Annotated in this window: 160 protein-coding genes, 3 pseudogenes, 1 CRISPR repeat array and 2 riboswitches (2 of these 166 running past the window's edge); of the genes and pseudogenes, 10 read left to right on the top strand and 153 right to left on the bottom strand. The window is 50.9% G+C overall.

Translation table 11 applies throughout. From position 1 onward, the window contains the following. The 6 genes from MHB80_RS13655 to MHB80_RS13630 all read right to left on the bottom strand — a co-directional run. On the bottom strand, positions 1-583 hold the 5' portion of the coding sequence (locus MHB80_RS13655) for a DUF72 domain-containing protein (protein ID WP_341282630.1). 320 nt of this gene lie to the left of the window's left edge; 583 of the gene's 903 nt are visible here — the first part of the coding sequence; it begins with the start codon at positions 581-583; its stop codon lies beyond the left edge, outside the window. A gap of 429 nt (positions 584-1,012) precedes the next feature. After that, on the bottom strand, positions 1,013-42,454 hold the full coding sequence (locus MHB80_RS13650; RefSeq protein WP_341282629.1) for a non-ribosomal peptide synthase/polyketide synthase: 41,442 nt from the start codon (positions 42,452-42,454) through the stop codon (positions 1,013-1,015). Between the two features lie 626 nt (positions 42,455-43,080). Next, on the bottom strand, positions 43,081-43,665 hold the full coding sequence (locus MHB80_RS13645; RefSeq protein WP_341282628.1) for a hypothetical protein: 585 nt from the start codon (positions 43,663-43,665) through the stop codon (positions 43,081-43,083). A gap of 118 nt (positions 43,666-43,783) precedes the next feature. Beyond that, entirely contained in the window at positions 43,784-44,752 is a 969-nt protein-coding gene (locus MHB80_RS13640) for a DMT family transporter (RefSeq protein ID WP_341282627.1), read from the bottom strand. An 82-nt stretch (positions 44,753-44,834) separates the two neighbouring features. Beyond that, positions 44,835-44,961, bottom strand: a riboswitch (purine riboswitch). 65 nt (positions 44,962-45,026) lie between these two features. Further along, a complete protein-coding gene (locus MHB80_RS13635; protein ID WP_341282626.1) occupies positions 45,027-46,274 on the bottom strand; it encodes an MFS transporter in 1,248 nt (415 codons plus the stop codon). Positions 46,275-46,454: 180 nt separating this feature from the next. Next, positions 46,455-47,201, bottom strand: coding sequence for an RNA polymerase sigma factor (locus tag MHB80_RS13630; protein ID WP_341282625.1), 747 nt, complete (start codon positions 47,199-47,201; stop codon positions 46,455-46,457). A 287-nt stretch (positions 47,202-47,488) separates the two neighbouring features. On the opposite strand from MHB80_RS13630, the gene clpP reads away from it, so the two are divergent. Beyond that, positions 47,489-48,073, top strand: a complete 585-nt coding sequence (gene clpP / locus MHB80_RS13625; protein WP_341282624.1) for an ATP-dependent Clp endopeptidase proteolytic subunit ClpP — start codon at positions 47,489-47,491, stop codon at positions 48,071-48,073. Between the two features lie 314 nt (positions 48,074-48,387). Here the strand turns inward: clpP and MHB80_RS13620 are convergent, their stop codons facing one another. From MHB80_RS13620 to MHB80_RS13575, 10 genes are all read right to left on the bottom strand, one after another. Next, positions 48,388-48,900: an acyl-CoA thioesterase gene (locus MHB80_RS13620; protein ID WP_341282623.1), complete on the bottom strand. Its 513-nt coding sequence runs from the start codon at positions 48,898-48,900 to the stop codon at positions 48,388-48,390. Between the two features lie 55 nt (positions 48,901-48,955). After that, the gene (locus tag MHB80_RS13615) at positions 48,956-49,915 is read right to left on the bottom strand and encodes a nucleoside hydrolase (protein ID WP_341282622.1); all 960 of its coding nucleotides are present in this window, start codon (positions 49,913-49,915) and stop codon (positions 48,956-48,958) included. 167 nt (positions 49,916-50,082) lie between these two features. Next, positions 50,083-51,816, bottom strand: coding sequence for a biosynthetic-type acetolactate synthase large subunit (gene ilvB, locus MHB80_RS13610; protein WP_341282621.1), 1,734 nt, complete (start codon positions 51,814-51,816; stop codon positions 50,083-50,085). 748 nt (positions 51,817-52,564) lie between these two features. Beyond that, positions 52,565-53,344: a dipeptide/oligopeptide/nickel ABC transporter ATP-binding protein gene (locus MHB80_RS13605; protein WP_341282620.1), complete on the bottom strand. Its 780-nt coding sequence runs from the start codon at positions 53,342-53,344 to the stop codon at positions 52,565-52,567. Between the two features lie 38 nt (positions 53,345-53,382). Further along, positions 53,383-54,189, bottom strand: coding sequence for an ABC transporter ATP-binding protein (locus tag MHB80_RS13600; protein WP_341282619.1), 807 nt, complete (start codon positions 54,187-54,189; stop codon positions 53,383-53,385). 42 nt (positions 54,190-54,231) lie between these two features. Further along, positions 54,232-55,101 (bottom strand): nickel transporter permease, encoded by an 870-nt coding sequence (gene nikC / locus MHB80_RS13595; RefSeq protein ID WP_341282618.1) that lies wholly within the window; start codon positions 55,099-55,101, stop codon positions 54,232-54,234. Continuing rightward, complete coding sequence (nikB, locus tag MHB80_RS13590) at positions 55,098-56,039, bottom strand: nickel ABC transporter permease (protein WP_341282961.1); 942 nt, start codon at positions 56,037-56,039, stop codon at positions 55,098-55,100. Before nikB ends, nikC begins: the two co-directional genes overlap by 4 nt. Before the next feature lie 4 nt (positions 56,040-56,043). Then, positions 56,044-57,645, bottom strand: coding sequence for a nickel ABC transporter substrate-binding protein (nikA, locus tag MHB80_RS13585; protein WP_341282617.1), 1,602 nt, complete (start codon positions 57,643-57,645; stop codon positions 56,044-56,046). A 297-nt stretch (positions 57,646-57,942) separates the two neighbouring features. Further along, positions 57,943-58,449, bottom strand: coding sequence for a hypothetical protein (locus tag MHB80_RS13580; RefSeq protein WP_341282616.1), 507 nt, complete (start codon positions 58,447-58,449; stop codon positions 57,943-57,945). A gap of 197 nt (positions 58,450-58,646) precedes the next feature. After that, positions 58,647-59,240 carry a YdeI/OmpD-associated family protein gene (locus MHB80_RS13575; RefSeq protein ID WP_341282615.1) on the bottom strand — a complete coding sequence of 198 codons (594 nt, stop codon included), beginning with the start codon at positions 59,238-59,240 and terminating at the stop codon, positions 58,647-58,649. A 136-nt stretch (positions 59,241-59,376) separates the two neighbouring features. On the opposite strand from MHB80_RS13575, the gene MHB80_RS13570 reads away from it, so the two are divergent. Next, on the top strand, positions 59,377-60,024 hold the full coding sequence (locus MHB80_RS13570; protein WP_056037893.1) for a metal-dependent hydrolase: 648 nt from the start codon (positions 59,377-59,379) through the stop codon (positions 60,022-60,024). A 71-nt stretch (positions 60,025-60,095) separates the two neighbouring features. After that, the gene (locus MHB80_RS13565; protein ID WP_341282614.1) at positions 60,096-60,635 is read left to right on the top strand and encodes a GNAT family protein; all 540 of its coding nucleotides are present in this window, start codon (positions 60,096-60,098) and stop codon (positions 60,633-60,635) included. 144 nt (positions 60,636-60,779) lie between these two features. On the opposite strand, the gene MHB80_RS13560 is transcribed toward MHB80_RS13565, so the two are convergent. The 20 genes from MHB80_RS13560 to MHB80_RS13465 form a co-directional block, all read right to left on the bottom strand. Further along, the gene (locus tag MHB80_RS13560; protein WP_341282613.1) at positions 60,780-61,322 is read right to left on the bottom strand and encodes a histidine phosphatase family protein; all 543 of its coding nucleotides are present in this window, start codon (positions 61,320-61,322) and stop codon (positions 60,780-60,782) included. 30 nt (positions 61,323-61,352) lie between these two features. Then, positions 61,353-62,123 carry a metallophosphoesterase gene (locus MHB80_RS13555; RefSeq protein WP_341282612.1) on the bottom strand — a complete coding sequence of 257 codons (771 nt, stop codon included), beginning with the start codon at positions 62,121-62,123 and terminating at the stop codon, positions 61,353-61,355. Between the two features lie 246 nt (positions 62,124-62,369). Beyond that, complete coding sequence (locus MHB80_RS13550; protein WP_341282611.1) at positions 62,370-62,792, bottom strand: VOC family protein; 423 nt, start codon at positions 62,790-62,792, stop codon at positions 62,370-62,372. A gap of 86 nt (positions 62,793-62,878) precedes the next feature. After that, a complete protein-coding gene (locus tag MHB80_RS13545) occupies positions 62,879-65,101 on the bottom strand; it encodes a heavy metal translocating P-type ATPase (protein WP_341282610.1) in 2,223 nt (740 codons plus the stop codon). A gap of 152 nt (positions 65,102-65,253) precedes the next feature. Further along, the gene (locus tag MHB80_RS13540) at positions 65,254-65,754 is read right to left on the bottom strand and encodes a GNAT family N-acetyltransferase (protein WP_341282960.1); all 501 of its coding nucleotides are present in this window, start codon (positions 65,752-65,754) and stop codon (positions 65,254-65,256) included. A 41-nt stretch (positions 65,755-65,795) separates the two neighbouring features. After that, complete coding sequence (locus MHB80_RS13535) at positions 65,796-66,161, bottom strand: metalloregulator ArsR/SmtB family transcription factor (RefSeq protein WP_046233172.1); 366 nt, start codon at positions 66,159-66,161, stop codon at positions 65,796-65,798. Between the two features lie 257 nt (positions 66,162-66,418). Then, positions 66,419-67,093 carry a ThuA domain-containing protein gene (locus MHB80_RS13530; RefSeq protein ID WP_341282609.1) on the bottom strand — a complete coding sequence of 225 codons (675 nt, stop codon included), beginning with the start codon at positions 67,091-67,093 and terminating at the stop codon, positions 66,419-66,421. A gap of 39 nt (positions 67,094-67,132) precedes the next feature. Next, complete coding sequence (gene add, locus MHB80_RS13525; RefSeq protein ID WP_341282608.1) at positions 67,133-68,185, bottom strand: adenosine deaminase; 1,053 nt, start codon at positions 68,183-68,185, stop codon at positions 67,133-67,135. Between the two features lie 192 nt (positions 68,186-68,377). After that, positions 68,378-69,616 carry an alanine--glyoxylate aminotransferase family protein gene (locus tag MHB80_RS13520; protein WP_341282607.1) on the bottom strand — a complete coding sequence of 413 codons (1,239 nt, stop codon included), beginning with the start codon at positions 69,614-69,616 and terminating at the stop codon, positions 68,378-68,380. A 2-nt stretch (positions 69,617-69,618) separates the two neighbouring features. Next, complete coding sequence (gene allC, locus MHB80_RS13515) at positions 69,619-70,869, bottom strand: allantoate deiminase (protein WP_341282606.1); 1,251 nt, start codon at positions 70,867-70,869, stop codon at positions 69,619-69,621. Between the two features lies 1 nt (position 70,870). After that, entirely contained in the window at positions 70,871-72,286 is a 1,416-nt protein-coding gene (locus MHB80_RS13510) for an allantoinase (RefSeq protein WP_341282605.1), read from the bottom strand. A 54-nt stretch (positions 72,287-72,340) separates the two neighbouring features. Next, positions 72,341-72,712: a hydroxyisourate hydrolase gene (gene uraH, locus MHB80_RS13505; RefSeq protein WP_341282604.1), complete on the bottom strand. Its 372-nt coding sequence runs from the start codon at positions 72,710-72,712 to the stop codon at positions 72,341-72,343. Then, a complete protein-coding gene (gene pucL / locus MHB80_RS13500) occupies positions 72,709-73,677 on the bottom strand; it encodes a factor-independent urate hydroxylase (RefSeq protein WP_341282603.1) in 969 nt (322 codons plus the stop codon). Before pucL ends, uraH begins: the two co-directional genes overlap by 4 nt. A 51-nt stretch (positions 73,678-73,728) precedes the next feature. Further along, a complete protein-coding gene (gene uraD, locus MHB80_RS13495) occupies positions 73,729-74,223 on the bottom strand; it encodes a 2-oxo-4-hydroxy-4-carboxy-5-ureidoimidazoline decarboxylase (RefSeq protein WP_341282602.1) in 495 nt (164 codons plus the stop codon). After that, complete coding sequence (locus MHB80_RS13490; RefSeq protein WP_341282601.1) at positions 74,220-74,738, bottom strand: (2Fe-2S)-binding protein; 519 nt, start codon at positions 74,736-74,738, stop codon at positions 74,220-74,222. Before MHB80_RS13490 ends, uraD begins: the two co-directional genes overlap by 4 nt. Further along, positions 74,735-77,023 (bottom strand): xanthine dehydrogenase subunit D, encoded by a 2,289-nt coding sequence (pucD, locus tag MHB80_RS13485; protein ID WP_341282600.1) that lies wholly within the window; start codon positions 77,021-77,023, stop codon positions 74,735-74,737. The genes MHB80_RS13490 and pucD overlap by 4 nt, the downstream gene beginning before the upstream one ends. A gap of 42 nt (positions 77,024-77,065) precedes the next feature. After that, positions 77,066-77,986 (bottom strand): FAD binding domain-containing protein, encoded by a 921-nt coding sequence (locus tag MHB80_RS13480; RefSeq protein ID WP_341282599.1) that lies wholly within the window; start codon positions 77,984-77,986, stop codon positions 77,066-77,068. Continuing rightward, positions 77,973-78,584: an NTP transferase domain-containing protein gene (locus MHB80_RS13475; protein ID WP_341282598.1), complete on the bottom strand. Its 612-nt coding sequence runs from the start codon at positions 78,582-78,584 to the stop codon at positions 77,973-77,975. Before MHB80_RS13475 ends, MHB80_RS13480 begins: the two co-directional genes overlap by 14 nt. After that, positions 78,505-79,614 (bottom strand): XdhC family protein, encoded by a 1,110-nt coding sequence (locus MHB80_RS13470; RefSeq protein WP_341282959.1) that lies wholly within the window; start codon positions 79,612-79,614, stop codon positions 78,505-78,507. The genes MHB80_RS13475 and MHB80_RS13470 overlap by 80 nt, the downstream gene beginning before the upstream one ends. A gap of 71 nt (positions 79,615-79,685) precedes the next feature. Beyond that, complete coding sequence (locus tag MHB80_RS13465) at positions 79,686-81,011, bottom strand: 5'-deoxyadenosine deaminase (protein ID WP_341282597.1); 1,326 nt, start codon at positions 81,009-81,011, stop codon at positions 79,686-79,688. A gap of 386 nt (positions 81,012-81,397) precedes the next feature. Here MHB80_RS13465 and MHB80_RS13460 point away from each other — a divergent pair, with 386 nt between their 5' ends. Beyond that, positions 81,398-82,480 carry an FAD-dependent oxidoreductase gene (locus MHB80_RS13460; RefSeq protein WP_341282596.1) on the top strand — a complete coding sequence of 361 codons (1,083 nt, stop codon included), beginning with the start codon at positions 81,398-81,400 and terminating at the stop codon, positions 82,478-82,480. A gap of 149 nt (positions 82,481-82,629) precedes the next feature. Here the strand turns inward: MHB80_RS13460 and MHB80_RS13455 are convergent, their stop codons facing one another. The 17 genes from MHB80_RS13455 to MHB80_RS13375 all read right to left on the bottom strand — a co-directional run bounded on the left by MHB80_RS13455 (position 82,630) and on the right by MHB80_RS13375 (position 105,680). After that, positions 82,630-84,603 carry a stalk domain-containing protein gene (locus MHB80_RS13455; protein ID WP_341282595.1) on the bottom strand — a complete coding sequence of 658 codons (1,974 nt, stop codon included), beginning with the start codon at positions 84,601-84,603 and terminating at the stop codon, positions 82,630-82,632. A 111-nt stretch (positions 84,604-84,714) separates the two neighbouring features. Further along, positions 84,715-86,124, bottom strand: a complete 1,410-nt coding sequence (locus MHB80_RS13450; protein ID WP_341282594.1) for an MDR family MFS transporter — start codon at positions 86,122-86,124, stop codon at positions 84,715-84,717. Between the two features lie 39 nt (positions 86,125-86,163). Continuing rightward, a complete protein-coding gene (locus MHB80_RS13445) occupies positions 86,164-86,412 on the bottom strand; it encodes a hypothetical protein (protein ID WP_341282593.1) in 249 nt (82 codons plus the stop codon). A 321-nt stretch (positions 86,413-86,733) separates the two neighbouring features. Next, positions 86,734-88,131 (bottom strand): cobyrinate a,c-diamide synthase, encoded by a 1,398-nt coding sequence (locus MHB80_RS13440; protein ID WP_341282958.1) that lies wholly within the window; start codon positions 88,129-88,131, stop codon positions 86,734-86,736. Between the two features lie 158 nt (positions 88,132-88,289). After that, positions 88,290-89,423: a cobalamin biosynthesis protein gene (locus tag MHB80_RS13435; RefSeq protein WP_341282592.1), complete on the bottom strand. Its 1,134-nt coding sequence runs from the start codon at positions 89,421-89,423 to the stop codon at positions 88,290-88,292. Further along, on the bottom strand, positions 89,420-90,199 hold the full coding sequence (gene cobM, locus MHB80_RS13430) for a precorrin-4 C(11)-methyltransferase (RefSeq protein ID WP_046233158.1): 780 nt from the start codon (positions 90,197-90,199) through the stop codon (positions 89,420-89,422). The genes MHB80_RS13435 and cobM overlap by 4 nt, the downstream gene beginning before the upstream one ends. Beyond that, positions 90,196-90,906, bottom strand: coding sequence for a precorrin-2 C(20)-methyltransferase (cobI, locus tag MHB80_RS13425; RefSeq protein WP_341282591.1), 711 nt, complete (start codon positions 90,904-90,906; stop codon positions 90,196-90,198). The genes cobM and cobI overlap by 4 nt, the downstream gene beginning before the upstream one ends. Further along, entirely contained in the window at positions 90,899-92,134 is a 1,236-nt protein-coding gene (cbiE, locus tag MHB80_RS13420) for a precorrin-6y C5,15-methyltransferase (decarboxylating) subunit CbiE (RefSeq protein WP_341282590.1), read from the bottom strand. Before cbiE ends, cobI begins: the two co-directional genes overlap by 8 nt. 54 nt (positions 92,135-92,188) lie before the next feature. Next, entirely contained in the window at positions 92,189-93,280 is a 1,092-nt protein-coding gene (locus MHB80_RS13415) for a cobalt-precorrin-5B (C(1))-methyltransferase (RefSeq protein ID WP_341282589.1), read from the bottom strand. Between the two features lie 5 nt (positions 93,281-93,285). Further along, on the bottom strand, positions 93,286-93,936 hold the full coding sequence (locus MHB80_RS13410; protein WP_341282588.1) for a precorrin-8X methylmutase: 651 nt from the start codon (positions 93,934-93,936) through the stop codon (positions 93,286-93,288). Between the two features lie 41 nt (positions 93,937-93,977). Then, complete coding sequence (cobK, locus tag MHB80_RS13405) at positions 93,978-94,745, bottom strand: precorrin-6A reductase (protein ID WP_341282587.1); 768 nt, start codon at positions 94,743-94,745, stop codon at positions 93,978-93,980. A 3-nt stretch (positions 94,746-94,748) separates the two neighbouring features. Continuing rightward, positions 94,749-95,840, bottom strand: coding sequence for a sirohydrochlorin chelatase (locus tag MHB80_RS13400; RefSeq protein ID WP_341282586.1), 1,092 nt, complete (start codon positions 95,838-95,840; stop codon positions 94,749-94,751). Positions 95,841-95,864: 24 nt separating this feature from the next. Then, entirely contained in the window at positions 95,865-97,706 is a 1,842-nt protein-coding gene (gene cobJ / locus MHB80_RS13395; protein ID WP_341282585.1) for a precorrin-3B C(17)-methyltransferase, read from the bottom strand. A 164-nt stretch (positions 97,707-97,870) separates the two neighbouring features. Beyond that, a riboswitch (cobalamin riboswitch) is annotated at positions 97,871-98,021 on the bottom strand. Between the two features lie 233 nt (positions 98,022-98,254). Then, on the bottom strand, positions 98,255-98,524 hold the full coding sequence (locus tag MHB80_RS13390) for a hypothetical protein (protein ID WP_341282584.1): 270 nt from the start codon (positions 98,522-98,524) through the stop codon (positions 98,255-98,257). 24 nt (positions 98,525-98,548) lie between these two features. Continuing rightward, entirely contained in the window at positions 98,549-99,022 is a 474-nt protein-coding gene (locus tag MHB80_RS13385; protein ID WP_341282583.1) for a DUF6376 family protein, read from the bottom strand. A gap of 319 nt (positions 99,023-99,341) precedes the next feature. Further along, complete coding sequence (locus MHB80_RS13380) at positions 99,342-104,177, bottom strand: leucine-rich repeat protein (protein ID WP_341282582.1); 4,836 nt, start codon at positions 104,175-104,177, stop codon at positions 99,342-99,344. Positions 104,178-105,356: 1,179 nt separating this feature from the next. After that, entirely contained in the window at positions 105,357-105,680 is a 324-nt protein-coding gene (locus MHB80_RS13375) for a hypothetical protein (protein WP_341282581.1), read from the bottom strand. On the opposite strand from MHB80_RS13375, the gene MHB80_RS13370 reads away from it, so the two are divergent. Further along, the gene (locus MHB80_RS13370; RefSeq protein WP_341282580.1) at positions 105,681-105,986 is read left to right on the top strand and encodes a hypothetical protein; all 306 of its coding nucleotides are present in this window, start codon (positions 105,681-105,683) and stop codon (positions 105,984-105,986) included. Here MHB80_RS13370 and MHB80_RS13365 read toward each other — a convergent pair. Further along, on the bottom strand, positions 105,983-108,232 hold the full coding sequence (locus tag MHB80_RS13365) for an MMPL family transporter (protein ID WP_341282579.1): 2,250 nt from the start codon (positions 108,230-108,232) through the stop codon (positions 105,983-105,985). The two genes, MHB80_RS13370 and MHB80_RS13365, sit on opposite strands and share 4 nt — an antisense overlap. Positions 108,233-108,358: 126 nt before the next feature. On the opposite strand from MHB80_RS13365, the gene MHB80_RS13360 reads away from it, so the two are divergent. Continuing rightward, the gene (locus MHB80_RS13360; protein WP_341282578.1) at positions 108,359-108,973 is read left to right on the top strand and encodes a TetR/AcrR family transcriptional regulator; all 615 of its coding nucleotides are present in this window, start codon (positions 108,359-108,361) and stop codon (positions 108,971-108,973) included. A 126-nt stretch (positions 108,974-109,099) separates the two neighbouring features. On the opposite strand, the gene MHB80_RS13355 is transcribed toward MHB80_RS13360, so the two are convergent. Then, entirely contained in the window at positions 109,100-109,888 is a 789-nt protein-coding gene (locus MHB80_RS13355) for an undecaprenyl-diphosphate phosphatase (RefSeq protein ID WP_341282577.1), read from the bottom strand. Between the two features lie 199 nt (positions 109,889-110,087). Here MHB80_RS13355 and MHB80_RS13350 point away from each other — a divergent pair, with 199 nt between their 5' ends. Beyond that, positions 110,088-110,621, top strand: coding sequence for a DUF5362 family protein (locus MHB80_RS13350; RefSeq protein WP_341282576.1), 534 nt, complete (start codon positions 110,088-110,090; stop codon positions 110,619-110,621). Positions 110,622-110,646: 25 nt separating this feature from the next. Here MHB80_RS13350 and MHB80_RS13345 read toward each other — a convergent pair whose 3' ends face one another. The 34 genes and pseudogenes from MHB80_RS13345 to MHB80_RS13180 all read right to left on the bottom strand — a co-directional run bounded on the left by MHB80_RS13345 (position 110,647) and on the right by MHB80_RS13180 (position 156,189). Continuing rightward, positions 110,647-111,924 (bottom strand): hemolysin family protein, encoded by a 1,278-nt coding sequence (locus tag MHB80_RS13345; RefSeq protein ID WP_341282575.1) that lies wholly within the window; start codon positions 111,922-111,924, stop codon positions 110,647-110,649. A gap of 244 nt (positions 111,925-112,168) precedes the next feature. After that, on the bottom strand, positions 112,169-113,017 hold the full coding sequence (locus MHB80_RS13340; RefSeq protein WP_341282574.1) for a GNAT family N-acetyltransferase: 849 nt from the start codon (positions 113,015-113,017) through the stop codon (positions 112,169-112,171). Positions 113,018-113,087: 70 nt separating this feature from the next. Continuing rightward, positions 113,088-113,447 carry a Lin0512 family protein gene (locus MHB80_RS13335; protein ID WP_341282957.1) on the bottom strand — a complete coding sequence of 120 codons (360 nt, stop codon included), beginning with the start codon at positions 113,445-113,447 and terminating at the stop codon, positions 113,088-113,090. A 65-nt stretch (positions 113,448-113,512) separates the two neighbouring features. Next, positions 113,513-114,655 carry a DUF3900 domain-containing protein gene (locus MHB80_RS13330; protein ID WP_341282573.1) on the bottom strand — a complete coding sequence of 381 codons (1,143 nt, stop codon included), beginning with the start codon at positions 114,653-114,655 and terminating at the stop codon, positions 113,513-113,515. Positions 114,656-114,657: 2 nt separating this feature from the next. After that, on the bottom strand, positions 114,658-115,764 hold the full coding sequence (locus MHB80_RS13325; protein WP_341282572.1) for a nitric oxide synthase oxygenase: 1,107 nt from the start codon (positions 115,762-115,764) through the stop codon (positions 114,658-114,660). 215 nt (positions 115,765-115,979) lie between these two features. Then, positions 115,980-116,435, bottom strand: coding sequence for a disulfide oxidoreductase (locus MHB80_RS13320; protein ID WP_341282571.1), 456 nt, complete (start codon positions 116,433-116,435; stop codon positions 115,980-115,982). Positions 116,436-116,467: 32 nt separating this feature from the next. Continuing rightward, complete coding sequence (locus tag MHB80_RS13315; protein ID WP_341282570.1) at positions 116,468-117,160, bottom strand: thioredoxin domain-containing protein; 693 nt, start codon at positions 117,158-117,160, stop codon at positions 116,468-116,470. A gap of 106 nt (positions 117,161-117,266) precedes the next feature. Beyond that, positions 117,267-119,366: a UvrD-helicase domain-containing protein gene (locus MHB80_RS13310; protein ID WP_341282569.1), complete on the bottom strand. Its 2,100-nt coding sequence runs from the start codon at positions 119,364-119,366 to the stop codon at positions 117,267-117,269. Between the two features lie 171 nt (positions 119,367-119,537). Then, positions 119,538-120,647, bottom strand: coding sequence for a transposase (locus MHB80_RS13305; protein WP_341282568.1), 1,110 nt, complete (start codon positions 120,645-120,647; stop codon positions 119,538-119,540). Continuing rightward, positions 120,625-121,119 (bottom strand): annotated as a pseudogene (locus tag MHB80_RS13300) (MerR family DNA-binding transcriptional regulator). Before MHB80_RS13300 ends, MHB80_RS13305 begins: the two are co-directional and overlap by 23 nt. A gap of 188 nt (positions 121,120-121,307) precedes the next feature. After that, positions 121,308-121,601 (bottom strand): DUF1294 domain-containing protein, encoded by a 294-nt coding sequence (locus MHB80_RS13295; protein WP_341282567.1) that lies wholly within the window; start codon positions 121,599-121,601, stop codon positions 121,308-121,310. Between the two features lie 46 nt (positions 121,602-121,647). Continuing rightward, a complete protein-coding gene (hrpB, locus tag MHB80_RS13290; RefSeq protein WP_341282566.1) occupies positions 121,648-124,143 on the bottom strand; it encodes an ATP-dependent helicase HrpB in 2,496 nt (831 codons plus the stop codon). A 23-nt stretch (positions 124,144-124,166) separates the two neighbouring features. Further along, positions 124,167-124,991, bottom strand: a complete 825-nt coding sequence (locus MHB80_RS13285; protein ID WP_341282565.1) for a hypothetical protein — start codon at positions 124,989-124,991, stop codon at positions 124,167-124,169. Between the two features lie 66 nt (positions 124,992-125,057). After that, entirely contained in the window at positions 125,058-126,647 is a 1,590-nt protein-coding gene (locus tag MHB80_RS13280) for a cobyric acid synthase (RefSeq protein WP_341282564.1), read from the bottom strand. After that, a complete protein-coding gene (locus tag MHB80_RS13275) occupies positions 126,640-127,752 on the bottom strand; it encodes a threonine-phosphate decarboxylase (RefSeq protein ID WP_341282563.1) in 1,113 nt (370 codons plus the stop codon). The genes MHB80_RS13280 and MHB80_RS13275 overlap by 8 nt, the downstream gene beginning before the upstream one ends. 19 nt (positions 127,753-127,771) lie before the next feature. Continuing rightward, on the bottom strand, positions 127,772-128,581 hold the full coding sequence (gene cobS, locus MHB80_RS13270) for an adenosylcobinamide-GDP ribazoletransferase (protein WP_341282562.1): 810 nt from the start codon (positions 128,579-128,581) through the stop codon (positions 127,772-127,774). Next, positions 128,563-129,543 (bottom strand): adenosylcobinamide-phosphate synthase CbiB, encoded by a 981-nt coding sequence (gene cbiB, locus MHB80_RS13265; protein ID WP_341282561.1) that lies wholly within the window; start codon positions 129,541-129,543, stop codon positions 128,563-128,565. Before cbiB ends, cobS begins: the two co-directional genes overlap by 19 nt. Next, complete coding sequence (gene cobU, locus MHB80_RS13260) at positions 129,540-130,145, bottom strand: bifunctional adenosylcobinamide kinase/adenosylcobinamide-phosphate guanylyltransferase (protein ID WP_341282560.1); 606 nt, start codon at positions 130,143-130,145, stop codon at positions 129,540-129,542. The genes cbiB and cobU overlap by 4 nt, the downstream gene beginning before the upstream one ends. Positions 130,146-130,156: 11 nt before the next feature. Further along, complete coding sequence (cobT, locus tag MHB80_RS13255) at positions 130,157-131,221, bottom strand: nicotinate-nucleotide--dimethylbenzimidazole phosphoribosyltransferase (RefSeq protein WP_341282559.1); 1,065 nt, start codon at positions 131,219-131,221, stop codon at positions 130,157-130,159. Positions 131,222-131,225: 4 nt separating this feature from the next. Then, positions 131,226-132,035 carry a heme ABC transporter ATP-binding protein gene (locus MHB80_RS13250; protein ID WP_341282558.1) on the bottom strand — a complete coding sequence of 270 codons (810 nt, stop codon included), beginning with the start codon at positions 132,033-132,035 and terminating at the stop codon, positions 131,226-131,228. Further along, a complete protein-coding gene (locus MHB80_RS13245) occupies positions 132,035-133,069 on the bottom strand; it encodes an iron ABC transporter permease (protein ID WP_341282557.1) in 1,035 nt (344 codons plus the stop codon). The genes MHB80_RS13250 and MHB80_RS13245 overlap by 1 nt, the downstream gene beginning before the upstream one ends. A 3-nt stretch (positions 133,070-133,072) precedes the next feature. Beyond that, positions 133,073-134,050 carry an ABC transporter substrate-binding protein gene (locus MHB80_RS13240; RefSeq protein ID WP_341282556.1) on the bottom strand — a complete coding sequence of 326 codons (978 nt, stop codon included), beginning with the start codon at positions 134,048-134,050 and terminating at the stop codon, positions 133,073-133,075. 194 nt (positions 134,051-134,244) lie between these two features. Beyond that, on the bottom strand, positions 134,245-136,515 hold the full coding sequence (locus MHB80_RS13235; protein ID WP_341282555.1) for a cation-translocating P-type ATPase: 2,271 nt from the start codon (positions 136,513-136,515) through the stop codon (positions 134,245-134,247). 466 nt (positions 136,516-136,981) lie between these two features. Further along, positions 136,982-137,541: direct repeats of the CRISPR family, unit length 31 nt; unit sequence TCGCACTCTGTGTGAGTGCGTGGATTGAAAC. Between the two features lie 702 nt (positions 137,542-138,243). Continuing rightward, positions 138,244-139,102 (bottom strand): annotated as a pseudogene (locus MHB80_RS13230) (Rpn family recombination-promoting nuclease/putative transposase). Positions 139,103-139,234: 132 nt separating this feature from the next. After that, the gene (locus MHB80_RS13225) at positions 139,235-139,543 is read right to left on the bottom strand and encodes a rhodanese-like domain-containing protein (protein WP_341282554.1); all 309 of its coding nucleotides are present in this window, start codon (positions 139,541-139,543) and stop codon (positions 139,235-139,237) included. A 114-nt stretch (positions 139,544-139,657) separates the two neighbouring features. Then, a complete protein-coding gene (locus MHB80_RS13220) occupies positions 139,658-142,678 on the bottom strand; it encodes a VWA domain-containing protein (protein ID WP_341282956.1) in 3,021 nt (1,006 codons plus the stop codon). After that, entirely contained in the window at positions 142,668-144,653 is a 1,986-nt protein-coding gene (locus MHB80_RS13215; RefSeq protein WP_341282553.1) for a VWA domain-containing protein, read from the bottom strand. Before MHB80_RS13215 ends, MHB80_RS13220 begins: the two co-directional genes overlap by 11 nt. Before the next feature lie 60 nt (positions 144,654-144,713). Continuing rightward, positions 144,714-145,757 carry a DUF58 domain-containing protein gene (locus tag MHB80_RS13210; protein WP_341282552.1) on the bottom strand — a complete coding sequence of 348 codons (1,044 nt, stop codon included), beginning with the start codon at positions 145,755-145,757 and terminating at the stop codon, positions 144,714-144,716. Continuing rightward, positions 145,754-146,743 carry a MoxR family ATPase gene (locus tag MHB80_RS13205; protein ID WP_341282551.1) on the bottom strand — a complete coding sequence of 330 codons (990 nt, stop codon included), beginning with the start codon at positions 146,741-146,743 and terminating at the stop codon, positions 145,754-145,756. The genes MHB80_RS13210 and MHB80_RS13205 overlap by 4 nt, the downstream gene beginning before the upstream one ends. 16 nt (positions 146,744-146,759) lie before the next feature. After that, positions 146,760-148,490, bottom strand: coding sequence for a hypothetical protein (locus MHB80_RS13200; RefSeq protein WP_341282550.1), 1,731 nt, complete (start codon positions 148,488-148,490; stop codon positions 146,760-146,762). Between the two features lie 38 nt (positions 148,491-148,528). Next, positions 148,529-149,422 (bottom strand): ABC transporter permease, encoded by an 894-nt coding sequence (locus MHB80_RS13195; RefSeq protein ID WP_341282549.1) that lies wholly within the window; start codon positions 149,420-149,422, stop codon positions 148,529-148,531. Then, the gene (locus tag MHB80_RS13190) at positions 149,419-150,351 is read right to left on the bottom strand and encodes an ABC transporter ATP-binding protein (protein ID WP_341282955.1); all 933 of its coding nucleotides are present in this window, start codon (positions 150,349-150,351) and stop codon (positions 149,419-149,421) included. Before MHB80_RS13190 ends, MHB80_RS13195 begins: the two co-directional genes overlap by 4 nt. 73 nt (positions 150,352-150,424) lie before the next feature. Beyond that, positions 150,425-152,806, bottom strand: coding sequence for a hypothetical protein (locus tag MHB80_RS13185; RefSeq protein WP_341282548.1), 2,382 nt, complete (start codon positions 152,804-152,806; stop codon positions 150,425-150,427). Positions 152,807-152,958: 152 nt separating this feature from the next. Continuing rightward, positions 152,959-156,189, bottom strand: coding sequence for an efflux RND transporter permease subunit (locus MHB80_RS13180; protein WP_341282547.1), 3,231 nt, complete (start codon positions 156,187-156,189; stop codon positions 152,959-152,961). A gap of 256 nt (positions 156,190-156,445) precedes the next feature. Between MHB80_RS13180 and MHB80_RS13175 the strand changes: the two genes are divergently transcribed. Then, a complete protein-coding gene (locus MHB80_RS13175; protein WP_341282546.1) occupies positions 156,446-157,633 on the top strand; it encodes an MFS transporter in 1,188 nt (395 codons plus the stop codon). Between the two features lie 312 nt (positions 157,634-157,945). On the opposite strand, the pseudogene MHB80_RS13170 reads toward MHB80_RS13175, so the two are convergent. From MHB80_RS13170 to MHB80_RS13160, 3 genes and pseudogenes are all read right to left on the bottom strand, one after another. Continuing rightward, positions 157,946-158,405, bottom strand: a pseudogene (locus MHB80_RS13170) (GNAT family N-acetyltransferase). A gap of 87 nt (positions 158,406-158,492) precedes the next feature. Beyond that, entirely contained in the window at positions 158,493-160,283 is a 1,791-nt protein-coding gene (locus MHB80_RS13165) for an ATP-binding cassette domain-containing protein (protein ID WP_341282545.1), read from the bottom strand. Further along, on the bottom strand, positions 160,280-161,140 hold the full coding sequence (locus MHB80_RS13160) for an ATP-binding cassette domain-containing protein (protein WP_341282544.1): 861 nt from the start codon (positions 161,138-161,140) through the stop codon (positions 160,280-160,282). The genes MHB80_RS13165 and MHB80_RS13160 overlap by 4 nt, the downstream gene beginning before the upstream one ends. Positions 161,141-161,265: 125 nt before the next feature. On the opposite strand from MHB80_RS13160, the gene MHB80_RS13155 reads away from it, so the two are divergent. Continuing rightward, on the top strand, positions 161,266-161,895 hold the full coding sequence (locus MHB80_RS13155; protein WP_341282543.1) for a biotin transporter BioY: 630 nt from the start codon (positions 161,266-161,268) through the stop codon (positions 161,893-161,895). A 136-nt stretch (positions 161,896-162,031) separates the two neighbouring features. Here the strand turns inward: MHB80_RS13155 and MHB80_RS13150 are convergent, their stop codons facing one another. The 24 genes from MHB80_RS13150 to glp form a co-directional block, all read right to left on the bottom strand. Then, positions 162,032-162,523, bottom strand: a complete 492-nt coding sequence (locus MHB80_RS13150) for a YlbF family regulator (protein WP_341282542.1) — start codon at positions 162,521-162,523, stop codon at positions 162,032-162,034. Positions 162,524-162,575: 52 nt separating this feature from the next. Continuing rightward, the gene (miaB, locus tag MHB80_RS13145) at positions 162,576-164,165 is read right to left on the bottom strand and encodes a tRNA (N6-isopentenyl adenosine(37)-C2)-methylthiotransferase MiaB (protein WP_341282541.1); all 1,590 of its coding nucleotides are present in this window, start codon (positions 164,163-164,165) and stop codon (positions 162,576-162,578) included. Between the two features lie 230 nt (positions 164,166-164,395). Beyond that, entirely contained in the window at positions 164,396-164,971 is a 576-nt protein-coding gene (locus MHB80_RS13140) for a phosphate propanoyltransferase (RefSeq protein ID WP_341282540.1), read from the bottom strand. A 217-nt stretch (positions 164,972-165,188) separates the two neighbouring features. Continuing rightward, positions 165,189-165,449 carry a stage V sporulation protein S gene (locus tag MHB80_RS13135; RefSeq protein WP_025335291.1) on the bottom strand — a complete coding sequence of 87 codons (261 nt, stop codon included), beginning with the start codon at positions 165,447-165,449 and terminating at the stop codon, positions 165,189-165,191. A 138-nt stretch (positions 165,450-165,587) separates the two neighbouring features. After that, positions 165,588-166,382 (bottom strand): TIGR00282 family metallophosphoesterase, encoded by a 795-nt coding sequence (locus tag MHB80_RS13130; protein WP_341282539.1) that lies wholly within the window; start codon positions 166,380-166,382, stop codon positions 165,588-165,590. A gap of 77 nt (positions 166,383-166,459) precedes the next feature. Next, positions 166,460-168,001 (bottom strand): ribonuclease Y, encoded by a 1,542-nt coding sequence (gene rny / locus MHB80_RS13125; RefSeq protein WP_341282538.1) that lies wholly within the window; start codon positions 167,999-168,001, stop codon positions 166,460-166,462. 231 nt (positions 168,002-168,232) lie between these two features. Continuing rightward, entirely contained in the window at positions 168,233-168,862 is a 630-nt protein-coding gene (locus MHB80_RS13120; RefSeq protein WP_341282537.1) for a RecX family transcriptional regulator, read from the bottom strand. Between the two features lie 119 nt (positions 168,863-168,981). Next, entirely contained in the window at positions 168,982-170,043 is a 1,062-nt protein-coding gene (recA, locus tag MHB80_RS13115; protein ID WP_341282536.1) for a recombinase RecA, read from the bottom strand. A 360-nt stretch (positions 170,044-170,403) separates the two neighbouring features. Continuing rightward, positions 170,404-171,651, bottom strand: a complete 1,248-nt coding sequence (locus MHB80_RS13110; RefSeq protein WP_341282535.1) for a competence/damage-inducible protein A — start codon at positions 171,649-171,651, stop codon at positions 170,404-170,406. 109 nt (positions 171,652-171,760) lie between these two features. Next, complete coding sequence (gene pgsA, locus MHB80_RS13105; protein ID WP_341282534.1) at positions 171,761-172,336, bottom strand: CDP-diacylglycerol--glycerol-3-phosphate 3-phosphatidyltransferase; 576 nt, start codon at positions 172,334-172,336, stop codon at positions 171,761-171,763. A gap of 230 nt (positions 172,337-172,566) precedes the next feature. Then, positions 172,567-173,058 carry a YajQ family cyclic di-GMP-binding protein gene (locus MHB80_RS13100; protein WP_046230783.1) on the bottom strand — a complete coding sequence of 164 codons (492 nt, stop codon included), beginning with the start codon at positions 173,056-173,058 and terminating at the stop codon, positions 172,567-172,569. Between the two features lie 37 nt (positions 173,059-173,095). Next, the gene (locus tag MHB80_RS13095) at positions 173,096-173,995 is read right to left on the bottom strand and encodes a RodZ domain-containing protein (protein ID WP_341282533.1); all 900 of its coding nucleotides are present in this window, start codon (positions 173,993-173,995) and stop codon (positions 173,096-173,098) included. A 20-nt stretch (positions 173,996-174,015) separates the two neighbouring features. Then, positions 174,016-174,783 carry a DUF3388 domain-containing protein gene (locus tag MHB80_RS13090; RefSeq protein WP_341282954.1) on the bottom strand — a complete coding sequence of 256 codons (768 nt, stop codon included), beginning with the start codon at positions 174,781-174,783 and terminating at the stop codon, positions 174,016-174,018. A gap of 196 nt (positions 174,784-174,979) precedes the next feature. After that, positions 174,980-175,231 carry a DUF3243 domain-containing protein gene (locus tag MHB80_RS13085; protein ID WP_341282532.1) on the bottom strand — a complete coding sequence of 84 codons (252 nt, stop codon included), beginning with the start codon at positions 175,229-175,231 and terminating at the stop codon, positions 174,980-174,982. Positions 175,232-175,337: 106 nt separating this feature from the next. Beyond that, positions 175,338-176,066 (bottom strand): SDR family oxidoreductase, encoded by a 729-nt coding sequence (locus MHB80_RS13080; protein ID WP_341282953.1) that lies wholly within the window; start codon positions 176,064-176,066, stop codon positions 175,338-175,340. Between the two features lie 14 nt (positions 176,067-176,080). Beyond that, positions 176,081-177,367: a pitrilysin family protein gene (locus MHB80_RS13075; protein WP_341282531.1), complete on the bottom strand. Its 1,287-nt coding sequence runs from the start codon at positions 177,365-177,367 to the stop codon at positions 176,081-176,083. Positions 177,368-177,372: 5 nt separating this feature from the next. Continuing rightward, positions 177,373-178,683 carry a pitrilysin family protein gene (locus MHB80_RS13070; protein ID WP_341282530.1) on the bottom strand — a complete coding sequence of 437 codons (1,311 nt, stop codon included), beginning with the start codon at positions 178,681-178,683 and terminating at the stop codon, positions 177,373-177,375. Between the two features lie 133 nt (positions 178,684-178,816). Next, positions 178,817-179,608 (bottom strand): spore cortex-lytic enzyme, encoded by a 792-nt coding sequence (gene sleB / locus MHB80_RS13065; RefSeq protein ID WP_341282529.1) that lies wholly within the window; start codon positions 179,606-179,608, stop codon positions 178,817-178,819. Positions 179,609-179,717: 109 nt separating this feature from the next. After that, a complete protein-coding gene (locus MHB80_RS13060) occupies positions 179,718-182,534 on the bottom strand; it encodes a DNA translocase FtsK 4TM domain-containing protein (RefSeq protein ID WP_341282528.1) in 2,817 nt (938 codons plus the stop codon). A gap of 87 nt (positions 182,535-182,621) precedes the next feature. Beyond that, positions 182,622-182,840 carry a YlzJ-like family protein gene (locus MHB80_RS13055; RefSeq protein WP_341282527.1) on the bottom strand — a complete coding sequence of 73 codons (219 nt, stop codon included), beginning with the start codon at positions 182,838-182,840 and terminating at the stop codon, positions 182,622-182,624. Next, positions 182,840-183,586 carry a ClpP family protease gene (locus tag MHB80_RS13050; protein ID WP_341282526.1) on the bottom strand — a complete coding sequence of 249 codons (747 nt, stop codon included), beginning with the start codon at positions 183,584-183,586 and terminating at the stop codon, positions 182,840-182,842. Before MHB80_RS13050 ends, MHB80_RS13055 begins: the two co-directional genes overlap by 1 nt. A gap of 83 nt (positions 183,587-183,669) precedes the next feature. Further along, on the bottom strand, positions 183,670-185,811 hold the full coding sequence (locus tag MHB80_RS13045; RefSeq protein ID WP_341282525.1) for a nitrate reductase: 2,142 nt from the start codon (positions 185,809-185,811) through the stop codon (positions 183,670-183,672). A 17-nt stretch (positions 185,812-185,828) separates the two neighbouring features. Beyond that, positions 185,829-187,973, bottom strand: coding sequence for an FAD-dependent oxidoreductase (locus MHB80_RS13040; RefSeq protein ID WP_341282952.1), 2,145 nt, complete (start codon positions 187,971-187,973; stop codon positions 185,829-185,831). Positions 187,974-188,025: 52 nt separating this feature from the next. Continuing rightward, a complete protein-coding gene (gene glp, locus MHB80_RS13035) occupies positions 188,026-189,336 on the bottom strand; it encodes a gephyrin-like molybdotransferase Glp (RefSeq protein ID WP_341282524.1) in 1,311 nt (436 codons plus the stop codon). 463 nt (positions 189,337-189,799) lie between these two features. Between glp and MHB80_RS13030 the strand changes: the two genes are divergently transcribed. After that, positions 189,800-191,035, top strand: a complete 1,236-nt coding sequence (locus MHB80_RS13030; protein WP_341282523.1) for a nitrate/nitrite transporter — start codon at positions 189,800-189,802, stop codon at positions 191,033-191,035. Positions 191,036-191,114: 79 nt separating this feature from the next. On the opposite strand, the gene MHB80_RS13025 is transcribed toward MHB80_RS13030, so the two are convergent. From MHB80_RS13025 to MHB80_RS12845, 37 genes are all read right to left on the bottom strand, one after another. Next, positions 191,115-192,794 (bottom strand): ribonuclease J, encoded by a 1,680-nt coding sequence (locus tag MHB80_RS13025; RefSeq protein WP_341282522.1) that lies wholly within the window; start codon positions 192,792-192,794, stop codon positions 191,115-191,117. 614 nt (positions 192,795-193,408) lie between these two features. Continuing rightward, complete coding sequence (gene dapA, locus MHB80_RS13020) at positions 193,409-194,299, bottom strand: 4-hydroxy-tetrahydrodipicolinate synthase (RefSeq protein ID WP_341282521.1); 891 nt, start codon at positions 194,297-194,299, stop codon at positions 193,409-193,411. A 183-nt stretch (positions 194,300-194,482) separates the two neighbouring features. Beyond that, positions 194,483-195,694: an aspartate kinase gene (gene dapG / locus MHB80_RS13015; protein ID WP_341282520.1), complete on the bottom strand. Its 1,212-nt coding sequence runs from the start codon at positions 195,692-195,694 to the stop codon at positions 194,483-194,485. A 68-nt stretch (positions 195,695-195,762) separates the two neighbouring features. Continuing rightward, positions 195,763-196,797, bottom strand: coding sequence for an aspartate-semialdehyde dehydrogenase (locus MHB80_RS13010; protein WP_341282519.1), 1,035 nt, complete (start codon positions 196,795-196,797; stop codon positions 195,763-195,765). 47 nt (positions 196,798-196,844) lie between these two features. Next, positions 196,845-197,438 carry a dipicolinate synthase subunit B gene (locus tag MHB80_RS13005; RefSeq protein ID WP_046230765.1) on the bottom strand — a complete coding sequence of 198 codons (594 nt, stop codon included), beginning with the start codon at positions 197,436-197,438 and terminating at the stop codon, positions 196,845-196,847. Next, the gene (gene dpsA, locus MHB80_RS13000; protein WP_341282518.1) at positions 197,435-198,334 is read right to left on the bottom strand and encodes a dipicolinate synthase subunit DpsA; all 900 of its coding nucleotides are present in this window, start codon (positions 198,332-198,334) and stop codon (positions 197,435-197,437) included. Before dpsA ends, MHB80_RS13005 begins: the two co-directional genes overlap by 4 nt. A gap of 101 nt (positions 198,335-198,435) precedes the next feature. Further along, positions 198,436-198,879 (bottom strand): dUTP diphosphatase, encoded by a 444-nt coding sequence (gene dut / locus MHB80_RS12995; RefSeq protein WP_341282517.1) that lies wholly within the window; start codon positions 198,877-198,879, stop codon positions 198,436-198,438. Next, a complete protein-coding gene (locus tag MHB80_RS12990) occupies positions 198,860-200,125 on the bottom strand; it encodes a pitrilysin family protein (protein WP_341282516.1) in 1,266 nt (421 codons plus the stop codon). Before MHB80_RS12990 ends, dut begins: the two co-directional genes overlap by 20 nt. A gap of 43 nt (positions 200,126-200,168) precedes the next feature. Then, positions 200,169-201,173 carry a polysaccharide deacetylase family protein gene (locus MHB80_RS12985; RefSeq protein WP_341282515.1) on the bottom strand — a complete coding sequence of 335 codons (1,005 nt, stop codon included), beginning with the start codon at positions 201,171-201,173 and terminating at the stop codon, positions 200,169-200,171. A 289-nt stretch (positions 201,174-201,462) separates the two neighbouring features. Beyond that, positions 201,463-203,544 carry a polyribonucleotide nucleotidyltransferase gene (gene pnp / locus MHB80_RS12980; RefSeq protein WP_341282951.1) on the bottom strand — a complete coding sequence of 694 codons (2,082 nt, stop codon included), beginning with the start codon at positions 203,542-203,544 and terminating at the stop codon, positions 201,463-201,465. 188 nt (positions 203,545-203,732) lie between these two features. Continuing rightward, a complete protein-coding gene (gene rpsO / locus MHB80_RS12975; protein ID WP_341282514.1) occupies positions 203,733-204,002 on the bottom strand; it encodes a 30S ribosomal protein S15 in 270 nt (89 codons plus the stop codon). Positions 204,003-204,179: 177 nt separating this feature from the next. Next, complete coding sequence (locus tag MHB80_RS12970; protein ID WP_341282950.1) at positions 204,180-205,121, bottom strand: bifunctional riboflavin kinase/FAD synthetase; 942 nt, start codon at positions 205,119-205,121, stop codon at positions 204,180-204,182. 61 nt (positions 205,122-205,182) lie between these two features. Further along, the gene (truB, locus tag MHB80_RS12965) at positions 205,183-206,082 is read right to left on the bottom strand and encodes a tRNA pseudouridine(55) synthase TruB (RefSeq protein WP_341282513.1); all 900 of its coding nucleotides are present in this window, start codon (positions 206,080-206,082) and stop codon (positions 205,183-205,185) included. A 3-nt stretch (positions 206,083-206,085) separates the two neighbouring features. After that, positions 206,086-207,075 carry a bifunctional oligoribonuclease/PAP phosphatase NrnA gene (locus MHB80_RS12960; RefSeq protein WP_341282512.1) on the bottom strand — a complete coding sequence of 330 codons (990 nt, stop codon included), beginning with the start codon at positions 207,073-207,075 and terminating at the stop codon, positions 206,086-206,088. After that, positions 207,072-207,428, bottom strand: coding sequence for a 30S ribosome-binding factor RbfA (gene rbfA, locus MHB80_RS12955; protein WP_046230756.1), 357 nt, complete (start codon positions 207,426-207,428; stop codon positions 207,072-207,074). Before rbfA ends, MHB80_RS12960 begins: the two co-directional genes overlap by 4 nt. 7 nt (positions 207,429-207,435) lie before the next feature. Continuing rightward, positions 207,436-210,075, bottom strand: a complete 2,640-nt coding sequence (gene infB / locus MHB80_RS12950; RefSeq protein WP_341282511.1) for a translation initiation factor IF-2 — start codon at positions 210,073-210,075, stop codon at positions 207,436-207,438. Next, the gene (locus MHB80_RS12945) at positions 210,044-210,391 is read right to left on the bottom strand and encodes a ribosomal L7Ae/L30e/S12e/Gadd45 family protein (RefSeq protein WP_056039066.1); all 348 of its coding nucleotides are present in this window, start codon (positions 210,389-210,391) and stop codon (positions 210,044-210,046) included. The genes infB and MHB80_RS12945 overlap by 32 nt, the downstream gene beginning before the upstream one ends. Further along, positions 210,384-210,698 carry a YlxR family protein gene (locus MHB80_RS12940; protein ID WP_046230754.1) on the bottom strand — a complete coding sequence of 105 codons (315 nt, stop codon included), beginning with the start codon at positions 210,696-210,698 and terminating at the stop codon, positions 210,384-210,386. The genes MHB80_RS12945 and MHB80_RS12940 overlap by 8 nt, the downstream gene beginning before the upstream one ends. Positions 210,699-210,744: 46 nt before the next feature. Beyond that, positions 210,745-211,848 (bottom strand): transcription termination factor NusA, encoded by a 1,104-nt coding sequence (gene nusA, locus MHB80_RS12935; protein ID WP_341282510.1) that lies wholly within the window; start codon positions 211,846-211,848, stop codon positions 210,745-210,747. Positions 211,849-211,887: 39 nt separating this feature from the next. Then, the gene (gene rimP / locus MHB80_RS12930; RefSeq protein ID WP_341282509.1) at positions 211,888-212,349 is read right to left on the bottom strand and encodes a ribosome maturation factor RimP; all 462 of its coding nucleotides are present in this window, start codon (positions 212,347-212,349) and stop codon (positions 211,888-211,890) included. A 212-nt stretch (positions 212,350-212,561) separates the two neighbouring features. Continuing rightward, positions 212,562-216,872 (bottom strand): PolC-type DNA polymerase III, encoded by a 4,311-nt coding sequence (locus MHB80_RS12925; RefSeq protein ID WP_341282508.1) that lies wholly within the window; start codon positions 216,870-216,872, stop codon positions 212,562-212,564. Positions 216,873-217,264: 392 nt separating this feature from the next. Beyond that, positions 217,265-218,713, bottom strand: a complete 1,449-nt coding sequence (gene proS, locus MHB80_RS12920; protein WP_341282507.1) for a proline--tRNA ligase — start codon at positions 218,711-218,713, stop codon at positions 217,265-217,267. Between the two features lie 6 nt (positions 218,714-218,719). After that, complete coding sequence (gene rseP, locus MHB80_RS12915; protein WP_341282506.1) at positions 218,720-219,985, bottom strand: RIP metalloprotease RseP; 1,266 nt, start codon at positions 219,983-219,985, stop codon at positions 218,720-218,722. An 86-nt stretch (positions 219,986-220,071) separates the two neighbouring features. Continuing rightward, complete coding sequence (locus MHB80_RS12910; RefSeq protein ID WP_341282505.1) at positions 220,072-221,211, bottom strand: 1-deoxy-D-xylulose-5-phosphate reductoisomerase; 1,140 nt, start codon at positions 221,209-221,211, stop codon at positions 220,072-220,074. A 54-nt stretch (positions 221,212-221,265) separates the two neighbouring features. Further along, positions 221,266-222,060 carry a phosphatidate cytidylyltransferase gene (locus MHB80_RS12905; RefSeq protein ID WP_341282504.1) on the bottom strand — a complete coding sequence of 265 codons (795 nt, stop codon included), beginning with the start codon at positions 222,058-222,060 and terminating at the stop codon, positions 221,266-221,268. 28 nt (positions 222,061-222,088) lie between these two features. Beyond that, positions 222,089-222,853, bottom strand: a complete 765-nt coding sequence (locus MHB80_RS12900; protein ID WP_341282503.1) for an isoprenyl transferase — start codon at positions 222,851-222,853, stop codon at positions 222,089-222,091. A gap of 153 nt (positions 222,854-223,006) precedes the next feature. After that, positions 223,007-223,561, bottom strand: a complete 555-nt coding sequence (gene frr / locus MHB80_RS12895) for a ribosome recycling factor (protein ID WP_046230745.1) — start codon at positions 223,559-223,561, stop codon at positions 223,007-223,009. Then, positions 223,561-224,289 carry a UMP kinase gene (gene pyrH / locus MHB80_RS12890; protein WP_341282502.1) on the bottom strand — a complete coding sequence of 243 codons (729 nt, stop codon included), beginning with the start codon at positions 224,287-224,289 and terminating at the stop codon, positions 223,561-223,563. Before pyrH ends, frr begins: the two co-directional genes overlap by 1 nt. A 121-nt stretch (positions 224,290-224,410) precedes the next feature. After that, on the bottom strand, positions 224,411-225,061 hold the full coding sequence (gene tsf, locus MHB80_RS12885) for a translation elongation factor Ts (protein ID WP_056038172.1): 651 nt from the start codon (positions 225,059-225,061) through the stop codon (positions 224,411-224,413). Between the two features lie 112 nt (positions 225,062-225,173). Continuing rightward, positions 225,174-225,872, bottom strand: a complete 699-nt coding sequence (gene rpsB / locus MHB80_RS12880) for a 30S ribosomal protein S2 (protein WP_046230742.1) — start codon at positions 225,870-225,872, stop codon at positions 225,174-225,176. Between the two features lie 194 nt (positions 225,873-226,066). Further along, positions 226,067-226,672 carry a hypothetical protein gene (locus MHB80_RS12875; RefSeq protein ID WP_341282501.1) on the bottom strand — a complete coding sequence of 202 codons (606 nt, stop codon included), beginning with the start codon at positions 226,670-226,672 and terminating at the stop codon, positions 226,067-226,069. Continuing rightward, positions 226,665-227,222: a hypothetical protein gene (locus MHB80_RS12870; protein ID WP_341282500.1), complete on the bottom strand. Its 558-nt coding sequence runs from the start codon at positions 227,220-227,222 to the stop codon at positions 226,665-226,667. The genes MHB80_RS12875 and MHB80_RS12870 overlap by 8 nt, the downstream gene beginning before the upstream one ends. Before the next feature lie 18 nt (positions 227,223-227,240). Beyond that, a complete protein-coding gene (locus MHB80_RS12865; RefSeq protein WP_341282499.1) occupies positions 227,241-227,564 on the bottom strand; it encodes a hypothetical protein in 324 nt (107 codons plus the stop codon). Between the two features lie 38 nt (positions 227,565-227,602). Next, a complete protein-coding gene (locus MHB80_RS12860) occupies positions 227,603-229,009 on the bottom strand; it encodes a FapA family protein (RefSeq protein WP_341282498.1) in 1,407 nt (468 codons plus the stop codon). A gap of 14 nt (positions 229,010-229,023) precedes the next feature. Further along, the gene (locus MHB80_RS12855; RefSeq protein ID WP_341282497.1) at positions 229,024-229,794 is read right to left on the bottom strand and encodes a FliA/WhiG family RNA polymerase sigma factor; all 771 of its coding nucleotides are present in this window, start codon (positions 229,792-229,794) and stop codon (positions 229,024-229,026) included. A gap of 5 nt (positions 229,795-229,799) precedes the next feature. After that, the gene (locus MHB80_RS12850) at positions 229,800-230,252 is read right to left on the bottom strand and encodes a hypothetical protein (protein ID WP_341282496.1); all 453 of its coding nucleotides are present in this window, start codon (positions 230,250-230,252) and stop codon (positions 229,800-229,802) included. Positions 230,253-230,258: 6 nt separating this feature from the next. Continuing rightward, on the bottom strand, positions 230,259-230,686 hold the 3' portion of the coding sequence (locus MHB80_RS12845; RefSeq protein ID WP_341282495.1) for a chemotaxis protein CheD. It continues 67 nt past the right edge of the window; the window shows 428 of its 495 coding nt (coding positions 68-495); the start codon falls outside the window, past its right edge; it ends in the stop codon at positions 230,259-230,261.

Raw genomic sequence — 230,686 nt, 5'->3', positions numbered from 1 at the left:
GATCGGTTGCATGCAGCACAGTCGGCACCGAGCCAATGCCTGCCTGCGGCTCATCACATACGCTGTGTATCCAGCCCTCGCGCTCCATGAACGCCAGCGTCCTCGCACGAAACTCCGGCATAAACCAGCTCTGATGGCGGAACTCCAGCGCGCAGCGAATGCTGCCCATTCTGAGCTTCGTTTCGCGAAGCAGCCGGACATTATCCTGCGTGCAATCAAACCATGGCGGATACTGGAACAGTACGGCGGTCAATCGCCCAGCCTCCATAACCGGTTCAATAGATTCGCGGAAAGCAGCGAACATTTGCCCCGTGTCATTTAATGCCGCGGCAGCTGCCGCTTCACCGCGCTGATGCCCTGTCATGCCTTGATAGGCTTTTATCATAAAATGGAGCGAGCTCGGCGTTTCCGCCACCCATTTGGCGAACCTTTCCCGGGATTGAATCGCATAGAAGGAGCTGTCTACTTCGACGACGGGAAAATATTTTGCATATTGGCCCAGCCTGTCCTTCGCCTTTGTACCGGGAATATACAGCGAATCATGGTCGCCCCAGCCTGTAAGTCCGATTTGAACAGCCATCATACGGCTCCTTTCTTATGTCCTTGGCATGTTATAGGTCTGATGAAGATGTCTTTTTTATGATAAAGCAACTGTAGTTGCTTTGACAACTTTTGCACGTATTCACAAGATAATGGCCGTCCAGCCATTGATCCACTTGTTCTTTTCAAAATGATCTTTCTGGGTGATTGAGCGAAGCTTCGCGGATGCTAAACAGCTCCATGGGTTTCGCTATTATCGGTTGCGGGGGCTGATCCCCAAAACAAAGAGAAACCCGAACGTCTTGAGACAAGACATAGGGTTTCCCGTCAATCTGAAAGCCTGATTACTCAGGCTTCCTGTTTCTTTTGGTAAAAAGAAAACTTCCCGTTAAGCAGTCAGGTTTAATGAATAAACCGACTGCTTAACAAGGAGCATTTCATGAATAGGATTGACCTTTTTTACGGTTCACCTTTAAACAGTGAAATTTTCAAGTATAGATTTTATAAGTAAGGCGTTGGTTGAAGCATAATCTCTTTCTAGCATCTGCTCATGTTTGCCGTTTCCTAAATAAATGTGCAGTTGCCCCGTTGTTAAAGCGCTCCAGGATTTCCTTCTCCATTCCTCTTCTCCTATTGGATCTGCTGATTGGATTAGATGAATTTCAGCCTGAACTTCTCCATTTGTTTGCATCCCATCAATCCATGCTGTGTAAGCTAGGATGTTTTGTTTAACTTTTTCTGCCGTCTCCCCGGGAACATGGCGAATGAACATCGAAATCTCTTCTTTTAGCGTCTCCAGATACGCTTCTTGCTGCATATTAGATGAAGACGTTTCTCTCGGATAGGCGTCAAACATAAGGATAGACGCTACTTTACGACCCTGTTCCTCCAGTCGCTTAGCTACTTCAAATGCAAGGTTACCTCCAGCAGAGTAGCCCAGCAAATAAATGGGACCCTGAGGCTGCAATTTTTGAACATGTTGTGCAAAATATTCCGATGTATCGTCGCAAACGATGAAATCATAGGCATATATAGTTGCCGTATCCTGCAACGATTGCGCCATCATCGTGAACACTTGCCCATAGCCTACGATTGGCGGGAAGCAATGCAAAGTTAAGCCGTTTCCATTGCTGCTGTTCCATACAGATACCCCTGTACCTTGCTGCACTGTAGAATCATCAAAGTGGTTTCGACTTTCCAACTGCTCGACAAGCTCCATGACCGTCGGGTAAGTGAAGGCGGTGCTAAACGATATTTCCAAATCCAGCCTGCTGCGAGCTTCTCCGATCATATGAATCAGCTTCAAAGAATGTCCGCCTGCATCGAAGAAATTATCGTGAATGCCAACCCGTTCTATGCCCAGAACCTCCTGCCAGATGTCAGCAAGCGCTTGTTCCAGCGGATTCCTTGGCGCAGTGTAATTGGCTTGAAGCGGCTCATTTTGCTGCAAAAGAGATAAACGTCTGCGATCGATTTTTCCATTAGCTGTAAGCGGCAATTTATCCAGTTGCACGAAGCGGTTTGGAATCATATAGGCTGGGAGCTTCTGCAATAATGCTCTCCGCAGTTCCCCGGCCGTAAGCTCGCTATCCGCTACGTAATAGGCATATAGCTGCTTCTCTTTCGCGTCGTTTTCGCGAGCGATGGCCGCGGCTTCCTTCACCGCCTCTACTTTCATCAGTTGCGCCTCTACTTCGCCGAGCTCAATACGGTAGCCGCGTATTTTCACTTGGTCATCTGCGCGGCCTAAATATTCCAAGTTTCCGTTTGACAGCATTTTGGCCAAGTCCCCTGTACGGTACATCCGCTTCCCAGGAATGAATGGGTGGTCAACGAACTTCTCCGCGGTCAAGTCCGGACGACGGAAGTACCCTCGCGCAACTCCATCTCCAACGATGTATATTTCTCCCGGTACTCCAATCGGCACTTGCTTACGCTCAGCATCAAGCAAATAAATGCTGACATTCGCAGCCGGTACCCCAATAGGAACGGAACCGCTCGTATCCGTTTCCGGATCGTATCGATAAATCATGCAGCCGACAACGGTTTCTGTCGGTCCATATTCATTGAATATCGTGATATCTCCGCCAAACTTGTCATGGATGCTTCTCGCTATATCCGCGCCAAGATTGTCACCTCCGACAATTAGCTTACGGATGTTTGAGCCGGCCCTTATATTCATTTCTTTGATTATACTTAAATGGGCCGGTGTCAGTTTGATAATGTTGACTTGGTTATCTGTTACGATCCGCTCGATTATTAGCGCTTTGTCTTCTCCACTGTAGATGCGAATAAGGTTGCCTGTTAGCAGCGGCGTAAATATGGATGTTACCGTCAGGTCGAAGGAAATAGATGAGTACAGCGGAAAATCAAGCTTTTCCCCAGCGACATATACCTCTTGTGCCCACCACAAGTAATTCGTCAGGCCTTGGTGGGTAATCATCGCGCCCTTCGGATTTCCCGTCGTTCCCGACGTATAGATCACATAAGCAAGATCGTGCGCGCCAGATATCGGCTCTATATTCGACTCTTCTTCGCTAAAGACCTCCGGATCATTCAGATTGATAAGCTTTCCTTCAAAATGTACGCGATTCAGCAAATGCTGCTGAACTAGCAGCACCTCCGAGCCAGCGTCCTCCAGCATGTAACGGATGCGCTCTTCAGGATACTCCGGATCTATTGGCACGTAAGCCCCACCAGCTTTTAGCACGGCCAGTATGCCTATAATCATTTCCACGGATCGATCCGCCAGTATGCCAATCAAATGATCCGGTCGCACGCCGGATGCTCGCAGCGTCCTTGCCAAGCAATTGGAACGGGCGTTTAGCTCGCCATACGTCACTTGCTCTTCATCATGAACGACGGCTACCGCTTCAGGTGTTTTTTCCGCCTGCTGCTCGAACAAATGGTAGACCGTTTTTTCGCTTGGGTATTCCGATGCTGTCGCATTGAATGCTGCAAGCTGTGTGTGCTCCTCCGCTGTTAGGATCTCTAACGACGCTAGCCTTGCATACGGATTAGCCGTAACGGATTCAACTAGCTTCTCGAATTGCTTCGCCATCCGGAGCACCGACTCTCGCTTGAATAAACCAGAAGCATATTCGATGCTGCACGAGATACCATTTTCCATTTCCTCTAACTGGAAGGTTAAATCAAACTTCGCCGCGGTATGCTCATTTGCATATGGCTGAATCTGCAAGCCCTGCATTTGCAAATCTCTTTGTTCCATATTTTGCAAAACAAACATCGTATCAAAAATCGGGTTGCGGCTCATATCCCTGCTGACTTGCACCTTCTCCACCAGTTCCTCAAATGGGTAGCCTTGATGCTCGTAAGCGCCTAGCATCGCTTCCTTGAGTTCTTCCAGGTATGATATAAAGGTTTTCTCGCGCGCCGGATAGCTGCGGATTGCCAATGTGCCTACAAACATGCCCACCAGCGACTGGAAGTCGCCATGTGTTCTGCCCGCAATTGGCGTACCGACTACAATATCTTCCTGCCCCGAATATTTATGCAGTAAGGTTTTGTATATCGCCAGCAATATCATATACAGCGTAGATCCGCTTTCGGCCGCTATGCGCCGCAAACGTTCACTCTGCTCAGCGCCAAGCATAAATGACAACTCTTCACCCTGGAAGCTTTGCACTGCAGGCCGCACATAATCCGTTGGCATTTCCAGAACCGGTATATCCCCGCTAAACACATCCAGCCAGTACCCTTCCTCCTGAAGCTGACGCTTCTTCTGCTCCTGAGACTGCTCCCATGCCGCATAGTCCTTGTATTGATTGCGTAATGGGGGCAGTTCTTCCCCGGCATACATGCGTGCAAACTCTTCTACCAAAATGCCCATCGAAATACCATCGGAGATAATATGGTGCATATCGAGTACGAACAGATGGCGCTCAGATGCAAGCTCGATGAGTCCGGCGCGCAAGAGCGGCGGCTGCTCCAGATCAAAGGTGCGAACGAATCGCCGCATGACTTCTGCTGTTTCCTCTTCACTTGCCTGGATATATTCCACAGCAAAGCGCACTTCATTGTGCACGCGCTGCACCGATTCACCTTCCTCCATATGGAAGCTCGTTCGCAGCGTCTCGTGCCTTGCAATTAGCTTGTGCAGTGCGGCTTCGAACAGCTTTCGGTCCAGCGTTCCTTCCAGCAGCATTGCTCTCGGCAAATTGTAGCTCAGCCCCGTCCCTTCAAGCTGATGCAATATATACAGCCTCTTCTGAGCTGAGGAGACGGCATAATACTCTTTTTCTTCGATAGGTTGGATAGTCTGGAACGCTTGCTGTTCCATGTCTGCAATTGCTTGAGCAAGCAGCTCGATGGTCGGGAACCTGAAAATGTGTCTCAGCGGCACGTTAATTTGCATTTCTTTATGCAGACGGCTCACCATTGCCGTTGCCCGCAAAGAGTGACCGCCAATCTCAAAGAAGTTGTCGTACACGCCTACCCGTTCAAGACCGAGAACTTCTTGCCAAATACGGGAAAGATGCGCTTCGATGTGCGTGCGCGGCGCTGCATATTCGACCGCAGCAGGAATGATTCCTTCAGGCGCTGGCAGCGCCTTGCGGTCGATTTTGCCATTTGGCGTTAGCGGCATGCGTTCGAGTTGCACAAAGTACGTTGGAATCATGTACCCCGGCAATTGCTCGGCTAAGTCCCTTCTTAGTTCTCCAGCAGCCAGCTCCCGATTGGCTACAACATACGCACAAAGCTGCTGTACTGCGCTGCTATCGGCCTTTGCGACCACAACCGCTTCGCGCACCGAAGCCATTCGGCCAAGCTGTGCTTCTATCTCCCCAAGCTCGATCCGGTACCCGCGAATTTTCACCTGACTGTCCATACGCCCTACGTATTCGAGCGTACCGTCTGGCAACCAACGTGCAAGATCACCAGTCCGATACATTTTTTGCCCTGGTACAAAAGGATTATCAACAAATCTCTCCGCCGTCAATTCCGGTTGATTCAAATAACCGCGTGCCACACCGTCTCCAGCCGCATACAACTCTCCAATTGCGCCCAGCGGCAGCAGCATGCCTAATGGATCGAGCACATATACTTGCGTATTTCCGATAGGACGGCCAATTGGAATCAAGGCACGATCCATATCTTCCAAACGGATTGTATGGCAACTTGTAAATGTCGTGTTTTCCGTCGGACCGTACCCATTAATCAAACGCAAGTGCGGATAACGTTCCATCGCTTTCTTCACATGCGCTCTGGATACCACATCGCCTCCGACGAGCAATTGTCTGATTCCTGCCAATCCTTCAAGCTTGTGTTCTACCATAACCGTGAACCATCCTGACGTGAACCATACAATCGTAACTTGATGCTTTCGGATCGCTTGCGACCAATCTTCAAGCGACAAAGTGACAGGAGGCAGAAGCGCCAATACCGCTCCATTCAGCAAGCTGCCCCAAATCTCAAACGTCGCGGCATCGAATGAAATAGTTGATCCCTGCAAGAAAACGTCATTTTCGCAAATATCCACATAACTCGCATGTGTCACAAGTCGAACAACCCCGCGATGCGTGACGCACACTCCTTTGGGAGTCCCTGTCGAGCCGGAAGTATAGTTGACGTACGCCATCTGAGTTGATTCTGTGGCCGATGCCAGATTTGAACCATCCTTATCATAAGCCTGCTCAGCATCAAGCAGCACAACCATCGCATCAGTAAACACAGGTCTTTGTAAATGGCTCTGGATCAGTACAATTCGCACATTTGCATCCTGCATCATGTAGCGAATGCGCTCCTCCGGATACTCCGGATCAATAGGCACGTAGGCCCCTCCAGCTTTAAGAATCGCCAATATGCCGACAATCATCTCAAAAGAACGCTCTGCCACAATGGCTACCAGTTGTTCCGCTTCAAGTCCAGCCTTCTGCAGCGTCCGTGCCAACCGATTGGCCTTATCGTTTAGCTCGCCGTAAGACCACTGCGACTCTCCAAATAAAATGGCTGTTGCATTCGGCCTTCGTTCCACTTGGTCCTCAAACAGCTGATGAATGGCCAGCTCTCGCGGATACGCTGCCTTTGTATCGTTGAACACGTCTATCAGCCGCGTTCGTTCCTCATTCGTCACCATTTGCAGCATCGCAAGGCTTGCCTGAGGGCGGGCGATCATCTCATCAATCAACTGGACAAAGTGCCCCGCAATCCGCTGTATAGTTTCCGGCTTATACAATGAAGTTGCGTACTCCAAGCTGAAAGCAACCCCATCCTCACCCTCTACTGCCTGCAAGGTCAAGTCAAATTTCGCTGTCCTTTGTGCGCTGGCATACGGCTTCATTTGGAGCCCATCCAGTTCAAACTGCCTGCTTTCCGTATTTTGCAGGACAAACATCGTGTCAAACACTGCATTACGGCTTAAATCACGATTAACTTGCACATTCTCAAGCAGTTCTTCAAACGGATATTGCTGGTGCTCATAGGCGTTAAGCATCGTTTCCTTGACCTCATTTAAGTAAGCCGATAACGATTTCTCACCCGCTGGATAGCTACGGATGGCCAACGTGCCCACGAACATACCAATCTGCTCTTGCAAGTCGATGTGCGTTCTGCCCGCAACAGGCGTACCGACAATAATGTCTTCTTGCCCGGAGTATTTATGCAGCAAAATCGTATACGCCGCGAGCAGTACCATATACAGCGTCGATCCATGCTGAGCAGCAAGCTCGTGCAACGCATCCCTCTGATGCGAATCGAGCTCGAAGTCAAACACGGCTCCAGCAGACTGTCTCACCGCAGGACGTGCTGCGTCCGTCGGCAGCTCCAGCACAGGCAATTCTCCAGCCAAGGCTTTCAGCCAGTAGGCTTCATGCTCCTTCATTTGTTCTTTATTGGCCTCAGACTGCTGCCAAACCGCATAATCCTTGTACTGAATCCGCAGCTCAGGCAGCTTCTCCTCCCGATAGAGACGGGCGAATTCCTCCACCAAAATATCCATCGACGCGCCATCGGAAATGATGTGATGCATATCCAGCAGCAGCACATAGCGCTCTTCCGCCCATTCGATTAATTCGACCCGCAGCAGCGGCGCCTCGCTGAGGTCAAACGGCTGCACGAAATCGCGCACACGGGCTTCGACCTCCTCCTTGCTTGCCACTCCTACATAGGCAACCTCAAAGTCAACGGCTTCCTTTACCCGCTGCATCGGTTCGCCCTGTACCAGCTCAAAAGCGGTACGCAGCGTTTCGTGACGGGCAATCAGAAGCCCGAACGCTGCTTCAAAATGCGCTCGGTTCAGCTCGCCTTCCAGCAGCAGCATCCCCGGCATATTGTAGCTTTTCCCCGCTTCTTCAAGCTGCTGTAAAATGTACATCCGTTTTTGCGCCGAGGACAGCGGATAGTAGTCTCTGGCTTCCACTCGGGGAATGGCCGCATACGCCTTCTGTTCCCGTACGCTAATCACCGCTGCCAGTTCTTCAACGGTCGGATAGAGAAACACCTCTCTTAACGGCACCTCCGTCTCCAAGGCCTGATGCATACGCGATACCAGCGTCATCGCCCGGAGCGAATGACCGCCAAGCGCAAAGAAGTTGTCGCGAATGCCGACGCGCTCTAGTCCTAGTACTTCCTCCCACAGCCGCGCGACTTCCGCTTCGACTGGTGTCCGTGGCGCGACATACGCCACTTCGCTCTGCCCCCCGACTTCCGGCTTCGGCAGCGCCTTGCGATCCAGCTTCCCGTTAGGTGTTAGCGGCATCTCAGGCAGAGATATGATGTGCGTTGGGAGCATATACGAGGGAAGTCCCTCGGCCAGCTTGCTTCGCATCTCCTTCGCTCCCAGCTCGCTGCTGCCTGTCACGGTCACATACGCGCATAACTCCGCTGCGTCCGTCTCTCTTTCTCCAGCGATCACCGTCACCACCGCTTCTTTTACCCCTTCGATTTGCAGCAGATGCGCTTCCACTTCACCCAGCTCGATCCGGTAACCCCGTATCTTCACCTGATGGTCCATCCGGCCCATATGCTCCAGTCGACCATCCGGCAGCCACCTGGCTAAATCGCCGGTCCGGTACATCCGCTCCCCGGGCACAAACGGATGCCCGACAAACCGCTCATTCGTCAGTTCCTCGCGGGCCCAGTAGCCTCGGGCTACCCCGGCTCCTCCGATGCATAGCTCTCCCACCGCTCCGATCGGCTGCACCTGCAGCGCCTCGTTCAGCACATACACCTGTGTATTGGCCAGTGGACGGCCGATGCTCATTTTTCCTCCTTCGCCCACTTTTCTCAGGTGTTCAAACGTCGACCAGACCGTCGTTTCCGTCGGCCCGTACATATTGTACAGCTCCGCCTCCGTTTGACTGCGCAATTGGCTTTCCAGCGTGGCTGGGAAGGGCTCCCCGCCAATCAGCAGCGCCTGCAGAGGACGCAGCGCAGCTGCACTGCGCGCATCCTCCAGCAGCATCACCAGACGGGAAGGTGTCGTCTGCATCACCTGGGCCGGATGCTTCGTGAGCAGCGCAGCCAGCTGCGCGGGGTCCTGCTGCTCCGCTTCGCTCGCCAGCAGCACCTGCATGCCGCAGCTCAGCGGTACCCAGCTCTCCGTCACGAAGATGTCGAAGGACACCGTCGTCACACTGAGCATGGTCGCAGATCGCGCAAAGGGCAGAGCTTCCACCATCCCCGTCATAAAGTTGACCACGTTCCGATGCTCCACCACCACGCCTTTCGGCGTGCCGGTCGTCCCCGACGTGTAGATGACATACGCGCTGCCTTCAGCGCGGGTCTCCACCTCCGTTGATGCTGAGGAATAAGCTTTCAGTTCCTCCACAGAGCTGAACCTCACCTGCGAAGCCTGCTCCTTCTGCTGTCTATCTGAGGCATGCTCCTCCTGCTGTCCATCTGAAGCCTTCTGCTGTCCATCAGAGCCCTGCTCCTCCAGACACAGCACCTGACGCAGCGGGGTTCCTACCCAGCCCGCCACCGTTTCCCGCTGGGCTTCTTCACTTAAGAGAATGCCAATTCCGGCATCCCGAACCATCCCTTCGATGCGGCCAGCTGGCAGCGCCGGATCCAGTGGCACATAGGCCGCACCGGCTTTCATAATCCCCAGCAGACCCGCGATCAGCCAAGGCGAACGGGACAGCAGCACACCGACCCGGTCTTCGCTGCTCACGCCATGCGCGCGCAGCCAGCCCGCGATGCGGTTGGCTTGCCCGTCCAGCTCGTCGTACGTCCACACGGCCAGTCCACTCACCAGCGCTGGATGACCCGGCGTTCGTGCAGCCTGCTGCTCGAATAGCCCGTGCACCGTCGCGTTCTCAGGGAGCTCCAGCTCCGTAGCGTTAAAGTGCACCAGCAGTTGCTCTCGCTGACCTGCCGTCAGCAGTTCCAACTGCGTGACCGGCACGTTCGGCTGGCTCACGATTTGTTCCACCAGTTGCAGCCAGTGACCTTGCACCCGCTCCATAGCCCCTTGTTCGTACACCTGTCCGTTATAGTCGAAATGCACGACTAGCTCTTCTCCAGGCTGAATCATCACATTCAGGTCATAATTCGTTTGTTCGTCCGCCTGCACGTCAGTAATCACCAGTCCGCTCGCATCCAGGGAGGCTTCCGAGCTCGTCGGCATCGGATAATTCTCGAACACTAGAATATGGTCAAACAGCTCTCTCGTTCCAGTGCCATGCGCCTGGATCTCATGTAGCGGATAGTAGCCATAGGCTTGTGCAGCCAGCGCGTCCGCCTGCATCCGCCGCAGCACATCCGCCGCCGTCTCCTGACCCTCGCACACGACCCGGACGGGCAGCGTGTTGATGAACAGTCCGATCATGCTTTCCACGCCCGGCAGGTCGGCAGGTCGACCCGATACCACCCCGCCAAACACCACATCCCGGCTGCCGCTGTAGCGGTGCAATAACAATCCCCATGCTGTTTGCAGCAGTGTATTCATCGTTACGCCATGCGCTTTGGCCGCCGCCGCGATTCGCTCGCTTTGCTCCCGTGGCACGACTCCGCTCACACGCCTCGCTTCATAGCCTGACGTCTGGCGCTGCCGTTTCGGGAACACCGCCTGTGCTTCGCAGCCCGCCAGTCGTTCCTTCCAGTAGCGCCGCGCCGACGCCTCGTCCTGCTCCGACAGCCAGCGAATATACTCGCTGTACGCCTGACCTTTTGGCTGCTCCTGCTCCTGCTGCGCCTCTTCGCTACCCGAGATGCTGTAGGTGCTGTAGGTGCGCAGCACTTCCTCCATCACCAGCGGCAAGCACCAGCCGTCCATCACAATATGATGGAAGCTCCAAACCAGCTCATGCGTATGCTCCCCTGTGCGGAACAACGCCACCCGCATCAGGCTCTCCGCTTCCACAGCAAAGCCTTGCCGCCGGTCCGCCGTCCGCCACTGCGCCACGCCAGCTTCCTGCTCCGTGGCGGGTTTCAGCGACAGATCGGCATACGCGAGCTGAAACGGCCGGTGGCGGTACACAACTTGCAGCGGCTCTTTTCTCCACCCGCTATCGATGCTCGTCCGCAGCACCGCATGCCGCTGAACGATCGTTTGCCAGCTTCGTTCAAACGCGGCCACATCCAACTCCCCTTGCAGCGTCAGCTGCATCTGGTTCACATAAGCGCCCGCTTGCGGCTCCAGGCGGCTGTGGAACAACATGCCCTGCTGCATCGGCGTCAGCGCATACACCTCCTCCATCTCCCCGATGACTGCGCTTCGCTGCACCAACGCATCCAGCTCTTCCTGCGTCATGTCCGGCAGCCCCACATCGCTTGGCGTCAGTTCCGTCCGCTCCTGAGCCACACAATGCGCGATCACCGCCTCCAAGCTCTGCTTCAACCGCTCCGCGAACTGCTCCATCGTCGCTGGACGGTACTCCGCCGCGCTGTAGCTCATGGTCAGGCGCAGCGTTCCCCCCGCGATCATCCCGTTGCATTCCAGCACCGCGGCTCGTTGCCTTCTACTACTGATCGCCTCTCCCGAGGATAGTGGGGACAGCTGAAGCGCACTGCGCTCCAAATCCTGATCAAACTGGCCCAAGTAATTGAAGGAAATGTCTGGGTCACACGACCAGTCCTCTCCTTCCACCTGTTCGGACCCATACCGCAGGAGGCCGTAGCCGACCCCTTTGTCTGGGATCGCTCGCAGCGTTTCCTTCACTCGCTTGATCTGCTGCGACAAGGTCATCTCTGGCTTCATCTCCAGCACTACCGGGTACGCGCTCGTGAACCAGCCGACTGTCCGGCTGACATCCACATCCGGGAGGATCGTTTCTCTTCCATGTCCTTCCAGCATGATCCCCACACGCTCCATACCGCTCCACGACTGAACCGCCATCGCCAGCGCGGTCAGCAGCAAGTCATTAATCTCCGTTCCGTAGGCTCGGTGCGCTTCTTTCAGCAGTTGCTGCGTCTGGACTTGCGACCACTCCACGGCCAGCGTTTGGCTAAATGCCAGCGTTGAGGCTTCTGAGTCGTAATCCTTAGGCAGCGGCGGAATCGCCGCCAGCTCTACGATCCGTTTCCAGTACGCACGCTGCGCCTCCATCGCCGGACTTCCTGCATAAGCGCTCCATTGCTGCGCCCACGTCTGGAATGCGTCCGTTTTCTGCGGCAGCCGGATGTCTTTCCCTTGTACCGCTTGCTCGTATGCAGTGGCAAAATCTTCAAACAGAATTCGCCAAGATACCCCGTCCACGACCCAGTGATGAATGACGAGGAGCAAATGATCCCCATCGCCGCATTGGAACAAGCCCAGCCTCATGAGCGGGCCGCTCGCTAGCGAAATGCTGCCTTGCAGCTCCGCAGCAGCGGCTTCGACCTTTTCGCTCCATCCGGGCTCACCCCGGAAATCGAAAACGTCCAACCTGTAAAGCTCACCGTCTGCCACCTTCCGGTTCCAAGCGACATAGCTGCCATCCTCGGCCTGCGTCAGCGTCATCCGCAGCGCGTCATGATGGATGGCGAGCTGCTGCAGCGCCACGCTCAGCGCCACGCGGTCAAACCGCTCTTCCCGATACAGCATGACCGCCTGGTTGAAATGGTGCAGGTCGACGGAATCACGTTCCACCAGCCAGCGCTGAATCGGCGTCAGCGGCACCGCCCCGTGTACCTCTCCTTGTTCCGCCGTGCGGGTAACCGCCGTCAGATGGGGGCTTAGCTGCGCCACCACCGGATAGCGGAATAACGTCTTCATTTCCATCTTGTACCCCGCTTGCAGCAGCCGGGAAGCGACTTGAATCGCTTTGATCGAGTCGCCGCCCAGATCAAAGAAATGGTCATGGATGCTCACCTCGGGCACGCCGAGCACTTGCTGCCACACCGTCACCAGCGCGTGCTCCATCGCTGTGCGAGGCGGAGCATACGGGAGGTGTGAAGCCTGAGCCTCTGGCATCGGCAGCGCCTGACGGTCCACTTTGCCGTTGGCCGTGAGCGGCAGGCTCTCCATCTGCACGAAGGAGGCCGGCACCATATAGGCGGGCAAGGAAGCCGACAGCAAGCTGCGCAGCCCCGCAATCTCCAGTTCGCTGCCTACGACGTAGGCGCACAGCTGAAGGCTGCCACCCGCATCCGGCAGCGCCTGCACGATGACCTCGCGAACCCCTGTCCCCCGCAGCAGCACCGCCTCAATCTCGCTGAGCTCGATGCGGTAACCGCGAATTTTCACCTGTTCATCCCTACGTCCCACATATGCCAAGGAACCATCCGCCTGCCAGCGAACCAAGTCCCCCGTACGGTACATTCGCTCCCCTGGCTCAAACGGGTTCGACACAAATTTTTCCGCAGTCAGATCCGCTCTATCCCAATATCCTCGGGCTAGACCAACTCCGCTTATGCACAGTTCACCTGGCACGCCAATCGGCTGGAGTTGCCCGTCCGCTGCTAGTACATAAACCTTCGTTTTTCCAATCGCTTTGCCAAGTCCATGTTCCTGCCAGACACCAGTGATAGGCAAAGCGGTTGTTACAACGCTATTTTCCGTCGGTCCGTACTCGCTAACAAACGCAATTTGGGGATAATTCAGTATTTTTTCAATGAGCGCCCCGCTGAGCTTCTCACCACCAATCACCACACTGCGCACAGTTGCTAGTTGGGCTGGCTTCAACATATCCAGCAGAACTGCAAACATCCCTGTCGTAAATTGAGCGTGCGTAATCGAGTGCTCCACTAGCGCCTTCGCAATGGCTCCCGGATCTTTCAGTTCTTCATCTCGAATCAATACGACGGTTGCTCCTGTAATAAGAGGTGCGAAGAAGTGCGAGATGAAAGCATCAAACACATACGGACTGGCATGAAGTACTTTACCCTGATCAAAATGGTAGGTTGCAGCTTTCCATTGAAGCGTATGAACGATGCTGCGATGTTCCACCATAACGCCTTTCGGCTGGCCTGTCGTGCCGGATGTATAAATGACATACGCTAAATTTTCGGGCTTTGCAGTGTTTAAGAGATTTCCAGACATCTCGGCATCGATGCCGGCGTCATCCAATAGCAATACGGGGCACGACGCTTCCTGCACAGAATCAGACAGCAATAGTAATGCACCGCTGTTCTTCAGGAGGAACTGCTTACGTTCCACAGGATCTTCCAAAGAAAGTGGCAGATAAACTGAGCCTGCCTTAAGCACCCCGAGCAAGGCGACGGCCATCTCTACGGAACGTCTGCACTGAACCGCAACAATATGTTCTGGTCCTGCACCGTAGCCCTGTATCATTCTGGCAAGTCGATTTGCCCGTTCGTTTAGCTCTTGGTAGGTCAAGGCCTCATCCCCGCAAACGACGGCGACACGTTCCGGCGTCTTCTCCGCTTGCTCCTCAAACAGCGCATGCAGTGTCGATGGCTGCTCAAGCAGCGCTTCTGCCCCTGTATCGTTAAAATCCACCAGCAACTGCTCCCGCTGACCTGCCGTCAGCAAGTCCATGCTTCCCAGTGTTGTATGCGAATCGCGGGTCACTTGACGCAGCAGCTCTGTAAAATGACCCACCCAGCGCTCTATCGTGCCCTGCTCAAACAGCTTCACCGCGTATTCCAGCGTGCATCGCATGCCCTGCTCCTCTTCACTCACCGACAGCGTCAGATCGAATTTCGCCGCTCCGCTTTCTAATGGGTACGGCGTCCATTGCAAATCTGCCAGCTCCAGCTCCGATTGCTCCGTGTTTTGCAACACCAGCATCGCATCAAAAAGCGGATTGCGGCTCAAATCTCGCTGCCTGACCACCTGCTCCACCAATTCCTCGAACGGATAGTCCCCGTGTTCGAAGGCGCTTAGCGCCGTCTGCTTCACTTCCTGCAAGTAGGCGGAGAACGATTTTTCACCCGACGGGCTTAGTCGCAGCGCCAGCGTGTTCACGAACATCCCCAGCATACCCCGCAAGTCAGCATGCGAACGTCCCGCAATCGGCGTGCCCACGATCAGCTCTTCCTGACCGCTTAACCGGCCCAGCAACGCGCTGTACGCCGCCAGCAGCACCATATACACCGTCGCCCCATTCGCCCGGGCCAGCTCCCGCAGCGCTGCTGACAGCTCGCTGTCCAGCTCGAATTCTACGTGCGCTCCCTCGAAGCTGCGCAACGCCGGAAGTGGATAATCCAGCGGCAGGCTCAGCACCGGCAGCTCCCCGGCGAACTGCTCCAGCCAGTAGCGCTCCATCTCCCGATAAGACGCGCTTTCCCGGTAGCTTTGCTGCCAAACCGCGTAATCTTTATACTGCAAGCGCAGCGGCTTCAGTTCTTCTCCTCCATACAGTTTCGTAAACTCCTGGACAAATATACTCATTGACGTGCCGTCGGAAATAATATGATGCATATCGAACAGCAGCAAATGATTCGCTTCGTCCACACGCACCACCGTCGTCCGCAGCAGCGGCGCTTCGCTGAGGTCAAACGGACGAAGGAAGGTGCGAACGCGCTCCTGTGCTTCCTCCTCCGTCGCTTCCTCGTAAGTTACCGAGAACACCGGAGACGCCACAATACGCTGCATCGGCTCCCCGTCCACTACTGCGAAACCTGTCCGCAGCGATTCGTGGCGGGCTACCAGCGCTTGCAGTGCCCTTTCCAGCCGCTGACGATCCAGCGGTCCTGCCAGACGCAGAGCGACTGGCATGTTGTAACTAAGCTCAGCTCCCTCCAGCTGCTGTAAAATGTACATCCGTTTTTGCGCTGAAGACAGCGGATACGTCTCCTGAGCCTTAGCAGGCACCAGCGCTTCAAATTCGCGCTCGTCGGCTACTTCCAAAGTTGCTGCCAGCTCTTCAACGGTCGGATAGAGAAACACCTCTCTTAACGGCACCTCCGTCTCCAAGGCCTGATGCATACGCGATACCAGCGTCATCGCCCGGAGCGAATGGCCGCCAAGCGCAAAGAAGTTGTCGCGAATGCCGACGCGTTCTAGTCCTAGTACTTCCTCCCACAGCCGCGCGACTTCCGCTTCGACTGGTGTCCGTGGCGCGACATACGCCACTTCGCTCTGCCCCCCGACTTCCGGCTTCGGCAGCGCCTTGCGATCCAGCTTCCCGTTAGGTGTTAGCGGCATCTCAGGCAGAGATATGATGTGCGTTGGGAGCATATACGAGGGAAGTCCCTCGGCCAGCTTGCTTCGCATCTCCTTCGCTCCCAGCTCGCTGCTGCCTGTCACGGTCACATACGCGCATAACTCCGCTGCGTCCGTCTCTCTTTCTCCAGCGATCACCGTCACCACCGCTTCTTTTACCCCTTCGATTTGCAGCAGATGCGCTTCCACTTCACCCAGCTCGATCCGGTAACCCCGTATCTTCACCTGATGGTCCATCCGGCCCATATGCTCCAGTCGACCATCCGGCAGCCACCTGGCTAAATCGCCGGTCCGGTACATCCGCTCCCCGGGCACAAACGGATGCCCGACAAACCGCTCATTCGTCAGTTCCTCGCGGGCCCAGTAGCCTCGGGCTACCCCGGCTCCTCCGATGCATAGCTCTCCCACCGCTCCGATCGGCTGCACCTGCAGCGCCTCGTTCAGCACATACACCTGTGTATTGGCCAGTGGACGGCCGATGCTCATTTTTCCTCCTTCGCCCACTTTTCTCAGGTGTTCAAACGTCGACCAGACCGTCGTTTCCGTCGGCCCGTACATATTGTACAGCTCCGCCTCCGTTTGACTGCGCAATTGGCTTTCCAGCGTGGCTGGGAAGGGCTCCCCGCCAATCAGCAGCGCCTGCAGAGGACGCAGCGCAGCTGCACTGCGCGCATCCTCCAGCAGCATCACCAGACGGGAAGGTGTCGTCTGCATCACCTGGGCCGGATGCTTCGTGAGCAGCGCAGCCAGCTGCGCGGGGTCCTGCTGCTCCGCTTCGCTCGCCAGCAGCACCTGCATGCCGCAGCTCAGCGGTACCCAGCTCTCCGTCACGAAGATGTCGAAGGACACCGTCGTCACACTGAGCATGGTCGCAGATCGCGCAAAGGGCAGAGCTTCCACCATCCCCGTCATAAAGTTGACCACGTTCCGATGCTCCACCACCACGCCTTTCGGCGTGCCGGTCGTCCCCGACGTGTAGATGACATACGCGCTGCCTTCAGCGCGGGTCTCCACCTCCGTTGATGCTGAGGAATAAGCTTTCAGTTCCTCCACAGAGCTGAACCTCACCTGCGAAGCCTGCTCCTTCTGCTGTCTATCTGAGGCATGCTCCTCCTGCTGTCCATCTGAAGCCTTCTGCTGTCCATCAGAGCCCTGCTCCTCCAGACACAGCACCTGACGCAGCGGGGTTCCTACCCAGCCCGCCACCGTTTCCCGCTGGGCTTCTTCACTTAAGAGAATGCCAATTCCGGCATCCCGAACCATCCCTTCGATGCGGCCAGCTGGCAGCGCCGGATCCAGTGGCACATAGGCCGCACCGGCTTTCATAATCCCCAGCAGACCCGCGATCAGCCAAGGCGAACGGGACAGCAGCACACCGACCCGGTCTTCGCTGCTCACGCCATGCGCGCGCAGCCAGCCCGCGATGCGGTTGGCTTGCCCGTCCAGCTCGTCGTACGTCCACACGGCCAGTCCACTCACCAGCGCTGGATGACCCGGCGTTCGTGCAGCCTGCTGCTCGAATAGCCCGTGCACCGTCGCGTTCTCAGGGAGCTCCAGCTCCGTAGCGTTAAAGTGCACCAGCAGTTGCTCTCGCTGACCTGCCGTCAGCAGTTCCAACTGCGTGACCGGCACGTTCGGCTGGCTCACGATTTGTTCCACCAGTTGCAGCCAGTGACCTTGCACCCGCTCCATAGCCCCTTGTTCGTACACCTGTCCGTTATAGTCGAAATGCACGACTAGCTCTTCTCCAGGCTGAATCATCACATTCAGGTCATAATTCGTTTGTTCGTCCGCCTGCACGTCAGTAATCACCAGTCCGCTCGCATCCAGGGAGGCTTCCGAGCTCGTCGGCATCGGATAATTCTCGAACACTAGAATATGGTCAAACAGCTCTCTCGTTCCAGTGCCATGCGCCTGGATCTCATGTAGCGGATAGTAGCCATAGGCTTGTGCAGCCAGCGCGTCCGCCTGCATCCGCCGCAGCACATCCGCCGCCGTCTCCTGACCCTCGCACACGACCCGGACGGGCAGCGTGTTGATGAACAGTCCGATCATGCTTTCCACGCCCGGCAGGTCGGCAGGTCGACCCGATACCACCCCGCCAAACACCACATCCCGGCTGCCGCTGTAGCGGTGCAATAACAATCCCCATGCTGTTTGCAGCAGTGTATTCATCGTTACGCCATGCGCTTTGGCCGCCGCCGCGATTCGCTCGCTTTGCTCCCGTGGCACGACTCCGCTCACACGCCTCGCTTCATAGCCTGACGTCTGGCGCTGCCGTTTCGGGAACACCGCCTGTGCTTCGCAGCCCGCCAGTCGTTCCTTCCAGTAGCGCCGCGCCGACGCCTCGTCCTGCTCCGACAGCCAGCGAATATACTCGCTGTACGCCTGACCTTTTGGCTGCTCCTGCTCCTGCTGCGCCTCTTCGCTACCCGAGATGCTGTAGGTGCTGTAGGTGCGCAGCACTTCCTCCATCACCAGCGGCAAGCACCAGCCGTCCATCACAATATGATGGAAGCTCCAAACCAGCTCATGCGTATGCTCCCCTGTGCGGAACAACGCCACCCGCATCAGGCTCTCCGCTTCCACAGCAAAGCCTTGCCGCCGGTCCGCCGTCCGCCACTGCGCCACGCCAGCTTCCTGCTCCGTGGCGGGTTTCAGCGACAGATCGGCATACGCGAGCTGAAGCGGCCGGTGGCGGTACACGACTTGCAGCGGCTCTTTTCTCCACCCGCTGTCGATGCTCGTCCGCAGCACCGCATGCCGCTGAACGATCGTTTGCCAGCTTCGTTCAAACGCGGCCACATCCAACTCCCCTTGCAGCGTCAGCTGCATCTGGTTCACATAAGCGCCCGCTTGCGGCTCCAGGCGGCTGTGGAACAACATGCCCTGCTGCATCGGCGTCAGCGCGTACACCTCCTCCATCTCTCCGATGGCGGCGCTCCGCTGCACCAACCCATCCAGCTCTTCCTGCGTCATGTCCGGCAGCCGCACATCGCTTGGCGTCAGTTCCGTCCGCTCCTGAGCCACACAATGCGCGATCACCGCCTCCAAGCTCTGCTTCAACCGCTCCGCGAACTGCTCCATCGTTGCTGGACGGTACTCCGCCGCGCTGTAGCTCATGGTCAGGCGCAGCGTTCCCCCCGCGATCATCCCGTTGCATTCCAGCACCGCAGCACGTTGCCTTCTACTGCTGATCGCCTCTCCCGAGGATAGTGGGGACAGCTGAAGCGCACTGCGCTCCAAATCCTGATCAAACTGGCCCAAGTAATTGAAGGAAATGTCAGGGTCACACGACCAATCCTCTCCTTCCACCTGTTTGGACACATACCGCAGGAGGCCGTAGCCGACCCCTTTGTCCGGGATCGCTCGCAGCGTTTCCTTCACTCGCTTGATCTGCTGCGACAAGGTCATCTCTGGCTTCATCTCCAGCACCACCGGGTACGCGCTCGTGAACCAGCCGACCGTCCGGCTGACATCCACATCCGGAAGGATCGTTTCCCTGCCATGTCCTTCCAGCATGATCCCCACACGCTCCATACCGCTCCACGACTGAACCGCCATCGCCAGCGCGGTCAGCAGCAAGTCATTAATCTCCGTTCCGTAGGCTCGGTGCGCTTCTTTCAGCAGTTGCTGCGTCTGGACTTGCGACCACTCCACAGCCAGCGTTTGGCTAGCTGCTAGCGTTGAAGCTCCTAAAACTTCTGAGGCTTCTGAAGCTACTGAGTCGTAATCCTTAGGCAGCGGCGGAATCGCCGCCAGCTCTACGATCCGTTTCCAGTACGCACGCTGCGCCTCCATCGCCGGACTTCCTGCATAAGCGCTCCATTGCTGCGCCCACGTCTGGAATGCGTCCGTTTTCTGCGGTAGCCGGATGTCTTTCCCTTGTACCGCTTGCTCGTATGCAGTGGCAAAATCTTCAAACAGAATTCGCCAAGATACCCCGTCCACGACCCAGTGATGAATGACGAGGAGCAAATGATCCCCATCGCCGCATTGGAACAAGCCCAGCCTCATGAGCGGGCCGCTCGCTAGCGAAATGCTGCCTTGCAGCTCCGCAGCAGCGGCTTCGACCTTTTCGCTCCATCCGGGCTCACCCCGGAAATCGAAAACGTCCAACCTGTAAAGCTCACCGTCTGCTACCTTCCGGTTCCAAGCGACATAGCTGCCATCCTCGGCCTGCGTCAGCGTCATCCGCAGCGCGTCATGATGGATGGCGAGCTGCTGCAGCGCCACGCTCAGCGCCACGCGGTCAAACCGCTCTTCCCGATACAGCATGACCGCCTGGTTGAAATGGTGCAGGTCGACGGAATCACGTTCCACCAGCCAGCGCTGAATCGGCGTCAGCGGCACCGCCCCGTGTACCTCTCCTTGTTCCGCCGTGCGGGTAACCGCCGTCAGATGGGTGCCTAGCTGCGCCACCACCGGATAGCGGAATAACGTCTTCATTTCCATCTTGTACCCCGCTTGCAGCAGCCGGGAAGCGACTTGAATCGCTTTGATCGAGTCGCCGCCCAGATCAAAGAAATGGTCATGGATGCTCACCTCGGGCACGCCGAGCACTTGCTGCCACACCGTCACCAGCGCGTGCTCCATCGCTGTGCGAGGCGGAGCATACGGGAGGTGTGAAGCCTGAGCCTCTGGCATCGGCAGCGCCTGACGGTCCACTTTGCCGTTGGCCGTGAGCGGCAGGCTCTCCATCTGCACGAAGGAGGCCGGCACCATATAGGCGGGCAAGGAAGCCGACAGCAAGCTGCGCAGCCCCGCAATCTCCAGCTCGCTGCCTACGACGTAGGCGCACAGCTGAAGGCTGCCACCCGCATCCGGCAGCGCCTGCACGATGACCTCGCGAACCCCTGTCCCCCGCAGCAGCACCGCCTCAATCTCGCTGAGCTCGATGCGGTAACCACGAATTTTCACCTGTTCATCCCTACGTCCCACATACGCCAAGGAACCATCCGCCTGCCAGCGAACCAAGTCCCCCGTACGGTACATTCGCTCCCCTGGCTCAAACGGGTTCGACACAAATTTTTCCGCAGTCAGATCCGCTCTATCCCAATATCCTCGGGCTAGACCGACTCCGCTTATGCACAGTTCACCAACAGCGCCAACAGGCTGCAAGCCGTTCTCCTGGGTAAGTACATACACTCGGGTATTAGAAATGGGCTTCCCGATCGGTATGACAGGAAGGGATACATGCACTCGGGCCGTTGTAGCAAGCACTGTACCTTCTGTAGGTCCATAGTTGTTGTATAAAGCATATCGAGTATGACTGATTTTCTTCAAACGATCCCCGCCCGTCAACAAAACGCGCAGAGAACGATTTTCCAGCATTATAAATTGTTCGCACACCTGTGTCGGCAAGAAGCTGACCGTTATGCTTTTTTCCTCGAAATAGGCATTTAAGGCGGCAGGGTCCAGACGCAAATCCTCCGGTACTATATGCACGGCGGCTCCTATCGTAAGGGAAGGGAATATTTCCCACACCACTGCATCAAAACCAATTCCTGCATATTGGGTTGTCCGATCTGTTGCACTCATATCAAAATAGGCCTGATGCCATCTGCACAAATGAACGACCGAGCGGTGTTCGATCATAACGCCTTTCGGCCTGCCGGTCGAACCGGACGTATAAATGATGTAAGCTGCATCTGTCGGAAGAATTGCAGGTAAAGGCTGGTCGGAATGCTCCTCCAGTTTTTCTAACCCGTCTAGTAGAAGAACCTCCACTGCTGATTGTTTAATTTGATGAAGGTGTGCTTGATTCGTCAGGCAAAAACGAGCTCTGCTGTCCTCCAGCATAAAATGAATCCGTTCTGCCGGATAATCGGGATCAATCGGCACATAAGCAGCGCCCGTTTTCAAAATGCCAAGGATGCCAATGATCAGTTCCACGGAACGCTCTGGCATGATGGCAACGACATCTGCTGGCGCTACGCCGCGCTTAAGCAAATGATGCGCCATCCTGCTGCTGCGTTCGTTCAGCTCTTGATAGGTCAAGGCCTCATCCCCGTAAACGACTGCGACACGTTCCGGCGTCTTCGCCGCTTGCTCCTCAAACAGCGCATGCAGTGTCGATGGCTGCTCAAGCAGCGCTTCTGCCCCTGTATCGTTAAAATGCACCAGCAACTGCTCCCGCTGACCTGCCGTCAGCAAGTCCATGCTTCCCAGTGTTGTATGCGAATCGCGGGTCACTTGACGCAGCAGCTCTGTAAAATGACCCACCCAGCGCTCTATCGTGCCCTGCTCAAACAGCTTCACCGCGTATTCCAGCGTGCATCGCATGCCCTGCTCCTCTTCACTTACCGACAGCGTCAGATCGAATTTCGCCGCTCCGCTTTCTAATGGGTACGGCGTCCATTGCAAATCTGCCAGCTCCAGCTCCGATTGCTCCGTGTTTTGCAACACCAGCATCGCATCAAAAAGCGGATTGCGGCTCAAATCTCGCTGCCTGACCACCTGCTCCACCAGTTCCTCGAACGGATAGTCCCCGTGTTCGAAGGCGCTTAGCGCCGTCTGCTTCACTTCCTGCAAGTAGGCGGAGAACGGTTTTTCACCCGACGGGCTTAGTCGCAGCGCCAGCGTGTTCACGAACATCCCCAGCATGCCCTGCAAGTCAGCATGCGAGCGTCCCGCAATTGGCGTGCCCACGATCAGCTCTTCCTGACCGCTTAACCGACCCAGCAAGGCGCTGTACGCCGCCAGCAGCACCATATACAACGTCGCTCCATTCGCCCGGGCCAGCTCCCGTAGCGCTGCTGACAGCTCGCTGTCCAGCTCGAATTCTACGTACGCTCCCTCGAAGCTGCGCAACGCCGGAAGCGGATAATCCAGCGGCAGGCTCAGCACCGGCAGCTCCCCGGCGAACTGCTCCAGCCAGTAGCGCTCCATCTCCCGATAAGACGCGCTTTCCCGGTAGCTTTGCTGCCACACCGCATAATCTTTATACTGCAAACGCAGCGGCTCCAGCTTTTCTCCTTCGTACAGCTTCGTAAACTCCTGGACAAATATACTCATCGACGTGCCGTCGGAAATAATATGATGCATATCGAACAGCAGCAAATGATTCGCTTCGCCCACACGCACCACCGTCGTCCGCAGCAGCGGCGCTTCGCTGAGGTCAAACGGACGAAGGAAGGTGCGAGCGCGCTCCTGTGCTTCCTCCTCTGTCGCCTCCTCGTAAGTTACCGAGAACACGGGAGACGCCATAATACGCTGCATCGGCTCCCCGTCCACTACTGCGAACCCTGTCCGCAGCGATTCGTGGCGGGCCACCAGCGCTTGCAGTGCCCTTTCCAGCCGCTGACGATCCAGCGGTCCTGCCAGACGCAGGGCGACTGGCATGTTGTAACTAAGCTCGGCTCCCTCCAGCTGCTGTAAAATGTACAGACGCTTTTGCGCTGAGGACAGTGGATAAAATTCGTTTTCTTCAATAATGGAAGGAATGAAGCTGTAAGAAGCTTGTTCCAGCTTACCAATCGCATACGCCATCTGTTCAATGGTAGCGTATTGGAATACATCCCGCAGCGGGAGGTCCACATTCATCACTTTACGCACCATGCTTACCAGCGTTGCTGCCCTTAAAGAGTGGCCTCCAAGCTCGAAGAAATTGTCCTTTACACCAACTCGCTCCAGCCTGAGCACTTCCCGCCAAATTTCCGCAAGCTCCGCTTCCTGCGACGTGCGCGGCTCGACAAGCTCCTCTCCTGTTTGCAATCTGCCTTCAGGCGCTGGCAGCGCTTTGCGGTCAATTTTTCCGTTCGATGTCAGCGGCATCCGATCCATCTGCACAAAGTACGACGGAATCATGTACCCCGGCAGCTCTTGCGATAGCAGGCTCCTTATCTCGTTTACCGCATACAGCTGATCTGCTACAAAATACGCGCAAAGATGCTTCTCTCCGCCTCCATCCTCGCAAGCGAGAACGATTGCCTCCTGCACCGCTTCCACCTTGGTCAACTGCGATTCGATTTCGCCAAGCTCAATACGGTACCCGCGAATTTTCACTTGATGGTCGATTCGGCCCAAATACTCGATGCTGCCATCTGGCAGCCATCTTGCCAAATCTCCGGAACGGTACATTTTTGCGCCAGCATCAAAAGGATTGTCAACAAACTTCTCATTTGTCAAATCAGGACGGTTCAAATACAGACGCGCCAGCCCTTCGCCAGCTACATACATTTCCCCAGTTACACCAACAGGCACGCAATTGCGCTTTGCATCCAGCACGTATACTTTTAACGTAGGAATCGGACGGCCGATATTGCTTTTCGCCTGCTCAATCTCTACCTCGGTAATCTCTTTATACGTGACATGTACCGTCGTTTCCGTAATGCCGTACATATTGATCAGCTGCGTCGCCTGATATTTCGCTCTCCAGTTTTTTAATAGTTGCGGGCTTAATGCCTCACCGCCAAAAATGACCTTGCGAACGCTCAGCATCGGCGCTTCCTCTGCCAGCGCTTCACGCAGCAATTGGTAGAAATAGGTTGGTGTCTGGTTCAAAATCGTCACTTGCTGCTCAGCAAGCAATCGCAGAAACTGCGCCGGATTTTTTGCCGCCAGCGACGGCACGATGACCAATTTCCCGCCGTACAGCAAAGCCCCATACATCTCCCATACCGAGAAGTCAAAGCAGAACGAGTGGAACAGCGTCCACGTATCCGACGGGCCGAAATCAAACAAGTTTTTGCTGTTGAACAGCAGCCGCACAACATTTTTATGCTCGATCAAGGTTCCTTTCGGCTTGCCTGTCGTCCCCGATGTGTAGATGACGTAGGCCGCATTGCTCGGCACATTGACGGATTCCAGATTGGCCCCATCTTCATGATAAGACTGCTCGTGATCAAGCAAAATGACCGTGCCTTCAAACACAGCTTGCTGCTGCCGATGCTCCTGAACCAACAGCACCTGCGTCCCGGAGTCTTCCAGCATGTAGCTGATTCGCTCCTGCGGATAGTCTGGATCAATCGGCACATATGCGCCCCCTGCTTTTAAAATCGCCATCAAGCCAACGGCCATTTCCAGCGAGCGCTCGGCCATAATGCCCACCAATTGATCAGGCTTCACACCCGCAGCCCTCAGTGTTCGGGCCAAGCGATTGGCTCGTTCGTTCAACGCCCGATACGTCAACTGCTCCTGCTCAAACCGAACGGCTACAGCATTCGGATTTTGCTGCGCCTGCTCCTCAAACAGCTGCTGAATCGTCTTCTCCCGCTGATACTCCGCTGTTGTATCGTTGAAACCGTGCAAAATCTGTGCCAGCTCCTTACTGCTCAGCATGCTCAGATCGGCAATTTCTGCTTCAGGTGCTTCAATAATGCTGTCTACCAAATGAGCAAAATGCTTCGCCATCCGCTGCGCCGTTTCCCTATTGAACAAAGCTGTTGCGTACTGTAGGTTGCAGGATAGTCCGTTGCTTTCTTCCCGAACATCCAGAACAAGGTCGAATTTAGCTATGGTGTATTCGCTCTGATATGGCTTTAGTTCAAGCCCTTCCATACGAATGCCTGTGTTTTCTGTATTTTGCAGGACAAACATGGCGTCAAACACTGGATTGCGGCTTAAATCACGATTAACTTGCACGTTTTCTACCAATTGTTCAAACAAGTAGTCCTGATGCTCATACGCTCCGAGCGCCGTTTCCTTCATTTCCTGCAAATAGCTCAAAAACGGCATGCTGCCGTGCGGATATGTGCGGATCGCGAGGGTATTGACGAACATTCCAATTAGCGGCTCTATGTCCGGATGCGTTCTGCTTGCAATCGGCGTACCGACAATAATGTCTTCTTGCCCGGAGTATTTATGCAGCAAAATCGTATACGCCGCGAGCAGTACCATATACAGCGTCGATCCATGCTGAGCAGCAAGCTCGTGCAACGCATCCCTCTGATGCGAATCGAGCTCGAAGTCAAACGCGGCTCCATCGGACTGTCTCACCGCTGGACGTGCTGCGTCCGTCGGCAGCTCCAGCACGGGCAATTCTCCAGCCAAGGCTTTCAGCCAGTAAGCTTCATGCTCCTTCATTTGTTCTTTATTGGCCTCAGACTGCTGCCAAACCGCATAATCCTTGTACTGAATCCGCAGCTCAGGCAGCTTCTCCTCCCGATATAAACGGGCGAATTCCTCCACCAAAATATCCATCGACGCGCCATCGGAAATGATGTGATGCATATCCAGCAGCAGCACATAGCGCTCTTCCGCCCATTCGATTAATTCGACCCGCAGCAGCGGCGCCTCGCTGAGGTCAAACGGCTGCACGAAATCGCGCACACGAGCTTCGACCTCCTCCTTGCTTGCCACTCCTACATAGGCAACCTCAAAGTCAACGGCTTCCTTTACCCGCTGCATCGGTTCGCCCTGTACCAGCTCAAAAGCGGTACGCAGCGTTTCGTGACGGGCAATCAGAAGCCCGAACGCTGCTTCAAAACGCGCTCGGTTCAGCTCGCCTTCCAGCAGCAGCATCCCCGGCATATTGTAGCTTTTCCCCGCTTCTTCAAGCTGCTGTAAAATGTACATCCGTTTTTGCGCCGAGGACAGCGGATAGTAGTCTCTGGCTTCCACTCGGGGAATGGCCGCATACGCCTTCTGTTCCCGTACGCTAATCACCGCTGCCAGTTCTTCAACGGTCGGATAGAGAAACACTTCTCTTAACGGCACCTCCGTCTCCAAGGCCTGATGCATACGCGATACCAGCGTCATCGCCCGGAGCGAATGGCCGCCAAGCGCAAAGAAGTTGTCGCGAATGCCGACGCGTTCAAGCCCCAGTACCTCCTCCCACAGCCGCGCGACTTCCGCTTCGACTGGTGTTCGTGGCGCGACATACGCCACTTCGCTCTGCCCCCCGACTTCCGGCTTCGGCAGCGCCTTGCGATCCAGCTTCCCGTTAGGTGTTAGCGGCATCTCAGGCAGAGATATGATGTGCGTTGGGAGCATATACGAGGGAAGTCCCTCGGCCAGCTTGCTTCGCATCTCCTTCGCTCCCAGCTCGCTGCTGCCTGTCACGGTCACATACGCGCATAACTCCGCTGCGTCCGTCTCTCTTTCTCCAGCGATCACCGTCACCACCGCTTCTTTTACCCCTTCGATTTGCAGCAGATGCGCTTCCACTTCACCCAGCTCGATCCGGTAACCCCGTATCTTCACCTGATGGTCCATCCGGCCCATATGCTCCAGTCGACCATCCGGCAGCCACCTGGCTAAATCGCCGGTTCGGTACATCCGCTCCTCGGGCACAAACGGATGCCCGACAAACCGCTCATTCGTCAGTTCCTCGCGGGCCCAGTAGCCTCGAGCTACTCCGGCTCCTCCGATGCACAGCTCTCCCACCGCTCCGATCGGCTGCACCTGCAGCGCCTCGTTCAGCACATACACCTGCGTATTGGCCAGTGGACGGCCGATGCTCATTTTTCCTCCTTCGCTCGCTTCTCTCAGGTGTTCAAACGTCGACCAGACCGTCGTTTCCGTCGGCCCGTACATATTGTACAGCTCCGCCTCCGTTTGACTGCGCAATTGGCTTTCCAGCGTCGCAGGGAAGGGCTCCCCGCCAATCAGTAGCGCCTGCATAGGACGCAGCGCAGCTGCACTGCGCGCATCCTCCAGCAGCATCACCAGACGGGAAGGTGTCGTCTGCATCACCTGGGCCGGATGCTTCGTGAGCAGCGCAGCCAGCTGCGCGGGGTCCTGCTGCTCCGCTTCGCTCGCCAGCAGCACCTGCATGCCGCAGCTCAGCGGTACCCAGCTCTCCGTCACGAAGATGTCGAAGGACACCGTCGTCACACTGAGCATGGTCGCAGATCGCGCAAAGGGCAGAGCTTCCACCATCCCCGTCATAAAGTTGACCACGTTCCGATGCTCCACCACCACGCCTTTCGGCGTGCCGGTCGTCCCCGAGGTGTAGATGACATACGCGCTGCCTTCAGCGCGGGTCTCCACCTCCGTTGATGCTGAGGAATAAGCTTTCAGTTCCTCCACAGAGCTGAACCTCACCTGCGAAGCCTGCTCCTTCTGCTGTCTATCTGAGGCATGCTCCTCCTGCTGTCCTGAAGCCTTCTGCTGTCCGTCAGAGCCCTGCTCCTCCAGACACAGCACCTGACGCAGCGGGGTTTCTACCCAGCCCGCCACCGTTTCCCGCTGGGCTTCTTCGCTTAAGAGAATGCCAATTCCAGCATCTCGAACCATCCCTTCCATGCGGCCGGCTGGCAGCGCCGGATCCAGTGGCACATAGGCCGCACCGGCTTTCATAATCCCCAGCAGACCCGCGATCAGCCAAGGCGAACGGGACAGCAGCACACCAACCCGGTCTTCGCTGCTCACGCCATGCGCGCGCAGCCAGCCCGCGATGCGGTTGGCTTGTCCGTCCAGCTCGCCGTACGTCCACACGGACAGTCCACTCACCAGCGCCGGATGTCCCGGCGTTCGCGCAGCCTGCTGCTCGAATAGCCCGTGCACCGTCGCGTTCTCAGGGAGCTCCAGCTCCGTAGCGTTGAAGTGCACCAGCAACTGCTCCCGCTGACCTGCCGTCAGCAAGTCCATGCTTCCCAGCGTTGTATGCGAATCACGGGTCACTTGACGCAGCAGCTCTGTAAAATGACCCACCCAGCGCTCTATCGTACCCTGCTCAAACAGCTTCACCGCGTATTCCAGCGTGCATCGCATGCCCTGCTCCTCTTCACTCACCGACAGCGTCAGATCGAATTTCGCCGCTCCGCTTTCTAATGGGTACGGCGTCCATTGCAAATCTGCCAGCTCCAGCTCCGATTGCTCCGTGTTTTGCAACACCAGCATCGCATCAAAAAGCGGATTGCGGCTCAAATCTCGCTGCCTGACCACCTGCTCCACCAATTCCTCGAACGGGTAGTCCCCGTGTTCGAAGGCGCTTAGCGCCGTCTGCTTCACTTCCTGCAAGTAGGCGGAGAACGACTTTTCACCCGACGGGCTTACCCGCAGCGCCAGCGTGTTCACAAACATCCCCAGCATGCCCTGCAAGTCAGCATGCGAACGTCCCGCAATCGGCGTACCCACGATCAGCTCTTCCTGACCGCTTAACCGGCCCAGCAACGCGCTGTACGCCGCCAGCAGCACCATATACACCGTCGCTCCATTCGCTCGGGCCAGCTCCCGCAGCGCTGCTGACAGCTCGCTGTCCAGCTCGAATTCTACGTGCGCTCCCTCGAAGCTGCGCAACGCCGGAAGCGGATAATCCAGCGGCAGGCTCAGCACCGGCAGCTCCCCGGCAAACTGCTCCAGCCAGTAGCGCTCCATCTCCCGATAAGACGCGCTTTCCCGGTAGCTTTGCTGCCACACCGCATAATCTTTATACTGCAAACGCAGCGGCTCCAGTTCTTCTCCTCCGTACAGCTTCGTAAACTCCTGGACAAATATACTCATTGACGTGCCGTCGGAAATAATATGATGCATGTCGAACAATAGCATATGATTCGCTTCGTCCACACGCACCACCGTCGTCCGCAGCAGCGGCGCTTCGCTGAGGTCAAACGGACGAAGGAAGGTGCGAACGCGCTCCTGTGCTTCCTCCTCCGTCGCCTCCTCGTAAGTTACCGAGAACACGGGAGACGCCATAATACGCTGCATCGGCTCCCCGTCCACTACTGCGAACCCTGTCCGCAGCGATTCGTGGCGGGCCACCAGCGCTTGCAGTGCCCTTTCCAGCCGCTGACGATCCAGCGGTCCTGCCAGACGCAGAGCGACTGGCATGTTGTAACTAAGCTCGGCTCCCTCCAGCTGCTGTAAAATGTACAGGCGCTTTTGCGCTGAGGACAGCGGATACGCCTCCTGAACCTTCACGGGCACCAGCGCTTCAAATTCGCGCTCGTCGGCTGTTTCTAGTACGGCCGCCAAGCCTTCGACCGTAGGCGAAAGGAATAACTGCCGCAGGGGAACCTCGGTCTCCAATACCTGATGAATGCGCGATACGAGCGTCATTGCTCGGAGCGAATGGCCGCCAAGCTCGAAGAAGTTGTCGCGAATGCCGACGCGCTCAAGCCCCAGCACCTCCTGCCACAGCAGAGCCAGCTTTGTTTCTACTAGTGTCCGTGGCGAGACATAATCGCCTTTCGCCAAATTTTCTGTCGGCTTCGGCAGCGCTCTAAGGTCAATTTTGCCGTTACGCGTAACCGGCAGCTCTGCAAGCTGCACGAAATAGGCCGGTATCATATATTCCGGCAAGATCGTTCTAAGCGCTGCACGCAGCTCAGCAAATGTATATTCACGCTCACCTGCCACATAAGCGCACAGCTCATTGCTGCCGCGTTCATCTTGCAGCGCAATTACAGCAGCCTCTCGAATCCCGTCCAACTCCAGCAGCTTGGTTTCGATCTCGCCCGGTTCGATTCGGTATCCTCTAATTTTAACCTGATGATCGATACGGCCTAAATACTCAATGTTTCCGTCGGCCAACCAGCGGGCCTTATCCCCAGTTCGATACATCCGGGTTCCGGGTGACCATGGATTGGAAAGGAACTTCTCACTTGTCAAATCCGGCTGATGCAGGTAACCTCTGCCGACACAAGCTCCCCCAATATACAGCTCGCCAGCTACGTTGATCGGTTGCAGCTGTCCCAGAGAATCGACAATATAAACAGACGAATTGCTAATCGGTCTACCAATCGGAGGTAGCGCAGCCATCGGCTCTTTCGGCATTATCGTATACGTCGTAGCCACATGCGTCTCGGAAGGACCGTAATGATTGTGCAGCGTTACGCCTTGCTCTCGCAAAAATTGCTGTAGTGTATGACCAACAATTAGCGCCTCTCCCGCTGTAATCAAATGCTTCACGCACTTCGGCCATACCGATTCATAAGTAGGATCGTTCCAGACGAATTTGACAAACGACGAAGGCAGGAGCAAGGTCTGAATGCCGCGATCCTCCACATAACGGAAAAGCGCAGTTGCATTTTGGCGCATCTCCTCCTCGATCAAGTGCAGCGTTCCTCCGGCAAGCAAAGTCGAGAAAATTTCTTGATAGCTCACATCAAAGCTATACGAAGCATACTGCAACACATCCTTGTCAAACGGAATGTAAGTATGCTCATATTGATGCATAATCAAGTTGATGAGGTTACCGTGTTCAAGCATGACACCTTTCGGATTGCCTGTCGTACCCGACGTATAGATGACGTAGAGCAATCGGCTGCTTTCGGTCGCTGCCGGACTCTGAAGCTGCTCATGTGAAACCTCACTTGTATCGCTGGAGCTTATTGTAGCAAGAAGCTGTTCGATGATTCTCGTTTTGCTGCGACGGACAAGGCAATCATGCGTTTGGGCGGAATCCGAATCCACCAGCAGGCAAGAGACTTTAGAATCTTCCAGTATGAACGAAATTCGTTCCTCAGGGTAGGAAGGATCAATCGGAAGGAAGGCCGCTCCCGTTTTCAAAATGCCAAGCAAACCGATAATCATTTTGGGAGAGCGTAGAGCCATTAGCCCTACAATGCTTCCGCCGCCGATCTGCTCTTGTCGCAGAGCAGCAGCCATTTGATCCGATAAACGGTCAAGTTCCCCGTAAGTAAGCATGGTGTCGCCAAATACGAGCGCAGCCGCTTCCGGTGTTTTCTCCGCCTGCTTTTGAAATAACTGATGCACATTTGTGTCTTCGAGCTTCTTCACAGGCCCGTCCATCCACCGATGCAGAGTCATCAAATCTTGTTCATTAAGCAAGTTCGCCTTGCCGAGCATGACGTCCGGCGCAGCCACGGTATGCCGAAGCAGTGCGATAAAATGATCTTTCCAACGTTCAATGGTACCCGCCTCAAACAGCGATGTCGCATACTCCATGCTGCCATGCAACTCATCTGCGGACTCGTTGACAAACAAAGACAAATCGAATTTTGCCGTCGGGTTTTCCATTGGGACAGGAAGGATCTCGACATCTGACATATGCAGAACAGATCGTTTCATATTTTGCAGAGCGAACATCGCATCAAAGACCGGATTCCGGCTCACATCCCGGTGTTGAACGACTTGATCGACAATTTCCTCAAACGGGTAGTCCGCATGTTCAAACGCTCCCAAAGAAACTTGCTTGATTTCCTCCAAGTAGTCCCTGAATGTTTTGTCTACAGACGGCATTGATCTAATGGCTAACGTGTTCACAAACATCCCCATCATATCGGACAGGTCAACATGAGGACGACCGGCAATCGGCGTGCCCACAATAATGTCATCTTGACCTGAAATTTTCGCTAGGAACACGTTGTAAGCAGCAAGCAATACCATAAATAAAGTAGTCCCTGTGTCTTGTGCCAGTTGTTTTACTTGCGTGCTCAATTTTGCATCTATAACAAAATCCAGCCGACTTCCCGCAAAGCTTTTTATAGCTGGACGGGGGAAATCCGACGGCAAATGAAGAATCGGGACCTCGCCGCCAAGCTGCTGTACCCAATATTCTTTTTGCTTGACATACGTTTCCGAGTGTTTGTTAAATGCATGCCATACCGCGTAATCCTTGTAATGAAGGGATAGTGGCTCTAAACGCTTGCCAGCGTACAGCCTTGTCATCTCCTCGATGAAAAGGCTTATTGAAGTCCCGTCAGAGATGATGTGATGCATATCAAACAGCAGCAGATGCTGCGTATCGGTCAGCTTCGTCAATTGAATGCGCAGCAGCGGAGCCAGGCCCAAATCGAAAGGACGCATGAACGCCCGAATCATTTCTTCAATTGGTCTGTCTCCGGCTTCCCCGTAAGCCAAATTGAAATCAACCTCTGAGGTAATTTTTTGAACGGGCTCGCCATCAAGCATATCAAAACTGGTCCGCAGCACTTCGTGGCGGGCGATAAGCTCCTTAAAAGCGCGTTCCAATCGGGCAAACTCCACCCGTCCATTGAATAGCAGAGCCGCAGGCATGTTATAGCTCATTTCCGCACCTTCAAGCTGGTGCAGCACGTACATCCGCTTTTGCGCGGAAGACAGCGGATAGTAGTCACGCGGAGCCGAAGGCTGCAAACCCTCAAATAGGTCTTTCGCTCGCTCCTCTACACTGAGCGCCAGCGCTTCAAGGGTCGAAAAACGGAAGATGTCACGAATCTCCACTCGCACATTCATCACTTGATGGATGCGCGATGCCAGCGTCATCGCGCTTAGCGAGTGCCCTCCCCGTGCAAAAAAGTTATCTCGTGCTCCCACTTGCGAAGTCTGCAATACGTCCTCCCAAATTGCCGCTAGTTGAGCTTCCGTCGTTGTACGAGGGGCAACATATGGCGCAGTTGCCGCTGTATCGTATGCAGGCGCAGGCAATGCCGCTCGATCCAGCTTCCCATTTCTCGTAAGCGGCAGTTCCGTAAGGTGGATGTAATACTCAGGAACCATATACAAAGGCAGAGCTGTGCTCAGCTGATATCTCAATTTTGAAGGATCTAACACACCGTCGCTAACATAATAAGCGCAAAGCAATTCGTTTCCAGGTGTATCTTTCCGAATGATGACTGAAGCTTGACGAATATCGGCGTGCAGCAGCAGACGCGCTTCAATTTCGCTCAGTTCAATCCGGTATCCCCGAATTTTGACCTGCTGATCGATTCGTCCCATATATTCGAGATTGCCATCAGGCAGCCAGCGAGCCAAATCCCCTGTTGCATACATGGTTTTACCTTCAATAAACGGATCAGGCTTGAATTTTTCCTTCGTAAGCTCAGGCTGGTTCCAGTAGCCTTTGGCTACACCGGCACCTCCGAGGTGCAGCTCTCCCGGTACGCCAACGGGAAGCATCTGACTGCCAGCGCCAAGCACGTAGGCTGTCGTTCCGCCAATCGACCGTCCTATCGGAATGCTCGTCATCCCGGTCGTCTCACTGAGAGGGAAGGCAGTCGAAAACGTAGTGTTCTCCGTCGGCCCGTATCCGTTCCATATCGTGATGGACGGGCTAGCCTTCTGAACAGCGTGAACAGGCTTCGGCAGCAATATTTCTCCACCCATGATCAAATGCTGAAGCCCAGCAAACATTCCCGCTTCCTCATTGACCAAGTGGTGAAATAGCGATGTTGTCAAAAACATGACCGTAATGCCGTTTGCTGCAATAAAATGTCCTAATCGTCTCGCGCTCAGCAGTACGTCTTTTTCTACCGGGTACAGCGCTCCGCCATGAAGCAGCGCGCCAAAAATTTCAAATGTTGCCGCATCAAAGCTGACCGAGCCGGTCTGCGCATAACGATGCTCGCTATGAAACGGCACATAACCGCCTCCTGTCACCAGGTTGACGACATTGCCGTGTGTGACCAGCACGCCTTTTGGACTGCCTGTTGTGCCAGAGGTGTACATAATATAGGCAGGATCATCGCTGCGAATTTTACGGATTGTGCGCGATTCCCCGTTGTCCCCCAGAGCTTCCTTCAGAAGCATATCAGCATCAAGCCTGATTACCGATCCCTCATACCGTTCCGGCACGCGCAAATCGCCAACAACGATCAAGCAATCCGCGCCACTATCGTTCAATATATACATGTGGCGGTCATCCGGAGCCTCCGGGTCCAAAGGTACGTAAGCGCCGCCCGCCTGCAAAATGCCCATGACTGCAACAACAAACTCGATGGAGCGCTCAGCCAAAATGCCCACAGCCGCTTGAGGCAGCAGCCCCTTTCTAATAAGCTTCCCGGCTACAGCTAAGGACTGGTACTGCAACGCCCCGTACGTAAGCTGCCGCTCGCCGCATACAACGGCCAGCCGTTCGGGATGATGATGGACGATTTCTTGAAAACGCTCTGTAATAGACACTTGCATCACAGGCGACACAGGTAGCCCGCTGTAGGCCAAAAGCTGTTCATGTTGCTCTTGCTCACGAAGCAACCTCGCTTCGGCAAGCCGCGTATCCGGCTCAGCGACTACATGATGCAGCATGTCCGTAAAATAGCGGCACCAGCGCTCTATCGTTTCACGAGCAAACAATGCCGTGGAAAACTCCAGGGAGCAGTAGTAGCCGTCCGGATGCTCATTAACCTGAAGCGTGAGGTCAAACTTCGCCGATGTTTCGGCAAACGGATACGAGTCTACGCTCAAGTCAGGTAGCGCAATGGGCAACAAATCGGTATTTTGCAGCACAAATACGGCATCGAACAACGGATTGCGGCTCATATCCCGCTCTCTGACAACCTGATTCACAAAATCCTCCAAAGGATAATCCCCATGCACTAAAGCATCCAGTGTCGTTTGTTTGATTTCCTCTAAAAATTGGGCAAAACCCTTTGGTCCTGAAGGGAATGTACGCAAAGGCAGCATATTAACAAACATCCCCATCATGGATGACAAATCTGCATGCGGACGTCCAGCAACAGGGGAACCAATGATGATCTCATCCTGGTTGGACAGCCGCGACAGGAACGTACTGTACGCCGCCAGCAGCACCATGTACACGGTGGCCCCTTTATCCAGCGCGAGCTTTTGTACCGCCTCCGACAACGCATTGTCTAGCTTGAAATCGACTCGGTCCCCTGCAAAACTGCGCAAAACCGGACGTGTGTAATCAGCAGGAAGATGCAGCACAGGCAGTTTTCCGCCCAAATGCTGGAGCCAGTAGCCCTCTTGCTCCAGATACACGGCACTTTTGGCGTATTTCTGCTGCCATACGGCATAATCTTTGTATTGCAGCCGCAGCGGTTCCAATTTTTCTCCAGCATACAGTTTCGTAAATTCTTCTACAAAAATGCTCATTGACACGCCGTCCGAGATCATATGGTTCATGTCGAGCAGCACATAGTGCAGCTGTGCTTCCACGCGCACAACCTCCACGCGCAGCAAAGGAGCCTGTCCAAGATCGAATGGACGTACAAACTCCGCGATTACGGCATCAAGCTGCTGCTGTTCCGCCTCCCGGTAGGCTGCGGCTATCTGCACATGCTCATGCACTTGCTGTACGGGCTCGTTGTCGATGAATGCAAAGGATGTTCGCAACGCGTCATGACGCAAAATGAGCTGCTGCAAGGAGGACTCAAAGCGTAATGGGTCCAGCATACCTTCCATCCGCAGAACGGCGGGCATGTTGTAGCTGACTTCTGCTCCTTCCATTTGTTGAAGCACGTATAGCCTTTTTTGCACGCTCGTAAGTGGATAATAGTCCATCTGCGTCGCTAGCTCTAGAGCAACAAATCTTTTCATTGACCTGGATGCGATCACTTCTGTCATCGCCTCAACGGTCGGGTATTGGAACAGATCCCGCAGCGTAACGTCGGCCTGAAGCTCTTTTTGCATGCGAGCAACAACAAACGTGGCCTTTAACGAATGCCCTCCTCGTTCAAAAAAATCATCCTGAACCCCGATCGGACGTACGCCCAGCACTTCCTGCCACACTTCGATCATCTTTCGTTCTGCCTCTGACCTCGGAGCCAAGTAGCTGCCATCTTTGGTCAAATTGCTGCTGTCAGGAAGCGGAAGCGCTCGGCGGTCCAATTTGCCATTGGCAGTCAAAGGCATTTGCGGTATTTGAACAAAATAAGACGGCATCATATAAGACGGCAATGCCAAGCCAAGCAGCTGTCTTAGCTCCTTCACTGCGTATTCTCGCTCCGCTACAAAATAAGCGCATAAACTGGCGTTGCCCTCTGATTCCTCGATCACAGTGACGGTTACCTCATTCATTTCTGGAAGCGTTAATAGATGCGCCTCAATGTCGCCGAGTTCAATCCGGTTCCCCCGAATTTTCACTTGATGATCCATTCGTCCCAAATACTCCAACGTGCCATCCGGCAACCACCGGCCCCAATCGCCTGTTCGGTACATACGTTCGCCCTGTACGAAAGGATCAGCCGTAAATTTGGATGCCGTCAATTCCTGTTGATTCATATACCCCCGGGCCAAGCCGGCTCCGGCAATGCAAAGTTCGCCCGGTACACCGAGCGGATTCAGCATGTCTTGTGCATTTAAAATATAAACCCGCGCATTCGGTATGGGGCGCCCAATGGTTACAGCCGTCTCTTCCGTTAGTTCCACTGCTGTCGTCACGACGGTATTTTCGGTCGGACCATATTCATTCATCAGCTGCATATCGGGATTCATAGCCTTCAGTCGACGAATTAAAGGCAGGCCAACCGCCTCGCCGGCTACTACCGCACTTCGCACCGAGCGCCAATCCTTATGCATCATGCTTTCCAGCAAGGCAGAGTAGAAGCTCGGAGGGCTTTGCAAATGGGTAATTTGATGGTTCACGATCGCTTCGCGAATGGCTGAAGCATCTTTACTGCCTTCATCACTCAAAATAACAACGGCTGCTCCTGAAACGATAGGCCAAAAAAAATGAGTCACAAACGAATCAAAAATAAAAGGATTCAACATCAACGCTCTATCTTGCGGGCTAAACGAATAATGGCGTTTTTTCCACTGTATCGTGTTCGCCAAGCTGCCGTGTTCAATCATAACGCCCTTAGACTTCCCTGTAGTACCCGATGTGTAGATGACGTAGGCCAAGTGTTCTGGAGCGAACGAGCGTTTCACTGCCTTCACTGGGATCTGCCGTAGCGGGTGGTCCTCAAAATATAAAACAGAAATGTCCTGATGGAGCTCCGCGACGAGAGGCTCATACGTTCTAAACGTAAGCAGCACTTGAGGACGGCTGTCCCCTAGCATATACCGGATGCGATCGATCGGAAATTCAGGATCGATCGGAAGGTAGGCACCCTCTGCTTTCAAGACAGCCAGTATGCCTACCGCCATTTCTAACGAACGATGAGTCATAACAGCGACAATCGTGTCCGCTCCCACTCCCTGCCCCCGCAGCTCAGCACCGAGCTGCTCTGCCCACTCATTGAGCTGCCGATAGCTCAGCTCGTCCTTTTCCCAAATGACAGCCGGTTGGTCTGGAGTTTGCATAGCTTGCTGCTCAAATAAGGTTAGCACCGAGGTTGCTGGGCCATAGTTTTTCTTAGTCCCGGCAAATTGGCCTAACAGCTGCTCTCTCTCCTGACCCGTTACAATGTCGTATGTTCCTAGCTTCGCGTCCTGTGAGTCAGCAGCCTGAACCAGCAGCTCATAGAAGCAATCGCTCCAGCGTGTTATCGTACGATGTCCAAACAAAGCGGAGTCATACTCCCATCTCAATGAGAAGCTGTCCTCCCGCTCCGTCACAGTGAGTGTCAAGTCAAACTTAGCTGCCGTATAATCCAATGGGTGCGGAGTAACATGGACATTGGCAAGCTTAAACTCCTCGTGATCCGCATGCTCCACAACGAGCATCGCGTCAAAGAGCGGATTGCGACTTAGATCACGCTGCTGAACAATGCGCTGGGCCAATTCCTCAAACGGGTAATTCCCATGCTCAAAAGCAGACAATGCCGTCTGCTTCACTTCGCGCAGATAGGCGGCAAACGTTTTGTCGCCTTCCGGGTACATGCGAAGCGCCAAGGTGTTGACAAACATACCTAACATGCCTGACAGATCCGCGTGCTGACGCCCTGCCACGGGCGTTCCTACAACGATCTCCTCTTGACTGCTGATTCGCGACAACAGCGCGCTGTATGCAGCTAGCAGCACCATGTATACGGTGGCACCGTTCTTGCGAGCCAGCTCCCGAACCGCTGTTGCAAGCTCGCCCTGAAGCTCGGCGTCTACACGGTTTCCTTTAAAACTGCGTACAGCCGGGCGAGGATCGTCGGTCGGCAGCTGAAGCACAGGCACGTCTCCGGCAAACTGATCCAGCCAATAGGCTTCCTGCTTGGCGTAATCTTGTGTGTACTTGTAGGCTTGCTGCCATACAGCGTAGTCTTTATATTGCAGCTGTAGCGGCTCCAGCGTTTCTCCGACATAAGCTGCAGCTAGCTCTTCGGTCAAAATTTGCACAGAAATACCATCCGAGATAATATGATGCATGTCAAACAAGAGCAGATGCCGTTGCTCCCCAATACGTACAATTTTTGCCCGCAGCAACGGAGCCATGCCCAGGTCAAACGGTTGGATGAAAGTCGAAATTTGCTCGTATGCCTCTTTTTCCTCTGCTTCCTCATAAAGAAGGGAGAAGACAACCTGCTGATGCACATGCTGAACAGGCTCTCCATCTACAACTGTAAATGAAGTGCGTAAAGCGTCGTGCCGAGCGATAAGGACGCCCAATGTTGCCTCCATCTGCTGCATATCCAGCGGGCCTTCCAAATGCAAGACAGCTGGCATATTGTAGCTAAGTCCCGAAGCATCCAATTGCTGCAGCATAAATAGCCGTTTCTGCGCAGATGACAGCGGGTAATACGGCTGATGTGGCGCAGGCATAAGCGACTCGTAAATATATTCGGTGGCTGAGCTGACCGCCTCGGTTAAATCTTTGAGCGTTACAGCCTGAAAAATGTCCCGCAAGCCGAGCTCTATCTGAAATTCCTGATGGATGCGCGTCAGCAGCGTTATGGCTTTCAGCGATTGGCCTCCAAGATCAAAGAAATTGTCTTCCAGCCCAATCCGCTCTTGACCCAGCACCTCCTGCCATAACGCGGCCATCCGCTGCTGCGCATCTGTAACTGGACGTATGTATAATTTGGAGGAAACTATTTCATCCAGTGCAGGCAAAGCTCTGCGATCCACTTTGCCGTTTGTTGTTAAAGGCAGCTTCTCCAGTTTCTTAAAGACAGCAGGCACCATATAATCCGGCAGCATCGAAGACAAAAATGCTCGCAGTTCGGCCGTTTCCAGCGCTGCTTCTGCTGTGTAATATGCGCAAAGCACCAGCTCTCTCTGGCGATCTGGCATGACAGCAACAACCGCCTCGCGGATGGATTCAATTTCTAGCAGACGCGCTTCAATCTCGCCCGGTTCGACCCTATAGCCCCGAATACTGAGCTGGTCGTCCAAGCGCCCGAGAAACTGCAAATTTCCGTCCGGCAGCCAGCAAGCCTGATCCCCTGTGCGATACATGCGCCCATATTCAACGAATGGATCTGGAACGAAACGCTCGGCCGTCAGTTCCGGCCTGTTCAGGTAGCCCCGAGCTACGCTGGCTCCGCCAATGCACAGCTCCCCGTGCACGCCAACGGGCTGTAAGGTTCCACCCTGACCTAGCACGTAAAGATTGACATGAGGAAGCGGCCGACCAATCGGTATACTTCCTTCCTGAGGCAGCATGTCCCCCATCCCCACTTCATAATAGGACGCATCAATACATGCTTCCGTTACCCCATAACTGTTGAGAATGCGCATGGCAGAGCCAAAACGCTCGTGCACCCTCTGAAAGTCTTTCGCAGGAAAGCGGTCAGAGCCCATAATTAACAACCGCAGTTGCCCCGTACTTAAATCATTTTCATATATATAATCCATCAGCGGTACAAGCAATGCTGGCGTCGACTCCAGCAGCGTAATGCCGTATTCGACGATAGCGGCATGGAGACGGGGCAAGCTGAGACGAGCCTCATCCGAACATAAGACAAGCAGCCCTCCGCTGAGCCATGCTCTGGCCAAATCGCCAGCAAATACGTCAAAAGAAAAGCTCGCCAATTGCAGGAGCCTTACCTCCATAACTTCCAGCTTATATTCATGGCCCCAAGACCTCGCTGTTTCAGCCCAACTGAATTGATCGACCATAACCCCCTTCGGTCTGCCTGTAGTTCCAGACGTGTAGATGACATACGCAAGCTGTTCAGCAGAACAATGATGTAGCAAATTGGCTCCATCCTCGCCATAGCTTGCCTCTTGTCTCAAATCAATGACTTGGCAGTCGTCAGGAATAGCCATAATGACATCATCTGCCGTAAGCAGGATACGCGCCTCGCTATCCGACACCATATAGGCCAGCCGTTCAGCAGGCAGCGAATTATCCAGCGGAACGAAAGCCCCGCCTGCTTTTAATACAGCAAGAACAGCGGTCACGATGAGCGGAGATCGTGTTCCCAAAATGGCCACAGGCTCCCCTTGGCGTATGCCTTGTTGACCCAGTGTTCTCGCCAATTTGTTAGCTTGCTCATTCAATTGACGGTAGGTCAGCGACGAGCCGTCAGATCCCGCAACAGCGGTACGATCTGGTGTATTTGCAGCATGCGCCTCGAACATTTCATGCAATAAAAGCTCTTGTTGGTGCTTAATCCGTCGTCCAAAGCTGTACGAGCTCAGTACGTCCTGCAGCTCCCAAGGAGGTAGAATGTTAAAACGTCCTATCACTTGCAAAGGATCTGTTATGGCTTCTCTGATCACATGCAGCAAGCGTTGAATCAAAAGGTCAATGTCTTCGCGTGCAAACAGGTCTGTTAAATAATCGATTTGAATAGCCATTTCGCCTGTTTTTACATGTTCGCGAATGTGCACCGTCAATTCGTTATCTTGATGATCATTTCCGAGCGGCTTCGTCTCATATTGGAAAGGTGCGTCAGCAGGCAGCGCATCCCACTCCATCGGATGGTAATTGAAAAATACAGGTAGCAGCGCATCAGTAAAACCAAATTGGTTGCGAAGCTCAGGTACAATCCGGTTAAACGGGTATTTCTGATGCCGAATCAGCTCGCTTTGCTTGCTTTTCACCTGTTTCAGGAAATCTGCGAACGACCATGAAGTATCCAGCCGCATACGGAAAGGCGTCGTGCTGACCAGCATCGCCACCATCGCTTTCTGTTCCCGCGATGTCCGATTGGCATACATCGTTCCAAGCACGATCTCCTCATCCCCGCAAATTCGCGACAAATACAGACAAAGAGCAGCCACGAACAAGTTAAATGGGGAAACTTGCTGTTCCTCACAGAAGGCATGGATAACGTTGCCATCGGATGCAGCTATTTCATAATATACACAGCTTGCCGAACTGCTCGCTAGCTGCCTCGCGCTTTGGGAGGAGTCAATCCGTGTAATTGGGGGAAGCGTGCTGAACTCTTCGTCCCAGAAGGCCTTATCTTTCAGAAAGCGAGAAGATTGCAAATATTGTTCCTCACTTTGCAGCAGCCCCGTACAAGCAGGCGCCGGTTCCTTAGGAAGCTCCTCATGACAAAGCAAGGCCCTATAGCCGCTAATGATTTCATTCCCTATCAAATTGAGCGAATAGCCGTCGGCAATAATATGATGAATGCTCAAAAACAATCTGGCTTCCTGTTCTCCAGTCCGAAGCAAGGTGAACTTAAATAAAGGGGAATCAAAAAGAGAGAACGGCTGACTCGACAGAAAATCGACGTTTACCCGCCATGCTTCAGCTTCACTTTCTCTTAAATCCACAACATTAATGTCAAATGGTTTATAACGCACAATATAGCTGAGAGGCTCCTCCCCCTCCCTATACAGCAATTGCATACGCAAAGCTTCATGACGAAGTGCAAGAGTTTGCAGCACTTCCAGAATCAATTCCTCTTGTATCGTCCCCTTTATGGTAAGTAAGCTGTTAAGTGTGGCTACCGTGGTATGGGGATTCAGCAGCTCCATGTACCATATTCTTCGCTGTGCTTCTGTAAGCACGTAAACAGCGCCTTCATGTTCTTGAAGTTGCAGCTTGGTTTCACTCATTGACATGGAATGACCCTTCTTTCCTTTAACATATTTATTCAATCTCTATTTGCTTGTGAAAAATTTGCCGCATGGTTTCAGACATAATGGTGGTGGACTCTACAAAGGTCCCCGACAAAAAATGCACATCAGGGGAGAAGAAACTCGAATCGTTGGATTATATTACCTTTTCTACATTCGAAGCTAAACTCCTCTTTATCAAAATGTAAAAATTTATTTATATGAATATAAATTGTAAATAAGGGTTATTTTTATAATCTCTATAAAATTCCTGTTCTCCGATTCCAGAAAGGAATCCCATAGGCTACAACGAAAAAGCCGGGAATATTCATTCCCGGCTTCCTGTTCCTTATTTTTCAATTAAAGTAAAGGTGTTCATCTATAGATAAATACTGATTTATCAGGATTTCTAGTCAAGTAAAGGAATTTAATAGCGTTTCTCCTTGGCCTGCAGGAGCGCAGCCGTATGATTTTCACAAGTGAAAAATGCAGCGTTTTGGCTAGCAAGTGTCGACTGTACTTACTAGCCAAAATTTCACTGTACAATTCAATAGTAGAAAATTCTAAAAAACAGAAAAAGCCTGATTGCTCAGGCTCCCTCCTTCACTATGGTAGTATCGTATCGCGAGCAATTACTTGTTCCGCCTGCCGTAGCGACGATAAACGATCACTCCTACTGCAATAACCAGCACCAATAATGCGATACCCATCACAATCCTGCTTGATGAGCCGCTTTCTAGATTCTGACTACTCTCCGCAGTCCTCTCGGATATGGGCGTCGTTTGCTGCTTAGCTACCGATTCTTGAGCTTTCAGATCCAATTCCTTGTCCTTCAAAAAAGCCGCCATTTCCTTGCTGACTGGCGTTGTCATGGTAGGCGCGCATAGCGGATGCTCCCATTTCCCGTCCTTCTCTTTCAGAAAAAAGAGATACTCCACGCCCTCTTCGCTCGGCCCATTTAAAGCTCCCCAGGTCGGATCTTCTGATACGGACAGTGTGTGTGCTTCAATTCCCTTATAGCTATTGCTTACGGTCAGTACAAGCTTATTGTCATTGGCAAAGATCGTTTTGTATCGTTCATTTACTTTAGCAATAACGATACCGTCATACCAATCAAAAGCCTCAGCTGGTGTTCTCATCTGTGCGCAAGATAGCGCAGACACCTGTGATGGGAGCAGCCACAATAGCAGAAGCGACAAAATCAGCCATTTTTTCAAAGCTTACACCGCCTTTTTACTACAGACGGAAAATTCAGCTAAATGTTTCAAAGGTTGATGAAAAAGAAGTTATGCCTTTTGAAAATCTGCGCCTTTTTAACAAAAAAGCAAGCGTGAGTTAAGCAGCCATTGTACGCTGTGAACGCCCTTTAAAGCGTTTCAGCTCTGGCAGCAAAATGCCCATTAGCACGACAACGACGCCCACCCATTGCAGCATGCTCACATGCTCATTCAATATAAGGGCCGACATCGTGACAGCTACAGGAAGCTCGGCTGCGCCTAATACGCCAGCCATGCCTTCACCAATATGCGGCACGCCGATTGCGAACAGGACAGGCGGGATAAATGCACCGAATAGCCCTAGCAGGAAACCGAACACAAGCAGTTGTCCCCAAATCAAACCATTAAACAGAAACATTGGCGGGAATAAAATAAACACTAGCAGCAAACCGCCAGTAATCATCCAAGCACTGCGGTAAGCCGGGTGTACAGCTGGCACCGCTTTGCCGCTGAACAAAATTAACAAGGAGTAGCTCACGGCGGACAATAAGCCGAAAATGATGCCGATCCAGTTGAACTGGGCAGCGCCGTCCTCCATAATGCCGGCAGCAAGCAGCGTGCCTCCGAACAAAACAATCAATGCCAGCATCATAACGCCTTTAGGACGTTGACGCTTGCTGAATGCTTGAATCAATACGCTGATCCATGTGAATTGAAACAATAAAATAATAGCCAGCGAAGCTGGAATATAACGAAGCGAATGATAATACAACAAGCCTGTTATAGCTGTCGGCATACCCGCAAGCATTAGCAGCACTCTGCTTTTCCACGTCAGCTTAGCGGCAAGTGCTTTGGCAGCCTCGGCTGCTTGAGCAACAGGAGAAACTGCGTTTGAAGCCGTACGGGCTTTGCGCTGCTCCCGCTGTTTCGTATAAAAAGCCAGCATCCAGGCCAAAATAAATCCCGTCAGCAGCTGCGCACCAACCACTTCACCTAATTGGTAGCCTTGACCATAGGCCAGTACCACGATTGTAGACAACACACCGTAACTAATCGCACCGAATAAAACCGATAATAAATACTTCATTTGTGCCCTTAAACCTCCTTGATTGTCTCTCTAAACTTGCCCAGACAACACAAAAATCCTAACCACATAGCAACGATCAATACAGCTTGATCCTTGTTATCGTAGTTAGGAAGTAAAGGCTTCCTGTAGATACCCCCGACCTGTTCTTATATCCAGCTGCAGCTGAATACGGCTTACGAGGTTATACGAAAAGAAATATATGGTTTGATGCCTTGCTGTCATCTGATGTTAGATCGTAATTCATTCTACATCTTACATGACAAGTAAGGTGGTGTCAATTGTTTTTCAATGAAATATTATGGGAAACCGCTTCTGGCCTGCTCCAGCCCCGCTTTTTATGTTTTGCAGCCGTCGTCATGCTAATGATCAAATATACGAGTAAAAAGATAATCATGACCCCAGCAGCGCAGCGATACATCATTTCATAGTTCGTCGCTGAGGCAATGGCGCCTAATAAAATAGCCCCTGTCGCAACACCAAGATCCGTTGCGTTATAGAACATGCTATTCACAGCTCCATGCTGCTCCGGACTTGAGCTGCGCAGCATCCAAGCTTGAATCGTTGGCTGGACAGCGCCGAATCCTAGACCATACAGCAGCGCGGATATGATCAGCAGCGAAATGGAAGTCGTAAACGACAGCACCGTCAAGCTTGCAATGACACATAACGCACCAGGAATAAGTACTGCGGCATGGCCTTTGCTGTCAAACAATTTCCCGGAAATCGGACGAACGATAATAATCGTCACTGCATTAAACAAGAAAAACAAGCCGATCTGGTTGATCGCAAGCTTTTCACCATACAAGGCGATAAAGCTTAATATCCCGCTGTATGTAATCGACAGCAGCACATTTAATAGCGCGGGAAGCACAAGCTGGAAATTAAAGGGCGGCTTGCTTGCGGCAGCCCGTTTCCGCTCCTCCTGGCTCTGGCGCGGGGGCTCTGGCGGAAGTGGACGAAACCATATCAGAATCGGGATAATGAGCAAAATAGCTGCCGTTCCCGTTATGCTTAACGTCTCAAAACCGAATTGCTTCCAAATATTCAGCCCGATCATGGGGCCAATGGACATCGCAATGCTGGTGGACAAGCCAAAATAGCCAATCCCTTCCCCAATACGCCCAGCGGGAATAATTTGCGATACGAGTGTGGGAATAATCGTACTGGCTATGCCAAAGCCAATGCCATAAAACACACGCATGATGAGCAAGGAGCCTAAGGATTCAGCCGCGATATACATAGCGGTAAAAAGGGCCGCAAGCACAATGCCGAAGTACAAAATGGCCAATTGAGGCATTCTTTTCATCACAAACGCCGTCATAAAACGCGTTAAAATCGCAGAAACAGCAAACACGCTCGTCACGAGGCTGACCGATACGTCACTCGCCATAAAAGTGCTTTTCGTATAAGCCGTAAGCGGAGAAAGCAAAAGCTGCAAATTAAAGAAAACTAGAAAAGAGCAGACGGTTAGCGTAATAAATGCAGTAGTCCATAAGCGCGGGCGTTGTTCCTGAGATAGCATGCCATTCCCCCTCATTGATGCATAACTCACATAGTTGACTTAGGCAATTATAATTCAGGCAACTATTACTGTCAATGAAAGCGGCATGACTTGGATCGCTTGTTAGACACTGGACTACACTCGCTAATAATCAGAAATTAATCAGCTATTCATGCACAGTTAGCTTTTTCACAAACCGGATTAGGCTGCATGGTGTATAAAAGCATATTCCAGCGCCATATTCCGCGCTTCTGCTGGAACCGTCTGGCGCCGTGACGCAAGGCGCCCCAGCTCATGCTGGGCCATATGGATGGCTAGCTCTGGATCATTTTCGCTAAGCTGCATTAAAGCGGCAACTGCCTTCATATTGCCTGACAAATAGGCGGAGGCCAGCGCCCGTACATAGGTTTTCATTTGCTCCTCCTGCGGCTGGGGGAGCCCATCCTGAAGCAGCTGCTGGCGCACAGCTATAAGCGCTTGCCTGGCACGGTGCAGCGCCGCTTTTACCGCCCCATCTGTCATCCCCAAAATTTCCGCAGCTTCGATGCTTGAACAGCCGTATACGTCCCTTAGCATAAAAACAGCCCGTTGTGCAGCTGTCATATGCTTCACCAGCACATGAAAAACAATTTCAAGCTCGCTAGCTTCTTGATTATTTACTGCAATTTCCTGCTGATGCAAATGCAGCAGTTCTCCGCTTATTTTTTGCCAGACCGCTTTTCTGCGGGTTTGGTCGATCCAGCTATTTTTGGCAATGCGCCGCAGCAGCGCTTCGGGATTCTGATGGCTGGCAGCATCCGCAGCGAGGCTCGCCTTCAGCCACGATTCCTGCGCCAAATCTTCGGCATCCCAGCTTGAGCCTGTCAGCGAGAGGCTGTACTTGCGCAAGCCTGCAAGCTGCTGCCCGTTATATTCGTTCGGTAAGGTGGTTTTGTTTTTCAAACGCATGGGACACGCTCCTCTTAACGAGATTCTGGGCGAAGACGCAGCAGAACCGTTTATTTTAAATAGGAAAGGATATGATTTTCTCAACCTTTCTCTATATTTCTCGGTCTGAAACGTGCCGCGCCGCCGAAGGACGGCGACAGCCGTTTCACCTTGTAAACGAATGAAGTCCCTATTAAGATACGCGGATGAGCAAAAAAAAGCTTGCAGAGCAGCATATCCTTTTGTCCCCCGATAATCGTTTACTAAGTGAAAGCAAATATCCAACGGAATAAATGGAGGTATAACCTATGACCAATTATGTGCCTTACGTAGTGGAGCAAAGCGCGCGCGGCGAAAGATCCTATGATATTTATTCACGGCTGCTGAAGGATCGCATCATCTTTCTTGGCTCAGCGATTGACGACCAGCTCGCGAACAGTATCGTTGCCCAGCTGCTGTTTCTCGCGGAGGAAGATCCAACGAAAGACATCAGCATCTATATTAATAGTCCGGGCGGCTCTACTTCAGCAGGCTTTGCCATCTATGACACGATCCAATATATTAAGCCGGATGTCAGTACGATATGTGTGGGGCTTGCAGCATCCTTCGCCGCTATTCTACTGCTTGCGGGTGCTGAAGGCAAGCGCTTTGCCCTGCCCAACAGCGAGGTAATGATCCACCAGCCGCATGGCGGCGTTCAGGGCCAAGCAAGCGATATTGCGATTTCTGCCAATCGGATTATTCGTATTAGAGAGCATCTCAACCAGATAGCCTCCGCGCGAACCGGCCAGCCGCTGGAGAAAATCCAGCTGGACATGGACCGCGATTATTTCCTCTCCGCAGAGGAAGCCGTACAATACGGCATAGTGGATCGCGTCATTACTACCTTATAATACAAGGACAGCAACGCCCCTTCCGACTTATCGGCTCGAAGGGGCGCTGCTGCTATTCCGATTCTATTTAACCGCGCTGCCACTGCGTCGCCATGACTTTCGCTCTCATCTGCTTTATAATAAAGAAAGAATTGATGAAAGTTGGTGTCCATGTGAGCGGCAAAAAAGCAGTTTATATCGTTCTAGGCATATGTACAGGCCTCGCCTTGTTTGTATACACATGCATTCAGTACGTGCTGTCCTTGCGGCCTTAATCGCAGCAGCGATACAAACCGCAAGCACAATCTATACATTCTGGCAGCTATCATTTACACTCAGTCCCAAGGATGCTTTACCGTCAAAAATTCAGCAAAGCGTTTACTCTGCTCGCGGCGGGTACGGCGCATTTCTGCCCGCTGCTCTGCTGTTTCAAATAGCTTAAGCTCCTCTTCCGTTTCGGGAACGACCGCTGGCACCACAACCGGACGCTTGTCCGAATCAAGCGCAACGAATGTCAGAAAGGACGTCGCCGCCACTTCCCGCTCTCCACGCAGCAAATCCTCTTTCACCACTTTAACGAACACTTCAATGGAGGAACGGCCCGTCCAAGTAACGAACGCTTCAAGACATACGGAATCCGTTGGGCGGATGGGATAAAGAAAATCGACCGAATCCGTCGAAGCGGTAACAACGGATCGGCGGCAATGCTTCGTCGCCGCAATGGAGGCAATATCATCAATATAGGCCATCAGTTTCCCGCCAAACAGCGTATTATGATTATTCACATCTGTTGGAAATACCCTTGCTGTTTTATAACATCTAGATTCCCGCGAAAAACGCTGCTCCATCTGCCAAAATCCTCCCTTAATTACGTACACGTAACTTATCTTTCATTATCTAGCTTTATTCGCTCCAGAATACCGACATCATTTGGCGAATCGCTCTGGCCGAATCCACCTCAACACAAAACTCCACACTTCTGCCCACAGATGGACGTGGTCTTCTGTCTGTTACAATCATACCCGCCGTCAGCCCGCTGCTGCAATCGACGACAGCGTTAAATTTTTGTGTCGTAACGAGCGACGGATTAAGCGCTACAAGAACGGCAAGTGCATCATGCATCGGACATTCCTCAATAAAATAGTTCACCTTGCGGTAAAATTCAAAATAAACGCCAAGCGATTCATTCAAAAAGCGGATGATTGCTTGCTTATTTTCTGGCGCGTAGCGCGCAAGCTTCTCCAAATCAGCTCCGGTAAGCCTTGTAGGCACAGTCACATCAAGTCCGACAATTGTGAGTGGCACATTCGATGCAAAAACCGCAGCCGCCGCTTCAGGATCGGCATAGATATTAGCTTCTGCAACTGGCGTGACATTGCCGGGTGCAAACAACGTGCCGCCCATCGTCACCACCTGCTTCAGCTGCCCCGCAAGCTCAGGTGCTTTTTCCAGCGCAAGCGCCAAATTCGTCATTCTCCCCGTCGTCACCAGAGTGAGCTCTCCTGGATTTTCCGCAGCTTTGCGAATAATGAAATCGACCGCATTTTCCTTCAGCGGCTGTTGAGAGGAAGGCGGAAGATGCGCATCTCCAATACCATTATGCCCATGAATATGCGCATCCGTTCCACGCGAAGGCCTTACGGTAGGCGCTACCGCCCCTGCTGCAACTGGCACCTCGTAGCCGCAATTGGCAAGCTGCACGACTCTTAGCGTATTATCTGTAGCTTGCTCCACCGTCGTATTTCCGTAACCTGTCGTAATGCCCTCCACCTTAATTTCAGGAGAAAGCAGCGCGTATAAAATCGCGATGGCATCATCGACCCCAGTGTCTACATCGAGTATAATTCGTTTTCTGTCGCTCAACGCAAGTCTCCCCTTAACCATTGTGTTGAAGCAGCCATGCTCAGGCTCGGCACCCGCTTCTTTCCTCCCCATTGTAAACGATGAAAGCTGACACTGACAAAGCCTATCTGCACAAAACGACAGCATTTATTTAATCACATAAAACAAATCGCTGCTCAGCCGCTTTATTATTCAAAATCTCCCATAATCATCTGATCCAAGGTCGTTCCGGCTAAAACCATCGGATATACATTCTCTTCGGTCGGCACGACAAACTCAATAAGTACAGGACCTGGTGTGTGCAGTGCCTCCTCCCAGACGCGAATTGCCTCTTCTTTATTGCTTGCTCTTAGCCCTTTAATGCCATACGCTTCAGCAAGCTTAACGAAATCTGGGCTGCCGGCAAGATCGATTTGGCTATAGCGCCTTTCGTACATGAGCTCCTGCTGCTGCTTAACCATGCCCAGCACTTGATTGTTAATAACAACGATTTTAACGGGAATCTGGTTGATCGCACAAATCGCCATCTCTTGCGCACACATTTGCATGCCCCCGTCACCGTTTATGGAGACAACTAGCCGATCTGGGTTCCCGATTTGGGCACCGATAGCAGCGGGGAAGCCAAAGCCCATTGTACCTAGGCCCCCGGAGGTAATGAGCGAACGGGGATGCTTGAATTTGTAAAATTGCGCGGACCACATTTGATGCTGCCCCACGTCCGTCGAAATAATTGCATTTCCTTGCGTCGTTTCATGAATCATTTCAATAACAAATTGTGGTTTAAGCTCCGTATCGGAATCCTTGTACCTCAAGGGATACAGCCTTTTATTTTGCTGCACTTCAGCAATCCAGCTGCTCGATTGCGAGCTTACCGCGAGCGTATTGGCATATTGCAACACTGCCTTTATATCTCCGATGCATGCAATATCCGTTTTAATATTTTTGCCAATTTCAGCTGGATCGATATCGATATGGGCAATCCATTTTGCTTTCGGAGCGAAGCCATCGAGCTTCATCGTCACCCGGTCGTCAAATCGTGAACCTATTGAAAGGATGAGGTCAGCGTTTTGGATAGCCATATTCGCCGCATACGCACCATGATGGCCTGGCATACCCAGCCATAAATCATGTGCACTTGGGAAACCGCCCAAACCAAGCAAGGTCGTCGCAACTGGCATATTGGTTTTGTTCGCAAATTCGATAAGCTCATCGGAAGCATTTGAATAAACGACGCCACCACCCGCTATAATAACGGGTTTTTGAGCTTGGGCAATCGCCTCGATTAATTGATCTATTTCCGCATGATTCGGAATCGGATTGCCGTGATAACCGCGTATATGAATTGGGCTAGTTGGCTGAGCCAGCATTTTCTGATTTGAAACGTCTTTTGGAATGTCAATTAAAACCGGACCTTTCCTCCCCGTGCTTGCGATATGAAACGCTTCATGGATAATTCGCGGAAGGTCCTGAGCGTCACGTACCAGATAACTATGCTTCGTTATTGACATCGTCATGCTAACGATATCGGCTTCCTGAAAGGCGTCCGTACCCATAACCGCTGTTGAGACATTGCCTGTAATAATAACTAATGGCACAGAATCATAATAAGCAGTCGCAATGCCGGTCACTAGATTCGTCGCGCCTGGACCGGAGGTAGCAATGCAAACGCCCACTTTTCCAGTTGACCTCGCATAGCCGTCAGCCGCATGAATAGCCCCTTGCTCATGCCGGGTCAAAATATGCTTAAAATCCCGATTATGAACCATCGCATCATAAATATACAGGACATTTCCGCCCGGGTAGCCAAATACACAATCTACCCCTTCCATCAGCAAGCCGCTTAATAGCAGCTCCGATCCGGTTACCCATTTCTGATCCTGCTGCTGCTGTAAATCGCTCGTAAGTGTAGTTGATTTATCCATGTGACTGCCTCCTTGAAATATAAATAGCCCCTCTCATCCGCAAGCGACGGCAAACTTCTGCCATGCTTAAGGGACGAAAGGGGCAATCATTTCGTGGTACCACCCTGATTTACTGGAATCTTGCGATTTCAGCCTCATGAGATAGGGCAATGCCCTACCTGCCGCACGATAACGTGTGCCATTCCGTTTGAGTCTACTTACGGGTGCCCAGCGCACACAGGCTCCGCTTTCCATCAAAAGCTCCGAGATGACGGCATACAAGGATTATGGCAAAGGTCTCAGCACACCCCCTGCTCTCTGAGCATAATCGCTAATGTATGTTTTCTCTTCCTCGCTTTTCCTATTTTTGAAAATAGAAAAACCCCTCTCATCCGCAAGCGATAGCAAACTTCTGCCATGCTTAAGGGACGAAAGGGGAAAAATTTCGTGGTACCACCCTGATTTACTGGAATCTTGCGATTTCAGCCTCATGAGATAGGGCCATGCCCTACCTGCCGCACGATAACGTGTGCCATTCCGTTTGAGTCTACTCACGGGTGCCCAGCGCACACAGGCTCCGCTTTCCATCAAAAGCTCCGAGATGACGGCATACAAGGATTATGGCAAAGGTCTCAGCACTCCCCCTGCTCTCTGAACATAATCGCCTTCGTATGTTTTCTCTTCCTCGCTTTTTAAGATGGTTTTGATAATAGCACAGTTTCTAAAATGTTTCAAATTATAATTTTCAATGTTGTTTCAGACAAGACGGCTAGCTCGCCGCCTCCACCAGCAGCTTGGTGTAGAGATGCCGATCCTCATGTGTCAACTCGAAGCTTGCAAACTCGTCAATCATTTCTCCATCCTTCATAACCATCATTCTATCGCTCATATATTGGACGGAGGCTATGTCATGGGAAATAAACAAATAGGACATGCCCAGTGTTTGCTTCAAGCTTTTGAGCAGCTGCAAAATTTGTGCCTGAACGGATACGTCGAGGCTTGAGGTTGGCTCGTCACAGACGAGCAGCTTTGGGTTCAAGCTGATCCCTCGAGCGATAGCGACCCGCTGCCGCTGCCCGCCGCTGAGCTCATGCGGATAACGGGCCAAATGATCCATAGGCAGACCGACCAGCGCTAACAGCTGCGCCGCCATACCGAGCCTATCTGAGCGATCGCCCGTCAGAAAAGGCGGCATTACCTTCGGAAAATTATCAAGCGGCTCCATGATCGAACGCCAAATGGGCATTTTGCTGTTAAGCGCGGCGTTCGGGTCCTGAAATACGACCTGCACATGCTGCCGCTGCTCTCTAAGTGCCGCCCCCTTTAGCCGTAGCAGTTGAACATCATCCAGCCATACTTCACCGCTATCCGGTCGCTCCAGCGCCAAAATCACTTTGCCTAATGTGCTTTTTCCACTACCGCTTTCGCCAACAACGCCAAGACATTCACCCCTCGCAATTTGCAGCGAAATTTCTTTCAGCGCAAAAACCTGCTCCTTCGATTTCATGAAGGTTTTACTTAAACGCTCTACACGCAACAAAGGCTGCACCTGCTGTTCACCTCCTGAATTCCCCTACGTTAAGTCATTTATGTTATATATGGCCTTGCATTCAATAGCTGCTGCGTATACTCGTGATGACAGTGATACAAAATATGCTCTGCTGTATCCAGCTCAACAATATGCCCGTCCTTCATGACGGCTATCGTCGAAGCTCGTTTCACCACATGCCGCAGATCATGTGAAATGAGCAGTACTGCGCAGCCCGTTCGCTTCTGAAGGCTGGAAAGCACATCCAGCACCTTTTCGCCCGAAAGCACATCCAGCGCCGTCGTCGGCTCATCTGCTATAAGCAGCGAAGGCTGAAGCATCATCGCCGCTGCGATTGCAGCCCGTTGAAGCTGCCCGCCGCTCAACTGGAAGGAATAGCTGCTGTAGACACGCTCCGCAGGCAGCCCTACCTGCTCCAGCCATTCCAACGCATGCACCTTTGCCTGCCGCCTTGTCAGCTTCTCATGAGAACGCAGCGTTTCATTCATCTGCTTGCCAACCGTAATAAATGGCGTAAAGCTCTCCTGATAATTTTGAAAAATAAATCCGATTTCGCGTCCACGCAAACCTCGCCGCTTCTTATCCGCCCACGCTAGAACATTTTCCCCGCGAAAGCGAATTTCCCCGCTGCCTATGTCAAGCGAGCTGGACATCAAGCCAAGCACAGCACTTGCGGTTACACTTTTGCCGCTGCCGCTTTCCCCTACAAGTGCAAGTGTCTCGCCTCTAGGGATGACGAAGCTGACGCCATGAACGAGCGGGCGCCGCTGCTTCCCCTGGCGCGTGAAAATTTGCAGCTGTGAAACCTCCAGCACTGGCATTTCCTTATCCATTATTTGCGGCATCAGGTCATACGCCTCCTTTCCCTTGCTAACCTCGAATCGATACTAGCGACTGCGGACATCCAGCGCTTCGCGCAGCCCTTCACCGAGCAGATTGCAGGCAATGACGATCGCCATAATGGCAAGTCCTGGATAAATCATGAGCTGCGGCGCAGATTGAAAATAAGGCCGGCCATCATTGAGCATGGCGCCCCATTCTGGCGTTGGCGGCTGTGCGCCAAGTCCCAGATAGGAGAGCATCGAGATGATCATAATGATTTTCCCAATATCTAGTGCCGCCAACACGATAACAGGAGAGATTATTTGAGGCAGCAAGTGGCGGTGCAAAATCGTCCAAGTGCTGCAGCCCGCAACCTTTGCCGCCAGCACATATTCCTTCTCGCGCTCAGATAAGGCGACGCTGCGCACAACCCGGGCGTAGCCAATCCATTTCACCAGCACAATGGCAAAAATCAAATTAGGCAGGCTGGGTCCAAGAAAACCAGCAAACGCGATGGCAAAAATAAATTCCGGCAGCGCCCCCATGCCATCTACAAGCCGCATAATAATCGAATCGAAGCGTCCGCCGATATAGCCCGAAATAAGCCCCAGCGGTACGCCAAGTATGATTACCGTAACAATGACAATGGCTGAGATGCCTAGCGTAAGCTGCGCCCCTATAACAAGCCTTGTGAAAATGCATCTTCCGAGATGATCCGTTCCGAGCGGGTATTGCCAGCTTGGGGAGAGCAGCCGTTCTCCCATTTGCACAGTTAAAGGATCATTAGGCACAATAATTGGTCCAAACAGCGCCAGCAGTAAGATGATTCCGAGCAAGCCCATGCCCAGCATCATCGTACGGTTTTGCAGCATTTGCCGGCCCGTTTGGCTCCGTCTTAGCGGCAGTGAAAGCTCCGCGATTATTTTCCCATTCATGAGGCGGCTCCTTTCCCTAAGCGAATTCGCGGGTCAAGCAAGCTGTAGCTGAGATCAACTAGCAGATTGACGACAACAACGAATAGTCCCGTCGCCAGCACATACCCTTGAATAATCGGATAATCCCGTTCAAAAATCGCCTCAAGCGCCAAGCTGCCAAGCCCCGGCCAAGCAAACAGCGTTTCAATGACAACGGATCCTGCCAGCAAATTGCCAAAGCTGACGCCGAACACTGTAATAACCGGAAGCAGCGCGGCACGCAGCGCATGTCCCATTAATATGCGGCGCTCAGCTAGCCCACGTGCCCTTGCTGCTTTAATATAATCTTGGGACAGACTGTCCAGCAGCCCGGAGCGCAGCAGCCTTGCATAGACAGCAGCCATTGCAAAACCGAGCGTAATGGATGGCAAAATCATATGTGCGAAGCTGCCCTTGCCACTTGTCGGCAGCCACCCTAGCTTTAAGGAAAATAAGTAAATGAGCAGCAGCCCCATCCAAAAGCTCGGAATCGACGCGCCAACAAGTGCGAGTATGCGGGACACATGATCCGGCCAGCGGTTTGGATAGCGCGAAGCGATTAGGCCAAGCGGGAGTGCAATGGCTACCATGACTGCAAGGCCGCTAGCTGTCAGCTGAATCGTCGCCGGCAGCTTATCCAGCAGTTCATCCAGCACCGGACGGCCTTTTAAATATGAAGTGCCCAGATCAAGCTGGATTAGCCCGAGCATCCATTTTCCGTATTGCACAAGCACGGGCTGGTCGAAGCCAAGCTCCTCCCGAAGCGCAGCTTCATCGGCCTGTGTAATCGACATTTCATCAGCATGCAGCAAGGTAAGCACAGGGTCGCCAGGAGCGAGCTTCATCAGAATAAAAATAACTAAGGATAAAATAAAGAGTACAAATACGAGCTGAATCAAACGTTTTTTTATGAGCTGCAGCACGTTAAGACACATCCATCTTGTTTGTAACTAAGTAGTATTCTTCAGGTCCTGGTGTCCAACCAGTCACCTTCTTATTCATGCCTACAATTATGTTTGGATAGACCGCATAGGAGTGCAGAGCCTGCGCTTTAATTATCGCAGCGGCAGCTTGGGTAAGCTTTACGCGCTGCGCTGTGTCACCCGTAGCATTCAGCTGTGCAAGGATTGCGCTCAGTTCGTCGCTGCTAATATTAGCCGGATTAAGCGAACCTCCAACTGTAAACGCCGAATTCAGGAAAAAGCCTCCATCCCCGCGCGGAGCTGTCAAATTGCTGTAAGTGGCCAAATCCCAATCGTTATTATCGCGCAAATACGTATCCACATTTTCAACGTTCTTTATCGTTAACGTTACGCCAATTTTAGCCGCATCGGATTGCAGGAGCTGAGCAATGAGCGGAAGCTCTGGCCGGCCTTTATAAGTAACGAGCTCAAGGGACAGCGGCTTTCCATCCTTCTCCAGCTTGCCGCTGCTGCCTTGTGCATAGCCGGCTTGTTCGAGCAGTTGCTTCGCCTTGTCCGTATCGAGCGGTTGGACCGCTTCCTTGCTGCCGAAAGGCAAATTCGCGTTAAATGGACCATTGGCAGGAGAAGCATTGCCCAGCATGACGTCCTTTGCCATGCTTTCACGGTCAATGAGCAAGTCCAGCGCCTGTCTGACCAGTACGTCTTTTAAAGCGGGCTGCTGTTGGTTGTAAAGCAGGAAATGCGCACGCAAGCCAGCAAGCGACTCTATTTTCAAGTCTTGATCCTGTTTAATGACATCGACCATTTCGGCTGGAAGCTGAAAAGCTAGATCGGCCTCCTTCGCCTGAAGCGCCAGTGCCCGTACATTGCCGTCCTCATTAAATTTGAACGTAATTTCTTCAAGCTGTGCGGCACCATCCCAATAGCTGTCATAACGGGCCAGATTGATTTCCATATTCGGCGTGAAGCCTTTTACTTGAAAGGGTCCCGTACCGATTGGCGCCTTATTAAACGCTTCGGTACCCACTGCTTGCTCAGCCGCCACATCGATAATGCCGCTATATGGATTTACAAGCTCAGATGGAAAAGCTGGCAGTGGCTCCGTTGTCGTAATGGTAAGCTCCTGGCCTTCCGCCTTCATAGAAGCGATCTTAAGTGTCGTGTCCAGCGCCTTGTTCACGCCTATGCCGCGTTCAAGCGAAGCTTTAACAGCAGCCGCATCAAGCTTGGCACCATTATGAAAGGTAACGCCTTCGCGAATTATAAAACGCCACGTGGAGGCATCTACCGACTCCCATTCGGACGCTAGCCACGGCTGAAGCTCCAGCTTGTCATCCATACGTACAAGCGTTTCAACTACGCCCGCTTTCAAAACAATATAATCATTATGCGGATCCAAACTTCCACTCTTAAAATGGTAGAGCAGCGTCAGCTTTTTTCCCGCTTTATTTTCCGCAGCAGCAGTGCTTTGATCAGCATTTCCGGTCTCCAATGATGGATTTCCAGCATTTCCGCACCCTGCAATGACCATAGACAGAACGAGCAGCAGGATGGTGAAAAATAATCGTTTATTCGTTTTATTCCCCTTCAATAACAGCATAACCAAGCTCCCTCTCCCTTTCGGGCATATCTTTCGCGCTAAATATATGTAATCATTACGATTAGTATTCAAATAAAAAACGAGCGCTTTAGCTCGTTATCTATTCGTAATATTTACTATCAGGAATGATACCATGGCCATCATTCATGTGTCAATCGATTGTCATCAACTTTTTTTAAGGCAAAATAAAAAGCTGCTATGCATAATCGCATAACAGCTTCGCTTGCAGCTATTCATCAAGTCCAGAGTTAGGGTTATGTGTTCCTTGGCTCGAATGCCCCGGATTCACACTCTGGCTTACGGGATATATTGCTGAACAATTTTCACGATTTCCCCGTCTTTAATCGTAACGTGATAAGGGAAATTTTTCAGATGAAATGGATCATCGGAATTCATAATCGAGACGAATTTGTCAACTGTGATCGGCTCATTCCATTGAATGTCTGCATCTGCAGCGTTGCCCGTACGATTGTAAATTTGCATGAATACTTCAGCATCTGCTGCAATCGGCAGGTCGTGAAGCTGAGGATCGTCATTGACAATGTAATAGCCATCTGGTGCATCCGTCATTTCAGCATCTTGCTCATGCTGGCGGAACTGAACGTTCGCCGCCTCTCCTTCGTACCACTGAATTTCATCATATGTAACGACGAAGGCGTTATTTTGTTTCATTATATGATCCATGTAGACGGTCGTTTGATTAATCGGGCTGCTGGATGCATTACCTTTGCCATTATCTACGGCTAAACCTAGTGTTAATAAACAAGCGATGGCGAGTGCTGCGCTGAGAATTGCTTTTTTCATTTTGTACCGCTCCCTTACTCGTTTCTATGCTAATAACTATACAACGCAGATGCGGCGAAAAGTGTTGCAAAAAAGAAACAAAATTATTTTTTTCTTTAAATATAAGCATTTATAAGTTCCCACCTTATAACCAGCTTATATTTCAACGCGACACGAAGCTTTGCCGCCAGAGGACGGCTTTCGGCCGTTTACTCTTGTCACTTTTTGACGATTGGCGTAAATTGCTGTAGTGTTCGTCCGCTGGCGGAGTCTTCAATCAAGGTGCGAAGCCGCTTGCTGCGCGTCTCCTCCCTCTTGGCGCTGATCACCCACCACAGGGCTGTTTTCTGGTATGTTGCACGCTGCTCCTGAAAATAGCTCCATGCCGCTGCCTGCTCCCTGAAAGCCGCTTCCTCCTCTGGTGCCAGTACAATATGCTCCGGCTTCTGCTCATAAGCATACACGGAGGATTTCGCTTCCTTGCGCCGTTCATATGCAGCAAGCCCTGCTGGCTGCATTAGTCCGCTTTCAATTAGCTCCGTAACACGCTGTATATTAACAGAGCTCCAGATACTTCCTTTTTTCCGCGGCGTAAAGCGTATTTTGTAATTCTCTTCATCTATTCTTTTGCGAATGCCGTCAATCCAGCCAAAGCATAGTGCTTCATCTACTGACTCGGGCCAGCTAATGGATAGCTTCCCGCTGCTTTTTTTACGAAAACCGACCCAAAGCATCGTCTCCTGCTCATGATTATGCTCCAGCCAGCTGCGCCATTCGTCAGGCGTTTCAAAAAACATAATGGTTTCTTCCATCCTTATACCTCCCCACTTGTAATATGCGAAAGAAATGATGCGTACTCTTGTTCCCTTCGGCTGTTTCTAGTATAATAACATAGCGAACATACGTTTGAATACACAGCTGGATAATAGCCAGGCATTAGGAGGAACAATGAAAGGCACGACACATCTTACGATTGGCATGGCTATTGGAGCCGGTGCGGCAGCTTATTATTCCTTCACCCCTGCGAATGCGGCTGCTTATGTAGCCGTTGCCGCGATCTCCGCCTTAAGCGCGGATCTGGATGGCCCCAGTATTTTGAGCAGCAAGCTCGGCAAAGTGTCCAAGCTCATTCATGATTTGCTCATTTGGGGCGGCGTTATTATGATTGCGATTGTCAGCTACTTGTATGTGGTCAATCATACCGTTGGCTGGAAGCTGCTTGTAGCTTCCGTTGGCGTCGTGCTTCTCGGACTTGTAGCGAAGCGCGGAGTCATCCGCAATGCACTTGTCAGCGCTATTGGCGGAGCCTTTGTGTATGGCGGCTTCTGGTTCGGCATGAACTGGCTTATCGGCCTAGGTGCATTCGTTGCCGTGGCGCCTTGGCTCAAGCATCGCGGCATGACCCATACGGTATGGGCTACCGCGGCATGGGGCGCAATCGCCTGGGGACTGGAGCAGCAGCTTCATCTTGAAGGCATTATGCGAGTGGCCATTATCGGATACTTATCCCATTTATTCGCAGATACGTTGACGCCGAGCGGGGTCAAATGGCTTTATCCGCTATACAAGAAGCCGTTTAAGCTTAGCATTTTTTAACTGCCCGCTTCTATCCCCGTTGGCCGCACCTTCGATTTCAGGTGCAGCTATTTAGAAAGGAGGACCGATAGATGACAATAAAGCAGAGTGTTTATTTAAAGCCTCTTGAGCTTGCTGATGCAGAGGCCATGCTTGTGCTTAGATTAAGCAACCAAGCCTTGCTCCAGCCTATAGATCCCGTTCGCCCTGATAACTTCCTCACCTTGGAAGGCCAGCAGGAGCATATTAGTCTTGGCATACAGAAGCAGGCTGAAGCTGCTTCTTTTCCATTCGGCATTATGCTGGGGCAGCAGTTAATTGGCCGAATTGAGTTGTCTAATGTGATACGAGGACCCTTGCAAAATGCCAATGTCGGTTATTTTCTCGATCGGGCTCATCAAGGCAACGGTTATGTATCGGAGGCCGTTCGCTTGGTCACCGCTTATGCTTTCGGGAAGCTCGGTCTGCACCGCTTGCAAGCTGGGGTAATGCCGCGAAACACGCCTTCCATTCGTGTTCTGGAGCGTGCAGGCTTTCGCCAAGAAGGCCTTGCCCTTCGCTATTTAAAAATTAATGGGGTTTGGGAGGATCACCTTCTCTTCGCCTTGACAGCAGAGGAATGTGAGTCTTGAAATATCGGAGTAACATTCCTCTGCTAAGCGAAACGCATCGTATACTCTGCTTCTTATAGCGAGTGTACGATGCGTTTTTTGCAATAGAAAAAAGCAGCTCGTTTTCCTCATAAGGATAAGCTGCTTACGACATCTTTTATTTTGCTAATCGGCCATCACTGATTTGAACTCATATGTCCTGTAGTCCCCATTAGCTGACGAGTACCTCGTAATATTTCCATCATCCGGTATGCCATTGAAGTAAGCACCAATACAGCCCGTTGTGCAAGCATGTCCGGATATTAAAATATTAACCTCTTTGCCTTCATTCTTCGCCTCAAGCTCACTCATAAAACCAAAAATTCGTTCAGCAAAATGATCGGTTTCTTCTACTCCTTTATAGACGCTTGAATCAGGAATAAAGCCCTTCATTTTCACTTCGCTCGCTTTTAATTTATCCGCTTCCCCTAAATCGAAAGCATCGAGCCTTACATCTATTATGGCAGTGGCGCCGGTTGCTATTTCCGCTGTTTGTACAGCCCTTTCCTGTGGCGAGGAAAATACAAAATGGAAGGTGATATCCCGCAGTTTCTCTCTTAGCTGCTCCGCTTGTTTTATCCCCTGCACATTTAATGGCAGTCCCGACCTTCCTTGCATTCTTTGTTCCTTGTTATAATCGGTTTGCCCATGTCTAACTACATAAATCATTGGTACGATCTCCCCTTTGCTATAGCCGTTCTACAACTGATGCACCGTTACTTCACTGCGAATGAGGAATCTGGCGTTGGGCTCGGTCTGGCTAATGCCTTTGGAAATATAGAAGGTGCCGTTGCTCCATTTATGCTGGCCTTTATAAAAGCCAGAAGCAGCGAGCTTCCCCTTGTTAATAAACCGGAACAAAAATGGTACATTAAACTGCATGCCATGAAAATGACCCGACATGAGATAATCATAGGCATGCTTAATGTGAAGCACCGTATTAGGGTCATGTGCGAGCACGATAATGGGCTTTGAAGAATCAACGTGGAGAAAAGCTTTTCCCGGCTTGCTTTTTTTGCTGCTCCAATCATCAATTCCAACCAGCTGAAATGCACCTAAATCGATGCTCTCGTTAGTCAGAACGATAACGCCTTCCCGTTCCAGAAGCTTCGTCAGTTCGCGCACTCCGGAAGGCTTTATCCGATGGTCGTGATTGCCAAACACCGCATAAACCGGAATGCCTGCTGCGCAAATCGCCTTCACATACTGCCTAACCTTCGGTAAATAACTCAGCCTCTGGGTAAAGTCTCCGGTGAGAAATATGTATGCCGGCTGCTCCCTTGCAATCAGCTTCTGGATTCGCCTTGGGCTGATACGAATATTTTCAACATGCAGATCGCTAATTTGCAGCACCTTGAGCCCTAACCCCGCCGGATAGTGGTAACGCTCCACCTTAAACCACTGCGTCGGCAATATGAAAAATAAATAAAATAGCAGCGCAAGCGCCGCAACTATCATAACAACGACCATACAAGCCCTCCTTACTACTAAAACCGCTAACAAGGTGAAACGTCTGACTCCGTCCTTGGGCGGCGCAGCGCGTTTCAGTCCGAGAAATGTAGAGAAAGGATGGCGACATCATATCCTTTCCTATATTTTAAAAATAGCGGCCCGCCTTCATAATGGAGGCCATAAGCCGGAACAGCCGAAGGCATCGCCTTCGGCTGTTGCAGCATTTTTGACATAAATGATTCTTGCTTATAGCCTGCCGATTGCTTACAGCTGATTGTCACCTGTGCTTTGGAAAAATTCAATAATCTCTCCGTTCGGGCCTTTTACGAAGGCAATTTTCACTGGGGTTGGCGGATTGTCGCCAAGCACAGCATCCTTTGTTTCCACCGTTATTACCGCGCCAGCAGCTACTGCTGACTGAACGGCAAGCTCTATATTTTCGGAGCGGTAAGCTAAATGGAAATAGGAGCCTTCGTCCGCCGCCGGAGCCTTGCCGCCAGCGAATACTTCAAGGTAGTTGCCATCGCCGCTATCGAGCATAATAACGCGGCCATCCCCTTCACCCCAGCTATGTCTTGGCGTAAAGCCGAGTCCTTCTGTATAAAACTTTACGGTTGCTTCAAAGTCAAATGCGCGCAGCGCGATGTGATGAAGGCCGCCGCCGCCAATTTTTGCATTTTTATTCATTGGATGCTGTCCTCTCCCAGAAACGAAATGAAGTACCCTTTTAGAATACCCGATTCATAGGTGGACGGGCAACCCTGCCATTAGCATTAGGCTTTGATTTTCATCCGCTGCAAGCGCAGCGCATTGAGTACAACCGATACGGAGCTAAGCGCCATCGCCGCCCCTGCCAGCCAAGGCGCTAGCAGGCCCGCTGCCGCTATAGGAATGCCGATGACATTGTAGGCCAGCGCCCAGAACAGGTTTTGCTTAATGTTGCTCATCGTCTTTTTGCTCATCGTTATGGCGTCGACAATGCTGTTTAAATCGCCGCGCATAAGCGTAACATCTGCCGTCTCCATCGCGACATCCGTTCCTGTACCCATCGCCATGCCAATGTCCGCTGCCGCCAATGCCGGGGCATCATTAATGCCGTCCCCGACCATCGCTACCTTCATGCCGGCCGCCTGAAGCTTTTTGACCTCATCCGCTTTGCCTTCCGGCAGCACCCCTGCGATGACATGCTCAATCCCCGCTTCACTTGCAATAGCCGCTGCAGTCCGTGGATTATCTCCTGTAATCATCATGACCTGAATGCCAAGATGCTTGAGACGGTCAATCGCTTCCTTGGATGAAGGTTTAATCGTATCCGCAACCGCAATCATGCCAGTATATTGACCAGCAACAGCCGTCAGCATAACTGTTTTTCCGGCTTCCTCCAGCTCGGCCATTGACGCTTCACCGTTGTGTGCAACAGCATAACGCTCCATTAAAGCACGTGTTCCGACAACTACATCGCGGCCCGCCACAGTTGCCCGAATGCCAAAGCCCGGAATTGCAGTAAATTCAGCAGCTTCGGGAAGAGCAATGTTCCGCGCTTCAATTGCAGCTACAATAGCTTCTGCGAGCGGATGCTCCGAGCTTTTCTCGGCTCCGCCAACGAGGGCAAGCAGTTCCTGCTCCGGCATATCACCTTGGACGATAACATCGGTCAGTGAAGGTTTGCCTTCCGTCACCGTACCTGTTTTATCAAGCAGCACCGCTGTAATATGATGCGTTGATTCTAGATGCTCACCACCCTTGAACAAGACGCCTACTTCTGCTGCCCGGCCAGATCCAGCCATTATAGAAGTTGGAGTAGCAAGTCCGAGCGCGCAAGGACATGCTATAACGAGCACCGCGATGGCTTTCTCCAGCGCTTCGGCGAATAAACCGGGCTCGATCCATAAAAACCACAAGGCGAAAGTAACAACGGCGATACCGACAACGATCGGAACGAAGATGCCGGAAATACGGTCAGCTATTCGCTGAATCGGTGCTTTCGAGCCCTGTGCCTGCTCGACAATATGAATAATTTGCGCCAGCGTCGTATTTTTGCCAACCTTCGTAGCCTGAATACGCAAGACGCCATTTTTATTAATAGTCGCCCCAAACACCTGATCACCTGACTGCTTGTCAACAGGGAGACTTTCTCCAGTCAGCATCGATTCGTCTATCGCCGAGCTACCGTCCAGCACAACGCCATCGACCGGAATTTTGCCACCCGGCTTCACAATAAGCTGATCGCCAATAATTACCTGCTCGACCGGGATGCTCATTTCGGAGCCGTCGCGCACAACGAGTGCTGTTTTCGCTTGCAGACCCATAAGCGAGCGAATCGCTTCCGATGAGCGGCCTTTAGCGAGCGCCTCGAACCATTTTCCAAGTAAAATCAACGTAATGAGCAAGGCGCTGGTCTCATAATACAGCTCCTGCATAACGGGCATATTAGCCATTCCAACATGCTCTTCAGGCTTCAACGTCAAATACAAGCTGTAAAAATAGGCTGCCGAAGTTCCAAGCGCTACCAAGACATCCATATTCGCGCCCCCACTGCGCAGCGCATTAAATGCCCCCTTATAGAAGGGCCAGCCGATTATAAATTGTACAGGGGTCGCCAGCGCCAGTTGAAACCACGGATTGAGCAATAAATCTGGCACCCATATAAACGACGTAAATGAAAAATGCGCGGCCATCGCCCACAAAAGCGGCAGCGACAGTATCGCCGATAGGATGAACTTCAGCTGCTGCTTGCGGATCTCGTCACGCCGACGGTCCGTTCCTTGCTTCTGCTCTACCTTCTCCTCAGCTGTAAATCCAAGCTGCTCGATCCGCTTAATGACCGCAGCCAAATCGATCGTATCTGCATGATATTCGACATGGCTCGTCTCCATTGTAAAGTTGACTGTCGCTTGCGATACGCCCTCCAGCTTATTTAAGCCTTTCTCTATGCGATTCGCGCATGCCGCACATGTCATACCCGAAATTTCCAGCGTTGTTTGCCTGTTTTCCATCCTGATTGCCACCTTTTCATACCCTATGGGGGTATCTGTTGTTGCGTTTATCATATAATACCCCATGGGGGTATGTCAAGGGTTGAACCAATCTATGTCAAAAAAAACGACCCAAGCGCTACGCGCCTGAATCGATCTGGTTATAAGTACGATTATGTAACGCTCGCATCCATATGTACCGTCTGCCATTCATCCTGATCTTCAGCTGTTATGGCAAAGCCCTGACGCTGCCAAAAATCGACTGCCCCCTTTAGAAAACGATGTGTATGCAAATACGCTACGCTATAGCCCTGCTGTGCGATAAAACGTTTGGCCTCTGCTGTAAGCAGCGAGCCTAGGCCGCTTCTGCGGCAGCTTGCCGCTACGTAGCATTTTACAATTTCGGCGGCTGGGCGGTCCGCTTCATACATAGCCGTTTCAATTCGGTTATCATAGGGCTGCACACCAATGCACCCCTGTATTTCTCCTTGCTCTGAAAGGGCCAGAAAAAAACCAGCTCCCGCTTGATGCAAATAATGCTCCGAGAAATTCACGAGATCGGGCGACAAACCATTTGCCGCAAACATTGGCATGACCTCTTCGCGGACTAGCGCTGCAAAAGCGACAGCGTCCGCAATATGTTCCTCGCTAGCCTGTATAATAATTGGCGGCATTTCTGTCACGTCTAGATCCTCTCCTTATCTGGACGCAGCACTTAGCTGTGATGCAAATGCTGCAGTGTCTGGATGAAAATTTCCTTTACATGATCATCGTCAAGCGAATAATAGACGGTTTTCCCGACTTTGCGGCGCTTTACGATGCGCACATTGCGCAAATAACGCAATTGATGTGAAATAGCCGACTGTGCCATATCCAGCACGACGCATAAATCATGCACGCACAGCTCTTGCGAAAGCAGCGCATAAATCATTTTAACCCGCGTCGGGTCGCCTAGCGCTTTGAACATTTCAGCCAAATCAATGGCCGTCTGCTCCTCAACCTTTGCGGTAAGCAGATCTGCACCCTCCTGCTTCGTCCCTATACATGTGTCGTCACATTGCTCATCTATCACTTTATCCATTCGAACCCACCACCCTCTAATCGTAATGCTTATGATCTTATTATAGCAGACAAAAGCGCAGTTCCTCTATCATTTGCAGGAACCGCGCTTTTCAAGCATATATAAAGCCAAAATGATCGTACAAGGTGAAACGGCTTTCGCCGTCCTTTGGCGGCGCAGCGCGTTTCAGTCCGAGAAATATAGAGAAAGGATGAAAACATCATGTCCTTTCCTATATTTCAAGGTGAAACGGCTGGCGCCATCCTTTGGCGTCAAAGCTACGCCATCCGCGCGCACCACTGCACACAGGCATTCACCAGCTCGCCCAGCACCGGATGCAGCAGGCTTTCGCGATTATGCGCAGGCGTCAAGCAACATACGCGGCCTTCTCCGTAGGCATGGGACCAGCCGCCAATCGACTGCCCATCCTCGGAATACGTGCGCATAAATACCGTCGTTAATGCTTCTTCACAGTGTACAAAATAATGCTCATCGACCGTTTCAAACGCCAGATCTGCCGCTATATTCACATGCTCCTCGCCGGAACGCCCAGCAGGCTCAACCGTTAAAGAACGCACAAGCTTCTGCTCGGGATGATGCTGAAAATAACCCCGCGTCATCTGCACGTAGCCACCCTCTGCCGGATACGATGCAAGCCCGGAATGCCAAGCGAACCAGCCTCCACCAGCCCTGACATACCCCAATATCGCCTGCTCTGTCTCCTCGCCGAGCCATTGCTGTACCTGTTCATCAGCGGGATTCATATTATTATCTTTGTACAAAATGACCGCATCCGGCTTTGCTGCCAGCTCCTCCGCCAAATATTTGACCGTTGTATAGCTGAGCTCGATGTCCCCCGACGCCATTAATGGCGCTAAGCTTTGCTGCAAGCCCTCGGCAATGGCCTCCGCAGGATGATAATAATCCCCAATTACGGCTAAAATGGTTCGCATACGTCATTTCCTCCATTGTTTCCGAATCAGGGACTCTCCTTATACGGCAGGCTTCACTCCCGCAGCTGCAAGCCCCTGTTCTATGTCGGCAATCAGCTGCCGTTTTTCATCCTGCTCCAAAAAGGCCGCATGGGCGCTGTTCAAAATCAGCCTGCCGATTTCCTCCAGTGTCACGCCGCATTTTTGCATCAACAGCTCATATTCCAAACCAATCGTCGTACCCGAAACCGTCAGATTATCCGTATTAATGGTCGCCTGAATGCCTGCTGCCAGAAAGGCTTTAATCGGATAAGCGTCCCATCCGCTAACCGCCTTTGTCTGTATGTTGCTCAGCGGGCATAGCTCCAGCGGCGTGCCTGTACGGCGTACCATTTCCATAATAGCAGGATTTTCCGTAATGCGCACGCCATGGCCGATACGGGTGGCTCCAAGGCTCTCAATCGCTTCCTGCACATTTTGCGCGCCGCCCGCTTCCCCAGCGTGAATTGTAATCGGCAGCCCCTTGCTCGCTGCGAGATTAAATAAGGAACGATGCAGCTCTGGCGGGAAGGATGCTTCATCACCAGCCAAATCTACCGCTGCGATTCCATCGCCTTGCAGCTTGGCGGCCGCCAGTATGACCTGTTCATTGCGCTCATAAGCGTCATGGCGCAGGCAGATGGCGATTCCCCGCGCTTTTACGCCGAAATCCCGTTCTCCACGCCGCAAGCCATGAATGGTGTGGCGCATCGCCTCCTCCAGAGACAAACCTCCTTTAATATGCAGCAGCGGTGCAAATCGCACCTCGATATAACGGCAGCCTTGTTCCGCCGATTGCTCAACCACTTCATAAGCTACGCGCTCCAGCGCCTCTGGCGTTTGCAAATATGGCTCGACAAAAGCAAATTTGCTCAAATATTCTTTTAAGCTATTGCAGCTCTCATCTGCAAGCATCCATGGAGTAAGGTCGCTGCCTGCCTCAACGGGCAGCTCCTTGCCTTGCTCCTTTGCCAGCTCGCGCAGCGTACTCGGCAACACGCTGCCATCCAAATGCAAGTGCAAATCGATTTTGGGCAGTTTTTTCAATTGCTCCCGTACCACTACATCTTTCATCGTAAGCACTCCTTTAAATTTAAAATACTAGCTAAAGATATAGCAAACCGCCGAACCAGGTTAAACGGCCGAAAGCCGTCTTCTGGCGGCGTGGCGCGTTTCAGTCCGAGAAATATAGAGAAAGTATGGCGAAATCGTATACTTTCCTATATTTCCAGGAAAACCCGGGCGGCGGTACAAAATAGCGTAAGTTTAACGATCATACACATCATACACAGCTAGTGCCGCCTGCAAGCCCTCTCCAGCTGGCACAACTGCGCCATGCCGAATCAGCACCGCTTCAAGTGCACCGAGCACATGCAGCACATTTTTCTGGCTGCAGCTGTAGCCCATCGTGCCAATGCGCCAGATTCTCCCTTTTAACACTCCGAACGAGCTGGCGATTTCGATGCCAAAGCTGCTTAGCAGCATGCTGCGAACCGCTTCTCCGTCAATGCCCTCTGGGATCATCACGCAAGTAACAACCGGAAGCTTGCAGGCTGGATTTCCATACAAGGTTAATCCCATTGCTGCAAGCCCTGCCATTAGCGCAGCTTCATGCCTGCGATGTCTAGCGAATCGCTCCTCAAGCCCTTCAGCGAGCAAAATTCGCAGCCCTTCGCGCAAGCCATACAGCATCGAAGTCATCTCCGTATGATGATTGAGTCTTGCTGGCCCCCAATAATCCTGTAGCTGGCTCAAATCCAGATAGTTGCTCTGAATAGCCGGACGGCGATTGCCGCTGACAGCATCTCCAGGGGCGAGCAGGCCTCGCTCGACCTTTTTGCGGGCAGCGATTTTCCGCTCCGCCCTGTCGTTATAAGTAATCGGGGCCATGCCCGATGGAACGGACAAGCATTTTTGCGTACCGCCTATAACGGCATCCATACACCAGGCGTCCGTCTCAACGGAAACGCCGCCGATGGTCGCAACGGCATCAACGACAAACAGAATGTCTTGCTCCCTGCATGCTTTGCCAATCGCCTCCAAAGGCTGCATCCGGCCTGTGGACGTTTCCCCGTGAACCATAAGCAAAAGCGCCGGACGTTCATGCTTCATTGCGGCGATGACTTCATCCGGCTCAAAAACTTCGCCCCATTCCTTATCCAGCGCCACAACCTCTGCGCCGCAGCGCTCGGCAATTTCATAAAGCAGATTGCCGAAACGGCCATAAATCGGAACCAGCACTTTGTCGCCCGGCTCTATTAAGCTGTTAAGTACCGCTTCAATGCCTGAACGCGACGTTCCATCTATCGGATAAGCCCAGCGATTGTCCGTTTGGAACAAGCTGCGCAGCATTTCCATCGTATCATTCATAAGCGCCGTAAACTCGGGGTCAAATTGACCCAGTATAGGATAAGATAACGCACGAAGCACACGCGGGTCAACCTCAACAGGGCCGGGCGTCATAATCGTGCGGGGGGAAGGCGACAGTTCTCGGTAGCTCTTCATCATCATTTCTCCTCGTATGCAAGCTCATACAACAATGCTGACAATATCGCCGTCCCATCTACCAATTGCTCCGGCGATGTATATTCGTCTGGCGAATGGCTGATGCCGCCGCGGCTGGGAACGAATAACATCGCTGTAGGACACACGCCTGACAGCAGCTGGGCGTCATGCCCCGCTCCGCTCGGCATAACCGTATAAGGCAGAGACATTTGCTCAGCAATTCGTGACAGCCGGTCACGCAATTGCCGATCCATTGGAGCAGGTGCTGCCTCCATCCATTGATCAATCGTCACATACAGCTCCCGTTCGCCAGCAATTTCTTCAAACTGCTTAAAAACGGTTTGGCAAAATTGTTGAATGGCTGTCTCATCAATATGGCGAACATCGACCGTAAAGCTTACGAAGCCGGGAATGACATTCGGCGTATTTGGCGTTGTCGTCAGCTTCCCAATCGTAGCAACGAGCGGAGAGCCGGTTAAAATCGCTGCCGTCTCCAGCTGCACGATCATCGCAGCTGCTCCAGCCAGTGCATCGCGGCGCAGCGGCATTGGCGTCGTCCCGGCATGATTGGCTGTTCCTCCCACCGTTACCGTATAACGATGCTGCCCAACGATAGCCTCGACAATGCCAACACTGAGCTGCCGCTGTTCCAAAACAGGTCCTTGCTCAATATGCAGTTCTACAAACGCTGCAATATCCGATCTGCGGGGGTCACGCTGCTCCGGTTTGCCAAAGCCGCAGGCGAGCATCGCCGCTTGCAGGCTAATTCCTGCAGCATCATAGCGCTCCGCGTCCTGCTCTGTATCATACAGCCCGGTCATATTGCCCGATCCCCAATACGTAAGCGGAAAACGGCTGCCTTCCTCTTCACAGAGAGAGACTACCTCAAGCGTCTTTACAGGCTGCCCATAAGCTTCCTTCAAATGCGCCAAAGCGGTAATCCCAGCAGCGACACCATAAGCCCCATCATAATATCCGCCTGATTGCACCGTATCGATGTGGGAGCCCGTCATAACAACGGGTCCTTCTCCTGAACTGCCTTGCAGCCGGCCAAACAAATTGCCTACCCGGTCAAAATAAACGTCCATGCCCAATTCTCTCATTTGCTGGGCTAAATATTGCTGCGCCTCCAGCCATTCAGCCGTATAAAGCAGCCTTGTCACACCACCACGTGGATCAGCGCCGAACTGGGACAATTCCTCCAGCAGCTTAGGGACAAAGGCGGCGAGCTGCAGTTTGCTAGTCATTGTCATCTCAAACGCTCCCCTTCATCATGCCCTTTTCCGACCCGACCTCAAGCGGAAGCAGCGATTTACCCGATGCAGTCCTTGCCAAACCGCCGTCAAACGAATAGACAACGGTTCCTCGAACGAGTGTTGCCACGACTCGGCAGGCCATCTCTTTCCCCACATAAGGGCTATGCTTGTGCCGATAAAATAAATTTTCCTCCAGCAGCTCATAGGCCGCATTAGGGTCAACTATAGCCAGGTCAGCATCCGAGCCGACTGCAATAGCTCCCTTGCGCGGATAAAGCCCGAAGCGCTGAGCAGGTCCTGCTGACAGCAGCGAGGCTAGCAATGGCAGCGACAGCCCACGCTTGATCCACCCTTCACCAAGCACCAGCTCCATGCTGCTTTGTGCGCCAGATATGCCTCCCCATGCCTCGAAAAACGTTTTAGCAGCATCCAGCTTCATCGAAGTCGGACATGGCGAATGGTCTGAAGCGATAACATCCAGCTTGCCTTCGCCAATCATTCGCCACAGTCCCTCGCGCTGCTCCTCGCCGCGCAGTGGAGGCGCGCATTTGGCAACCGCTCCAAGCGCCGTCATGTCCTTCTGCGTCAGCAGCAAATAATGCGGGCAGGTTTCCACCGTCACGGGCAAGCCGCGCTGCTTCGCGCGATCAATCAGCTCCACCGCGTCATAGCTGCTTATATGAACAAAATGTACTTGGCAGCCCGTCTGCTCCGCGAACAGCAGCGCCTTATTTACCGCCTCCAGCTCGGCAATAATCGGCCGCGAGGCTGCGAATGCCTCAGCATCAAAGCGCCCGGCTGCAAGGGCGGCATCAGCGAGTTGGGACGTCATGGCGTCGCTCTCGGCATGCAGGGCGACAAAGCCGCCAAGCTCGGCGATTTTTTTCATCCCCTCGTACAGGGTCCAGTCATCCACCTCGCGAAAACGTCCTTCTCCTTCGCCGCCGGGATTGGACATAAACGCTTTAAAGCCGACGATGCCCGCTTCGAACATAGGAGCAAGCTCCTCCAGCTTTCCTGGGACGAGTCCGCCCCAGAACGTATAATCAACAGCCGAGCTGCCTTCTGCCTGGCCTGCTTTCAGCGCAAGCGCCTCTGTCGTTACAGTCGGAGGATTGCCATTGAGCGGCATATCTACGTAACAGGTCGCTCCTCCGGCAGCTAGTGCGGCTGACCCGCTCGCAAAGCCTTCCCAATGCCCCAAATTCGGTTCATTGAAATGCACGTGAATATCGACCATGCCGGGCAGCACATACTGTCCCTCCGCATCGATTCGGGAGCCGGCCTCGGCACCTGCGAGTGACTGCTCCAAGGCAGCAATGCGGCCATCGCGAATGCCTATATCCAGCTTTTTCACTTCACCAGTCAAAACAACAAAACCATTCATAACGATGCAATCATAGTAGGAAGCCATGCCTATCCACCCCTTTTCCCCCATAAACCAAGCCTATCTGTCTACCTCTCTATTCTAAGTACCGCGATAAGTGCTGTAGCCGCCCGGCGCAACAAGCAGCGGAATATGATAATGCGCCTGCGCATCGTTAACGCGAAAACGAATCGGTATTTGCTGGAAAATAAATTCAATCGACGATGCCTGCGCCGTGCCACTATCGCGTGACAAAAAGCTTCCGGCATCAAACACAAGCTCGTAGACGCCCGGCTTCATAAACTCGCCAGCAAGCAGCGGAGCCTCCAGCCGTCCGTCTCCATTCGTCGCAGCCGATTGAAGCAGCAGCCGTTCCCCCGTTTCCTCACTCAACTGCCACAGCTCCAGCTCCATCCCTGCGGCAGCCTTTCCCGTGGAAATGTCGAGCACATGCGTCGTTATTTTGCCGCTCATGAGGAAGCTTCCTCATTTGCCAAATCCTCGCGGGTAAGCGTAAAGCCTTGGAAGCCGAATGGCGGGCGCGGTTCGGTATAGACAGCGGCTGCATCCTCCTCCGTATGGTCAACCACCGTTTCCCATGTCCGGTTATTCGACTCAAACCGCACCTCCGCCAATTGCGGAAAACGGGTCAAAATACGCAAGCCGACTTGATAAATTAAATATTGAATCGATGGGGTTTTATATTCGTGAAACACATTATGGGTAATATCCCGGATATGCTCGGCTGCTACGTATTGCCTTGAGCCCACTTCTACGGCATGTTCAACATCTCCATAGGTCCAAAATATATTTAGAAAGATAAATAATGGCCGATCATAGCTTTCCGGCAGTGTCGTATATTCGTCGCGGACAAATCCAAAGAATGAGCTGCCGCTAACTTTAATAAGCTGCAAATCAGTAATAGCGCACTCATGCTCCACTATAACGGTCGCTCCCTCTTCGCCGTCACGGACGAGCTTCATCGAGGCGCTCGCATGATCATTATGGGAACGGCGGTAAACAAGCGAGCTATCCACCAGTCCGTCACTGCCATCTGCCACTTCAAGCATATGGAATGGAATGCGGTCTGCACTCAGCTCAATGGCGTCAATATGCGGATAACGGCTAAGAAATTGCTTGCTGATGAACGCAAGCAGCCCTTCTGTCGTGCTCCCCTCAAAGTCGGCCGTTTGCCGCAAAATAAAATTTTTCATTGAATCCGTCGCTACGACCTGCGTATTGTCACCTTTGGAGAAGGAGGTCAGCAGCGTCTCGCCACTTACTGCAAATGTAATATTATGGGCGAAAATCACGTTTGTATCACCAGTAAAAGCCGATTCTGGAATGGTCTTCACCGCAAGTGGAGCTGCATAGGTGCGGTAAGTCAGTACATCCCCTTTGCCATAATAAAGTGTACGTCCGCTGTGAAGTTTCAACATGTTTACCCTCTCCCTTTGCTCTATATCCATTTTGGTATAAACTTGTACGTTCTACTGCTCTATTAAATCGTTGAGGCGCAAGGCGGTGATACGGGCAATTTGCCATTTTGCCTCCTCTAGTTCCTCCCGAAGACTGTTTTCGATGCGCGCCGCCATCGCTTCCTTGATGTCTGCTTTGCTTTTGCCACGTACCGCTAAAATAAATGGAAAGCCAAACTTCTCCGTATACTGGCGGTTCATCGCTGCAAACTGCTCATAATCCTCAGGCGTCAATTGGCTAAGTCCCGCCCCCTGCTGCTCTCTGGTGGAATATTCACCAATGCTGATTCGAGTTGCCAGATCGGGATGCTCGCGAATAAGCACAAGCACCCGCTCCTCTCCCGCCGTATATGCCGCATTTACCATGCTCTCATGCAGCTGTTCAACCGAGCTGAACGGCTTATTCTCCCATGCCCGTTCCGCCACCCAAGGCGAATGTTCAAAAATAGCGCCAAGCGCTTCCGTAAATGCCTCACGGCTCAACGTATTTAACAAGTCCAATTTCATGGCGCTTCCCTCCTCCATTCTATCGCCCGCTGGGCGGCCCGTTTAATACCTCCGTAGCCGGTGCATCGGCAAATATTGCCTGATAGTGCTTCTTCCACTTCTTCTTCACTTGGGTCAGGACTTCGATCCAGCAGCGCCTTAACCGAAATAATCATGCCAGGCGTGCAGTAGCCGCATTGAAAGCCTCCCTCTTCGAGAAAAGCGCGCTGTACGGGGTCCATGCCTCCATCAGCCGCACCGATGCCTTCAATTGTCGTAATTTGCTTGCCCGCGCATTGGTAGGCCATCGTTAAGCAAGCATTGATCGGCTTGCCATCGACCAGCACCATGCAGGCGCCGCAGCGCCCAATTTCACAGGAACGCTTCGTTCCCGTAAGCGCTAAATCGTCCCGCAGTACGGATAGCAGCCGTCTTGCTCCCGCCACTTCCAGCTTCATTTCCTCGCCATTGATGGTGCAGGCTAGCTCCGACTGCTCTGCGCCTCGCGGCGCTCCCAGCATTTCATGCTTGCTCATCGCTTGCTCACCGCCTCTTCAGCAAAAGCAAAAGCACAATCATTTTGCAGCAGCTCCGGCTCTATCGGCAGCTTCGTCACGCGAATGCCCACCGCCTGATGAATAGCAGCGGCGATGGCCGGGGCAAGCGTAACCGAGCCTACCTCACCAATGCCGCGCGGACCGAAGCTATCTCCATGCGGCAAATGCTCAATCGGCTCAACACTGACCGTACCGCGATGCTCCACAATCGTTGGAACTAAATACGTATCCAAATTTTTCGTCATATATTGTCCCTGCTGCATAACCGCATCTTCCGTAATCGCAAATCCAAGCGCCATGCTGCTGCCGCCTTCAATCTGCCCAAGAAAGCCTTGCGGGTTCATGACAGGTCCTGCCGCTACCGCATGGTATTGGTCAAGCACCCTCACTCGTCCTGTCAGTTGATTAATCTCGACCTTCACAACAACCGCAGCATACGTATATAAAAAATGAGCTCCTGTTCGTGGGGTATCTGATGTCGGGAACTGAAAGGCGGTCGAGCAGCTTATCCGCTCTCCTTTTGCCTCAGCCAGCTCCTTATATGTCAGCAGCAAGGAATCGCCTGCGGTCTCATAAATGCCTCCCGCTCCCATTGCGAGCTTATCAGCTGATTTTCCCAGCAGCTCCGCCGCCCGCTCCAGCAATTGCGAAGTAAACGGCGCTTTCAGATTTTGCAGCGTCTTCCACATCATGCTGGTCGCTCTTGAAGCTGTCGTAGAGCCGCTGTCGGGCACTAGATCGGTATCCCCGATAATCATTCGGATATCGGATTCGGCCAATCCGAATTGCTCGATCAGCATCAGCGCAAGCGTAGCAAGCAAGCCTTGCCCAAATTCCTCGTAGCCGAATATCGCTTCAATACAGCCATCGGCTGCCAACAAGAGCCTGCCGCCTGCCGGATCGGGAATGCCTACACCTAGCCCGCCGCCGTGCATGGTGAAGGCTGAGCCAATACCCACCTTAATCCACGGCTCGCGCTCCTCTTCTCGATTCGGCATCCCTCTTTCCTGCCACAAGCCGCTCGCTTCAGCTGCATTCCACACCTGCATGGCACCTTCGGTAACGACGATCGGCTGGCCGAACGGGCCCGGATCATCAGGCATACGCATATTCATCCGCCGCAGCTCCCAAGGGTCCATGCCAAGCTTCTCTGCAAGCCTGTCAAGCTGCCCTTCCAGTGCAAAAATCGCCTGGTTTCCGCCAAAGCCGCGAAACTCGCCAGACATTCCGTTGTTCGTATAGACGGAATAACCGTCCACTTTCACGTGATCGTAGCGGTATGGTCCAAGTACATGCTCAACGGCAAAGTTAAGCACCTCTGCTCCCAGCGTCGCATACGCGCCAGTGTCGGCGATAATCCGCACTTGATGCGCAAGCAGGTGGCCGCTGGCATCTGTACCGGTTTTCATCGAAATTTTCATCGGATGACGTTTGAGTCCCGCCCGAACCGATTCCCATCTGGAATGATGAAGCTTGACAGGGCGATTTGTTTTGAGCGCCAGCAGTGCGCCATAAGGCTGTACATTCAATTCATCCTTGCCGCCGAAGGAGCCGCCAATCGGGCTTGAGACGATGCGGATTCGCTCCTGCTTCATCGCGGTAATTCGCGATAATTGCAGACGATCCATAAACCCATGCTGAGTAGGCGAATATACCGTCAACCGCCCATCCTCCTCCGGCACAAACAAGCCGCCTTCGGTTTCCATATAGGTGTGCATCTGCCTCGGCGTGAAATACGTATCCTCTACAATATGCGTACACGCAGCGAACCCGCTGCCTAGCTGCCCTCTATTAAACTGGCTGCGGTGAAGAAGATTGCCCTGTGGATGAAGCAGCGGCGCATCCTGCAAAAGCGCCAGCTCGGCATCGTCAACGATCGGCAGCAGTTCATAATCGACCTCAATGAGAGTAAGAGCATATTCGGCTAGCTCAGCCGTCTCTGCGGCTACAGCTGCCACTGCATCGCCGACATACCGAACTTTATTTTCACAAAAAACAGGCTGATCTTGATGGGCAATGCCATAGCGGTTCAAACCGGGCACATCGAGATGGGTCAGCACGGCATGAACACCTTCAAGCTGCTGCGCCTTCTCGGTACAAATGCTGAGAATAAGAGCATGAGGATACGGACTGCGCAGAACCCGGCCATAGAGCATGCCTGCTGCCGACATATCTGTCAAATAAGCAAGGCGGCCTGTTACCTTCCCCAGCCCATCCGGCCTGATTCGCCACCGTTTGCCACTTGATTCACGGTTCAACAGCATCGCTATCACCTCTCCTATATGAACGCTAAGCTAGCTAGCTTATTATGCTTTGGGCTGCATCGCTTTCCACAGCTCCGACACAATCAGATTGGCTGCTGTCTTCTTACGATAGCTTTCCGAAGCGAACACGTCGCCTATGGGATGAAAATGCTCCATGACCGACGTATAACAAGAATGGAGCAGCGAACGATCAAGCTTGGCGTCCTTAAGCAGCAGTTCTGTATGCTCAAGCCGCTTTGGCGCCGTCTGCCCCCCGCCCGCTGCAAGTCGTACATCCACGATATGCTGCACGGAGCTTACAATGGCGCTTATGGCGACAGTCGCTATCGACGGCGTGAACACTTCGCGGCGGCCAACCTTGTGATAGACGTCCAACCTGCTGTACCCCTCCTGTTCCGGCAGATCAACTGGCGGCAATATAATGGCGAGCAGCAGACGATTTTTCCACCCGGCACTTACCTGGGCTTCCAATAACCATTGTGCAAGCGTCTGCTGAAATTCTCCTTGCCCATCATGCCAGAGGAGCACAGCCTCATATACAAGCAGCGCTGGAAGCGCGTCGCCCACCCGGGAGAGAACATTGCCCCCTAGCGTAGCCAGGTTCCGTATCGATGGTGCAGCGATATTTTTTATCGCGGTTGTGAGCAGTGAATAATGAGTCCTTATATATGAATCATTTCTGACCTCTGACAGCAGCGCCGCCGCTCCGATCTGACAAATTTGCCGATCATGGCTGCTTGAAACAAGCACAATCGGCTTCTGCATGTTGGCCATTCCGCTTATATCGATTAAATGGCCAGGCATACGGGCAGTCCCCGCTTCCCACCACGTACGAAGCAGCGTCCCGCCTGCAACAAAAACGCCATCCTCGCCAAGCTGCTGCTTGAGCCTGCAAGCTTCCGCAGCATCACTTGCCTGCCATACGACGGGAGACTCCGGCTTCGTTTGTTTATTCATGGCCATCGCTCTCCCTCCTGTTCCATAAATCAATAGCAGCCAGCAAACTCTCCTCGTCGTCAATATCATGAAGCGCAAAGTCAGGCTCACCGTTTAAATCCAGTATTTCCCCTTTATACTTGCCTGTAGCAAAGAGCCGTCTTGCTCCTTGATCGCCCTCCAGCTCCTTCAAAGCGGAAAACATCGTTGTTCGCAGCAGCGCCGGAGGCATCGTCGCCGCTCCGTCGCTGAAGGCCGCGTAATCAAGCGCAGAATCCTGCTCCAGCGCCTCAATCAAACGCTCTGCCATCCTTGCCGTCACAAAAGGCTGGTCAGCTAACGCGATAAGGACGGCATCCGTATGTGGATGTAGAGCAAGCAGCGCCTCAAACCCGCTGTGCAGCGAGTAGGACATTCCCCGCGCCGCCAAAGGGCTTTCTCGCTTGTGCAGTTGTGCTGCGGTGCAAGCCCGCTCCAGTTCAGGAGTGTCTAGCCACTCCAGTTCATCGTTGGTGCGATGAACGACAATCCAGCTTTTGATGACACTATTTAATAGAGCATGAAGCGCCTGACTGCCAAGCATAGCTCCCGGCGATAAAGGAAGCCGCAGCTTCGGCTGCTTCATCCTGCTGCTGAGGCCCGCCGCCAAGTAAATGCCTGACACCTGCATCGCCAGTCGCCTCCTTATCTTTCGCACGCTGCGCAGCCCTTACTTGAACTAGCTCGGAAGCGATGCTTAACGCAATTTCGTATGGCCCCTCTGCATCTATCGAAAGCCCGATTGGAGCATAAACATTTTCAGAAAGCTTTCCTTCACCAAATAATTGCTTTATTCGTTTACGAGAGCCCATGACGCCGATATAACTAGATTGTGCTGCCAGTGCCAGCTGAATCAGTTGATGATCATAGTGGAGCTGATGGCTGCATACGACGAAATAGTCCGTTCTATTAAATTGCAGCTTCGAGGCAAGCTCATCAGGCTTACCAGTAACCCTCACCACGCTACCACAGGAGTTAACCTGATTTTCAGAGCTAATATGTGTATGCCAATCCGCCACAACAACATCAAATCCGCAGCCTGGAAGCACCGTGCAAAGTGCCTCTGCATCTGGTCCAGCGCCAAATACAATGGCTCGTGAACGCGGCTCCAGCTTCACCGAAAATGTCCCAGCCTCTCCGTGCTCATCAGCACCAGCTTTCCATCTATTGCGAGAAAGGCTGACCACTGCTGCTGGCTCTAATTTATAACAGATGCTATCCCCTACGCTCGACCAGCTTCGATTCAAAAAAATCGTCGCTCCCGCCCGCAGCCTATTTTTTGCCGTCAGCAGCTGTTCTCTGAGTACCATCGTTACAGGCTCCAGCAGCACATGGATAATGCCGCCACAGCCGATGGTATCGCCCCACATTATGTCCTCTTCCGGCTGCATATTATAGATGATAATTTCAAAAGCTTCGGCAGAGCACACGCGGCTAACCCGCTCCTGCAAATCAGCCTCCAGACAGCCGGGACTAATACTTCCCGTCCTCGTTCCATCCAGCCTTAGCAGCATCGCTGCCCCTTCCTTACGGTAAGCATGGCCCTCTACTCGTATAATCGTCGCAAGCGCGGCCGACTGCTCAAGCGTCGCAATTGAATCCAGCACTTCGTGCATATCCACAAGCAGCCACCGCCTTTATAGATGACGTTATTAATGAAATGAAGTTCTGGCCTGCAACCTATATGCTACAGCCTTGCCAGCAGTCCGCGAAGGGAACGATCAGCCTCCCGCAGCACAAGCGGCTTGTCAATCGTCTTCATAATGCGCTTCTCCATGACGATTTGTCCGTCAATGATTACGGTATCCACGTCGCCACGGGTTGCCGCATAAACCACCCGCGAGAACCAATCTGCATCATAGGACGGATACACATGAAAATCCTCCAAATCAAGCATTTGCAAATCCGCTAGCTTGCCTTCCTCTAAGCTGCCAATGTCGTCTTCCATGCCGAGCACCTTCGCGCCGCCCATCGTCGCCATCCGCAGCACGGTGCGCGCATCCATGACCGTTGGGCCATGCTTCACCTTCTGGATAAAGGCGGTCAGCCGCATTTCCTGATACATATCCAAATTGTTGTTGCATGCCGCGCCATCCGCTCCAATGCCAATATCGATGCCTTCGCGCAGCAGCTCGGGAATTTCCGCAATGCCGGATGCCAGCTTCATATTGGAGCCGGGGCAATGGGTGACCTTCACGCCTCTTTCCTTAATAATCCGCTTCTCTTCCTCATCGAGCCAAATGCTGTGGGCCAAAATCAAATTCGGCCTTGCCAGCCCGATATGATCCAAATAAACGACGTTGCGCTTGCCGCGTTCCGCTTCCACAATTGCGATCTCTCCGGTATTTTCGGAAGCATGGGTATGCACCTTAACCTTATATTGCTCGGATAAATCGCGTACTCCAATGAGCAATTCCTCTGTACAAGACACAACGAACCTTGGACAAAAAGCATATTGGATCCGGCCGTCGCCAGCGCCATTCCATTTTTCGAGCAAATCCACGCTTTGCTGCAATGATTGCTGTGTATTTTCCTGAAGCGCCAGCGGCACTTCCGTGCCATGGTCCATCATCACCTTGCCGGAAATGGCGCGAATGCCGCTCTCTAATATCGCCTGGAATGCCGACTCGGTATGATGCACCGTCTCCATATCCAAAATCGTTGTTGTCCCGCTGCGGATCAGCTCGCCGATGCCCAGCATAGCGGAATAATAAACCGAATCTGGGCTGTGAGCCGCCTCTAGCGGCCAAATCCGCTCGCGCAGCCATTCGATTAAAGCCAGATCATCTGCCCGACCGCGAAATAACGTCTGGCATAGATGTATATGTGTCTGTACGAAGCCGGGAAGTATAACTTTCCCATCAGCCTCAATGATTCGATCCACCCCATCAGTCGTTATCTCACCGCCAATTTGAGCAATACGCTTGCCGCGAATGAGCAAATCCCCCGTTAAAATATCGCCACTTTCATTCATCGTCATTATCGTTGCGTTGCGAATAAGTATAGTCGTCATAGAATTGCCCTCTTTCACGTTTGCGTTATGTTTTATAACATATTAAAGCAATGAACCCGATTTATCAATAGTGTATGTAATTAAACTTAACATGTTGTCGTAGGTAAATGCCTAAAACACGCTAAATATACCGCTTTCAAAGAAAAAGGTGACATGAGCAAGCTTCTATCGTTCCAAATCCCCCTTACAATTAACTGAAAAACATGCGCTATCGTTCGCCTTTTCAAGTATAGTCCGTTCCCACCCTGAATCCTTAAACTACGGTATGAACTTTGAAAGCCGATGATAAAGCTGAGTACGAACATACGTACTTTTTCTCCTCATTATTCTCTCGATTCTTTATGTCTACTCTATTAACTGAGATACCATGCATATGTTAAAATAGGATGAAAAAGGGGGCGTCACTGCTGGAAAAACAAAAAGTAGTCATTATAGGAGCAGGAATTGTCGGAGCCTGTATGGCCTATCATCTAGCAAAACGAAATCAGGATGTAACCATTATTGAACGACACCCTACCGCAGCCCGTGAAGTTACAGAAAAATCATTTGCCTGGATACATACAACACATAGGGTGGCTCCCCAGTACAGACATTTGTATGACAGTGCTTCAGAAGAATACCTCGCACTGCAGCAAGAGCTATCCGAATTACAAATTCAATGGCACGGAGCATTAACGTGGGGCGATTCGAACCTAAATGAACAAATCTACCTTCAAAATTTAAACCGAGAGCAGATTGAGGCATTGGAACCGAATCTGAAGGAGTATCCGAACGATGCGATGTTTGCCAAAGAAGAAGGAGCAGTAGATCCGATCGAATTAACGCAACTATTGTTAAGAAAAGCACAGGAATACGGAGCAAAGGTACAGTTTGATACCAACGTTACACAACTGCAGCAAGAAAATTCACGCTTAATAGGCGTACATACATCAAACGGATTTATGGAGTCGGATGTTGTGGTATTAGCGGCGGGTACAGGCGTATCCGAACTTTGCAATTCGTTAGGTTGCCCTGTACCAGTAACGCCGTCACCTTCCATTCTGATTCGAATGAAGACCTCGAGTAGACTAATACACACATTAATCTCGAATGCGCAGTTTGAAGTGCGTCAGCTAACCGATCATTCATTGCTAGCTGCGGAAGATTATATCGATGATTCGGAGGAAAATGGACCAGAGGCCGTGGGCAAACGTGCCTTCGAGACGCTGCGTCGCAGCCTGAAGGGTGGGGAGCAATTGGAGCTGGAAAGCATCAAAGTTGGGTTGAGACCAATGCCAGAGGACGGCTATCCAATTGTAGGCTTTCATAATCAGATGAAGGGACTTTATGTGACGGTGATGCATTCTGCCATTACTCTGGCTCCGCTAATTGCGCGTCTAGCTGCAACTGAAATAATCAATCGAGAATCAAGATGCGAACTAGAGCCTTGTCGTTTCTCCCGATTTAAGCAGTATGACGAGCTATCATAAATAATTCACATTCCATAACAAAAACTTTGTATCCTCTGATGGCTCACTGCCTAATGTTCGGATATTCCCTATCGCAATAAAAAAAGCATCATTGTGTTCACATTTGTGAACATAATGATGCTTTTGCTTGAATTTGCTTGCTGTATTCGCTAGCCTTTCTTCTCTGGCATTGGCATAAACAGCAAATTGATTGGCAAATTGCTGCCAGAAGCCGGCGAGAATACAATGGTTACAGCTTCTGATGTGCTTCCCGTACGGTACAGGACTCCTGCTTCACCGTTGTTCGCAAGGAAGGAGTTATTCGTCGTCAGAACCACATTGTTGTTGACGAGGAAGGCGCCGCCATAATGTCCGCCACGCGGGTTCAAGGCAATAAGCGTATTAGGCTGAACATTGAACAGCTTCACGACGTAAACTACGCCATAGTTTCCTTCATTGTAAATCGTCGCACCAGTAAGCTTGTCGATCGTTGTAAGGCGTGTATCGACTACTTTATCGCCAAATATCATACGGCCTGGCTCTGAGCCTACTGGCTGGGTCAGGTTGATCGTACGATCTGCCTTCTCGAATGTACCGCGAATGTGAATGCCATCCGGCTCCAGATACGGCAGCAGCGGCAATTCGGATAGAACATCCTTGCCGTCATCAATAATGACGTAGCTGAATTTAATTGGACCGGAAGTCGAAACATCCGCCATCATTGTCAATACGCGGTCCGGCGAAATTTTCAAATCGCTGAGCTGCTTCAAAATAAGACGGCTCTCGCCCGCTGGAATCGTTGTAATATCATTCATGACCGGATTCATGCGCGAGGTCAAATATTTGCTGATAGAAGATTTCCCCGTTGCCGAAACGTACAGCGCAGGACCGCCAATACCGACGCGCTGTGTCTGAACCGTCGCTTCCTGATTCGTCTCGTTCGTAGCGACGATGTACATGCGCACATTGTTCAGGCGGTTGTTTACGTTATGCGACATCAAGCGAACGTTGCCCGATGCCGAGTCCGTATAATACACGCCTTCATTCACAATTCGCTCTGGACTGTTGCTGCGTAGCAGCGTCTGCTGTCCATACTCTGTCAATGAATAAGGAATCACATCATAATTCAGAACCGACGCTCCATTAATCGAGAAGCGCTCTCCAGGAGGCGTAAATAACATGCCAAAGTCCTGCTTGGAATAAAGCTCTTGATCTTCAATCATAATCGAAAGCGAATATTCATTGCTTGCTCCATGCTTGTCCGTTACCTTCAAGGAAATCGTCTGTGGACCTGGCTCGAAAAAGCCTAGCTGTTTATTCGTCCAGTTCGTGCTCGTAATCGCGTTTTCTTCATCGCTGCTAAGGTCAGTATATTCAATCGGCTCGCCCATCATGTAGCTCGTTTTGTTGGTAACAAACTTCGCTACTGGCGGTAAATTCGGTTGAAGCACTTCAAGCGTCACCGTATAGGGTTCGCTCCAGACGCCATCCGAATCTTGAACCCAATGGGTTACCGTATACGTGCCTGGCTGGTCGAACATTGGCAAATTGCCTTCCCAGCGCTCGTCCACAATAGGGGTGCTGCTGGTCGTCTGGTTCGTATAAGTCACCTGTGTTTCATTCGCATAAATGACTTTAGGGCTTACTGTAAAAGTTGCGACTGGCGCGATCTTTACTGTCCACGTCAGCGTAATTTTTTTCTCCGCCTTGTTCACTTTCATCGTGATGCCCTGCGGCTGCAGCAGCGTACGAAGCGGAATCATCAGCGTACCCTTCAAGTTGTAAGGTGCTCCAGTAAACTTCTGTACCGTTCCGTTCACATTGTAGGTGGAGCTGCCAATGGCATAACGAAGTACGTTTTTTTCCGTCGTCAGCACATACTCCTTAGCTACCTTGTCAAATACGATTTTGCCGCCGAGGCGCTCTGCGATTGAGCGTGCCGAAACGTAAGTCGTGCCTTTCAGCTCAGTAACAGGCTGCGTAGCTGTATACAGCGTGCCATTATGGTACATTTTATTCGACTTTTGAAGCAGAACGAGCTGCTCTTGACCTAGGACATTTTGCGCTGCTTCCGCCTGAATCGGCACAGCCAAAGTAAAGACAAAAAGGAATACGAGTGCAAATAAGCTGACTTTTTTAAGCATGTGAATCTCCTTTTCCAAAATAAAATTGCGATTTCTCTACATATCCGCCAAAAGTTTGGACGCAATATAATCTGAAAAGTTGCACTCCACCAATTATTTATGACAAATATTTTAAGAAGCGTGCTTCGTTTCCTGCTGCTCTGCCAAGGATATGCGTGGTAAAGCTAGCGACACTACCCCGACAACGAGCGACAATACGACCACTATCGTAAAGATTCGGTGCAAGCTTTCCTCCAGCAATAGCGGGTCGATGATATTCGTGCTGCCAGTGTGCAGCAGAAGGCCGAATAAAGCGATTCCGATCGTCTGGCCGAGCGTCCGTATAAAGTTATTCGTGGCAACCGAGGCACCGCGCATTTGCCGTTCGACAGCGGATGACACGGATACGGTACAGCTGGTTAGCGCAAGCCCAAAGCTTAAGCCCGTTAAAAACATATAGAGCATAAACAAGGCAATCGGCGTCGTGGCATTCAGGAACATGAAGCCCAAGCTTCCTAATACGAGGGAAAGCGCACTGAGTAACGTTATATTTCTCAGACCAATTCGCGATATCCATGTGCCTGCCAAAATCGAGCCGAGCGGCCAGCTGACCGAAAGCGGAATCATCGCCAAACCCGAATAGGTGGCGCTTTTTCCATAAACGCCCTGCAGCCAGAGCGGCAAATAAAAAATAATAACGACGTTGACGACGCATAGCAAAAAGCTGAGCAAATTCACCATGCTGATGGTGCGATTTTTGAACAAAACGAGCGGGATCAGCGGCTCCTGCACACGCTTCTCAATATAGAAGAACAGCGCCAGCAGCACCGCAGCAACTGCAAAAAGCAGTCCGATTTCCGTATAGCTGGCTCCCTGCTCGCCCGTCTCTGAACGCAGCAGGGTCAAGGCATAGAGAAAACAGAACATGCCTACCGCAAACGTGCCAATGCCGCCATAATCAATCGATCGCTTCCGCTTCTCGTAAGCTTCCTTCAAAGTAGAGCCAAGCAGAAACATCGCGACAATGCCAAAGGGCAAATTCATATAAAATATCGCCCGCCAAGAGACATAATCGACTAGCAGCCCGCCAAGCAAAGGACCCGATATACCAGCTATTCCCCAAATGCTCGACATCCAGCCCTGTACCTTCGCCCGCTGCTCATAAGCGTATAAATCACCGATTATCGTATAAGGAATCGTTGTGAGCGCACCAGCCCCCAGCCCTTGTATCGCGCGAAAAATAATAAGCTGCGTCATCGTTTGCGCAAGGCCAGAGAGCATCGAGCCGCACAAAAAAATCGCAGCCCCAATCATAAACATATTTTTGCGGCCAAATAAATCTGACAGCTTGCCATAAATCGGTGTTGTGACGACCGTAGCAAGCAAATAAATCGAAATAACCCAGCTATACTGCTGGGTTCCTTGCAGCTCTCGCGTTATGCTCGGCATAGCCGTACTGACGATCGTCCCTTCGATCGCTGCCAGAAAGGTCGCTACGAACAGTGCGATAGTAACGCTGCGTGTATTGCTCGTATTAATCATAGTCGCCCTGCTTCCTTCCCTTAACAACAAACACGCCCCTTATGAAGTTTTCATAAAGGAGCGCATCTGTGTCTGATTTAAATAAGCACTGCTTGCGATACGAAAAATATACCGGTCCCGTGCAGCGTCGGAAGTTTTCCAAAACTGCTCGTCTGTAAACAAGCGTTTGAGCAGCCATTCCGCCGCTTTCGCCGCCTGCTGCTCGTTTTGCAATAGCTTTAGGCATATCGTATAGCATATAGACTCGCATTGTCTTAAACGATTTATTTTATATTGAAAATCCGTCATAGTAATTGGACATCCCCCGGTTATATGTTTAGGTTACTCATCGTTACTATGATAGCGGAAACCATCCATATAAAAGTTACGAAATGTTTAAAATGGCCAAGCGTAAACGGCTGTCGCCGTTCTCTGACGGCAAAGCTTCCGTTTCGCGTAGAAATATAGAGAAAGGATCGGGAAATCATATGCTTTCCTATATTTCAAGCGTAAACGGCTGTCGCCGTTCTCTGACGGCAAAGCTTCCGTTTCGCGTAGAAATATAGAGAAAGGATGGAACAATCATATCCTTTCCTATATTTTCAATATGCGTAAGCGCTTCAGCGCAAATTATGCTTTACGAGCAGAATAAGCCCAGCATGCAGCAATCCAGCGCTCAGCCATCTCCGGATTTGAGGCAAAATGAAAGTGCGTATAGCCTGCAACCAGTTGGGCGAGCTGCGCCCCTTCCTGCTTCACGCCGCGTCTGCCCTTTGTCTCATAGGCAGGCTCCGGCGTTTCACTATCGGTGCTTGGCACATAGACAGAATAATGAAATTCATGTCCGCGAGCCTGATCGGCCTCAGGCAGCAGAAAATTAGCACCCAGCCCCTTTGCCTCCCGATAGCCTAACGCTGCAAGCTTGCCTTGCATGACCACGCTTCCCGGCAGCACGCCAGCCATCGCATAGCTATTGCCGCTCGTATTCGTAAGCTGCTCCGTTAGATACATATAACCGCCACATTCAGCAAGCGTCGGCATGCCGCCAGCAATGGCGTCCCGCACCGACTGGTGTACGTACTGCTGCTTCGCCAGCTGCTCGGCAAATTCTTCTGGAAAGCCGCCGCCAATATACAAGCCTGATACATCATTCGGCACAGCTTCCCCTGCAAGCGGCGAGAAGTATACAAGCTCGGCTCCACACGCCTCCAGCAGCTCAAGATTATCCGGATAATAAAAATGAAACGCCGCGTCCTTGGCAACCGCCATTCGCACGCTGCCCTCGGGATTTCTCCTCACGAATAAGGAAGTCCCTGCTGCTGCTTCAGGTATGACCGGCGCTTCTGCCAGCGCAAGCACTCGTTCAAGATCAACGGTCCTTTCGCACATCGCCACCAACTGGTCGAATAAAGGCGACAGCTCGCCCCGCTCAATCGAAGGCACGAGGCCCAAGTGACGCTCAGGTATATGAAGCTCGCTGCTGCGCTTGAAATAACCAACGACTGGAATGCCGCATTCCTGCTCGATAGCCGCTTTCACAATCTCATAATGGCTGTCGCTGCCCACCTTGTTCACAATAACGCCAACGATGCGCACATTGTCATCCAGCGCCTGAAAGCCCTTCACAATAGCCGCTGCACTGCGAGCCATGCTTTGGCAGTTGACGACCAGCAGCACGGGGCAGTCCAGCAGCACAGCAAGCTCAGCAGTGCTGCCTTCATTCGAAAGCGGATTTTTGCCATCATATAGCCCCATTACACCTTCAATGATTGAAATATCCGCCGTGCTTGAAGCACGCGAATAAATTTCCTTCACCGTGGCAGGAGGACACATCCAGCTGTCCAGATTGCGTGACTGCCGCCCTGTCGCCGCCGTATGATAGGTTGGGTCTATATAGTCCGGCCCGCTCTTAAAGCCTTGTACCGCAAAACCTCTGCGCGCTAAAGCAGCCATCAGTCCGACGGTTGTCGTCGTTTTGCCAACTCCGCTGCCCGTTCCAGCAATAATGATTCTTTTCTGCGTTGCTATCGTCATAACATGTGAATTCCTTTCGTTAAGGACTTGCCAAGGTGAAACGGCCGAAAGCCGTCCTATGGCGGCACAGCGCGTTTCATTCGAGAAATATAGAGAAAGGATCGAACAATCATATACTTTCCTATATTTTAAAAAAAGCTGTGCTGCACGGCTTATGTGAATGGAATAAGTCCAATCGAAATCGTTACATTGCCGGATTTTTGCTTGCCCAGCAGCAGCTCATTGTTTTTCGTATAACGCTTCGCCGCAGGCTCGCTTACCCCGTAAGCTCCAGTAAATTTAAATACCGTTTCAGAAGGCTCGCTAATTTCCTCTTCGTTCAGCTCCCCAGGCGTATAAGTCACCAGCGGCCAGCCATACTTGGCGCATACCGCGAGCAGCCCTTCTTCATCCTTTTTGAGATCAATGGTACAGATCGCCTTGACGCTTCGGATCGAAGCCCGGATTCCTTCCAATGCGGAAGCGATAACCGCTTCGATTTCTTCCGCAGACGTCCCCCGATTGCAGCCAACGCCAAGTGCCAGCACCTTCGGCCGATAGAGCACGCCGTTATTCAGCAGCTTCTGCTCATCCTCCTCCAGCAGGCGGTGTGTGACTATGAGTGCCGCGTTAGGCGCGGCCGACTCCGCTGCGGCAATAGAGTCGTAAACGACCAGATTAGGTGGCATTGGTGTATCATGCATCCACCAGTTCCGCTCGCCCGACTCCTGCACAATAGCAACGGGCTCCTCATTGACGACAGCGGCGCTGACAGGTGTCAGCTTTGCATCGCTTTCCCATTCCCAGCCGAAGCGCCGCCCGAACAAATCGACAGGCAGCGTGCGCTGTACATCCGATGCCGTCGTCAGCACTGGACGCGCGCCAATAGCCGCTGCCGTCTCGCGCGTCAGCTCATTCGCTCCGCCAAGATGGCCGGACAGCACGCTAATGACATGTTCACCTTTATCATCAATAACAACGATGCCTGGGTCCTTCTTCTTGTCCTGCAGCAATGGAGCAATCATTCGCACAACTGCGCCAAGTGAAATAATACAAATAATTCCTTTATATTTCGGAAACAAGGCAGGAAACAGCATGCGCACCGAGCCATTGAACAGCTGAATGCCGCGGCTTTCCTCATCTCCTGCTTCGAATTTGCCCATGTAATACAAATCGACTGCTCCCATATTTTCCAGCAGCCTTCTGCCTGTCTGCACACCATGCTTCGTAATGGCAACTACTGCATATTCGTGCTTCTGGCGAATTTCCGGGATGATGCCTTCTTCCAGCTGAATGATCGCACTCATTCCGGCTTCACTCCTCTGCGGAAGCGGTGCGTGAACGTTTTGTCATACAGCTTCGAACGGTGCGCATCCTTGTTGTGCAGCTCCGGATCAAGCGCCCAGCCTGCCAAAATCATCGCATGTGCACGAATGCCATGCTCGCGCATCGCATTGTCGAGCTCGGCAAGCGTTGTGCGGATAATTAATTGATCCGGCCAGCTCGCACGGCGAACGACAGCAATCGGCGTCTCATCTTCCCAGCCGGCATCTTTAAATTCCTGCACCACTTTGCGCGTCAGCGTAGCGCTGAGGAACAACGCAATCGTACAGCGATGCGCTGCCAAATCCTTCAGCTTCTCCAGCTCAGGAACAGGTGTCCGTCCTTCGGCCCGCGTCAAAATGACCGTTTGGGTCAGGTCAGGTATTGTCAGCTCAGCGCCAACCGCAGCAGCGGCAGCAAATACCGAGCTTACGCCTGGGACGATTTCACAATGGATGCCTTCACGCTTAAGCAGCACCATCTGCTCCAAAATAGCCCCATACATCGCTGGGTCGCCAGTATGAATACGGGCTACGCTTTTTCCCTGCTTCACGCGGTCTACGATGATGCCAACCATTTCATCCAAATCCATGCCTGCGCTTTTCAGCACCTCAGCTTCGGGCTTCGCTTTCGCAATCAGCTCTTCATTAACGAGCGAATCGGTATACATGACGACATCTGCCGCTTGCAGCAGCTTGAGCCCTTTTACCGTAATGAGATCCGGATCGCCGGGACCCGCGCCAATAATATGTACAATCATTTTCTCACCACCATTAATGTCAAGTATTCAAGCTCGCGCCCTTGGAGCTCTTCAACATCCATCCATACCTGCTCCTCGGACGATGTAACCTTCGTCAAAACATAAGCGTTCTTAATCAGCTTCAAGTCGCGCAATACAGTCAGCATTAAATCCAGCACCTTAGCAACTTTGATGAATACGACGCAGTCATGGCGCTCAATCGCTGTACGCATCGCTTCATAGCTTGGCGTTGCTGGAACAATCGCCACATGCTCGTCGCCGTCAGCAAGCGGAATGCCAAGGCGGGAAGCCGAAGCATTAAACGAAGAAATGCCGGGAATTGCCTGCATTTCCACTTCAGGGTGACGCTCGCGCATAAGCCGCATCAGGTGAATATACGTGCTGTAGATCATCGGATCGCCTTCCGTAACGAACGCCACATCGCGGCCTTCGCTAATCGGCTGCCATACCTGCTGCACCGTCTTTTCCCACTGGCGCTCCAGCGATTCGCGGTCCTTCGTCATCGGAAAGGTAAGTCCGAGCATTTCCTTCTCCGCTGCGTTCACATACAGCTCAGCAATCGTCAGCGCGTAGCTTTTGGCGCCCATCTTTTTGCGCGGGTATGCGATAACCGGACATTCCTTCATAAGCCGAAAAGCTTTAACGGTAATCAGCTCCGGATCCCCCGGTCCAATCCCGATTCCATATAATTTGCCGAGCTTAGTCATTGCCGCTTTCCTCCTCGGTGAGTATCTCTGGCTGCTTCCAAGCCGTAATTAGAAAAATTGGATTAAGCGCATCAAAACGCGTCAAATCCAATATCGGTTTGCTGCGCGACAGCTGTGCCAGCGTAATATCGGTTTTAAAGCCTTCATCCTCAAAAGCGCTCATCGCTTTGCCCATCGTCTCAATCGTTGCCGCATTCACGACGATGCGTCCGCCTTCCTTGAGCCGCGTGCAGCAAATATGCAGCAGCTCGCGCAGCTCGCCGCCACTGCCGCCGATAAATACAGCATCGGGATCGGCAAACGTGTCCAGGCCAACAGGTGCGCGTCCCAGCCGCGTCGTCAGGTCGGTTCTGAATTTCCGGGCGTTTTCCACACAATTGGCAAGATCGCCTTCGTTCTTCTCTATGGCATATACGTCGCCTTGGCGGGCAATGCGTGCTGCCTCAATCGCCATGGAGCCTGTGCAGGTGCCAATATCCCAAACCGTGCTCGTCTCCCTGAGCTGCATAGCCGCAAGGCTGAGCACGCGAATTTCACGTTTAGTAATTAGTCCTTTGTCCGGCTTACGCTGGGCAAACTCGCTGTCAGCAATGCCGAGCGGCCACGAGGGGCTCGTCCCTACACGCTTCAAAATCAAGACATTCAGCGGAGAAAATTCCGCCTCCGCAAGCTCGCTCAACTCATACCACCCCGTGCGCTCATCCGCTCCACCTAAATTTTCAGCCAAAAAGGCTTTATATTCGGTCATGCCAAATTCGAGCAAGTAGCGGGCAATAACGCTTGGATTGTTTTTGTCATCGGTCAGCAGCGCAATCTTCGCTTTGCCGTCGATACGCTGTGCCAGTCCCTTGATGCTCTTGCCGTGAACGCTAGTCAGCAGCGCATCATGCCAGCTTTCGCCCATTCGCGCAAAAGCAAGCTGCACCGAGCTGTGCGCCGGATAAATGTCGAGCTCCACCTTGCCGGCCAAATAACCGCCAATGCCATAAAACAACGGATCACCGGAAGCGAGTACAACCGTCCGTCTACTCTCCACCTGCAGCTGCTTTGCCAAGTCAGTCAAGCCGCCTTTAATGACGATTTTCTCGCCTGCATATTGCGGAAAAAACGCTAAATGGCGCTCGCCACCAACCAATACTTCACTCTCTTGAATCCAGCCTTCATAAAGCGACGGCAAACCTGCCGCTCCGTCATCGCCAATGCCGATCATTTTGATTTTGTTCCCCAAGCTCTATCTCCCCCGATCCTTTGCTGCCAAGCAGCTTGCATGCATTTGAAAACGCTATTGCTCAGCCCTGCCTAACAGATGGGCTTTCATCGATATAATGACCGTCTCGACGATCAGCAGTCCGCCCGCTTCCTTCTTGCTATGATAGCAGCACAGCTCGCTCATTCGTTCGAAAAAGGCATCAATGCCGCGCTCCTGCATCATATCGCCAACCTGTGAAGCGGTGTTCGCGCCGCGTATTTCTTCCACAAGTCCTTCGGGAACAGCTGCATATTCCGCTATTTCGGCGAGAAAGCCGAAGTCGACTGGCGCGCTTTTGGAATGCACCATCATGACGCCTTGCGCCACCTTCGAAAACTTGCCCATCATGCCGACAAGCGTTACTTTGCGAATTTGCTTGTTTCGGGCCATTTTCAGCGAGAAGCCGATAAAATCGCCCATCTCGATAAAAGCCTCCTCCGGCAAATCGGGATACAGCTCCATCCCAAACTTTTCCGTACGGCCACCTGTCGATAAAACAAGATGGTCGCAGCCGCTGACGGCTGCGACATTAATCGCTTGCGCGACGCTCGCTTTGTATGCTGCGGTAGAGAACGGCACAACGGTGCCTCTCGTTCCGAGTATGGAAATGCCGCCTAGAATACCAAGGCGACCATTTAACGTTTTGAGCGCGATTCGCTCTCCTTCCGGCACAGAAATGACGACGCTTACGCCTCGCCCCTCCAGCTCGAACGATCGCAGCACCTCTTCGACCGCTTCGTGAATCATGCGGCGCGGCACCGGATTAATGGCGGCTTCGCCAACCGCCACGGGCAGACCGGGCTTCGTTACCCGGCCAACACCAATGCCGCCATCAAGTATAACGCCTTCGCCGTCATGCCATTTGACCTCCGAAAAAATGCTTGCGCCATGCGTAGCATCCGGATCGTCGCCGCCATCCTTAATCACTTCAGCTTTTGCGGCATCGCCATTCAGCTCACAGCTTACAATGGTGAAAGTGACCCGCTCGCCAATCGGCAGCACAATTTCCGACTCGGTCTGCTGCTCGCGCAAAATCAGCGCTGTCAGCGCCGCTTTCGTCGCAGCAGTTGCACACGAGCCTGTCGTATAGCCATGGCGAAGCGGCTTATCCTCTTTCTTGTCCACGCTTTTTACACTTGGCGCTCTGCCAGCAGGGAAATCGCGTTAACCGCAGCCACGGCAACCGGGCTCCCGCCCTTTCGTCCGAGATTCGTAATAAACGGAATGTCCAGCTTGGCAAGCTCCTCCTTCGATTCTGCTGCCGATACGAAGCCAACGGGAACGCCAACGATAAGGCCTGGTTTGGCTTCGCCATTTTTCACCAGTCTAATTAACTCCAGCAGCGCTGTAGGCGCGTTTCCGATCGCATAAATACCGCCGTCCGCTTCACGAATCGCTTTGCGAATGGAAATAATCGCCCGCGTCGTATTGAGGCGCTTCGCCTCCTCCATCACATCTGCATCCGATATGTATACACGCACGTCGCCGCCAAACTTCTCAATGCGCGGCTTGCTGATTCCTACTTGAACCATCTGCACATCGGCAACTACAGGCTTGCCCGCGAGGATCGCCTTAATGCCTGCCTGTACCGCATCCTTATGGAACATCATGCTGCGTCCCAGCTCAAAATCAGCGGAAGCGTGAATAACGCGCTGTACAACAGAATATTGCTCATCTGTGAACGGGTGCTCCCCTAGCTCCTCGGTAATCATTTCAAAGCTGCGTGCTTCAATTTCCTGCGGCTGTACAGTAAGCGGTTTAAAATCAGTCAAAAAATCCATGTTTTTCGCTCAGCTCCTTCAATATATGATGCAACGTGTATTTAACTCAACATTTCCTTTAATGTATCACTTATTTCGTCAAAGCGCGAAAAAACATGCCCATAGGCAAGCTTAGGACGCCCAATAATAATCGTCTCAATACCCATTTCAAGCGCCGCTTCCAGCTTCTCATCCACAGAGCCAACCTTGCCGCTCTCCTTCGTAATCATCAGCGTCACGCCGAATTGCTCGTAAAGGGCGCGGTTGAGCGCTTTGGAAAATGGACCCTGCATGGCAACGATATGCTTTTGCGGCAGTCCCAGCGCATCGCATTTCTCCATATTGTCGAGGCGCGGCAGCATGCGGGCGATCAGCGTCACGTTAGGCAAGCCTAGCAGGCGCTCGGTAAAAACCTGCAGCGTTTTGCTGCCAGTCGTCAGCATCACGACGCCGCCTTTGGCAGCCGCCATTTCGGCTGCTTCGGCGTAATCATCCGCATACTGGATTAGCGGCTGTCCATCAAAGGTCAGGCTCTCGCGCTCATAGCGAATATAAGGCACCGATGCCTGCTCGGCCGCCGCCATTGCATTGCGATGCGCCTCCTCGGCAAAGGGATGGCTGGCATCAACGACAGCCTGTACCTGATTTCCCTTCAGGTAAGCTGCCATTTCGTCTGCGGTTAGCCGTCCCACTCGTACATCAAGTCCGGCTTCCTTCAAGCTGCCTGCCGCACTATCGGTCACGACCGAAGTCAGCACGCTATAGCCCTGTGCCTTAATTTGTACAGCGAGCTCCCTCGCATCGCTCGTTCCACATAGCATAAAAATCATGGCTTAACCCTCCCCGACAAGCGTTGCTGCCTTGGACGGATCATTTTTCTGCGGGGCATCTTCCTTGGCATTAGCAGCAGGCTCGCCAATTTCAAGGTGCTCGTGGTCGTGGTGATCATGGTCGTGTTCATGGTGCTCATGGTTATGCTCATGTGTATGGCCCTCATGATGATGCTCGTGATCATGCGCATGGTGTTCGTGATTATGGTCATGATGATCATGCCCGTGATCGTGATCATGATGGTGGTGGTCATGGTGGTCGTGATCATGATCATGGTGGTGATGATGGTCATGATCTTTCATCGCCTGCAGGCGGAACTGGCACATATCGCAGTTCATCTTCACTTCGTCCTGCAGCGCTTCTGCGGCGCGATCTTTCAAAATCTCTTTAAGCAGCGGGTGGAAGCCAAAATATTCCGCAAGCACAAATTCCGTATCCGGATAAGCAGCCGTATATTGCTCCATCGCTGCTTCCATCCGTTTAATTAAAACACCGGTAAACAGGAAGTACGGCAGTATAATAACTTTACGCGCGCCCAGCTTGAGGCAGCGCTCTACACCTTCATCCATCAGAGGCGCCGTTACGCCAATAAAGGCGGTTTCGACCCATTTGACTTTAAGGCGCTCCCAGAACAAACGGGAAATTTTAAATAGCTCGCTGTTCGCATCGGCATCGCTGCTGCCCCGACCGACGATCAAAATAGCCGTATCAGCAAGCTCGCTTTCCTCTGCCGCAGCTGCTTCGCCAAGGCGGGAGGTTAGAATTTCCAGCACTTGATCGTGAACGCCAATCGGCCGTCCATAAATAATATTTATTGCTGGGTATCGCAGCTTTGCCTCATCAATTGCTGCAGGCATATGAAGCTTTGCATGCCCTGCCGAAAATAACGTAATCGGAATAACGGCGATCCGAGTCGCCCCTTTTGATACGCAAATATCAAAGCCCTGCTTCATCGTCGGCGTGACAAACTCCAGAAAGCACAGCTCTACCAAATCTGCTTTCAGTGTTGACGCTACAGAGGCGACAAACTCGCGCACCTCTTCATTGCCTCTCTCATCCCGGCTTCCGTGCCCTACAAATAAAACCGCATCCATCTTCCTTCATCTCCCTTGCTGTCGCTAGTCTCCGCACAATGCGTCTTCGATATGAAAAACAGGCAGCTCCTGATAGCGATAGCCTTCTATTTGACCCATCCGTTTGAAAAATTTATGAAAGCGCTCATTCGGATGGCCTTCCGATTTATACAGCGCAATAATGCGTTCAATCAGTGGCACGATTTCCTCGGCTGCAATGCCTTCGGCAACCGGCTGCGCCGCATGCGCATTGCGGCCGACGGTTTTGCCGCCGAGGAACAAATCAAATTTGCCACGGCGATACACGATGCCGATATCCTCGTTAACTGCGCCATAACAAGCCATGCCGCAGCCATTGAACCCGACACGCAGCTCCTTCGGCATGGCCATGCCGCCGATCTTCTCTTGCAGTTCATCGGCATAAGGCACCGATTCCGCCTTCTCCAGATTGCAAAAATCGCAAGCCTTCAGTTGCAAAACATCACCAATCGGTGCCAGACTGAGGCCATCCGCACGCAGCTTTGCCGTAACGCTGTCTGGATCAGACGTCGGGATCCGCACAAGCAGATGATGGTGCGGCGTATATTCAATCGAGCCCTTCTCGCCAACCGCCTGCGCCAGTGCCACCAGCTGTTGGGGAGTAAAGTTCTTCGTCGCTACACCCGGGCTTACGGCGAACTCCAAAACGGATTGCTGCGTAAATACAGGCAATGGGCTCGCGGCTTCCTCATATGCCCCACTAGGCTCTATACCCTTGCTGCGATCATTAAGCAGTACTGCTTCCATCGCCAAATGAAGTGGCGAGACAGCTGGCATCGCGGCTGACTCCACCCTCGATGAAGCAGCTTTATCAACCGGAGCTGGAGCTGGCTTCACGGGTGCGGCTGGAGGCGCTATGGCAACGGCTACGCCGCCGCCTTGCCCATTTTCATTTCTCGGCTGGTCTTGCATCGCCATTTGCGGCTCCTCCCGCTCCACCAAAGAGTCCGCCCTATCATATTCATCCTCAGGATAGTCTCCATCACCTGAGAGCTCCGGCATTCCTGCCGTATGAAGCGCCCACGGCTCATTCTTCTCTTGCAGACGCTGGTGAGGCTTCAAAGGCTGCGCGCCTTCGCCCAGCGTATATTTGCGCTGATAGCCACGCGGCGTAATCATCAGCCCATCATAATTAACGGTTGTGGAGTTGCCGATAACGACCGTTGTCAGCATGCCGATATCATGGTCAAGCATACGGGCAAGCGTCGTCACGACAATATCCTCACGGTCGCGGTACGCGCTTTTCACAATGCCAACCGGCGTATCTGGCGAGCGGTATTTGAGCAAAATACGCTGCGTCTCCACGATTTGCCGTGTTCTTCTGCCGCTGCGCGGGTTATAAAGCGCAATGACGAAATCCGCTTGTCCTGCCGCTTCTACTCTGCGCGCTATCAGCTCCCAAGGGGTCAAATGATCGCTTAGGCTGATCGTGCAAGCATCGTGCATAATCGGTGCGCCGAGCAGGGACGCTGTCGAGTTAATGGCGGAAATGCCGGGAATGACTTCAACCTCTACCCCGCCATTACGCTTCCAGCCCTTCTCAATCAGCACCTCATACACGAGTCCTGCCATACCGTACACGCCCGCATCGCCGCTTGATATAACGGCAACCTTCTTGCCGTTCTCCGCCTGGCGCACCGCTTCCTGCGCCCGGCTGACCTCCTCCGTCATCCCTGTCCGCACAATCGCCTGATCGCTGATTAGCTCCCGAATCAAGTCCACATACGTGTTATAGCCGATGACTATATCGCTCTCCTGAATCGCTTCACGGGCGCGTTTCGTAATATGCTCGAAGCTCCCTGGGCCGAATCCGATTATTAACAGCTTGCCGACGCCTGCTTCACTCATTGATGCCCAACTCCTTCTATGTAGCAATTTACAATTTCTATCCAACAAAAAAAGCACCTCTAACGATATGTGTTAGAAATGCTTGAAAAGACCAATGTCCTTGTTAAACGCAGACAGCGAAGGGCCATCCAATCTCTAACACCTTCCTAATATCCACGTAGGTTTACAGTGTCGTTGAAATAAGCAGGTCTCCTGGCTTTGAAGCGTCAGTCGCTTCATACAGTGGCGGGTCCGCGCCGGTCTCTCACCGACTTCCCTATTAAGTCAACTTGGGCGCCTTGCGCACCTGCTGACACTTATTCCCTTCCTATTAAATTGTAATCTTAATGATAACATTAGATTGTATGATCGACAAGTGCGTTTATGCCATCAGCCTAGACGCAAATAGAGCCAGCGCAAGCTCGGACTGCATGTCCATGCTGGCGCCAGCTCTATTTTTCAAAATATAAGAATTTATAAGTTTTGCACTTATAAATGGGCTTATATTTCACCCTCGAAACGGCAGCTTTGCCGTCAGAGGACGGCTTCAGCCATTTACGCGTAAAGGTTTATTTCTTCTCCAGTGTTTCCCAAGCCGCTTTCACGAGAGAATCAAAAAGCTCGTCATCCTCTTCCAGCTCATCCTCAACAGCTAAAAGATCCTCTTCCTTGCCTGATTCATTTAGAAAAAATAAACCGTAGCCCCACTCAGTCGCCTTGCGGCTGTGAAGGGCAATTTCGTATTGGTTCGTCTGACCCTCTACTTCAAAATGAACCTTGCCTACGAAACCAGATTCCTTGGAGTTCGTCATGCTAGCATGCAAAATATTTACTTTCATCTTTCATTCTTCCTCTCTTTACCGTTACGACACCAGCTGCTGAAGTTGATTGACTTGATTTAACAGCTCGTTGATTTTGTTAATCGTATTTGGAATTTCCGTTGCGTCAACCAATGCTTTGCCGTCTTCGATCTGCTTCAGCACCGCATCAATGCCTTCCTGCAGCTTCAAATTATAATCGACCACGGTCTGATGGACATCCTTGGCAAAATCCGGCGCTTGCAGCTCGCCAAACTGCTTGATAGATTCCTGCACAGCTACTAGCTGTTCCTTATAATCGGCGCGTGCACTTGCATCGTTTACGGCTTGCTCCGCAAGCTGCGTCGCCTGCTCGCTGAAGCTTGTCAGCGTCTGCATGTATGAAGCCGCCCCCGTCACATAGTCGGCCGAGCTCGATACGGAATTGACCGCCTGCTTGGCATCCTCGAATAACGAGCATCCTCCTAATAATAACATTCCAATGATTAAAAGTATGCTTTTTCCTGAACGAATGGTCATGTTTAATCTCTTCCTTTCCGCCTGTATGGCACAGAGCACTATTTATACGGCATAAGCGTCCAAACGGTTGCATTTCGTCTTATTAATAAGCTTGTCCATCATTTATGTGGGCTATAAGATCAAATGAGACTAAAACAGCCCGAAGATTTCGTGGATTTCATTTAAACCATTTTCTTGTCAACCGACATTTCACACCTATCTGCCAGTTACTTGTACGACAAAAAGGAGCTGCCACGAGGCAAGCTCCTTCACTATCGTTTTACAGACGATTCCATGAATGAGTATCTCGATTCATTTGGGATTGATTACTTTGCTTGATTTAATCGATAAAATGTACATATTGCAGGAACCTTTTCAGTATAACCGCTGCCTGCGCCCTCGTTACATTCTCCCTCGGGGCAAAGCGTCCGTCCACCATTCCTTTCATAATGCCGTCTTCCGATGCTCGGACTACCGCAGCTTGCGCCCATGAAGAAATGGAGTCTCGATCCGTGAAAGCATCCAGATGGCCTCCCTCTTGCCCATCGCTACCGGTTCCATGGCTGGTGAAGGTTAAGGCCCCAGCAATCACAACGGCCATTTGCTCGCGGGTAATTGGATCGTTAGGCGCAAAACGGCCGGCACCGATGCCACTAACCAGCCCGTTAGCCACTGCCGCATTTACTGCAGATGCATACCATGCGGATGCAGGGACATCCGCAAAACGATCACCGCCCTCGCTCTCCTTCACGGATAGCCCTAGCGCACGAACGAGCAAGGCTGAGAATTCCGCTCGTGTAATGGTTCCCTCTGAGTCAAAACGGTCGGCCGCCACGCCGTTCACCAGCAGCTTGGACGCCAGATGCTCCACATCCGCTTTTGCCCAGTGTCCGGTTAAATCGGCGAACGTTCGGGCTTGCACATTTACGACTGTGTACAAGCTGTTATGTGGCACGTTCAGAATCGCTTCGTTAGTGCCGTCTGGACCGGTTTCCATCTTTGCCGGAACAAAAACGACGGTTCCGTTTTCCGGGATATACTGAACAGCAACCAGGTTACGGTTTGTGTTCTCTCGGTCCAACTTAATGGTCCGGGTCGAGTAAGATCCACCAAAGTCGTACACCTCCAGCATTTGCCCGTTTGCTTCGACCATCACCTTGTAGTCAATGACGTCGGCGAAAACAGAAAAACCTTGAGAAACGCCGATCCGATCGATCTCTTGTCGAATTTGCTCGCCGGCCAGCGCCTGTATGATGTTCACGGTCAAATTCGATATTTCCGCGTCGAGACGCGCCGCCAAGCCGGTCAGATCGATCGCGCTTAACCGCAATTGGTAGCTAGAATCGTTCAACCTCACCTCGACAATTGTATTGGAATTAGCTTTGACCATATCCACGATCCAGTATGCTTGAAGCTGTGCCTGTACCGCTTGCTCCCGATTGCCGATTGTAATTCTGACAATCGGTTCCATCGCATTTTTCAGGAGTTCCAACACTTGCTCCCTCGTCCGTTCGGGGAGGATGACTTGCTCGATCACCGTGCCGTCCGAACGCTTGACTTGTTTGATGTCGGATGGATCGACGAGAATTGTAATCCCGCCATTCGAATCTAACTTCACAGTCGTCCCCGATGTGACCGGTCGATTGCCGTTATCCGACGAAGACGAGGTTGAGATCCCAGTAACAGTGATGGTTTTCACTGCTTCATTGCCTGCTTCGTCTAGGGCATAAACGGTATAGTCGCCGTTGGCAGTAGTGGTGAATTGAGGTGTGGCCAAAATATCGGTTCCTTTCGTTCCGCCGGCAAAATCAACCCCACTAAGACTTCCAGGCAGCCAACGGAGCTGCGTCAGCGCATTTCCCGCAGCTCCGCCGTACACGCTTGCAATCACACTGATCGCTTTACGTTCCGATCCGTTAGGTGCAACCGTCAGGGTAACTTCGGGCGGTATCGCCACGATACGTATTCCGTTCGCGTCCGGGGCTACGTAAGTTAGCGAAGCCGGGCGTCCGCTGGAGGTGCGAACGATACTTGCACCGTCCGGGAGTTCCAATGATGCAGCAACTTTAATTCCGTCAACATCCGCGAGCCCAGCAGGAACTTCGAATTCGAAAGTAAGTTTTGTCACTGCCTCGCCTCGCGCTCCCATATATGGGGCATATACCGTCTGAGTGGCGGAATTGTCTCCAACCATGATCGGAACGACCGGTGTTCCGATCACGGTTACTTCATATCCATAAAATACCGTAAAGCGAAGCGTGTCGCTCGTTCCGTACAAATCATTGGCCGATGCGGTTAGCACCATCCCCACCCAAGCGGCTTCAAATACCGCCATAGCGTCGTTCAAACTGACAGTAGCTTCATCCAAACGAGTCTGAGATTGATTTTCCGCATCGTCGGCAATAGCCTGCGCTGCATCTATCACGGTCTGCAAGGCAGCGCGGTCTCCTGCCGAAGTCTGCCCTACATCCGTTCCTTCTGGATGATCCGTCAACGCCTGCTGCGCCGCTGTGATCGCCGACCCCAGCGCCGTTGGAATGCCCGCTTGTATAACAGCAGCATTAAAGACTTGAACCGCCGAATTTAACTGGTTAACTGCCGTATCCAGTTGAGCCTGCGTGTAATTACCCGCGTTATCAAGAATCTGCTGTGCCGCATCCACCGCAGTTTCCAGAACGGTGCGCGTTCCTGCCGAAGTCTGCCCTACATCCGTTCCTTGCGGATGATCTGTCAACGCCTGCTGCGCCGCCGTGATCGCCGCCCCCAACGCCGTTGGAATGCCCGCTTGTATAACAGCAGCATTAAAGGCTTGAACCGCTGATTTTAACTGGTTAACCGCAGTATCCAGTTGAGCCTGCGTGTAATTGCCCGCGTTATCAAGAACCTGCTGTGCCGCATCCATCGCAGTTTCAAGCACGGTGCGCGTTCCCGCTGACACCTGCCCTACATCCGCTCCTTGCGGATGATCCGTCAACGCCTGCTGCGCCGCCGTGATCGCCGCCCCCAACGCCGTTGGAATGCCCGCTTGTATAACAGCAGCATTAAAGGCTTGAACCGCTGATTTTAACTGGTTAACCGCAGTATCCAGTTGAGCCTGCGTGTAATTGCCCGCGTTATCAAGAACCTGCTGTGCCGCATCCACCGCAGTTTCGAGCGCGGTGCGCGTTCCTGCCGAAGTCTGCCCTACTTCCGTTCCTTGCGGATGATCTGTCAACGCCTGCTGCGCCGCCGTGATCGCCGCCCCCAGCGCCGTTGAAATGCCCGCTTTTATAACAGCAGCATTAAAGGCTTGAACCGCTGATTTTAACTGGTTAACTGCCGTATCCAGTTGATCCTGCGTGTAATTGCCCGCGTTATCAAGAATCTGCTGCGCCGCATCCATCGCAGTTTCCAGCACGGTGCGAGTTCCTGCCGAAGTCTGTCCTACATCCGTACCTTCTGGATGATTCGTCAACGCCTGCTGCGCCGCCATGATCGCCGCCCCCAGCGCCGTTGGAATGCCCGCTTGTATAACAGCAGCATTAAAGACTTGAACCGCTGAATTTAATTGGTTAACTGCCGTATCCAGTTGATCCTGCGTGTAATTGCCCGCGTTATCGAGAATCTGCTGCGCCGCATCCATCGCAGTTTCGAGCGCGGTGCGCGTTCCTGCCGAAGTCTGTCCTACATCCGTACCTTCTGGATGATTCGTCAACGCCTGCTGCGCCGCCGTGATCGCCGCGTCCAACGCCGTTGAAATGCCCGCTTGTATAACAGCAGCATTAAAGGCTTGAACCGCTGAATTTAACTGGTTAACCGCAGTATCCAGTTGATCTTGCGTGTAATTACCCGCGTTATCAAGAATCTGCTGCGCCGCATCCATCGCAGTTTCAAGCACGATGCGCGTTCCTGCCGAAGTCTGCCCTACATCCGTTCCTTGCGGATGATCTGTCAACGCCTGCTGCGCCGCTGTGATCGCCGCGTCCAACGCCGTTGAAATGCCCGCTTGTATAACAGCAGCATTAAAGACTTGAACCGCTGAATTTAACTGGTTAACTGCCGTATCCAGTTGATCCTGCGTGTAATTACCCCCGTTATCGAGAATCTGCTGCGCCGCATCCATCGCAGTTTCCAGCACGGTGCGAGTTCCTGCCGAAGTCTGCCCTACATCCGTACCTTGCGGATGATCCGTCAATGCCTGCTGCGCCGCCGTGATTGCCGCTGCCAACGCCGCGGGATTGCCGGCCTGGACAATTTGCGCATTGAATGCCGCGATTGAAGAGGTCAGAGGATTTGCTGCGTTAGCCAGGTCAAAGGCGATGGTGGCATTCCCGATTCCGTCGATAAAAAGCATGGCTGCGTCATAGTCTGCCGATAAGTCGTTATAGGCATTGGCCGGAACTTGTCCTACGCTGGTGCCCACCAGATTACTTTTCAACAACGACTTGGCGCTAGAGACCGCTTGAAATAACGCCGTTCCGTCCACAAACGTATGTCCGTTGCTCGAAGCATAAACGGCCACGGGAGAATTCGCAATTCCGAATATTTTCAGATTGCCCGGATTACCCTCAAATACACCTGTCCCAAAAGTTGTTGCATTGCCTAACACAGTTATGCTTGTTAAGTTGTTATTATAGAATGAACTACTGGCGACATTCGTTACGCTGGCCGGGATGACAAGTTTCGCAATGTGATTGGTGTCGAAAGCCCCGCCATTAATCGTCTTCAAATTTTCCGATAATTTAATCGATGTCAAATTATTCATATAAAAAGAATAGTTGCCGATCGTCGTCACACTATCTGGAAAAACGACTGTTGTAAGCGGATTGTTCTCGAATGCGCTGGAGCCGATCGTTAACAAACTGTCTGGAAGGTCTATGGAAGTGAGGCCAGTATAACGGAATCCATACGTTTGGATTACCTTCACGTTGTTCGGAATCACGACGCTTGTAATTTTAGGTTTGCCTGTACCGTATGTATCAAATGCTGATCTCCCAATTTCGGTTACCGTCGTACCCGCATACTCAGCGGGAATAACCACATTCAGTTCCGTCCCCCTGTAGTCCGTGACCGTTGCGCCATTGGAACCGATTGTAAAAGTAAAATCGTTCGCATCTGCATAAACAGGTAGAATCTGTGAGAATGAAGTCCCAAACGTAAATAAAGCAATTAATAGACATAAGACTGATTTTTTCATGATTTTTCTCCTTTAATATAACGCTTGAAGTGAAATAACGAAGAGTAGAAAATGGTCGGAAGAGCGGGATAGAGATATTTTTCTGTAACTGGATAGCAACTACATTTGATTATAACGAAGGCTAATAAAAGAATAATGAAAGAATAATGAAAAAATCGGCCAATTCCGCGCAGTATCAATACTTACGAATCTTTTTGTTTTTGTAAAGTCGGTTTTGAAAAATGTCGTAATATCTAAAAGTGGTAATGGAAGGTCCTTTAGGATATTTTTGGCGAACGAACGAGAGGAAATCGGAGTCGGGATGGTCTGGCAAATTAGTGTCTCAACGAGGCGATGTGAAGCATTCGGCAATCGGTTGCATGCTGTCGTCGATGCAGCCAACGCCAAATGACAAGAGCTTGAGCATATAACTAAAAAAGATCGTGATTGACGAACTTTATTTAGAAAATGTTTTTATCCTCTGACAATGAGTCATGTGACTAGGTCAGAAATGTTACTATATGAAGGTAGAACAAGGAGCAAATCGCCGTGGATGTTGCTCCTTGTTTGTTGTGTTTTGTCCTTTGAAAATCATATCTTAGAATGATCCATTAAGAGGAACAGCGGCTGACCAAGACTTGAAAAATACAGCGGTAACCTGTCTCCTCATAAACTTCCCTAATATATCAATCTTCTAGGGTTTCATCTTGCTCTCCCCCCAGATGGCACCGACCAGCGTTTCTCTTCTTCTGGTATTCAACCAAATTCCATCCTGCCATAAGCCTTTTCACATTTAGTAGATTTGCTTCCTCCCTATAAATCAAGCGCGAAAAAATAATATTATGCTGGTTATAAAAACATCCCGATGTACCAAGGCTTTAAGCCACATCGGGACTGACTAAGTTGTAACAAATCTATGTTCCTAATCAAGGACAAACTAAACTACAACTCACAACTGTTACAGCTGTTTGTTTACCAAAGGCTTGTCCTGACGAATGCTATAATATCTAACTAATTCAAAATGACATTATAATCTGCACCAAATGCACTTATAATCTTTCTCAATTCATGTTATAACTCACAATTTAGCAGAAATTAAAACATAAGCCGCAGATGGCTGAATCGCACACTGGCTATTGCTTGCGTCTGCGGCATAACGATGCATCCCTGTCAGGTGAGCTGCGCCACTCCTTTTGGCAGCTAGCGCTTTGACTTGAACACTTGCCGGCGCCATATGACGACGATGACTAGAAATAAAGCAATTACACCCGTAAGCAGCCACCCCGCCTGCTCATCATTGAGCTGATCTCCCGGAGCGGTAGCAGCCGGATTAGAAGCACCATGGCCAGCATGCTCGTTACAATTGGAGCCGGATGCTGGTGTAGTGGTCGCATTCGTCTGCTGCTCGGTATCAGCAGGTGTACAGACATCAGCAGCGGATACAGCTAGCAAAGCAGAACTCCAGAGGCTTATTCCAATAAACAAAACCACCATAAAAGTTAGACTGAGGAACCTCTTTTGCATTTGGCGAACCCCCTTTGCGCTTTCGTTCCCTTTATTTTATTCCTGTGCGCCCAGAACGGAAGCTTGGCCCTGCGAATTTTAACAGCTACTTATGCTTATGCTTATGCTTACGCTTATGCAAAAACGACCGAGCGTAAACGGCTGTCGCCGTCCTTTGGCGGCAAAGCTTCCGTTTCGCGTAGAAATATAGAGAAGGTTTCGCCCAATGCTATGCTTTCCTATATTTTGAAAAAAAGCGCCTTACTGACTGATCATTTCGATCAGACAGTAAGGCGCCTTGCTGCTGCAAATGACGCAGCGACTTAAACGATTTGTTTTTGCTTGCCAGGCTTGCTTTTTTCCGCCTCCACAAGCTCAGCCCTAGCAGGCCAGAAGGCTCTTTTGCCAAGCAGCGTTGTAATGGCTGGTACGAGGAACGGTCTTACGATGAACGTATCCATCAGCACGCCAATCGCCGTAATAACGCCGAACTGGACCAATACCTGAATCGGCAGCGTCGCAAGTACCGCAAACGTAGCTGCCAGAATCAGACCTGCGGATGTAATTACGCCGCCAGTCTCTGCTACACCTTCACGTATCGCTTGCTTGAGCGGCATTTTCGCCTTTTTCTTCCAAATGCTCGAAATCATGAAAATATTGTAGTCCTCGCCAAGGGCAATAAGGAACACGAATGCATACAGCGGGATCGCTCCTTGAATCGCTTCTGCACCCATCCCATAATGCAATATAAGCCAGCCAAGGCCTAAAGCAGAGCCGAATGACAATAATACGGTGGCGATTAAATATAGAGCTGCAACAATGGAGCGCAAATAGACGATGAGCAGCACTAAAATCATCCCAATAACAAGAGGGATAATAACCTTATTGTCTCTATCGGTCAACAGCTGTGAGTCATGCTGCGTTGCAGTCTGCCCGCCTACCCACACTTTAGACGCGGCATTTGAAACGCCTGCTTTATCCAATGCTTCCTCAGCCGCTCCGCGAAGCAGCGGAACCAAATCCATGGCCTCCTGTGAATAAGGATTAATGTTTAGCGTAACTTGAACGGACTGCAAATTCGGGTCCTCTTTACTTTGAACCGGCTCCGATACCGAATCAACGAGATCCATATCCGAAAGGCTGGCAACAAGCTGGGCTGGCTTGCCCTCTGTTTGAACTGCCACGCCGACAGGAGCCAGCTGCCCCGGGGTAAATGCAGTGGAAATCGTATCAAAACCTTCACGCGACGGCATATCTTTCGGGAAGGAAGACAATAAATCATACGTAAACTTAACCTGTGGAGCAAAACCTGCCAGCGCACCGAGAAAAATAACGCTCGCGATAACAACGGTCCAAGGCTTCGCAACGACTAAGCTTCCTACTGCTGTGCCTAGCTTGCTGCCTTGGCGGCGCGGGCGAAACGGCTTGCTGCGCTTCTCTGCACGCAACCGCTGCATACCTTCGGTGCGAGGAATGAACGGGAAGAATGAAGCTCTTCCCATAATCGACAATAGCGCAGGCACGAGTGTCAGGCTGGCAATGCCCATAATGAAAATCGACAAGCTGAATGGTATTGCAAAACGCTGGTAAGCACCATATTTGGCCGCAAGCAGTGCCAGCAATGACAGAACGACCGTGAAGCCGCTCATTGCAATCGCTCCCGATGCATCTCGGAAAGCAATTTTGAGCGCTGTCATCTTATTCTCTTCCCGCTCCAGCTCTTGGCGGAAATGCGAAATAAAGAACAAGCAGTAGTCTGTGCCTGCACCAAACAACAGTACCGTCATAATCGAAATGGCTTGGGCATCTACTGTAATCCAGCCCTCAGAGGCCAGCCAGCCTAGAATAGGGCTCGTAACCAAATATGCGAACCCTACGCCTACAATCGGAACGACCGCCAAAATCGGTGAACGATAAATAAGCAGCAATAGGATGAGTACAATCAGCACCGTAGCAATAAGCAGCGACACGTCCGCTCCTTTGAATAATGCTGATGCGTCGACCTGAATGCCCACTGGACCGCTGATCCTTGCACTCAGCGCATCGACACCAGTTGTAGCCGCATCAAACGGGCTCGTGCCGCCTGCCGCTTCTTTAACCAGCTCTTGAATTTTCTCCAAATTGCTGCGTAAAATTTCCGTGTCCGTATTTTCTGCGAATGTAATGGGCTGAACAAGCGTGCCGCCGTCTTCCGATGCCAGTTTTGAAAGCGCAGGTGCCGGCATTTGATGCAGCGGCAGCAGCTCTCCTTGCTCTGGCAGCGGCTGCTCGCTAAGCAGCTGCGACGTTTTCTGAATGAGCGCATAATCCTCATCGGTGAGACCGGCATCCCTATGCCATACAAGCAAGGCAGGCACACCTGCCCCATTTGGGAATTTTTCCTTCATTAATTGATCTGCAAGCACAGAAGGGCTGTCTGCTTCCAGGTTGGGCGCATTATTTTTCTCTTGTCCTCCAACAGCCGGAAGCCACATCGTTAAAGCTCCTGCAAGTACTATCCACACGATTACCGTGACCCACCGCGTACGGCGGCCTGCAATTGCGCTGCCTAATTTCTCTAGCATAACTCCCATCCTCCGTTTCACATCTTCAGCCATTTGGTTTAAAATAGATTTCGTAGGCTAATTTAATTATATATACCCAAAGGTTAATTAATCAACTGCTTTTATTACAATTAGATGAACATGGAGGGTCACAGCATGGTAGATGATCAAGAAAAGCGCAAACCTGGCCGTCCGAAAGGCAGCAGCACCGCTCAAACGATGGAGAAAATTTTATTTACGGCATCTTATCAATTTATGGAGCTTGGCTTCGAGAAAGTATCGCTCGACGGCGTCGCCAAAGCATGCGGCGTTACAAAGGCAAGCGTCTACTACTATTTCAACAATAAAGCGGTGCTTTTTACCGAGGCGCTTTTATTCGTCTTAAACATGGCTTATCAAAGTACGCGTAAAATCATTAACGGGCCTGGAGAGCTTAAGGATCGGCTGCTTATTGTAGCTGAAAGGCATATGGCGAATGCCCATGTTGACTTTGAAACGATGATGCGCGAAGCGGCTCCAGGCCTCAGCGAGGAGCAAACGCTAACGATCCGTGCCGGTGAATCGCGGCTGCATGAGCTGCTCGCTGACATTTTTCAAGAGGCTATGGATAAAAAAGAGCTGGTCCCAGGCAATCCGCTTCTGCTTGCCCATGCCTATACCGCTATGCTGAGCATCCGCAACCGTAAAAAAGTGGTCAACGACGAAGCTTCACTCAAGCAAACGGCACGTGAGCTTGTAGATCTGTTCTGGCATGGCGCTGCTCCCCGTTAAAACGCGCGCCAGCTGAGAGCTAGACGATCGCTGCCGCCGCGAAATAATAAAAGAGACTCCCTTCAGCCTTCAAAGGCCGAAGAAAGTCTCATTGGGTTTAAAGCTGCAGCTCTTTCCTTACACCGACTACAAAATAATAAAAGCAAACACGATGGCAAGAGCAAAGCGGTAGTAGGCGAACCAGGATAAGCGCAGCTTTTTGATTAAATTAATAAAGGTAACGACAGCAATAAGCGCCACGATAAACGCTGTAATAAAGCCAATTAGAAACAGCGGCATATCCGCCATCGTCAGAAATTCACGGCTTTTAATCAGATCAATACCGCTTGCTCCCGCCATCATCGGCACCGATACGATAAACGTAAATTCCGCAGCAGCCTTTTGGCTTGCCCCGAAAAACATCCCCCCCGATATCGTCGAGCCGGAACGTGAGAAGCCTGGCCACAGCGCCAGCACCTGAAAGCAGCCGATCGCAAGTGCTTGCTTGTACGACAGATCATCCAGCTCTTCAGCCGTTACTTTCCGCTTAATGCGGTCAGCAACGATCATCAAAATACCGCCTGCGACGAGACCTACCAATACCGTTGTTGTACTAAACAAATATTGTTTAATAAATCCATGAAATACGACACCGATTAGACCTGCCGGAAGCATCGCAAGCGCAATATGCAGTGCGTTCATCCCGGATGATTTGGAGAAGTTGAAGTTCAATAGCTTCAAGAACCTTTTGCGATAAAGCACCAGCACGGCCAATACCGCTCCAAATTGAATGACGACCTCAAAGGTTTTTGCACGGTCTCCTGTAAAGTTAAGTAAATCTGCGAGTAAAATGAGATGCCCTGTCGATGATACAGGTAGAAACTCCGTCAAACCTTCCACGATTCCCATCAGAATCGCATTTAATAAATCCACCATTCTCCTGCCTCCTGCATCCTAATCTCTAATTTCTAATCTGAAATAAACTCTATTATTGTAACACATGACTTCCGCCAAGTCTTGCTCAGCAAGTCCCAGATTTTCGACATCGAAAGCTTGGTTTTTGCAACTTGCCCTAAGGACCTTCCGTATTAGTCGTGTAACATTTCAGCGTATGTCAAGAAGGGAGCCTGCACCATTGAATCACCAAGAAGACATGTCAAAAAGCCCACTCCATACAAGAGAGGGCGACCTACCCGCGCTGAGTGAGAGCTCAGCGATTATGCAAACGAATACCGCTGCCCAGCTAAGCAGCACTTGGAAAAAGCTCGCGTTGTGGATAAAAATGACGGCCGTTCTAACGATGCTCTTCGGCTTGTTTCAAACCTTCGCCAGCCTGCTGCAATTTGGCCTCGGGACGATTGCCGGGCTGCTGGAAATCAGCGTCGCCGTCGTCTTGTTCCTGTTAGGAAAACAGGTTGGCCAGCTTGCTGGCCAGTCTGACGAAAATGCGATGCTCAAGCTGGCGCAGCGGCTGCTGCTTTATTTTCGGCTGCAAGCCGCCTTTATTATTACGTTCGCCATCGTCTTTATTATCATTGTTGTGACCGTCATTCATTTTCTCGTGGACTGGGACTGGGCGATAAACCTGATGCAGCACGGGCGAAAAACAAACAAGCTGCTCACGCGGCTGGAAAGCTTGTATAACGTCGTTGTCGGCTGGTTTTCGTAGCGGCAGCTCACTCCCCATACAAGTCTCAACCGACGATAATTTCGATTTTACGAATGCGATGCGTCTCTTTCTCGCGAATGATGAATGTTAGCTCCGCAAACGTCCATGCCTCCCCGACAGGGAGGTCGGGCATGCGGTTGAACAGCCAGCCGCCAATCGAATCCACCTCTTCGCTTTCTAAATGGCTGCCGGTCGCTGTGTTCACCTCGCTAATGAGCGCATTGCCGTTTACCATGAACCTTCCCTCACCAAGCTGATCAATTTCCTTCACTTCGTCCGCATCAAATTCATCGCGAATTTCGCCTACGATTTCCTCAATAATATCTTCGATTGTAATCAGCCCCGATGTGCCGCCGTATTCATCGAGCAAAATCGATAAATGCACCCGTTCCGTTTGCATCGTCCGCAGCAGCTTCTTTATAGGCATAACCTCCGGCATAAACATGACCGGCTGCATGAGCGAGCTTACCTCGGTCGTCTGCTGATCCACATAATGCATAAAAAACTGCTTCGTATTTATAACTCCAATAATATTATCCTTGCTCCCCTGGGCCACTGGAAATCGCGTATATTGCTCGCGCTTTATGGTCGCGACATTTTCCTCATGCGGCTTATCGCTGTACAGGCACACCATATCGGTGCGCGGCACCATAATTTCCCTCGCCAGCCGCTCATCGAATTCAAAAATCCGATTTACATAGCTAAGCTCGCTTTTATTGATTTTGCCGCTTTCGTAGCTTTCGGACATTATCAGCCGGATTTCTTCCTCCGAATGTGCCTCATGCTCGGTAGCCGGCTTAAAACCGACTAATCGCACCAGCCCATTTGCTGACCCGTTCAGAAGCCAGATGAACGGAAAAAACAGCCGGTAAAACCAAATGATGAGCGGCGCTGTGAGCTGACTAATTTGCTCCGACTTAATAATGGCCAGCGTCTTTGGCGCAAGCTCGCCCAGCACGACATGCAAGTAGGTCACGATACTAAAGGAAACGATAAAGGACAGCACATCGGCAAAATCGCCTACGATGCCTGAGCGGTGAAGCAGTGGATGCAGCACCTCATGAATCGTCGGCTCTCCGAGCCAACCAAGTCCGAGCGCTGTAATCGTAATTCCTAGCTGGCAGGCAGATAAATAGCCATCCAAATTGTTAATGACCTTTTCCACTGCACCCGCGTTTTTCACGCCTTCCGCTACCATCTGATGCACGCGGCTTGCCCGCAAACGGACGACAGCAAATTCAGTTGCCACAAAAAACGCGGTAAAAATAAGCAAAATTACGAATACCGTCAGCTTCCAAATCATGCCGAATCTCCTCTGTCATTTTGGACTATGCCCTATTGTTTCCATGAACAGCGAAAATCATTACAAAGGGGACGGCTGAAAAGAAAAATGCCCGCAAGACAGGCTGTAAAGCTACAGCTGCCTGCAGGCATTTTATAAGAAGCATTGGACTAATATTAGACTAGTGCACGATGGCTGAAATACTGAGCGACTGTGAATCTATAATATACTGGAACGAAAGATTCATCCCCTTTAGGTAGTCACATTATTTGAATTGATAAGAACATGATTCCTCCAAAAATTTATAACCTATTTTTTGATATATTTGATTCGAAGTCGTATTATCTCTATCAGCATATAGACTACAAAAAAATTTACCCTGATCGAGTACAAATTGACTAAGAGAGGCCACGCAAGCAATAGCATAACCTTTTCGACGCCATTTAAAAGGGGTATATACGTAACTAATCACAGAACCGTTCTTTGAATTTCTGACAATCTTTGCCATAGATACTGGTGTGGAATTTTCCCACAAAAACAGAGATTGGTCTTCCACTGCTCTCTGGGCTTTTATTAATGCTGTTTCACCATTAATTGTCACGCCTGTTTCTAAAAAAAAAGCCTTTATCCATTCCGAAATTAACAATACATCTTTCTCGGTTGCATTTCTCAAAATACCGGGACTCAAGTTAATCTCATTCACTTGATCAAGTATATAGATATACTGATTTTTTATAATTAACTGGCTACAATTGTTTTGCAAACCCCATTCTTTCGCAAACTCAGAAGATAATTCAGGCTTTCCTACTACTCCAGAAAGAAAGATATTTAATGAAATAAACCCAGCAATAGCCACACCGATAGCATTATTGTCAATCGTATTTTCTCCCGAAATTACCAATTGATTTTTAGATCTTGTTATCATTACAAGCATGGGTTTACAATTTCCCTCAACAAAAGCCATTAAAGCCTTTGAATCTTTTTCATTTCCTTTATTGCTAATTTCATTATTGATAATACCTAAAATAAGATTGTTTTCGGCTTCACGTACTTCTAAGAACCCTCTTACTTTTTCAAAAAAAAGTACAGGGTCTGTAAAAGTCTTAAACTCCAAATGCACGCGACCTCCAATCAAAATGACAGCCCACAATTCAGAAATTGGATCTGAACATCAATCATTTTTATTAATAGCCGACCTCAACCGAAGCATTGACAATATAAATCAAATCATTGCGATCCGCCTTATCCGGCAGCACAATGCCGCTTGTCGTCAGCATACCACCGTCTACAACTTCAACAGTAACCGTACCATAAGGAAGTACCGCTTTCACCTGCTCGATATCCAGCAGATCCTTGTCGCATGGAACAGCAAGCCGCACCCTGACCTTCATCGCATCCAGCGTTCCGCCTGGCAAAATTTCAAGCAGGCCCGGCATGGAATTGTGATGGATCGCATTTTGCACAGCCCGTACCGCCGCTTTCGTAACGTCTTGACCATGCAGGTCGCAGCCCATGCCAATTTCAATAAACAGCAGCTTTTCCACCATAGTGCCTCCTTTTATATTCTTGTTGGCTTATTCCATATAGCTTGCCAATACAGCCGTAGCTGTTATTCGCCTTCGTAATTCGGGTCATTCTCTAGGTCATCCGCATAACGCTGCAAATCCTCAATGGCGCTGCTCTCTTGCTTGTGCGTACCGATCTCAGGCAGCAGCTCCATTAAATCCGGCGGCTGCAGCAGCTCGATTGGCGACATCCCTTTATCAAACTGGAACGAATCCCCCTCAATGACGACAACATAACGGCCATTATGCTTGGCAAAATGCAGCGCTGTACCAAACTCCGCCAGCAAGCCCTTAACCGTTACACTGTCCAGCTTGAATGTAAACGGCAAATCCGGCTTCTGTTCCACCAGTGCTGCCGATGCCAATGTCACCTGCTCCTGTGACCAGTATTCATGAATATCGCGTTTCTCGCTATGGGCCCATACTTCAATTGCATTTTCTTCCTCGTGGCGCTCGGTGCTCTCCGTCACGCCCTCCCACTTGTCATCCATATACTGCTGCACCATGTCCAGCAGCTGATCGCTCATCACTTCCGGTAGCGGCTTCTCATACGATACGTATTTTAGAAAATCTTCAAAATAGCGGGCATGCGACGCCTGATGAATTTTCAGCTCCCAATGCTCAAGTATCCCCTCCTCGGGCATATGCGGGTATTGAATCGACTTGATACTGCGGGCACTAATCGCCATTTCCACCTGCGAAATCAAATTGCGCTCATCGGAAATACGAGCGATTTTCGGCTCAAAATCACATTTTAAGAGGAATAAAAAGGGCTCGTCAAAATAAGTATTCAGCTTCGCTCTCGCAATAATAAAAGCACCGCCGCGCACTGCGCTCGTATCCATATAAATATGCACCAGCTCGTCAGCAATGCCTATGTAACGCTCCTTGTTGTCCGCATCACGCAGCCGCTGGAACAAATTATAGTTTTGATTACTGCCCAGTTCATAGCCAGGCTCGACCATGAACCGTCCGATTTTAGTCGGTGCATTTTCCGAATTCGGGTTGCGCTCTACTTTGCGCTTGACGATGCGGGCAAATTCCCCGTCCAAAAATCGCTTAATCTCACTATCTTCATAGTCCTCTTCCTCCAGCGTCTGATAATGCTTGTATCGCTTGGAGGAGCTGCTGTCTTCGCCCTCGGTAACAATGACGAAGAAGGATAAATATTCCATTATAAAATCCACGTTTATGACCCTCCGCTTGTATACGCCTTTTCCTGATATAAATAAGCCGGCTTTAATTCCGTATCATCATAGCTCCGATGCCATACCGCTGTTGTTGCCGGAGACATCGGCGGTATAAGCCATGACCAGCGGCCGGTAACCGCACGTCCCTGTTCCTTCTCCTGCTTCTCGAAGCGAGTAAACTGCTCGGCAGCCGTATGATGGTCGACGATGCTGGCGCCATGCTTTTTGAACGAATGAATGACCGCCGCGTTCAGCTCTACTAGCGCCCGATCTTTCCACAGAGATGTATTCGTCGTCATATCCAGTCCCATTAACCTCGCTACGATAGGCAGCTGATTGTAACGATCCGTATCTGCCAAATTGCGCGCCCCAATTTCCGTCCCCATATACCAGCCATTAAACGGCGCCGCTGTGTAAGATATGCCGCCAATTTCCAGCATCATATCTGCGATGAATGGGACCGCGTACCAACGCAGGCCTAGCTCCGCAAACGACTCCAGGTCCGGATGCGACAGTGGAATTTCCAGCGCCAGCCCTTCGGGAAGCTCGTACAGCTTCGGTTCTTCTCCGAGCTTCTGAATAACAAGCGGCAGCACATCGAACCTTGTTCCTGCACCTTGCCAGCCCAATGCTTCGCAAGCCCTCGTAAATGGCAGCGAAGCCGGATCGCCTATGACACCGCCATTCCCGTCCTCATAGCCCGCATAACGAACAAGCTGATGGTTCCACAGCCGGATTTGATTTTGCTCTTGCTTTGCTGCAAAAATCGTAATCGCCGGGCGGACTTTGCCGCCATTCGTCGCATAGCGAATATGCGAAAAGATCGCATCTGCGATATCGTCTTCCTCGTGGAGCTGACGGGCGTCAAACACCTCCATCGTCTGCCAAAAAAGACGGCCAATGCAGCGATTGCTGTTGCGCCAAGCCATTTTCGCCCCATGCTGAAGCTCTTCATATGTATGCTCATAAAAACCTGTACGCTCAACATCAGAGCGGATTTCCGCCAGCCGATGCACAACCTCCGCTTCACTTTTGCCAAGCTCGGCATAACAGGTAAAGATGAACTGCTCTGCTTCTCTATATAGCTGCTGCTCCACTTCGATCATGGTGTTCCCTACTCTCTTTATGCTTTCACACCTGCTACTTTTAAGATAACCCATTTTGCTTTCATTCGCTAGCGGATTGCTAAGAGAATAGACATTAGGGGAAGCAACCCTTAGGCGTTTGTTCACTGCCTTGTCACTTTATGCTGCATCCCCAATATACAAAAGCAAAGCCCCGCATGGCGACATCCGCCTCGGGGCTTTGCTTAGGAAAACCGTTAGTTTTCGTTTGCTTCTTCGTCTTCATTGCTTTGGCGAGCCAGCAGCAGAAACACGATAATAAGCACAAAAGCGATCATCGCCATCATCGGAATCGTCAGAAAGCCAAACCAATTCAAATAGTCAAAATTGCACGGGATGCCGGAACGGCAAGGCACAAGCTCGCCCACCTTCGGAAACCAAATCTCGAAGTTATGGAAAATGGAAATCGCAAGCCCGATTATATTAATCGGCAGTAAGTATTTAATGATATTCCGGTCTCCGCGATACGTCGCAACACCTAAAATAATGACCTGCGGATACATGAAGATGCGCTGATACCAGCATAAATCACAAGGTAAAAACCCTTTAATTTCACTAAAATACAAGCTGCCCCCCGTTGCGACTAGCGTAACGATCCAGGCAAAATATAATGCATAACGTTTCAACCACGATTCATAGGGTGGCGTTGTCATTTTTGACCGGGCTCCTTTTTAATCAAGGCCCCTTATTTTAGAGCTGCCTCGATTGTTGATTTGATCGTTGCGTAATCGAGACTTGAAACCGCCTTGCCATTAACAAAGACGGTAGGCGTTCCTCCGATATTAAGCGGACGAACGAGCGAGTTATCGCGGTCGACCTGCTTTTGATAGGTTTTATTCTCGATGTCGCTTTTCAGCAAATCAAAATCGATAGGAAGCTTGGCGTCCTTTGCAAGCTGCACCAAATGCTCCGGCGTTGCCCATTCGATATTTTCATTCTGTTGATTATCATAAATCGCTTGATTATAAGTCCAGAAGGCGTCATTATTTTGCTGATAGACCGCTTCCGCCGCGAGTGCAGCAGTCACGGAATCTTTACCGATGAACGAATAGTTTGCAAAATAAAAGGATGCTTTGCCTGTTTCAATAAATTCTTTCTCCAGCTGAGGTTTGATTTGTTGCGAGAAATCACGACAGATTGGACACTTGTAATCGCCGAATTCAACGATTTTGACAGGTGCTTCTACTTTGCCTAGTACAGGCATAGCTTCATAGTCAAATTCAAACGGCTTCGACTGATTGTTAATGCCGAGTACGATGACGACAATGACCGCCAAAATACCGATCGTCAGAAAAATAAGCGAACTGTTCGAATTTTTCTTAGGCTGCTGCCTTTGATGCTGATTACTGCTTGAACCTTTTTTCTTTGTTTTCGTCACTACCGCTCAAATCCTCCTCAAAAAATACAGGTATATACATCTTGTAGCAATTTTAGTTACAAGGCCTGCTGATGTCAAGAATTTGCGGCAAAATGCCTTAATACTGTCATAATTCCTGCACGCCTTCGGCAACGTCTGCTACTAACGTGGTAAACGAGCCTTGATAAACTAATTTTAGCTTATGAAGCGCTCTCGTACAACCAACATATAGCAGCTTCGCATCCTGATCGGTATAAGCAAGCGCGCCAGCATCGGCAATGAGCACCGCATCAAATTCAAGCCCTTTGGACAAGTAAGCGGGCACGACGGACAAGCCGCCGCTGTATTCAGGCTGTCCCCGCTGCACAAGCGAAGCTTCTACCCCCGCAGCATTCAAAGCTGCATGGATAACTGCGCATTCCTCCGTCGTCCGGCCAATAACTGCAATCGTCTGATAGCTGCCGTCCGCCTGCCATTCCCGAACCGTTTGCTCCAGCATATCCATCCACTCACTTGGCTCAGCTGGCGCAAGCTCCACGGCGTCCCCGCTACGGAATACAGGTACGGCCGCCTTCACGCCAGCCCCCATTGCACCAAGAATTCGATTGGCGAATGCAATAATTTCCATCGTTGAGCGATAGCTGCGGTTCAGCTCAAAAAATCCGGTCTGTTCTTCATCATACAGCGCAGTCAGCTCCTGCCAGCTATGAATGCCTGCATAGGCATGGATGCCCTGCTGCAAGTCGCCCAGCACGGTCAATGACGGCGTTTGCTGGCAGAGACGCAGCGCTTCCAGCTGGAACGGCGAATAATCCTGCGCCTCGTCAATGACGATATGGTCATAAGGCGCTGTTTGCAGCCCAAACAGGCGCAAATGAATATAGGCGAGCGGCGCCAAATCCTCCGGCGCAATCGTTCCCGCTTTCAGGCGGGCAGCCGTTGCCGCCGCTATTGCTTTTGGCACCAGGCTCATCGCCTGCTTGCCTTGGAAGAAAGACGCATATAGCTTCGGCGCGGTGTAAGCCGGTATTTTTTTCGCTAGTGCATTTAAGCGGGTTAATGCCTTGGCCCTTACTTTTTTATCATGCATGCCGCGCATTTTCAGCTCGGATTCCAGCCATCTGCGAATACGGCTGACGAATCGCTCGCGCTTGCGCATCAGCGGCTCCTCGCCATAATCGGTGCGATACCATTCCAGCATTTGCTCCGGAGTCAGCACCAGCTTATCTACAGGCTCAAACGGCTGCAAAGGCACGATGCTTAGTTCTAGCTGCTCCAGCCGCTCGTCAATGGCCTGCTTAAAATCAAGCGAGCCCTTCAAGCGTCCCGGCGCCTCCGCAATTTCCTCCGCGCTGCGATAATGCTCAAACCAATATTCCAATGTATCGGTTTTATCATCCATTCGCACTTCAAGCTCCAGCAGATCCAGCGCCCAGTCGGCAAACGTCGTCTGCTGAATATCGCCTACGCCCAGCTCCGGCAGCACGCCGGAAATATATTCGAGGAACATGCGGTTAGGCGCAAATATAACCATCCGCTCCGCCCGCATTCGATCCGCATATTGATAGAGCAAAAAAGCGAGCCGATGCAGCGCTACCGTCGTCTTGCCGCTTCCCGCCACGCCTTGAATAAACAGCGCCTTGCTCCGTCCCGTACGGATGATTGCATCCTGCTCCTGCTGGATCGTCGAAACGATATCTCTGAGCCTATTGTCTTTATTTTCTCCTAGTCGATAGAGCAAAAACTCGTCGGTGACCGCTTCTTCTTCCTGACCACGGGTGAAGCTGTCCACCATTCGGACAAGCTCGCGCTGGCGAACCATCAGATTGCGCTTTAAATAGACGATTCCTTCGATCTCTCCATCAGGAGAATCATAGGTAACCGCCGCGTCACCGCCTGTAAAAGAATAAAACAAGCTGGCAATTGGCGCACGCCAGTCAATAACGAGCAGCTCCTTGCCACCCTCTCTAGCTACGCCTGCCTTGCCGATATAGAGCTCCTGCTTAGCATCATTTGGCAGCTCCTGAAAATCAATCCGTCCAAAATACGGCTCGCGAAAAGCAATTTCCAGCCTCTGCTTCCGTTCCTCTTGTTGCAAATCGAGCATTTGCTCCGTAAAATCATCGCCTGTGTAGCGCGGGCCTATCGCGCTTAGCTGTGATTGTATTTCTTCAAGCGAGCGCGCTAAACGCTCTTGCTCTTCTTGATAGGCACTTTGAATCGTCATATCAGCCAGTTACCGTTGCCAAGAGATCGTAAAACTCTACACCATCTATTGTTTGCTTCCTGTTTCATCGTGTCTGCTTTTGCCGAGGCTACTTGCATTTGGTCTAACACTCCACAGGCGTAAATTCGGATGCAACGACTCCTACACCTTAGCGTTTACTTGTTAGTGCGTTTACGCTAATTTGGAAAGATTGATTGCCGCGTTTAGATCGCGGTCTATTTTCAATCCACAATCACAATCAAAGGTACGATCTGTTAGTTTCAGGTCTGAATTGATCCAACCGCAACTTGAACAAAGTCTCGATGACGGAAACCACCGATCTGCTTCAACAAAGCGTATACCGTATTTCTCGCATTTGTATTGCATCTGGCGTTTGAACTCAGCGAGTTTCTGCTGGGCAATCGCTTTGGACAAGTGGGCGTTTTTCATCATGCCTTTGACATTCAGCTTTTCCATGACAACGACACTCGGCTTGGTTCTCGCTATCGTACTTGTTGCCTGATGAATGTGATTGGTTCGTAGGTTCGTCATTCTCCGATGAAGCAAAAGAATGGATAGTTCAAGTTTCACAATGTTGCGTGTTTTGACAAAACGGTTTCCCTCCTTGTTCATTTCGTATTTACGAGAAGCACGGCGTTGCAACCTTCGCAGGCGCTTCTCGGCTTTTTTCATTGTGGTCGACTTGTTAATATTCATTACTCGATTCCCATTGGACAACACCGCCAATTCCTTAATACCAACGTCAATTCCAATCTTTTCGTCCGTCTTATTGCCCTCTAGTGTTTCCTGTTCCATTCCCACAGAAATGTACCAGTACTTTCCGTCAAAGCTGATACGCGGATTCATGTATTTGCATGAGATAGGCAAACGCTCTGCAGTCTTAACCCATCCGACTTTTTCAATACGTACAAAAGCACCTTTCACTTTCAGTTTCTCCGTATCATGGTAGAACGCTGGCTTTGACTTCTTTCTGCTCTTGAAGCGCGGTTTGTCTGCCAAACCTTTGAAAAATTTCTTGTATGCATCACAAGCATCCTTAATGGCTTGTTTTGTGACATTGTTAGATACGTCAAACAGCCATCTCAGCTCATCGGATTGTTTTAGCTTTGTGAGTTCCTTGCGAAGATCTCCATCCAAAATACACGTTCCGCCTGTTTTGTGTTTTTCTTCTTGTCGTGCTAATGTCCAATTGTATGCCCAACGCGCAATCCCCGCCGACTTCCAGAGTTGTCGTTCTTGGTCTGGCGTAGGTTTAATTCTAACTTTCGTCGCCCGTATCATCAGCAAGCAACTCCTTAACCATCATTTTAGCTTGGTTTGCGCGTTTGCCTTGCAAGCGACAACTAAACAAAGTCAAAATCTGAATCAAATCTTCAACGAGCGCTTATTCTTCGGTTTCTCTGTCAATGACTTCGATCGTGACATCGAATTGTTTGGCTAAGCAATCCAAAAGCACGCATCCGAAGGCTACCTATATACGTGATCACATCGAAAGAATTGCCTGTTGCAATCATATATGTTTTCACATACTCAGATTGGCGTTCTAGACCATTCTTCTCCTTGTGACTGGATACGCGGCAGTAACAATTGTCATGCGCCTCGGATCAACAGACGGATTCCCCAAGTAGTCATAAAGCTTTTGCAAGAAGCGGTACCCATTATCTTTCGTAAGCGCAGGCACAAACTTCCCTGACTTATGCCATAAGCGCAATGTCTTAGGTGTGACACCTATCAACTTAGCAAATTTACCTATTGAATAAACGTCGTTAAATTATACTACATAATACCATATATGGAGATGTGTATGAAGAAGTAAACTATATCGCTGTACATCGTTTCCTAAGAATATAGTGGGAAAACGGACTATGAATATACCATAGGAGAATAGCAGGAATCAACTTCTAATTTTAAGGGCAAGAAAAGCCCGCTTTGCACACAGAACTACATGAAAATCGAAATGTTGAACACATAATGCAAGGCCGCAGCAAACAGCAGCAAATTCAGCAGCACGAGCAGCGGTATGCCAACAATAAAGGAGCGGTGCTTCGTCTTGTGGCGCCATGCCCGCATGCCGGCGTAGGCGCCAATAGCTCCTCCAAGAGCGCTCAAAGTAAACAGCCGTTTCTCCGGAATACGCCTTTGCTGGCGGCGAGCGCTCTGCTTGTCAAGATACATGAGCGTAAACGTCCAGCAGTTAATCGCGAGTATAAATAAAATAAAAAGCTCCATCGACATTTTTAAGCCCTCTTTTCCTTGTTGCTATCGCTATGAATGCCGCAAGCTACTTGCGCGGCTTTACCCGATTCGTCGGCTGCGCCGCGTAAGGGTCGTCCGGCCAATAATGCTTCGGGTAACGTCCTTTTAAATCCTTTTTCACTTCAAAATAAGTATGGCTCCAAAAGCTGCCCAAATCGCGCGTCACCTGAACCGGGCGCTGCGAAGGCGAAAGCAGCTGGAGCGTTAGCGGCAGCTTGCCGCCTGCGAGCATTGGCGTGTCCTTCATGCCGAACAGCTCCTGAAGTCGCACAGCGATGAACGGCGCCTCTGGGTCATTGTAATCGACCGGAATACGCGAGCCGCTTGGCACCGTGATATGCGTTGGAACCTGCTTGTCCAGCTCCTGCCGCTGCGTCCAGGTAAGCATACCTTCGAGAAGCTGCTGCATACTGAGGCGCTGCAGATCGGATTTGCTCTTCATCCCTTGTATATGCGGCAGCAGCCACTGCGCGAGTGCTGAGGAGGACAACAGCCCTTCCTCAGATACATCAGGCCAGCTGCTGTCATAGTGTCTCATCAGCCGCATACGAGCAAGAAACTGGGCAGCTTGCTTAGGTAACGGCAGCAAGGCCAGGCCCTCCTGCTGCACCCCCTGTGCCAGCGCCGCAGCGACGAGCTCTGCATCCGGCTTCGCCAGCGGCTTTTCCTGCAAAAGGAGCGCGCCAAGCCGGACGCGCTCACGCGCCCTTACCGCTTGGGCGGACGCGTCCCACTCCACGACGCGCTCCTGCCGGATTTGGTCGCTAGCTGCCGATGCCAGCTCGCCCTCCGTCAATTCAGCCGCGAGCCGGATACGGCTCTCCGTTCCGGCATCGTCGAGCTCCGCCGCAACGAGGTAGGCTGCGCGTGACAAGGGCTGGGCTTCCGGCAGCGCTGCACCGCGGCCGCTTGCGAGCAAATACCTGCCGTCGCTGCGCCGCTGCGCGATGCGGTCGGGATATGCGAGCGCCAGCAGCGCGCCGCAGGACATCGCGGCGTCCTGCTGGCCCGCTCCGGCAGCCGCTGCGCTAGCCAGCAGCCGGCTCCATTGCTGCGCCTGCGAGCGAATCCGCTGCACGGCGCCGCGATCCACCTCAGCACCGCTGCCGCCGCCGCGGTGAAGGGCATCCAGCCGCAGCTGCACATCTGCGCTGCGCTGCTGCGGCAGCAGGTCGCGCTCGCTAAGCAGCGCGGCCAGCTCACAAGCGCGCTGCCCCGCACCATACGACTGCGCGCGGAGCAGCATATACCCGAGCCTCGGATGAAGCCCGAGCCTCGCCATTCGCCGGCCCGACTTCGTAGGCCGGCCTAATGAATCAACAGCCTGCAGCAGCTCAAGCAGCTGCAGCGCCTGCTGATACGCGCCGATCGGCGGCGGGTCCAGCCAGCCGAGCTCCTCCGGCTGCTGGATTCCCCATACCGCAAGCTCCAGCGCCAGCGGCGCAAGATCGGCCTCCAGCATTTCCGGCTGGCTGAACGGCTGCAAATACATATGCTCCTGCTCCGTCCACAGCCGGTAGCAGACGCCAGGAGCAAGCCTTCCGGCGCGCCCCCGGCGCTGGTCGGCTGACGCCTGCGACACCAGAGCCGTCTCCAGCCGCGTCATGCCCGTGCGCGGCGAAAACCGCGACACTCGCATCAGGCCTGCATCGACGACGATACGCACGCCTTCAACCGTCAAGCTGGATTCGGCAATTGCCGTTGCCAGCACAACTTTGCGCTCGCCAGCAGCGGACGGCTGAATCGCCTGATCCTGCGCTTCCAGCGGCATCGTGCCATAAAGCTCCGCCACCTTAACGCCCTTCATCCGCTCCTCTCTTGCCAGCAAAGAAGCAACGCGCCGAATTTCACCAACGCCTGGCAGAAAGACGAGCATATTCCCTTCATTTGCCGAAAGTGCCTGCAAGATCGTGCTTACAACATTCGGCTCGATACGCCCTTCCACTTTCGCGGAGCGATAAATCGTCTGCACCGGGAATACTCTACCGGCACTTTCGATAATCGGCGCTCCACCGAGCAGTTCTGCAACAGGACCTGCTGCAAGCGTCGCCGACATCACAAGCAGCCTCAGATCGCTGCGCAGCAGCGCCTGCGACTGCAGGCTCAGCGCAAGCCCAAGATCACCATGCAAATGGCGCTCATGAAACTCGTCAAACACAATAACGCCAACGTCCAGCAAAGCCGGGTCTTCCTGAAGCATGCGGGTCAGCACGCCTTCCGTCACCACTTCTATGCGGGTACGAGCGCTCACCTTCGTATCCAGACGAACGCGGTAGCCGACCGTGTCGCCTACCTGTTCTCCGAGCATCTCCGCCATATATTTGGCGGCAGAGCGGGCTGCAAGCCTTCGCGGCTCCAGCATAATAATTTTACGGCCGTCCAGCCAGGCCACATCCAGCAGGGCAAGCGGTACGCGCGTCGTCTTGCCGGCTCCTGGCTCGGCGACCAGCACGGCGCCGCTTCCAGCAGCCAGCACCTCAAGCAGCTCCGGCAAAACCGCATCAATCGGAAGTTGATTCATCTTTTTCTCCTCAATAAACCGTCTTATTTCATAATGCGCAGCATTTGCACGACAGGGCGGCTATCTCCTTGCAGCGTCGCCTCCGCACTACGCAGCTGCGAGGAGCCGTCGCCATCGAGAAAGATGCCGCCTGACAGCTTGTTGTCGCCGATCTTCTCGATAACTGCTTCGCGAAAAGCAGCCAAGCTCCCCTTTGTGCTGCTGACTACCAAATAAATATTGCCCCGCTGATCGTATACGGCAGCAGACCTTAAGCGCGCGTCATCGGGAAAAGGAGCATTTTCCTGCTGTGCCTGCGCCAGCCAGCCCGCATCATTGCCAATACTCATGCTAATGCCGCCTTGCGCCCAAAAGCGTGTATGATCCTGAACTTTAAGCTCGGATGCCTTGCCCGCTATTTGTACGCTAAGCTGATCCTTAACGCCATCCCATACGAGCGTTCCGCGGGCATATTTGGCATTTTCGCTGCCGGAGCCGTAGGTCCCCTGCTCTTCATTGACCGCAAGGCTGTTGACCACGGCAATGCTAAGCAGCGATTTTTCATAAAAAAATCCGCCATTAATGCCATAATACGGCGTTAACGCTACATTATTTTGCACCAATTGAGGCTTCACATTGGATGGCCGGGTTTTCAAAACATGCAGCATAAAGCCATTAGTCGCTTCCGAAGCTGTATAGCTGTAATTAACAGGCTGCTGGGTGCCGTCGCTTGCCGCTCCGCCCTTATGCTGCATCGACTGAATCATTCCATAAAGCAGCAGCGCGCAAAAGGCAAGAAACGCCAGCATAATGCCTGCGATGATCCAGCTTTTTTTCTTTCCCAAACGCTGCGCAGCTTGCTTCTCCATGACTTCACCCACTCCCTTTCCAGCTGTTTAATTAATCATTTCATACCATTAGGCCTGATTCTTAAGCTAAGCTCCAAGCTCTCCGCCCACACCAAGCAGCTTATAAACGAGCGGCATATTCAAATGCTTGCGCGTATGTGCTGCAAGCCGGTCAAACGCCTCCTCGCGGCTTTCACGGAAACGCAGCTCTGCCGCAAGCGGCTCCCAGCCGCGCTCCTCACGAATATTATTCAGCCACGCCCGGCGCAAATCATCATTATGTAAAATGCCATGTATAAATGTGCCCCAAAGCCGACCATCCGCCGAGCATGCCCCTTCACTTTCATAGGTAAGCTCGCCCTCATGCAGCGATGCTGCACCAGCCTGCTGGCTTCGAATGGCAAAGGGCTGAAGGAGCTCTCCATGCTGGATCATTTCACCCATATGAATTTCATAGCCTTCAATGGGAAGCTTGTCTGCCAGCCAAGCTGAGGCAGCATGGGCAGTCCCCTCTATACGAACCGTCTTCTTCTCCCCTGCAAACTTTACGTCAAAAGGAAAAAAGCCAAAGCCCGGTGTTTCCTTATGCTCGGACTCCACACCTGCCGGATCAAGCAGCATATCTCCCAGCATTTCATAGCCACCGCATATGCCGACGAGATGTCCGCCTTTCTTCGCGAACGCGCTTACCTGCTGGGCAAGTCCCGTTTCGCGAAGCCATAGCAAATCCTCGACCGTATTTTTGCTGCCTGGCAAAATAACAGCATCAGGAGTGCCCCATTGCTCAGGCCTGTCCACAAAACGCAGCATGACATCCGCTTCAAAGTAAAGCGGATCAGCATCGGTAAAATTAGATATACGAGGCAGACGCAGCACGACAATATCCAGCGTATCAGGCCGCCCCTTCACCTGCTCTTCGAGCTTGCGGTCCAGCGACAGCGAATCCTCATCCTCCAGCGCAAGTCCTGGCAAGAAAGGCAATACGCCAAGCACTGGCTTGCCCGTCCGCTCCTCCAGCCAATCGACTCCGGGCTGCAGCAGTCCTATATCGCCGCGAAATTTATTGATAACAAACCCGCATACGCGCTCGCGCTCATGCGGTTCAAGCAGCTCAAGCGTACCGACAATTGAAGCAAACACACCGCCCCGGTCAATATCCGCCACAAGAATGACAGGGGCATCTGCCCAAGCAGCCATGCGCATATTGACAATGTCGCGATCTTTCAGATTAATTTCCGCTGGGCTGCCCGCACCTTCCAGCACGACAATATCATTGCTGCTGCGCAGACGGGCGAGCGCTTCCCGCACAATAACGCCAGCCTGCGGCAGATAGCTCTCTCGATATTCGCGCGCGCTGAAATCTCGCAGCGGCTTGCCATGAACGACAACTTGTGAAGACATCTCCTTCGTCGGCTTCAGCAAAATCGGGTTCATATCCGTCGTCGCCAGCACGCCGCAAGCATCCGCCTGCATGCCTTGTGCCCTTCCAATTTCCTTGCCATCCCAGGTGACATAGGAATTAAGCGACATATTTTGTGATTTGAAGGGAACGACTGCATAACCATCCTGCCTAAAAATCCGGCACAAAGCGGCTGTCACCAAGCTTTTCCCAACATCGGAAGCGGTGCCCTGCACCATTATCGTCAGCCCAGCCTTGTTTTTTGACTGATTACTCATGGTTATCCCTACTATCTTCTTTAAAATCATCCAGACATTCTGTCAGTGCTTCCAGCAGCTTTTCATTATCACTGCGCAGCCTGATCGCAAAGCGGCAATAACGGTCATCAAGCCCGACAAAATGGGAGGCATCGCGTATAAGCACTCCGCGGCTGCCCATTTCAAGCTGCAAAGCAGCTGCCGTTAAATTAGGCAGCGACGGCAGCATTACAAGCACATAATTGGTTTGACTAGGCGTGACGGAAAAACCAAGCCCCTCCAGCTTCGAAATGAGCCAAGGCCGTTCTTCGTCCAGCCATTTCAGCGTCTTCTCCGCATATTCCGCATCCTCCAATACGCCCTCTCCAATGAGCTGCGCAAGCGAGTTGACGCTCCACGGAACCTGCAGCAGGCGCAGCGCTGCAATCCGCTCTGGCGTACTGACCATATACCCGAGCCGAATGCCGGGAATCGCATAAAATTTCGTCATGGAACGAATGACATACAGCCTGTCATTGCTGGCAGCCTCCTTCACCAGCGAATAATCCGCTTCTTCAGGCACAAAATCCATGAAGGCTTCATCTACGACTACCTTAGCGCCACTGGCTAGAAGCTTTCTGATCAGCTCCGGCTGGACTAGCCGACCCGTCGGATTATTCGGTGAGCCCAGCATATAGAAAGGCTCCTCCATCTCGGTCGTCATGCTTTGAATGGCCTCTTCGGTCAGCTCAAAGCCATTTTCCGGCTTCAGCATAATGGGGGCAATGCCGCTGCTAATTTTATGAACGGCGTCGCCATATTCGCTAAAACAAGGAAACGCAAGGCTCGTAATGATAGGATTTACAGCACGAACAGTCAGGTCGATCAGCTCTGCCGCACCATTTCCGATTAAAATGCACTGCTCGTCAATGCCGTGCAGCTTCGCAAGCTTCGCCCGCAGCCCGCGTACCGCAGGATCAGGATACTTGCCAATCTGCTGGGCATACGAGAGCAGCACCCTATGTACCAAGGGGGGCGGGCCTATCGGATTCATATTGGAGCTGAAGTCGACAAATTGATCAGCTGGCCGTCCGAAATTTTCCTCTGCCGTTCGCAGGTCACCGCCATGTCCGTATCTTTCAAGCATGGTGAGTATTCCCCCTCTTCTAGTGAGTTGTCAATAATAGCAGTGCAAACAACAATATAGCTTCAATCGCTTCATTCATGGCACCGTAAGTGTCTCCAGTCAAGCCGCCAAGCTTGCGGGCAAGCCAGAAAGACATTAGTGTCCCTGTCACCATCGTCACAGCAGCAGCACCTGCCACTGTGAAAGCGGATGTGCTGAGAGGCAATCCGAATGCCAGACCGATCCCGCAGGCTAGCAGGAAGGTAAGCACAAACCCCGTCCATACATGCCGCAGTGAGGCCGCTTGGAATAATGCGCCGATCCCCTCTCCCTCACGGGCACTCGGCCAGATGACAATCGCCGCAGCCATCCACCAGCGGCTCCACACCGGGATAATGACCAGCAACGGCAGCACATATATAGACTCTGTATGACTAAGCAGCTCATATAACACTGTAAATTTGAACAACAGCAGCAAAACGGCGGCAATGACACCCATAGCGCCTACTCGGCTATCCTTCATAATTTCCAGCATGCGCTCCCGCGAGCGATGGCTCAGCACGCCGTCTGCCGTGTCCATCCAGCCATCCATATGCAAAGCGCCACTAAGCGCGAGCCATAGTGCAAGCAGCAAGACAGCTCCCGGTCCAACGGGCAGCCAGCTTTGAACAGCAGCAAAGCTTAATGTGACGATACCGCCAATCATGCCTCCGGCAATCGAAAAATAAACAGCGCTGCGTGCTAACACCTGCGGCTCAAACGGAACGGTTACAGGCACTGGAATTCTAGTCAAAAATTGAATAGCGGCGACCAGCGCCTGAGCATGCAGCTTTAATGAACGAACAGCCATAATGCCAGCACCCCAACTACAAGTAATAGACTGACCAGATACAATAATCTAGTCGTGAAAATAATATCCTGCGCTGTCAATGGGCGCATAGGCTCTCCCATTCTCGCACGTTCGCTAGGCGCGCCAAAATAATAATTGAGTCCGCCCAGCTCAATACCGAGCGCCCCGGCAACAGCCGATTCAGGAATGCCGCTGTTTGGGCTCGGATGCCGATGGGCGAATTTTCTTATCGCAGCGACCGAGCGCCTGGCAGACATGCCTGGCAGCAGCCAAGCCGACAACGCGAGCAGAGCTCCCGTCAACCGGGCGGGTATATAATTGAGCACATCATCGGTTCGTGCCGAGCACGAGCCGAAATCAATATACTTATCATTGCGGTAACCGACCATAGAGTCAAGCGTATTTGCCGCCCGATACAGCATAGCAAGCGGTGCTCCTCCTATTAAAGCGAAAAAGATAGGCGAGACAAGCGCATCGACTGTATTTTCCGCCACCGTCTCCACAGCAGCACGGGCAGCTTCCGATTCATCCAGCTTGTCCGTATCGCGTCCGACAATGTAGCCGACATATTTGCGCGCTTCCTGAAGGTTTCCTGCTATTAACGGCATATAGACGAGCATCGCTGCCTGTTTTAACCCTTTGACTGCGATAGTCGTCGATATAAACCAAATGGTCACCGCATAGCCGAGCCAAGGATGGATAAGCGAAGCGACCGCGACGACTCCCCACATGACGACATATGAAATGGCTAATGTTATGAGCATTAACAAGGTGCCCTTTAGTCTGAGGAGCTTGGAGGATTCGGCCTTATCGCTCCTGCGCAGCTTGTGCTCCAGCCAAGCAATGAGCCTGCCGATCCAAATGACGGGATGTGTGGGCCATTTTGGATCGCCAACGATCCAATCGACCAGAATAGCTGCGGCGGTCAGCCACAGCATGTCCGGCAAGGAATAGAAAATCATAACTGCTCCCAGCGGAAAGCCGCTGCCTTGAGCTCAATTGGAATGCCAGCTGTTACAAGAAATACTTTATCGCAAACCGCGGCCACCCGCTGATTCAGCCTTCCTGCCTCATCGCGAAATTTTCGGCCCATTGGATAGGCAGGTACAATACCCGCCCCTACCTCATTTGTAACGATTACGAGCGGATAAGGATAAGCAGCAATAGCGCCAATGAGTGCTTCCGTCTGGTGGTGCAGCTGCTCGTCTGCTTCTGTGCCGGCTTGTCCTGCCTGCTCCTCTGCTGCCATCAAAGCGTTTGTCAACCACAGAGTCAGACAATCTACAAGCACAACTGGCGGCTGTTCTCCAACTGACGCCATAGCTGCGGCTGCCCGTGCCTGCTTCTCCAGCAATTCGGCCAGCTCAAGCGGCTCCTCCACCGTTTCCCATTCAAAATCTCCTGTGCCGCGACTTTGCTGATGCCTATTTACGCGCTCAGCCATTTCCTCATCCCAAATACGGCTTGTTGCCATATAAATGCCCTTTTTGCCAAGCCTCATCGCGAGCTGCTCGGCGAATAAGCTTTTGCCGCTGCGCGTACCGCCTGTTACTAATATTGCCATTACAGCTTCACCTACGCTTTCGATACCCCTGCACTTTCAAAAGTAGCCATTTCCTGCATGAGCTTTAATGCGGCATCGATAAAATGGAAGCATAATACCGCACCTGTGCCTTCTCCGAGCCGCATATCCATATGAATCATCGGGCTTAAGCCCACGGCTTTCAGCAGCTTCGCATGACCCTGCTCATAGGAAAGATGGGACGCGATCATGCATGGCTTCGTTTTATCGGAAATACGCGATGCTACTAAGGCTGCTACCGAGGATATATAGCCGTCAATAACGACCGGACAGCTATTGGCTGCCGCTCCAATAATAACGCCTACCAGCCCAGCGATTTCTAGACCACCCAGCTTCATCAGCACGTCAAAAGGATCGAGCGTGTCTGGTGCATTAACCGCGATAGCCCGTTTAACAACCGCGACTTTATTTTTCCAAGCCTCATCATTAATGCCTGTTCCTCTGCCAACGGTTTCTTCGGGCGCAAGCCCTGTCAGTGCCGTCATAATTGCTGCGCTTGCCGTCGTATTGCCGATGCCCATTTCTCCTATTGCAAAGGCGCGATAGCCTTTTTTGTAAAGCTCATCCACAACTTCTATCCCTGTCAAAATAGCTCTAATGGACTGCTCTTTCGTCATCGCAGCGCCTTTGGCCATATTGGCGGTTCCATACATGACCTTGCGGCTTAAAAGATTCGGATGCTCAAGCTCCGCGTTCACGCCAATATCAACGCAATACACGTCAGCTCCCGCCTGCCGGGCGAGTACATTGACGGCTGCGCCGCCATTCAAGAAATTAAGCACCATTTGAGGGGTTACCGCTTGTGGAAAGGCACTGACCCCTTCCTCGCAAACGCCGTGATCGCCAGCCATAATAATGACCGCTTTGCGCTCCATATCAGGCCAGCGCTCCCCCGAAATTCCGGCGAGCTGGCAGGCCACATCTTCAAGCTTGCCCAAGCTGCCCGGCGGCTTCGTTAATTGGTCCGAATGGCGTCTTGCCGCCTCCGCTTCCTGTTCATTAAATGCCGGGATTCTCCCAATTGCGTTCGCCAGCAGCATGCATAATTCTTCTTTCATCCCTTCATTCCAGCTCCCCATTGTTTATTCTTACATTGGGCGCAAGCAAAATTTGCGGCGCCCCTGTTAACGGATGATTCATAATCGAAGCCTCAGCGCCGTATACCTCGCGAATCAGCTCCGTCGTATAAATATGCTGCGGTTTGCCCAATGCTGCGATGCTGCCCTTATGCAGCACCAGCACTTCATCGCAATATAAAGCGGCTAAATTTAAATCATGCAGCACGGTTACAACGGTAATGCCCTGCTCACGCTGCCAGCTCTTTACCGTATCGAGCAATTGAATTTGGTAGCCGATATCCAAATAGGTCGTAGGCTCGTCCAGCAAGATGACTTCTGCTTGCTGTACCATCACCTTGGCTAGCGCGACGCGCTGCCGTTCGCCGCCGCTTAGCTCAGCCATTTTGCGCTGCTCCAGCTGTTCAAGCCCCATTGCTGCGATTGCCTGATTAATGATCGGCGCGGAATCGCTTGCTTCATTACCGAACCAATTTTGATAAGGAAACCGGCCCATTTCAATTACTTCACGAACTGTAAAACCTACTGGCGGAAGCACACCCTGCTGAAGCACAGCAAGCTTGCGTGCTGCCTCCTTGCGTGAATAGGCGGCAATACTGCGCCCCTCTAGAAAAATATCACCCTGCGAAGGAGGCAATACGCCGGAAAGCAGCTTCAGCAAGGTGGATTTCCCAACGCCATTGGGGCCGATAATGCCATATGTATACCCTTTTTGAAAGGAAAAGGTTACGTCATTCAGCACTTTTCGCCCGCGTATCGTCGTACCAAGCTGGCGTGCTTCAAGCATAACAGCCATTATGCCCCTCCTTCCAGCCGCTTGCGCCGATGCAGTAAATAAGCGAAAAATGGCGCACCAATCAGCGCAGTTACTACGCCTAGCGGAATTTCCTTCGGACTTAGCGCCATGCGGGCAAGTGTATCGGCCCAGAGCACAAATATGCCGCCGCCAAATGCGGACAGTGGAATGAGCAGGCGGTAATCCGGCCCAACGATCAGGCGAATCACATGCGGTACGACGAGGCCGACGAAGCCAATCACACCAGCCACCGATACGGCAGCAGCCGTGAGCAGCGTCGAGCAAGCCAGCACAATCAGCTTTGTACGCTCTACGCGAATGCCTAAATGTGCCGCCTGCCCCTCGCCAAGCAGAAAAACATTCAAATGCTGCGCATAGGCAATAAGCACAATAACCCCAATAATAAGAAAAGGAATAAGCATGTAGACGTTCGCCCAGCTTTTCATCGCCAGCGAGCCCATTAGCCAAAACAAAATCTGGTTTACTACGCTATTGGAAAGCGAGACCATGAAGGATACGAAAGCTCCCAGAAAGGCCTGGATAATAACGCCGGATAATATAAGCGTTTCCAACTGCAGTCCGGCCGAGCTTCGCGCTAGCCAGAAAACGACCAATAGCGTCGCAATTCCCGTTATGAAAGCGACGATCGGAATCGTCCAAATGCCTACTGCCGCCTGATAGCCGAATAAAATCAATGCCGCAGCACCGACTGAGCTGCCCGAAGCAACCCCGAGCGTATAAGGATCGGCGAGTGGATTGCGCAGCACACCTTGAAACCCGCTGCCCGCCAGTGCGAGACAAGCGCCTACAAGCACCGCCAGCAGCACCCGTGACAGCCTCACCTGAGTAACAATAGCAATTTCACCTTCACTCCAGCTAACCGGCTGATCTCTAAGCCATGGCAGCTGATGCAGCAAAATGCCCCACACATCAGTAAAGGAAATACCTGCGGAGCCAATCGACAAGCTCGCGATAATAGAAACAGCAAGAAGGAGCACTGCTGCTCCTCCGTAGCCTAACCATTGATGTCTCATCCGCTATTTAACGAGGTCTGGATGAACAGCCTTCGCAATTTCCAGCAAGCCATCGGCAAGCCGCGGGCCTACACGAACGAGCGGATCTTCCGAAACCGCGATAACCTGCTTATTTTTCACCGCGTCAATGACGTTCCAGCCTGCCCGGCTGTCCAACGCTGTAACGATGGGGTTCGGTTTCACCTTCATATCCGGGTAAATGATGATTTCCGGATTTTGCTTCACGATCTCTTCAGCGCTGACTTCGTACCAGCCTTCCTTCGAGCCCGCTACATTGGTGCCTCCCGCCATTGTCAGCAGCTCATCCAAAAAAGTACCTGATCCTGCCGTATAGCCAGGGCTAAACTCCAAATACACCTTTTTCGCAGGCGCATCCTTCACCGCATTCATGACCTGGTTCATCACATCACGCATATGTTCAGCAACCGCTTCGGCATCCTTCACATGGTTCAAAATTTGGCCGACCGTCTCAATATGGGCAATGGTTTCGCCATATGTTTTCGAATCGGAGGCAAATACCGGAATATTCAGTTCGCGCAGCTTGGCAACCGCATCTCCATTCATGCTGGAGGATGCAAGCACGAGATCTGGATTCAGCTTCACGACAGCCTCAATATTGGTCGTCATATCGCCAATTTTCTCAATGTCATTCGCTTCTTCTGGATAGTTGCTGTACTGATCCACGCCGACTACCTGCTTGCCCGCTCCTACAGCAAACACAACTTCTGTCTCGCTTGGCACAAGCGTCACAATTTTTTCAGGCGCTTGCTCAAAGGTCAGCTTGGTATCCGTTGCGTCGGTTACGGTGAGCGGATATGCGGCGCCTGTCTCTGCAGACGGAGCAGCGGATGGTGCGATAGATGGTGCAGCAGATTCCTTGCTATTATTCACCGCACCGCCGCAAGCGGCAAGCAGCGTCAGCATAGCAATCAGCCAAATGGCAAGGCTTGTTTTCAGCATGGCATTCATTTTAACTTTCATTACTCGTATACACTCCTCTAAAATGGTTTGTTCTCTCCAAGCGGAGGGCTCTTTCAGGCTAATCAGGCATAAAAAAAAGCATTCGCGGCAGCTGTGCCGAAAATGCGGTATCCCTGCTTGGCGCTGGCCCTCATCATTATGTAGGTTAGACGTAGTAACTATACCATCGTTTTTCCGTATTTGTCCACCTTGGACTAGGCAGGGAGCTGCTTGTGCCGCCGCAAAATATAGCTCAGCCGCATCGCATTTCCGACTACCGACACGGAGCTAAGCGCCATCGCTGCCCCTGCCATCCATGGCTCAAGCAGACCGAACGCGGCGAACGGCACGATGCTGCTGTTATATAGGAAAGCAAGCAGCAAGTTCTGCTTAATATTGCGCACCGTGAGCCGGCTTATGCCAAGTGCATCAACAATCGCAGTCATGCGCGGCTGAAGCAGCGTTAAATGTCCGGCAGCGAGGGCCGCTTCCGTACCATTGCCCATCGCAATGCCCACGTCGGCAGCAGCAAGCGCCGGTGCATCATTCCAGCCGTCGCCAGCCATGCCGACCCGTTTGCCCGAACGTTTCAGCTGCTCTACCAGCTCCAGCTTCTGCTCAGGCAGCAATCCGGCGTACACTTGCGTAATGCCTGCTTGGCGAGCGGCATTTTGGGCAGGAATTTGGTGGTCGCCTGTTGCGAGCATCACCTGCAGTCCATATCGTTGGAGCTGCTGAACGGCAGCAAAAGAATGAGGTTTAACCCGATCCGCAAGTGAAATACACCCAATGAGCAGTCCATCTGCTGCAACATATAAGAGCGTTTCTCCTCTTTTTTCCCGTTCGGTGCAAAAATTAGCTACAGCTGCGGCGGCCTCCGCATTCGCTTTCCACTGCTCGGCTTTCGCAAAGGTTGCATTTCCGACGGCTATGCTTCTTCCCTCAACTACTGCTTGAACGCCTTTGCCGGGAAAATAAACCATATTAAGCGCGCTTGGCGGCGTCAATCCTACTCTCCCCGCTTCACGTCCTATCGCTTGCCCTAGCGGATGGGCGGAACCCGCTTCAGCGGCTGCAGCCAAACGAAGCACGACCGAGCGCGTCTGAGTCGGCGCAGCCCATACGGCGCTAACTTGCGGGGTACCTTCGGTGAGCGTTCCGGTTTTGTCTAACAGCAGCGTATTAAGCCGCGCAAGCCGCTCCAGCGCCCCGGCCTGTTTGAGCACAATGCCCAGCTTTGCTAGGCGGCCAGAAGCAATAACCAGTGAAATAGGCGCGGCAAGCCCCAGTGCACAAGGACAGGCAGCAAGCATAACAGCGACCCCGCAGCGGAAAGCTTGATGCCAATTGCCAGGTTCCAGCAGCACCAGCCAAAGCATAAAGGTGAAAGCCGAAAGGGCAAGCATCGCTGGAACGAACCACGCGGCCACCCGGTCCACCTGCTGCTGAATCGCTGATTTGGAGCGCTGCGCCTGACGAAGCAGCTCGCTAATGCGGCTGAGCAACGTCGCATGTCCCGCAGCCGTTGTACGGATGCGTTGCATTGCTCCCACATTCGTTGTTCCTGCCCAAATTCGGTCTCCCGCTCGTTTAACGACCGGCAAGCTTTCTCCTGTCAGCAGCGATTCATCCATATCGGTTTCTCCGCTCGTTAAAACGCCGTCAACCGGGACCGTCTCCCCCGGTGCAATGCGCACAATCTCGCCTTCCCATATGAAAGCGGTCAGTACACTGACCCACTGGCCTGACCGTTCTACAGTTGCGGATTGCACCTGCAATTGGCTGTACCCGCCCGCCTCATCCTGCGCCCGCGATGCAGCTGTCATCTCCAAATATTTGCCGAGCAGCACCGCGCTAATAACGACAGCAGAGGTTTCAAAATAAAGCGGCAGCGTATGCCCGGCGACAAGCGTTTCTCCAGTCGGAAGGCGTGAGAAAACAATATAATGGCTGTATAAATAGGCAGCAGACGTTCCTGCTGCGACTAGCACGTCCATATTCGCTGCTCGCGAACGCAGCGCATGGTAAGCACCGATATAAAAAGGCAGCCCAATGACGAATTGAACTATCGTAGCTAGTGCGAGCTGAAGCCATGGATGCAGCAGCCAAGCCGGAATGGAAAGCCCGCTTAGCAGCGGGAGATGCTGGGTCATGCCAGCAAGCAGCGGCAGTGTAAGCAGCAGCGAGATCATTAGCCGGAGGCCGAGAGCGCTGCGCTCCTGCTTCCATTGTTCTTTGCTGTGCTCAGCTGCCGATGCTTGAAAGCCGATATGTCCGATTTTCGCCATAACGTCCTCAGACCGTATCCGCCCAGGCACAAACTGCACCCAAGCCGATCTTGCCGGATAGCTGACGGCAACCGACTGTACGCCTTCCATTTTGCCCACAGCTTTCTCGATCCGTGCCGCGCATGCTGTACAGCTCATGCCGCCCACTGCATATTGCAAAGTCACGCTATTTTCACTCTCATTATGCCGCTGTTCCAATGACACATCCGCCCTTTCGCCCTTCTATTACACCAACTGCCGCAATATAGTAGATCAATTCAAAATGATCTTAATGATTTAAAGACTTACTATCATCATATGTACGGCATGGGGCCAACATGTGTACAGGCTGAGTGGGCAATATAGATCAAGCATAAACAAGTGTGAGCAGACGTTGCCACCCTTTGAAGGCAGCTCTTATTTCGAGTAAAGGTAGAACCTGTTTAAAAACGTTTTACATATGCATTTTATTTCGATAGACCTAATACTTCACGGTCGTTTTTTTGGTGCGAATGTGAAGCTCACATAAAATCCCTAGGTCACTCGCACCTCAGATTTTGTCGAATCATGACGAAAATTTGATATTTCGGTAAAAGTCAATATCTCGGTTGATTTTTCTTTCATTGATATTGTTGAAAAAATACAGCATTAATGCGATTATGGAATAAATTATGTAATTTTCCGCTTCGCACTCTGTGTGAGTGCGTGGATTGAAACTTTACCCGTGTCCTGCTCATAAAGGAGCATATCTTGTCGCACTCTGTGTGAGTCCGTGGATTGAAACTGCTGCTCGCTCAACCACAACTCGTTATCACGTGTCGCACTCTGTGTGAGTGCGTGGATTGAAACCTCACTCCACGAATTACGGTAAAGCCTGTTTCCGCGTCGCACTCTGTGTGAGTGCGTGGATTGAAACATCGACCGTATTCCTGCAGCGGCGAGTGGCAGGATGTCGCACTCTGTGTGAGTGCGTGGATTGAAACTCATTATCTGTTGCATAGATGAAATACTTCATTGTCGCACTCTGTGTGAGTGCGTGGATTGAAACCTTGGACAACCAAACAGCGTTTTTCTTCCGCTGGTGTCGCACTCTGTGTGAGTGCGTGGATTGAAACTTGATATACAGTGCCAGTTTACGGTACGTTGTAGTCGCACTCTGTGTGAGTGCGTGGATTGAAACAACTTTTTGGGAGTGTATCTGCAAAATGTGTTCGTCGCACTCTATGTGAGTGCGTGGATTGAAACGACGATGGAAAAGTAATCTTCACGTCATATCCGAGTCGAACTCGCCAATCAAGCTTTGTTGCGCTATTTGTGGGCATGTGTTTACTGCCGCCTAATATAGCCTCTTTAAACAGAGTCGCACTCAACTAAACAGAAACAAACGTGCTCGTAATTAATAGTCTTAGTTCGACAATATACACCTCTATGCAAGCAGAAAATCATAATGTATGATTAACTTGAATTTACTCATTATTACCATTTAAGTAAATTAATTAAAAGAGAGGTTCAAATAAAAAAATCCATTCAGAAAATTTTTCTCGCCACAACCTTAGCACTCGCATCCTTTTCAAGCTTCGCATTATTAGCTCCAACAACGGTTTCCGCAGCTGGAACAACCTTTACAACTTTGAAAAAAGGAAACTCTACGTTACTCATTGGTGCAAATAACTATGTTGTTGCATCAGGAACATCTGTTGTTTCAGTATCATCATCTGGATGGCTAACCGCAATAAATACTGGTAGCGCAACAGTCCGTGGCTACAGTACCAGCGGAGTTCTTCTTTGGACTTGGTATGTTACGGTAACCTCATAAATTTATCTCTCGGACCGTCATAAAAGGCGGTCTGTACTTTTTATACAGTCAATTGACGATTTTTTTGTAAAAACAACTCCTTAAAGACAAAACGAGCCGACCGCCATGGGTCCGCTCGTCTCTATTTTTAACTACAACGACTTTAAATCAATGATCTCTTTCTCAGTTAGACCGGATGCTTCGATGATGACGGATAGCTCAACTCCAAGAGTAAGAAGCTTTCTGGCAATTTCCTTTTTCGCCTCTGCCTTCCCACTTGCTTTTCCTTCAGCACGCCCTCTTGAGTTAGCTGCTTCATACATCGACGCCTCATCATGCAGATACTTCTGACGGTCTTCATATTGTCTTCGTGCTTCTAAATCCTGACTCAAAAATTCCAGCGTATCCATGGCCTTTCTTAATACCGGTTCATTCATCGTTAACACCTCCCATTTGGATTGATCTGCACCTTTCAGAAATAACAACCAGTTCACAAGTCCGCCTTCCTCAATGGAAATGGCTTGTTCGTCTAGCTTCGGCAGCTCTAGAAAGTGAATTTCAATATCGTCAATTAGCGAAATTCCGGTTCGATCTTCCCGCAGATGAAATACGTTATGATACAAATCATTCGGCAGCAAGGCGTAGTTCAAAATATTAATAGTCACGCACCGTTTCAGTTGGCTATACGGCTGCCCTTCCTGCAATTGCCCAGAGTATTGCTTACTCCAATAGAAAAGCGTTCTTTTCTCCGTATCATATTTATTAAAAAGCTGCATTTCAACATTAATAATTTCACCTTCAGTTGTCCTGGCTCGAATGTCCAGAATGGATTGCTTGTCGCGCGGAGAGTCCTTATCTGTATAAGGGTTGAGCAAAATAATCTCTGTCAATGGGGGGCCTGCCAGCCTCATCAAATGTTCGGTTTAAAAAGGTTAGTAGGACATCGCGATTCTCTTCACTCCCAAAAATGCGTTTGAACAAAAAATCATTTCTTGGATTTATCAGATTCATGAAGGATCAGCTCCGTTTAATTTTTATTATATCATGATCAATGCCTTTTTTCCGAATCGGAAAAAGTGAAAAGCAGCCATGCAATCCGCTAACATCCGGTTGCAAAGCTGCTTTTGATTTTAACGCTTTATGCTACGCTCCAGTAACGATGGCTCCCGGCCATGCGAGCATGCCGCCCGTCATATTGGTCACGGAGTGGCCCTGTGGCGCGAGGAAGTCGCATACTTTGCCACTGCGTCCGCCGCTGCGGCATACGAAAATGATATTTTCATCCTTAGGCAGCTCATCCAAACGCTCCTGAATTTCAGACAATGGCAAATGAGCTGCTTCGGCAATATGTCCCTCTACCCACTCATCAAGCTCACGAACATCGATTAAATGAAACTTTTCCTTATTATTCAGACGCGCTTCAACTTGCTCCGGCGTGATTTCGTTATACATCGTTACGTCAGCTCCTCAGAAAAAATCGTTTATGTGCATTGTAACTTTCGACGCCGCCGTTGTCCATTCCTCTAAACAATACCAACATTTTAGCCTCGCATCCGTTCAAAAATGCTACCGCTTACCGCGCTTCTTGGCGGCAAGCAGACGATTGACCGTTACCTGACCATCAGCCTGCTTTGTCTCTGGGTTCGAAGGAGGGGCTGACGGCTGGCTGCTGTTGCCTGAAGCATTAGCCTGTGAGTCTAGCATTTCTCGCTGCTGCTTACCCGCCTGGCCTCGACCATCTGGCTTCGGAGCCTGTGCTCGAGACGGACGACTTGCCGTTTGCGACGTATTGGCCGAAGCTCCCTGAATGCCATTAAGCGCTCCACTCGCTCCCTTCACCTGACCAGATGCTGGCGAGGTTGGAGTTGGAGCCACGTCAGTTGTATCCGCTCGCTCACCATAAAAGCCAGCGGTGCGGCTTTTCCGCTGCTGCAGCCTGCTCATCGCACCTGACGGAGCGGCGGCTGGCTCATTCCTCTGCAAACGTCCACCTACGAGCCCAAGTCTCGCCAAAAGCATCCGCCCGATCCGCTGCCAAGGCAGCGACAAGCGGCGCAGTAAAATGTCGACCAGCCATAGCAACAAAATTAATAGGAGCAGCTCACGGGTCCAATCATAAGGCTGCCTGGACTCTACTGGATTGAAGCGGTAAGCCTCCTGCGGCGCGTCCAGCGACAGCAAGCGTCCGCCTGTAGCGTCAGCAAGCTGCTGCAGCGCTTCTGCTCCATTTTCACCCGTCAATCGATACTCGGGCGAATAGGGGATGACAAAACCCGTCGTCGTGCTACCCGTATTGGGCGCTTCTGCTCCGCCCGCTGCAGCGCTCTGTTCATTCACTTGCATTAAATACACGCCCGGCTTCGATATTGGAAGGCTTGCCGCATATTCGCCCGGAGCTGCTGGAAGCGGCGAAAGCGGCGTGCTTTCGCCTGCTTCATCCGTGACTACAGCCGACAGCTTAGCAGCTGTATCACTGCCCTCGGTGCGCAAGCGCAGCATAGCCTCTCGACCATCAAGCGCAGCTGTTGCGGAATAAGGCGTGCTCTCAAACTGGGGAAACGTCCACTTAATCCACTCGGCGAGCACATTCGGCAATGCGCCCCACTGCACCCAGTCTCGTGACCATTTCCCAGTCAAGTCGCTCGTCCAGGCTACCGTTCGTCCTGAACCGTACGCCCAGCGCGCCAAAATCGGATCACCTTGCGGCGACAGCAGCGCGACCTCTGCCGTTTCCTTCGCTGTCGTTGCGATGTACGCCTGCAAGTTCGGCACGCCATTTTGCCACATCGACGACCAGCTTCCGGCTTGCCCGACGAGCGGCGGAGCATTTTGCTCCACAATATAGGTTCGCGACATTAGCACCGTCTCACGGCTGAAAATAGCCGGAAGCGTGCTTTCATCATTTGTAAAATAAAACCGTCCCTTCGCCTGCTTCGCAAGCTGCTCCAGCATCACCTGATCCGCACCGTCGCCGACTGCAACTGTAGACATCGTCATTTTATTGTCCACCATGCCCTGTGTCAGCGCAGCATAACCCGGGTTGGAAGCCGATTGCCCATCGGTGAGCAAAATAATATGCTTGCGCTGTGCATCCATTTCCAGCAGCTTGTTATAAGCGGTATCGAGCGCCGGAAAAATTTCCGTGCCCCCATCGGCCTGAATGCTCTGGATTTTATCCAAAACCTCCTCGCGATCCGTCAGCTTGGTCGGTTCCACGATCCACCAAGGCGTCGAGTCGAAGGCGACTACGCCTACTGAATCTTCTGGGCGCATCAGCTCGATCGTCCGCATTGCCGCTTCTTTCGCCAGCTCCAGCTTGCCGCCGACCATACTGCCGGAACGGTCAATTACCAAAATCAAGCCGAGCGAGGGCAGTTGGCGCTTCCCCTTCAAATCCATATAGACCGGCAGCGCCTTCTCTATAGGCGTTTGGAAATAGCCTCCCAAGCCAAAGCTGTTGTCGCCACCCACCATGACTAGGCCAATGCCATAATCGCTGACCGCCTTGCCAAGCCACTCCATCGGTTTAGCCGCAATGCGGGTTGCTGAAACATTGTTTAAAATAATGCTGTCATAGGCGGCATATGAAGCCAGCTGTACAGACAGCCGCTCAGGCGGTATCGTCTCGTAACGAATGAGCGAAGCTTTCAAAGCTGCCTCCACATTGCCTGATGAGCCCGGCACACCTTCCACAATGAGCACAGCGGGCGGGCCGCTGACTCTGCTGAACGCATAAGCAGTATTGTTCTGCTCACGTTCATCCCCTTCTGCATACAGCTCAGCCCGAAAACGGTGAAAGCCCGGTTCCAGCGCAGCGCTTTGCAGCGCAAAACGATTTTCGCCCGGCTCCAGCACGATTTCGCTTGTCGACAGCTCGCGGTTGTCTTCGTAGAGCCTCAGCTTGGCCGTACCTGATGATGTGCTGTTAATCGTAAATTCAAACGTAAATTTCTCGCCTTGACGCAGCGTTTGCGGAACGTCCATCGCTTCGAGCGAGGCGTCCACACGCTGCGGGGCAGCTAACGGAACGACATCCACCTCAATGCCTGCATGCCCCAGCAGCTCCGCTTGGCGCAGCATGCTTCCGGCATTTTCCGCGCCATCGGAGAGCAGCACGATTTTGCCGCCCCCGGCTTCATGCAGCATGCCTGACGCAAGGCGCAGCGCCTGAGACAGATCCGTGAAGTTTTCATTCACGCCTGATCGAAACGTATATCGTTCCGCACTCGGAAGCTGATCAGGCGAGAGCACTTTATCGATGGCGGCATCTAGTCCAATGGACACAATTCCGCTCTGGTCGGCTTCGTCTTTCGCCGCCGAGGCTTTGGCAATCCACTCACCTAAAGCGGCATCGGCATTGACGGATGCGGAACGATCTGCTACAAAAATAACGTTACGCTGCTCGATACGCAAGTATGGCTGCACACCTGCAGCAATCGCAATGACGAGCAGCAGAATAAATGCACGCAGCGTTATGGCTATCTTTTTACGAGTGCCTTGCAGTCGCAGCGTACCTCGAATCATCCACCAAACCGCCACTGCCCACGGAATGAGAAGAAGGAGCGCCCAAGGCGAATTAGCCTGCATTCCCACGCCTATACACCTCCCATTCCACCAGCATCAGCAAAAGCAGTGCAAGCGCGAGCCATACGGCAAAAGCGTTTGCAGCATTTGCCGTCTCCACACTTCCCAAAGCCAACCCCGCATCAGCCAACTTTTGACTTGTCTCAGTTGAACCAGCGGCAAGCGGCTTGATTTCGGAAGCTGCGGACATCGATGCGCTTTCGGAGGGAGCCGCTGTTACAGCAAGCATCCTCTGACCGATCGTTTCCGCTTCTGCATCTTGCTCGATTAAACGGTACAAACCCGGAACCGCCGGGGCGACTGCTGGCTCTTGCGCTGCAAGCGCGGCAGCCAGCTTGCTGTCGGGCAGTGATTTTTCGCTATAACCGCCTAGGGCTTCGATCATTTCCCACTTGGCACTAACTGTCTCATTTAAAAAAGCAAGCTGGAGCGTACTTCCGGCATCCGCCGTCCCAAGCTGTGCCTGACTCCCTCCGCTCATCCAATCCGCAGCCTGCACGATTAACACGGGAAACTCCGGCCGCAGCGGCAAATCGCTGCTTTGCATGTCAAAGGTAAAGCGCAGCTGCGGCCTTCCTTGCATCGAGCCAGCATAAATGGCTGGCAAGCCGCCATATGTAACAATCGCTTCTCCCCAACTCCCGGCATCCTTCGCCTTCACCATCCGTCCGATATGGGTATCTTCAAATGAAAGATAGGCGGTAACGGGATGCTCGGTCAGCGCCACCCTGCTATTCGCAGGCGAAGCCGTCTCTTCCTCGGTCGCTTCCGGATGGTCGATATACCAGACAGGCTTGGAGGAAAACAACTTCTGCCAGCTTTTGTCCGTTCGAAGCTTTGCTGTGTCGCCATCCATAATGACCCAGTCGATGTCCTTAACATGTTCATCAGAAGGAACATACTGCGCAGGATCAACCTTTATCGTTTTTACGCCGGCGAGCTGGAGCGCTTTTTCCAAAAACAAGTTGCCTGATGTAGCTAAAAGCACCTGCTGCGCTTTAGACACGATCGGAAACTGGTAGGCGATATTGTCAGCGGCATAATCATCGGTCGCTCCGCTGATTTTGGCGGTATAATAGCTAGCTTCTTCCGGCAGACCGTTAATATCTACGCTCGTCCAGCCCCCAGCCTCAAGCTTGACCGACCTCTTCACTGCTGGCTCTGATTCCTTGTCCGCATATACGGCAAGCTCAAGCTGCTTAGATGCAAGGCTGTCATTTCGCAGGGTCACTATGCCTGCACGTTTGCCGTCTTCCCCAACTGCTGCATGAATGCCAAAATACAAAATAGCGCTATTATTACTGCCAGCTTGCGGGGCAGAAAGCTTGAATTGCTCAAGCTTCGCATGAAGGGTCAGCAGGTTAACGGAGTCTGCGTCCTGCCACCTGCCATCGGAGAGCAGCAATATCTGACCGCCTTGTTCATTCGCAAGCAGCGAGTCGGCTAGCGATAAAGCTGCTACGTTGTCCTGTGTACCGAAATCTGGCGTAATGGTTTTCAACTGCTGCACCGCGAGCTCATGGTCCGTTTCCTTGGACAAAATAATGCGGGGCTGCTCGCCCGTTACAAGCAAAGTGATAAGCTCCCCTTTCGGCTGCTCGTTCAGCCATAGCTCCGCCTGCTGTACAGCGGCGGACAGCAGGCTGACTTGCGAGCTTCCGCCAGGCATAACCGCCGTCATGCTTGCCGAGCGGTCAAGTACGATGACGGTATGACTGCTGCTGCGGCTATCTGTCGTGAGATACGGCTGCATGAGCGCAAGCACTAATATAGCAGCTGCGAGAAGCTGCAATAGCATAAGCGGCCGTGTACGAAGCTTTTGCCACGGACGATTCGCCTCCTGCTCGCGCAGCATGCGATTCCACAGCATATGACTCGCAATTTCGGTATCCATATACGTGCGCTTGAATAAATACATTAAAACAATAGCTGGAAGCGCCAAGCCGAATAATGCAGATAGCGGCGATAGCAGCTGCATTTTCCCTCCTCCTTTCACCTGAGTTCTAAGTTGCTCCTCATTATTAGTTCCAGTTCAATTTTAACTATGGCTGTGCAGCACACCAGCGCGAAGCAGCGTATGCTGAATCGTTTGTTCCATTGGCTTGCTCGTGTCAATAAAAAAATAAAGGGCTCCGCGCTCGGCGCAAAGCTGCTTGAGCTCATTACAATATTTGTTCACCGTATCGCGATATTGTTCCAGCAAACGACTGCCTAAAGCAACCTCTTTGCCCGTTCCGAGTTCACTGTCAAGCAAATTCAGCTCGCCTGTCAAAGACGGATTTAGCTCTTCAGGGCTCAATAAATGGAGAAAAACGACCTGTTGCCGAGCAGCAAGCAGGCTGAGCAGCGTATTCTCAATGCCCGCTTCATACATCGCATCGGACACAATCCAAGTAACGCCCGTGCGATGCGGGAGCTGCCCAGCCTGCGCAATAGCTTCCCGCATGGTCAAAGCTGCCGCCTGCTGCTGCATAGCTGCTGTCCCTTCACCCATCGCAGAAGACTTAAGCCCATCGTCTGGGTGAAAAGACGGCTGCTCCGCTGCCTGCTCTAGTGCCGCTGCCAAAAAATGAAACAATCGCGCAGCGGAGCCCCTTCCGCGAAGTGCTGGAAGCTCTGCCGGAGCTGGGCCGCCAAACAGCTTTACCGCAATGCGGTCCTCGCCTGACAGTGCAGCGTATCCGCCGCAAGCTGCGAGCTGCAAGGCGCAGCGCAGCTTATTGGCCTGTTCGCCGCCAAAATTCATCGAAGGGGATATATCAACGTACACATGCAATGTAAGCTCCTGCTCATCCCAATATTGCCGCATATATGCTCTGCCCGTTCGCCCATATACATTCCAATCCAGACGACGAATGTCGTCGCCGGGCGCATAAGGGCGATAGTCTGCAAACTCCTGCGAGCCGCCGAGCGTGCTGGAGCGGCGCTTGCCAGCCATCGTGCCCTTTACTCGGCTGCCCGCAGCCACTTTCATGCGCTCTAATCGATTCAGCAAGGACGTATCGGGAAAAAGCTTGGCTAAAGCGCCGCTGAACGCTGAATCCCGGGCTCCGCTCCCAGAACCGCTGCCTTGCCCATTCATCTTGTCAGCTCCAATGCGTTTAAGATGGATTCAGTCATCTGATCCGTCGTTATGCCTGCTGCCTGTGCCTCATAACCGAGCACGACCCGATGTCGAAGCGCTGGCACAGCTACCTCGCGAATGTCGCTCCACGATACATGCAGCTTGCCGCTGCAAAGCGCCCTTACCTTGCTGACCGCCACAATCGCTTGCAGCGCCCGCGGTCCAGCGCCAAATCTGACATAACGCTTCACATCGTCAGGGGCATCTGCCTCTGCAGGATGCGTCATCATCACTAGCCGAACCGCCATGTCCAGCACATCGTCTGCAACCAGAATTTGCTTGGCATACACTTGGAGCTCGGTCAGCTCATCCGCAGTCATCTTGACCTCAGCGCGGCGCTGAGCTACCGCCGTTGTCCGCAGCACAATTTCTTTGAGCTCCTCGCGCGTCGGATAGCTGACGCCGATTTTGAGCAGGAAACGGTCAAGCTGCGCTTCCGGCAGCGGGTATGTCCCCTCCTGCTCGATTGGATTTTGCGTCGCCAATACAAAAAAAGGACGCGGCAGCTGGCGAGTTTCACCGCCAGCTGTCACCGTGCCTTCCTGCATCGCTTCAAGCAATGCGCTTTGTGTCTTTGGCGTAGCACGGTTAATTTCATCGGCCAGCACTAGATTACCGAAGATCGGTCCAGGCTGAAAGCTGCGTCCCGCCGCGCCCTGCTCGGTAAAATCAATCAGCGTCGTTCCCGTAATATCTGCGGGCATAAGATCGGGCGTAAATTGAATCCTTGAATATTGCAAGGAAATCGTATCCGCAACCGTACGGACAAGCATTGTTTTCCCGAGACCGGGGATGCCTTCCAGCAGCGCATGTCCTCCTGCCAGCATGCACCATAATAGCTGCTCAACTACCGTTTTTTGCCCTACAATGACACTTCCAATTTCCTCTTTCAGAGCAGCTATACGCTCAGCCGCCTGTGTAATCTGTTCCTTGGATTCAATCATTTGTCCACCTCGCTCCTTATCGATTCGGCTGTATGTTGTCGAAATATTGCTTTACTTTATCCTGCATGGCCTGCGGCAGCTGGGAGCGTCCAAGCGCTTTTTTCGCCTCGGTTGCATACTCGCTGTATACTTCCTCGTAAGGGCGTGTCGTTCCGTCAATCATCGGCGACTTGCCCCCCGTTTGCTCCTGGCCGCCAGTCGATGGTCCGCCATCCTCCTGCACATTGCCTTCGCCTGCCATCGTACGCGGCGTTGTTACAAGCGTTCGTCCACCCGCTCCGGTACCGCCTTGCAAGCCTCCTTGCCCGCTGCCAGCGCCCTGGCCTTGACCAGACCCGGCTCCAGCGCCTGCTCCTTGACTTGCACCGGCTCCTGTCCCAGCACCGCTGGATGAAGGCTCGCCGCTTCCGGAGGCGCCAGAGCTTCCCGGCGCCGCGCCCGATCCAGGCTCGCTCGGCGAGCCTGATGCTCCGCCAGCGCTGCTGCCGCTCGGCGAGCCATTGCCGGAGGCCGCCGCTGCCCAGCTCGGCGGCACGGAGCCGCCGCTTGCAGCCAATTGGCCCGCAAGCGGCTGTCCGCTTTGCCCAAGCTGGCTCGCCATTGCGCTAGCCAGCTGTTCCAGCTGAGCCTGCGATAATTCGCCGGCCAGCGCTTCTTCTAGGGCGGCGAGGCCATCGCCGCCCTCCGTCTCGCCCGAAGCGTCACCTTCCGCTTCGGGATTGCGCGCCTGCTCCGCGGCTTCTGCCAATGCGGAGGCGAGCGCCTCCTTGTCTTGCGGCAGCTGCCCGGCAAGCTGCTCCAGCGCCTGTGCCAGCTGCTCCTTCTGCTCAGGCGTCAGCTTGTGCAGCTCCGATCGCATATCGCTAATCGCTTCGCTCATCCCCGATTCCAGCCGGTCCTGCAGCGCAGCTCCCAGCTGTTTCAGTGCGGGCTCGCGCTGCATCGCTTCCGCCGCCTCATCAAGCTGCGACGCCGATTGCAACGCCTGCTCCGCCGTCTGCTCAAGCTCGCGCATCGCCTCGGCCAGCTCGGCAAGCGCCGCCTCTATGTCGCTGTCGTTTTCCTCCAGCTTGCTGCGCAGCTTCTCAAGCGGCTCAGCAAGCTGCCGCTTCGCCTCCTCGGGCACATCTGCCCGCTCCGCTTCCTCCGCGAGCGCAGCCGCCTCTTCCCGCAGCTCTTCAAGCTGCTGCCGCTCAGCGGCCCGCTCCTCCGCCAAATGATCCAGCGGATTCGCCCATACGAGCAAAAGCGCGGAAATGGCCCATACCGCGCTAACCCCCAGCACGGACCGCTTCCACGCCGGCCATGCGGGCCAAGGCAGCCGCTTGCTCAGCATAGCGGCATAAGCTTTCGCTGCTGCAATGGCCTCCTGCCGCTGCAGCAGCACAATAGCGGATGGCTGCCCAGCCGGGCGCAGCCATCCATCAAGCGCAGTCGACACGGCATCATCCGTGTCGTGCCGATCCATTGCTCTCGCCGCATCGCGCAGCGAGGCGCGCCGCCAAAGACCATACAGCAGCCCCGCCAGCAGGCCCGCTGCCGCCAAAATCACAGCCGCTGGCCGCGCATGAAGCAGCGGCCACAGCCTGCTTGCGACGAGCAGCAGCAAGCCTGCCGAGCTGCCTATAAGCAAGCCCTTTAGCCCTTGCTTGCACATGGTGAACATCGTTAATCTAAGTCGCACCGGCAATAGCAGCTCAGGAAGCTGCTGCTGTTCTTTAGCCTGACTGCTTCCGCTTGGCGCCATTTGCGCTCCCTCCTACTTTAAACCCGACTTCTTATATGTTACTTCCCGCTTTGCTTCATACGAGGACGCAGGTAGCGAATGCTTAACCAAATGGCTAGAGCGGCCAACACGAGATAAATGAGCATAAACTCCTGCCAGAGCTGCAGAAACGGTTCAGATGCTGTTGAACCAGATCCCGTATAAACGATTTCTCTGGTTATGTTAGGGTCCAAAATGCTGTACATCGCCACCGCTGGATTCCATGCGAAAATATGAGCGATCCATTCGTTAGAACCGCTGTATCCTGAAACCTGCATAGATACCATTAGCGCTACATAACCAATGAGCGCTGTGCCCGCGTACAAAAACAAGGTCACGCCATAGGTCAAAATAACAGCAATCATCGTCCGCTTGATGATGGTGGAGAACAAAACGCCGAAGGCTCCTATGACGATCATCAAAAATAAATAAAAGAAAAAGATGAGCAGCAGCTGTGACGGCGATATGCCGCCGAACAGAAAGATCATGCTGTATACAGGAAGCGTACTAATGACGATTAAAATCATAAAGCTTAGAGAAGACAGCAGCTTGCTTAAAATAATCGTCGTCGAGCTTTGCTGCGTCGTAAGCAGCAGATTAAGTGTCTGCCGTTCACGCTCGCCGCTTATAACGCCAGCCGTGAGGCCCGGAGCCATAAAGGAAATGAGGCCGAGCTGGACGAAGCTGAGAAAATAAAACAGCATCCGGCTTTCGCTCGGATTAAACGAGGCCGCATTGCCCGAGCTCATATTAAGCAAATAAATGGAGCTAAGGGCAAACAACCCAATGGCGAATAAATAGGCAAGCAGCGTCCACATCGTGCGCGGCGTCCGCATCCGCAATCGGAATTCCTTATCCAGCACCGGATTGATCAGCTTGCTGCGCCAATCTTTGCTTACGGTATCGTTTCTCATTCGAAGCCGTCCCCTCCTCTCGTAATTTCCAAAAAGACATCTTCCAAATTCGTCTGCCCTTCGCTAAACGAAACGATGCGATAGCCTGCAGCTATCAATTCGCTGATTAGCTCAGCCTGTTCGAGATCCTGTCCGCTAAAATGAACATGGATGCCCCGCTCATCGCGCATCAGACGCGTCACATGCGGCTGCTCCTGCAAAAACTGCTCAGCCTCTTCCAGCCGTTCCAGCAGCCGAATATATAAGATCCGCTTCACCCGCAGCCGATTCTGGATTTCCGACACATTGCCCTGGGCAATCATCTGCCCATGCTCAATGACGCCAATTTCGTCAACCATCTCCGCAAGCTCCGGCAAAATATGCGAGGAAATAATGATCGTTTTGCCCATTGCCTTGAGTTCCAGCAAAATTTCCCGCATTTCGATTCTCGCTCGCGGATCAAGACCGGAAGCCGGCTCATCAAGTATGAGCAAATCGGGATCATGCACAAGGCAGCGCGCCAAGCACAGCCGCTGCTTCATGCCGCGCGACAGCGTATCGACATAAGCGTCCCGCTTGTCACTGAGATTGACCAGCTCAAGCAGCTGAGGAATGAGCTCTTCCCGTTCCTTCTTGGGTATACCATAACTGGCACCATAAAAATGCAAATATTCGACCGCTTTAAATTGGTCGTAAACACCGAAGAAATCCGGCATATACCCAATCCGCTTTCTCACTTCTGCCGGATGCTTCGTCACATCAAAGCCATCCACTTTCGCATAGCCCGACGAAGGCGAGAGCAGTGTAGCCAAAATGGACATCGTCGTTGATTTCCCCGCGCCATTCGGCCCTACAAAACCGAACACTTTGCCTCTGGCAATCGTCAAATCAAGCGACTTTAAGGCATGAAATGAGCCAAAAGACTTGCTGAGTCCTTTAATTTCAATCATGGGAACGACTGCCTGATCCTGCTCGGGCGAAACTCCCGCTTCATGCTCCACTTTTACTTGCGCCTGCTCTTCCTTATTCATGCTTCGCCACCTCGCCTTCCACTGCCACTTGCGGCATTCTCGTTTCTATATCGGTATTAACGATCAGCTTCATCCGCAATTTGAAGCCATCTATGAGATAATTCGAAGGATCTTCCATTTCCGCTGCTACTTTCAGCCATTTGCCTTGTGCTTCATCCCAAATGAGCCACTTCAAATTTTGCCCGGATTGGGAAGGGTCAAGGTGAATGTCCAATTGATCGTATGTCAGCTGTTCACGCTCAGGGAATCTGTATTCCAACACCAGCTCACCTTGCCCAATCGAAAAAGTAGAGTTCCCAAAATTCTCTAATCGATTGACGCTTTTTTCAACAATAACGGGATTTACAAAGCCTGCAGGCACGATTAGGCGGCCGTTTTCATCCGGCTCCATCTCACCCAGGCTTTGCACCCACATCGTCAAATTAGCAGCCTTCACCTTATTGTTATTAACGGTAAACAATGCATCTTCATTTTCACTGAATCCGAGCACAACCGGACCGTAAATCATTGGCATAGTCGAGGAACTGTAGTTTGTATTGAAATACGCATCAACCATCGTACGCTGCCTGCTGAACGTATCCTGACTGCCGCCTTGATACGGGAATATCAGACTGCCATAGTTAAAATATCCCATGCCTGTGTTGGGACTATTGGAAATGAGCACAGAACCTTCTTCGCCTTGCTTTAAATCACCGATTGAATAGCTGCTGCCGTTCATCACTACAACCACCTGATTTAAATCAATCAAGGTGTCATTTTTAATTTTATAACCTATTTGCCCGTTGCTGCTCTCGTAGGACACCTTGAATTGTCCGACCTGCTCCTGCATCGGGACATTTTCAAATACGGCTTTGCGTGTCGACCAATATTCTACATTTTTCCACTCAGCTGTCGTTTGTCCTTCTAGGCTCACCACTCTGCTGTCGCTGCGCAAATTCAAGTCGCCAGTGCTGCTGCCTGATGCATAAGGTGTTAGGGGAAGCGTTTCATCGAAACGGGCAGCTACTTCACCGCCATTCGGAACGAAAATCGAAAACGCACCAGATTTAACTCCTTGGCCTTGGCCAGATAATTGCACCGTTTGGACCGAATGGGTAGACATAAAACGTTTATTTTCAGCACCGAAGAAGAAAATAGCGGCACCGCAAATGATGGAGATGAGCGGAATGAGCCACCATGACCACTCCCGCTTGTCTACCCTTCGCAGCACCAAATACAACACCGGAGCTACAACAATCATATAAATGATAAACATGACAAGCAAGAGACCAAAATTAGGCGGTGAAATGGAGGGAAACTCATCTACGATCTGTTGAAAGCTCCAATACGTATTATTGCCGTTCGTATAGCCCTGCTGCATTGGAAATAGCGAGCTTTGCAGCCAATTCGCATATAACGTGGCACTTCCCGACCAAGAAGCAATCGGCTCCAATGCGGGATCAAAGGCAATGTACAGCACCTTGCCCAGTCCCAGCTTGCGCTCGGCCGCAATCGGCGTTTCCCCGCCTAACAGCTTTGTTGCCCCAGCGGCAAGCTTGCCTGTCGACAGCGTCATATCACCTGCGCTTGCGCTTTTCGCTTCACCTGCGTTCACCATTTCAGGCGAAATCGGCTGTGACACCGTCCCGCCATCCGGTTCAACCGGCGCAATAGCTGCAAAAGCTTTCGCTGTTTTGCTGTAGCCTGCGCCTCCCGAGAGAATAAGCGTGCCTCCCTTGCTGATCCAGCCTGTAATGGCCGCCACCTGCTGCTCGCTCCAATCCGAAGTCGCTACATCATTAAAGGCAAGGACATCAAAATAATCAAGAAGTGAAGCTTCATCCGGCAGCTGCTCCGGCGTCAGCGGCATGACGGAAATTTGATAGCCTCGCACATTCAGCGAAGGCATGAAATTTAACGTATCGGGATCGCTTGAGAGAACCCCAAAGGTGTAATCGGCTGTGCCATTGCTGTCCAAAAAGGCTTTGCCAATGATTGCTACTTCCTTCCCTTTGGCAGAAGCGCCTTCAAAAAAGCGGATTTTGTTATTGTCTTTGCTCAGCTGCGTGCCTGGCAATGAAACCGTCAGCTCAACGGGCGTTTCTTTCGGCAGTTCGACCGGTACGACATAATCGGTCGTCATCCCGCCATAAGGCGAAATAACCGAAATGACGACCTCGCCCTTTAAGTCGGTATTTGTCCGATTCGTCAGCGTAAGATGGGCAGGCATTCTTTTATCCATTTTCACATTGCCCTGATAGCCTGCTTCCGTTTTCAGCTCAATGCCTGCCGCTTCGGCATATGCTCTCGAGCCCGTTGTCCCAAGGTCTGCACATAAACTAGCGATCATAATCATCATTACAAAAAGCTTGAATTTAAAACCTATTCGACTCACAGACAGACCCCTCCCTATTTTTATATGTACTTATCCTATTACCTAACGCAAAAAACGACGAAAATGTTTCATAATTTTACATCATTCATCCAATGCAGGAAAAAGAAAAGCCTAGTTCGCATAAAGCGATCCCAGGCTTAAGCATAACGTATTTATACTTGCTGCTTTTTTAAAAATGACTTTGGCCTGCGGTGAAAAATTTCATAAAATACAGGAACGATTACCAGCGTCAGCAAGGTTGAGCTCGTTAAGCCGCCAATAACAGTCAGCGCCATCCCTTTTGTAATAAGCCCTCCTGACTCAAACCCGAACGCAAGCGGCAGCAATGCGCCGACCGTCGCAATAGCGGTCATTAAAATTGGACGCAGGCGCGTGCCTGCTGCTTCGAGCAGCGCCTCACGGACAGATAGTCCCTCCGCTTCCTTATGGATGACCCGGTCCACCAGAACAATTGCATTCGTAACGACGATGCCAATAAGCATCAACGCGCCAATGAGCGATGTAACGCTTATCGTCTCCCTGCCTAGAAGCAGGCCAAGCAATGCGCCTATTACCGTAAATGGGAGCGAAAGCAGCAGAGCAAGCGGAGTCAAAGCGCCGCCAAACGTAAGAACAAGTACAAAATAGACAATCGCAATGGCAGCCAGCATTGCAATGCCAAGCTGCGTGAACGATTCATTAATTTGTTCGCTCACCCCACCCAGCTTGTAGCTGATCCCCGCTGCAGCCGGCATATCATCCAGCATTTGCTGCAGCTCCGCCGTTACAGCTCCTACATTGGAAGAAACCACATCCGCCGTCACCTCCGCATAAACGCGCTCATTCTGCCGGGTAATCGTATTCGGCGATTGTCCTTCCTTAATCGTTACGACATCGCTGAGCGCTACTTGCGCCCCAAGCGGAGAGGTCAGCATGACCTTTTCGAGCTCTGCTTTGCTGGCATAGACTGCCTGCTCCAGCTTCTCATAAATGTTCAGCTCCGCTCCTTCCTGCTTAACCGTTCCAAGTACAGGCTGGCTCCGAACGGGGCTGAGCGCCGCCGCCACCTGTCCTGCCGTCAAGCCATATTGGCTTAGCTTCCGCTGATCGGCGACCAGACGGTACTGCTCATAGGTTGCAGCAAGGCTTGTTGCGACATTTGTCAAATGAGCATTCTTTTTGAGCTTTTCTTCCAACTGTTTGACAACGGGTTCCAATAGAGCCATATCTGGGCCAAATGCAGTAATGGACAAGCCAGATCCGCCTAGCGCCCCGCCGCTAAAATCCTGCTGCTTCCACTCGCCACGTCCCCCAACCTTCCCGAGCAGGACGACCACCTGCTGCTTTTCATCGTCAAACGCCGGAAAGGTATCCTCATATCGCAAATTAAACACAGCCTGCTTCGAAGCGCCTGGACTAAACGGATTGGCACCGCCAACCGCATATTGGACAATGTTCAGTCCCGGCCGTCCGAGCAGCCGCTTTTCTGCCTGTAACGCCAGCTCCTGCACCTGCTCCTTCGTCTCCCTTGGAGCCGGGTTATACGTAACCAGCATCATTTTCTCCTGATCGGACGACAGGAAGCTCACTCCAATAACCGGTACTAGAAACAAGCTCCCTACGAGCAGTATTACTGCAGCGCCAAACGAAGCAGCCTTATGATTGAGCGACCAGCGGAGAATGCTTTTGTACCACTCGGCTAGGCGGCCAGGCTTGTCCGCATGCCGCTTGCCTGAAGGCAGGTCGCCCCGGAACATGAGATGCGCCAGCATCGGCACCACCGTTACCGCAACAAGCAAGGAGGCAAGCAAGGCAAATACGACTGTTAAGGCAAAGGGCAGAAAAATTTCGCCGATCATGCCCGACACAAGGCCCAGCGGTAAAAATACGGCTATCGTCACAATGGTCGAGGCAAAAATCGGGATGAACATTTCACGGGTCGCATCCAGAAACAGCTCCTTGCCGGACAGTTTTTCACCTGGAAGCGAGAGCCTTCGGTAAATATTTTCGATGACGACGATGGAATCATCAATGACCCGGCCAATCGCCACCGTCATGGCACCAAGCGTCATGACATTCAACGTAATGTCCATCTGGCTGAGCAGCAGCACAGCAATTAGAAGGGATAGCGGAATCGAAATGACGGCAATAATGGTCGACCGAATGTTGCGTAGAAAAATCAATATAATGAACACGGCAAAAATGGCGCCGATGATCGCTTTGCTGACCATCGTCTCCACCGATTTTTTAATCGGCTTTCCTTGATCCAGTGTCGTTTCCACGATAAGCGCAGGCTGCGCTTGCTTCAGTTTGTCCAGCTCAGCATTCACCGCATCCACGACCTCGACGGTATTGGCATCAGCCGCCTTTACAATCGATACACCGATCGATTCCTTCCCATTCGTACGCGATATCGATTCGACTTTGCCGATGATCGATATATTTGCAATTTCGTTTAGCTTTACGGTAGGGAGCGTGCTCATGCTGGCTATCGCCTTAGCTACGCCCTGATCAGAGTCAGCCAGACCTGCCGCCGGGGATAAAGCTTGCCCGCTGGCAGCATTCAAGCCGCCTGTAAAGGAAGTGATCGGCTGCATCGATTGCCCTGTTTGCCGGTCTGCTGCCGAGGGAGCAGTATTGCCTGCCCCATTCCTATTGGCTGGATTGTAGGGAATGTCCATGTTTTTCAAATCTTTTAACGTCGCAATATTGCCGTCTACAACGAGCGTTTTCTCCGACTGTCCAAATTCAAATACGCCGAGCGGGACGGTCAGCGCCGAGCCTTGAATCAAGCCTTTGACCGTTTCCTTCGTCAAGCCGTACTTCGCCAACTGCTCCGGCTTAAAGGCTAGCTGGATCTCATTTGCATTTTGTCCGGATACTTGTACACTAGCTACACCATCAATACCTTCGAGCATCGGCAGCACGTCATTTTCGACCGTCCGTGTCAGCTCCTTAATATCTGCTTTTTCATTAGAGAAGCTAAGCGAAAGCACAGGAAATGCATTCAAGCTAATTCGCGATACTTGCGGGGTTGCCACACCTTCGGGCAAGCTTAGCCCATTCAAATCTTCCTTAATTTGTGCTGCCGCCTTGTCCATATCGGTACCATAGTCATACTCAATGACGACGGAAGATGCATTTTCATAGGAGGTCGAGCGCACGACACTTACCCCTTCCGCATGGCGGGTCCGCTGCTCGATAGGCTTGGTTATTTTCTCCATCACCTCTTCTGGTGCGGCGCCTGGAAACACAGTCGTAATGCTAACAATCGGCACGGTAATATCGGGCAGCGTCTCCATCTTCATACGAAGGCCTGCGTACATGCCTGCTGCCAGCACAAGCAGCGTCAAAATCCACAGTGCTACTTTATTATTGAGCGAAAATCGGATGATGCTTTTCACTTTTGCCTCACTCCTAGTCCATATCCATACTTGGCAGACGTTCGCCCATTCGGACCACACTTCTGCTTCACGGTACTAGTAGCATTTAACTTAAGTAGAAAATATAAACCTCTACTGAAGGTAATTTGATGTTTAACAAGCAAAGCCGAAAAATGATCCCTATTAACGCTTATTCGCCTTGTATAGACAACCGTATTTATGGGTGACAAAGTGCGTGATCGTAGGCTAAAGTAGTGATGAAAGGGGTTTTATAACAATGTCTACTGCTTCACAACGCTTGGTATTTACGGTAGTTACGCTATTATACTGGACGTCGATGTACGTTTATGTACCGACATTATCGCCTTTTTTGAGCGGCCGCGGCTTGTCGATGCAACTGATAGGCATTGTGCTTGGCAGCTATGGCTTTGTTCAAATGCTCATACGCTTCCCCGTTGGAGTTGCCTCTGACCGCTTCGGCAAGCGCAAGCCGTTTATTATACTGGGAATGGTGACTGCTCTCTTAAGCTGCTTGCTGTTTCTAGTGCCAGGGCACTGGCTATGGCCGCTCGGAGGCCGGGCAATGGCTGGCATATGCGCCTCGACATGGGTTGCTTTTACAGTCATGTATGCCAATTATTTTGCTGCAGAAGATGCTGCACGCGCGATGGGCAGCATTAGCGTGATGATCGTTAGCGGCCAAATGCTCGGCATGCTGATGAGCGGAACAGTGACCGATATGTGGGGAGATGCCGCACCCTTCATTACTGGGGCTGTCATCGCTGGGGTAGGGCTAGTGCTAGGCCTGCTTTTAAAAGAACCGCCGAAACAGCCGCATGAGCGCGTCGGCATGACACTCGCAATGGCACGCAGCATTATCGGCACAAAGCTGCTGCTTCAAGTATCGCTGCTCTCCATTCTCGCACATGGCGTGCTGTTCATTACAATGTTTGGCTTTACGCCACTCAAGGCAGAGACGCTGGGCATTACTGGATATGGGCTGACTTTGATTGTTTTCGCCTTTATGCTGCCGCATGCGCTCGCTTCAATGTTTACGGCCAAATGGTTCGCCCCGCGCTTCGGCAATTGGGTTACCATTGGAATGGGCTTTGTGCTAAGCACAATATGTACGGTGTCCATTGCCTATACAGATTCTTTCGCGATGCTGGCGCTGACGCAAGCGATAAACGGATTTGCCCAAGGCTTGCATTTGCCGCTGCTGCTCGGACTTGCCATTCGTGATGTCCAGCCCTCCGGGAGAGCTACTGCCATGGGCCTTTATCAGGCGGTATATTCGATTGGGATGTTTTCCGGCCCTTTTCTAGCCGGCTGGCTCAACGACAGCTGGGGCATGAGCAGCGGCTTCTGGTTCGGCGGCATGCTTGGTGCTGCCGCAGCGCTGCTTAGTGTGTGGTGGTATATGAAGGAGCGGACTACGAGCAGAATTGTTGCGGAGAATAAATGATAAATCATTTTATTTCGATAGGTTGACTAGGGCGTGTCTGAGAACTCTGAGGACAGCAAATTTTGCCGAATTTTCGTTCCATGCAGGCGTACCGGGGGTACGTCAAGCAAACGGAACGAAGCAGGGGGCGAAAAGGCGGTGAAAGGGGCCACTGAACGGGTTTTCAGACACGCCCAAATCCAAATCATAAATGCAGCGGCAGCCCTAGACGAGAAAATGATGTCTTAGGCTGTCGCTGTTTGATTGAACGATCGTTGTTTCTTTGTATTAATAACAGATTTAACTTCTAACCATATAACGCTAGCTGCTAGCTTACATATCTAAATATCTAGATAATCGAATCATATCTCTGCATTGAATTCCATTTTCATAAATTTCTTCTGAGTAATGCCTGATGAAAAAGTCTAAGTCAACACCAACTATTCTAAAACCGCACTTTTGATACAGAGCCAATTGTCCTATACTTGAATTTCCAGTACCGAATTTCAATTGTAGTATATCCTCTCTCCCTGGCTGTTTGAACAGCATGTAAAACTAGCATTTTTCCTATTCCTCTTCCATGCATCGATTCCACAACGGCTATATTCACCAATTCAACCGTTTCAGGCCTTGTAGGCAGAAGCACATAAATTCCTATCATTTGATTGTTTTCCTCAGCTACAAAACACTCTCCTCGTTTAACGTATTCCTCAACAAGCTTTCGAGAAGGATCTGCTAACAGCAATAGATCCATTGTATAATTTTCGTTCGAACTAAGTTTTCTAATATTCATTTGCTGCTAATCATATTCTGAAGTTAAACAGCCCTCCGGCCCCATCATCTTATAGAAAGCCAGTAAATCATTATGATCATAAAAGCTTTAAAGGGTAGCCCACATATATAATACGACCGAGCCAATTACCGCTACTCCGAGCAGCAGTACATCCTGACGGCCAAATCGCAAGCGGAAGCCTTGGGTCGAACGAATCTCATTGTTGCCAATCCCTCTCGCCTCCAGCGCCTCTGCCATTTGCTCGGCTATTCGCAAAATTGAACGAATATAGGGGATAATCGCCGATGCCAGCATCGAGGGCGGCAAAGCGCCGACTGGCGTAGTTGCTTTCCCCCGCGCATGGGCGATTTTCGCAAAGCGCTCCCATTCCTTTAGCAGCAGCGGAATAAATCGAAAGATTAAGGTCACGGTCAAGGTAATCGCTGAGATCGGGACTTTAAATCGGCTCATCCAGCCGAATGTTTGCTCCAGCGCCCGCTGAATTCGCAGCGGCGTCATAAGCAGCAGCATCGGCAGGCCAAGCAGCATGGCGCAAAAAAGCGTCGCCAAGCGGAGCATCGTTCGTGCCGATTGCTCCCAATCAAACGATAATGGCTGTAGATGTGCTCCGGCTACAACACCGAAGAGCAGAGTGATTAAGGCGTAGGCTCGAATAAAACCGAGCCACGGCCGCATTTGAGTGCGCAGCGGCAGCCATATCGCGGCTGCAAGCGCTCCAGCAAGCAGCAAGCCGCTCCAGCTATGCTGCATGATGATGGTCGCCGCCAGCAGCATATAGGCGGCGATGAGCGCTCTTGGATCGAAGCGCGCCTCTAGGCGCTGCGCTTCGGGCTGCGCCGGCGGGAGTGGTCGGCGCTTAGGTTTAGGCAGCGGCGGCGAAGCGTTCGCCGCTGTGGGCGCTGCGCCCGGCGATGGGCGCAGCTCCATCGCCGGAGGCGCCTGCGGCGCGGCGAGCGGCATAGCCGCCGCGCCAGGCAGCGCCGCTGCGGCCGGGGCGTCCGCCCGGCCGCTCTGCGGCTGCGCGGCGGCGGCATGAATCGCCGCCGCAAGTGCCTTCGGCGCCGGCCATACGGCGGCGCCACCGCCCGGCGGCTGCGCCGCGAAGCCGCGCAGCTTGGCCAGCGCGCGCAGCGCCTGCGGCGCAGCTGCATCTGCAGCATGGGCATTCGCCCACGCCGATGCAGCGACCGCTTCGCGGACCAAGCCGTCCACGACCACGACGACTTCGTCCGCAAGCGGCAGCAGCGCGCCCGGATCGTGCGTTGCCACGACCGCTCCGCGCCCAGCCGCCTTGTGCGCCGCTAATACGGCGCACAAGCGGCTGATGCCCTCGGCGTCCAGCCCCGCCGTCGGCTCATCCAGCAGCAGCCATTGCGGCTTGCATGCCAGCAGGCAAGCCAGTGCGAGTCGCCGCTGCTGTCCGCCGCTGAGCGACCAAGGATCGCGGGCAAGCAGCTCGGCAGGCAAGCCTGCTGCTTGCAGCGCATGCTGGAGCCGCCGTTCCTTCTCCGGCGGCTCCAGCTTATACGGCTTCAGTGAATAGAGGAGCTCCTCCTTCACGGTCGCCGCAAACCATTGCGACTCCGAATGCTGGAGCGCTATGCCCGTATTCAGCACGACGCTGCGGCTAAGACGTCTGCGTCTTCCCTTTTTCACCCAAAGCAAATCAGCACCGAGCGCAATCTCACCCCCGCTTAGCTTGCGGAGCCCTGCCATTGTTTCCAACAGCGTGGATTTTCCTGCACCATTGCTGCCGATGAGCAGCGTAATCGTACCTTCTTTAAATACGAGCTTTTCTTCTATAGCCAGAAGCGTTTGGTCTCGTTCTCCTGCTGCACAGACGCGTATGGCTTCCAGCCTCCAGCTAAAATCGATCATCTTTGCAGCGCCTCCGCGAGCCTGTCTACGGTCAAAGGCAGAGGCTTTAAAACGATGCCCAGCTTCTCCAGCTCCCAAGCTGTCTGTACCGCATAGGGGGCCTCAAAACCGAGCAGCTCGCACCAGCTCCGCCCTCCTTCTTCATTCCCCGTACCCTTTTCAATACCACTGCGCTCATAAAACATCTCCGTCGTCCCGTCAAAAACGAGTCGGCCCTGCTCCATCACGACGACTCGATCACCATGTCGAAGCTCAGCGAGCTTTTGCGTAATCCATATGATCGTGCTACCTGCAGCGTGAAGCTCGCGCACTTTCTCCCCAATGGCCAGACTTGCTTCAGGATCCAGCATTGCAGTCGCTTCATCGAGCACAAGCACAGGTGCTTTTACCGCCAAACAACCAGCAATGGCTGTCAGCTGCTTCTGCCCGCCCGACAAAGTGCCAACCGCTTGGTCCTTCCGTTCCAGCAAGCCGGTTAAACCAAGCGACTCCTCCGTAAGCACAGCTATCGCCTCGCTGTTAATTCCATGCTGCTCCAGCATCAATACAATATCCTCCCAAGGCGTTGCGCCAAGCATGGAGGCCTCGGGCTGCTGCATGACAATTGGAATCGGTTTATTGTAGGCAGCAAGCTTCTCTCCGAGCAAATAGGTCCCGCTTTTCTCACCCACAGGAAACCCGGCAATGACCTTAGCGAGCGTACTTTTCCCACTCCCATTGCTCCCCAGCAGCGTCAGCCAATCCCCTTCGTTCAGAGTGAAACTGACATCTCTAATAATGGGAAGCTGCTCACTTGCCATGTCAAAAACGCGTGGCCTGACCGTCAGACCTTCAACTTGTATCAAATAATCGTGCAAAAAAATTTCACCTGCCCTCTTCCCCAAAGCGCCGCTCTGTGCTACAATCCATTTTGTTAACCATAAATGAATAATATATGGTTAACATTATAAAAGCAATCATCATTTTAAAGGAGACGATTTCATTGATCAAACGCAGTACGAATATTCGCAGCCTGGTGTACATAGCCTTGTTCGCTGCCTTATTTATTGTCATGAGCAGCCTTCAATTCAAGTTTGCCGCCTCACCCGTACCGATAACTCTGCAAACGCTCGCCGTTGCGCTCGCGGGACTATTCCTCGGTGCACGCAATGGATTTTTATCCATTTTGATTGTCGTTGTACTAGCAACGATCGGGCTTCCGCTTATTAACGGAAATGGCGGCTTCGGCATGATAGCCGGACCTACCGGCGGTTTTCTCGTAGCCTTCCCCTTTTGTGCCCTGCTTGTAGGCTTCTTCTCATCCAAGCTGCTCCATAGCTCTTTTGCAGCAAAAAACCGCATCGCAACCGCTATTTTGCTGTTTGTCATTTTCGAGCTGTTTAGTTCTTTTTTCGCTTATGTAATTGGAGTTCCTTGGCTCATGCAAGTAACAGGCCTCTCGTTTCAAAAGGCAATGATTAATGGCTGCTACCCATTCCTGCCAGGCGATGCTGCCAAGTCCGTGTTGGCCGTCATTATAACGATGGCGTTAAAGCCGTATATTTTAAGGATTCAAGCTTCAACTGGCAAGAAAAATACAGAAGCCGCTGCTTCATTCCCAACAACCGTTTAATGCGTACGCATTTATAATGCACTCTACCTTACTTTCTTTACAAAAAAAAGGGGCTGCAAGCAATGGTATTTCGCCATTGCGCAGCCCCTTTCCTGTTTCATTCGCTTTCCCTATTCCACGAAGTCTAGACAAGTCGTTAGTCGCACTCAGCAGGCGCTTCCTCAGAGCCTGCCTCAACGTTGATTTTCTCAGAAACCGTATCCCGTACAATGGAAATAACGAGCTGCAGCAAATAGTTGATGTCGGACTGGCTTTGCTGGAATTCCGTTACGATCGGAATGCCGTCCAGCTCATCCTGAAGCACTTCCATTTCCTGCTCGATCTTTTTGACCATCGTTTCGTTTTTGAAAGTCGTTTCAAAGGCGACAAGTTCCTTTTGCTTTTTCTTCACAGTCGCAATCAATTCCTGAATTTTCGTATTGCCTTGAATTTGGTTTTCCGCACGGCGGTACTGCTGCACTTCCTCAGAAGTATAAATCAGGTCAGCAAGCTCTTTCGCCTTCTTCATAATGTCTTCGCGAATTAGCAAATCACGCGTATCAAACTTTGGAATCCCGCATCCTTCACCATGCTCATGATGGTGATGGCCATGCTCCGTATTTCCTTGGACCGTTTGTTGCTCAGACATTTATCATCTCTCCTGTTATTGGTATCAAGTTTTGCTGTTATCCTTTTATCGTTTAGAGCACAACCGCTTCACGCAATTGCGTTTCTGTAGGCTCTGCTTTAATATACCAGGTTTTCGCTTCCGTCACTTTCGCTTCAATAAGCTGCCCAATCCATTCCTGCGGACCTTCCAAATGAACGAGCTTGTTCGTACGAGTACGTCCAGCCAGCACATTAGCGTTATTTTTGCTCTCACCTTCAATCAGCACCTCGATTGTCGTGCCGATCAACCGCTGATGGCTTTCCAGGCTCATCTGTTTAAGTAAATCATTCAGACGCTGCAGTCTACGCTTCTTGACATCAAGTGGAACATTATCCTCCATACCAGCAGCAGGCGTACCTTCACGCGGCGAATAGAGGAAGGTATAGGCGGAGTCAAAGCCCACCTCGCGAACGAGCGAGAGCGTGTCCTCGAACTGCTCATCCGTTTCGCCAGGGAACCCGACGATAATATCAGAGGTCAGCATCGCATCCGGGATAGCCGCCTTAATTTTACCTACAAGCTCTAAATACATTTCACGCGAGTATTTGCGGCTCATCCGTTTAAGCACTTCCGTGCTGCCCGATTGAACAGGCAGATGAATATGCTCGACCAAGTTGCCCCGCTGTGCCAGCACCTCAATGAGATGATCATCAAAGTCTCTAGGATGGCTCGTTGTAAAACGAACGCGCGGAATGTCGATTTTAGACATATCGTTCATGAGATCGCCAAAGCGATAGGCGATATCTTCAAAATCTTTGCCATAAGCGTTCACGTTTTGCCCCAGCAGCGTCACTTCCTTGAAGCCTTGTCTCGCCAGCTCCCTTACCTCGGCAATAACGTCCTCCGGCCTGCGGCTCCGCTCCTTGCCCCTTGTGTAAGGCACAATGCAGTACGTGCAAAATTTATCGCAGCCATACATGATGTTAACCCAAGCCCGCATGCCTTCACGTTTCTTCGGCATGTTTTCGATAATATCGCCTTCTTTGGACCATACCTCGACAACCATCTCTTTGCTGAAATAGGCATTTTGCAGCAGGAATGGCAAGCGGTGAATGTTATGCGTGCCGAAAATCATATCGACGAAGGAATGCTTTTGCAAAATACGTCCGACAACCGATTCCTCCTGCGACATGCAGCCGCATACGCCGAGCAGCAAGCCCGGCTTCTGCTGCTTCAGCACCTTAAGATGTCCAAGCTCCCCGAATACTTTATCCTCGGCATTTTCACGGATCGCACATGTATTAAGCAGCACCACATCTGCCTCAGTCCGATCATCCGTCGCCGTATAGCCCATTTCCTCGAACATGCCCTTCATAACTTCCGTGTCATGCTCATTCATTTGGCAGCCGTACGTTTGAATCAAATAAAACTTGCCTTTGCCCAGCGTCCGGAATTCCTCCGGTATGGAAAAATCATAATGAACCTCTATGTCCTCTTTGCCCCGTTTTTTCTCTTCCTTGTGGTTCGGAGCAGCATTGATTTGAATATTGCGCCCTTTGATTCGATAGGTGATTTTGCCGTCTTCCTCGCTAAGCACCTTCGCATCAGAGAAATCAAAGTATTTCGAGTAATCCCTATCTTTATTAGCGGCTTTCAAATCCGCCGAGTTCCCCTTTGTCATGCTTTAGTCACATCCTTATATCCTTGTGCTCACCCGTGTTTAAACATCAATAAGAAATTATAACACATATAAGTCCATCGAATCCATTATTGATGCTGCCAATGCTCTATTTTTTCCAACAAATCTTGAAAACGCCTTCCTATTTTGCTTTAAAAAATAAAAAAACGGACAGCAGCTCATTCGCCGCTATCCGTTTCAATAATTAAGTAGGACCTAATACAAAATAATGATTAGCCTACAATTTCAGCTGTATCGCCATTTTTAATGCCAGCCGCATTCGCTTCGTCCGTATCAATATGCATGTCCAATGCGAAATCTGGGGATACACGGGCGATCACTTCCTCAAATACGACGCCACGATCTCCGCCAAAACGCACTTTCAGCTTTTGCTTGTCGGCAATGCCCCATTTTTCAGCATCGCTCGTGTGGAAATGAATATGGCGGGCTGCAACGATAACGCCTTCCTCAATCGTCACTTCTCCAGCTGGACCTTTCAGTGTAATGCCAGCGGAGCCGCTAATATCACCGGATTCGCGAACCGGCGGGTTTACGCCAATCGAGAAAGCATCCGTGCGTGAAACTTCAAGCTGTGTCGCCTTACGGACAGGCCCAAGAATTCTTACTTTAGGAAAAGAAGATTTCGGTCCGATTACGGCAACCGTTTCATTTGCTGCATATTGTCCTGGCTGAGAGAGTGCTTTCGCCTCCGTCAGCTCGTAGCCTTCTCCAAATAAAATCGCGACATGCTCTTCAGATAAATGAATATGGCGTGCCGATACCCCTACAGGTACTAGTTTTTGTGTCATTGCATTTACTTCCCTTCGCTTATTGATCTGCTTTCCTTGCCACAAGGATCATGCGCCTTATCTGCAACCTGCTCAATAATCATAACATTTATTTGTTTTAACTCACAACAACATATGTCACTATAAAGCAAAAAACCTGCTTACGCGAGAGTAGGCAGGCGTTACATATGAGCTTTTTTCTATATTTCTCTAACGACTTAAGGCTTCGTTTAAGCGCTTATCTAGGCTCAACAATGAGCTTAATCGCCGTCCGATCCTCGCCATCAATCACAATGTCTGTAAATGCTGGTATACAAATTAAATCCACCCCGCTGGGAGCAACAAATCCTCGCGCAATCGCAACTGCCTTAATCGCTTGATTTAGTGCACCCGCCCCGATAGCTTGTAATTCAGCGGCGCCGCGTTCACGTAAAACTCCGGCCAGCGCACCTGCAACGGAATTTGGATTGGACTTTGCTGAAACTTTTAATACATCCATAAAAATGTACCTCCTCGGGAATGATGGATGGATTCCACTACTAGCAATAATATTCGAGAGAGGTAGAAAAATTCCTGCTTTTATCGCCGAAATTAACGAACTGTTCTGAATTATCTAAATTTTAAACAAAAAAGACTGCTACATGAGCAGCCAATCTTCTTCAACCAGTCTAATTTTTTGGAATTTGGTCGTTTCGCCTGTCGCATCATCGATTTGGATCGACACGCCATGCAAATGCCACTTGCCTTCATCCACGACAAAACGTGTAGGCATTTGAGTCATAAACCGATGCAGCACCGCATTGCGCTCCATCCCCAGCACTCCGTCCTTCGGGCCCGTCATGCCCACATCCGTCAAGTAGGCTGTGCCGCCTGGCAAAATCGTGTCGTCATTCGTCTGAACATGCGTATGCGTTCCTACAACCACAGATACATGACCAGCCAAATGCCAGCCCATTGCAATTTTTTCCGAAGTCGCTTCCGCGTGAAAATCGACCAAAATATTTTTCGTCGTTTCATGCGCCACCTCGATTAGCTCATCCGCTTTGCGGAATGGACAATCAATCGGCGGTAAAAACGTTCTTCCCTGCAAATTTATAATCGCCAGCTGCTTGCCGTTCGCTTTAATGATCGCCATGCCTTGTCCCGGCGTTCCTTCCGCGTAGTTCGCAGGTCTTACGATACGGGGCTCATCATCAATCCAATCAAAAATATCTTTGTTATCCCATGTATGATTGCCCATCGTAATCCCGTGAACACCGCATTCAAACAGCTCATTGACAATGCTTTTAGTAATGCCCCGACCTGCTGCTGCATTTTCACCGTTCACGATAATAATATGCGGGTTGTATTTCGATTTAAGCGCTGGAAGCACTTGCTTAACGGCTGCACGCCCTACACTTCCAACAATATCTCCAATAAATAATACGTTCACTGCTGCTCACTTCCTTTTACCTATTCAGACAGGAAAAGTGGCTGCAGGGCAGCCACTTTTCCGCGTTGCTATGCTGTTTACTTCGCGTATTCCACAGCGCGTGTCTCACGAATAACGGTGACTTTGATGTGGCCTGGATAATCAAGCTCACTTTCAATTTTCTTCGTAATGTCGCGAGCGAGTCGGAATGCTTCTGTATCGTCAATCTTCTCAGGCTGTACCATAACGCGTACTTCACGTCCGGCCTGGATGGCATACGATTTCTCAACACCATCGAATGACTCCGAAATATTCTCCAGCTTCTCCAGACGCTTGATGTACGTTTCGAGCGTCTCACGGCGTGCGCCTGGACGTGCTGCCGACAAAGCGTCAGCTGCACCAACCAGCATTGCGATAACCGAAGTGGCTTCACAATCGCCATGGTGGGAAGCAATACTGTTAATAACAACAGGATGCTCTTTGTATTTCTTGGCTAGTTCAACGCCAATCTCAACGTGCGAGCCTTCAACCTCATGGTCAAGTGCTTTACCGATGTCATGCAGCAAGCCTGCACGCTTTGCGAGTGTAATATCCTCGCCTAGCTCGGCAGCCATAAGTCCAGTCAAGTAAGCAACCTCCATGGAGTGCTTGAGCACGTTTTGACCGTAGCTTGTCCGATACTTGAGTCTTCCCAAAATCTTAATCAAGTCAGGATGCAAGCCATGAACACCCACCTCAAAAGTAGCTTGCTCCCCGTATTCACGGATACGCTCATCCACTTCCTTGCGTGATTTCTCAACCATCTCTTCAATACGAGCAGGATGGATACGTCCGTCAGCGACAAGCTTCTCAAGTGAAGTTCGGGCAATTTCACGCCGGATAGGATCGAAGCCAGACAGGATGACCGCTTCCGGTGTATCGTCGATAATAAGATCGATACCGGTCAATGTTTCCAGAGCGCGGATATTACGACCTTCGCGTCCGATAATGCGGCCTTTCATTTCCTCATTCGGTAAGGAGACGACTGATACAGTCGTTTCTGCTACGTGATCAGCCGCACAACGTTGGATAGCGAGCGATATAATATCACGTGCCTTTTTATCTGCTTCTTCTTTAGCCTGCTGCTCGATTTCCTTGATCATCTGCGCTGTCTCATGTCGTACTTCCTGTTCAACATTAGACAAAATAATCGATTTCGCACCTTCCATCGTCAAGCCGGAAATTCTCTCCAGCTCGCTAAGCTGCTGCTTATAGATGGTATCAATCTGTTCTTGGGTTTCATCGATCCGTTTCTCTTTGTTGGCAACTAATTCTTCTTTGCGTTCCAGCGCTTCTAATTTTTTATCCAACGACTCCTCTTTCTGGAGTAAACGTCTGTCCTGTCGCTGAACCTCATTACGACGTTCACGAATGTCTTTTTCAGCTTCGGTACGAAGTTTGTGGACTTCATCTTTCGCTTCCAGCACCGTTTCCTTCTTCTGGGCTTCTGCTTCTTTTTTCGCATTTTCTACGATTTGGATAGCAGCCTGCTCAGCACTGGAAATTTTGGCTTCGGCAATCGACTTTCGAATAAAATAACCAACTCCAAAGAAAATAACGCCAACAACGAGACTGATCAAGATCGTCCAAATAGGATCCATCCTCTTGTTCACCTCCTCGTTGCATTCACAAAAGCAAACGCTTGGAATGATATTTGATTTTAGTCGGTTTCCATACCGTTTTCATCTTCTAACAACTCGCCGAAAATAATCTTCTCAAATCAATTTTTGGAAGGAAAATAGATTTGATGTGGAAGGAATACAAACTCATTTTATCTTTTGGTAAAATCACTTGTCAAGCAAAAGCCCAAGTTGATCTTTTTGCTTCATTGATTATGCATTCTCTTCCGCTGATTTTACGGCGGCTTTAATAATGTCTACAGGAAAGCCCCTTCGTATTAAAAACGCCGCCAGCTTGCGTCTGCGCTCAAACGGCTCTCCTTTTATGGTTCTCCATTTTTTGGAAGCGGTAGCATTAGCTGTATTCATCTCCATGTCACTGTCAATTGCTGAAGTAGCAGCAAGCGCTGCTGTTTTCGATACGCCCCGCTGCATAAGTTCCTGCTGAATGTAACGTCTGCCTTTCTGGCTGCTTTTCATTCGCTGAGCGGCAAATTGCATCGCATACTGTTCATCATCCACAATATGTTCCTTTTCTAAACGCTCTATGGTGTAATTAATATGATCCTGAGCAATTAGCTTCCGTTGCAGATACTGCTCTATCTGCTTGCCTGTCCGCGGCTTGAAGCCCAAATAATAAACAGCCATCGCATAAGCGCAATACCGCTCGTCCTCGCTGCCAATTTCTTCTATTTGCGACTCTGTCAGAAGTTGTCCTTTAAACAGCGTATGGCGGATCAACAGATCCTCATGAACCGATAATATCGGCTCTTCGCCTTCCGCGAATATAAGATAGCGGCTTCGGTGCTTACTGTCTTTCTCGACCGCTCTGATTTCAATCATAGGCCCTCCAAATTACGTTTTGCAACTAGTTGTAAATGTTGCCTAAAACAAGTTCGCCGTCCCTAAAAAGGAACGGCGTCGTCATCAGTATTTATCCATTTCGCTACTAATTTAGCGTATTAATCCAATTCAGACTCGTCGAAATCGTCTTCGTCCTCTTCTTCTTTACCAAGCCCTGTCGCCTGAGTGGCAGTCGCTACCAAATTGCTGGCATCACGAATCTGCTTGTCAATGACGTCGGCAATATCTGCATGATCTTTCAAAAACTGCTTAGCATTTTCCCGGCCTTGACCGAGACGCTCGCCATTGTAGGAAAACCACGCACCGCTTTTTTGTACAATATCGAGTTCAACACCCAAATCAACAAGCGTGCCCTCTTTGGAAATGCCCTCACCATACATAATGTCAACCTCGGCTTGCTTAAACGGCGGAGCCACTTTGTTTTTGACAACTTTAATACGTGTACGGTTACCAATCATATCATTGCCTTGCTTCAGTGTCTCAATACGGCGGACATCAAGACGTACGCTGGAATAAAATTTCAAAGCGCGTCCACCAGGTGTCGTCTCAGGGTTACCGAACATAACGCCGACCTTCTCACGCAGTTGGTTAATAAAGATCGTAATCGTCTTCGATTTGCTGATGGCGCCAGACAGCTTGCGAAGTGCCTGAGACATTAGACGTGCTTGCAAACCAACGTGCGAGTCACCCATGTCGCCTTCAATCTCAGCCTTAGGTACAAGTGCCGCAACGGAGTCAATAACAACAATGTCAACCGCGCCACTACGAACGAGCGCTTCTGCGATTTCCAGCCCTTGCTCCCCTGTATCTGGCTGGGAAAGCAGCAATTCATCGATATTGACGCCTAGCTTGCTTGCATATAACGGATCAAGTGCATGCTCTGCATCGATAAAGGCAGCTTGTCCACCTGCACGTTGAACTTCTGCAATCGCATGAAGCGCAACGGTCGTTTTACCAGAAGATTCTGGTCCATATACTTCAATAATACGTCCTCTCGGGAACCCCCCGATTCCAAGTGCGATATCTAAAGCAAGCGAGCCGCTCGGCACGACCTCCACTTGCATATGTGTTGATTCCCCTAGTTTCATAATAGAGCCCTTGCCGAATTGTTTCTCAATTTGACGCATAGCCATATCTAACGCAGCACGACGATCAGCCAATCAACTCACATCCTTCGTTATTTATATTATAATGATAACCTTTTTCCGACCCTTTGCCAAGCACTTTTTCGAACATACATTCGTTTTTTTTGTGAAGACGACGGTAGGCATGCAGCTTTGAAATTTCTAAAAATATAAGCATTTATAAGTTTTTCACGTATAAATTAGGCTTATATTTCTCGGACTGAAACACGATGTGCCGCCAGAGGACGGCAACAGCTGTTTCACCTTGAACTAAACAAAAAAAACCGCAGCAAAGTTATCTTCGCCACGGTTCTTCCGTAAGTTGTGTTCAGTATACGCCCGTTTCCGGCAAAAAGCAACACCTTTCGCCTGATTTTGGACATCGTACATCGATCTTTAGTTCTGGATAGCAAGCCACAAACGGTACAGCAGCGTTTTTACAGCACGTACGCGAATAATCGTCCGGCTGCCGCTTAATTGCAGCGGATAAACCGCCGTCTCCTTACCACGCTCGGCAATAGCTATATAAACAAGTCCTACAGGCTTGCCTTCGCTTTCCGCGGGTCCTGCCACACCTGTTATGGACGCGCCGAAGTCGCTGTCTGCAAGCTGCTGTATCCGCTCAGCCATTAACGCAGCTGTCGATTCGCTGATCGCCCCAGGGGCCCCTTCGCCCTCTAGCTGTGCCAAAGGTATGCCAAGCAGCGCATGCTTCATCTCATTCGTATACGTTACAACGCCGCCCGTATATTCCCCACTGCTTCCTGGAACGCTCGTAATCAGCTCAGCTAACAGACCACCGCTGCAGCTCTCAGCACTGGCCAGCTTGCGTCTGCTCGCACGAAGCAGTCTTATGACCGCCTCCTCCAGTGGAATGTCTTCTTGGGCATACAGATGCTCTCCAATGCGTTCAATAATCTGTTCCACTGTCGCATCTATCTTGCTGTCAGCCTCTGCCTGCGTTGCCGCTTTCGTAGAAACACGAATAGCTACCTCGCCTTCCTTCGCATAAGGAGCAATTGTCGGATCAACCTGTGCTTCAATTAAATCTAGAAGCTTAGCCTCCAAGTTGGACTCCCCAATGCCAGCGAACTTAAGCAAACGCGAATAAAGCGGCTGCTCGTGTCCCAGAAGCGTCAGCAGCCATTCCTTGCCCGGCCCGTCAATCATCGGCTTCATTTCCCTAGGAGGCCCAGGCAGCAGCATGTAATGCGTGCCATCCTCTGTCAGGGCGTTGCCTACGGCAAGACCCGCCGCATTGTGCAGCGCCACGCTGCCATCGATAGACAATGCCTGTCTGCGATTGCTTTCGACCATATGCATGCCTCTTGAGCTGAACAGCTCCTCGATTTTATCCATAGAAGGCTTGTGCAAGGACAAACCGCGGTTCAAATAAGCAGCCAGCACATCCTTCGTCAAATCATCAAGCGTAGGTCCTAAGCCTCCGGTAAACACGAGCAAGTCGGCGCGTTCTCTCGCGGTTACAATCGCTTTGCGAATACGTTCTGGGTTGTCTCCGACTACCGATTGAAAATATACATCTATACCTAGCCCAGCCAGCTCTTGGGACAAATACTGTGCATTTGTATTTACAATCTGTCCAAGCAGCAATTCAGTACCTACTGCTATAATCTCTGCTTTCATGCTATTCATCCTCCTTTAGGTAATGGCAGCGCTATAATTCGGTAAGCAAAAGCATCCTCCCCGAAACAGGGAAGATGCTTTTCAAAAAACGGCATAGCGCGTTTCATCGTTATTCTACCGGTATTAAATGTTTATTTTTCACAAAATAATCAATCCCGGAATAGAGCGTAATCGCAACTGCGACCCAGCTTGCAATCAAATCGAATGGAAACGAGATGAAGGCGAACGGGAAATTGTTAAGCAAAAGCGATATAATCATCGTAATTTGTATAGCTGTTTTCCACTTGCCCCATTTGCTAGCCGCCATAACACTGCCCTCAAGCAGCGCAATTTGGCGAAGTCCCGTAACAGCGAATTCACGGCTAATAATTAGGATGGCAATCCAGCCAGCCAGCTTATCCATCTCCACCAGTGAAATCAGTACAGCCGCAACAAGCAGCTTGTCAGCGAGTGGATCAAGAAGCTTGCCCAAATTGGTTACAATTTTGTTCTTGCGGGCGATATACCCGTCCAAACCGTCCGTACTCGCTGCCACAATAAAAATAATTGCCGCAATAATCTGGTTATATGTAATGGAATAGTCATCAAATACAACTGAGCCCACATTCATATTAACGAGTAGGAAAACCATAATAATTGGCACTAAAATAATTCTAACCAGCGTAATTTTATTGGCGAGATTCATGCCTTTTCCTCCCCGAATAAAACAAAATCTGTCCTGCCATCCTGCCATTGCGCGTTATTACACTCACCTGTTCTGTCATCTGCGTCTCCCCAGATCCCTTCCGCGAAACTATCTTACCAAGTATAATACATTGCTTAATCTGGTGTCAAAATGAAGAAAAACAGGTGTAACAAAGCCCCCTTCTCCCGCCAAACAGCGAAAAAAGAGGACCTCTATACCGTCACATCCGGTTAACGATAATTTGTGAATTGCAGCTCAATCGGCAAATTAGCACCGCGCAGTAAATTCATAACGGCTTGCAAGTCGTCGCGGCTTTTGCCGCTTACGCGAATTTGGTCACCTTGAATCAGGCTTTTCACTTTTAGCTTCGAATCGCGAATCAAAATATTAATTTTCTTGGAGTGCTCCTGATCGATGCCCTGCTTGAGCTTAACATGCTGGCGAACGGTATTCGCCGAAGCCGACTGAATTTTGCCGTAATCCATATTTTTGATCGGCACGCCGCGTTTAATCATTTTCGATTGCAAAATATCAATAACGCTGTTGAGTCTGTATTCATCGTCAGAAACGAGAACCAGCTCTTCATTTTCAAGCTTAATGCTGCTCTTGCTTCCTTTAAAATCAAAGCGCGTCTCGATTTCACGCTCCGCCTGCTGAATCGCATTGTTTAGCTCCTGCATGTCCACCTTGGACACAATATCAAATGAACTTTCTGAAGACATGTAACTCCACTCCCCTATAAAATAGCTTTAATCACTGTTACGGCGTAGCCGAGACAGTCGCTTCCGGACTGCCTGCATTCGCCGATGCCGCCGGATTCAGCTGAATTTTTTTCGAGCCTGCCCGATCCCCATCTGGAACAAGCACGCCATCAACTGAAATCGTGACCAGATCGGCGCGGCCCACGTTAATATATAACGGCTGCGTCAATTCAAAGTTCAGCGTAGAGCCGTCGTTTGCATTTTCTGATAGCAGCGCGCTGCCCTTAGATCCACCTTCGCGAACTTCCATCCAGCTTTTTCCGCCAGCGACCTTGATTTCCAGCTTGTGAACGGCTGTTCCTGGACCTACGTCATAATGGTCTACCTTGCCGATTTTCGATGAAAAAGTAACCGTCACATCCTCCTGAATCGTCGGTGTAGGAGATGGAGTAACAGTAGGTGCAACAGCGCCCGTTGTCGCTCCAGCTTCCGGTGTCGGCGTAGGCGGCGCAGATTCATCGGTAATTTTCGTTCCTTGATCGATCATATCAGACGGTTTGTCTTTTTGATTTATGACAAAAATCCATACGACCGCCACAATCAAAATCAAAAATGACCACATCATCACATTAAAGCCTAGCTTGCCAATACGGTCAGAGCCGACAGACTGTACGCGTCTGGGCGGCCTTGTCGTAACGGGCTCCGTTAACGTCTCTGTAATGGTATTCGGTACTTCCTTCTCGTGCAGGCGCAGCACCTCTTCGGTATCAAGTCCTACAGCCTCGCAATAATTTTTCACGAAGGCCCGTAAATAGAAGCTTCCCGGCAGCACGCTGTGATCGCCGGTTTCAATGGCTTCGAGGTAGCGTTTGCGAATTTTCGTCGTTTCCTGAATATCGTCAAGCGTCAGCCCGCGTTCTTCACGCGCCTTGCGGAGCAGCGCTCCAAGATTAGACATGCCTGCTTCCTCCTTTCAGCTTAAAAATCATCCGAGTAATTTGCTGTGAACGATTCGTACGATATTTCCTCATCCGGCGTATTGCGCAGCTCTATTATAATATCAAAATGGCTGTGATCGTATTGGGATTCTTTAATAAAAATATCGGGATGCTCAATGACCTTCGTCGAAGGCATAGCCATAATTTCCTGCAGCAAGGCATGATGGCGCTCATTGGAACGAATCGTGCTCACAATGCCGTCGATGATGAAAATATTATTTTCGTTCATTTCTTCTTCCGACAGCTGGCTTCTTACCGTTTGGCGGAGAAGCGTAGAAGAAACAAACGCCCACCGTTTATTAGAGCATACGCTGCCAGCGATGATGGATTCCGTTTTTCCTACACGCGGCATGCCACGTAAACCTATAACCTGATTGCCTTCACGTTTAAACACTTCGCCAAGAAAATCAACGAGAATACCAAGCTCATCCCGTGTGAAACGGAATGTTTTGCGATCGTCAGAATCACGTTCGATATATCTTCCATGGCGCACAGCCAAAATGTCTACGATGGTTGGCGTACGCAGCTTGTTCACTGTAATGTTATCAACCTTTTTCAGCATTTTGCCTAGCAGCACGATTTTTTCTTCATCATCGGTTTGCAGCAGCATGCCGCGCGTCCGGTCTTCCACACCGTTAATCGTCATTATATTTACTTCCAGCATACCAAGCAAAGAAGCTATATCACCGAGCAAGCCTGGCCTATTCTTATGTATCTTATATTCCATATACCATTGTTTTGATTCCAGCCTAATCACCATCCCAGCACATTGTTGACCATACATATCCAGTTGTCCGTCAAAATCTTATTCTACAATTTTCGCCACAATCCTGCAACCTCACATCAAAACTATTGAAAAGGTTGTGGCCATTGCAGCATTTATTATTCATATTCGCAGAAAAGCCTCCGTGCGGGAGGCTTTTCTGCGAATAACATGTAGCGAATTACGCCTTTTGTACCAGCTTGAACATGAGACGGGCTAGAACTTTGCGCTCGGAATCGTCGCCTGCATCCCACAGCTCCTTTAATACGCGCTGCTCCTCATTTTTCGGATCGACCTTTTCATCGAGAAAAGAACCGATTTCGAAGGCCAGTTTCGCTATAGACTCGTCGTCCATACCGATTTGCTTCGCATGCTGGACCTTGTCAGCCAAAAACTGCTTCCACGTATCGAAGTTTGTAAGAACGGTTGACATTTTCCTTCGCCTCCTTGTGTTGTGAAGAATCATCAACAGTCATTATTCTGCTTCGATAAGAGGCAGATTATGCGGAGGTTGCGACATCAAAAAACAGCATTTCGCCTTACGTATGCCAGCCGCCATTAGGGCTGATGACTTGGCCAGTAATGTAGGAGGATTCCGGCAGGGAAAGAAAATAAACGAGCGAAGCGACTTCATCCGGCTGGCCAAGACGGCCCAGCGGAATTTCCTGCTCCAGCGCTGTTTTCTCATCCTCATTAAACCCATCCATCATCTCCGTGTTGACCGCACCTGGGGCAACCGCGTTGACCGTAACGCCCGACGGAGCCAATTCCTTAGCCAAAGCTTTCGTAAAAGCGTTCATTCCTCCCTTGGAGGTGGAATACAGCACTTCACAGGAGGCGCCCGATATCCCCCAAACGGAAGATACATTAATGATTCGGCCAAAACGATTTTCGATCATGCGCGGCATAAAAATTTGGCTGCACAAAAACATTCCCTTGAGATTGACGGCCATCAGGTCGTCCCATACTTCCTCCGTTACGTCCATCAGCATGCCGTAATGCGCAATACCGCCATTATTGACGAGTATATCAGGCATTCGGTTATGCGCCTCAAGCTTGTCTCGCATGCGCAGCAGCTGCTCCTTGGAGCGCAAATCAGCGGTAATGGTCATCGCATCTCCGCCAAGCTGCAAGCATTCCCTCGCAGTTTCATTTGCCGCCTCATGGGCATTCAAATAATGGATGACGACATTCATGCCTTCTGCCGCGAAGCGCCGCGCAATTGCGGCGCCGATGCCACGGCTTCCCCCTGTAATAAGCACTGTCATCTCCCCAAGCGTCTTCACGCCTCAGGCTTCTCCACTACCGATACCGCCAGCTGATTAAAATCAAAATGCTCACGCAGACGCTCATTCGCCTGCTCAAGCGTACAGCTTTCATACAATGGCAGCACATCAAACATGTCACTATCCCGGAAGCGGTAGCGCGTAAATTCGCCAGCGATGGATTCAGGGGAGTTCAGCATCCGCAAATAACCGCCGATTTTTTTCCTTTTAGAGCGTTCAAAGGCGATTTCATCCAGTCCGTTTTCTAACGCCTGCTCAATAGCAGCCTTAACACGAGCAAGTAGCTGCTCTGGATCTGGCGTATCTCCGCCAAGTACCGAGAACGCATAGCCTGGATTTGCATTATATTCGGTTCCAAAGGAATCGGATATGAGCTGACTTTCATAGAGCTCTTCATACAAAGCTGAGCTCGGTCCGAACAAAACATCGAGCATCAGCTTGGAAGTAACTTCCTGACGCAGCAGTTGCTCATTGGATAACCCCGTATTTTTCTCCTTAAAGCCAAACATGCATTTCGGCAGCGATACCGGAAGCTTCGTTACTTTATGCGGTGTTTTGACCGAAGTCGGCTCTTCCTCAAACAAGCGGCGAATTACGCCTTGCTGCTTGAAGTTTTTGGCTGCCTGATTGTTCCTTACAAGATCAAATACTTCCTTCGCATCTACGCCGCCAACGACGAACAGCAGCATATTGGATGGGTGATAAAAGGTTTCATAGCATTGGTACAGCGTTTCCTTGTCAATTTGATAAATCGACTCCACAGTGCCGGCAATATCAATATGAACCGGATGGGAATGGTACAGCGCATCAATGAGCCCAAAATAAACGCGCCAGTCGGCATTATCCTTGTACATATTGATTTCCTGCTCAATAATGCCTTTTTCCTTGTCCACATTCGTATCGGTGAAATAAGGATTTTGCACAAAATTAATGAGCGTCTCCAGGTTGGCAGGAATTTGCTCCGTCGCCGAAAACAAATATACCGTGCGGTCGAAGCTTGTGAAAGCATTAGCAGAAGCGCCTTGGGACGCAAACGTAGCAAAAATATCGCCCGTCGGCTCCTCGAACATTTTATGCTCCAAAAAGTGAGCAATTCCGTCCGGCACTTTGACCGCTTCCCCTTCGCCGACTGCGAACCAATTATCTACTGAGCCGTATTTCGTGGAAAATGTAGCGTATGTTTTATGAAAGCCCTCTTTAGGCAGCACTATGACTTCAAGTCCATTATCCAGCACTTCACGATAAAGCGTCTCCTGCACGCCCTTATATTCCAATGGTTGCACGGTGGTTACGCCTCCTTCCGATCACGCAAATAATAAATCGTATCGAGCTGCACATTTTGTGCGACTCTGACAATATCAGCAGCGGTAACAGCCTGCACCTGCTCAAGCAGCTTCTCGGCGCTTCTTTCCTTGCCGGACAGCACCGCATTAAAATCGTAAGCGATCATTTCATAAGCAGAATCCTGAAGCTCGCGCAGATGGTTCGCTATCATTGCTTTCGTCTGGCTCATTTCAAGCTCGGACAGCACGCCTTGACGCATGCTCTCAAGCTGCTCGCGAATAATTTTGACCGCTTTCTCATAGTTCTCGATTTCGATGCCTGACTGCACCGTGCATATGCCTTTATGTCCATCCAGACGGGAAGCGGCATAATAAGCCAGGCTTTCCTTCTCGCGCACATTCAAAAACAGCTTGGAGTGCGGGTATCCGCCGAGCACACCATTATACATAAGAGCTGCCGCATAATCATCATCCCCATAAGCGACACCTGTACGCAGACCCAAATTCAGCTTCCCTTGAGTCACATCCATTCGCTCTACAACCGTATGAACCTCGCGCACCTGATGAGTAACGTCTGCCGCTGGATAGCTCGCCGCTGCTCCGTCAGCCAGCTTAAACGCATCACGTACGTAAGCTGTCACTTCCTCAAGCGTAGTATCGCCAACTACGTACAAATCGAGCGCCGCTTCCCCAAGCCATGTCTTGTATTGCTTATGGAGTGATTCAGGGGTTATCCCTTCAATCGCAGCAAGCTTGCCAAGCGGATGCAGCCGATAAGGCTCATTCGCGCACATTTCTTCAACGCATCGCTCAGCAGCATAGCGGATTTTATCATTGACGATTGACTCCAGCCGTTTCGTGAGCGTCACTTTTTCCGCATCGACATATTTACGGCTGAATGCGCCATTTTCGAGCAAAGGCTCGGTCAGCACCTCGCCAAGCAGTCCCAATGACGCAGCAAGCAGCGGCGTGTCCGCGGCTACGAATTGATCGTTAATGACATCCATGCGGAATTGGACGATTTGAGAATCTCCACGCTTATATACATCAAAGCCGAAGCCGGCACCGTACAAATCATCGAGTCGCTCGCGAAATGCTTTCGTCTCAGGCGTCGCCGCCGTCCCTCTGCGCAGCACAAAAGGAATAAGAGCTGTCTCTGTAACCGTATCTTCTGCAAGCACACGCCCGGCAAACAAGGAAATCGCGAACGTCTTGAAACGCTTAGTAGGCAGCACATGCAGCCGTATTCGACCAAATTGTCCTCTTTCGAAAAGTGTCACCTTCGCTAGCTCCTTCCAAACTAAATTTTTATGCATACGAAAAGCATAACGTACTATGCTTCAAGTAAATGTATTCCAATTTCAAGTATCCTATACCATTCTAACCGATGCGAAAAGGAAGAAGCAACCAGAGCTGCGTTAAGGCAGAACGGTTGCTTCTGTACAGGCGCTACATGCAAAAAATGTGCTTGCCTATCGTTTTCACTTGAGGCCTAGTCCATATCCACTTCGAGGTTGCCGTTTCTGGATTAAAATAATACAAACAGCCATTTGAAGGGTCCTGGCCGTTTATCGCATCCATAACCGCACGGCTAGCTGTTTCATTTGGCGTCAGCCAAATTTGGCCATCCGCTACCGCGGTAAAGGCACCCGGCTGAAAAATAACGCCCGAAATCGAATTCGGAAAGCTAGTTGATTGCAGTCGATTTAGAATGACCGCTGCAACGGCTATTTGCCCTACATAGGGTTCGCCTCTAGATTCCCCGTATACGGCGTTCGCCATCAGCTTCAAATCATTGGCGCTGAGACCCAGCTTGTTGGACTTGGAAAGCGAGCTTCCACCTCCGCCGCCATTGCTAGGAGCAGCTGTATTCCCCGAACCAGCTTGTGTGGACGACGAATCTGCTGCTGCTGTCGGCTTCCAAGCTTTGGTCGCTTCCCAAAGCTTCAGCTTTGTCGAAGCCCCGACCACCCCATCCGCCTTCATTCCGAATTTCCATTGGAACCAGGTAACGGCATTTTTCGTGCTTGCTCCAAACTGCCCATCTACTTTCCCGCTGAAATATCCCAGATATTTCAGCCTGCCTTGCAGCTCGTACACATCCTTGCCCGAGGAACCAACCTTGAGCGTTGCACTGCTGAATGTCTCCGATGTCTTAGCTTGATTCATATGCCGGAGTGAATAGGAGCCGAACAAGGCGATAACGAGCACTGCGGTTATGACCATTAGTCTTTTTTTCATAGAAGGATCTGCCTTTCTCTTACAAGATAGTACGCTAATTAGCAGCGTTGCCTAAGTCTAGTATGAGAAATCAGTCCAGCTTCTATGCAAAATTTTTCGCTGGTGGCATTTAAGAGCTAATTCGTCCCGCTTCGAGCTGATCTATTGTAAGCAGCACCTCACGCGGCTTGCTGCCTTCGTATGGACCCACAATATGGCGGGCTTCCATCTCGTCAATGAGCCTTGCAGCCCTAGTGTAGCCAATTCGCATACGGCGTTGCAGCAGGGAGACCGACGCTTGCTTTGCTTCGACGACGATTTGAACGGCCTGATCATACAGCTCGTCCATGACCTCTTCAGAGCTAGCCGTCTCCTCGTCAATTTCCGGTACAAGATCTTCCTTATATTCCGCTTCTGCCTGCCCTCTGGCGTAACCAACGAGCGCCTCGACCTCCTGATCCGAAAGGAATGCTCCCTGTACCCGCGTTGGCTTGGAAGTACCCATTGGCAAGTAAAGCATGTCGCCGCGGCCAAGCAGCTTTTCCGCTCCGACCATGTCGAGTATCGTTCGTGAATCGACCTGAGAAGACACACCAAAAGCAATTCGCGATGGAATATTCGCTTTAATGACACCGGTAATGACGTCAACAGACGGACGCTGAGTCGCAATAATAAGGTGAATGCCTGCCGCGCGAGCCATTTGCGCAAGTCTGGCAATGGCGTCCTCGACATCGTTAGCCGCTACAATCATTAAATCGGCAAGCTCATCGACAATGACGACAATGTAAGGCAGAACCGCTTTCGGATTATCTGCCATTAAAGTGTTGTAGCCCTCAATATTACGAGTTCCCGATTTTGAAAACAGCTCATAGCGTTTTTCCATCTCGACAACGATTTTCTTAAGCGCAAGCGATGCACGACGCGGATCTGTTACAACAGGAGCCAGCAAATGCGGTATACCGTTATATACGTTTAGCTCCACCATTTTCGGGTCAACCATGAGAAACTTAACTTCATCTGGCGTTGCTTTGTACAAAATACTAGTAATAATACCGTTTATACAAACTGATTTACCGGAACCTGTCGCTCCCGCTACAAGCAAATGGGGCATTTTCGCCAAATTGCCCACGATTGGCTTGCCCGCAATATCACGGCCAAAGGCAATCGACAGCTTGGAAGGCGATTCATAAAATTCTTTTGTTTCCATTACTTCTCGCATCGTAACGATGGAGATTTCCATATTCGGCACTTCTATCCCGATAGCCGACCTTCCTGGAATAGGCGCTTCCATTCGAATATCCTTGGCTGCAAGCGCAAGTGCGATATCATCGGTCAAGCTGACAATTTTACTCACCTTGACGCCCGATGCCGGTTCAACCTCAAAACGGGTAACGGCTGGGCCGATAACGGGATCAAGCACCTTCGCCTTCACGCCAAAGCTTTCGAGCGTCCGCTCCAGCTTAAGCTTCGCCTCCATGGAACTTGAGCCAATGCCGCCTCTAACCATATGGCTAGGCTTGGACAGCAAAGTAAACGGCGGTAAAACGTACGGCTTGACCACTGGCACGCTTAATGGTGCTAGCGCGGGCTTGCTTTCCGCTGCTTGATGATTCGCTTCATTATTGCCAGCATTAGAGCCAGATACAGCAGCAATCTGTTGGCTCTCTGCCGCTCTCACGCCATCCAATAGAGGTTCTTCATACTTTTCGCTATCCTGTTGAACAGCCTGCTCAAATTCCTCATTCATCTGCTCAACTGCATGATTTCCCGCTTCCTCTGCTTCGTTTCCTTCTATATGTACCAGCTCTTGCTGTTCCTGCGTTTCTTGCGGTCTCCATGGCTCTGACCATTCCTGCTCATCAGTTATGTCGGTATGAGCGTATGGCTGAGCAGCTTTGGCAGCCAAATCCTCCTGCTCGCTAGGCCATAAGCTAGCGCTTGTCTCCGGCATCGGAGCTGCGGTTGATGAAGCAATAGTACCGGTCGATGTTTGGGCAACAGATCCGTTCTGCTTATTGTCCCAGTCTTGATCCTGATCCCAATCTTCCGCCCAATGCGGTACTGCTGCGCCCTCTTCGCCACGACCAGCCTCACCATGAAGCGGCTCATCCTCCAGTTCCCATTCGTCATGGCTGGCGGCAGCTTTCGTCTTATCGGATTGCCGCCAGGAGAAAAACAGCGACTTTTTATTTTTGGCAAGGCGAGGTACAAAATCCTCATCATCATCAATCGTATTGTCCGAAGTGAGCACGGTGCTTGCTCCCGATACTACGCTTGCATTTCTAGATGATTGCGCCGCAGCCCGCTCGGCGGAATAATCCGACCATTTTGCTGCGAGCAGCTTGAGCATACGAACAAAGCGGGTACGCAGCGTCTTGAACAGCTCCACATAGGACTTCCCTGTAATGAGCATAATGGAAATTGCAATCATGACGAGCATTAGCAGCTGGGCGCCAATTTTCCCAAATAAGGTGAAAAGCACGGAATATTGCAGCGCTCCAACGTAACCTCCGCTAATTGCCTTATCCTTAAGCGGGCGTAAATCCTGCGGATTGGAAGCAAGCAGCTCGCCCCTTAAGTCGCTGTCCAGCTGATTCAAAATCACCTTGCCAGACAACAGCGTCGTATCCCCCAGCTTGCGGTCAATTTCGGCAATGGAGCTCCATAGCGTAAAGGCTAACACGAGCACAAGCATGCCTGTTTTCCGGTTCGACCAACCTTTCGGCCACATTCGTTTGACCATCACGACCAGCCCCACATATATGCCAATCAGTGCAATCACAAAGTAAAATTTACCCAGAAAGAGGCCGAACAGTTTGGACAATGAACGTCCAACCGTCGCCTCTCCCGATAAAGCAATAATCGATACCGTAATGAGTAAAATACCGTAAACCTCATATTTCAAATTTGCTGCGAGCGATTTCTTGCCCCTTCTCTTCTTAGCCAACGTTCGTCACCCCCGGTAAAACATTATACCATAGGTGGACAAATGTTCCTATTCGTTCGATAGTCCCTTAAACCGGAAAATCCATTTTCAATATTTGACAACAGCTCCTGGCGAAAGCTGCGGATTTAAGTAATCATCCAGTCCGCAATGAATGAGCCGAATGACTTTGCCCATCCCTGGCGCAATAGGCTCTACCTGCATATAAACGCCCTCCACCCAAACTTCGCGGCCCTGATTGATTTTCTCCTCCGCCTGCCAGCCTGCAAGCACTTCTTCCAGCGGAACAATCGTATACAGAACAGACATTAGTTAAACACCCCCGGCATACCGTCCACCCTGCGCTGCTCTACCAGCCGCCTAAGCTCCCGAAGCGCGTCGCCAAGACCTCCTACCGCATCAATCAAGCCATGGCTCACCGCGTCTCCGCCGACGACTGTTGTCCCGATATCGCGCGTCAGCTCGCCTGTTTTAAACATCAACTCCTTGAAGGTCGCTTCCGGAATCTTGGAATGCATCGTAACGAAGCGAACGACGCGCTCCTGCATTTTATCCAAATATTCGAATGTTTGGGGAACACCGATCACGGTGCCATTCAAGCGAATGGGATGAATCGTCATCGTTGCTGTCGCAGCAATGAACGACATGTCGCCCGCAACTGCTATTGGAACACCGATCGAATGCCCGCCGCCAAGTACAAGCGTAACGGCCGGCTTTGACAAGGAAGAAATCATTTCAGCAATAGCGAGCCCCGCTTCCACATCACCGCCAACTGTATTGAGAACGATCAGCACACCTTCGATCTTCTGGTTTTGCTCGGCTGCGACCAGTTGCGGAATCAAATGCTCGTATTTTGTCGTTTTGTTTTGCGGCGGCAGTACCATATGCCCTTCAATCTGTCCAATAATCGTCATGCAAAAAATATTGGACTCGGCCTGCGGAATGCTCACCTGGCCCAGCTGCTGCAAAGCGTCAAGCGCCCCAGCCGCCTTTTTCTTCTCTTCATCATAAGGCTCAGGCTGCTCTCCTGTTAAACTCATTGAATACGGCCACATCGGCGAATTCCCCCTCTTGAACAAGGCTAATACCGTTTTGGCAGAACCTACGGCTCGTCATAGTATGGGAATGTCGCATTTATTTATGCTTGATGCTCCTGTAAATATTCAATGTATGGCCGGATGCTTACCGCGCTTGTCTTAAAGTCCGGCATTTTGCAAAAAGGGTCCAGCTGTGGACTGGTCGCCCGGTTTACATTTTGCACACCGCCCCAGTGCATGGGAATGAATACGGTGTCTTCACGAATGCTTTCCGCCACCTTGCAGCGTAATATGACCACTCCCCGCTTCGATTGCACAGCTACCAGCGAGGCATCCTCAATGCGGTATCTCTTTGCAGTATTAGGATGAATCTCCAAATGATTTTCCACATTTCTCGCTTCCAGCGCAGGGCTGCGGTGCGTCTGCACGCCCGTCAAGTAATGGGACAGCTGCCGTCCATTGGTCATAAGCAGCGGAAACTCACGGTTTGTTTTTTCAGCCGGAGAATCACTCGTAACCGTTTGGAAGGCGGCTAGCCCATCCTCATGGGCAAATGACTTCTCGAACAGCCGTTTCGTGCCCGGATGATCAAGCGATGGACAAGGCCAATAGATGCCCTCCTCCTTGCGCAGCCGGTCATACGTAATGCCATAATAATCGGCAAGCCCGCCCTTGCTTGCCAAACGCAGCTCATTAAAGATTTGCTCCGAATTTTCAAAGGCAAAATACTCGCCGCGGCCAAGCCTCTTGGCCAGATCGCATAGTACTTCCCAGTCATGACGGGCTTCTCCAGGCGCAAGGCGACCCGCTTCTCTAAGCAAAACGCGACCTTCCAAATTGGTCATCGTTCCGGTATTTTCCAAATAAGCGGATATTGGCAGCACAACATCAGCAAGCAGCGCCGTTTCGGACAGAAACATATCTGCTACGACGGTAAAATCAAGCTTGGCGATTCCTTCCTCCACGAGCGTTGCATTCGGATTCGAGACGATAGGATTCGAACCCATGACAAGTAAAGCTTTAATCTCCTCACGGTGCACCATTTCCATCATTTCATAAGCGGACACCCCTTTGCCGGGGAGCTCCTCCGGGCGAATGCCCCAGACGCTTGCCACATAAGCGCGATCGCGCTCATTTTCGATCAGTCGATAGCCAGGAAGCTGATCAGCCTTTTGACCATGCTCTCGTCCACCCTGTCCATTGGCTTGCCCAGTGACCGCCCCGTAACCGCAGCCCTCACGGCCGATTTTCCCCGTTGCCAGCACCATATTGAGAAAATTCCGCACCGCCAAATGACCATCGGCATGCTGCTCAACCCCACGTGCAGTAAAAACCATCCCCGTCTTCGCCTCACCAAATGCGAGCGCAGCGAGGCGTATGAGCGACTCGGTAACACCAGTGCTTTCTGCAATATCAGCCAAATTCAGCGCCTTTACATGCTGCTCCAGCTCTGCGAAGCCCTTCGTACGGCTGCGAATAAACCCTCGATCAATGAGTCCCTCATCAAAAATAACTTTTAGCATGCCATTCACAAGCGCAGCATCCATGCCTGGCTTCACCTGCAAATGAATGTCCGCAAGCTCGGCCGTTCCCGTCATTCTTGGGTCAATGACAATGATGGTCGCCCCGTTTTCCTTTGCCTTTGTAAAATAAGGCATTAGCGTCGGCTGGCATTCCGCTATATTCGTTCCGGCAAGAATCAGGCATTCCGACCGTTCAATTTCCTTCAACTGATTCGTTAATCCGCGATCAATACCAAACGTCTTGCTTCCTGCGGAAGCGGCCGCCGACATACAGAAGCGTCCATTATAATCAATATAGCGAGTACGCAAACCAACACGAGCGAATTTGCCAAGTAAATAAGACGTTTCATTCGTCAACGAGCCGCCGCCATATAAAGCGACGGAATCCATACCATGCTCGGCCTGCAAAGCTTGGAAACGGCTGGAAACCAGCTCGAGCGCCTCTTCCCATGTCGCCTGCACAAGTTTTCCTTCCCGTCTAATAAGTGGATGAACAAGGCGCTCGCGATGCAACGCATGCTGATGCGCATTCATCCCTTTCACACATAGCCTTCCTTCCGATGCGGCATTCGGGATCGCTGTCACCTTATAAGCAAAACGTCCAGCCGCCGAGCGCTCCTCTTCAACGCGCATTTTGCATTGCACGCTGCAAAAAGGGCACTGTGTATCCATGACTGCCGTTATTTGGGCTTTCGGCTCAACTACTTTTAGCTCTATCATTATTTTTTCCTCCCTACTCAAACGGTGCATGTCTCTCGGTTACGTTCCAGCTGCCAGCTGCCGAGCAGCTCCTCGCGAAAATCAGGGTCAAGCAGCTTCTCTCTTACCGCGATAAGCCCTACTCGCTCCAGCCATTTCCATACGGCTTCCCCATAATAGGCGGTTTGACGGTACCACTGCATGCAGGCTATCGCCGTTTCTGCCGCTCGCTGCTCCGTTGCCTCTATCATAAGCAGTTGAGCTTGCTTGACCGGGCTTTCCATATGTCCGCCAATATAAAGCTCCCACCCTGCTGGCGATGCTGCAATCCCGACATCATGAACCAGCACACCGGCAGGGTATAAGGCACCCGCAGATACAGAAGCTTTGAGCATGGTCGGCGATGCCAGACTTCCCAGCGCCTTCTCCAGCTCTGCAGCAATATAACCCGGCCCACCAACTTCGAGACGGTCGGCATGCGAAATCGGGCAGTTGGAGGACCCTTCCCCTTGCGTAGAAGCAGATAGGAGCACGGACTGCAGCGTCGGGTAATGAAGCTTCGCCTGACCTGGAACATCGCCTGCGACACTTGTTGCAGCCAGCCGCAAATAGTAGCCCATCGCTGTCTGGCAAATGAAGCAGCCTTCGGACTTGTTCCATTTGAGAGCCATTCTTGCTGAAGCAGCATCGCTGAATGTATCCCCGAGCATTGCTTCTTTAAGCCCTGCCGGGTCAAGCTCCGTACAGCCGCAAATTGGCGCCGCTTTAACTGCTCCCCCAACTCCTGATAAAGCATATGCTACGAGCGCCTCCACCATTGGACGGCATCCGCCGCAGGAGCCGGAAGCTTTCGTCTTGTCGCGCACTTGATCAGCCGATTCAAGTCCCTCAGCATGTATCGCCGCTACAATAGCCGCTTTGCTTACCCCATTACAAGCACAGACCGTTTCACCGTCCGGCATGGCAGCTGCAACAGCGTCAGCTCCGCCTGTTTTGGAGCCTGAATCGCTTTCCTTGAGCACGCCTATTCCAGCGCGGCGTTTCAAATACCCTAGCAGCTTGCTGCCTTCGGAGCTGTCTCCGAATAATACAGCTCCAGCTACAATACCGCCTTGCATCGTTACTTTTTTATAAGTGCCTTTCATCGCATCATAATGCTGCAGCGCGGTTTCGGCTTCTTCATCGCGGATAACACCAGCGGAAAACACCTCCACGCCTGAAACCTTTAATTGTGCATACGGTATGGAGCCGTGATAGCCTTCCGTTTCTACCTCGCACAGATGACGAGCGAGCACCTTAGCCTGTTCATAAAGCGGAGCAACTAGTCCATATACGGTTTCTTGATGCTCAGCGCACTCCCCTACTGCGTATATGCCTGCTATATTCGTTTCCATATAATCGTTAACGATGATTGCACGATTCGTCCGAATGCCGCTATCCGCTGTAACCGCTAAATTCGGGCTAATCCCGATCGCTACGACGATGAGATCCGCAGCAAGCGTCGTTCCATCCGAGAACAGCAGGCCACTTGCCCTGCGGACACCTGTTATTTTTTCCGTCCGCTTGTTCAGCCAAAAACGCATTCCCTGCTTCATCAGCTCATCCTTAAGCAGGTTTGCTGACATCCGGTCAAGCTGGCGGTTCATTAAATAGCCGGCGTTGTGAACGACATCTACCTCCATCCCGAGATTAAGCAGCCCTCTCGCCGCCTCAAGCCCGAGCAGCCCGCCACCAATAACGGCAGCACGCTTAAAGCGCTGGGAAGCCTCCATCATCGCCTGGCAGTCCTCCATATTGCGGAACGTCGTTACGCCGGGCTTTTGAATGCCTGGCAGCACGGGCATGAATGCCGATGAGCCGGTTGCAATAATCAGGCGGTCGTAGGCTATCTTTTTCCCTGATGCTGTCAGCACCCATTTCTCCTCCGCATTTATTCGCTCAACCCTCTCGCCAGTTAACAGATTAATGCCCCGCTCACTGTACCAATTCCAATCGTTCAACGTAATATCAGCTAGCGCTGTGTTCCCTTGCAGCACTTTGGATAGAAGAACACGATTATAATTGGGATGCGGCTCTGCCCCTATAATGGTAATGTCATACGCTTCAGGAGCCAGCTCATATATTTCCTCTACGCATTTAACGCCAGCCATCCCGTTGCCGATAACGACAAGTTTTTGCTTCATCAAAGCCGTTACCTCCGTTCTATAGTAAAATAGCCAAAATGGTGTTCACTCGTTAAGTCAAACTAAGAAACGCGGCATGCCTTCCTGCCTGAAGACCTTCAACCGGAATTGCCGCGAGTGCATTCGCCCCCGCAAAAGCAGCAATATTGCCCGATTTATCGTTCAGCAGCGGCTTAACCCGCCATTCCCCCGCCTCCATCCATACAAAAGCACGGATATAACGGGGATAAGGCGAAGGCTTATCCACATCGTCCATTAGTACAGCTTGCTTCCACTCCGCCTTGCTTCCATTGAGACCTATCCAATGCTGTATGATTGGCTTCCCCAACAGTACAAGCCCTGTGTAGCACGCAGCAGGATTGCCAGACAAGCTAATCAACAGCTTTCCTTGATGTATGAATGCCGACGAATGCGGCCCAGGGCGCATCATCACTTTAGTGAACAATGGCTCAAAACCGAGGCGATCCGCCGCGCGGGCCACACAATCATAATCGCCTACCGATATGCCTCCCGTTGTAATAACCAAATCCGCATGCTCCGCAGCTTGTTTAATCGCCGAAGCAATCACATCCTCATCATCCTTTATTGGCAAGGAACGAACCACCGAGGCACCCAGCTCTTGCAAAAATGCTTCCACAGCGAAGCCATTGGCATCGTAGATCCGATTCGGCTGCAAGGGCTGGCCCGGAAGCAGCAGCTCATCTCCGACAGGAATGATGGTGACCTTGGGTCTTGCGACTACAGTAGCCCGTTCCTGCCCATAAGAGGCAAGAATGGCAATTTCCTTCGAACCAAGTCTGGTGCCTTTTTTAATGACGAGGCTGTTTTCAGCAATATCTTCGCCTGCCTCGGCAATATTTTTTCCCGGCTGTACGGGCTGATTGATTTGAATTTGCGGCATTCCCCATACCACTGCGTCCGTTTGCTGTCCTTGCAAGCTCGGGAGCTGAATCTCCTCCTGCCTAATGACTGCATCAAAACATTCAGGCACAGGAGCTCCTGTAAAAATACGCACGGCCGTCAGCTGTTCATTAATGAGGGGACGACTGCCCGAGCCTGCAAACCAAGCTATTTCTCCCGCCCCCGCTTGCACCTCGCCAGTTACGATAAGGCGAATCGGATTAGCGGGTGAAGCTGTCTGGGTAAAAGCTGAATGTAGCGCATAACCATCCATTGCTGCCCGGCGAAAAGGAGGCATAGGAAATGGGGAGTAAAAATCCTCGGCAAGCACTCGCTGAGCGGCTTTCTGTAGAAGCACATGCTCTACCTTGCCCGGCAGCGTACGTTCGATTAGACTATGAACCGCTTCGTCAACGCTTAAACCTTTTTTTATATCAACACGATCTTCACGGGCAACCGCCATGGGGGGCTCCTCCTTCATTTAGCTGAAAATAAGCATAAAAGCCCGTTCCCTGTCAGCAGGGAGCGGGCTTCATTGCCGGTGGGCGGCGGCACACCATTGTGCGGCCTTTATATGGATTATTATGAGCATAAAAGAATTCGACACATGTGTCAATATACATGACGTGATTTAGGCATTTAAATCACACAATTGTTTTATGTAATATTTATTGACATGTAGTGGAGGTTATTCTATAATTCAGCTTGAGTTCACAATGAGGTGAGCAACTATCGTCCGCACAGAGTCGTGCTGGCGTTCGGCAATGAGGCCGCAATCCGTCCGAGCTTTAGCTTGGGGCAGACTGCGGCCTTTTCTTCATAGGTACAGCTGGAATTGCGGTGCGCCATGCACCCCGGGAATGCGAAAACCGCCATCACCCACGCTGACTGAGCACGAGAAAACCAATCATAGAGGAGATAGAGACATGGTAGATAAAAAAGCGTTTTGGAAAAGTGGACATAAACCATCCTTGTTCAGTTCTTTCTTGTATTTCGATATCAGCTTTATGATTTGGATTTTGATGGGACCGCTCATTGTTGTTATTGCCAGCGATTTCCCGATGGATGCCGCTCAGAAGGCTAAGCTCGTCGCTTTACCTATTTTGGGAGGCTCGATATTGCGGCTTGTGCTAGGTTTTATGACAGACCATATTGGACCTAAGAAAACCGGCCAAATCGGCATGCTCGTTACAATGATTCCGCTCATTTGGGGCTGGAAATTTGTTGATTCCTTAACAGAGCTGCATTTCGTCGCTCTATTGCTCGGCGTGGCTGGAGCTTCCTTCGCAGCAGCACTGCCGCTTGCAAGCAGATGGTATCCGCCGCAATATCAAGGGCTTGCCATGGGGATCGCTGGAGCAGGAAACAGCGGTACCGTACTGACGACGCTTTTTGCTAATCGGCTGGCACAGCATTTTGGTGGCTGGGAAGCGGTTTTCGGACTTGCGCTTATTCCCATTGCAATTGTATTTGTCATCTTTACGATCTTTGCCAAGGAAAGCCCCAATCAGCCCGCTCCGAAAAAGCTGTCCGAATACGGACAAGTGCTGAAGCAAAAGGATGCATGGCTGTTCTGTCTTTTATACGGTGTTACATTCGGCGGCTTCGTCGGCATGTCCAACTATTTGACAATTTTCTTCAACACGCAATATGGACTTTCCGCGATTCAGGCGGCAGATTTTACGACCATTTGCGTGATCGCCGGAAGCTTTTTCCGTCCTGTAGGCGGCTGGCTCTCCGATAAGCTTGGGGGTATTCGCGTCCTGATGACGTTGTATGTCGGAGCTGGTGTTATGTTAGCTTCCGTCTCCCTGCTGCCTTCACTCTACGTGGTCTGCACCTTGCTGTTCCTTGGCATGATGTGTCTCGGCGCGGGCAATGGCGCTGTATTCCAGCTAGTGCCACAGCGTTTCGGCAAGGAGATCGGCATTATGACCGGGATTGTCGGCGCAGCGGGCGGTGTTGGCGGATACTTCCTGCCGCTTATTCTCGGCAGCCTTTATCAATCGACTGGCTCCTATACACCGGGCTTCCTCATTCTAAGCAGCATTGCCCTGCTCAGCATGCTCATGCTGGCGTTCATTCAAAGAGAATGGAAGCGCACTTGGATTGGCAGCGGCGGCAAAGCCAAAATAGAAGGCGGCCAGGCAGTCGGCAGCTAATGGAAAAACTGCACGAAAAAAAGAGTGACGAACGGTCCGGTTATCCGGGCGTTCATCACTCTTTTTTATTTTTGTTCAACTATACTTCCATAATGATTGGCAAAATCATCGGCCGGCGGCGCGTCTTCTCATAGAGGAAACGACCGAGCGCATCCTTCACATTGGTCTTCAGCGAAGCCCACTCGTTCACTTTATCGTTCATCAGCTTCAACAGCGTCGCCGATACAATTTTGTTCGCCTCGTCGAGCAAACCTTCCGATTCACGTACATAAACGAAGCCGCGCGAAATAATATCAGGTCCAGACACAATCGTGCCCTCCTGCTTCCGCAGCGTCACCACGACGACGAGAATGCCGTCCTGCGACAGCAGCTTGCGATCTCTAAGCACAATATTGCCGACGTCGCCAACGCCAAGACCATCAATCAGCACATTGCCTGCCGGAACCTTCGAGCCTCTGCGTGCCTTGCCGCCCTGCACCTCTACCGTATCGCCATTTTCCATAACGAAAATATTCGATTTCTCAATGCCAACTGCCTCGGCCAGCAAGGCATGCTGCCGCAGCATCCGGAATTCACCATGTATGGGGATAAAATATTTGGGCTTAATCAGATTAAGCATCAGCTTCAGCTCTTCCTGGCTGCCGTGACCAGAAACGTGGACACCGGATACCGAGCCCGGTCCATAAATGACGTTCGCTCCAAGACGGAACAACTCGTCCACTGTCCGCCCTACATACCGCTCGTTGCCCGGAATTGGCGTCGCTGCAATAATGACCGTATCCCCCGGCAAAATATCGACTTTACGATGAGTCGAACGCGCCATGCGTGTCAAAGCTGACATGGGCTCGCCTTGGCTGCCCGTACATAAAATAACGACGCGATCAGCGGCCAGCTTATTCACAGCTTCCGGTTCTACAATCATGCCGTCTGGAATGTTCAAATAGCCTAAATCTCCAGCGATGCCCACCACATTGACCATACTGCGTCCAACGACAGCAATATAGCGATCCGTAGCGATAGCGGCGTTTATCACCTGCTGAATGCGGTGAACGTTGGAGGCAAACGTTGCAACTACGACCCGCTGCGGCGATTTGCGGAATATATCTTTGAGCTCTTCTCCTACATTTTTCTCCGAAGGCGTATAGCCTGGACGTTCCGCGTTGGTACTGTCGGACAGCAGCGCAAGCACGCCCTTCTGCCCAATTTCCGCCATGCGCTTAATGTCAGCATATTGCCCATTGACTGGCGTATGGTCAAATTTGAAGTCACCCGTGTGTACGACAACACCCTCAGGCGTCTCCAAGCATACGCCTACGGAATCAGGAATGCTGTGGTTCGTCTTGAAAAAAGACACATTGATGCTGCCCAGCTCTATCTCCGATTCCGCATTAATGAGTATTCGCTTGGTTTCGCCCAGTAGTCCTGCTTCCTTCAGCTTGCCTTCAATGAGTCCCAGCGTCAGCTTCGTGGCATATACCGGAACGTTAAGACTGCGCAGCATGTAGGAAAGCCCGCCGATATGATCCTCATGTCCATGCGTAATGACAATGCCGCGTACCTTCTCGCGATTTTCCTTCAAATACGAAATGTCCGGAATAACAATATCTATACCGAGCATATCCTCCTCCGGAAATTTAAGCCCCGCATCTACAATCACAATATCATTGTCATATTGAATGACATACATATTTTTTCCAATTTCTCCAATTCCGCCTAATGCAAAAATCAACAGTTTATCCTGCACATTTTTTTTGGACAATGATTATCCCTCCTTTTTCCAACCTGATGAGGTCATGTTTTTTTCCTGTTAAACAAGAAGGCAACTGCTCCATTCTTCGCTTAATTTGCAAATCATTTCCGCACCCGATCACTTGAACTCATTATACATGATGAAAAAGATCGAATACAAGGCTGAGGGACCGGGTGAGTGGAAAAGAATGGGATGAGGTTGGAGCGCTGCGTGAAAGGTTTGGGGGTCGATCGCCATTCCCCTGTGATTTCTCCGAACTGTAAAAGCTTTAGCGGTAGAAAACACAAGGCAAAAGCGAACGCTTGCGCTTCTCACTCCCATACCTTTCACTCCGCTTGTTTCCTCTTCACCCATTGTTTTTAAAACCGCAGACTGCCCATGCAGCTGTGATGGCATGAAAAAGCGGAATTGCGCCTTCACCATGGTCGAATTTGTTAGAGATTATAACTACAACTGCAATAACGATATATAATATTGCACGGTCAGCCACCAGCCGCATCCGTAAAATTGGAAGTGCAAATGAATGGAACATAACATGAATGTGCATGTCGGAAAATAAATGGGGTGAATATAAAAAAAGCTGTTGCCAAGGCAACAGCTTCATGATTTATTAAGAGGTTGAATTAAAATGCGGTCGAGGAATCAACCAAGTTTTGCAAAAATGCAGCTTCCGATTCGCTAACGCCTACCAAAGGAAGTCTAACTCCGCCAACCGGGACACCGCGCAGTCCCAGTACATGCTTCAGAGCAACAGGGTTAGGTACCGGATTCGGACAATCGAACAAGCCTTTAAATACCGGGAAGCATTCGGCGTTTAGCTTCGCCGCCAAAGCAACATCTCCACTCACATAAGCTTCGATAAGCTGCTTCATTTTTTTGCCGATAACATGGCTAGCTACACTAATAATGCCATAGCCGCCTACAGCTAAAGTCGGAAGTGTCGCCGCATCGTCGCCGCTATATACTTTAAAGCCCTCTGGAGCGCCTGCTACAAGCTGAATGATCTGCTCGGATGATGCACAATCTTTTGTAGCTACGATGTTGCTAATTGCCGCTAGACGCAGCGTCGTTTCAACCGAAATATTCACGACTGTACGGCCCGGAACATTGTACAAAACAACCGGAAGCTTCGTCGACTCTGCAATCGCTTTAAAATGCTGATAAAGGCCTTCTTGGCTCGGCTTGTTGTAATAAGGCGCTACTAGCAGCACACCGTCAACTCCACTTGCCTCAGCTACCTTCGTCAAATGGATAGAATGCGCCGTATTATTGCTTCCTGTGCCTGCAATAATTTTAGCCCGTCCAGCAGCACGCTCTACGGAAAAACGAAATAGTGCTTCTTTTTCTTCATCCGTAAGTGTAGGAGACTCGCCCGTTGTTCCAGATACAACAAGACTATCGCTAAGCTGTTCTTCAATTAAGTAATCGATTAATAGTCCAGTCGCATCCCAATCAATTTCGCCAGCAGCATCGAATGGGGTGACCATCGCTGTAATTAACCTTCCATATTCCATTCTGACTCCTCCTAAAAGTTTTGCGAAGCAAAACTCACATCGTAAGCATCTACTTTAAAGTTTTGCGAAGCAAAACTCACTTCGTAAGCATCTAAATCTAAGTTTTGCGAAGCAAAAGCTTCTTCGCAAGCCCGGGCCCAAAGCGTTGCTTCGCAAAAACGGGTCTATTGCGGTTGTTTCCTGCTACAAATGAAGCTCGAACTTGGAATGAAGTGCGCGCAGCGCAGATGCCATGTCCACATCCTTGACCAATACCCAAATGGTCGTATTGGAGTCCGCGGCTTGCATAATGGAAATTCCTTGCAGCGTAAGCGCCTCTACAATACGTGCCATAATTCCCGGAACACCGTTCATGCCGCCACCAATGACTGACACCTTTGCACAACCGCTAATCGCTGTCGGCGCATAGCCACAGTCCGCCAGCACGGCTACAGCCTTCGCTGCATCGTAGTCAAATACCGTGTAAACGACTCCGCTCGGCGTTACATTTATAAAATCTACGCTAATGTGATGACGGGCCATCGTTTGAAAAACTTGCAACTGGACATCCGCCTTGCCTTCCACCGTCTGCACCGAAATTTGAGTAATGCCCGCTACATGCGCAATGCCTGTCACATGACGGTCACTTACCATTCCGGTAGCATGGAGCGGACTGTCCGTTACTAACGTTCCTTCATCGAGCGAAAAAGTTGAGCGTACACGAATCGGTATTCTCGCTTGCTGGGCAATTTCAACAGCACGGGGGTGAATGACCTTAGCCCCTTGACGAGCCATATTGCAAATTTCTGCATAGCTGACGACAAGAAGCGGTTTTGCATCATTCACAATTCGCGGATCAGCTGTCAGAATACCATTGACATCGGTATAAATATCTACCCGCTCTGCACGCAGCGAAGCGCCAAGTGCAGTCGCCGACGTATCGCTCCCGCCGCGGCCGAGCGTAGTCAGCTCTCCACCTTCGGTGCCGCCTTGAAAACCGGTAACAATAACGACCTTATTTTCACCAAGATTCTTTAGAAGCTGCTCCGGACGCAAATCGTTAATTCTCGCTTGACCGAAATGCCCGTCCGTTATAATGCCTGCCTGATAGCCGCTTAAAATGGTAGCCGGAATCCCCTTGGAACAAAGCAAGCTGCATAAGACCGCGGCAGAAATCATCTCACCACAGCCCAGCAGCATATCCCGCTCACGCAGCGGAAGCGAATCTCCATTGCTTCGTACTAAATCAAGTAGCGTATCCGTAGCATATGGGTCGCCTAAGCGACCCATAGCCGAAACGACAACGACGAGCCCAAAACCATTTTCGCGTTCACGCTTAATATGCTCCAAACAATGATTTCTGGCAAAATCGGATGATACTGAGGTTCCTCCAAATTTCTGAACGAGAGTGCGCATAAGCCTCTTCCCCCATCACGAAAAAGGCAAGATGCCGCCAGCTATCATGTCCTTGCACCGTTTATTCGTTAAGCCTGTGCGATGTGTTCGGCGATTTGAACCGCATTCCATGCGGCCCCTTTAAGCAGGTTATCCGATACGATCCATAGGTTAAGCCCATTTTCATGACCAAGATCGCGTCTCAAACGTCCGACAAATACTTCCGGCTTGCCGGCTGCTTCCGTTGCAAGCGGGTAAAGCTGATTCGCCGGATCATCAACCAGCACAACACCCGGGGCGTCAGACAACAGCTGCTTGACATCTTCCAGATCGTAGTTATTTTTCAGCTCAACAAAAACCGATTCCGAATGCCCGTAAACGACTGGAATACGTACGCAGGTAGCAGTAACCTCAATCGATTGGTCATCCAAAATTTTCTTCGTTTCATTGACCATCTTCATCTCTTCAAGCGTATAGCCATTTTCTTGAAACTTGTCGATTTGCGGAATCGCATTAAAAGCGATTTGATGCTTCACAGGCAGCGAGCCTACCGGCAAAATAGCCGGGTTAACCGCTTCGCCGTCAAGGGATGCGCGCGTCTGGCGCAGCATTTCCTCAATCGCCTTTGCACCCGCTCCAGATACCGCCTGATAAGTCGATACGATAATACGGTTAATGCCATATTTATCTTGAAGAGGCTTAAGTGCAGCTACCATCTGAATCGTCGAGCAGTTCGGATTGGCAATAATACCTTTATGCTCGCTTACCTTGTCAATATTCACTTCTGGCACAACAAGCGGCGTATTGGGATCCATACGGTACGCATTCGTATTGTCAATACATACCGTTCCATATTCAACAGCATGCGGCGCGAGCGCCTTCGTAACGTCTCCACCAGCGCTGAATAATGCTATATCAATGCCCTTAAAGCTCTCCGGCTTCGCTTCCTCCACCGTCACTTCCTGGCCTTTGAATGTGATTTTCGTACCAGCAGACCTCGCTGAAGACAGAAGCTTCAGTTCCTTAATAGGGAAGTTTCTCTTATCGAGCAAGTTTAGTATTTGTTCCCCTACTGCGCCTGTTGCGCCAACTACTGCAACGTTAAACAATTTTTGATTTGACATTTGCCGTAATGCTCCCCTCGGTCTTATAAAAACTCAGAATAAAAAGCTTAATAATTAAAACGCTCAATAATGAGCGGTTGTAACTGTTTGCCTTGCAGCGCCGCCTCGCATGTTTCCAGTGCCAAATCCATTCTCGCTACTAGCGAATTAGGCTTCTGAACCGGATTATCTTGGCCAAACGGTACAAAATAAATATTTTTCGTTACGATCAGCTTCGCAATATTCGCCAAATTAAGGCCAAGGCCATCGTTCGTAGAAATTGCAATGACGATTGGCCTTCCATTGCGCATCTGTGATTTAGATGCCATAAGCACCGCACTGTCAGTCTGCGCATTAGCCAGCCTGCTTGTTGTGTTGCCTGTGCATGGAGCAATAAGCAGCACATCAATAAGCTTCGATGGACCAAGCGGCTCGGCTTGCACGATCGTCGAAATAATTTCATTGCCAGTAATCGCTTTGAGCTGTGTCTGCCACTGCTCCGACGTTCCAAATCTCGTATCCGTCGTCATTATAGTCTGCGATACTATAGGTACAACATTCGCGCCTGCGTCTACAAACCGCTGGATTTGCGGCATAACCTCGGCAAACGTGCAGTGTGACCCTGACAATGCATACCCTACTGTAAGCCCGGACCAATTCATTCCCCATTCCCCCGATTTATCAAGTCGTCCATAATCAATTGTGTTAAACAATCGGCTATGATTCGTCCAGCAGTTCTGGGTGCGACGATACCGGGGAGTCCGGGCGCGAGCATCGCTTTAATGGCCCGTTTCTCAGCAAAGCGGAAATCAGTTCCGCCAGGCCTCGAAGCCAGATCAATAATGACGCTTCGCGAAGGAAGATTTGCTATAATTTGCGCTGTGACTATCATAGTCGGAATTGTGTTAAAAAGCAAGTCAATATTGCCCGTATATTGCCGCAAATTGCTGGTGTAGAAAGGCTCGAAGCCCATTTCGAGCGCTCTTGCAAAGTGCTCACCCCGGCGTACCCCGACAAGTACATTCGCTCCTAAGCCCTTTAACGTCCGCGCCAATGTAAACCCTGTTCTCCCGAATCCGAGCACCATGCAGGTGGAGCCATGAATCGTAATATCGGTATGTTGAATCGCCATCATCACCGCACCTTCAGCTGTCGGAATAGAGTTGTAAATCGCAACATCGTCGCGCTCAAACAACTCTACCAATTCCAGCTGATGCTGCTTGCAGAGGTCGCTCAAATATGGTTTTGCCATACCCGCGTATACTTTGCAGTGCTTAGGCAAGCGAGCCATATAGCGCTCTTCCAGCCTGATCTCGCTATCGCTGAATACAGCACTAATGACGCCTTGGTCATCGGTTCCAACAGCAGGCAGCACTAAGGCGTCTACCCCATCAAACAACCGTTCATCATATTCAGCTTGAACGGCTCCCTCGGGTGTTGACTGCAGGCCGTCAAAGCCCGATATGACCACGGTCGCATCCAGCTCCGTCAGTTTGCGAATCACCTCGAGCTGCCTGGCGTCGCCGCCGATCAGCAGCACCTGAACGCCTGTTAGCATCGGCTTCACTCCTCTCTCGCGCATGTAGATATAGACTATCTTATGCCTGGGCCCAGAATGGGTGAAAAAAAAGACCGGAGCAGCTGCTCCGGTCTTAATCATTAAACGCCAGTATGTCCGAACCCGCCGCTGCCACGCACCGTATCCGGCAATTCGGCTGCCTCTTCAATAGTAACAACCGGCACTTTCTGGAACACCATTTGGGCGATGCGCTCGCCGCGTGCAATCGTGAACGGCTCCTGCCCCAAATTAACGAGCAGTACCTTCACTTCTCCGCGGTAATCAGCGTCGATCGTTCCTGGGGAGTTCAAGCATGTAATGCCATGCTTGTAGGCCAGTCCGCTGCGTGGACGAATTTGCGCCTCCAGCTCAGCTGGCATTGCCATCGCAAAGCCAGTAGGAATGAGCTTGCGCTCACCTGGTGCAAGCTCAACAGGCTCTGATACAGCGGCCTGCAGGTCGAAGCCTGCAGCCCATTCGGACATTTTGCAAGGAAGCTTGATGTCTTCGTTGCCCTCTACTCTTTTAAACAGTACGCGATACAAAACGATCCCTCCCAAGTTTAGATGCAGCCTTTTCGCTTGAACCTACCATTGCCACCGCAAAAGGTGCCGCAAGTAAACGCTCCGTTACGCTTCTCACATCGTCCATCGTAACGGAATCAATGCGCTGAAGCAGCTCATCGAGCGTGTAATGCCGGCCCAGCATCAGCTCATTTTTCCCAAGACGGGTCATTCGGCTGCTTGTGCTCTCCAGACTAAGAATCAGGCTGCCCTTAAGCTGCTCTTTGCCACGATGAAGCTCAACTTCCTCAAGTCCCTTGGAAGCAAGCTCCTCGAGCTGCTCCATCGTCAAATCGAGCACTTCTTTCGTTTGCTTCGGCGCTGTACCCGCATATAGGGTGAACAAGCCGCTGTCCGCATAAGAGGAGTGGTAAGAATAAACCGAATAGGCAAGGCCGCGCTTTTCACGAATTTCTTGGAACAGGCGCGAACTCATGCCTCCGCCAAGCGCATTGTTGAGCAGCACCATCGCATACAGCTTCTCATCGGAAATCGAACAGCCTTGAAAGGACAGGCAAAGATGGTTTTGCTCGGTTTTCTTCTTATAGAAAATATAATCTCCACGGAAATCCGGCGCTTCCACCAGTTGAGGCGTACCTTTGCGATCAAGCTTGCCAAAATACTGCTCCAGCAGCTCCAGCAGCTTGCCCTCTTCCACATTACCTGCGACACTGACAACGGTGTTGTCAATCGTATAATAATCGTTCATATAAGCGCGCAGTGTTTCAGGCGTCATTTCGGCAAGACGCTCCTCTAGGCCCAGAATCGAATAAGCGAGGGGGTGATCGCCATATGCGGCACGCGATGCTTCATCATGCACCTTGTCATCTGGCGTGTCCTCATACATCGAAATTTCTTCTAAAATAACATTCCGCTCTTTCGCCAAATCAGTCTCGTCCAGCTTGGAATTGAAAAACATGTCCGAAAGCGCATCTACAGCGAGCGGCAAATGCTCATCCAGCACCTTGGCATAATAGCAGGTATACTCTTTGGAGGTAAACGCATTTACATTGCCCCCGATACCATCGAACAGGTCGGCAATGTCTTTGGCACTGCGCTGATCTGTCCCCTTGAAAAGCATATGCTCGATAAAATGGGAGATCCCGTTATTTTCAGGCGTTTCATTGCGGGAGCCTGTTTTTACCCAAATGCCAAATGAAACCGAGCGGAAGGTGGGAATATATTCGACTACGACTCTTAAACCGTTGCTAAGCGTATATTTTTTCACGAAGGGTCCTCCTGTAAGCATGAATGTAAACACTATATCAAAATTATGGTTGCGGCTCAACACCAGCGGGAATCCGCGCCTCCGACAGCGTCTCGCTGACGGTGCCAAGCGCATAGCCCTGGCGTTTGATTTCACGAATCATTCCGGTTAAAGCATCGCGCGAGGACGCTGTTGGATGCATCAGAATAAGTGCGCCTGGCTCCAGCCGCGATGAAATGCGCCGAATGATCCAGTCCGCATTCGGCTTCGTCCAATCGACCGTATCTATCGTCCATAACACCGTGCGAAGCCTCTGCTCCGCCGCCACCTGCACCGTCATTTGGTTAAAATCGCCCGAAGGCGGGGCAAACCACTTATTCGTCACGCCAAGCGTCGATTTGAGCAGTTCCTCCGTGCGGGAAATTTGCAAATAGGCAGCATTGCGGCTGAGCTCGCTCATCTTCGGATGCGTATACGCATGATTGGACATTTCATGCCCTTCCGCCTGAATCTGCTTGGCAATTTCCGGATATTTCTTCAGCCACGAGCCATCGAGAAAAAAAGTTGCCTTTACCTCTTCCTTGTTCAAGGTTTGAAGGATCGGCGTTATGTATTCATTGCCCCACGCAACATTGATCATTAGCGAAGCCATTTTTTTGTGCGGATTGCCTTTGTATACCGGATGCGGACCTAAATCTGTCAGCTTAATGCGCGGGGCCGTCTCCTTGTACACATATAAAATCGGCGAGAGTGAACCCGACGCTATCGTCTTCTCCACCGTGCTCTCGACGTCTACCTCCAGCCCATTATAACCGGGAATCGCCTTCCATACGCGGTCAATACGAGCATCGACTGGCTTAATGGAGCGGCTCTCAGCTTCCGCTGTAACAGCAGCACGCAGCTTCGCTTTATTTTCATCCAGAATCGACTCATCCGTCTGCGTCATCATGCCGCTTTCCCGTTTGATTGCGCTGATATAATCGGCAGTCCCTCCCGCGTTCACGCGAATAAACACGACCATAATCAGCATGCAGCCTATGGCTGCTCCTATTTTTCTCAGCACCTTCATTCACCTCGTCCCTCATTGCTCCATATGTATGAATAATAGGACGAGATTATGTTAGAGAGAAATTGGCCGACTTTTATTGGAAAGGAATTTTTGACGGCAAAATAAAAAGAGACAGATGAAATCTGGCTCTTTGCTCCGTTTATAAAACAAGTATAAACGGCGTTGCCGTTTTTTTGCGGCAACAATCCGTTTGGCGCAGAAATAGACTCGTAAAATAAGAGAAAACCTCTGCAAGCTTATATTTTGAGAAAGCACCTTGCGGTGCCCCTACCTTGTAACGCTGCAGCCGTTATTGTGCTGGTACAGTTGGCGTCAATACAGCTTTACGGGACAAGTTAATACGGCCCTGCTGATCAATTTCCGTTACTTTAACTGTAATTTGGTCGCCGATCGCGATGACATCTTCCACTTTAGCGACACGTTCGTTCGCCAGTTGGGAAATATGTACAAGACCGTCTTTGTTCGGTAAAATTTCAACGAATGCGCCAAATTTCTCGATTCGCTTAACCGTACCTAAATAAATTTCGCCAATTACCACTTCCTTCACAATGCCTTCGATAATCGCTTTGGCTTTTTGGTTCATCTCTTCATTAGAAGAAGCAATGTAAACCATGCCGTCCTGCTCGATATCGATTTTCACGCCGGTTTCTTCAATAATCTTGTTGATGATTTTACCGCCAGAGCCGATAACATCACGGATTTTGTCAGGATTAATGCGAAGCGTGAGAATTTTAGGCGCGTACTTGGAAAGGTTTGGACGAGCAACCGATATAATCTCCGTCATTTTACCTAGAATATGCATGCGTCCTTCGCGTGCTTGCTCAAGCGCCTGCTCCAAAATCGAACGATCGATACCGTCAATTTTGATATCCATTTGAATGGCCGTTACACCTTCTGCTGTACCTGCTACTTTAAAGTCCATATCGCCGAGATGATCTTCCATCCCTTGAATGTCGGACAAAATGGAGAAATGCTCGCCATCTTTAATCAGACCCATCGCAATACCTGCAACCGGAGCTTTAATCGGAACGCCTGCGTCCAGCATAGCAAGTGTGCTTGCGCAAATACTAGCCTGCGATGTTGATCCATTCGATTCGAGTACCTCGGATACAAGACGAATAGCATAAGGGAAATCAGCCTCAGATGGAATAACTTTCGACAACGCGCGCTCACCGAGAGCACCATGTCCAATCTCACGACGGCCTGGAGGACGAAGCGGTCTTGCTTCACCTACGCTGAATGGCGGGAAATTATAGTGATGCATAAAACGTTTCGTTTCTTCCGGGCTGACGCCGTCAAGAATTTGCACATCGCCAAGCGGTCCAAGCGTACAAATGCTGAGTGCTTGTGTTTGTCCACGTGTGAACAGTCCCGATCCGTGTGTACGCGGCAATATCGCCACATCACATTCGATTGGACGAATTTCTTCTGGCGCACGGCCATCAGGGCGAATTTTCTCATGTGTAATTAGGCGGCGAACTTCTTCTTTAACGATATCGTAAAGCACTTCTTTAACATCGCCAAGCAGTTCAGGCGTCTCTGCATATACTTCATCGAAATGTGCAACCGTATCCACGTTAACAGCATCAATAGCATCTTGACGCTCATGCTTCTCGGGAATGCGGATCGCTTCAACCAAACGAGCAGATGCAAATGCGCGTACAGCAGCATTTACTTCTTCGTTGACTGTATGAAGCGTAACTTCCATTTTTTCTTTGCCGGCAACTGCCTGCAATTGCTCGATTGTAGCAACGATTTTCTTGATTTCATCATGCCCGAACATAATTGCTTCCAGCATAACGTCCTCAGGAACTTCATTCGCTTCTGCTTCCACCATCATAATAGCATCTTTCGTACCAGCAACGACAACGAAAATATCGCTATTCTGCTCTTGTTCAACGGTTGGAATGATCACGAATTCGCCGTCAACACGACCTACGCTCACGCCGCCGATTGGTCCGTTAAATGGAACATCAGAAATCGCTAGCGCTGCGGAGGTACCAATCATTGCAGCCATTTCAGGCGAGCAATCCTGATCCACGCTCATGACAATATTCGCGATTTGAATATCATTACGAAAGCCTTCAGGGAACAAAGGACGAATTGGACGGTCCGTCAGACGGCTTGACAAAATCGCGTTCTCACTCGGACGTCCTTCACGTTTAATAAAACCACCAGGGATTTTACCAACGGCATACATACGTTCTTCATAGTTCACGGTAAGTGGGAAAAAATCTAAATCCTTAGGACCTTTAGAAGCGGTCACTGTACAGAGTACAACGGTGTCGCCATAACGAACGGTTACAGCAGCATTCGCTTGCTTCGCAAGTCTGCCTGTTTCTAGAACAAGCTTCCGTCCACCCAAAATCATTTCAACCTGTTGCAAACGTATCCCTCCTGTGTTTCAATAATAATTTTAAACGATTGACAAACATAACATTCGCCAGCAGGACCTCTATATCCTGCTTAACTCTCGCATATTACAAAAAGCAACCCGATTTTGCCAAGTCCGTAATGCCGGACAGCAAAACAACCAGGTTGCTTCTCTTGAAACATGTTTTAGCGGCGAAGGCCGAGTTTTTCGATCAATGCGCTATAACGGCTAACATCTTTGTTTTTAAGGTATTTCAACAGCTTACGACGTTGACCTACCATCTTGAGCAAACCACGACGGGAGTGGTGGTCTTTCTTGTGCTCCCGGAAATGTTGCGTCAAGTTAACGATGTTTTCCGTTAGGATAGCTACTTGAACCTCCGGTGAACCCGTATCGCTCGCATGCGTTTTGTGCGTATCAATCAATTCTTGTTTACGCTCTTGTGTAATTGCCATCCTAAAGTCACCTCCTTGAACTTATATTCAATAATCGCCATTAGCCCAGGCGCCGTCGGTGAGAGCGGACATCCAAGCTAAGGTTCCAATTGCAGCTGCGTATTCTGACAAAAAGTAGAATCGCAACGTGTTTTAGTATATCACAAGCATATAGCAAAAGTAAATGCCAATAGGCAGTTATTCCACGCCAAACTGACGCTTCGCCTGCTCAGCATCCGCATGGATTTGCCGGATAAGCTCATCCACGCTGCTAAAACGCTGCTCAGGACGGATAAAAGAATGAAATTGCAGTTTAATGGGCTCATCATAAATAGCTTGATGAAAGTCGAATAAATGGGCTTCCAGCACCGGACGAATATCTTCTTTATTAAAGGTCGGTTTCATCCCATGATTTAATACGCCATAATACGACTTGCCGAGTACGACCGCTGATATGCCAAAAACGCCGAGGCGCGGCATGACATAAGGCAAGGAAACATCCACATTAGCCGTCGGGAAGCCAATGCTGCTGCCTCTGCCATCACCGTGCACAACCGTTCCTGCTATCTCAAAGGGACGTCCAAGCAGCTTTGTCGCAAGCTCAATATCACCGTCGCTAAGCGCCTGTCGAATATAAGTGCTGCTCACCTTCAAGCCATTATCGTATAGCGGCTCAACAATTTCGACCTGAATGTCCGGCTCGCATAACGCCTTCATTGCGGCAGCATTTCCTTGGCCCTTGTAGCCAAAATTAAAGTCAAAACCAACTACAATTTGTGCAGCTCCTAAACGGCGAAGCACTTCGTCAACAAACTGCTCCGGCATAATCGCTGCAAAATCATGATCAAATTTGACGACTAGCACCAAATCGACACCTAATTCAGCAAATAGCGACTGTTTGACCGCAAGCGGCGTCAAACAGTTGTAATATTGATCGCCACGGCCAAGCACTTCCTTCGGATGCGGGTTAAACGTCATAACCGCCGAAAACCCTCCGGTTCTCTTGGCTGCTGCAACAACTTGCTCAATGACATTGCGGTGTCCGCGATGTACACCGTCAAAATGTCCAATTGCAATAGAAAGCGATTTATTTCGCAGCTGTTCCGGCAGCTCAATTGCCGGATATTCCAATGAAATCATTTCCAACGCTGATGCACCTGCAATTCCTATATGACTTTCCGATAACCAAGTATAAGCCCAGTTACGAGAATACCTTGATAGGCGTGAGTACCGATAAAGCATAATCGGCCTCGAAAATACCAATAAACAATTCATTTTCATCAAAAAGACGTATCGGCTGGTCCGTTTCTAGCTCTTCAGCAAGCAAACGAAGCGGGAGCTTCTGTCCTTTCAGGGCAAGCGAGGCCGAATGAGCATCGACCGTAGCGCGAGGCAAATGCTGGATACCCAGCTCAGCAGGCAAAATAAACGGCCCAATCCCCTCCGTGCCAAGAGCTTCAATCTGCTCTAGGCTTACGCATTGCTCCTTCGTAAAACCTCCGGACATCGTCCGGGTAAGCTCCGCCATCGCCGCTGGAACGCCTAGCGCCTGGCCGATATCTACACATAATGTGCGGATATACGTTCCTTTGGAGCAGACAACCGAAAATGAAAAACGCGGAAACTCCAAATCAAGCTCCAGATCGAGCAGCTCAATTTGATGAATCGTTACTTGCCGCGCTTTGCGCTCTACAGTCTTGCCTTCACGTGCCAGTTCATACAACCGTTTTCCATCTACCTTTACAGCAGAGAACATCGGCGGAACTTGTTCGATAACGCCAACGAAGCCGCGCAGCACGCGAATAATATCTTCACGTGTTACCTGCACACCTGTTTGCTCCTGCGTAACCGAACCTGTCAAATCCTCTGTATCCGTTGCAATGCCCAGCTGGATAACAGCTTCATAAGCCTTGGGACGCTCCTGTACATATTCGACTACACGTGTAGCCCGGCCGAGACATAGTGGCAGAACACCTGTTACCATCGGGTCCAGCGTTCCCGTGTGACCGATACGCTTCATCTTCAGCAGTCTTCGCACCTTGGCTACGACATCATGCGAGGTCCAGCCGGCAGGCTTCCATACTGCGATTATACCGTCCATCTGTTAGCTCAACGCCTTTCTGACCGCATCGACCAACTGGGCGATTGCTTCTTGAAGCGGCGCATCAATACGACAGCCAGCAGCGCGGACATGTCCGCCGCCGCCAAAAGATTGGGCAATCGCGGCAACATCCGCCGTCCCTGCTGATCTCAAGCTGGCTTTCACTCCGCCATCTTCCGTCTCTTTAAACATAATGCCGACTTCTACGCCGTCAATATTCAGTGCATAATTGACGATGCCTTCCATATCTTCCGATACCGCACCTGTCTCAGCAAAATCATCCTTATTGACATATAGCCAGCCAATTTGCTGATTATCGCTAAAAGTAAGTCTGCTAAGGCAGCGCTGCAGAAGCTTTAGCTTTGACATCGTCATTTTTTCGAGCAGCAGATCGGCCAGTTTGTGACCCGGTACACCAATCGACAGCATGCGGGAAGCAATATTCATCACATGTGGTGTCGTATTGGAGTAGCGGAAACCGCCAGTATCTGTAATGAGCCCTGTATATATAGCCGTCGCGCATTCCAAATCAATGGAAATGCCCGCACGTTCAATTAAATCATATAAAATCTCAACCGTAGCTGCTGCATTCGGACGAATCAATTGAACCGTACCAAAGCCGTCATTAGTCGGATGATGATCAATATTGAGCAGTTCCACTCCCGGAGCAAACAAGCTCTCTACTTTGCCCATCCGGCGATAATCAGCGCAATCGACCGCAATAACGCGAGCATACGATTGTGTTGGCTGTACTTTCGCATAATTAATAATCGTATCGAATGAGCGCAAATGAGCAAGCCTTGAGGGCAGCTCACTTTCGTTAATCAGCGTAGATTTTTTCCCAAGTTTCTCCAGCAGCCAACCGACGACGACCGTCGAACTAATGGCATCGCCATCTGGCTGCACGTGGGAGACGACCAAAAAGTCGTCTCCACCGCGCATAAAAGCAAGTGCATCATCCAACTGCTGCAAATAGGATGCAGCTGCCGTCATGATCCTTTGTTCTCCCCATTAATTTCCTCGAGGATTCCTTCAATCCTGCTTCCATACTCAATGCTGCTGTCGAATTTAAAGATCAGCACTGGCGTATGGCGCAAACGCATCCGCTTGCCAAGCTCAGAACGGATAAAGCCTGTTGCACGACCGATTGCTTTGAGCGTTTCTTCCTTTTGCTCTTCGCTGCCCAGCACGCTTAAATATACTTTGGCTTGGGACAAATCATTACTCGTTTCAACGCCAGTCACTGTAATAAAACCGACGCGTGGATCTTTAATTTCTGTCTGGATAATTTGGCTGAGCTCTTTTTTAATCTGCTCGCCTACCCGACCTACACGAATTTTAGCCATGCTTTATTCACCTCTCTACTGACTCCATTACGAAGGCTTCAATAATATCCCCTTCTTTGAAGTCGCTAAACCGCTCAAGCGTAATTCCGCACTCGTAGCCTTGAGCAACTTCCTTGACATCATCCTTGAAGCGTTTGAGCGTATCGATTTTACCTTCGAAAACAACGATGCCGCCGCGAACGATCCGCGCTTCAGAAGAACGAGTAATTTTACCAGAAGTAATCATGGAACCAGCGATTGCTCCGACTTTGCTTACTTTAAATACGTTGCGGACTTCAGCATGGCCAATAATTACCTCTTTGAAGATAGGATCAAGCATCCCTTTCATCGCTTGTTCAATCTCTTCAATTACGTTATAAATAACGCGGTGCATACGAACATCAACTTTCTCCTGCTGCGCGGCCTGATCAGCCTGCGGCTCCGGACGAACGTTAAAGCCGACAACGATCGCATTCGAAGCAGAAGCCAGGTTGATATCCGATTCGGTAATCGCACCTACACCGCTATGAATGATTTTGACACGTACGCCTTCGATATCAATTTTCGCGAGCGAGCCTTTCAGCGCCTCTGCCGAACCTTGAACGTCGGATTTAATAATAACGTTGAGATCCTTGATCTCGCCATCTTTAATATGCTTATACAAATCGTCAAGCGTTACGCGGGAGTTCGCGCCAAGCTCGGATTGACGGTGCTTAATCGCACGGCGATCAGCGATTGCTCTCGCTTTACGCTCGTCTTCAAACACCATGAACGGATCGCCAGCAAGTGGAACCTCTGTCAAACCAGTAATTTCGACTGGTGTTGAAGGTCCAGCTTCTTTTAAGCGACGGCCCTTGTCATTAACCATAGCCCGGATACGGCCGAAGCAGTTGCCCGCCACGAAAGCATCTCCGATTTTGAGCGTACCATGCTGTACGAGTACACGAGCAACTGGACCTTTACCTTTATCGAGTTCAGCCTCAATGACTGTACCGCGTGCACGCTTGTCAGGGTTAGCTTTGAAATCATTGACTTCAGCTACAAGCAAAATCATATCGAGCAGTTCTTCCAGACCAATACGCTGTTTCGCTGAAACGTTAACGAAGATTGTATCTCCGCCCCACTCTTCCGGAACCAGCTCATACTCGGTCAAAGCTTGCTTGATTTTATCTGCATCAGCATCTGGCTTATCGATTTTGTTAACCGCAACGATAATTGGAACGCCTGCTGCCTTCGCATGGTTGACTGCCTCTACCGTTTGCGGCATAACGCCATCATCGGCTGCAACAACGATAATTGTAATATCCGTTACTTGTGCACCACGGGCACGCATGAGCGTAAACGCTTCGTGACCAGGTGTATCGAGGAACGTAATCTTTTTATGGTTAGCTTCGATTTGGTAAGCACCAATGTGCTGGGTAATACCGCCAGCTTCTCCGCCCGTTACATTCGTTTTGCGAATCGCATCGAGCAATGTTGTTTTACCATGGTCAACGTGACCCATGATCGTTACAACCGGAGGGCGAGGCAGCAAATCAGCTTCTTCATCCGTTTCTTCTACCGTTTCGAACGTATCCTCTTCAACCGGAATCTTCACTTCTACTTCAACGCCATATTCACCGGCAAGCAGAAGGATCGCATCCATGTCGATTTCTTGGTTAATGGTAGCCATTACGCCAAGAACGATCAGCTTTTTAATAACTTCCGAAGCATCTTTATGAAGCAATTTCGCCAATTCGCCAACAGTCAACGTACCGCGTACGATGATTTTTTTAGGCGTATTGTCGATTTTCTCACGGAATACTTGCGGCTGATTGCGCTGGTTGCGTCCTCTGCCACCGCGATTATTGTTATTGTTACGGCCAAAACCGCCTGGTCTGCCATCTTCAAACCGTTTTTGTCCTTGGTTTGCACCTGGTTTTCTTGCGCCTGGCTTGTTATTCGAATTGCCGCTTGTGCTTCTCGAAGCATCGCCTGCCGGACGGGACGGACCTGTTCCAGATGGACGATTAGCTCCTTGTGAAGCTGGTGGACGCGATGGGCCGCCACTGCTTGGACGGTTGCCTTGGCCTGATCCTTGACTAGGACGGCTGTTTTGCGATTGTCCACCTTGGCTTGGACGGCTATTTTGCGTTTGACCGCCTTGACTAGGACGGCTGCTGCTTTGCGATTGGCCAGAACCTTGCGCTGGACGGCTGCCGCTAGGCGCTGCGGACCTGTTGTTGCTGCTTGGGGACGATTGGGACGGACGTTGCTGTTGGTTGTTTTGCGTTGTCGTTTTAATAGAATTCATAGGCTCCTGTCTATCTTGCGTAATTTTTTTATTGTTTAATGCGGAAGCTTCAAGCTCCGGTTTAATGGCTTCTTGCTGTGATACTGGTTGCTGCTTCGGCTGAGCAGGCTTAGATGGCGCCTGCGAAGTAGAAGATACGGTTGCTCCGCTTGATTCTTTCGCCCGCTTCGCTGCTGCGTTAGCTTTAATATCGCGGAAGAAGCCTTCCACTTTATTAACCATTTCGTTTTCCATCACACTCATATGGTTGTTAACGGGCATATCTAGCCGTTTAAGAATCGTTATAATTTCTTTACTGCTCATACTGAGGGATTTCGCATATTCGTATACACGCAGCTTATCTTTATTGTCCTTGCTGTCCTGTGGTTTGTTCAATATGATCCACCTCCGAATTTTGATTCAGATGACCCGCAATCATTTTACCGAACTTTGCGTCAGTTACCGCCAGTACGACTCGGTCCAGCTTTCCTATAGCTTTTCCAAGTTGATCGCGGTCGAACGCTTCGGCGAGCTCTACCCCATAGGTGCTGCATTTATCTTGAAACTTTTTTTTCGTATTTGGAGATGCGTCACCCGCAATAATGACGAGATGCACCTCTCCCTTACGTACCGCCTTGAGCACAATTTCATCGCCAGTAACCAATTTTCCAGCTCGCATGGCCATGCCGAGCGAGGACAAGCCTTTATTCATCTTCATCGCTTACCCGCTCCTTTTCTGCCAGAAACTCTTCCTCTACCGCAATGAAATCCTGTTCAAGCTGGTCGTAAATGGCTACACCAACAGGTTGCTTCAAAGCTCGATCCAGTGCTTTTGTCTTTTTGGCCAGCTTAAAGCAGCTGACTTTCCCACACAAATAGGCGCCCCGACCGGCTTTTTTGCCAGTAAGATCAATTAGAATCTCCTCATCAGGCGTTCTAACGACCCGAATAAGCTCTTTCTTCGGTTTCATTTCCTGGCAGGCTACGCATTTGCGCAGCGGCACTTTTCTCGGTCTCATCGCACATCCCCCCTTTACCCGTTGATGAACGCAGCCGATATATTAGTTAAGCCAGATCAATGGAAACCGAATCTTGCGGCATAACTGCCGTCATCGTTTTCTGACGACCGTACTCCTGCTCAGCTTGCGATTCACTCTTAATGTCGATTTTCCAGCCAGTCAGCTTCGCCGCTAGACGAGCGTTTTGCCCTTTAATCCCGATTGCAAGCGAAAGCTGGTAATCCGGCACGATGACACGAGCCATTTTTTCCTGCTCAAATACGATAACTTCAAGCACTTTAGATGGGCTAAGCGCGTTCGCAACGTATTCCTCGACATTTTCAGACCAGCAAACGATATCGATCTTCTCGCCTTTCAGCTCGCCAACAATCGTTTGTACACGCATACCCTTCGGACCTACGCATGAGCCTACAGCGTCAACCTCGTCATTGCGCGAGAAAACGGCAATTTTCGAACGGAAGCCAGCTTCGCGCGCAACCGAGCGAATCTCAACGACTCCATCGTAAATTTCCGGAACTTCTAGCTCAAATAAACGTTTAAGCAGACCTGGATGCGTACGGGACAAAATAATTTGCGGACCCTTGGTCGTATTTTCCACTTTCGTAATATACGATTTCACGCGGTCTCCGTGCTTGAATTTGTCAGTCGGCATCAGCTCTGTAAGCGGCATAACTGCTTCTACTTTGCCCAAATCGATAAACAGGTTGCGAACGTCCTGGCGCTGCACGATACCATTCACAATATCCTCTTCTTTGTCGATAAAAGCATTGTAGATCAGGCCACGCTCTGCCTCACGAATGCGCTGCGTCACGACCTGCTTCGCAGTTTGTGCTGCAATACGGCCAAAATCACGAGGCGTTACTTCAATATCCGCCACATCATCCAGCTGGTAATGCGGATTCACTTCACGCGCCGCTTCTACTGTAATTTCCAAACGGGGATCAAGCACTTCGTCCGTCACCGTCTTGCGGGCATATACTTTAATAACACCCGTGTAGCGGTTAATATCGACACGCACATTTTGCGCAGCGTTAAAGTTCCGCTTGTAGCTTGAAATCAGCGCTGCTTCGATCGCATCAATCAGCACTTCTTTGGCTATCCCTTTATCCCTCTCTATTTCCGATAATGCTTCAATAAAATCCATGCTCATTGGAACTCTAGTCCCCCCTTCAATAATAACAAACGTTGTTTAAAAAACGATAGCGAGGCGTGCTCCTGCCACTTTAGCATAAGGAATGGCATGCTCTTTCTTGCCGACTTTGACCACAAGCTCTTCTCCATCGAACGAAATAAGGTCGCCTTCAAATTCCTTGGATGCGTTAATCGGCTCATAGGTTGTGATGTATACGTGCTTGCCGACGGCTTTGCGCACATCTTCGGCTTTCTTAAGCGGCCTTTCGGCGCCAGGCGACGACACTTCTAGAAAATAAGCATCCGTTACCGGATCGTTCTTGTCCAGCTGTTCACTCAAAAATTCGCTAATACGGCCGCATTCGTCAATATCAATGCCGCCTTCCTTGTCTACTGAAACCCGGAGGAAGAAGTTGCTTCCTTCCTTGACGTACTCAATATCAACAAGTTCAAATCCATTTTCGCTTAGAAACGGTGTAACCATTTCTTCCACGTCGGTTTTGATTTTGGAAATGCTCAAATTGCTGCTACCTCCCGTTCGGTCCAAACGATTGATTTGGCCTTTCAGACCCTTAAAGACCCGAAAACAAAACGTAAAGAGTGGGTTTCCCCACTCTTCTGCATCAAACGCTTATCAACATCATTGCCACGAAAATTATAACATAACCGCATAAGTAGTGACAAGAAAACTTTTCAAGTTGAAATGCTGTACAAATGCCGATATACCACGTTTTAGAACAGCGACAGCTGGTTTGATTCCGGCAATCCGCGGAAGCAGCCCATCCCGTTTAGCACCTCAACAATCGTTTTACTTGCCTTCGACCTTTGCTGGAAATCCTCAATCGACAAGTACTCGCCATCGTTGCGGGAAGCCGCTATATTGCGTGCTGCATTTTCTCCAATGCCCGGAATCGCCGCAAACGGAGGCACGAGCGAATCGCCATCGACTTGGAATTTTGTTGCATCCGAACGGTACAAATCAATCGGTTTAAAAGAAAACCCGCGCGCTGTCATCTCAAGGGCCATCTCGAGCAGCGAGATGCTCGCTTTCTCCTTAGGCAGCGCCGCAAAGCCTTTTTCTTCAATTTCAATCAGCTTGCGTTTGATTGCATCATAACCTTGGCACAAAATTTCAAGGTCGAAATCCTCGGCGCGAACGGTAAAGTAAGTCGCATAATAAGCAATCGGATAATACAGCTTGAAGTAGGCTGTGCGCACCGCCGAAATAACATAGGCCGCGGCATGCGCCTTCGGAAACATATACTCAATGCGCAGGCAAGAGTCAATGTACCACTGCGGCACCTTGCAGCGTTTCATCTCTTCGATCCATTCGTCGGAAAGCCCCTTGCCCTTACGCACGCTCTCGGTAATTTTAAAGGCTAGACCCGCATCCATGCCCGCCTTGTAAATTAAATAAAGCATAATATCATCCCGGCAGCCGATAACGGTTTTGATATTGCAGGTTCCCTTCTTAATGAGCTCCTGCGCATTGCCTAGCCAAACGCCGGTTCCGTGCGACAAGCCGGAAATCTGCAGCAAATCGGCAAAAGAAGACGGCTGCGTCTCCTGCAGCATTTGCCGAACGAACTTCGTCCCCATCTCTGGAACACCGTAGGTCGCGACAGGCGTGCGAATTTTCTCTGGAGAAACATCAAGCGCTTTGGTCGAGTTGAACATGCTCATCACTTTAGAATCGTTCATTGGAATCGTTGTTGGATCAACCTCAGTCAAATCCTGAAGCATGCGCATCATTGTCGGATCATCGTGTCCGAGTATATCGAGCTTGAGCAAATTGGTCTCAAAGGCATGATAGTCAAAATGGGTCGTTTTCCATTCCGCATTTACGTCATCGGCCGGATATTGAACAGGTGTGACATCCTCTACCTCAATATAATCCGGCACAACGACGATTCCGCCCGGATGCTGGCCCGTGCTGCGCTTGACGCCCGTTACGCCGGCAGCCAGTCTGGACAGCTCGGCGCCGCGCCATTTTTTACCGTTCGCTTCTTCATATTTCTTGGCAAAGCCAAAGCCCGTTTTCTCCGCTACCGTACCAATCGTCCCGGCCCGGAATACCGCTTTTTCCCCAAACATGATCTTCGTGTAATTATGGGCAATCGGCTGGTATTCGCCAGAGAAGTTAAGATCGATATCAGGTACTTTATCGCCTTTGAAGCCAAGGAACGTTTCGAACGGAATGTCCTGACCTTCACCCTTTAGCGGCTCTCCGCATTTTGGACAAATTTTGTCGGGAAGGTCAAAACCGCTTGGTATGCTGCCATCGAGAAACCACTCGCTATGCTTGCACGCTGGATTTTTGCACATATAATGCGCTGGCAGCGGGTTAACCTCGGATATGCCGAGAAACGTAGCTACGACGGAGGAACCAACCGAGCCCCTGGAACCGACCAAATAACCATCCTCATTCGATTTTTTCACCAACCGCTCGGAAATTAAATAGTTCGCGGCAAATCCGAATTTGATAATCGGCACGAGCTCTTTCTCCAGACGGTCTATGACGACTTGCGGCAAATCCTCGCCATAAAATCCTTTTGCTGTATTGTAGCAGGTGGTACGGATTTCCTCCTCCGCTCCCTCCATAATCGGCGTAAACAGCTCTGGCGGGAACAGGTCAAACGGCTCAAAGCGTTCTGCGAGCTGCACCGTATTGGTCACAACAACCTCATACGCCCGGGCGTCTCCAAGGAATGCAAATTCCTTAAGCATTTCATCGGTTGTACGGAAATGGGCATCTGGCTTGCGCATATCCTTGAGCGGGCTAAAGCCCGTTATGCCATGAATAGCAATGTCACGGAACAGCTTATCCCTCGGGTTTAAATAATGGACATTGCCTGTTGCAATAACCGGCTTGCCCAGCTCATCGGCAATTTGGCACACACGACGGTGTGCTTGCTCAATTTCTGCACGGCTGCCAACGAGACCTTTGTCCACTAAATGCATGTAAAAATCAATCGGCTGAATTTCCAGCACATCATAAAACCGCGCGACTTCTACTGCTTCCTCATAGGATTTATTCAGCACCGTTTCGTAAAACTCGCCTTTTTCACAGCCGGATATGACGAGCAGTCCTTCTCTCAGTTCCACCAGCTTCGTCCTCGGGATGCTTGCTACCCGTTTAAAATGCTTGGTATGGGAAAGCGATACGAGCTTATATAAATTTTTCTTGCCGACCGCGTTCAGTGCATAAATACAGCAGTGAAAAGGGCGGCTGTTCGATAAATCGATACCGACATAATCATTTAATTGATGAAGGCCTGTCACATTACGTTCTGCCGCATCGCCAATCAAGCCGAATAATACGCCGCCCAAGGCGATGGAGTCATCAATCGCCCGGTGATGGTTTTCCAGACTGATTTTGTATTTAGCCGACAGCGTATTAAGGCGATGGTTTTTCAAGCTTGGATGTAGAAATCTCGCCAGCTCCAACGTATCAAGGACCGGGTTTTTAATCTCTGGCAGTCCAAGCGATTTGCAGTTAGCTTGCAAAAACCCAATATCAAAGCGGGCGTTATGGGCAACGAGTACAGTATCGCCAATAAATTCAATAAATTCGCGCAGCTTCGGTGCAAGCTCCGGCGCATCCTGCACCATTTCATCGTTAATATTAGTCAATTGCTGAATATGATAAGGAATTTTCTCATGCGGATTAATGAAGGTAGCGAATGTCGCTATTTCTTTGCCATCTTTCATCTTCACGCCCGCTAGCTCAATAATTTTATTGTTAATGACCGAAAGTCCCGTCGTCTCGATATCGAAAACGATATATTCGGAGCCAGCAAGCGGCTGCTCCCGCGAATTAAGCACCATCGGGACTGCATCATTTACCACGTTAGCCTCTAGGCCGAATAATAGCTGAATGCCGTTCTTTTTCGCTGCTTTCGCTGCTTCCGGGTAACATTGCACATTGCTGTGATCAGTGACCGCCATTGCTTTATGTCCCCATTTGGCTGCCATCTTTACATAAGCGTCAATGGGAGCCACCGCATCCATCGCGCTCATCGTCGTATGCAGATGGAACTCTACCCGCTTTTCCTCCGCATTGTCTTTGCGCTCCGCTGGCGCATGTACCTCATGCAAATCATTCGGCATCATGACAAGCTCGGGTTCCTGCATAAAGCGGTCGTATTCGACTCTGCCTCGCGCCTTCACCCATTTGCCGTTGGACAATAGATCTAGCACCTTGACATCATCTTTTGTTTTGGCGAACATTTTTAGTGACAAGGAATCAGAGAAATCGGTCAGGTTGAAGGTAAAGAGCGTGCTTCCATTGCGCAGCTCCTTCTTATCTAGTCCGAAAACAGCGCCTTGCACCGTTATTTTCTTCTCTTCCTCGCGAATGTTCATCAACGGAACCGGTTCTTCGCGAATGTCATATCCAACCGCTAGCTTTGCTGGCGGCTCGCCGTCATCGCCCAATTCCTCAGCTGCCGCGCTGGCCATAATTTGCTGAATGACCTCGCGTTCTTCGGCTACCCGCCGCTGCTCAAACTCTTCGTAAACCTCTGCTTTTGCTTCGCCAACGGCAAGCTTTACTTTATAGCTGCGGCTAAATTGCTGCTCGTAAAATCGAGTGATTTCTTCGTCCATCCGCTTTTTGCGTGCCAGCTCAAGCCCCATTTCATCGAGCATCAGCAGCGTAATAACATCGCCTTCTGTCGTAATCGTGGCTTTGAGCAGCCAACCATTGACCGAAGCAATTTCCTTCTGCGCCCACTCTTTGAAAAGCGGCCAATATTCGCTCGCAAGCTCCTCTGAAGAAAGCTGTTCATCGTATATAAATTGGAAAGTGGTATCGGCAATATGGGCAAACTTTTGCTTGACCGCCTGGCATAGTCCACTATAGGCCTTATAAGGAACCAAAGACGTTTTGCGAATGCAAAACGTCCACTTGCGGTTGTTTTTAGCGACTACAACCTGATCTATATAACCATCCTGAAAAAAGGATTGTATCATTTCCTGCGGTAATTCCGACTGCTGCAGCAGCAGCTCAAAGCGCTGCCTTTTATTGTCGGTTTGGCTCATGAATTTATCCACTCCTAACGCTCGCTGGCTTATTTTCGGTATTGTATAGCGAGAGATATGGATCGGCTCGGTTAAGGGGGATCAACGCTACGTGAAAGGTTTGGCTTACGATCGCCATTGCTTTCGGATTTCTTCAACATCAAGCCGCATCAGCGGTTGAAATCCGAAAGCAAAAGCGAACGCGAACGCTTCTCCAGCTCAAACCTTTCACTCCACTTGCCCCCTAAACCTCGCTCTCCCCACCGCAAAAACCGTTGTATAAGCGCTCGCTAAACCAGCACTTCTCATAGAAGCAGGGAAATGGTTGATTCCATTTCCCTGCCTTGAAATTGCTTTGAAATTAGCATAACACATTAAAACACAATACAGAACCATAAAATATAATACTCTTTCTAGTAAGCGCGAGCGAAAACGACCGTATGCTCGGCGGCATCGCCACAAACGAGGCATGTACTCTTTTTCTCGGCAGGCTCGAAAGGAATGTTGCGGCTTGTGGCGCCCGTCTCTTCCTTGACCTGCTTCTCGCATGCGTCCGAACCACACCAGCCCGCAAGCACAAAGCCGCGCTGCTCCTCTTGCGATGCCTTCATTTCATCCAGCGTATCTACCGAATAGAAATGATCCTCGCGGAACTGCTTCGCTTTCTCAAACATCTCATTATGGATCTGCACTAGCATCGCCTCTACTTCAGCGACAAGATTAGCCTGCTCGACTACCTTCTTTTCGCCGCTAATGCGGGATACGAGTACAACTTGTCCATTTTCCATATCACGTGGCCCCAGCTCAAGACGAAGCGGAATGCCGCGCATTTCATATTCATTGAACTTCCAACCTGGGCTTACGTCGGAACGGTCATCGACCTTGACGCGAACGCCCGCTTTTTTAAGCTCGGCATACAGCTCATCTACTCGGCCAACAACTTGGTCGCGTGTTTTTGCTGGTCCAATTGGGATCATAATCACTTGTGTTGGAGCCACTTTAGGCGGCAAAGCAAGACCACGATCGTCACCATGCACCATGATCATCGCACCAATGAGACGAGTACTCACACCCCATGAAGTCGTGTGGGCAAATTGCAGCTGATTTTCACGATCCAAATATTTAATGTCAAACGCTACCGCAAATTTCGTTCCCAAGTAATGAGAGGTTCCCGCCTGTACGGCACGGCCATCCTTCATCATCGCTTCAATGGAATACGTATCTACCGCGCCAGCAAAACGCTCCGAAGGCGTCTTTTGGCCTACGACAACCGGAATGGCCAAAAACTCCTCGACGAAGTCACGGTAAATGCCCAGCATTTGCATCGTTTCCTGACGCGCTTCCTCTTCATTTTCATGCGCCGTATGGCCTTCCTGCCATAAAAACTCGCTTGTACGCAGGAACGGAAGTGTCCGTTTCTCCCAGCGGACAACATTCGCCCATTGGTTAATAAGCAGCGGCAGATCTCGGTACGATTGAATCCATTTCGCATACATATGCCCGAACATCGTCTCCGAGGTTGGACGAATAGCAAGGCGCTCCTCAAGCTTCTCGCCTGCTGCTTCCGTTACCCAAGGAAGCTCAGGATTAAAGCCCTCGACATGCTCCTTTTCCTTCTGGAAAAAGCTTTCTGGAATAAAGAGCGGGAAATACGCATTGCGATGGCCGGTTTCTTTAAAACGGCGGTCCAGGTCACGTTGAATATTTTCCCATAGCTCATAACCTTCCGGGCGAAAAATAATACATCCGCGCACTGGCGAATAATCCATAAGCTCGGCTTTTTTGATGACATCAATATACCATTTCGAGAAATCCTCGCTTTGCGGCGTAATTTCCGAAACAAATTTTTTATCCTTAGACATAAAAGATTAAGACTCCCCTCGCACCAATCGCAAAATATCGTTATAGGTTACTACCAGCATCAGCAGCATAATGAGCGCAAAGCCGACGAAATGAACCATGCTTTCCCGGTTCGGGTCAATCGGTCTGCCGCGCAGCGCCTCCAGCCCGAGAAAAATAAGTCTGCTTCCATCCAGTGCTGGAATGGGCAACAGGTTGAAAATCCCCAAATACAAGCTCAGCATGGCGGTCCATCGCGTCAATTCGGCGATTCCCTGCTTGGCAATTTGGCTTGTCACCTCTGCAGTACGCACAGGCCCGCCTAAATCATCCAGTTTAAAATCACCGGTTACGAGCTTTTTAAGACCTTCGAAAATAATAATGGTCATCTGCTTCATCAGCTTACCCGCACCCGTTACCGTTTCTGTAATGGTTGCCGTGCGCGTCTTGTAAGTAGCAGTGATGCCGACTTTACCGACTCCTTTGTCATCCGAAGCTGGCGTCAGCTCTATCTTCTGCGCTACGCCGCCGCGCACAATGTCCATTTGGATCGGCACGCCAGGCGAGCCGCCAATAATCTCAATCATTTTATCATAATCCGTACCAATCGGCGTACCATTAATCGCTTGAATCATGTCGCCGCTTTGCAATTGGGCCTTTTCAGCCGGCATCCCCTTGCTAATCGAATCAACAAGTAAATTTTCCGGAGTACCTGCGAGTTGAATATAAGCGCCACACAATACAAACGCCAGCACAAAATTCATAAACGGACCTGCAAAAATAGCCCGCGCCCGCGCTGCTACCGATTTGCTGCCAAACTGTCTGTCCAGCGGCGCAATTTGCGTTTCTTTGCCTTTGGTAATCATCAAGGCTTGTGGATGCAAGGAAAAACGTTCCTTCTCGCCCTCAATATCGAGCGTAACGAACAAATCCCGTTCCAAGTCTATCTGAGTCACTTCACCACGAATGACGCCGCTGCGCTCATCTAGACGGTCCAGGTACAGTCTCGTCACCTTATCGTCTTTAAGCTTAATCGCAATCGTCTGCCCAGAGGCCACGTCTACAATTTCCGGATCCTCGCCTGCCATGCGGACGAAGCCACCTGCCGGAACAAGGCGAATGGTAAATCGCGTTTCACCGCGTTTAATGGAAATGAGCTTAGGTCCAAAACCGATGGCAAATTCCCTGACCAATATTCCTGCTCGTTTGGCAAAATAATAGTGGCCCCATTCATGGATCGTCACAATCACGAAAAACACGAGCACGGTTAATAAAACAATCTGAATCGTCTCCATATAGAGCCTCCTGTTCGTAACGGCCTGTACATAGATTATCATTATTCTCCTACCCGTTACAAGAGAACCGCGAGGCGAAGCGCAAGTTACACAGTAGCAGCCATTTGACGCGCCCAGCTGTCGACTTCAGCGATAGCTTCGAGCGTATCGACCACCGTTACAGGATGGCGAGAAAGCACTTCCTCAATCGTGCGCTCAATATCCAAAAATTCGATTTCGCCAGCAAGAAACCGCGCCACCGCTACTTCATTTGCCGCATTATATACCGTTGGCGCTGATTGTCCCGCTTTGCCGCATTCGAAGGCAAGACGCAGGCACGGATAACGTTCAAAGTCCATCTCTCGAAAATGAAGCTTGCCAATCGCCGCCAAATCAAGCCGGCCTGTAGGCGTTGGATGGCGATGCGGATATGTCAGCGCATATTGAATCGGCACACGCATATCGGGAAGCCCCAGCTGCGCAATTACGCTATGGTCAGTAAACTCCACATAAGAGTGAATAATACTCTCTGGATGAACAAGAACATGAATTTGATCATATGTAACATCAAACAGCCAGTGGGCTTCAATGACTTCCAGCCCTTTATTGGCCATTGTGGCAGAATCGATTGTGATTTTGGCCCCCATGGACCAGTTAGGATGATTCAGCGCTTCCGCCACAGTAACGCCTTTCAATTGCTCGCGCGTGCGATCGCGGAATGAGCCGCCTGAGGCCGTCAGTGTAAGCTGGTTTAGCGATCTGCGATCTTCTCCATTCAAGCATTGAAAAATAGCCGAATGCTCGCTGTCGATCGGTATGATCGGCACACCCTTTTTCCTAGCTCTCTCCATCACGATATGACCCGCTGTTACGAGCGTTTCCTTGTTCGCAAGGCCAATCGTTTTGCCAGCTTCAATTGCTGCAAGCGTCGCAGGGAGTCCTCTGCTGCCCACAAGCGCCGTAACGACGATATCAGCCTCTGTTGCTCCAGCAAGCTCAATCAAGCCCTGCTCGCCATAAATGACCCGAGTTCCCGCAGGCAGCGAAGAGGCTACCGCTTCAGCCGCTTCCTTCGTTGACAAGCAAACGATGGATGGCTTGAAGCGGATTGCCTGCGAAATAAGCAGGTCCGTATTGCTGCCCGCCGATAAGCCGACAACCTGAAAACGCTCCGGGTCGTTTGCAATAACATCCAGCGTTTGCGTGCCAATGGAGCCTGTTGATCCAAGAATCGTTATTTTTTTCATCTCAATCTCCTCTGACACTCGGATTATACATGTGCTTTTTGCCTGTTTTACAAATTATAAAGGAAGCAGTCCGGAGAGCACGATCAATGGAAAAACGATAATCCAGCTGTCGCAACGATCCAAAACGCCGCCATGACCAGGCAGTACATTTCCTGTATCTTTTATATCACGTACTCGTTTGTAAGCCGACTGAATCAAATCACCAAACTGACCAGCTACAGCGGCAAGCAGCCCAATAAGAAGCGCCTTGCCAAATACGATGAAGTCGGGGAATAAAAATGCGCCGATAGCCGCCACAACAAGCGACAGCACAACGCCTCCGAGCGCCCCCTCAATCGTTTTATTTGGACTAATGGACGGCCAGAGCTTGTTTTTGCCAAAAGCCTTCCCCGCAAAATAGGCGCCAATGTCTGAGGACCATATGCAGCCAAGAAGCAAAAATGTCCAAAACAAGCCATGATCGTCCATCTGTCTTACCGTATTCATCGCTCCAAAACCCAGGCCAACGTACAGTGCACCAAGCAGCATAAGTGCCGCATGGTCTATCGTTGTTTTGTTTTTGGTCAAAACCGTTAAAGCAAGCAGCAGGAATGCCAGCACCCATGTTACAAACATGAAGGATGGCGTTTCTACCCCAATCAGGTTCCATGGTAGCACAAAAAACAGCACACCCGCGTATCCGAGCAATGAAGCCGGATGAGCCCAAGCTTGGCCGTTCATCTTGACATATTCAGTAAAGCCTACCATCGCGAGCAATACGAGCAAAGCGGCATATAGCCAGCTTCCCGCTACTGCAAGCGCAATAAAAAATGCGCCTGCTACTACTCCCGTCACTATTCGCTGTTTCAATGTATAGGTCACACTCCGTTATCGAAGCTTATAGTCCGCCATATCGCCGTGCGCGCCGCCCATACTCCTCAATCGCTTCTTCCAAATGGGTCTCCGAAAATTCAGGCCAATAGACGTCTGTAAACCACATTTCGCTGTAGGCAAGCTGCCAGAGCATAAAATTGCTCAAACGCAATTCTCCGCTTGTGCGAATCAGCAGATCAGGATCTGGAAGGTCGCGGGTCAGTAAATGGGAACTCATCACATGATCATCTATTTGGTCACAGGTGAGCCGTCCTTCTTGCACATCCGCTGCGATCTCCTTGATCGCTTCAAGCATTTCCTTGCGGCTGCCATAGTTTAGCGCAAAAGTAAGTACGAGTCCCGTATTATTTGCGGTCTTGCTCATTGCTTCGTCCAACGCTTTAATGGTAAAGGAAGGTAGGTCCTCCCTGTGCCCCATGACGCGAACCTGAACATTTTTCTCCATTAAATCATCTATTTCAATTTCCAAAAATTGCTGAGGGAGCTTCATTAAAAAATCAACTTCATCTTTAGGCCTTTTCCAGTTTTCCGTCGAAAAAGCATAAAGCGTTAAATATTTAACGCCGAGCCTGTCTGCTGCCATCGTAATGCGTCTGACCGCTTTCATCCCGGAATGATGACCCGCTATTCGCGGTAATCCACGGTCTTTGGCCCAACGCCCGTTTCCATCCATAATAACGGCAACATGTTTAGGCACATTGTCTAATTGTGGCGGTGCTGCCGGACGTGGGGACGATTTGCTAAATTTAGCCCAAAGTCGACTGATCATCTTCGTTCCTCCAACCCGGATTTAACAAGCGTAAACGACTGCCGCCTGCCAAATAGAAGGCAGCTTGCGTTTCGCGTTGATATATAAGGCATTATACAAAATAAAGCCTTATATTTAAACCAAACCCCACCTAACGGAGGGGCTTTAGCGAAATTATACTTCCATAATTTCTTTTTCTTTAGCTACCAATACTTTATCTACTTCAACTATAAAACGATCTGTCAGCTTTTGAATGTCATCTTGATGACGACGGGACTCATCTTCTGAAATATCCGTTTTCTCCAGCTTTTTCACATCATCATTCGCATCGCGACGGATGTTGCGGACAGCGACCTTCGCTTCTTCACCGAATCTTTTCGTCATTTTGACAAGATCGGTGCGACGCTCTTCGGTAAGCGGCGGAATCGAAATGCGAATCATTGAGCCGTCATTAGCTGGCGTTAAACCCAGATCCGATTTCATAATCGCTTTTTCAATAGCTGCAAGAGATGTTTTATCCCACGGCTGAATCATCAGCGTACGGGAGTCCGGCGTATTTACGTTAGCCAGTTGTGCCACTGGTGTCATTGCACCGTAATATTCAACTTGCACACGATCAAGCAAAGACGCTGATGCGCGGCCTGCACGCAGACTGGCCAAATCGCGGCGCAGCGCACCGATTGCTTTCTCCATACGCTCTTCGGCATTTTTCTTAATAGCTTGAGGCATTATTTCGCACTTCCTCTCACAATGGTGCCAATTTTCTCGCCCAGCACGACTCTCTTAATGTTATCCTGCTCGGTAATTGCAAATACAACGAGCGGAATATTGTTGTCCATGCATAGCGAAGATGCTGTCGCATCCATAACACCCAGATTTTTATTTAAAACTTCCATGTAAGTAAGCTCTTCGAACTTAACTGCAGTTGGATCTTTGAATGGGTCAGCAGAGTATACGCCATCCACTTTATTTTTAGCCATCAAAATGACTTCAGCTTCAATCTCAGCAGCACGCAAAGCAGCTGTCGTGTCTGTTGAGAAAAACGGATTGCCTGTGCCAGCAGCAAAAATAACGACGCGTCCCTTTTCCAAGTGGCGAATAGCACGACGTCTAATGTACGGCTCAGCGATTTGCTGCATAGCAATCGAGGATTGTACGCGGGTTGGCACTTCAATTTGTTCCAATGCATCCTGTAGAGCAAGAGAATTCATAACTGTAGCCAGCATCCCCATGTAATCCGCCGTTGCGCGATCAATCCCTTTAGCAGTTCCTGCAATTCCGCGCCAAATATTACCGCCGCCTACAACAATGGCAACTTCAACACCGAATGCTACAACTTCCTTTACTTGCTCTGCAATAGAAGCAATTATCGAAGCCTCAATACCGTAGCCGTTATTTCCTGCCAACGATTCGCCGCTAACTTTTAATACTATACGTTTAAACACGGGTTTTTCCAACGTTGCTTACCTCCATGAATGAATCTAAAGCTCTTAGATTGCATCCGGTTATCAAAATATAAAGTTTCTCCGCTTACGAAAGCAGGCGAGGCGGACGCCCCGCCCCGCCTTTGCGATCGGTTTACAGTTTAGCTTGCGACATAACTTCTTCTACGAAGTTATCAACTTTTTTCTCAAGACCTTCGCCCAGCTCATAACGAACGAAACGACGGATTGAAATGTTTTCACCAATTTTGTTGATTTTATCGTTAAGAAGCTCGGAAATCGTTTGGTCTGGGTTTTTGATGAACGTTTGCTCAAGCAAGCAATATTCTTCATAGTATTTGGAAATACGGCCTTCAACCATTTTATCAACGATTTTCTCAGGCTTGCCTTCGTTAAGGGCTTGTGCACGCAAAATTTCGCGTTCTTTTTCAAGCTCATCGCCAGGAACTTCTTCGCGACGAACGAATTTAGGGTTTGCTGCAGCGATTTGCATCGCGATATCTCTTGCAAACTCGCGGAATTGGTCTGTTTTAGCAACGAAGTCTGTTTCACAGTTAACTTCAACTAGAACGCCAATACGACCGCCAGCGTGGATGTAGGATTCAACAACGCCTTCTGTTGCGATACGGCCAGCTTTGTTAGCTGCTGCTGCAAGGCCTTTTTCACGAAGGAATTCAATCGCTTTCGTGATATCATTGTCTGTATGATCCAAAGCTTTTTTACAATCGAGCATTCCTGCTCCTGTTCTTTCGCGAAGTTCTTTTACTGCGCTCGCACTAACTGCCATTTTGAGCCCTCCTGAAGGTTTCGATTTATTTATTTGGGTATTCGTGAGAAAAGGGCGGTGAGAGGCTTTCACCTTCTGACCGCCCTTCGCCTAATAGCTTACGTTTATTGAATTAAGCAGTTGTTTGCTCACCTTGGTTAGCTTCAACAATTGCATCAGCCATCTTAGAAGTAAGCAATTTAACTGCACGAATTGCATCATCATTACCAGGAATGACATAGTCAATTTCGTCTGGATCGCAGTTTGTATCAACGATACCTACGATAGGAATTCCAAGTTTGCGTGCTTCAGCAACAGCGATACGCTCTTTACGAGGATCGATGATGAACAAAGCGCTAGGCAACGATTTCATGCCTTTGATGCCGCCGAGGAATTTTTCCAAACGGTCTTTTTCTTTGCGAAGAATAATAACTTCTTTCTTAGGAAGAACTTCGAAAGTGCCGTCCTCTTCCCATTTCTCCAAAGTTTTCAAACGGTCGATACGTTTTTGAATCGTTTGGAAGTTAGTCAGCGTACCGCCGAGCCAACGTTGGTTGATGTAGAAGTTGCCGCAACGCTCAGCTTCTTCCTTAACGGAATCTTGAGCTTGCTTCTTCGTGCCGACGAACAGCATAGTGCCGCCCTCTGCAGCGATCGAGCGAACGAAGTTATAAGCCTCGTCAACTTTTTTAACTGTTTTTTGCAAATCGATAATGTAAATTCCGTTTCTTTCAGTGAAGATATAACGATCCATCTTCGGGTTCCAACGACGAGTCTGATGACCGAAGTGTACCCCAGCTTCAAGTAGCTGTTTCATGGAAATAACCGCCATTTCTTCAACACCTCCTGATAATGGTTTTTTTGTAGTGCCCTCCGCCGACGTCATCTTTCGCTAAAACTTCCACCTAAGCAGAAGCACCGTTAACGAAATTAATCAGCGTGTGTTTTTAACACCGTCAATTAATATACCATAATTGCATGCCATACGCAACAATCTCTAGCCGAAATTTACCGCATTGCGCCATTTTATTGTGGTTTAAACGCTTTTACTTCCTCTGGCGTCATTGGCTGCGTCGTAATGGTTGTAATAACTTCCGCAAGCGAAGGGGTTCCTGTAAATAAAAAATAACCGGCGCGAACCAGTTTCTTTTCTTGCTTCATTTTGCGGATAAATGCCGTTTTATCGGTAATAAGCTGTTCCTTGGCCAGCAGCTCAGACGCCGCGGTCAAATTCGTTCCTGCCTGAATACGAACCATTTTGCGAATGGTATGCTCCCCCGTGTCCGCAGCAGTTGAAGAATGCTCCGCTGGCGGTGCCGCCTGTTTTGGAGAAGCTGTGGCGGTGGCTAGCGGAGCAGCGCTTTCAACTGGCGTTGGTTTAGGTGATGCAGCTGGCGAAGGCGCAGCTGTTGCTTCGCTTTCTTCTTGTAGGCTGCTCGTTGCCCGCTGCGCTTCAAGAATGGCGTCGACTTCACTTTGCGAATATATCTTTTCCCCTTGCTCTGTACCTGCGTTGTCGCGGTTACTGAGCTTTTGCTGGCTGGATTCGCCAATTATCATCATTTGGAGCAATAATGCGCCGATAATAATGCCAATGCCAAGCCCGGTTAAAAACAAGCGATTTTTAAACACGGGCCCCCTCCTCCTGCTTCGCAAGCTGAAGGATAAGCTGAACCTCGCCCTTGTTCATGTTCAATTTTTTAGCAATAGCCTCAATAGACTTGCCTTGCTGATGAAACTCAAACAAATCTGGATAGCGCTGCTGGATCGTTTGCTTCGCTGGCGGTGCTGGCTCTTCTAGCTCCTCAGGCTCGTCGATCAATACCGCAGGAACATGGGGAACGGCGGCAGCAGCCTTAACAGGCTGTACCCAAGCAGTTGGCATTGACACTGCTGAATTCTTCTGCTGCTCCAGAAGCTGCTCCAAAGCGCTGTATTTACGCTCCAGGTCCGCTAAACGCGCCTCGCTGCGCTGCGCCTTAGTACGTGCTTCCTCTTGCGATTGCACGATAAGTGCAGTAAGCTCCCGATTGTCCTGCTCCATGTTCTCCATAAACTGTTCCAGCGAAACTTCCATATTATTGACGACTTGAGCAGCTGCAGGTTGTTTCCTTCTAGGTAAAAGCAACCCAAAAACAACGACTACTGCGCCAAGCAAAACTATGTATTGCCAGTTAGACATGATTGCTCCCACCTGCCTTTAAAGCGAAATATCTACATGATGTCCCTTATAGGGATGCACAGGGGGATGGCTTTCTTCATGCTTATCCTGCCCATCCTGTTTTTTGTGTTTGCCCTTGCGTTCATCTGATTGCTTGCTTGATTCTTGATCCTGACGAACGTTCAGGCCTACGGAATGCTCTACTTCCGTATTCTTGTGGCGAACTAGCTCGGTCTGGGCAGCTTGCTGCTCGGCAAGCTTCGTCTGATCCGACAACGGCTTATGATTCATCTGCCCTTGAAGTCCGCTGGATTCCGGTGTGCGAGGAACCGATATTTGCAAATCAATAGGTTTGAAAGCCATCTTGATTACCTCCCTCTTGGGTCAGCTTGCTCAAGTTTTTACGAACGGTAACTAACCTGCGAGATGTCTCCATCTAAATATTGAAAGGAAACACGCTGCAGCGGGTCTTTAATATATTTCGTATATCGGCCAATTACAATTTTGATTCCGCCATAAATCGTGTTATTGACGTCAACTCCAGCTTGGTCGCTATCTTCCAGCGTACGCTCAATATCCAAAATTCGCTCGCGGAACTGCTCGACTTCGGTCATCGACTGCCTTTTAGTCGCGCTCAGCTTGATGCGCATGGCCATTTTGTCATCGGTCAGTTGCCCAATCGCAGCCAATTGATCCAAAATCACAAGCGCTTTATCCGCCTTATCCATGCTCTCATTGTGTTGTTTGAGCTTTGTGCGCAATTCCAGCAGCTCCGAGCGATGCTCCGGCTTTACACCTACTTCAACTACTGTAGCGGTAGACATTGTATTCCCGATTGTGCGAGCCTTAACCCGTTCGCCTGCTTGAATGGTCCCGCCAACCATTAGTCCCTTAGCCCCTGAGCAAACGACGTTTTTACCAGCGCGAACATTCGAATGCATAATACTTTGCGACACGAGCACATCATCGCCAGCAATAACATTGCCGTCCTGAATAAAGGAACATTTCACATTTTTACCGGCTTTGACAAAACCTTTGTTTCCCGCCATAATGCCGCCTGATATTTCAATTGAGCCTTCAGCGTCCAAATCGGCGCCCTCAACACCGCCTATAATGCGAATATCCCCCGCAGATTTGATGCGGAAGCCGCTAAGCACATTCCCGCGGATGACTACGGTACCGACAAAATCAATATTTCCTATTTTATAATCTACGTCGCCATTTACCTCGTAAATAGGAAATACATTGATTTTATCCTTATCCGTCATCGTAATGAGTCCGTCCAGCGCCGCATACATGGCAGTTTGCTCATTGTTCAGCACAACATTTTTTCCTATTTTAAAACGCGCTGCCTTGCCTTCTTTAGAAGCTACCTCAACTCCGGTTACCGTTATACCCGGCTCTCCAGCAGCAGGGGCTACCAGTTCAGCAATCAGCTGACCACGCGTCACATTTTTCAACTGCGTCATTTCCTTAAAATCTACGGTGCCATCCTCATTTTCGGCAGGGCGTCGTTCCTTGTTTTTCATATCGTAAATAAACTGAACAAAACCGTCCTTGCCAACTTCAGCAGGCTTTCCTTCAGCAATTAAAGTTTGCTCTTTATAAAAAGCGAGCGGATTGTAACAAATGTTTTGAAGGACGCCGGGTATAATCCCTTCGTTCACTCCACTACTTTGCACAAACTGCTCTAATTGTTCAAGCGAGCATTCGAAATCATCCGTCAAACGTTTAAATGTCAAAAATGCTGACATTTTATCGGCTGATATTTGAACGCTCATAATGGTATCCAATAATTGACCTTCCATTTCATGCCTCCACTCTAGTACTGCATTAGTTGATCTTTATGCTTGGATAAAGCTCCTCTAAGACGTAAAATAGCTTTGGAATGGAGCTGGGAAATCCGTGACGGCGAGAGCGACATCACTTCTGCAATCTCACTTAAAGACAGCTCTTCATAATAAAAAAGGGAAACGACGATACGTTCCTTCTCCGTCAGCTTCTCTATTCCATTAACTAGTGAATCTTTCAAATATACTTCATGGACTTTATGGTCAGGATTTTTTGCCCGTTCATCCACGAGCAGAGAAAGTCTTGTTTCCGATTCTTCCTCTCGAAGAGGATCCTCAAGCGAACATACAGTCGTTACTGCAATCTCTTGAAGCATCGTTGTAAACTCCTTTTCCGTTATGTTCAGATAATTGCTAATTTCAGCATCGGAAACTGAGCGTAAATACTGTTGTTCCAGCTTTTGATAAGCCTCTTCCACTTTTTTCGCTTTCTCTCTCACGGACCGCGGTACCCAGTCGCCTTGACGGAGACCGTCAATAATTGCGCCGCGAATGCGCCAGGAAGCATAGGTCTCGAATTGCAGCCCCCGACAATAGTCAAACTTCTCTATCGCATCAATTAATCCCATAACGCCATTGCTGGCCAGGTCATCCTTCGATACGTTTTTAGGCAGGCCAATAGCCATACGATTGGTCACATAATCAACAAGCGGCAAATATTGCTCAATAAGCCGCTTCTTCGCTTCAATATCCCCTTCTTCTTTCCAAGCTTGCCACATCGGAATGTTTAAAGAAGCAATCATATTTTTCACCCTCCTGTCAGGTGACGTACTACTTTAGCCAGTTCTTCCGGTTCTTTGTTTTGTGCAGACACGAGCTGCGGCGGCGCTAATGGCCGAAACGGCTCTTGCTCTTGCTCTTGCTGCATTTGCTGCTTGCCATCTGCCTCACCTTGTGCAGGGCGAGTATCCAGTCCGTCTTTCAACAGCTGATTTAAATCTTCGCTTTCGTCCGGCGTAGTCAAATCAAACTGTGATCCTATTCCATCTTCTTCTATAGCGCCGTTATCCAGTAGTGCCGGAGGCTTCAAAATAAACGTAAGCACCGCACGCAGTATAAACGCAATGACAACAAAGGCGATGAATGCATATACACTGCGCAGCAGTATGACTGTGACCGCATTTTTACCGAGTGAGAAAAGAATCGTTAATATAACACCCGTTAGTCCTAATCCGACATTCCATCGCCAATTTCCGATCATATTAATTCAAATCTCCTTTATTCCAAGCTGTACGCTGCGAATGAGTAGCAAGCCGCTTCCGCTGTCGAACTCAATGGTGCGACCATAATTGCCGCCTGTATCCTGTGCAAAAACGGGAATCTTGAATTTGTTGACGATCTCAAGACAAGATTCGACATTTCTTGGACCAATACGCATAGAATCCGACTGACCCGAAAAAGCGAACATTTGTGCGCCGCCAGCCATTTTCGCAACTATGCGATTTTGCTGTGCACCCACATGCTTCATCCGTTCTAGAAGCTCAGGAATGGCTGTATCCGCGTATTTCGCCAAGTTAATCGTCGACTCTCTTGCAATTTCAGAGGAAGGCAGCATAACATGCGCCATTCCGGCTACTTTATTATACGGATCATAAAGCGTAAGCCCTACACAAGAGCCAAGCCCTGTTGTTTTGA

It is taken from the genome of Paenibacillus sp. FSL H8-0537, from assembly GCF_038051995.1.
Taxonomy (GTDB): Bacteria; Bacillota; Bacilli; order Paenibacillales; family Paenibacillaceae; genus Pristimantibacillus.
The sequence above is the reverse complement of the archived record's forward strand: the minus strand, read 5'-3'. Positions and strand labels throughout refer to the sequence as shown.

Coding starts and splice junctions, on each gene's coding strand:
- MHB80_RS13355 (WP_341282577.1), bottom strand. CDS start 109,888: ATGGTGGATTTATTAAATGCGATTCTGATGGGAATCGTGGAAGGTTTG.
- MHB80_RS13455 (WP_341282595.1), bottom strand. CDS start 84,603: ATGCTTAAAAAAGTCAGCTTATTTGCACTCGTATTCCTTTTTGTCTTT.
- MHB80_RS13600 (WP_341282619.1), bottom strand. CDS start 54,189: ATGCCGCAAATAATGGATAAGGAAATGCCAGTGCTGGAGGTTTCACAG.
- MHB80_RS13640 (WP_341282627.1), bottom strand. CDS start 44,752: ATGAAGTATTTATTATCGGTTTTATTCGGTGCGATTAGTTACGGTGTG.
- nikC (WP_341282618.1), bottom strand. CDS start 55,101: ATGAATGGGAAAATAATCGCGGAGCTTTCACTGCCGCTAAGACGGAGC.
- miaB (WP_341282541.1), bottom strand. CDS start 164,165: ATGACAAAGGGGAACTCGGCGGATTTGAAAGCCGCTAATAAAGATAGG.
- MHB80_RS12900 (WP_341282503.1), bottom strand. CDS start 222,853: ATGATCAGTCGACTTTGGGCTAAATTTAGCAAATCGTCCCCACGTCCG.
- glp (WP_341282524.1), bottom strand. CDS start 189,336: ATGGCGGTTGCCCGTGAAGATCGTGTTGATATAAAAAAAGGTTTAAGC.
- MHB80_RS13540 (WP_341282960.1), bottom strand. CDS start 65,754: ATGCCGCCAATTATTATACAGGCTAGCGAGGAACATATTGCGGACGCT.
- MHB80_RS13560 (WP_341282613.1), bottom strand. CDS start 61,322: ATGATTTATGTAGTTAGACATGGGCAAACCGATTATAACAAGGAACAA.
- MHB80_RS12945 (WP_056039066.1), bottom strand. CDS start 210,391: ATGAATAAAGGCTTGTCCTCGCTCGGCATGGCCATGCGAGCTGGAAAA.
- MHB80_RS13095 (WP_341282533.1), bottom strand. CDS start 173,995: ATGTCTAATCTTGGAGCGCTGCTCCGCAAGGCGCGTGAAGAACGCGGG.
- MHB80_RS13365 (WP_341282579.1), bottom strand. CDS start 108,232: ATGGGAGTTATGCTAGAGAAATTAGGCAGCGCAATTGCAGGCCGCCGT.
- MHB80_RS13050 (WP_341282526.1), bottom strand. CDS start 183,586: ATGTGGCCGTATTCAATGAGTTTAACAGGAGAGCAGCCTGAGCCTTAT.
- hrpB (WP_341282566.1), bottom strand. CDS start 124,143: ATGAATCAACTTCCGATTGATGCGGTTTTGCCGGAGCTGCTTGAGGTG.
- MHB80_RS13085 (WP_341282532.1), bottom strand. CDS start 175,231: ATGTCAACCGTTCTTACAAACTTCGATACGTGGAAGCAGTTTTTGGCT.
- MHB80_RS13460 (WP_341282596.1), top strand. CDS start 81,398: ATGAAAAAGGGGGCGTCACTGCTGGAAAAACAAAAAGTAGTCATTATA.
- MHB80_RS13305 (WP_341282568.1), bottom strand. CDS start 120,647: ATGATACGGGCGACGAAAGTTAGAATTAAACCTACGCCAGACCAAGAA.
- MHB80_RS13320 (WP_341282571.1), bottom strand. CDS start 116,435: ATGACAACGCCACCCTATGAATCGTGGTTGAAACGTTATGCATTATAT.
- cbiB (WP_341282561.1), bottom strand. CDS start 129,543: ATGATTTTCTATTCCTTGCCGGACATGCTGTGGCTGACCGCCGCAGCT.
- pgsA (WP_341282534.1), bottom strand. CDS start 172,336: ATGAATCTCGCCAATAAAATTACGCTGGTTAGAATTATTTTAGTGCCA.
- MHB80_RS13120 (WP_341282537.1), bottom strand. CDS start 168,862: ATGATTGAAATCAGAGCGGTCGAGAAAGACAGTAAGCACCGAAGCCGC.
- MHB80_RS13475 (WP_341282598.1), bottom strand. CDS start 78,584: ATGAAGCAGCCGAAGCTGCGGCTTCCTTTATCGCCGGGAGCTATGCTT.
- MHB80_RS13005 (WP_046230765.1), bottom strand. CDS start 197,438: ATGAATTGGTCCGGGCTTACAGTAGGGTATGCATTGTCAGGGTCACAC.
- pucL (WP_341282603.1), bottom strand. CDS start 73,677: ATGTTGAAACTTCACAGCGGACGTACACTTTATTATGGCAAAGGGGAT.
- MHB80_RS13380 (WP_341282582.1), bottom strand. CDS start 104,177: ATGAAAAAATCAGTCTTATGTCTATTAATTGCTTTATTTACGTTTGGG.
- cobJ (WP_341282585.1), bottom strand. CDS start 97,706: ATGAGTGAAGCAGGCGTCGGCAAGCTGTTAATAATCGGATTCGGCCCA.
- MHB80_RS13110 (WP_341282535.1), bottom strand. CDS start 171,651: ATGAAAGCAGAGATTATAGCAGTAGGTACTGAATTGCTGCTTGGACAG.
- rbfA (WP_046230756.1), bottom strand. CDS start 207,428: ATGGCTAAAATTCGTGTAGGTCGGGTAGGCGAGCAGATTAAAAAAGAG.
- MHB80_RS13390 (WP_341282584.1), bottom strand. CDS start 98,524: ATGAAAGTAAATATTTTGCATGCTAGCATGACGAACTCCAAGGAATCT.
- MHB80_RS13100 (WP_046230783.1), bottom strand. CDS start 173,058: ATGTCTTCAGAAAGTTCATTTGATATTGTGTCCAAGGTGGACATGCAG.
- MHB80_RS13030 (WP_341282523.1), top strand. CDS start 189,800: ATGGTAGATAAAAAAGCGTTTTGGAAAAGTGGACATAAACCATCCTTG.
- MHB80_RS13045 (WP_341282525.1), bottom strand. CDS start 185,811: ATGATAGAGCTAAAAGTAGTTGAGCCGAAAGCCCAAATAACGGCAGTC.
- MHB80_RS13360 (WP_341282578.1), top strand. CDS start 108,359: ATGGTAGATGATCAAGAAAAGCGCAAACCTGGCCGTCCGAAAGGCAGC.
- MHB80_RS12925 (WP_341282508.1), bottom strand. CDS start 216,872: ATGAGCCAAACCGACAATAAAAGGCAGCGCTTTGAGCTGCTGCTGCAG.
- MHB80_RS13220 (WP_341282956.1), bottom strand. CDS start 142,678: ATGCAGGCTAATTCGCCTTGGGCGCTCCTTCTTCTCATTCCGTGGGCA.
- MHB80_RS13400 (WP_341282586.1), bottom strand. CDS start 95,840: ATGGATGCGGTTTTATTTGTAGGGCACGGAAGCCGGGATGAGAGAGGC.
- MHB80_RS12860 (WP_341282498.1), bottom strand. CDS start 229,009: ATGGAAGGTCAATTATTGGATACCATTATGAGCGTTCAAATATCAGCC.
- frr (WP_046230745.1), bottom strand. CDS start 223,561: ATGCCTCAAGCTATTAAGAAAAATGCCGAAGAGCGTATGGAGAAAGCA.
- rseP (WP_341282506.1), bottom strand. CDS start 219,985: ATGGAGACGATTCAGATTGTTTTATTAACCGTGCTCGTGTTTTTCGTG.
- MHB80_RS13535 (WP_046233172.1), bottom strand. CDS start 66,161: ATGGATAAAGTGATAGATGAGCAATGTGACGACACATGTATAGGGACG.
- MHB80_RS13385 (WP_341282583.1), bottom strand. CDS start 99,022: ATGACCATTCGTTCAGGAAAAAGCATACTTTTAATCATTGGAATGTTA.
- MHB80_RS13530 (WP_341282609.1), bottom strand. CDS start 67,093: ATGCGAACCATTTTAGCCGTAATTGGGGATTATTATCATCCTGCGGAG.
- MHB80_RS13325 (WP_341282572.1), bottom strand. CDS start 115,764: ATGATCGAAGTGGAGCAGCAGCTATATAGAGAAGCAGAGCAGTTCATC.
- MHB80_RS13410 (WP_341282588.1), bottom strand. CDS start 93,936: ATGGATTTTTTGACTGATTTTAAACCGCTTACTGTACAGCCGCAGGAA.
- truB (WP_341282513.1), bottom strand. CDS start 206,082: ATGGACGGTATAATCGCAGTATGGAAGCCTGCCGGCTGGACCTCGCAT.
- MHB80_RS13210 (WP_341282552.1), bottom strand. CDS start 145,757: ATGAATGGGCAAGGCAGCGGTTCTGGGAGCGGAGCCCGGGATTCAGCG.
- dpsA (WP_341282518.1), bottom strand. CDS start 198,334: ATGCTAACAGGCGTTCAGGTGCTGCTGATCGGCGGCGACGCCAGGCAG.
- MHB80_RS13280 (WP_341282564.1), bottom strand. CDS start 126,647: ATGAGTAATCAGTCAAAAAACAAGGCTGGGCTGACGATAATGGTGCAG.
- uraD (WP_341282602.1), bottom strand. CDS start 74,223: ATGAAATTGGACTTGTTAAATACGTTGAGCCGTGAGGCATTTACGGAA.
- MHB80_RS13545 (WP_341282610.1), bottom strand. CDS start 65,101: ATGGAAAACAGGCAAACAACGCTGGAAATTTCGGGTATGACATGTGCG.
- MHB80_RS12960 (WP_341282512.1), bottom strand. CDS start 207,075: ATGACGGCAGCTGCATCCTATTTGCAGCAGTTGGATGATGCACTTGCT.
- MHB80_RS13140 (WP_341282540.1), bottom strand. CDS start 164,971: ATGACACAAAAACTAGTACCTGTAGGGGTATCGGCACGCCATATTCAT.
- MHB80_RS13520 (WP_341282607.1), bottom strand. CDS start 69,616: ATGAAGAGCTACCGAGAACTGTCGCCTTCCCCCCGCACGATTATGACG.
- add (WP_341282608.1), bottom strand. CDS start 68,185: ATGAAAGATGTAGTGGTACGGGAGCAATTGAAAAAACTGCCCAAAATC.
- dapG (WP_341282520.1), bottom strand. CDS start 195,694: ATGCGCACTCTCGTTCAGAAATTTGGAGGAACCTCAGTATCATCCGAT.
- MHB80_RS13580 (WP_341282616.1), bottom strand. CDS start 58,449: ATGAAAAAAGCAATTCTCAGCGCAGCACTCGCCATCGCTTGTTTATTA.
- ilvB (WP_341282621.1), bottom strand. CDS start 51,816: ATGGATAAATCAACTACACTTACGAGCGATTTACAGCAGCAGCAGGAT.
- cobK (WP_341282587.1), bottom strand. CDS start 94,745: ATGATTTTTATGCTATGTGGAACGAGCGATGCGAGGGAGCTCGCTGTA.
- MHB80_RS13195 (WP_341282549.1), bottom strand. CDS start 149,422: ATGAGAAACGATACCGTAAGCAAAGATTGGCGCAGCAAGCTGATCAAT.
- MHB80_RS13250 (WP_341282558.1), bottom strand. CDS start 132,035: ATGGCTGTTATGCTTGAAGCACGCCAGCTTGGTACGACGATACGCGGG.
- MHB80_RS13080 (WP_341282953.1), bottom strand. CDS start 176,066: ATGACAGTGCTTATTACAGGGGGAAGCCGTGGCATCGGCGCCGCAATT.
- sleB (WP_341282529.1), bottom strand. CDS start 179,608: ATGAAAAAAAGACTAATGGTCATAACCGCAGTGCTCGTTATCGCCTTG.
- rpsO (WP_341282514.1), bottom strand. CDS start 204,002: ATGGCAATTACACAAGAGCGTAAACAAGAATTGATTGATACGCACAAA.
- MHB80_RS13570 (WP_056037893.1), top strand. CDS start 59,377: ATGAAAGGCACGACACATCTTACGATTGGCATGGCTATTGGAGCCGGT.
- MHB80_RS12855 (WP_341282497.1), bottom strand. CDS start 229,794: ATGATTGCTTCTTTAAACATTCCGATGTGGCAAGCTTGGAAAGAAGAA.
- rpsB (WP_046230742.1), bottom strand. CDS start 225,872: ATGGCGGTTATTTCCATGAAACAGCTACTTGAAGCTGGGGTACACTTC.
- MHB80_RS13565 (WP_341282614.1), top strand. CDS start 60,096: ATGACAATAAAGCAGAGTGTTTATTTAAAGCCTCTTGAGCTTGCTGAT.
- MHB80_RS13295 (WP_341282567.1), bottom strand. CDS start 121,601: ATGTCGATGGAGCTTTTTATTTTATTTATACTCGCGATTAACTGCTGG.
- MHB80_RS13135 (WP_025335291.1), bottom strand. CDS start 165,449: ATGGATGTATTAAAAGTTTCAGCAAAGTCCAATCCAAATTCCGTTGCA.
- MHB80_RS13205 (WP_341282551.1), bottom strand. CDS start 146,743: ATGATTGAATCCAAGGAACAGATTACACAGGCGGCTGAGCGTATAGCT.
- MHB80_RS13215 (WP_341282553.1), bottom strand. CDS start 144,653: ATGCAGCTGCTATCGCCGCTATCTGCATTATTCGGCTTGGCGCTTCCA.
- MHB80_RS12910 (WP_341282505.1), bottom strand. CDS start 221,211: ATGAAAAAAATAACGATTCTTGGATCAACAGGCTCCATTGGCACGCAA.
- nikA (WP_341282617.1), bottom strand. CDS start 57,645: ATGCTGTTATTGAAGGGGAATAAAACGAATAAACGATTATTTTTCACC.
- MHB80_RS13510 (WP_341282605.1), bottom strand. CDS start 72,286: ATGGCTTCCTACTATGATTGCATCGTTATGAATGGTTTTGTTGTTTTG.
- MHB80_RS12870 (WP_341282500.1), bottom strand. CDS start 227,222: ATGTCTAACTGGCAATACATAGTTTTGCTTGGCGCAGTAGTCGTTGTT.
- clpP (WP_341282624.1), top strand. CDS start 47,489: ATGACCAATTATGTGCCTTACGTAGTGGAGCAAAGCGCGCGCGGCGAA.
- MHB80_RS13635 (WP_341282626.1), bottom strand. CDS start 46,274: ATGCTATCTCAGGAACAACGCCCGCGCTTATGGACTACTGCATTTATT.
- pucD (WP_341282600.1), bottom strand. CDS start 77,023: ATGCTGTTGAACCGTGAATCAAGTGGCAAACGGTGGCGAATCAGGCCG.
- cobM (WP_046233158.1), bottom strand. CDS start 90,199: ATGATTGTACATATTATTGGCGCGGGTCCCGGCGATCCGGATCTCATT.
- uraH (WP_341282604.1), bottom strand. CDS start 72,712: ATGAGCGGCAAAATAACGACGCATGTGCTCGACATTTCCACGGGAAAG.
- MHB80_RS13190 (WP_341282955.1), bottom strand. CDS start 150,351: ATGATTGAAATTAAAGGACTCAGCAAGTCTTTTGGCTCATTTCATGCC.
- rny (WP_341282538.1), bottom strand. CDS start 168,001: ATGGATCCTATTTGGACGATCTTGATCAGTCTCGTTGTTGGCGTTATT.
- MHB80_RS13435 (WP_341282592.1), bottom strand. CDS start 89,423: ATGAGTGCGATCATTCAGCTGGAAGAAGGCATCATCCCGGAAATTCGC.
- MHB80_RS13490 (WP_341282601.1), bottom strand. CDS start 74,738: ATGAGCAAGCATGAAATGCTGGGAGCGCCGCGAGGCGCAGAGCAGTCG.
- tsf (WP_056038172.1), bottom strand. CDS start 225,061: ATGGCAGTTAGTGCGAGCGCAGTAAAAGAACTTCGCGAAAGAACAGGA.
- MHB80_RS13275 (WP_341282563.1), bottom strand. CDS start 127,752: ATGCTTGAAAGATACGGACATGGCGGTGACCTGCGAACGGCAGAGGAA.
- dapA (WP_341282521.1), bottom strand. CDS start 194,299: ATGGAATATGGAAGGTTAATTACAGCGATGGTCACCCCATTCGATGCT.
- MHB80_RS12865 (WP_341282499.1), bottom strand. CDS start 227,564: ATGGCTTTCAAACCTATTGATTTGCAAATATCGGTTCCTCGCACACCG.
- MHB80_RS13245 (WP_341282557.1), bottom strand. CDS start 133,069: ATGAGACATCAATGGTTAGGCTACGGAGGAGCAGCAGTGCTCCTTCTT.
- MHB80_RS12970 (WP_341282950.1), bottom strand. CDS start 205,121: ATGATTTCATTGGAATATCCGGCAATTGAGCTGCCGGAACAGCTGCGA.
- cobT (WP_341282559.1), bottom strand. CDS start 131,221: ATGAAAGAAGAATTATGCATGCTGCTGGCGAACGCAATTGGGAGAATC.
- MHB80_RS12940 (WP_046230754.1), bottom strand. CDS start 210,698: ATGAGACCGAGAAAAGTGCCGCTGCGCAAATGCGTAGCCTGCCAGGAA.
- MHB80_RS13465 (WP_341282597.1), bottom strand. CDS start 81,011: ATGACGACTATACTTATTCGCAACGCAACGATAATGACGATGAATGAA.
- MHB80_RS13175 (WP_341282546.1), top strand. CDS start 156,446: ATGTCTACTGCTTCACAACGCTTGGTATTTACGGTAGTTACGCTATTA.
- MHB80_RS12850 (WP_341282496.1), bottom strand. CDS start 230,252: ATGATCGGAAATTGGCGATGGAATGTCGGATTAGGACTAACGGGTGTT.
- allC (WP_341282606.1), bottom strand. CDS start 70,869: ATGACAATGACTAGCAAACTGCAGCTCGCCGCCTTTGTCCCTAAGCTG.
- MHB80_RS13550 (WP_341282611.1), bottom strand. CDS start 62,792: ATGAATAAAAATGCAAAAATTGGCGGCGGCGGCCTTCATCACATCGCG.
- MHB80_RS13070 (WP_341282530.1), bottom strand. CDS start 178,683: ATGCATAAAAATTTAGTTTGGAAGGAGCTAGCGAAGGTGACACTTTTC.
- MHB80_RS13555 (WP_341282612.1), bottom strand. CDS start 62,123: ATGGTCGTTGTTATGATAGTTGCGGCGCTTGCGCTGCTATTTTATTTA.
- MHB80_RS13470 (WP_341282959.1), bottom strand. CDS start 79,614: ATGCACGAAGTGCTGGATTCAATTGCGACGCTTGAGCAGTCGGCCGCG.
- MHB80_RS13445 (WP_341282593.1), bottom strand. CDS start 86,412: ATGACGGATTTTCAATATAAAATAAATCGTTTAAGACAATGCGAGTCT.
- cobI (WP_341282591.1), bottom strand. CDS start 90,906: ATGACTAAGCTCGGCAAATTATATGGAATCGGGATTGGACCGGGGGAT.
- MHB80_RS13150 (WP_341282542.1), bottom strand. CDS start 162,523: ATGTCTGAGCAACAAACGGTCCAAGGAAATACGGAGCATGGCCATCAC.
- MHB80_RS13225 (WP_341282554.1), bottom strand. CDS start 139,543: ATGTATAACGAAATCACGCCGGAGCAAGTTGAAGCGCGTCTGAATAAT.
- MHB80_RS13630 (WP_341282625.1), bottom strand. CDS start 47,201: ATGCGTTTGAAAAACAAAACCACCTTACCGAACGAATATAACGGGCAG.
- MHB80_RS13480 (WP_341282599.1), bottom strand. CDS start 77,986: ATGGCCATGAATAAACAAACGAAGCCGGAGTCTCCCGTCGTATGGCAG.
- MHB80_RS13040 (WP_341282952.1), bottom strand. CDS start 187,973: ATGAAGCAAAAACTTGTCGTTATCGGCAACGGGATGGCTGGCGTTAAA.
- MHB80_RS13010 (WP_341282519.1), bottom strand. CDS start 196,797: ATGTCAAATCAAAAATTGTTTAACGTTGCAGTAGTTGGCGCAACAGGC.
- cobS (WP_341282562.1), bottom strand. CDS start 128,581: ATGGCTGTTCGTTCATTAAAGCTGCATGCTCAGGCGCTGGTCGCCGCT.
- MHB80_RS12985 (WP_341282515.1), bottom strand. CDS start 201,173: ATGAAGGTGCTGAGAAAAATAGGAGCAGCCATAGGCTGCATGCTGATT.
- MHB80_RS13310 (WP_341282569.1), bottom strand. CDS start 119,366: ATGACGATTCAAAGTGCCTATCAAGAAGAGCAAGAGCGTTTAGCGCGC.
- pnp (WP_341282951.1), bottom strand. CDS start 203,544: ATGATTTTGGGTGGACGGAAGCTTGTTCTAGAAACAGGCAGACTTGCG.
- MHB80_RS13165 (WP_341282545.1), bottom strand. CDS start 160,283: ATGATCGATTTTAGCTGGAGGCTGGAAGCCATACGCGTCTGTGCAGCA.
- MHB80_RS13285 (WP_341282565.1), bottom strand. CDS start 124,991: ATGGAGAAGCAAGCTGCGCAGCGTTTGGGAAAGAAAAAAAGCTGGATC.
- MHB80_RS13055 (WP_341282527.1), bottom strand. CDS start 182,840: ATGTCTGTTCTGTATACGATTGTTCCGCTGGAAGAAGTGCTTGCAGGC.
- MHB80_RS13375 (WP_341282581.1), bottom strand. CDS start 105,680: ATGCAAAAGAGGTTCCTCAGTCTAACTTTTATGGTGGTTTTGTTTATT.
- MHB80_RS13345 (WP_341282575.1), bottom strand. CDS start 111,924: ATGATTTGGAAGCTGACGGTATTCGTAATTTTGCTTATTTTTACCGCG.
- MHB80_RS13200 (WP_341282550.1), bottom strand. CDS start 148,490: ATGGCGCCAAGCGGAAGCAGTCAGGCTAAAGAACAGCAGCAGCTTCCT.
- cobU (WP_341282560.1), bottom strand. CDS start 130,145: ATGGCAATATTAGTAACAGGCGGTACGCGCAGCGGCAAAAGCTTATTC.
- MHB80_RS13650 (WP_341282629.1), bottom strand. CDS start 42,454: ATGTCAATGAGTGAAACCAAGCTGCAACTTCAAGAACATGAAGGCGCT.
- MHB80_RS13620 (WP_341282623.1), bottom strand. CDS start 48,900: ATGGAGCAGCGTTTTTCGCGGGAATCTAGATGTTATAAAACAGCAAGG.
- nusA (WP_341282510.1), bottom strand. CDS start 211,848: ATGAGCATGGATTTTATTGAAGCATTATCGGAAATAGAGAGGGATAAA.
- MHB80_RS13240 (WP_341282556.1), bottom strand. CDS start 134,050: ATGAAAGTTAAAATGAATGCCATGCTGAAAACAAGCCTTGCCATTTGG.
- MHB80_RS13575 (WP_341282615.1), bottom strand. CDS start 59,240: ATGGAAGAAACCATTATGTTTTTTGAAACGCCTGACGAATGGCGCAGC.
- MHB80_RS13450 (WP_341282594.1), bottom strand. CDS start 86,124: ATGATTAATACGAGCAATACACGCAGCGTTACTATCGCACTGTTCGTA.
- proS (WP_341282507.1), bottom strand. CDS start 218,713: ATGTCTAAGGATAAAAAATTTGTTTCGGAAATTACGCCGCAAAGCGAG.